The 230,686-nt window shown below is 38.6% G+C and carries 222 protein-coding genes, 3 tRNA genes, 3 pseudogenes, 2 riboswitches and 1 other annotated feature (1 of these 231 cut by a window edge); of the genes and pseudogenes, 39 read left to right on the top strand and 189 right to left on the bottom strand.

Translation table 11 applies throughout. The features are described 5' to 3' along the window. The 5 genes in view from OXPF_RS08965 to OXPF_RS08945 are tightly spaced (at most 36 nt apart) and all read left to right on the top strand, a layout consistent with a single transcriptional unit that may run on beyond the window. Window positions 1-1,079 carry the 3' portion of an efflux RND transporter periplasmic adaptor subunit gene (locus tag OXPF_RS08965; RefSeq protein ID WP_054874859.1) on the top strand. It extends 160 nt beyond the left edge of the window, so 1,079 of the gene's 1,239 nt are visible here — the last part of the coding sequence; its start codon lies off the left edge, out of view; it ends in the stop codon at window positions 1,077-1,079. Between the two features lie 19 nt (window positions 1,080-1,098). Then, window positions 1,099-1,791, top strand: a complete 693-nt coding sequence (locus OXPF_RS08960; RefSeq protein ID WP_054874858.1) for an ABC transporter ATP-binding protein — start codon at window positions 1,099-1,101, stop codon at window positions 1,789-1,791. A gap of 21 nt (window positions 1,792-1,812) precedes the next feature. Further along, complete coding sequence (locus tag OXPF_RS08955) at window positions 1,813-3,084, top strand: ABC transporter permease (protein ID WP_054874857.1); 1,272 nt, start codon at window positions 1,813-1,815, stop codon at window positions 3,082-3,084. Window positions 3,085-3,120: 36 nt separating this feature from the next. After that, window positions 3,121-3,795, top strand: a complete 675-nt coding sequence (locus OXPF_RS08950; RefSeq protein WP_054874856.1) for a response regulator transcription factor — start codon at window positions 3,121-3,123, stop codon at window positions 3,793-3,795. Next, window positions 3,792-5,099, top strand: a complete 1,308-nt coding sequence (locus tag OXPF_RS08945) for a sensor histidine kinase (RefSeq protein WP_054874855.1) — start codon at window positions 3,792-3,794, stop codon at window positions 5,097-5,099. The genes OXPF_RS08950 and OXPF_RS08945 overlap by 4 nt, the downstream gene beginning before the upstream one ends. Before the next feature lie 57 nt (window positions 5,100-5,156). Here the strand turns inward: OXPF_RS08945 and OXPF_RS21720 are convergent, their stop codons facing one another. The 4 genes from OXPF_RS21720 to OXPF_RS23370 all read right to left on the bottom strand — a co-directional run bounded on the left by OXPF_RS21720 (window position 5,157) and on the right by OXPF_RS23370 (window position 6,040). Then, a complete protein-coding gene (locus tag OXPF_RS21720) occupies window positions 5,157-5,306 on the bottom strand; it encodes a YvrJ family protein (protein ID WP_083479802.1) in 150 nt (49 codons plus the stop codon). Between the two features lie 60 nt (window positions 5,307-5,366). Next, a complete protein-coding gene (locus OXPF_RS08940) occupies window positions 5,367-5,588 on the bottom strand; it encodes a DUF2922 domain-containing protein (RefSeq protein ID WP_054874854.1) in 222 nt (73 codons plus the stop codon). Window positions 5,589-5,625: 37 nt separating this feature from the next. Continuing rightward, window positions 5,626-5,853, bottom strand: coding sequence for a DUF1659 domain-containing protein (locus OXPF_RS08935; RefSeq protein ID WP_054874853.1), 228 nt, complete (start codon window positions 5,851-5,853; stop codon window positions 5,626-5,628). A gap of 61 nt (window positions 5,854-5,914) precedes the next feature. After that, on the bottom strand, window positions 5,915-6,040 hold the full coding sequence (locus OXPF_RS23370; protein WP_278308371.1) for a hypothetical protein: 126 nt from the start codon (window positions 6,038-6,040) through the stop codon (window positions 5,915-5,917). A 177-nt stretch (window positions 6,041-6,217) separates the two neighbouring features. Here OXPF_RS23370 and nagA point away from each other — a divergent pair, with 177 nt between their 5' ends. Both nagA and OXPF_RS23365 read left to right on the top strand, forming a co-directional pair. Continuing rightward, complete coding sequence (nagA, locus tag OXPF_RS08930; protein WP_054874852.1) at window positions 6,218-7,351, top strand: N-acetylglucosamine-6-phosphate deacetylase; 1,134 nt, start codon at window positions 6,218-6,220, stop codon at window positions 7,349-7,351. Between the two features lie 193 nt (window positions 7,352-7,544). Continuing rightward, entirely contained in the window at window positions 7,545-9,467 is a 1,923-nt protein-coding gene (locus OXPF_RS23365) for a [Fe-Fe] hydrogenase large subunit C-terminal domain-containing protein (RefSeq protein WP_054874851.1), read from the top strand. 86 nt (window positions 9,468-9,553) lie between these two features. Here OXPF_RS23365 and OXPF_RS08920 read toward each other — a convergent pair whose 3' ends face one another. Together OXPF_RS08920 and OXPF_RS08915 are read right to left on the bottom strand one after the other, a co-directional pair. Continuing rightward, window positions 9,554-10,036, bottom strand: coding sequence for a PilZ domain-containing protein (locus OXPF_RS08920; RefSeq protein WP_054874850.1), 483 nt, complete (start codon window positions 10,034-10,036; stop codon window positions 9,554-9,556). Window positions 10,037-10,267: 231 nt separating this feature from the next. After that, window positions 10,268-10,921, bottom strand: a complete 654-nt coding sequence (locus OXPF_RS08915; RefSeq protein ID WP_054874849.1) for a Crp/Fnr family transcriptional regulator — start codon at window positions 10,919-10,921, stop codon at window positions 10,268-10,270. 112 nt (window positions 10,922-11,033) lie between these two features. On the opposite strand from OXPF_RS08915, the gene OXPF_RS08910 reads away from it, so the two are divergent. Beyond that, window positions 11,034-11,360, top strand: coding sequence for a cupin domain-containing protein (locus OXPF_RS08910; protein WP_054874848.1), 327 nt, complete (start codon window positions 11,034-11,036; stop codon window positions 11,358-11,360). Window positions 11,361-11,587: 227 nt separating this feature from the next. Here the strand turns inward: OXPF_RS08910 and OXPF_RS08905 are convergent, their stop codons facing one another. The 31 genes from OXPF_RS08905 to OXPF_RS08760 form a co-directional block, all read right to left on the bottom strand. Next, window positions 11,588-11,959: a DUF5661 family protein gene (locus OXPF_RS08905; RefSeq protein ID WP_242854366.1), complete on the bottom strand. Its 372-nt coding sequence runs from the start codon at window positions 11,957-11,959 to the stop codon at window positions 11,588-11,590. Window positions 11,960-12,072: 113 nt separating this feature from the next. Beyond that, a complete protein-coding gene (gene metK, locus OXPF_RS08900) occupies window positions 12,073-13,266 on the bottom strand; it encodes a methionine adenosyltransferase (RefSeq protein ID WP_054874847.1) in 1,194 nt (397 codons plus the stop codon). Between the two features lie 154 nt (window positions 13,267-13,420). Beyond that, a riboswitch (SAM riboswitch) is annotated at window positions 13,421-13,521 on the bottom strand. A 102-nt stretch (window positions 13,522-13,623) separates the two neighbouring features. Then, entirely contained in the window at window positions 13,624-14,415 is a 792-nt protein-coding gene (locus tag OXPF_RS08895) for a flagellar hook-basal body complex protein (protein ID WP_054874846.1), read from the bottom strand. A 14-nt stretch (window positions 14,416-14,429) separates the two neighbouring features. Beyond that, complete coding sequence (locus OXPF_RS22435) at window positions 14,430-14,606, bottom strand: hypothetical protein (protein ID WP_160317183.1); 177 nt, start codon at window positions 14,604-14,606, stop codon at window positions 14,430-14,432. Then, window positions 14,606-15,076, bottom strand: coding sequence for a hypothetical protein (locus OXPF_RS08890; protein ID WP_054874845.1), 471 nt, complete (start codon window positions 15,074-15,076; stop codon window positions 14,606-14,608). Before OXPF_RS08890 ends, OXPF_RS22435 begins: the two co-directional genes overlap by 1 nt. Window positions 15,077-15,108: 32 nt before the next feature. Next, complete coding sequence (locus OXPF_RS08885) at window positions 15,109-15,825, bottom strand: FliA/WhiG family RNA polymerase sigma factor (RefSeq protein WP_054874967.1); 717 nt, start codon at window positions 15,823-15,825, stop codon at window positions 15,109-15,111. A gap of 43 nt (window positions 15,826-15,868) precedes the next feature. Further along, entirely contained in the window at window positions 15,869-16,750 is an 882-nt protein-coding gene (locus OXPF_RS08880; RefSeq protein WP_054874844.1) for a MinD/ParA family protein, read from the bottom strand. Further along, window positions 16,750-17,838, bottom strand: a complete 1,089-nt coding sequence (gene flhF / locus OXPF_RS08875) for a flagellar biosynthesis GTPase FlhF (RefSeq protein WP_054874843.1) — start codon at window positions 17,836-17,838, stop codon at window positions 16,750-16,752. The genes OXPF_RS08880 and flhF overlap by 1 nt, the downstream gene beginning before the upstream one ends. Beyond that, window positions 17,828-19,915: a flagellar biosynthesis protein FlhA gene (gene flhA / locus OXPF_RS08870; RefSeq protein ID WP_054874842.1), complete on the bottom strand. Its 2,088-nt coding sequence runs from the start codon at window positions 19,913-19,915 to the stop codon at window positions 17,828-17,830. Before flhA ends, flhF begins: the two co-directional genes overlap by 11 nt. 2 nt (window positions 19,916-19,917) lie before the next feature. Further along, window positions 19,918-21,753, bottom strand: a complete 1,836-nt coding sequence (gene flhB, locus OXPF_RS08865; protein ID WP_054874841.1) for a flagellar biosynthesis protein FlhB — start codon at window positions 21,751-21,753, stop codon at window positions 19,918-19,920. Between the two features lie 5 nt (window positions 21,754-21,758). After that, on the bottom strand, window positions 21,759-22,028 hold the full coding sequence (gene fliQ / locus OXPF_RS08860; RefSeq protein ID WP_054874840.1) for a flagellar biosynthesis protein FliQ: 270 nt from the start codon (window positions 22,026-22,028) through the stop codon (window positions 21,759-21,761). 12 nt (window positions 22,029-22,040) lie between these two features. Then, on the bottom strand, window positions 22,041-22,802 hold the full coding sequence (fliP, locus tag OXPF_RS08855) for a flagellar type III secretion system pore protein FliP (RefSeq protein ID WP_054874839.1): 762 nt from the start codon (window positions 22,800-22,802) through the stop codon (window positions 22,041-22,043). Further along, complete coding sequence (locus OXPF_RS08850) at window positions 22,799-23,140, bottom strand: flagellar biosynthetic protein FliO (protein WP_054874838.1); 342 nt, start codon at window positions 23,138-23,140, stop codon at window positions 22,799-22,801. Before OXPF_RS08850 ends, fliP begins: the two co-directional genes overlap by 4 nt. 12 nt (window positions 23,141-23,152) lie before the next feature. Continuing rightward, window positions 23,153-23,578, bottom strand: coding sequence for a flagellar basal body-associated FliL family protein (locus OXPF_RS08845; protein ID WP_054874837.1), 426 nt, complete (start codon window positions 23,576-23,578; stop codon window positions 23,153-23,155). A gap of 63 nt (window positions 23,579-23,641) precedes the next feature. Further along, complete coding sequence (locus tag OXPF_RS08840) at window positions 23,642-24,385, bottom strand: OmpA family protein (protein WP_054874836.1); 744 nt, start codon at window positions 24,383-24,385, stop codon at window positions 23,642-23,644. Next, window positions 24,378-25,205 (bottom strand): motility protein A, encoded by an 828-nt coding sequence (locus tag OXPF_RS08835; RefSeq protein WP_054874835.1) that lies wholly within the window; start codon window positions 25,203-25,205, stop codon window positions 24,378-24,380. Before OXPF_RS08835 ends, OXPF_RS08840 begins: the two co-directional genes overlap by 8 nt. Then, entirely contained in the window at window positions 25,205-25,408 is a 204-nt protein-coding gene (locus OXPF_RS08830; protein ID WP_054874834.1) for a flagellar FlbD family protein, read from the bottom strand. The genes OXPF_RS08835 and OXPF_RS08830 overlap by 1 nt, the downstream gene beginning before the upstream one ends. A 13-nt stretch (window positions 25,409-25,421) precedes the next feature. Then, complete coding sequence (locus tag OXPF_RS08825) at window positions 25,422-26,375, bottom strand: flagellar hook-basal body complex protein (RefSeq protein WP_054874833.1); 954 nt, start codon at window positions 26,373-26,375, stop codon at window positions 25,422-25,424. Between the two features lie 165 nt (window positions 26,376-26,540). After that, window positions 26,541-26,927 (bottom strand): TIGR02530 family flagellar biosynthesis protein, encoded by a 387-nt coding sequence (locus OXPF_RS08820; protein WP_054874832.1) that lies wholly within the window; start codon window positions 26,925-26,927, stop codon window positions 26,541-26,543. Next, entirely contained in the window at window positions 26,908-27,558 is a 651-nt protein-coding gene (locus tag OXPF_RS08815) for a flagellar hook capping FlgD N-terminal domain-containing protein (RefSeq protein WP_054874831.1), read from the bottom strand. The genes OXPF_RS08820 and OXPF_RS08815 overlap by 20 nt, the downstream gene beginning before the upstream one ends. A 36-nt stretch (window positions 27,559-27,594) precedes the next feature. Beyond that, complete coding sequence (locus OXPF_RS08810; RefSeq protein WP_054874830.1) at window positions 27,595-29,160, bottom strand: flagellar hook-length control protein FliK; 1,566 nt, start codon at window positions 29,158-29,160, stop codon at window positions 27,595-27,597. Window positions 29,161-29,180: 20 nt separating this feature from the next. Further along, window positions 29,181-29,612, bottom strand: a complete 432-nt coding sequence (gene fliJ / locus OXPF_RS08805; RefSeq protein WP_054874829.1) for a flagellar export protein FliJ — start codon at window positions 29,610-29,612, stop codon at window positions 29,181-29,183. A 10-nt stretch (window positions 29,613-29,622) separates the two neighbouring features. Then, on the bottom strand, window positions 29,623-30,939 hold the full coding sequence (gene fliI, locus OXPF_RS08800) for a flagellar protein export ATPase FliI (RefSeq protein WP_054874828.1): 1,317 nt from the start codon (window positions 30,937-30,939) through the stop codon (window positions 29,623-29,625). 6 nt (window positions 30,940-30,945) lie between these two features. Further along, window positions 30,946-31,704: a FliH/SctL family protein gene (locus tag OXPF_RS08795; RefSeq protein ID WP_054874827.1), complete on the bottom strand. Its 759-nt coding sequence runs from the start codon at window positions 31,702-31,704 to the stop codon at window positions 30,946-30,948. After that, the gene (fliG, locus tag OXPF_RS08790; RefSeq protein ID WP_083479788.1) at window positions 31,688-32,701 is read right to left on the bottom strand and encodes a flagellar motor switch protein FliG; all 1,014 of its coding nucleotides are present in this window, start codon (window positions 32,699-32,701) and stop codon (window positions 31,688-31,690) included. Before fliG ends, OXPF_RS08795 begins: the two co-directional genes overlap by 17 nt. A 5-nt stretch (window positions 32,702-32,706) precedes the next feature. Continuing rightward, complete coding sequence (gene fliF / locus OXPF_RS08785) at window positions 32,707-34,257, bottom strand: flagellar basal-body MS-ring/collar protein FliF (protein WP_054874826.1); 1,551 nt, start codon at window positions 34,255-34,257, stop codon at window positions 32,707-32,709. Window positions 34,258-34,275: 18 nt separating this feature from the next. After that, window positions 34,276-34,569: a flagellar hook-basal body complex protein FliE gene (fliE, locus tag OXPF_RS08780; RefSeq protein WP_054874825.1), complete on the bottom strand. Its 294-nt coding sequence runs from the start codon at window positions 34,567-34,569 to the stop codon at window positions 34,276-34,278. 5 nt (window positions 34,570-34,574) lie between these two features. Next, window positions 34,575-35,006, bottom strand: a complete 432-nt coding sequence (gene flgC / locus OXPF_RS08775) for a flagellar basal body rod protein FlgC (protein WP_054874824.1) — start codon at window positions 35,004-35,006, stop codon at window positions 34,575-34,577. 2 nt (window positions 35,007-35,008) lie between these two features. Next, window positions 35,009-35,374 carry a flagellar basal body rod protein FlgB gene (gene flgB / locus OXPF_RS08770; RefSeq protein ID WP_054874823.1) on the bottom strand — a complete coding sequence of 122 codons (366 nt, stop codon included), beginning with the start codon at window positions 35,372-35,374 and terminating at the stop codon, window positions 35,009-35,011. Window positions 35,375-35,688: 314 nt separating this feature from the next. Next, entirely contained in the window at window positions 35,689-40,005 is a 4,317-nt protein-coding gene (locus OXPF_RS08765) for a 2-hydroxyacyl-CoA dehydratase (RefSeq protein WP_054874822.1), read from the bottom strand. 249 nt (window positions 40,006-40,254) lie between these two features. Beyond that, window positions 40,255-40,584: a DUF190 domain-containing protein gene (locus OXPF_RS08760; RefSeq protein WP_054874821.1), complete on the bottom strand. Its 330-nt coding sequence runs from the start codon at window positions 40,582-40,584 to the stop codon at window positions 40,255-40,257. Between the two features lie 196 nt (window positions 40,585-40,780). Between OXPF_RS08760 and crcB (OXPF_RS08755) the strand changes: the two genes are divergently transcribed. Further along, complete coding sequence (crcB, locus tag OXPF_RS08755) at window positions 40,781-41,191, top strand: fluoride efflux transporter CrcB (protein ID WP_054874820.1); 411 nt, start codon at window positions 40,781-40,783, stop codon at window positions 41,189-41,191. Beyond that, window positions 41,188-41,562 carry a fluoride efflux transporter CrcB gene (crcB, locus tag OXPF_RS08750; protein WP_054874819.1) on the top strand — a complete coding sequence of 125 codons (375 nt, stop codon included), beginning with the start codon at window positions 41,188-41,190 and terminating at the stop codon, window positions 41,560-41,562. Before crcB (OXPF_RS08755) ends, crcB (OXPF_RS08750) begins: the two co-directional genes overlap by 4 nt. On the opposite strand, the gene OXPF_RS08745 is transcribed toward crcB (OXPF_RS08750), so the two are convergent. The 35 genes from OXPF_RS08745 to pyrF all read right to left on the bottom strand — a co-directional run bounded on the left by OXPF_RS08745 (window position 41,554) and on the right by pyrF (window position 76,128). Then, window positions 41,554-43,329 (bottom strand): right-handed parallel beta-helix repeat-containing protein, encoded by a 1,776-nt coding sequence (locus tag OXPF_RS08745; protein WP_054874818.1) that lies wholly within the window; start codon window positions 43,327-43,329, stop codon window positions 41,554-41,556. The genes crcB (OXPF_RS08750) and OXPF_RS08745 overlap by 9 nt on opposite strands. Before the next feature lie 173 nt (window positions 43,330-43,502). Beyond that, window positions 43,503-43,877, bottom strand: a complete 375-nt coding sequence (gene fliS, locus OXPF_RS08740; protein WP_054874817.1) for a flagellar export chaperone FliS — start codon at window positions 43,875-43,877, stop codon at window positions 43,503-43,505. Between the two features lie 13 nt (window positions 43,878-43,890). After that, the gene (locus OXPF_RS08735; protein ID WP_054874816.1) at window positions 43,891-44,244 is read right to left on the bottom strand and encodes a flagellar protein FlaG; all 354 of its coding nucleotides are present in this window, start codon (window positions 44,242-44,244) and stop codon (window positions 43,891-43,893) included. A gap of 5 nt (window positions 44,245-44,249) precedes the next feature. Then, a complete protein-coding gene (locus tag OXPF_RS08730) occupies window positions 44,250-44,597 on the bottom strand; it encodes a flagellar protein FlaG (protein ID WP_054874815.1) in 348 nt (115 codons plus the stop codon). Between the two features lie 497 nt (window positions 44,598-45,094). Next, a complete protein-coding gene (locus tag OXPF_RS08725; protein WP_054874814.1) occupies window positions 45,095-46,252 on the bottom strand; it encodes an FkbM family methyltransferase in 1,158 nt (385 codons plus the stop codon). 68 nt (window positions 46,253-46,320) lie between these two features. Then, entirely contained in the window at window positions 46,321-47,556 is a 1,236-nt protein-coding gene (locus OXPF_RS08720; RefSeq protein ID WP_054874813.1) for a glycosyltransferase family 2 protein, read from the bottom strand. Continuing rightward, the gene (locus OXPF_RS08715; RefSeq protein ID WP_054874812.1) at window positions 47,556-48,419 is read right to left on the bottom strand and encodes a radical SAM protein; all 864 of its coding nucleotides are present in this window, start codon (window positions 48,417-48,419) and stop codon (window positions 47,556-47,558) included. The genes OXPF_RS08720 and OXPF_RS08715 overlap by 1 nt, the downstream gene beginning before the upstream one ends. A 45-nt stretch (window positions 48,420-48,464) precedes the next feature. Next, window positions 48,465-49,280, bottom strand: a complete 816-nt coding sequence (locus OXPF_RS08710; protein WP_054874811.1) for a radical SAM protein — start codon at window positions 49,278-49,280, stop codon at window positions 48,465-48,467. Next, window positions 49,277-50,197, bottom strand: coding sequence for a glycosyltransferase family 2 protein (locus OXPF_RS08705; protein ID WP_242854365.1), 921 nt, complete (start codon window positions 50,195-50,197; stop codon window positions 49,277-49,279). Before OXPF_RS08705 ends, OXPF_RS08710 begins: the two co-directional genes overlap by 4 nt. Before the next feature lie 17 nt (window positions 50,198-50,214). Beyond that, window positions 50,215-50,985, bottom strand: a complete 771-nt coding sequence (rfbF, locus tag OXPF_RS08700) for a glucose-1-phosphate cytidylyltransferase (RefSeq protein WP_054874809.1) — start codon at window positions 50,983-50,985, stop codon at window positions 50,215-50,217. A gap of 4 nt (window positions 50,986-50,989) precedes the next feature. Then, window positions 50,990-52,600, bottom strand: a complete 1,611-nt coding sequence (locus OXPF_RS08695; protein ID WP_054874808.1) for a CDP-glycerol glycerophosphotransferase family protein — start codon at window positions 52,598-52,600, stop codon at window positions 50,990-50,992. Window positions 52,601-52,810: 210 nt separating this feature from the next. Beyond that, a complete protein-coding gene (locus OXPF_RS08690; RefSeq protein ID WP_054874807.1) occupies window positions 52,811-54,742 on the bottom strand; it encodes a glycosyltransferase family 2 protein in 1,932 nt (643 codons plus the stop codon). 83 nt (window positions 54,743-54,825) lie between these two features. Next, the gene (locus OXPF_RS08685) at window positions 54,826-56,010 is read right to left on the bottom strand and encodes a flagellin N-terminal helical domain-containing protein (RefSeq protein ID WP_054874806.1); all 1,185 of its coding nucleotides are present in this window, start codon (window positions 56,008-56,010) and stop codon (window positions 54,826-54,828) included. Window positions 56,011-56,169: 159 nt separating this feature from the next. Further along, complete coding sequence (gene fliT / locus OXPF_RS08680) at window positions 56,170-56,511, bottom strand: flagellar protein FliT (RefSeq protein ID WP_054874805.1); 342 nt, start codon at window positions 56,509-56,511, stop codon at window positions 56,170-56,172. Window positions 56,512-56,513: 2 nt separating this feature from the next. Further along, window positions 56,514-58,721 (bottom strand): flagellar filament capping protein FliD, encoded by a 2,208-nt coding sequence (gene fliD, locus OXPF_RS08675; RefSeq protein ID WP_054874804.1) that lies wholly within the window; start codon window positions 58,719-58,721, stop codon window positions 56,514-56,516. A gap of 27 nt (window positions 58,722-58,748) precedes the next feature. Continuing rightward, window positions 58,749-58,973 carry a carbon storage regulator CsrA gene (gene csrA, locus OXPF_RS08670; protein ID WP_054874803.1) on the bottom strand — a complete coding sequence of 75 codons (225 nt, stop codon included), beginning with the start codon at window positions 58,971-58,973 and terminating at the stop codon, window positions 58,749-58,751. Between the two features lie 3 nt (window positions 58,974-58,976). Continuing rightward, the gene (gene fliW / locus OXPF_RS08665; protein ID WP_054874802.1) at window positions 58,977-59,408 is read right to left on the bottom strand and encodes a flagellar assembly protein FliW; all 432 of its coding nucleotides are present in this window, start codon (window positions 59,406-59,408) and stop codon (window positions 58,977-58,979) included. Window positions 59,409-59,420: 12 nt separating this feature from the next. After that, window positions 59,421-60,395, bottom strand: a complete 975-nt coding sequence (gene flgL / locus OXPF_RS08660; RefSeq protein ID WP_054874801.1) for a flagellar hook-associated protein FlgL — start codon at window positions 60,393-60,395, stop codon at window positions 59,421-59,423. Window positions 60,396-60,406: 11 nt separating this feature from the next. Further along, on the bottom strand, window positions 60,407-62,053 hold the full coding sequence (gene flgK / locus OXPF_RS08655; RefSeq protein ID WP_054874800.1) for a flagellar hook-associated protein FlgK: 1,647 nt from the start codon (window positions 62,051-62,053) through the stop codon (window positions 60,407-60,409). A gap of 46 nt (window positions 62,054-62,099) precedes the next feature. Beyond that, window positions 62,100-62,546: a flagellar protein FlgN gene (locus OXPF_RS08650; RefSeq protein ID WP_054874799.1), complete on the bottom strand. Its 447-nt coding sequence runs from the start codon at window positions 62,544-62,546 to the stop codon at window positions 62,100-62,102. 1 nt (window position 62,547) lies between these two features. Further along, window positions 62,548-62,829 carry a flagellar biosynthesis anti-sigma factor FlgM gene (flgM, locus tag OXPF_RS08645; RefSeq protein WP_054874798.1) on the bottom strand — a complete coding sequence of 94 codons (282 nt, stop codon included), beginning with the start codon at window positions 62,827-62,829 and terminating at the stop codon, window positions 62,548-62,550. A gap of 139 nt (window positions 62,830-62,968) precedes the next feature. Continuing rightward, window positions 62,969-64,030: a flagellar motor switch phosphatase FliY gene (fliY, locus tag OXPF_RS08640; protein ID WP_054874797.1), complete on the bottom strand. Its 1,062-nt coding sequence runs from the start codon at window positions 64,028-64,030 to the stop codon at window positions 62,969-62,971. Further along, window positions 64,023-65,021: a flagellar motor switch protein FliM gene (gene fliM, locus OXPF_RS08635; RefSeq protein ID WP_054874796.1), complete on the bottom strand. Its 999-nt coding sequence runs from the start codon at window positions 65,019-65,021 to the stop codon at window positions 64,023-64,025. Before fliM ends, fliY begins: the two co-directional genes overlap by 8 nt. 24 nt (window positions 65,022-65,045) lie before the next feature. Continuing rightward, window positions 65,046-65,459 (bottom strand): chemotaxis protein CheW, encoded by a 414-nt coding sequence (locus tag OXPF_RS08630; protein ID WP_054874795.1) that lies wholly within the window; start codon window positions 65,457-65,459, stop codon window positions 65,046-65,048. A 19-nt stretch (window positions 65,460-65,478) separates the two neighbouring features. Beyond that, a complete protein-coding gene (locus OXPF_RS08625; protein WP_054874794.1) occupies window positions 65,479-65,841 on the bottom strand; it encodes a response regulator in 363 nt (120 codons plus the stop codon). A 74-nt stretch (window positions 65,842-65,915) separates the two neighbouring features. After that, window positions 65,916-66,521 (bottom strand): chemotaxis protein CheC, encoded by a 606-nt coding sequence (locus OXPF_RS08620; RefSeq protein ID WP_054874793.1) that lies wholly within the window; start codon window positions 66,519-66,521, stop codon window positions 65,916-65,918. Window positions 66,522-66,536: 15 nt separating this feature from the next. Continuing rightward, on the bottom strand, window positions 66,537-68,507 hold the full coding sequence (locus OXPF_RS08615; protein WP_054874965.1) for a chemotaxis protein CheA: 1,971 nt from the start codon (window positions 68,505-68,507) through the stop codon (window positions 66,537-66,539). A gap of 14 nt (window positions 68,508-68,521) precedes the next feature. Beyond that, the gene (locus tag OXPF_RS08610) at window positions 68,522-69,292 is read right to left on the bottom strand and encodes a CheR family methyltransferase (RefSeq protein WP_054874964.1); all 771 of its coding nucleotides are present in this window, start codon (window positions 69,290-69,292) and stop codon (window positions 68,522-68,524) included. A gap of 48 nt (window positions 69,293-69,340) precedes the next feature. Beyond that, the gene (locus OXPF_RS08605) at window positions 69,341-70,378 is read right to left on the bottom strand and encodes a protein-glutamate methylesterase/protein-glutamine glutaminase (RefSeq protein WP_054874792.1); all 1,038 of its coding nucleotides are present in this window, start codon (window positions 70,376-70,378) and stop codon (window positions 69,341-69,343) included. 18 nt (window positions 70,379-70,396) lie between these two features. Further along, on the bottom strand, window positions 70,397-70,885 hold the full coding sequence (locus OXPF_RS08600; RefSeq protein ID WP_054874791.1) for a chemotaxis protein CheD: 489 nt from the start codon (window positions 70,883-70,885) through the stop codon (window positions 70,397-70,399). A 26-nt stretch (window positions 70,886-70,911) separates the two neighbouring features. After that, window positions 70,912-71,382 (bottom strand): chemotaxis protein CheW, encoded by a 471-nt coding sequence (locus OXPF_RS08595; protein WP_054874963.1) that lies wholly within the window; start codon window positions 71,380-71,382, stop codon window positions 70,912-70,914. 16 nt (window positions 71,383-71,398) lie between these two features. After that, window positions 71,399-73,192 carry a FapA family protein gene (locus OXPF_RS08590; protein ID WP_054874790.1) on the bottom strand — a complete coding sequence of 598 codons (1,794 nt, stop codon included), beginning with the start codon at window positions 73,190-73,192 and terminating at the stop codon, window positions 71,399-71,401. Between the two features lie 187 nt (window positions 73,193-73,379). After that, window positions 73,380-74,432, bottom strand: a complete 1,053-nt coding sequence (locus tag OXPF_RS08585) for a polysaccharide deacetylase family protein (RefSeq protein WP_054874789.1) — start codon at window positions 74,430-74,432, stop codon at window positions 73,380-73,382. 236 nt (window positions 74,433-74,668) lie between these two features. After that, window positions 74,669-75,244: an orotate phosphoribosyltransferase gene (gene pyrE / locus OXPF_RS08580; protein WP_054874788.1), complete on the bottom strand. Its 576-nt coding sequence runs from the start codon at window positions 75,242-75,244 to the stop codon at window positions 74,669-74,671. A gap of 14 nt (window positions 75,245-75,258) precedes the next feature. Continuing rightward, window positions 75,259-76,128, bottom strand: coding sequence for an orotidine-5'-phosphate decarboxylase (gene pyrF, locus OXPF_RS08575; protein WP_054874787.1), 870 nt, complete (start codon window positions 76,126-76,128; stop codon window positions 75,259-75,261). Window positions 76,129-76,488: 360 nt separating this feature from the next. On the opposite strand from pyrF, the gene OXPF_RS08570 reads away from it, so the two are divergent. Further along, window positions 76,489-77,415, top strand: a complete 927-nt coding sequence (locus tag OXPF_RS08570; protein WP_054874786.1) for a bifunctional GNAT family N-acetyltransferase/nucleoside diphosphate kinase regulator — start codon at window positions 76,489-76,491, stop codon at window positions 77,413-77,415. Window positions 77,416-77,465: 50 nt separating this feature from the next. Here OXPF_RS08570 and OXPF_RS08565 read toward each other — a convergent pair whose 3' ends face one another. The 3 genes from OXPF_RS08565 to OXPF_RS08555 all read right to left on the bottom strand — a co-directional run bounded on the left by OXPF_RS08565 (window position 77,466) and on the right by OXPF_RS08555 (window position 83,101). Further along, entirely contained in the window at window positions 77,466-78,356 is an 891-nt protein-coding gene (locus tag OXPF_RS08565; protein WP_242854364.1) for an ECF transporter S component, read from the bottom strand. Window positions 78,357-78,488: 132 nt separating this feature from the next. After that, window positions 78,489-78,590: riboswitch (THF riboswitch) on the bottom strand. A gap of 278 nt (window positions 78,591-78,868) precedes the next feature. After that, window positions 78,869-79,990: a response regulator gene (locus OXPF_RS08560; protein ID WP_054874784.1), complete on the bottom strand. Its 1,122-nt coding sequence runs from the start codon at window positions 79,988-79,990 to the stop codon at window positions 78,869-78,871. A 57-nt stretch (window positions 79,991-80,047) separates the two neighbouring features. Then, window positions 80,048-83,101: a hybrid sensor histidine kinase/response regulator gene (locus tag OXPF_RS08555; protein ID WP_054874962.1), complete on the bottom strand. Its 3,054-nt coding sequence runs from the start codon at window positions 83,099-83,101 to the stop codon at window positions 80,048-80,050. A 222-nt stretch (window positions 83,102-83,323) separates the two neighbouring features. Here OXPF_RS08555 and OXPF_RS08550 point away from each other — a divergent pair, with 222 nt between their 5' ends. The 6 genes from OXPF_RS08550 to OXPF_RS08525 all read left to right on the top strand — a co-directional run bounded on the left by OXPF_RS08550 (window position 83,324) and on the right by OXPF_RS08525 (window position 92,844). Then, window positions 83,324-85,357 carry a methyl-accepting chemotaxis protein gene (locus OXPF_RS08550; protein ID WP_054874783.1) on the top strand — a complete coding sequence of 678 codons (2,034 nt, stop codon included), beginning with the start codon at window positions 83,324-83,326 and terminating at the stop codon, window positions 85,355-85,357. A gap of 33 nt (window positions 85,358-85,390) precedes the next feature. Next, the gene (locus tag OXPF_RS08545; protein ID WP_054874782.1) at window positions 85,391-85,906 is read left to right on the top strand and encodes a V4R domain-containing protein; all 516 of its coding nucleotides are present in this window, start codon (window positions 85,391-85,393) and stop codon (window positions 85,904-85,906) included. A 100-nt stretch (window positions 85,907-86,006) separates the two neighbouring features. Further along, window positions 86,007-88,112, top strand: a complete 2,106-nt coding sequence (locus tag OXPF_RS08540) for a methyl-accepting chemotaxis protein (protein ID WP_054874781.1) — start codon at window positions 86,007-86,009, stop codon at window positions 88,110-88,112. An 81-nt stretch (window positions 88,113-88,193) separates the two neighbouring features. Beyond that, window positions 88,194-91,289 (top strand): EAL domain-containing protein, encoded by a 3,096-nt coding sequence (locus tag OXPF_RS08535; protein WP_083479785.1) that lies wholly within the window; start codon window positions 88,194-88,196, stop codon window positions 91,287-91,289. A gap of 68 nt (window positions 91,290-91,357) precedes the next feature. After that, a complete protein-coding gene (locus OXPF_RS08530; RefSeq protein ID WP_054874780.1) occupies window positions 91,358-91,582 on the top strand; it encodes a hypothetical protein in 225 nt (74 codons plus the stop codon). Between the two features lie 68 nt (window positions 91,583-91,650). Next, window positions 91,651-92,844 (top strand): EAL and HDOD domain-containing protein, encoded by a 1,194-nt coding sequence (locus tag OXPF_RS08525; RefSeq protein ID WP_054874779.1) that lies wholly within the window; start codon window positions 91,651-91,653, stop codon window positions 92,842-92,844. 169 nt (window positions 92,845-93,013) lie between these two features. Here the strand turns inward: OXPF_RS08525 and OXPF_RS23050 are convergent, their stop codons facing one another. The 9 genes from OXPF_RS23050 to OXPF_RS08485 form a co-directional block, all read right to left on the bottom strand. Then, window positions 93,014-93,199: a VOC family protein gene (locus OXPF_RS23050; RefSeq protein ID WP_242854363.1), complete on the bottom strand. Its 186-nt coding sequence runs from the start codon at window positions 93,197-93,199 to the stop codon at window positions 93,014-93,016. Beyond that, window positions 93,196-93,417, bottom strand: coding sequence for a VOC family protein (locus tag OXPF_RS23045; protein ID WP_242854362.1), 222 nt, complete (start codon window positions 93,415-93,417; stop codon window positions 93,196-93,198). Before OXPF_RS23045 ends, OXPF_RS23050 begins: the two co-directional genes overlap by 4 nt. Before the next feature lie 141 nt (window positions 93,418-93,558). Then, on the bottom strand, window positions 93,559-93,813 hold the full coding sequence (locus OXPF_RS08515) for a DUF6429 family protein (RefSeq protein ID WP_054874778.1): 255 nt from the start codon (window positions 93,811-93,813) through the stop codon (window positions 93,559-93,561). 368 nt (window positions 93,814-94,181) lie between these two features. Then, window positions 94,182-95,171 (bottom strand): uroporphyrinogen decarboxylase family protein, encoded by a 990-nt coding sequence (locus OXPF_RS08510; protein WP_054874777.1) that lies wholly within the window; start codon window positions 95,169-95,171, stop codon window positions 94,182-94,184. Window positions 95,172-95,456: 285 nt separating this feature from the next. Continuing rightward, window positions 95,457-95,648: a hypothetical protein gene (locus tag OXPF_RS22865; RefSeq protein ID WP_054874776.1), complete on the bottom strand. Its 192-nt coding sequence runs from the start codon at window positions 95,646-95,648 to the stop codon at window positions 95,457-95,459. Window positions 95,649-95,827: 179 nt separating this feature from the next. Then, a tRNA-Tyr gene (locus OXPF_RS08500) sits at window positions 95,828-95,913 on the bottom strand. A 23-nt stretch (window positions 95,914-95,936) separates the two neighbouring features. Beyond that, window positions 95,937-96,012 (bottom strand) — tRNA-Thr (locus tag OXPF_RS08495). A 7-nt stretch (window positions 96,013-96,019) separates the two neighbouring features. After that, window positions 96,020-96,095, bottom strand: a tRNA-Val gene (locus OXPF_RS08490). A 141-nt stretch (window positions 96,096-96,236) separates the two neighbouring features. Beyond that, window positions 96,237-96,827, bottom strand: a complete 591-nt coding sequence (locus tag OXPF_RS08485) for a hypothetical protein (protein ID WP_054874775.1) — start codon at window positions 96,825-96,827, stop codon at window positions 96,237-96,239. Between the two features lie 124 nt (window positions 96,828-96,951). Between OXPF_RS08485 and yyaC the strand changes: the two genes are divergently transcribed. After that, window positions 96,952-97,491, top strand: a complete 540-nt coding sequence (gene yyaC / locus OXPF_RS08480) for a spore protease YyaC (RefSeq protein WP_242854361.1) — start codon at window positions 96,952-96,954, stop codon at window positions 97,489-97,491. A 26-nt stretch (window positions 97,492-97,517) separates the two neighbouring features. Here the strand turns inward: yyaC and fabZ are convergent, their stop codons facing one another. The 12 genes from fabZ to rpiB form a co-directional block, all read right to left on the bottom strand. Then, complete coding sequence (fabZ, locus tag OXPF_RS08475) at window positions 97,518-97,946, bottom strand: 3-hydroxyacyl-ACP dehydratase FabZ (RefSeq protein WP_054874774.1); 429 nt, start codon at window positions 97,944-97,946, stop codon at window positions 97,518-97,520. A 524-nt stretch (window positions 97,947-98,470) separates the two neighbouring features. Continuing rightward, the gene (mreB, locus tag OXPF_RS08470; protein ID WP_152967726.1) at window positions 98,471-99,502 is read right to left on the bottom strand and encodes a rod shape-determining protein; all 1,032 of its coding nucleotides are present in this window, start codon (window positions 99,500-99,502) and stop codon (window positions 98,471-98,473) included. 156 nt (window positions 99,503-99,658) lie between these two features. Beyond that, on the bottom strand, window positions 99,659-99,913 hold the full coding sequence (spoIIID, locus tag OXPF_RS08465; protein WP_054874772.1) for a sporulation transcriptional regulator SpoIIID: 255 nt from the start codon (window positions 99,911-99,913) through the stop codon (window positions 99,659-99,661). Window positions 99,914-100,030: 117 nt separating this feature from the next. Beyond that, window positions 100,031-100,867 carry a M23 family metallopeptidase gene (locus OXPF_RS08460; RefSeq protein ID WP_054874771.1) on the bottom strand — a complete coding sequence of 279 codons (837 nt, stop codon included), beginning with the start codon at window positions 100,865-100,867 and terminating at the stop codon, window positions 100,031-100,033. A gap of 164 nt (window positions 100,868-101,031) precedes the next feature. Then, window positions 101,032-102,087: a stage II sporulation protein D gene (spoIID, locus tag OXPF_RS08455; protein ID WP_054874770.1), complete on the bottom strand. Its 1,056-nt coding sequence runs from the start codon at window positions 102,085-102,087 to the stop codon at window positions 101,032-101,034. 76 nt (window positions 102,088-102,163) lie between these two features. Continuing rightward, a complete protein-coding gene (gene murA / locus OXPF_RS08450) occupies window positions 102,164-103,420 on the bottom strand; it encodes a UDP-N-acetylglucosamine 1-carboxyvinyltransferase (RefSeq protein WP_054874769.1) in 1,257 nt (418 codons plus the stop codon). 235 nt (window positions 103,421-103,655) lie between these two features. Continuing rightward, on the bottom strand, window positions 103,656-104,366 hold the full coding sequence (locus tag OXPF_RS08445) for a YwmB family TATA-box binding protein (protein ID WP_054874768.1): 711 nt from the start codon (window positions 104,364-104,366) through the stop codon (window positions 103,656-103,658). A gap of 207 nt (window positions 104,367-104,573) precedes the next feature. Further along, window positions 104,574-105,731: a non-hydrolyzing UDP-N-acetylglucosamine 2-epimerase gene (gene wecB, locus OXPF_RS08440; protein WP_054874767.1), complete on the bottom strand. Its 1,158-nt coding sequence runs from the start codon at window positions 105,729-105,731 to the stop codon at window positions 104,574-104,576. Between the two features lie 5 nt (window positions 105,732-105,736). Next, window positions 105,737-106,777 carry a glycosyltransferase family 4 protein gene (locus OXPF_RS08435; protein ID WP_054874766.1) on the bottom strand — a complete coding sequence of 347 codons (1,041 nt, stop codon included), beginning with the start codon at window positions 106,775-106,777 and terminating at the stop codon, window positions 105,737-105,739. 40 nt (window positions 106,778-106,817) lie between these two features. Next, window positions 106,818-107,306 carry a deoxycytidylate deaminase gene (locus tag OXPF_RS08430; RefSeq protein ID WP_054874765.1) on the bottom strand — a complete coding sequence of 163 codons (489 nt, stop codon included), beginning with the start codon at window positions 107,304-107,306 and terminating at the stop codon, window positions 106,818-106,820. Between the two features lie 363 nt (window positions 107,307-107,669). After that, window positions 107,670-108,299 (bottom strand): uracil phosphoribosyltransferase, encoded by a 630-nt coding sequence (gene upp / locus OXPF_RS08425; protein ID WP_054874764.1) that lies wholly within the window; start codon window positions 108,297-108,299, stop codon window positions 107,670-107,672. Window positions 108,300-108,310: 11 nt separating this feature from the next. Continuing rightward, a complete protein-coding gene (gene rpiB / locus OXPF_RS08420; protein ID WP_054874763.1) occupies window positions 108,311-108,766 on the bottom strand; it encodes a ribose 5-phosphate isomerase B in 456 nt (151 codons plus the stop codon). Between the two features lie 198 nt (window positions 108,767-108,964). On the opposite strand from rpiB, the gene OXPF_RS08415 reads away from it, so the two are divergent. Then, window positions 108,965-109,393, top strand: a complete 429-nt coding sequence (locus tag OXPF_RS08415) for a hypothetical protein (RefSeq protein WP_054874762.1) — start codon at window positions 108,965-108,967, stop codon at window positions 109,391-109,393. A gap of 27 nt (window positions 109,394-109,420) precedes the next feature. On the opposite strand, the gene OXPF_RS08410 is transcribed toward OXPF_RS08415, so the two are convergent. The 16 genes from OXPF_RS08410 to OXPF_RS08335 all read right to left on the bottom strand — a co-directional run bounded on the left by OXPF_RS08410 (window position 109,421) and on the right by OXPF_RS08335 (window position 125,294). Next, window positions 109,421-109,876: a low molecular weight protein arginine phosphatase gene (locus OXPF_RS08410; protein WP_054874761.1), complete on the bottom strand. Its 456-nt coding sequence runs from the start codon at window positions 109,874-109,876 to the stop codon at window positions 109,421-109,423. 100 nt (window positions 109,877-109,976) lie between these two features. Then, window positions 109,977-111,023 carry an L-threonylcarbamoyladenylate synthase gene (locus OXPF_RS08405; protein WP_054874760.1) on the bottom strand — a complete coding sequence of 349 codons (1,047 nt, stop codon included), beginning with the start codon at window positions 111,021-111,023 and terminating at the stop codon, window positions 109,977-109,979. A gap of 21 nt (window positions 111,024-111,044) precedes the next feature. Further along, window positions 111,045-111,779 (bottom strand): ZIP family metal transporter, encoded by a 735-nt coding sequence (locus tag OXPF_RS08400; RefSeq protein ID WP_201779695.1) that lies wholly within the window; start codon window positions 111,777-111,779, stop codon window positions 111,045-111,047. Window positions 111,780-111,960: 181 nt separating this feature from the next. Beyond that, on the bottom strand, window positions 111,961-112,569 hold the full coding sequence (locus tag OXPF_RS08395) for a hypothetical protein (protein WP_054874759.1): 609 nt from the start codon (window positions 112,567-112,569) through the stop codon (window positions 111,961-111,963). Window positions 112,570-112,656: 87 nt separating this feature from the next. Next, a complete protein-coding gene (gene prfA, locus OXPF_RS08390; RefSeq protein ID WP_054874758.1) occupies window positions 112,657-113,727 on the bottom strand; it encodes a peptide chain release factor 1 in 1,071 nt (356 codons plus the stop codon). A gap of 84 nt (window positions 113,728-113,811) precedes the next feature. Beyond that, window positions 113,812-114,657 carry a peptide chain release factor N(5)-glutamine methyltransferase gene (gene prmC, locus OXPF_RS08385; protein WP_054874757.1) on the bottom strand — a complete coding sequence of 282 codons (846 nt, stop codon included), beginning with the start codon at window positions 114,655-114,657 and terminating at the stop codon, window positions 113,812-113,814. Then, window positions 114,654-115,598 (bottom strand): DUF1385 domain-containing protein, encoded by a 945-nt coding sequence (locus OXPF_RS08380; protein WP_054874756.1) that lies wholly within the window; start codon window positions 115,596-115,598, stop codon window positions 114,654-114,656. The genes prmC and OXPF_RS08380 overlap by 4 nt, the downstream gene beginning before the upstream one ends. 234 nt (window positions 115,599-115,832) lie before the next feature. Further along, window positions 115,833-116,411, bottom strand: coding sequence for a thymidine kinase (locus OXPF_RS08375; protein ID WP_054874755.1), 579 nt, complete (start codon window positions 116,409-116,411; stop codon window positions 115,833-115,835). Between the two features lie 328 nt (window positions 116,412-116,739). Then, window positions 116,740-116,952, bottom strand: coding sequence for a 50S ribosomal protein L31 (gene rpmE / locus OXPF_RS08370; RefSeq protein ID WP_054874754.1), 213 nt, complete (start codon window positions 116,950-116,952; stop codon window positions 116,740-116,742). Window positions 116,953-117,045: 93 nt separating this feature from the next. Continuing rightward, window positions 117,046-118,530, bottom strand: a complete 1,485-nt coding sequence (gene rho, locus OXPF_RS08365) for a transcription termination factor Rho (protein ID WP_054874753.1) — start codon at window positions 118,528-118,530, stop codon at window positions 117,046-117,048. A gap of 271 nt (window positions 118,531-118,801) precedes the next feature. Beyond that, complete coding sequence (locus tag OXPF_RS08360; protein WP_054874752.1) at window positions 118,802-119,908, bottom strand: hypothetical protein; 1,107 nt, start codon at window positions 119,906-119,908, stop codon at window positions 118,802-118,804. A gap of 113 nt (window positions 119,909-120,021) precedes the next feature. Next, window positions 120,022-120,984 (bottom strand): class II fructose-bisphosphatase, encoded by a 963-nt coding sequence (gene glpX, locus OXPF_RS08355; RefSeq protein WP_054874751.1) that lies wholly within the window; start codon window positions 120,982-120,984, stop codon window positions 120,022-120,024. A gap of 155 nt (window positions 120,985-121,139) precedes the next feature. Then, the gene (locus OXPF_RS08350; protein WP_054874750.1) at window positions 121,140-121,550 is read right to left on the bottom strand and encodes a hypothetical protein; all 411 of its coding nucleotides are present in this window, start codon (window positions 121,548-121,550) and stop codon (window positions 121,140-121,142) included. Between the two features lie 113 nt (window positions 121,551-121,663). Next, window positions 121,664-123,070 carry an ArnT family glycosyltransferase gene (locus OXPF_RS08345; RefSeq protein WP_054874749.1) on the bottom strand — a complete coding sequence of 469 codons (1,407 nt, stop codon included), beginning with the start codon at window positions 123,068-123,070 and terminating at the stop codon, window positions 121,664-121,666. A gap of 53 nt (window positions 123,071-123,123) precedes the next feature. Further along, the gene (locus OXPF_RS08340; RefSeq protein ID WP_054874748.1) at window positions 123,124-123,492 is read right to left on the bottom strand and encodes a response regulator; all 369 of its coding nucleotides are present in this window, start codon (window positions 123,490-123,492) and stop codon (window positions 123,124-123,126) included. Between the two features lie 197 nt (window positions 123,493-123,689). After that, window positions 123,690-125,294, bottom strand: a complete 1,605-nt coding sequence (locus OXPF_RS08335; protein WP_054874747.1) for a CTP synthase — start codon at window positions 125,292-125,294, stop codon at window positions 123,690-123,692. 326 nt (window positions 125,295-125,620) lie between these two features. Between OXPF_RS08335 and OXPF_RS22430 the strand changes: the two genes are divergently transcribed. The 5 genes from OXPF_RS22430 (at window position 125,621) to OXPF_RS08315 (ending at window position 129,377) form a co-directional block, all read left to right on the top strand. Beyond that, window positions 125,621-125,770 carry a hypothetical protein gene (locus OXPF_RS22430; RefSeq protein ID WP_160317182.1) on the top strand — a complete coding sequence of 50 codons (150 nt, stop codon included), beginning with the start codon at window positions 125,621-125,623 and terminating at the stop codon, window positions 125,768-125,770. A gap of 248 nt (window positions 125,771-126,018) precedes the next feature. Continuing rightward, on the top strand, window positions 126,019-126,678 hold the full coding sequence (locus OXPF_RS08330; RefSeq protein ID WP_054874746.1) for a response regulator transcription factor: 660 nt from the start codon (window positions 126,019-126,021) through the stop codon (window positions 126,676-126,678). Beyond that, window positions 126,675-127,694, top strand: coding sequence for a sensor histidine kinase (locus tag OXPF_RS08325; RefSeq protein ID WP_242854360.1), 1,020 nt, complete (start codon window positions 126,675-126,677; stop codon window positions 127,692-127,694). The genes OXPF_RS08330 and OXPF_RS08325 overlap by 4 nt, the downstream gene beginning before the upstream one ends. 64 nt (window positions 127,695-127,758) lie before the next feature. Then, a complete protein-coding gene (locus OXPF_RS08320; RefSeq protein WP_054874745.1) occupies window positions 127,759-128,559 on the top strand; it encodes an ABC transporter ATP-binding protein in 801 nt (266 codons plus the stop codon). A gap of 8 nt (window positions 128,560-128,567) precedes the next feature. Continuing rightward, window positions 128,568-129,377 carry an ABC transporter permease gene (locus OXPF_RS08315; protein ID WP_423230567.1) on the top strand — a complete coding sequence of 270 codons (810 nt, stop codon included), beginning with the start codon at window positions 128,568-128,570 and terminating at the stop codon, window positions 129,375-129,377. Window positions 129,378-129,571: 194 nt separating this feature from the next. Here OXPF_RS08315 and OXPF_RS08310 read toward each other — a convergent pair whose 3' ends face one another. Continuing rightward, window positions 129,572-131,239, bottom strand: coding sequence for a putative ABC transporter permease subunit (locus tag OXPF_RS08310; RefSeq protein WP_054874743.1), 1,668 nt, complete (start codon window positions 131,237-131,239; stop codon window positions 129,572-129,574). Further along, entirely contained in the window at window positions 131,236-131,961 is a 726-nt protein-coding gene (locus OXPF_RS08305) for an ABC transporter ATP-binding protein (RefSeq protein ID WP_054874742.1), read from the bottom strand. Before OXPF_RS08305 ends, OXPF_RS08310 begins: the two co-directional genes overlap by 4 nt. A 243-nt stretch (window positions 131,962-132,204) precedes the next feature. Between OXPF_RS08305 and OXPF_RS08300 the strand changes: the two genes are divergently transcribed. Next, a complete protein-coding gene (locus tag OXPF_RS08300) occupies window positions 132,205-132,909 on the top strand; it encodes a sensor histidine kinase (protein WP_054874741.1) in 705 nt (234 codons plus the stop codon). Between the two features lie 217 nt (window positions 132,910-133,126). Here OXPF_RS08300 and argS read toward each other — a convergent pair whose 3' ends face one another. From argS to OXPF_RS08255, 9 genes and pseudogenes are all read right to left on the bottom strand, one after another. Further along, window positions 133,127-134,815: an arginine--tRNA ligase gene (argS, locus tag OXPF_RS08295; RefSeq protein WP_054874740.1), complete on the bottom strand. Its 1,689-nt coding sequence runs from the start codon at window positions 134,813-134,815 to the stop codon at window positions 133,127-133,129. Between the two features lie 18 nt (window positions 134,816-134,833). Continuing rightward, on the bottom strand, window positions 134,834-135,247 hold the full coding sequence (locus OXPF_RS08290) for a YwiB family protein (RefSeq protein ID WP_054874957.1): 414 nt from the start codon (window positions 135,245-135,247) through the stop codon (window positions 134,834-134,836). A 108-nt stretch (window positions 135,248-135,355) separates the two neighbouring features. Beyond that, on the bottom strand, window positions 135,356-136,141 hold the full coding sequence (locus OXPF_RS08285; RefSeq protein WP_054874739.1) for a DUF116 domain-containing protein: 786 nt from the start codon (window positions 136,139-136,141) through the stop codon (window positions 135,356-135,358). Window positions 136,142-136,256: 115 nt separating this feature from the next. Continuing rightward, window positions 136,257-137,450: a D-alanine--D-alanine ligase family protein gene (locus tag OXPF_RS08280; RefSeq protein WP_054874738.1), complete on the bottom strand. Its 1,194-nt coding sequence runs from the start codon at window positions 137,448-137,450 to the stop codon at window positions 136,257-136,259. Between the two features lie 63 nt (window positions 137,451-137,513). After that, window positions 137,514-139,130 carry a UDP-N-acetylmuramoyl-tripeptide--D-alanyl-D-alanine ligase gene (locus tag OXPF_RS08275; protein WP_201779693.1) on the bottom strand — a complete coding sequence of 539 codons (1,617 nt, stop codon included), beginning with the start codon at window positions 139,128-139,130 and terminating at the stop codon, window positions 137,514-137,516. Between the two features lies 1 nt (window position 139,131). Continuing rightward, window positions 139,132-139,896, bottom strand: a complete 765-nt coding sequence (locus OXPF_RS08270; RefSeq protein WP_054874737.1) for an alpha/beta fold hydrolase — start codon at window positions 139,894-139,896, stop codon at window positions 139,132-139,134. Window positions 139,897-140,049: 153 nt separating this feature from the next. Then, on the bottom strand, window positions 140,050-140,229 hold the full coding sequence (locus tag OXPF_RS08265; protein WP_054874736.1) for a small, acid-soluble spore protein, alpha/beta type: 180 nt from the start codon (window positions 140,227-140,229) through the stop codon (window positions 140,050-140,052). 155 nt (window positions 140,230-140,384) lie between these two features. Beyond that, window positions 140,385-141,767: a germination protein YpeB gene (ypeB, locus tag OXPF_RS08260; RefSeq protein WP_054874735.1), complete on the bottom strand. Its 1,383-nt coding sequence runs from the start codon at window positions 141,765-141,767 to the stop codon at window positions 140,385-140,387. 12 nt (window positions 141,768-141,779) lie between these two features. Continuing rightward, window positions 141,780-142,130: pseudogene (locus OXPF_RS08255) on the bottom strand (cell wall hydrolase); the annotation flags it as partial. A 374-nt stretch (window positions 142,131-142,504) separates the two neighbouring features. Here OXPF_RS08255 and OXPF_RS08250 point away from each other — a divergent pair. Then, window positions 142,505-143,074, top strand: a complete 570-nt coding sequence (locus OXPF_RS08250; RefSeq protein ID WP_054874733.1) for an MGDG synthase family glycosyltransferase — start codon at window positions 142,505-142,507, stop codon at window positions 143,072-143,074. Window positions 143,075-143,109: 35 nt separating this feature from the next. Here the strand turns inward: OXPF_RS08250 and spoIIR are convergent, their stop codons facing one another. Genes spoIIR through OXPF_RS08225 form a run of 6 tightly spaced genes read right to left on the bottom strand, consistent with a single transcriptional unit; the run spans window position 143,110 to window position 148,137 of the window. Continuing rightward, on the bottom strand, window positions 143,110-143,829 hold the full coding sequence (gene spoIIR, locus OXPF_RS08245; RefSeq protein WP_054874732.1) for a stage II sporulation protein R: 720 nt from the start codon (window positions 143,827-143,829) through the stop codon (window positions 143,110-143,112). Next, a complete protein-coding gene (locus OXPF_RS22425; RefSeq protein WP_160317181.1) occupies window positions 143,807-143,950 on the bottom strand; it encodes a hypothetical protein in 144 nt (47 codons plus the stop codon). The genes spoIIR and OXPF_RS22425 overlap by 23 nt, the downstream gene beginning before the upstream one ends. 1 nt (window position 143,951) lies before the next feature. Then, the gene (locus tag OXPF_RS08240; protein WP_054874731.1) at window positions 143,952-145,139 is read right to left on the bottom strand and encodes a Ger(x)C family spore germination protein; all 1,188 of its coding nucleotides are present in this window, start codon (window positions 145,137-145,139) and stop codon (window positions 143,952-143,954) included. Then, window positions 145,132-146,232 carry a GerAB/ArcD/ProY family transporter gene (locus tag OXPF_RS08235; RefSeq protein WP_054874730.1) on the bottom strand — a complete coding sequence of 367 codons (1,101 nt, stop codon included), beginning with the start codon at window positions 146,230-146,232 and terminating at the stop codon, window positions 145,132-145,134. The genes OXPF_RS08240 and OXPF_RS08235 overlap by 8 nt, the downstream gene beginning before the upstream one ends. Before the next feature lie 15 nt (window positions 146,233-146,247). Further along, on the bottom strand, window positions 146,248-147,852 hold the full coding sequence (locus tag OXPF_RS08230) for a spore germination protein (RefSeq protein WP_054874729.1): 1,605 nt from the start codon (window positions 147,850-147,852) through the stop codon (window positions 146,248-146,250). A gap of 18 nt (window positions 147,853-147,870) precedes the next feature. Further along, entirely contained in the window at window positions 147,871-148,137 is a 267-nt protein-coding gene (locus OXPF_RS08225) for a CLC_0170 family protein (protein WP_160317180.1), read from the bottom strand. Between the two features lie 67 nt (window positions 148,138-148,204). On the opposite strand from OXPF_RS08225, the gene OXPF_RS08220 reads away from it, so the two are divergent. After that, window positions 148,205-149,929 carry a flavin monoamine oxidase family protein gene (locus OXPF_RS08220; RefSeq protein ID WP_054874727.1) on the top strand — a complete coding sequence of 575 codons (1,725 nt, stop codon included), beginning with the start codon at window positions 148,205-148,207 and terminating at the stop codon, window positions 149,927-149,929. 244 nt (window positions 149,930-150,173) lie between these two features. Here the strand turns inward: OXPF_RS08220 and OXPF_RS08215 are convergent, their stop codons facing one another. From OXPF_RS08215 to yabG, 10 genes are all read right to left on the bottom strand, one after another. Beyond that, a complete protein-coding gene (locus OXPF_RS08215) occupies window positions 150,174-150,908 on the bottom strand; it encodes a nucleotidyltransferase family protein (protein WP_054874726.1) in 735 nt (244 codons plus the stop codon). A 6-nt stretch (window positions 150,909-150,914) separates the two neighbouring features. Continuing rightward, window positions 150,915-151,766 carry a 4-(cytidine 5'-diphospho)-2-C-methyl-D-erythritol kinase gene (ispE, locus tag OXPF_RS08210; protein WP_054874725.1) on the bottom strand — a complete coding sequence of 284 codons (852 nt, stop codon included), beginning with the start codon at window positions 151,764-151,766 and terminating at the stop codon, window positions 150,915-150,917. Window positions 151,767-151,859: 93 nt separating this feature from the next. After that, window positions 151,860-154,511, bottom strand: coding sequence for a cyanophycin synthetase (gene cphA / locus OXPF_RS08205; RefSeq protein ID WP_054874724.1), 2,652 nt, complete (start codon window positions 154,509-154,511; stop codon window positions 151,860-151,862). Further along, window positions 154,512-155,348, bottom strand: coding sequence for a cyanophycinase (locus tag OXPF_RS08200; protein WP_054874723.1), 837 nt, complete (start codon window positions 155,346-155,348; stop codon window positions 154,512-154,514). A 137-nt stretch (window positions 155,349-155,485) separates the two neighbouring features. Next, window positions 155,486-157,045 (bottom strand): DUF3794 and LysM peptidoglycan-binding domain-containing protein, encoded by a 1,560-nt coding sequence (locus OXPF_RS08195; RefSeq protein ID WP_054874722.1) that lies wholly within the window; start codon window positions 157,043-157,045, stop codon window positions 155,486-155,488. Between the two features lie 355 nt (window positions 157,046-157,400). Further along, a complete protein-coding gene (argF, locus tag OXPF_RS08190) occupies window positions 157,401-158,378 on the bottom strand; it encodes an ornithine carbamoyltransferase (RefSeq protein ID WP_054874721.1) in 978 nt (325 codons plus the stop codon). A 297-nt stretch (window positions 158,379-158,675) separates the two neighbouring features. Further along, window positions 158,676-159,920 (bottom strand): arginine deiminase, encoded by a 1,245-nt coding sequence (arcA, locus tag OXPF_RS08185; RefSeq protein WP_054874720.1) that lies wholly within the window; start codon window positions 159,918-159,920, stop codon window positions 158,676-158,678. 183 nt (window positions 159,921-160,103) lie between these two features. Next, window positions 160,104-160,370 (bottom strand): Veg family protein, encoded by a 267-nt coding sequence (locus OXPF_RS08180; RefSeq protein ID WP_054874719.1) that lies wholly within the window; start codon window positions 160,368-160,370, stop codon window positions 160,104-160,106. 232 nt (window positions 160,371-160,602) lie between these two features. Continuing rightward, complete coding sequence (locus OXPF_RS08175) at window positions 160,603-162,036, bottom strand: N-acetylmuramoyl-L-alanine amidase (protein WP_054874718.1); 1,434 nt, start codon at window positions 162,034-162,036, stop codon at window positions 160,603-160,605. Between the two features lie 251 nt (window positions 162,037-162,287). After that, the gene (yabG, locus tag OXPF_RS08170; protein WP_054874717.1) at window positions 162,288-163,151 is read right to left on the bottom strand and encodes a sporulation peptidase YabG; all 864 of its coding nucleotides are present in this window, start codon (window positions 163,149-163,151) and stop codon (window positions 162,288-162,290) included. Window positions 163,152-163,353: 202 nt separating this feature from the next. On the opposite strand from yabG, the gene OXPF_RS08165 reads away from it, so the two are divergent. Beyond that, window positions 163,354-164,913 (top strand): glycosyl hydrolase family 18 protein, encoded by a 1,560-nt coding sequence (locus OXPF_RS08165; protein ID WP_054874716.1) that lies wholly within the window; start codon window positions 163,354-163,356, stop codon window positions 164,911-164,913. Between the two features lie 49 nt (window positions 164,914-164,962). On the opposite strand, the gene OXPF_RS08160 is transcribed toward OXPF_RS08165, so the two are convergent. After that, a complete protein-coding gene (locus tag OXPF_RS08160; protein ID WP_054874715.1) occupies window positions 164,963-165,961 on the bottom strand; it encodes a CotS family spore coat protein in 999 nt (332 codons plus the stop codon). Between the two features lie 560 nt (window positions 165,962-166,521). Between OXPF_RS08160 and OXPF_RS08155 the strand changes: the two genes are divergently transcribed. Next, a complete protein-coding gene (locus tag OXPF_RS08155) occupies window positions 166,522-167,439 on the top strand; it encodes a TRM11 family SAM-dependent methyltransferase (RefSeq protein ID WP_152967724.1) in 918 nt (305 codons plus the stop codon). Between the two features lie 4 nt (window positions 167,440-167,443). On the opposite strand, the gene OXPF_RS08150 is transcribed toward OXPF_RS08155, so the two are convergent. The 4 genes from OXPF_RS08150 to ilvB all read right to left on the bottom strand — a co-directional run bounded on the left by OXPF_RS08150 (window position 167,444) and on the right by ilvB (window position 171,588). Further along, on the bottom strand, window positions 167,444-168,217 hold the full coding sequence (locus OXPF_RS08150) for an IclR family transcriptional regulator (protein WP_054874713.1): 774 nt from the start codon (window positions 168,215-168,217) through the stop codon (window positions 167,444-167,446). 171 nt (window positions 168,218-168,388) lie between these two features. Continuing rightward, entirely contained in the window at window positions 168,389-169,381 is a 993-nt protein-coding gene (ilvC, locus tag OXPF_RS08145; RefSeq protein WP_054874712.1) for a ketol-acid reductoisomerase, read from the bottom strand. A 47-nt stretch (window positions 169,382-169,428) separates the two neighbouring features. Continuing rightward, on the bottom strand, window positions 169,429-169,908 hold the full coding sequence (gene ilvN, locus OXPF_RS08140; RefSeq protein ID WP_054874711.1) for an acetolactate synthase small subunit: 480 nt from the start codon (window positions 169,906-169,908) through the stop codon (window positions 169,429-169,431). A gap of 3 nt (window positions 169,909-169,911) precedes the next feature. Continuing rightward, window positions 169,912-171,588: a biosynthetic-type acetolactate synthase large subunit gene (gene ilvB / locus OXPF_RS08135; protein WP_054874710.1), complete on the bottom strand. Its 1,677-nt coding sequence runs from the start codon at window positions 171,586-171,588 to the stop codon at window positions 169,912-169,914. A gap of 83 nt (window positions 171,589-171,671) precedes the next feature. After that, window positions 171,672-171,898 (bottom strand) — a binding site (T-box leader). Between the two features lie 151 nt (window positions 171,899-172,049). Here ilvB and OXPF_RS08130 point away from each other — a divergent pair. Beyond that, window positions 172,050-173,174 (top strand): glycosyltransferase family 4 protein, encoded by a 1,125-nt coding sequence (locus OXPF_RS08130; RefSeq protein ID WP_054874709.1) that lies wholly within the window; start codon window positions 172,050-172,052, stop codon window positions 173,172-173,174. A gap of 179 nt (window positions 173,175-173,353) precedes the next feature. On the opposite strand, the gene OXPF_RS08125 is transcribed toward OXPF_RS08130, so the two are convergent. The 4 genes from OXPF_RS08125 to OXPF_RS08110 all read right to left on the bottom strand — a co-directional run bounded on the left by OXPF_RS08125 (window position 173,354) and on the right by OXPF_RS08110 (window position 178,782). Next, complete coding sequence (locus tag OXPF_RS08125; RefSeq protein ID WP_054874708.1) at window positions 173,354-175,546, bottom strand: hybrid sensor histidine kinase/response regulator; 2,193 nt, start codon at window positions 175,544-175,546, stop codon at window positions 173,354-173,356. Between the two features lie 102 nt (window positions 175,547-175,648). After that, entirely contained in the window at window positions 175,649-176,689 is a 1,041-nt protein-coding gene (locus OXPF_RS08120; RefSeq protein ID WP_054874707.1) for a CotS family spore coat protein, read from the bottom strand. 13 nt (window positions 176,690-176,702) lie between these two features. Continuing rightward, the gene (locus tag OXPF_RS08115) at window positions 176,703-177,743 is read right to left on the bottom strand and encodes a protein kinase family protein (protein ID WP_054874706.1); all 1,041 of its coding nucleotides are present in this window, start codon (window positions 177,741-177,743) and stop codon (window positions 176,703-176,705) included. A 22-nt stretch (window positions 177,744-177,765) separates the two neighbouring features. Next, entirely contained in the window at window positions 177,766-178,782 is a 1,017-nt protein-coding gene (locus OXPF_RS08110) for a CotS family spore coat protein (protein ID WP_054874705.1), read from the bottom strand. 182 nt (window positions 178,783-178,964) lie between these two features. On the opposite strand from OXPF_RS08110, the gene OXPF_RS08105 reads away from it, so the two are divergent. After that, window positions 178,965-180,092 (top strand): glycosyltransferase family 4 protein, encoded by a 1,128-nt coding sequence (locus tag OXPF_RS08105; RefSeq protein ID WP_054874704.1) that lies wholly within the window; start codon window positions 178,965-178,967, stop codon window positions 180,090-180,092. A 41-nt stretch (window positions 180,093-180,133) separates the two neighbouring features. Here the strand turns inward: OXPF_RS08105 and OXPF_RS08100 are convergent, their stop codons facing one another. Genes OXPF_RS08100 through OXPF_RS08090 form a run of 3 tightly spaced genes read right to left on the bottom strand, consistent with a single transcriptional unit; the run spans window position 180,134 to window position 183,169 of the window. Further along, entirely contained in the window at window positions 180,134-180,349 is a 216-nt protein-coding gene (locus tag OXPF_RS08100) for a hypothetical protein (protein WP_160317179.1), read from the bottom strand. 12 nt (window positions 180,350-180,361) lie between these two features. Then, window positions 180,362-181,552 (bottom strand): Ger(x)C family spore germination protein, encoded by a 1,191-nt coding sequence (locus OXPF_RS08095; protein ID WP_054874702.1) that lies wholly within the window; start codon window positions 181,550-181,552, stop codon window positions 180,362-180,364. Between the two features lie 12 nt (window positions 181,553-181,564). Then, the gene (locus OXPF_RS08090) at window positions 181,565-183,169 is read right to left on the bottom strand and encodes a spore germination protein (RefSeq protein WP_083479775.1); all 1,605 of its coding nucleotides are present in this window, start codon (window positions 183,167-183,169) and stop codon (window positions 181,565-181,567) included. Between the two features lie 161 nt (window positions 183,170-183,330). On the opposite strand from OXPF_RS08090, the gene OXPF_RS08085 reads away from it, so the two are divergent. Further along, window positions 183,331-184,422, top strand: a complete 1,092-nt coding sequence (locus tag OXPF_RS08085) for a GerAB/ArcD/ProY family transporter (RefSeq protein WP_054874700.1) — start codon at window positions 183,331-183,333, stop codon at window positions 184,420-184,422. Between the two features lie 34 nt (window positions 184,423-184,456). Here OXPF_RS08085 and tyrS read toward each other — a convergent pair whose 3' ends face one another. The 14 genes and pseudogenes from tyrS to OXPF_RS08020 form a co-directional block, all read right to left on the bottom strand. Further along, window positions 184,457-185,683, bottom strand: coding sequence for a tyrosine--tRNA ligase (gene tyrS, locus OXPF_RS08080; protein WP_054874699.1), 1,227 nt, complete (start codon window positions 185,681-185,683; stop codon window positions 184,457-184,459). A gap of 182 nt (window positions 185,684-185,865) precedes the next feature. Beyond that, window positions 185,866-186,135: an ArsR/SmtB family transcription factor gene (locus tag OXPF_RS08075; protein WP_054874698.1), complete on the bottom strand. Its 270-nt coding sequence runs from the start codon at window positions 186,133-186,135 to the stop codon at window positions 185,866-185,868. 91 nt (window positions 186,136-186,226) lie between these two features. Further along, window positions 186,227-188,706, bottom strand: a pseudogene (locus OXPF_RS08070) (CoA-disulfide reductase). Window positions 188,707-188,883: 177 nt separating this feature from the next. Further along, entirely contained in the window at window positions 188,884-189,885 is a 1,002-nt protein-coding gene (locus OXPF_RS08065; RefSeq protein ID WP_054874697.1) for an ABC transporter ATP-binding protein, read from the bottom strand. Between the two features lie 18 nt (window positions 189,886-189,903). After that, on the bottom strand, window positions 189,904-190,896 hold the full coding sequence (locus tag OXPF_RS08060) for an ABC transporter ATP-binding protein (protein ID WP_054874696.1): 993 nt from the start codon (window positions 190,894-190,896) through the stop codon (window positions 189,904-189,906). Between the two features lie 21 nt (window positions 190,897-190,917). After that, the gene (locus OXPF_RS08055; protein ID WP_152967734.1) at window positions 190,918-191,847 is read right to left on the bottom strand and encodes an ABC transporter permease; all 930 of its coding nucleotides are present in this window, start codon (window positions 191,845-191,847) and stop codon (window positions 190,918-190,920) included. Then, on the bottom strand, window positions 191,847-192,716 hold the full coding sequence (locus tag OXPF_RS08050; RefSeq protein WP_341442259.1) for an ABC transporter permease: 870 nt from the start codon (window positions 192,714-192,716) through the stop codon (window positions 191,847-191,849). Before OXPF_RS08050 ends, OXPF_RS08055 begins: the two co-directional genes overlap by 1 nt. A gap of 421 nt (window positions 192,717-193,137) precedes the next feature. Further along, on the bottom strand, window positions 193,138-194,796 hold the full coding sequence (locus OXPF_RS08045) for a peptide ABC transporter substrate-binding protein (protein WP_242854356.1): 1,659 nt from the start codon (window positions 194,794-194,796) through the stop codon (window positions 193,138-193,140). Between the two features lie 373 nt (window positions 194,797-195,169). After that, on the bottom strand, window positions 195,170-196,252 hold the full coding sequence (locus tag OXPF_RS08040; RefSeq protein ID WP_423230564.1) for a mannose-1-phosphate guanylyltransferase: 1,083 nt from the start codon (window positions 196,250-196,252) through the stop codon (window positions 195,170-195,172). A 66-nt stretch (window positions 196,253-196,318) separates the two neighbouring features. Continuing rightward, window positions 196,319-197,995 (bottom strand): bifunctional diguanylate cyclase/phosphohydrolase, encoded by a 1,677-nt coding sequence (locus OXPF_RS08035; RefSeq protein WP_054874693.1) that lies wholly within the window; start codon window positions 197,993-197,995, stop codon window positions 196,319-196,321. 67 nt (window positions 197,996-198,062) lie between these two features. Continuing rightward, the gene (locus OXPF_RS21715; protein ID WP_083479771.1) at window positions 198,063-198,197 is read right to left on the bottom strand and encodes a cyclic lactone autoinducer peptide; all 135 of its coding nucleotides are present in this window, start codon (window positions 198,195-198,197) and stop codon (window positions 198,063-198,065) included. Between the two features lie 14 nt (window positions 198,198-198,211). After that, complete coding sequence (locus OXPF_RS08030; RefSeq protein WP_054874692.1) at window positions 198,212-198,835, bottom strand: accessory gene regulator ArgB-like protein; 624 nt, start codon at window positions 198,833-198,835, stop codon at window positions 198,212-198,214. Continuing rightward, window positions 198,822-199,301 carry a hypothetical protein gene (locus OXPF_RS08025; RefSeq protein ID WP_054874691.1) on the bottom strand — a complete coding sequence of 160 codons (480 nt, stop codon included), beginning with the start codon at window positions 199,299-199,301 and terminating at the stop codon, window positions 198,822-198,824. The genes OXPF_RS08030 and OXPF_RS08025 overlap by 14 nt, the downstream gene beginning before the upstream one ends. Before the next feature lie 404 nt (window positions 199,302-199,705). Continuing rightward, complete coding sequence (locus OXPF_RS08020) at window positions 199,706-199,966, bottom strand: hypothetical protein (protein WP_054874690.1); 261 nt, start codon at window positions 199,964-199,966, stop codon at window positions 199,706-199,708. Between the two features lie 313 nt (window positions 199,967-200,279). On the opposite strand from OXPF_RS08020, the gene OXPF_RS08015 reads away from it, so the two are divergent. After that, entirely contained in the window at window positions 200,280-201,818 is a 1,539-nt protein-coding gene (locus tag OXPF_RS08015; RefSeq protein ID WP_054874689.1) for an aldehyde ferredoxin oxidoreductase N-terminal domain-containing protein, read from the top strand. A gap of 36 nt (window positions 201,819-201,854) precedes the next feature. Further along, the gene (locus tag OXPF_RS21710) at window positions 201,855-202,181 is read left to right on the top strand and encodes a DUF2249 domain-containing protein (protein ID WP_083479767.1); all 327 of its coding nucleotides are present in this window, start codon (window positions 201,855-201,857) and stop codon (window positions 202,179-202,181) included. 16 nt (window positions 202,182-202,197) lie between these two features. On the opposite strand, the gene OXPF_RS08005 is transcribed toward OXPF_RS21710, so the two are convergent. Continuing rightward, on the bottom strand, window positions 202,198-203,352 hold the full coding sequence (locus OXPF_RS08005) for an AlbA family DNA-binding domain-containing protein (RefSeq protein ID WP_054874687.1): 1,155 nt from the start codon (window positions 203,350-203,352) through the stop codon (window positions 202,198-202,200). 288 nt (window positions 203,353-203,640) lie between these two features. Here OXPF_RS08005 and OXPF_RS08000 point away from each other — a divergent pair, with 288 nt between their 5' ends. Beyond that, complete coding sequence (locus tag OXPF_RS08000; protein ID WP_054874686.1) at window positions 203,641-204,507, top strand: CAP domain-containing protein; 867 nt, start codon at window positions 203,641-203,643, stop codon at window positions 204,505-204,507. A 30-nt stretch (window positions 204,508-204,537) separates the two neighbouring features. Here the strand turns inward: OXPF_RS08000 and OXPF_RS07995 are convergent, their stop codons facing one another. The 7 genes from OXPF_RS07995 to OXPF_RS07965 form a co-directional block, all read right to left on the bottom strand. After that, a complete protein-coding gene (locus OXPF_RS07995; protein WP_054874685.1) occupies window positions 204,538-205,128 on the bottom strand; it encodes a hypothetical protein in 591 nt (196 codons plus the stop codon). Window positions 205,129-205,237: 109 nt separating this feature from the next. Beyond that, window positions 205,238-205,684: an NUDIX domain-containing protein gene (locus OXPF_RS07990; protein ID WP_160317178.1), complete on the bottom strand. Its 447-nt coding sequence runs from the start codon at window positions 205,682-205,684 to the stop codon at window positions 205,238-205,240. Window positions 205,685-205,873: 189 nt separating this feature from the next. After that, complete coding sequence (locus tag OXPF_RS07985; RefSeq protein ID WP_054874683.1) at window positions 205,874-206,062, bottom strand: ferredoxin; 189 nt, start codon at window positions 206,060-206,062, stop codon at window positions 205,874-205,876. A gap of 126 nt (window positions 206,063-206,188) precedes the next feature. After that, window positions 206,189-206,827, bottom strand: a complete 639-nt coding sequence (locus OXPF_RS07980; RefSeq protein ID WP_054874682.1) for a cobalamin B12-binding domain-containing protein — start codon at window positions 206,825-206,827, stop codon at window positions 206,189-206,191. 95 nt (window positions 206,828-206,922) lie between these two features. Beyond that, window positions 206,923-207,909, bottom strand: coding sequence for a UDP-glucose 4-epimerase GalE (gene galE, locus OXPF_RS07975; protein ID WP_054874681.1), 987 nt, complete (start codon window positions 207,907-207,909; stop codon window positions 206,923-206,925). 100 nt (window positions 207,910-208,009) lie between these two features. Further along, window positions 208,010-209,254: a PocR ligand-binding domain-containing protein gene (locus OXPF_RS07970; protein WP_054874680.1), complete on the bottom strand. Its 1,245-nt coding sequence runs from the start codon at window positions 209,252-209,254 to the stop codon at window positions 208,010-208,012. Between the two features lie 301 nt (window positions 209,255-209,555). After that, a complete protein-coding gene (locus OXPF_RS07965; protein ID WP_054874679.1) occupies window positions 209,556-210,098 on the bottom strand; it encodes a carbonic anhydrase in 543 nt (180 codons plus the stop codon). A gap of 266 nt (window positions 210,099-210,364) precedes the next feature. Here OXPF_RS07965 and OXPF_RS07960 point away from each other — a divergent pair, with 266 nt between their 5' ends. After that, the gene (locus OXPF_RS07960) at window positions 210,365-210,682 is read left to right on the top strand and encodes a DUF6951 family protein (protein ID WP_054874678.1); all 318 of its coding nucleotides are present in this window, start codon (window positions 210,365-210,367) and stop codon (window positions 210,680-210,682) included. A 259-nt stretch (window positions 210,683-210,941) separates the two neighbouring features. On the opposite strand, the gene OXPF_RS07955 is transcribed toward OXPF_RS07960, so the two are convergent. The 14 genes from OXPF_RS07955 to OXPF_RS07890 all read right to left on the bottom strand — a co-directional run bounded on the left by OXPF_RS07955 (window position 210,942) and on the right by OXPF_RS07890 (window position 226,548). After that, window positions 210,942-211,964 carry a sugar kinase gene (locus OXPF_RS07955; RefSeq protein WP_054874677.1) on the bottom strand — a complete coding sequence of 341 codons (1,023 nt, stop codon included), beginning with the start codon at window positions 211,962-211,964 and terminating at the stop codon, window positions 210,942-210,944. Window positions 211,965-211,976: 12 nt separating this feature from the next. Continuing rightward, the gene (locus OXPF_RS07950) at window positions 211,977-212,939 is read right to left on the bottom strand and encodes a bifunctional 4-hydroxy-2-oxoglutarate aldolase/2-dehydro-3-deoxy-phosphogluconate aldolase (protein WP_054874676.1); all 963 of its coding nucleotides are present in this window, start codon (window positions 212,937-212,939) and stop codon (window positions 211,977-211,979) included. Between the two features lie 24 nt (window positions 212,940-212,963). Next, entirely contained in the window at window positions 212,964-214,922 is a 1,959-nt protein-coding gene (locus OXPF_RS07945; RefSeq protein WP_054874675.1) for an FAD-binding protein, read from the bottom strand. A gap of 3 nt (window positions 214,923-214,925) precedes the next feature. Further along, a complete protein-coding gene (locus tag OXPF_RS07940) occupies window positions 214,926-215,693 on the bottom strand; it encodes a 3-ketoacyl-ACP reductase (RefSeq protein WP_054874674.1) in 768 nt (255 codons plus the stop codon). A 69-nt stretch (window positions 215,694-215,762) separates the two neighbouring features. Beyond that, the gene (locus OXPF_RS07935; RefSeq protein ID WP_054874673.1) at window positions 215,763-217,127 is read right to left on the bottom strand and encodes an oxidoreductase; all 1,365 of its coding nucleotides are present in this window, start codon (window positions 217,125-217,127) and stop codon (window positions 215,763-215,765) included. Between the two features lie 138 nt (window positions 217,128-217,265). Continuing rightward, window positions 217,266-218,291: a zinc-dependent alcohol dehydrogenase gene (locus OXPF_RS07930; protein WP_054874672.1), complete on the bottom strand. Its 1,026-nt coding sequence runs from the start codon at window positions 218,289-218,291 to the stop codon at window positions 217,266-217,268. 102 nt (window positions 218,292-218,393) lie between these two features. Then, window positions 218,394-219,401, bottom strand: a complete 1,008-nt coding sequence (locus OXPF_RS07925) for a LacI family DNA-binding transcriptional regulator (protein WP_054874671.1) — start codon at window positions 219,399-219,401, stop codon at window positions 218,394-218,396. A 174-nt stretch (window positions 219,402-219,575) separates the two neighbouring features. Further along, window positions 219,576-221,231 (bottom strand): dihydroxy-acid dehydratase, encoded by a 1,656-nt coding sequence (gene ilvD / locus OXPF_RS07920; protein ID WP_054874670.1) that lies wholly within the window; start codon window positions 221,229-221,231, stop codon window positions 219,576-219,578. A 56-nt stretch (window positions 221,232-221,287) separates the two neighbouring features. Next, window positions 221,288-221,986: an ABC transporter ATP-binding protein gene (locus OXPF_RS07915; RefSeq protein ID WP_054874669.1), complete on the bottom strand. Its 699-nt coding sequence runs from the start codon at window positions 221,984-221,986 to the stop codon at window positions 221,288-221,290. Continuing rightward, window positions 221,980-222,750, bottom strand: coding sequence for an ABC transporter ATP-binding protein (locus OXPF_RS07910; RefSeq protein ID WP_054874668.1), 771 nt, complete (start codon window positions 222,748-222,750; stop codon window positions 221,980-221,982). Before OXPF_RS07910 ends, OXPF_RS07915 begins: the two co-directional genes overlap by 7 nt. Next, window positions 222,740-223,609: a branched-chain amino acid ABC transporter permease gene (locus OXPF_RS07905; protein WP_054874667.1), complete on the bottom strand. Its 870-nt coding sequence runs from the start codon at window positions 223,607-223,609 to the stop codon at window positions 222,740-222,742. The genes OXPF_RS07910 and OXPF_RS07905 overlap by 11 nt, the downstream gene beginning before the upstream one ends. A gap of 14 nt (window positions 223,610-223,623) precedes the next feature. Then, window positions 223,624-224,496: a branched-chain amino acid ABC transporter permease gene (locus tag OXPF_RS07900; protein ID WP_054874666.1), complete on the bottom strand. Its 873-nt coding sequence runs from the start codon at window positions 224,494-224,496 to the stop codon at window positions 223,624-223,626. Between the two features lie 108 nt (window positions 224,497-224,604). Beyond that, complete coding sequence (locus OXPF_RS07895) at window positions 224,605-225,798, bottom strand: ABC transporter substrate-binding protein (RefSeq protein WP_054874665.1); 1,194 nt, start codon at window positions 225,796-225,798, stop codon at window positions 224,605-224,607. A gap of 372 nt (window positions 225,799-226,170) precedes the next feature. Beyond that, window positions 226,171-226,548 carry a dimethylsulfonioproprionate lyase family protein gene (locus tag OXPF_RS07890; protein WP_054874664.1) on the bottom strand — a complete coding sequence of 126 codons (378 nt, stop codon included), beginning with the start codon at window positions 226,546-226,548 and terminating at the stop codon, window positions 226,171-226,173. A 338-nt stretch (window positions 226,549-226,886) separates the two neighbouring features. Here OXPF_RS07890 and OXPF_RS07885 point away from each other — a divergent pair, with 338 nt between their 5' ends. From OXPF_RS07885 to OXPF_RS07880, 3 genes are read left to right on the top strand one after another with little or no spacing between them, the layout of a single operon-like run. Continuing rightward, entirely contained in the window at window positions 226,887-228,050 is a 1,164-nt protein-coding gene (locus OXPF_RS07885) for a uroporphyrinogen decarboxylase family protein (RefSeq protein ID WP_054874663.1), read from the top strand. 11 nt (window positions 228,051-228,061) lie between these two features. Then, window positions 228,062-228,184: a hypothetical protein gene (locus OXPF_RS23360; RefSeq protein ID WP_278308366.1), complete on the top strand. Its 123-nt coding sequence runs from the start codon at window positions 228,062-228,064 to the stop codon at window positions 228,182-228,184. A 17-nt stretch (window positions 228,185-228,201) separates the two neighbouring features. Beyond that, on the top strand, window positions 228,202-228,864 hold the full coding sequence (locus OXPF_RS07880; protein ID WP_054874662.1) for a TetR/AcrR family transcriptional regulator: 663 nt from the start codon (window positions 228,202-228,204) through the stop codon (window positions 228,862-228,864). A gap of 906 nt (window positions 228,865-229,770) precedes the next feature. Here the strand turns inward: OXPF_RS07880 and OXPF_RS07875 are convergent. After that, on the bottom strand, window positions 229,771-230,529 hold the full coding sequence (locus OXPF_RS07875) for a transposase (RefSeq protein WP_054874661.1): 759 nt from the start codon (window positions 230,527-230,529) through the stop codon (window positions 229,771-229,773). Continuing rightward, window positions 230,504-230,686, bottom strand: a pseudogene (locus OXPF_RS07870) (ISL3 family transposase); the annotation flags it as partial. The pseudogene OXPF_RS07870 and the gene OXPF_RS07875, both read right to left, overlap by 26 nt.

The following is a 230,686-nucleotide window of genomic DNA, read 5'->3' as shown; positions in this document are numbered from 1 at the left end:
GGGTTATAAGCAGCAATAATGAAAATGTATATTCAAAAGTAACAAACTATCCTATCAAGAAAGTAAATGTAGAGGTTGGCGATAAGGTAAAAGCAGGTGATGTACTTGCCCAGCTTGATACATCTTCCCTTGAGCTTGATATAAAGCAGACGGAATTAAATATCAAGAATGCAGAAGCATCGCTTATAAACAATGACTTATCCAATGAGTATAGATTGCAGAATGCATTGAATGACTTGGAGTCAGCGTCCTTGGAATTAGAAAATTCTCAGAAAAGCTTTAACCAAATAAAAGAGCTATACGAAGCAGGCGCAAGTTCCATGGATGAATTTTCAAAGGCGGAATCCGCCTTAAAAAAGGCACAGCTCTTTTACGACAATGCACAGGCTTCTTTGCAGAATATTAAAAACGAGAACACGACTACAGCCAAAAATAATGTTGACCTTCAAAAAGTAGCCCTTGAAAAACAAAGAAAGGCACTGAATGATTCAAAAATAGTTGCGCCTATAGATGGAACTATTACTATGGTTAATGCAAAGGAAAACGGTTCGGCAGCAGGTTTATTGTTTGTCATAGAAGACACGGACAACCTTATTGTCTCAACCGAGATAGGGGAATATGATATTAACCTCGTGGAGATTGGGCAAGAGGTCGTCATAAAAACCGACGGTACGGGAGACAAGCAGTTTATGGGTACAGTTTCAAAAATTGCACCTACAGCATTAAAGGATTCCGTAGGGAATACCGCTTCTTCATCCAATGTGGAGTTTGACACTGAAATTCAATTGAAGGATAAAGATCCAAGCATTAAAATAGGTATGAATGTCCGGTTGACCATCAAACTTAACGAGAAGAAGGATGTTTATTCTGTACCCTATGATGCCATATCTGAAGAAACAGACGGCAGCCAGTGGATATATGTACTTGAAACGGAGCAAAAGGACGGCAAGTCCTCAATTTCCTCAAGAAAGATTGAGGTTGAAACAGGCATGGAAACGGATATGTATATAGAAATCAGCTCACCTGATTTAAAAGACGGTATGATCGTCCAAGCTAATCCAAAAGACATTCTCAAATAGCTTTTAAGGAGGACAAAAAATGATTGAAGTAGTAAATTTAAATAAATCTTATTTTATAGGCACTCCCAATGAGCTTTGTGTCTTGGATAATATAAATTTAAAAATTGAAGATGGTGAATTTGTCGCCCTTGTGGGAGCATCGGGATCCGGCAAATCAACTTTTATGAATATAGTCGGGGCGCTGGACCGGCCAACGTCCGGGGAGTACTACATCGACGGTGTCCCTGTCCATGATATGACGCAAAATGAGCTTTCGGATATCCGGGGAAAGAAGATAGGGTTTGTTTTCCAATCCTTTAATCTTATGGGACGTTCGAATGCTTTGAAAAATGTTGAATTGCCTATGTTATATGCAGGGGTATCCGGGAGGGAACGAAGCCGCCGTGCCAAAGAATTGCTTGAGCTTGTGGGAATGGGAGACAGAATCCATCACCTGCCGAACGAGCTGTCAGGAGGACAAAAACAGAGGGTCGCTATTGCACGGTCACTGGTTAACGATCCTTCCATAATACTTGCGGATGAGCCTACCGGGGCCCTTGACTCAAAAACAGGCGATATGGTTATGAACATATTTAAAAAAGTTCATAAAGAAAAAAAGAAAACTATTTTGCTTATTACTCACAGCATGGAAGTTGCTCAGATGGCTCAAAGAATTATTACAATACGGGATGGTAAAATATTAAGTGATGTACCGAATACTCCCGTTTCCTAAGCGAAAACCGAGGTGAATAGGATGTTTTTTAAAGAAAATATGATGCTGGCTTTAGAAAGCCTGCGTGCGAACAAAATGCGTGCACTTCTTACCATGCTTGGCATAATTATTGGTATAGCATCGGTAATTGCAATAATATCCGTAGGGGATTCACTTTCCTCTTATATTACTTCAGAAATGCAGAGTATGGGTACCAATAATTTTTTAGTTAATGTCCGTGAAAAAGAGAACCAGTTCGGAGGTCCTGCCGCAATGGGTTCGGGTGCTATTGCAGAGGATAAAGATTTAATAACCATGGAAATGCTTGATGCCTTTGAGGAACGGTTTAAGGAGCAGACAGCTGCAATCAGCTTCAGCGAATCGGTAGGAGCAGGACAGGTCAAGGACGGCAGGCTTTATGCCAATGTCGCTGTCTCAGGAGTCAATCCAGGCTACATGGCAGTCAACGATATTGAGCTGATTAGCGGCAGGTTTATAAATGACCGGGATATGGCAGGCGGGAAAAGCGTAGCCGTGATTTCAGATAAGCTTGTCAAAAATATCTTCGGAAGCAATATTGATCCCATAGGAAGCGAAATTAAATTCTACGGCTCTGACGGAATAAGGACATATATGGTTGTAGGTGTATATAAGCATGTGGACTCTGCCATGTTTTTAGGCGCATCGTCGGTATCCGAAAAGGATATGCAGACCAATTTATATATCCCTGTCACTCTGGCAAAACAGGATAAAACAATAAAAAATTATTCAAGAGTAATCGTCATGAGCAAATCCAATATTAATGCAGATAGCTTTACAGATGATATGGAAAAGTTTTTTGAGAAATACTATGATAAAAACCAGAAATGGGAAGCAAGCGTAATAAGCATGTCCAGCCAGATTGAGATGGCCTCCTCCATGCTTTCCACGGTGTCCACAGCCATTGCGGTTATTGCTGCAATATCCCTCTTAGTCGGCGGAATAGGTGTAATGAATATTATGCTGGTATCCGTAACGGAACGAACCCGGGAGATTGGCACCAGAAAGGCACTGGGGGCAAAAAACTTCCATATACGTATGCAGTTTATAACCGAAGCCATGATAATTTCACTTGTGGGAGGGCTCATAGGATTAATCTTGGGATTGATTATGGGCACCATAGGAAGTACTCTCATTGGTACCGATCCATCCTTTTCCTTGCCCACAATAATTATGACGGTTATCTTCTCAATGGCAATAGGGGTTTTCTTTGGCTATTATCCGGCAAACAGAGCTGCCCGGCTGGACCCCATTGACGCATTAAGATACGAATAACCGGTTTTAGAAAAAATTGTGAAAGGTGATGAGCACATGGTAAATATTCTTCTGGTTGACGATAACCAGGAAATAAGAAAACTGATGGAAATATATTTACGGCAGGAAGGATACCATGTGCTTCACGCCGACAATGGCGAAAAAGCACTGGAAGTATTAAAAATAACCAAGGCAGACCTTGTTATTGCCGATATAATGATGCCTGAAATGGACGGTTATGAGCTGACAAAAGAACTGCGTGATGCGTATTTTGATATGCCTATACTTATGGTCACGGCAAAAGATGCATTTCTGGATAAAAAGACCGGCTTTGAAACAGGAGCAGACGATTATATGACAAAGCCGGTAGACATGGAAGAGCTTATTTTGCGTGTAAAGGCGCTGCTTAGAAGGAGTAAAATCTCCAGTGAACGGCAGATAAGAATAGGGCAGATAACTCTTGATTTTGAAAGCCTGGAGGTAAGAACCCACTCCGAACTAATAATCCTGCCTAAAAAAGAGTTTTTCCTGTTATACAAGCTGCTTTCCTACCCCAAAAAGATATTCACCCGGCAGGAACTTATGGACGAAATCTGGGGTATGGACAGTGAGGCAGACGAACGTACGGTGGATGTGCATATTAAACGCTTAAGGGAAAAATTCGGTGAGCTTCCGGAATTTGAAATAATTACTGTCAGAGGACTCGGATACAAGGGGGTTATACACTGTTGAAAAGATCCATTTACCTTCGGTTGGTCCTGATTTATTTTTTTATCATCTTCCTTGGAAACTTTGCTGCACGGATTTTTGGAAGTTATACAATAGATCCGCTCCTGACAAAGGGTACTTCGAATGCATTTACTGAAATACTGAATGTTTCCAGGAATGTTTTAGAAAAAGGCGGAATAACAGTTAAAGAACTTGAAGGCCTTTATGCATCGGAAATTATCACCGTGAAATCCTATGAAAATATCAATGAGCTGGCATTTAACTACCAATTATCCTCTGAAGAGCTTGGTAAAATTAATAATTATCCGACTACTTTCAGCGGAAAGTGGAAAATCGGATATAAATTCAAAAGCCCTGTAAGTGTCATCAAATTCGGATATATATATATAGCGGCAGCTTTAAATGAAAACTATCCCTTCTCTGATTTTGGCAACATTATTTTAATGTACAATTTGCTCTCTATCTTTTTTGGTACAATTGTAATGCTGTTTGCCGCCCATTTTATTGTTGACCCCATCAAAAAGCTTACATGGGCTACCGATAGGATTGCCGGTGGAGATTTTTCTGTTCAAATTGAGAAAAAACGCAAAGATGAAATAGGACAATTGGTGGATAATTTTAATAAAATGGCAAAGGAGCTGGCAAGCACGGAAATGCTGCGCAACAACTTTATTTCGGATATATCCCATGAATTTAAAACCCCCCTTACATCCATAGAGGGATACACAAAGCTCCTAAAGAATTGCAAAAATGATTCAGAGCGCGATGAATATATTGAGATCATAACAAGAGAAACAAAGCGCCTCTCCGTACTTTCAGGCAATATACTCTTGCTGAACCGTATTGAAAATGAGAATATAACTCAGGTAAAAGACACCTTTAGATTGGACGAACAAATCCGTCAGGTAATTCTTTTAAGTGAAAATAAATGGATCAGTAAAAACATGGATTTGAATATAGAATTAGAAGAGATAAAATATACCGGCAATGAACAGCTTCTGTTTCAGGTCTGGCTTAATCTTTTGGATAATGCAATAAAGTTTTCAAATCGGAATGAAGCAATTGAAATCAGGCTGAAAAGGCAAGACGGCCAAACTATATTCTCCATTATGGATTATGGTAAAGGAATGTCGGAGGAACAACAAAAAAGAATGTCTGAAAAATTTTATACAGGAGATAAATCAAGAAATACTGAGGGTAATGGACTTGGACTTTCCATAGTAAAGCGTATAGTTGATATCCATGGCGGAACCATAGATGTACAAGGCAGAAAAGACGAATTTACATTAATAAAGGTTATTCTTTAATTACACGGAGATTTAAGTCCGGCTCAACAAAAATGTGAGAATCCCAGAAGGTGATTCTCACATTTTTGTTGCGGCATTCATAGCTGAGATGACTGATGACAGGTCGTTGATACTCAATGTGAGCTTTTCTATCTTTCCTTCGATTCTGATCAAAAGGAAGACAGATATTGCTATGGGAAAACCCAGATTGGAAATCAAAGATACCATTTCCGGCACGCCAAAACCTCCTTTCTTGCATATAAGGGATGGCTTGAGCCATCCCTATGACTATTTGACTGCGAATTCCTCAACTGTCCTTGTTATTCTCTCGGCTCCGGCAATGCTCATGAGATTGCCTCCGCTGGATTCAAAGATATTTCTGGCTATTATAGTTTCCATGCCTGTCCTTACTTCGGCGTCGGTTACATCCTCCCGTGCGTTTTCAATGGTCAGCCTGACATTGTTTCCCGACTGATTCATGAATATAAAAACTATGGTTTTTTCTGTCATTCTCTCACCTCCTTTTTATAATTTATAATGTTCAGGCTTAAGCTTCGTTTATCAGCTCAAAACTGTCTGTCTTAAGAACTCCAACCAACGGGGTAGTCTGATATGAGCCGAGAACTTGTGCCACGTCATATACATCTTGTTCGGCTGCATCTATTTTAACTTTTCTGTAAGACTGGAGAGCCGTTATGTCGTTCCCTTCATGGTCGGTTCCTGTCTTTACCTTAAGCTGAAGCATGCTGGATATCTTGTTTGATGTTATAGCCATTTAATTCACCTCCTTTTTAAAGATTGAGCTTTGGACTCTGAATCAGGTCTTCCCTTTCATATCAATTTCTGGCGTTTTTGCCTGCTGTTTTAAGTATTAATGGCTTTACCCTTAAAATCAGCTCTTCCATTGCCTTATCATCCCTTGTCCTGCACCTTTTTACTATTTCCTGTAGGCTTTTATACATTTACAAACCCTCCTGTTGATCATCCGGATAATGAAATACTGATGACTGTCACCTACTAAATATAATCCAAGAATTTTGAGAAATCGAAGTCCGAGAGAAATTGAGTCTGATTTATATAGGCATAGTCCCTATCAAAATATTATAATGAGAGTAATGATATAAAGAAGGTGTTTTATTATGCTGGCGGTAGTCAATGGAAAAATAATATACGAAGAAAGTATAATCGAAGATAAGGCTCTTATTGTTGATAAGAGTAAAATATTAAGCATAAACGAAACAGTACCTAAGGGCATTGAAGTTATTGATGCTGAGGGAAATTATATCTCTCCCGGCTTTATAGATATGCACATCCATGGTATAGGAGGCTATGATACCATGGACTCATCCTATGAGGCCCTAAACTCCATGTCAGAAATACTGACATCATTCGGCGTCACTTCCTTTATGCCCACCGTCCTTCCCATGGATAGGGAAACTATAAAAAAGGCGATAAAAGCTGTAAGTCTTTCAATGATTCAGGGTACTGAAGGGGCAAATATAATAGGAGTGCATCTGGAGGGGCCCTTTATTAATAAAAAAATGAAGGGAGCATTGGATGAGAGCTTCTTACATGAACCCGATATGGATCTTTTCTTAAATATAGCAGGAGATGGTCTTCCCATTATAAAAAGAGTAACCCTTGCTCCTGAACTCAACGGGGCAATTGATTTGATAAAATTTCTTAACGGCCATGGAATAACAGTTTCTATCGGTCACAGTGATGCAAGCTTTGATGAGACCATAAATGCAATACAAAAAGGAGCCAATCACTCCACCCATCTATATAACGCTATGAGGCCATACAATCATAGAGAACCAGGTATTATAGGCGCCATAATGGACAGCGGAATAACAACCGAACTCATAGCTGATGGAGTACACGTCCACTTCGCTGCCTTAAGAACTGCCTTAAAGATAAAGGGATATAAAAATTGTGCCTTGGTAAGTGATTCAACAATGGCTTGCTGCATGGAAGACGGCACATATTTTTTAGGAGGCCAGGAAATTATGGTAAAAGAAAGTGTTTCCAGGTTAAAAGACGATACCCTTGCAGGAAGCACACTTACCCTTGATAAGGCTGTCAGAAACATAGTGAAAAATACCCATCTTGATATAACAAAGGCGGTATATATGGCTTCAGGCCTGCCGGCTAAAATATGCAGGCTGAGCGATAAAAAGGGATTTTTAAAGGAAGGCTATGATGCGGATTTGATTATTTTTGATGATGACATAAATATAAAAACTACTCTAATCGGCGGCGTTAAAAAATAAATTCCCCGGCTTAAAAGGGCTGCAAAACTTTTGTCCATCCAAGACATCCATTTGTGTCCAATCCGTATATAATAATATTTTACACATTTAATACAATATGTAGAAAAAATAACAATTTTGTATTATTATAATATATAGCGTTATTGATACGGGACAGAAATAGTATATATTATTTTGAAAGGATGGATTCAAAATGAGCAGTAATAGTAACATTATCTTTTTAAAAGAAGATAAATGTGTGGGCTGTAATAAATGTATACGTAACTGCCCTGTGTTAGGTGCAAATACTGCATATGAAGACAACGGGCACAATAAAGTAAAAGTAAACGAAGATAAATGTATACGCTGCGGTAAATGCATTGAGGTATGCGACCACGGTGCCAGAGACTTTAATGACAGTACAGAAAAATTCTTTAAAGACCTTGCTGCAGGTAAAAAAATTTCAATAATAGCGGCGCCTGCCATCAGAACAAACTTCAGTAATTATAAAAACCTCTTTGGTTATTTGAAATCCCTTGGTGTAAACGTAATATATGATGTATCTTTCGGCGCTGATTTATGCACCTGGGCTTATTTGAAAGCTATAAAAGAAAATAAGCTGACCACAGTTATTGCACAGCCATGTCCTGTGATTGTCAATTTTATAGAAAAATATCAGCCTGAATTGGTTGATTACCTTGCTCCTATCCACAGCCCTATGATGTGTACCGCAATTTATCTAAAAAAGCATGTCAAAATACAGGATGAGATAGCCTTCTTATCACCCTGTATAGGAAAACTTGATGAAATCTCCGATATAAATACAAATGGAATGATAAACTACAATGTTACATATAAAAAACTGACTGATTATCTGACTTCGAAAAAAATCAATCTGAACAATTATAAGGAACATGATTTTGAAGATATAGGATGCGGTCTTGGATTTTTGTTCAGCCGTCCGGGAGGTTTGAGAGAAAATGTAGAATCCAAGGTTAAAAATGCCTGGGTACGCCAAATAGAAGGAGAACACAGCACTTATAGCTATCTTAAGGATTATTATTTGCGGATAAAAGACAAAAAAGCAGTACCTTTGCTTGTAGATATATTAAACTGCTCTCATGGCTGCAATCTGGGAACCGGTACAAACAAAAATATCTCGGTCGACGATGTTGATAATAGATTCAATTCCTTAAAGCAGGCTAAAATAAAAGAAAAAAGCAAGAAACTTATCAGGAAGAAAATAGACTGGCTGTATGAGATGTTTGACAAAACTCTCAATATTAAGGATTATTATCGAAAATATCATAAGACCATAACTATGGCAGACATTAAAAAACCTACTTCTAAAGAACTCGATGATGTATTTATTAAATTACATAAACAAACGGATGAATCCAAAAAGGTTAATTGCTCTGCCTGCGGATACCATACCTGCGAGGAAATGGCACAGGCCATTTATAATGGTTTAAATATACTATCCAATTGTATCGATTATAACAGGCGGGAAATAGAGATTGAAGAAGGCAGATTAAAGGCTATGGGCAAACAGATAAATGCTCTGGATGAGTTAAACAGGGTTAATGCTGAAAGAATAGAAAAAGCAGAATATCTGAAACGTCGGGTGGGTGAAATTACCCGGGCAATCAACGAAGTTGCAATGGCAAATGAGATAAACACTGCAGAAATAGGGAATATATCATCTGAAGTATCAAATGTGTTGAATACTACGAATCACCTTAAAGTCAACGTTAACGAAATGAAAAATAAATTGGACAGGTTTATTCATGCTTCATCTCAGATTGTCGACATATCGAATCAGACAAATATATTATCCTTAAACGCAACAATCGAAGCCGCCCGGGCTGGTGACAAAGGAAAAGGGTTTGCTGTTGTAGCAGAGGAAGTCAGGAAGCTGGCTGAACGTTCAAAAGAAGTGGCAGGCTCCACAAGAAGTGATGAAACAGAAATGCAAAAATTTATGGAACAGATATTGTCTATATCAATTAATGTTGAGGACAAGATGAACAATGTCAGCAATTCAATTGAAAACATAGTATCGACCATAGAAGAGGTCACTGCAAAAGGCCAGGAAGTGGCATCTACTGCCGAAAGCCTTGTTGAAGGAAGTGTTTAACCTATTTTACAACTTGTCGAATAATATTTATTAAGCTATATAGAAAAACGTGGATAGCTAGTTTTTAACTGATTTATCCGCGTTTTTTATTTCTTTGAATGCTTGTTTATGGCAGGCTCTTTATTGGTATATCTATGATTTATAAGGCATTCAGCTCTATCATTCAAACAAAATTCCGAGTTTCCCAAAGAAATATTTCTTCTTATACTTATCGAAAGCTTGTTTAATACATTGACCAAAACAGCCCGCTCGTCCTCATCTATACTGAACTTAATGCCATATTCCCTTATTCCGTTTGCTTCTTCTATTTTCCTCACTACATATCCCCGAAGTACGATTATTTCATTAAGCATGGCAATAGTAAATTCCAATATTACATTCGAATTTGCCGGTAAATTTATATTAGAGAAGAATTTCAGTCCGCCGGCGCTCATATCTCCTATACAGACATTGCTGCTGCCTGAACTGATGACATTATTGCCTATTTTGAATACTGACATTTTAGCACATAAAGATTTAGGAAATGTGACACGAAAGTATTCACGGCGGTTATTATTTTCATCAAACATCAGTATCCTCCTCTTCTCTTAAAATGTAATTTGCTTTACTATAAATATTTTTAAATGCATAATTTTAAATAAAATTTGTATTATATTAAATATTTTATTCAAAATACTTGCCTACAATATTATTATAATAAATTAGAAGTAGGAATTCAATACCATCGTGCACAAAGTCCTTTTTAAGATATACAATACTAAAACTGCCCATACCAGACATTTTAATCCTTCATATGCTTGTTACTTAACAATATCTATCCGTTTAAGCGTTATGGTTTTTGCGCTATACTCCAGTAAACCCTCTTTTCTCATTTTATTTAATTCTCTGCTCAGAGATGTTCGTTGAATACCAAATCTTTCGGCTAAATCCCTTTTTGATATAGTTAATTTAAGAACATTACTTTTTTGAATAGAATATTCGTATTTCAAAAAGTCTACTATTTTTTGCCTAACTGTCTTTAAAGAAATAGCATCTATTTTGTCTGTCAGGAGCAGTATCCTGTCGGAAATCACTGTCATCAAACCGGTCATAAAGTGAGCATTCGTTTGACTCAGCTCCAGGACCAGCTCTTTATATATATGGAGCAATACTGTTTGAGACTCGGAAATGACAGTCATGGGATAAAAATTTCTGTTTGAGAACAGGAGATTGGCTCCTAAAATGCTTCCGGCTGAAAATACATTTATTTTTAATATATTTCCTTCTTCATTTATTTTTTGGACAGCTACTCTGCCCTTCAGCACAATATCCATTGTACGGCATATTTCATTTTGGAGATGAATGACCTGACCTTTATTATATTGCGTTATCCTGTAATTGTCCGAATGAAATAACCGAATCAACTCGGCTTGCGAAAAGCAGTTAAAAAGGTCAAAGCCCGATAAGGCATACATATAAGTATTTATTATAATTTCAACTCACCTCGATATTAGTTACCATGGTAACTTTTTTATTTTTGAGTTTCAAGTATATTATAAGAAATATGAAAAAGAAAGGAGTCCAATCATGTTAGAAAATATATACAGGTTTTCAAGAGACGATACAAAACTCATAGAAAAAATAATAGACGATGACCCGGTACTGATCAACCATATGATTTTGCCGGAAGGCGAGGGCCTTCCCGAGCACTATTCAAATTCAAATGTATATATGATCATTATCAGGGGGGAAATGACTTTAAAGTTAAACGATCAGGAACAGCATTTATATACCTGCGGCCAGATAATCAATATCCCTTATCAAACGAAGATGAATGTAAACAATTTTGGCGGTGGCGTATTGGAGTTTTTTGTGGTAAAATCTCCTAACCCCAAACACTACAAGAAAGACTGACCTTTGGAAAAATACTTACAGCTTGATCTGCAGATAAACATAGCTGCTTGCACCATCACTTCGCATTTATTAAATAAAGGAATCAAATGTTATCTATTTCATTGTTGACTACTCTTGCTGATTATTATACCCCATTTCTTACCTAAAATATAGCAAAACCGTGTAAAATCAACATTTTACACGGTTTGCCTCTAATTATCTCCGGGACTTTTGACCCAGCTGAACACCTATTTTCCGCTTATTCCCCAATATTGTTTTGCCTCGTCTTCCATCTTTTTAAGCCTGCTATAATAATCTGAGAATTCATTTAAGTGAGCAAGTGCTATTTTAGCAGTCATAACCGGATCATCATTTGTAACATTAGTTGCAGGATCCCTTCGGCCGTGTTCAAGCTCTACATCAAGTCCCATTCTGAACTGTTCAACGTCGAATTTACTGAAGTTAATATCCAGCATCCTTGCCAATTCAACAGCTTCTTCAGTTGTAAAGCTTTTCTTGACTTCATCTGAATTAAATCGGGGCACTGGATATGGCATCTTACAGCAGTTATATTTACGCGTCATTTCGTTGACATAGACCGGACAAATATATGGGGACATGAAAACCTCCATTAATATAATCATCAATATCATTCTATGATTTATGCCATGGTTTGCCATAGAATATGAAAGTGGACTGCTTTATATTTTTTAAAGCAGTCCACTAAAATAAATTATTTTAATTTTGCAAGCTCAGCCTTTATTTCTTCAACCTTGTTCAATTTTTCCCATGGAAGGTCAATATCGGTTCTTCCGAAGTGGCCGTAGGCCGCAGTTTGTTTGTATATAGGCCTTCTTAAATCAAGGTCCCTTATAATTGCCGCCGGCCTTAAATCAAATACCTTGTTTATTATATTTACAATAGTATCATCTGCAACGACACCTGTGCCCGAGGTATCAACTTCTATTGAAACAGGCCTTGCCACACCGATGGCATAAGCAATTTCTATTTCAAGTTTTGTTGCAACTCCTGCTGCCACCAGATTTTTAGCAACCCATCTTGCCGCATATGCTGCGGAACGGTCTACCTTCGTGGGGTCTTTTCCCGAGAATGCACCGCCGCCGTGTCTTGCATATCCGCCGTAAGTGTCAACGATAATCTTTCTTCCTGTAAGTCCTGAATCGCCCTGAGGCCCTCCTACAACAAACCTTCCTGTTGGATTGATGAAATACCTTGTATTTGCATCCAGATATTTTTCAGGAATTATTTCTTTTATTACATGCTCAATCATATCTTTTTCTATCTGCTCATGACTGACTTCCGGTCCGTGCTGTGTGGATATAACAACTGTATCCACTCTTACCGGGGTATTATCCGCATATTCCACGGTAACCTGAGTCTTTCCGTCCGGCCTTAAATAATTCAAAGTACCGTTTTTTCTGACTTCAGTAAGCCTTCTTGAAAGCTTGTGGGCAAGAGATATGGGAAGGGGCATTAATTCAGGTGTTTCGGCGCAGGCAAATCCAAACATCATGCCCTGATCTCCCGCACCTATGGCTTCTATTTTATCGAATTCCTCTCCATGCTTTGCTTCAAGAGCTTTGTCAACTCCGAGGGCGATATCGGCTGACTGTTCATCAATGGAAGTCAATACCGCACAGGTATCGCAGTCAAATCCGTATTTAGCCCTGGTATAGCCTATTTCCTCGATTGTGCGCCTTACTACTTTTGGTATATCCACATAGCAGTTTGTTGATATCTCTCCCATAACCAAAACTAAGCCTGTGGTTACTGCTGTTTCGCAGGCAACCCTTGCGTTAGGGTCTTTAGAAAAAATTTCGTCTAAAACTGCATCTGATATCTGATCGCATATTTTATCCGGATGTCCTTCTGTAACTGACTCTGAAGTAAAAAGTCTTTTAGTCATTTTATAACTCCTCCTTTTGATAACAGGGGCTTCTTTAATATGTAAATTATTCTTTTATCATTAGTTTGTTCAATATAAGAATTCCCTGAAAAAAATTTTTTTTTACACATTTACACAAAAAATAATACCTCTTCAGACGAAGAGGTTTTCCCTACCCTCATCTCGCGGCAATTATCCGCAGGAATTGGCACCTTGGCATAAAATGCTGGTTGCCGGGTTTCATCGGGCCTATCCCTCCACCTCTCTTGATAAGAGTGTATAAAACACATATATTTATTTACCAATTATATAATATATCATACTCACATTTAGTTGTCAATAATTATGAAATAAATCGAAAAATATAATTTTTTGCTGTTATTTCAAGGCTCCTACTTCATTTACAGATTTGTTCAAGGTCTCGTCTATTGATGCAATTACCCTCTGGTTTGCCTGAAAGCTTCTGATATTCACTATCATATTGGTCATTTCGCTGGTTAAATCCACATTGGACTGCTCTAAAATTCCCTGGCGGATATCAATATTCTGCGCTTCGGCTATCACAGGCTCATCTCCAGTAATGATTAGATTATTGCCTGCTTTTGCTATATTGTTATAATCCACAAAATCAACAGTAATTATTCGGTATCTGTCCACATTATCCACAGTTATAATACCGCTATCATTGACAGTAACCTGTCCACTGCCAACAACAGCAGGACCTGTCTCTCCTGTTTCCAAATCTTCCGCCATTAAAAATTCACCGTCAAGGTTTACAATTCTTCCCTCTGCATCCAATATAAAGCTTCCGTCCCTTGTATACCTTGCAGTCTCATTTATGTCATCATAGCTTCTTACTTCAAAAAAGCCCTGGCCAACAATCGCCAAATCAAGAGGATTTCCTGTCTCCATGAAATTTCCCTGACTGAAATCCGTGTATACTTCACCTTTGTGAACACCAAGAGATAGCGGACCTATATCTTTTCTCTCTAAAATACCGTTTCCTGTATCCTGTACGGTTTGCAGCATCACTTGGGAGAAAGATTCTGAAACCACCTTGTCCTGCTTGTATCCTATAGTAGTTGAATTTGCCATATTGTTTGCTGATGCGTCCTGCTTTGCCTGAATATTCTTCATACCGGCTGCCGCGGTATATATTCCTCTTAACATGCAATCACCTCCATTTACTTATTATACAGAGCCTTTATTTCATCCTGAAAAACCATACCCTTTTCCCGGGCAAGCCTTATCAGTTCATCATCCGATATTTTAGGTTTAGGTGCAGCCATCATTATCAAGGATGCCAAAACAAACCCTATCCCCATTCCTAATATAACCTTTTTATCCGAAAAAAGTGCCACTATTTTTTCATACCAAGCCTTAATAATACCTCCCCCTTCAGTATACCCAGCCTGTCTGCAATTTCTTCCACGCTCAAGCCTTCATCCTTCAAAAGGGCTGCCTGCTTGTTTACGTCCTTTAAATCATCCTTGTTTAATTTTAGCTGGGTGTTTTCTTTATGATCAATTGTATATGTTTCCTCAATTGCTTTAACTTCTTCTTTTACTTCCCTGCTTTCCTTTAGCCTTCCTATTTCACTCCAGAGTAAGTCCAATTTATCCTCCAAAGTGTCCAATTTATACATGATATCGCTTTCCTCCAAGAATTCCTTGAACTTTTCCTCATAACCCAATACCTGAAAGACAAACTCCGGCTTTGGTATCTCCTGCTCCTCAGCAGCCTTTTCAACAACAGGCTCACTTCTTTTCTGGGAACCCCTTACTCCTATTATAATTAATATAATTCCAACAGCAAAAACTATATACTGCATATATCCTCCAAACATATGACATAGGCGAATAGCTACTGATATTTAAGCTTTTTAAGGTTGTCCCTTAATCTTAATATAACCCTGCTGTGCAGCTGGGAAACCCTTGATTCGGATATACTCATTATCTGCCCTATTTCTTTCAGTGTTAATTTTTCATAATAGTAAAGACTTAAAACAAGTTTATCCTTTTCATTGAGCATTTCAATGGATTTCTTTAAAAGCTGCATTTTTTCTTTGTCTTCCAGTATCATTTCGGGGCGGGGGCTTTTAACATCCTCTATTGTGGCAGATAAAAATATATCATCATCGTCGGAATGGAATATTATCTCATCTAAAGAAACCACAGAAAGGTAATTCACATATCCCTCAATCTTTTGCAAATCCTCAATAGGTAAGTCAAGAGCTTCGGAGAGCTCGCTGTTTTTAGGATCTCTGCCCAGTTTTTCCTTTAGTTCTTCCCTTACCTCATTAAGCCTTGTGACCTTTCCCATGGCGCTTCTGGGCATCCAGCTTATCTTTCTCAATTCATCGATTATTGCACCCTTGATTCTTAAACTGGCATAGGTTTCAAATTTTACTCCCCTTTTGGGGTCGAACTTGTCTATTGCATCAATAAGGCCTATGACACCATAATTAATAAGGTCATCAGAATCCACAGGCGACATTTTTCCAATAGCTATCCTGCTTGCAATAAATTTTACCAGCGGAAGATATCTTAATATTGTATCTTCTCTGCTTTCACAATCCATAGCATATAAACCCAATTTGAAACCCTCCTCTCGAAATAATTTATCAGTCCAGTTTGCTGAAAAGATAGGAAATTTTATTAATAAAACCTTTTATACCGCCGCCTGTACTCTTTGTCTCAACCTCGTTTCCTAAAAGGGATGCAGCAATTGTGTTCAGGCATTTGCTGGCATCACAGGATGGATAGGCCACCTTGAAAGGTATCTGGTCCATGACGGCCGCCCTTACCTTTAAATCATCTATAACATAACCTAAGTAATTAACATCCTTATTAAGAAAATTCTTAACTGCCCTTGACAGTCTTTGATAGGTTACTTCCCCCTGCTTGGGAGTCATAGCCCTGTTTACCACCAGATTAATCCTGGTCTTGGGAAGGTGGCTTAAAGTTACCTTCATCAGACTGTATGCGTCGGTAATTGCCGTAGGTTCCGGAGTTGTAACGACTATAACCTCATCGGATACGGCAATAAAGCCCAATATATTTTTTGATATTCCGGCGCCTGTATCCACTATCAAAATATCCGTATCCTTAAGATCGCTGAATTTATCCGATAGTATCTTTCTCTGAGATTCTGTCAATTCAGCCAAGCTCTCTATTCCTGAGCCTCCCGGAACAACCTTTATACCTCCCGGACCGTTTATCAATATATCATTTATACCTTTATTGCTGAAAATCACGTCGTAAAGATTGGATTTTGCTATAACGCCTATTATTACATCAACGTTGGCAAGGCCTAGATCCGCATCCAAAACTACTACATCATTACCCTGCTCCTTTAATGCTATGGCAAGGTTCACCGAAAAATTGGTTTTTCCCACTCCGCCTTTACCGCTGGCCACGGTAATAACCCTGATATCCCGCTTGTTTTTCTTTTTCCTTTTTCGATACTCCGCAACATGCCTTCTGAGGTTTTGAGCCTGGTCCATTACATCGCCCCCTCACCTAAAATAAGATCAAGGAGCTTTTCTTTTGTAGCTTCTTCAATATCGTCAGGCACGTTTTGCCCTATTGCTATATAAGATACAGGAGCCTTTGTATTGCTTATTACATTCAAAATGGAACCATAGGTTGTTGTTTCATCGAATTTAGTGAGAATTATATTGTCGTAATTCATGGCGCTGAAACCATCAAGTATTTTCAAAAGATCATTGTATTTAGTGGTCATGCTGACCACTAATGTTATGCTGTCAGGCTTTAATTTATCAAGATACATCCTAAGCTCAGACAGCTGCATCAAGTTCTTGACGCTTCTTCCTGTGGTATCGATGTAAATATAATCACAGCCAGAGAGATTTTTAATGGACTTTTCTACATCCCTTGTATGGTTTATTACCTCAAAAGGCAGCCCTAATATATCCGCATAAATTCTAAGCTGCTCAACAGCCCCTATTCTATAAGTATCAATTGTTATAAGTCCAACCTTTTTGCCCGAACTTAAAGCCTTCAGAGCAGCAAGCTTGGCAATGGTTGTGGTTTTTCCCACGCCTGTAGGACCGACAAAGGCCATGAGCCTTCCTTCGCCTAATTTTTCAACATTTATTCTATCCTCGATTTCCTCAATGACGGCTTTATCGGGAAGCCTTGATGAACCCTTGTATTTATCTTTTTCCTTTGCTTTATTTACTAAATCTTCTATAACTTCTTCGCTGACATCCCGTTCGGATAAAATCCTTTTGATTCCATGATTTTTGCGGTTCTTTTTATTGCTTTTAGATTCTTCCTTATTTTCCACCAGCTGCTGAAGCATTACTTTAACTTCGCTTATTTCCTGCTCAATTTCAGCTTTTGAGAGTTCTTCTGCAAAAGGCCTAGTCTCCTCCTCGGGTATTTCATCTTCCTTGGAAGATTCATCAATGGCTGCCGTTACCTCAAGTTTTTTTGGCAGAAACAAACCCATTACACCTTTTTGCCTTATGCTTCTTTTGCTTACAATGACTGCTTCGGGGCCTAATTCATATCGAATCAAATTTAATGCTTCATTCATGGTGTCGGCTACATATTTTTTAATTATCATCCAGGCTCACCACCCCTACCGAATTAATGCCAATGCTTCCGGGGATTTCATTCATTGACAGCACAGGTATTTCTGGGAACACCATTTCGGTCATGCGCCTTAATGCCGGCCTTATCCTGGGAGAACACAAAAGTATTGGAGTATTGTTATAAAACATGTTTGAATCAACTATATTCTTAATGCTTTTAAATATATTTTCAGTGTCCGCCGGGTTCAATGAAGGAAATGACCCCTGAAAAGATTTATGAATATTATCATTTATAAGCTGCTCAAGCTTTGGATGCATTGTAATTACATTTATTGAATTGGTTTCATCAACAAAAGGCCTGCATATAACCCTGCCCAGTGAAAACCTTACATACTCCGTTAAAACCTCTGTATCCTTCGTGCTTCTTGCATTGTCTGCCAGGCTTTCTAAAATGGTTATTATATCTCTTATAGGCACTCTTTCCTTCAAAAGATTTTGAAGAACTTTTTGAACCTCGCCTATAGACATCAAGTCCGGTATAAGCTCGTCCACAACAGCATTATAGCTTTCCCTTACCGTATCTATCAGAAGCTTTACTTCCTGGCGTCCTAAAAGTTCGTGACTGTGATGCTTTATTACCTCTGTCAAATGGGTAATAAGAACGGTAACAGGGTCAACCACAGTCAAGCCTTTCATTTCTGCCCTGTCCTTCTTATCCTTTGTTATCCATACCGCCGGAAGTCCGAAGGTAGGCTCATTTGTTTTTATACCTTCTATATCAATTGAAGCCCCTGCCGGATCCATAGCTAAAAGATAGTTGTGCAGCGCTTCTCCTCCTGCCACTTCAATGCCTTTAATCTTAAATTTATATTCATTAGTGGATAACTGCAGGTTGTCCCTTATCCTAATAGGCTGTACTACAACTCCAAGCTCTGTCGCACACTGGCGCCTTACAGCTGCGATTCTGTCCAGCAAATCGCCGCCGGAGCTTGTATCAGTCAGTGGTATAAGGCCGTAGCCTATTTCAATTTCCAAAGTATCCACCTGGAATAAATTCATGATATTCTCAGGTTCTTTTTGTATAGGCAATATTTCAGCCATTTCTGCCTCAGCCTTTTGGGATATTTTAATTTTCTTCTCTTCCTTATACAGTGTATATGCAAAGAAGCCTGTACAAGCTGCCAATATTAAAAAAGGTATGTTAGGGAGTGAGGGCACAAGCCCCAGTCCTAAAAGTATTACCGAGGCAATACCTATAACCTTAGGAAAAGCCGTAAGCTGAGAGGATACTTCCTTGCCGAAGCTGTTATTATTAAGATTCCTGGTAACCAATATACCTGCGGCTGTTGAAATCAACAGAGCCGGTATCTGGCTTACAAGGCCGTCTCCTATGGTTAGAAGGCAGAATTTCTCCAAAGCTTCCATAGCAGTTAAGTTCATATTCAGCATGCCTACAATTATCCCGCCTAATATATTTACAATAGTGATTATTATTCCAGCTATAGCATCTCCTTTAACGAATTTGCTGGCGCCATCCATGGAACCGTAAAAATCTGCTTCCTGCTGAAGATTTCTTCTTCTTTCCTGGGCTTCCTTTTCATTTATTATACCGGCATTAAGGTCGGCATCTATGCTCATCTGCTTTCCGGGCATGGCGTCCAATGTAAACCTTGCTGCAACCTCTGCCACCCTGCCGGAACCGTTTGTAATTACCACAAACTGGATTATGAATATGATGATGAATATAATTACACCGACTACATAATCCCCTCTTACAACGAAGTTTCCGAAGGCATCGATTACTTCTCCTGCATTTCCTTCAGTAAGTATAAGCCTGGTTGAGGATATGTTAAGCCCCAATCTGAAAAGAGTGGTTATAAGAAGGAGGGTAGGAAATACCGAAAACTGAAGTATATCTGTTGTAAACATTGTTAAAAGAAGTATAATAAGGGATATAGTAAGATTAAATACCAAGAGCAGGCTAAGAACCGTAGGGCTCATGGGTATTATGAATAATACCAATATTCCTATTACACCAAGGGCGACTAATGTATCTGTACTTAAAAATATATTTTTAATTGAACCTATGCTCTTTTCCAATGCATTCATCCTCACATTTTCTTCTTTAAATTGTATACAATAGCCATTATCTCAGCTACTGCCTGGTACATCTCAACGGGAATGCTTTCGTTTATTTCTACCTTGTCATACAGCATCCTGGCCACAGGTTTGTTTTCGACAATGGGTATTTTGTTTTCTTTGGCAATTTCTCTTATTTTTATTGCCACAAAATCCGCTCCTTTAGCAATTACCATGGGAGCGCTGTCTTTACCCTGCTCGTATTTCAATGCAATGGAAAGATGGGTAGGGTTTGTTACAATGACTGTGGATTTAGGCACTTCGTGCATCATTCTTCTCATTGCCATTTCCCTTTGCTTTTGCCTTATCCTGGACCTGATTTGGGGGTCTCCTTCCATCTGCTTGTATTCTTCTTTTACTTCCTGCTTGGTCATTTTCAGTTCTTTTTTATAAGCATATCTTTGATAGAAGAAATCGATTATTGCCAACACGCATACAACTAAAGTAACTCTTATAAGTCCGGACTGAACCAGCCTTTTTGGCATTTCAAACAAAGCTTCAATGCTCATGTCCGATAGCTTTAAAATATTATAAAATTCCTCTTTTATAAAGGAATAAATAATATACCCGATTATAAGTATATTGGCGGCAGACTTAAGCATTTCGACTACTGCTTTGCCTGAAAACATCCTTTTAAATCCTTCAATGGGATTAAGCTTGCTGAGCTTTGGCTTTAACGGTTCTGTTGAATATATAAATCCCGTTTGGACCAGATTTGCTATTATACCTATTAACATAACGGCACCAAAAACAGGTAGGGTTATCTTCATAAATTCCATTGCGGAGTAAATCAAAGTATCAAATACGTCTCCTTCAATCATTTCCATCTTACCGGCATTGGTGAGGCTTCTTGTAAGGAAGAGCCTTGTTTGCTGGAGACCGTAATTGCTGAGTGAAAAAGCTAAAACGGTTATGCCTATCATGGATATGGCAGCAGTAAACTCCCTGCTTTTAGCTACCTGTCCTTTTTTCCTGGCATCGGACCTTTTCTTTGATGTAGGGTCTTCGGTCTTTTCTTCCGATGCAAACATAATAAGCAGCGGAAACAGGCTGAAAAAATTGTTCAAATCGCCTGGAATACCTTCAAAAACCTTTATATACATGTGAATAAGACCCGGGATGGCTGCCGAAAAAGCAAACAATCCTAAGAGTACTTTAAGGGGCATTCCCATCATAAGTATATTAAGCTGGGGTACTGTTCTCGCAATGAGCCCCATGGCGATTTCGGTTATAAATATCACTACTATTATTGGAGCTGCCAGTTTCAGGGAAACAGCCACTAATTTTATAAAAAGCATCAATACATAAGTCCCGGCCTCAGGCGGGATATTTACTCCCAAAAGAGGCACCACATTGTAGCTTTCTATTATGGCTTCAATGATTATGTGATGACCGTCTATTATTAAAAACACTAAAAGTCCGATTAAATTTGAAAGGCTTCCTAATATTGAAACTTCAGTTGAAGTCATTGGGTCAAACTGACTTACCATTCCAAAGCCTACATGCATATCCATAAGCTGTCCCGACATCATTACAGCATTTAAAAACAACGTTGATATATAGCCCATGGATAAGCCTAAAACGCACTCACCTGCCGCCACGCTTATAAGTCCAAAGGTAGTCTCTGGAATAATGCTTGAGTCATAGGGAGCAAAGTTAAAAATCAGCAAGGCTATAAATACGCCTAAATTTGCTTTGACCATGTTTGGAATGCCTTTTATCATCATAAGGGGCGATGTTCCTAAGAAGCTTATTACTCTTATAAATATTAAAAAAAATACGACAAAGAGGTTAAAATCCATATTCATAATTATCAGCGCACCATCAAGGGTATAGCATCAAACATCCTCTGAGTAAAAGATACCAACGTTTGAAGCATCCAGGGACCTAAGATTATTATGGATATAAAAACCGCAATAATCTTGGGGACAAAGGTTAAAGTCTGCTCCTGTATCTGGGTTGTCGCCTGAAAAATGCTTATTAAAAGACCCACGCCTAAAGATATGGCGAGGATTGGCCCCGATATGGTTATAACACTTAATAATGCGTCTTTTGCAACACCTACTATAAAGCTTTCCGTCATTTTATCCTCTCCTTAAGCAAAACTTTCCAGCAAGGATTTAACTACAAGATACCAACCGTCCACCATTACGAAGAGTAAAAGCTTAAAGGGCAGTGATATTGTAACGGGTGGCAGCATGAACATACCCATGGACATAAGTATACTTGCAACTATCATATCTATTACGATAAAAGGTATATATATTAAAAATCCAATCTGGAATGCCGTTTTAAGTTCACTTATGACGAAAGCCGGAATAAGAGCTGTAAAGGGAACATCTTCCGCAGCTTCCGGCTGCTCTAATTGTGCTGCACTTATAAACAATGCCAGGTCTTTTTGCCTTGTCTGTTTGAGCATAAAATCCCGTATGGGCTTTGAGCCTATTTCAATGGCTTCCTGCTGCGTTATCGTCTCTTCCAGATAAGGCTTTATTGCCTCTTCATTAACAGTTGTATAAACAGGAGCCATTATAAACAGAGTAAGAAACAGGGCAAGTCCAATAAGCACCTGGTTTGGAGGAGTCTGCTGTGTTGATAATGCATTTCTTACAAAGGATAAAACCACGACAATTCTTGTAAATGATGTCATCAATACTATAAAGGACGGCACCAGAGCCAGGATTGTTATGATAATCATAAGCTTTATGCTGTCTACATAATCCTGGGGGTTTTCAGCTTGTCCGACTTGTATGCCGATATTGGGTATAGGGAGCCTAGCAGGCTGTGCATAAGCTATATATGTCATACAAATCAATGCAACAAAAAGTGCTGTGGTGAATATTACTTTTCTTTTCATGGTCTTTCCTTCCTGTTGATGAAAAGGTTTAAATTTTCAAGAAAATTATCCTTGAAGCTTCCTTCCCTTTTGTATTTTTCCATTGTCTCCATGGGAAGCTCCATAAGTATCTCCACTTTTTCCTCTGAAGAGCTTACAATATAAGGCTTACCGTTAATGACAGCAACACAGAGATAGCTTTTACTTGTTATAGGCACCCTCTCTATAATTTTTATAATCCGGCTTCCCCCGTTTAACATTTTCTGCCCTCCCAGCTTTAAACTGATATAGGCAAGTAAAATAACTACCGGGAGAAATATTATAAGCTTTAAAAAGCTCGCTGCCAATTGTGCGTCCATTTTTATCCCCTTTTATTGAATTATAATATCAGTAATATATATATTGTCTATTTTACCTGTGGTAAGGATTTCATTTATGCTGTTCTTAATCTCGCCTTTTATGACTTCCATGGCATCCGTGGAACTCACATCTTCAACCTTTTTACTCCTCAGTATATCGGTTATTATGCTTCTCATCTGCGGAGTCTTTTCGGCAAGCTCTTTTTCCAGCTTTTTCACAGTATAGCCGACGAATATATTGGTTTTCATATATCTCCTGTACCCCGGCTCATCCAGATTAACGGAATACTCTCCTACGTCAAATGTAATCTCCTTTGGCGGAGCACCTGAATTTGAAGTGGGTGAGATTATTCCCAATCTGAATAATATAATTGCCAGAACGGCTGCTACAATAAAAAGTACGACAAGTATAATTACCGGCAGCATCTTCTTATTCATAAACTTAACTCTCCATTCTTCAGTAATTCGTTTTGCTAATAATTGCTATAATATAAATAACTTTTACGGCATGTTCACCTGATTTAATTCCTCATCATTTTTGGACAAAATCAATATGTTAACTCTCCTGTTTTGTGCCCTTCCCTCAGGGGTATCGTTGCCGGCTATGGGGTTATACTCACCAAAGGCCTGTACCGAAAATCTTTTTGGATCCAAGCCCCTGTTTTCCGTCAGGTACCACATTACCCTCAAAGCCCTCGCGGAAGACAATTCCCAGTTTGAAGGAAACTGAGCTGTGCTTATGGGTACATTGTCTGTGTGACCTTCTATAATTATATCGTTTGGCATATTGCCGATTAATTCTGTTATTTTCATGAGCACCGGCACACCTTCATTTTTTATTTCGGCCCTACCGGTATCAAAAAGGATCCTGTCTTTAAATTCAATTATTATACCCCTAGCGCTTTCCTTAATGGTTACATATTCGCCTAAGTTGTTGTCATTAACAAATTCCGTAACGGCATTGTACATGGCATTGCCGTTTTGATTGGGCAATACATCACTTCCCGGAACTTCTTCTCCTATTACAGGAACATCCCCCGAGGTTTCGTATACCTCAAACATATCAGCACCGCTGTTGTTTAATGCAGAAGCTAAAGAACTTGATAATTTTCTAAATTTAATGGTGTCTATTATGGAGAAAGAATATAAAAGCACAAAGAAAGTCAACAAAAGTGTCATCATATCCGAGTAAGTTGTAAGCCATTCCTGACTGATTTCCTTTTTTTCTGCCTTTTTTCTAGTCATTGTCCAACACCGCTTCTCTTTCAGTATTTGATCTCAGCGCATCCAGCCTTTCATCAGGCGATAAATAGGTCTTAAGCTTATCTTCAATAACCCTGGGGTTTACTCCTGCCTGTATTGAAAGGACACCTTCCAGCATCATCTCCCTGGTTTCCGACTCCTCCGAGCTTTTTAATTCCAGCTTTCCCGCAAGAGGACTGAAAATGAAGTTTGCCATTACAGAACCATAAAAGGATGTAACTATAGCTTTAGCCATACCCGGGCCCAATGCACCTGGGTCGTTTAAATTTGCAAGCATTTGTACCAATCCTATTAATGTACCTATCATACCGTAGGCAGGGCCATATCCCGCCCAGGCTTTAAGCAAATTAATACCGTTTGAATGCCTTTTTTCCATGGCACTTATTTCAAGCTCCATGATTTCTTTTATTGTTTCAGGCTCCAGACCGTCTACCACCATCTGTATACCGTTTTTAAGGAATTTGTCGTCTATTGCCTCAATTTCATCTTCCATGGACAATAAGCCTTCCTTTCTGGCTCTTTTGGAAAGCTCAACAAACTTGTCTATTATCTCCAGTGGAGCCATCTTCTTTTCTATAAAGGCATTTCTCAAGGTTTTGGGAAGGTTTTTAACCGTATCCATAGGAAATGCTATAAGCACTGTGAAAAATGAGCCTCCCACAGTAATGAATACTGAAGGCAAGTCCCAGAACAGTGCCAGAGCAGCGGGATTAAATTTCCCGCTGTCCAAGGCCATTCCGATAATTATAGCGCACAATCCAAAAAACAATCCTATGGTGGTTGCCATATCACTTTTTTTCATTATTTTATAACCTCCGGAATACTCATCATGTATTTCCTTTTGAAGTCGATTATGCTTTTAATGATGACCTCCGGAGACTCCTTCACAACATATTTTTTATCGCTTGTTGTGCTTATTATGGTATCCGGAGTGACTTCAATTTTTTCTATTAATTCACAGTTTAAATAAAACTCCCTATTGTTTAAGCCTGTAAGTTTTATCATATACTAATCCTCATTATCTCTTTAGGTTTAATAATTCCTGCAGCATTTCATCCGATGTCGTAATTGACCTTGAGTTTGCCTGATATGCCCTGCTGGTTATAATCATATCTGTAAATTCACTGGCCAAATCTACATTAGACATTTCAAGGTATGACTGCAATACATCTCCCCTGCCGTCTTCTGATGCCATTCCTACTGAAGGAGCTCCTGAATTTGAAGTATTCAAGTAGTTGTTTCCGCCAAGCTTTGCAAGACCTGCCGGATTAGAGAATTTTGCAATGGCTATTTTACCGATTATTACAGGATAGTTGTCTCCTTCGTAAATAGCCTTTACGGTACCGTTAGCTTCAATAGAATAGCTTATAAGCTTGCCAGGGTCGGTAGTATCTCTTGGATTTAACTCAGGAATATAAATGCTTTCTAAAGTAGCGGATGCATAATCTTCTTCATCCGGCTCTGCAAGATCAGTAGTTTGGTGGCCGGCATTTATATATCCCATAACCCTATATCCGTCGGCGCTTACTATATCATAATATACCTGACCGTCCGCACCTACTTCCCTGCCGGCATCGAAGTTAAAAGCCCCATCCCTTGAATAAACATCACTTGTGCTTGTATAAACACCTGTACCATCATCAATTGTTCCATTCTTTGAAAGCACGAAAAAGCCTTCGCCATCTATAGCAAAATCAAGAGGCCTTCCTGTAGCCTGGGGCGCACCCTGGGTCATCAATGTGTATATACCGCCCAGCTGCATTCCAAGACCTACCTGTCTTGGGTTTATACCTCCTCTTCCTGCTGAAGGCGCCGTAGCATCGTTTAATGTCTGACTGAATACATCCTGAAAACGCACCATCCCTGTCTTAAAAGCTGTAGTATTAACGTTTGATATATTGTTTGAAATTACGTCCATTTTAACCTGATTGTTTTTCATTCCGCTTATACCGGAAAAAAATGATCTTAACATTATTTAACCCCCTAAAATTTTGGTTTTTATTCGAATATTATTTTGACACCCGCTTCAGTCATTTAGCGGATATAATGGCTTCCTCAAGGAGGTCCGGCCATTATGATGCAGATTTCTAATGACTTTGCCATTTGAAATCATTTGACATAAATTTGCCTGCAAATTTCATGATATAATCACTGCACTGTCTATATTTGTAAAGACATTATCCTTTACACTGTCGCCGTCAATTGCAGTTATTATTGTTTTATTTTTAATACTGGCTATGAAGGCTATGTCTCTATATAGAAGCAGCGACTCCCTTGCACCTTTGGTTTCTGCTTTGTCGATTGCATCCGTGAGCTTTTGAAGGTCATTTGAGTCCAGTTCTATATTTCGCCTTTTAAGCCTTTCCATAGCATGTCCTGATATTTTGACCTCTTTAGTCTTGCTTATCTCGGTATCCAGGACATTTTTGAAGCTGTCGCTACTGCGTGCAGGTTTATTTACGCTCCCCTGCTGTTGCGGCACATCAACGGGTACTATCCTGCCGTTAATTATCCTGAATGACATCCTGCTCTCCCCCATTGAAAAGTTCTACTATTTTGTCTGCACCGTATTCCACGCCGTCTATTACCACGCCGTACATTCCGTCAGTCACTCTTACACTTTCTATACGTCCTACCACAAAACCGCCGTCATCCAATTCAATTTTTGCTGTCTTGCCGATGAGTGAAGTCATCTGCTGGGCACTTTGTCCTAATAGAATACTGTAAAGTATACCTTTAACTTCATTCATATCTGCATCGTTTACCACTTCTAAAATTTCATCCACATTGAATTCTTTTCCGTCAATTACTACGTTAACTGCGTTCTTGCCTGCCTTAGTCCCAGTTATGATGTCCGTCAATATGTCTCCGTTGCTGTCTGTCACCTTGACGATTTTGCCAATGAGCATATTTGCTTCGTTTACCTTTTGGCTCAATATGAGATTGTTCATGGAAAGATTCAGGTTCTGCATCTGCTCTAAAGCAGAAAACTGCGCCATCTGTGCTACAAGCTCGGCATTGTTCTGGGGATTTAAAGGGTCCTGGTTTTGAAGCTGGGAAGCTAAAATCTTTAAAAATGCATCTTTCCCCAATTCACTCTTGCTATTGACTGCGGTAGCGGTATTGGTTGTTGTTGTAGTATTGTATACCTTCATATCATCCCTCCTTTACTAGTAATGTTAAACAGCATACTATGCCAGCAAATCAAGCTCTCCTGTATGAAGCCTTTGCTGAATTGCAGCGGCTTCTTCTGTTCCGGATATTGCTTCAATCCTTTTTACACTCTTTTTGCTGAAGTTTTGGCTGTTTTGTGTAAAGCGCTGATTAAAATCAAGATTTCCCTGGTTTAGTTCTACAGAAACATTCAATGCTGCAATATTTACGTTGTGCTCTTTTAAATTTTCCTTAAGCTGCGGCATGTTGGATTCAATAAGGCTCTTCACCTGATTGTTTTCAACTAAGATTTTGCCGGTTATAACACCTTTTTCCGCAACCAGTTTTATTGCCACTTCTCCCAATTCCTCGGGTTTTAAGCTTATATGGAGCTCAGTTGCATCACCTGTTTTTATGAACTTCATTTTGTCATATACCTGGCTTAATATATCTTCTTTGTTAGCTTCCACATAGGTGCTGATATTTTCGGAATTCCCGGCTGCCTTAATTTCAGTTGGAGGCTTGCTTAATTCTGCATTCATAAAAACATCGAATTTACCTGTAAGCTCCCTGCTTTCACTGCCTTCATGGTCCATTTCAAAGGAAGCTTCTTTTTTATCCAAAGCTGAAACTTCTAAACTCACTTCATTGTTTGCCTTGAATAAAGCTTCATCAGCAACCGCAGTGGCTTTAGCTTCTTTTAAAGTTTCTGTTCCTTTTAATATGCGGATTATCTCCGGCCTTTGCACTATAAATTGTTCAGTTATATCTTGTTCTTTTGAAGTAACCTTCTGCCCATTTCCATTTAAGGTATTTGACTCGGCTTTACTTCCGATATCTTCAGTGTTTAAAGCATTAACTTCACTGCCAGCATACCTTGTATTTCTAAAAACAATGCTTTCAGCAATTTCAGATGTCTTCCTATTACCGGCAAAGGCTTCTTCTTTAGTTTCTGAATTTGCATCGGCTGTTACTTTTTGTTTGCTTTCATCCTTGACTTGAGCAGATTTTATAACCTCAACTGCTGAACCTGGACTTTCCTCATTTTGTATAACGAAGTTTGTATCAGCCGTTAAGCCGACATTCTTCTGGGTATTTATATCAACCAATGCCTCAGTTATACCTTCACTTGCTGTTTCTTCGTTAACCTGCAGTAAATTCAGCAATTGCCCCTCTTGAGTCGTAACTTTGTCGGTTACTTGTCCCACTTCTGCTAACGTACCATCATTTTCCACAAAGCTTTTGGATAAAGCATTCAGCAATGCAAGTTGAGGGCTGTTGATATTGATATCCTCCATCAGTCCGCTTAAGTTCTTCTTAAAAAGTACCGGCATATCAGGACCATTTGTACTTTCAATATCGCCAAGGTCTTCCATAAGTGCACTCATATCCCCGGCATTTGCTGTCAATGGGGAATTCCCTTCACCGGTTAGGATATCGCCTAAACCTAACAAGCTTTCACCGGGATTCATGCTCTTTCCCATAAGGATCATGAGCAATGCATCAAAACCTCCAAAACCTGATGTTTGCCCCTGAAGCTTTTTGCCTTCTTTTACAAGAGCTGTATTTATTAAGTTGTTGATTTGTCCTACTATTATTCTCACCTCCTTTCAAAGCGCAATATTTATTTCCTTGTATAACCATACAGTGCAAACTCATCATTTTGCTGCTGTTCCACCCGGTCTTGCTCCTGCATATATTCTTTGTAGGCTTTTTCCTTTAGCTTTTCCAGTACCTTTCTGTTCTTCTGGCTTTCATTGAATTCAGTCTTTTTCCTTTCCATTATGGTTTCAAGGACACTCAGCCTTTTTTCCTGATCTTCTATATTATCTTCCATAAAAACTATATAATTTTGTTTTGATATATAACTGAATATATTCATGCTGTTTTTCCAGCCGCAAGATAAGCATTCATCAAGCTTGTCCTTAAGAGTATTCAACACGTCCAGTTCCTTAAGATACTCCTGTCTGGATTTCACAAAAGCCTGCTTCTTCTCATCCTCCAGCCTCATTCTATGCTCTAATACCTTCTGAAGCCTGAAAACAAAACCAGCCAATTAAGCACCTCTATTCCTTCGCAATCCCATAGAGTTCCTTCATAATCGTCTCATATGCAACATGCACATCCTTGTCCTGCTGCAAAAATCCATTGAGCTTGTTTATATATTTTATAGCCTTGTCTATGGAAGGATTGCTTCCCTTTACATATGCTCCTATATTTATCAAATCCTCGGAATTTCTATATGTTGAAAGTAAATTCCTCAATTCACCCGATGTAAGCCTGTGGTCTTTAGGGACGATTTCCGCCATGAGACGGCTTATGCTTCTTAAAATATCAATGGATGGATAATGATTTTGTGCCGCCAGCTCCCTGGATAAAATAATGTGGCCGTCCAGTATGCCTCTTACTGCATCGGATATGGGTTCATTGAAGTCGTCGCCATCAACAAGCACGGTATAAAAGGCTGTAATAGAGCCCTTTTCCGACATACCCGACCTCTCCAGCAATCCCGGTAAGGCTGCAAAAACCGAAGGCGTATAGCCCTTAGTGGCCGGAGGTTCACCGATAGCCAATCCTACCTCTCTTTGTGCCATTGCAAACCTTGTAACGGAGTCCATCATGAGCATTACTTTTTTGCCCTTATCCCTGAAGTATTCGGCTATAGCCGTTGCCGTATACGCACCTTTTAAGCGTACTAAGGCGGGCTGATCCGATGTAGCGCAGACGATTATTGATCGTTTCAGGCCATCTTCACCAAGGTCCTTCTCTAAAAAGTCCCTGACCTCACGGCCTCTTTCGCCTACTAATCCTATTACATTTATATCTGCATCGCTGTAGCGGGATATCATCCCTAAGAGTGTGCTTTTGCCTACGCCGCTTCCTGCAAATATCCCCACCCTCTGTCCTTCACCGCAGGTTAAAAAGCCGTCGATAGCCTTTACCCCTGTTGCCATTATTTTATCTATCCTGGGGCGCTTCAGTGGATTTGGGGGAGAGTTATTAACAGGGTATTCCGTATAATCCTCAGGGCAGTCATCTTCAATGGGATTTCCAAGGCCGTCCAAGACCTTGCCTAAAAGCTCATCTCCAATTTTTACTGTCAGCATTTTTCCTGTAGGCTTTACACTGGAGCCGGGGCCTATGCCCTTTAAATCACCCAAAGGCATCAGTATTATCTTTCCGCCTTCTTTGAAGCCTACCACTTCGGACAATATAGGCTGTGCATTTTTACTCCCATATATGTGACAAACTTCTCCCACGGAGGATTTAAGCCCTTCTACCTCAATAGTCAGACCAATTACCCTGCTGACCTTGCCCTCCGCTCTTATGGTGACAATATTGTTAATAATATTTCTGTAATTGGAGAAATTAATATCTGCCATAAACTATCATCCAATCAAGGCTTCTTTTATTTTTTCCATTTGAGATTCTATTGTAGCATCGACAGTGCTGGCTTCCGATTCCAAAATCAAACCGCCGCGGCTTATGCTGGCATCTTTTATGATGCTCACTATAAGGTTTTCTCCTACGGTGCTTAAAATCTCATCTCTTCTATAGTCCAATAGGGCATAATCCATCGGATTCACCCTGATAATAAGCTGCTCTTTTATTATGGCGGAATTTATAGCATTCATGGCTGCTGTATATATTACGGAATCATTTTCATCTGCCGCATAGCCTATGATTTTCTCTGCTATATTAATTGCCAGATTCAATATCTCACCTTTTTGATTGTTTATGTATTCTCTGGAAACCCTATGGGCTTCTTCCAATACATCCTTTGCTTCAAGCCTTATATTTTCAACGGCTATATGGCCTTCCTCGTTTCCTTTTTTGAAACCTTCGGAATGGCCCTTTCTGAAAGCCATTTCATATGCATCTTTCTTGATTCTAACTGCCTCTTCCATAGCTTCGGCTGCAATTTTTTCACTTTTTGCGGTTGCTTCATTTATGATGCTTTCTGCTTTTTCATAAGCCTGTTTTTTTATTTCCTCTAAATCTATCTGTCCTATTACTTCCTCATTTACCTCATTCAGGGCTTCAGGCTTAATCACAAGCGGCGCTATTTCTATTACCGGAGTATTTATTGTATATATACTGTCGCTGTTGACAAAGTTCTTTTTTATCACTTTATACGATGACTGCATCTTCGCCACCCCTTGATATTATTATCTCTCCCGACTCATCCAGCCTTCTTATTATGGATACAATATTATGCTGAGCTTTTTCTACGTCAACCAGCCTCACTGGTCCTAAGTATTCTATATCTTCCTTCAATGTAGCTGCGGCTCTCTTTGACATATTCCTGTATATTCCTTCTGCCACCTCTTCCGAGGAGCCCTTTAATGCGAGAGCCAAGTCTTTATTGTCAATTTCTCTGATAATCCTCTGTATGGATGCATTATCAAGAGTGAGGATATCCTCGAATACAAACATGCTGGCTCTGACTTTTTCTGCAAGCTCGGGGTCGTCTTTCCCCAGGTATTCAATTATACTCTTTTCTGTTCCCCTGTCTACCTGGTTCAATATCTGAACAAGAGAGTTCACTCCGCCTATGGCGGCCAAATCCGGCCTTATCATTGATGAGAGTTTCCTCTCCAAAACCTTCTCCACCTCATGCACTATGGAAGGCGAGGTGCTTCTCATGGCCGCAATTCTCTTGGCAATATCGCTTTGCAATTCCGGCGAAAGTCCTGATAATATCTGGCCGGCTTTATCTGCCTGTATGTAACATAAAATAAGTGCGATGGTCTGGGGATGCTCATTTGAAATCAGACTTAAAAGCTGCTGGGCGTCTGCCTTTCTTGCAGAACCGAAAGGCCGGAACTGCTGAGTGATTTCTCCTACTTGTTCCATTATTTCCATAGCCCTTTGTGCGCCCAATGCCTTGCTTAAAAGGGTTTTTGCATACTCCATACCGCCTTCCAATATGTACTCTTTGGCCTTGTTTAAGTTAACAAACTCCTCTAAAACCGCATCTTTAAGATTGGATTTTATTTTTACGGTGTTTGCAATCTCAAAGGTAATTTTCTGTATATCATTATCCGGAAGTTTCTTTATTATATTTGATGATATTTCAGGTCCAAGTGTTATCATCAGGACGGCTGCTTTCTGAACACCTGTCAACCCCTCACCTCTGGGCACGCTAATCACCTCTCATCTTCAACAAGCCAGGATTTAACTATTTCTATAACCTGTTCAGGTTTTTTGCTTGCATATTTCTTAATCTCGCTGGTTAAGTCTTCTCTTTCCGCATCATCTTCTAAAATCTGCTGTTTAATAACTTCATTAACTGCAATAGGTTCATCGATTACTATGTCAATATTTTGCTTAGCCCTTCTTAATGCCCTTATTCTCAAGTACACTATAAGCGCTATAATCAAAAGCACTATGGCACCCGGAATACCGAACAGCATTATCTGCCTTTGCCTTCTTTCTTTTTCCAATCTTTGATTTTCAAGCTCTTCTAAATCTGCTTGCACCTGTCTTTGCAATGAATTATCAAATGGCATACCTTCAATGCTTATCATATCGCCTCTTGTAACATCATAGCCTATGGCCGATGCCACAATATTCTGTACCGAAGCTTTCGCAGCTTCCGACAGAGTGCCGTCTATTACAACGGAAGCAGTCATTTTTTTGACTTCGCCTGGCGCTTTTATAGTCTTCTCCTCTACCTGACCGATTTTATAATTAGTGATATCCTCTTCACTGGTTCTGGTGGATGTGCTGGGATTATTTTGGAAAGTAGGGGCTCCCGTATTTTCATCCATAGGGCTGTATGTTGTATTTCCGCCGGTAGAAGTAGATGACTCCAATATTCTGTGCTGGTTTTCTATGATTCCTTCCGGATCGTATCTTATAGATGTAACCTGTTTTGCATCGAAATCCAGATCTGCATTTACAGATACTTTAACTCTGTTGGGTCCGAATACGGATTCCAGCATATTTTTTATGTCGCTTCCTATCTTCGTTTCAAATTGCTTTTTAATCTCATATCTGTCATTGACTGAGGTAGGGGCATTTATATCAGCATTGAATAATTCCTCACTCAATAGGTTGAAATTGCTGTCTACAACTTCAACATTTTCCTTGGGTAAATTTTTAACGCTTCCCGAAACAAGAGCCACCACGGCCCTCACCTGTTCGGGTGATAACCTCATGTTATGCTTGAATTTAAGCGTAACAGATGCCCTGGCCTGCTCCTGTTCCCTGTAAAACACGCTTTCCTGAGGGAGTACAAGGTGCACCCTGGCATACTCTATCTCTTCAAAGGCTTTTATGGTACGTTGAAGTTCTGTCTCTAAGGCCCTTTGATAGAGTATTCTGGTCTCGGTATCCGTCATGCCGAATCTGCTTTCGTCGAATAGCTCAAAGCCTTTGCCATCAGAAGGCATTATGCCTGATGAAGCAACGGTAAGCCTGATCTCTTCAACTTTATCCTTTGGCACAAGCAAGGTTGTACCATCGGGCTTGTAATTTATTTTATCTTCTTTAAGCTTCTCTGCTACTTTGGCCATATCTTCGGGAGCCATATTGGAAAACAGCGGTTCATACTGAGGTTTATTAAAAAAAACTATAAAAAATATCAATGCTGATATTACTCCGCCGGCCAGTACAATAATGGCAACTTTACGTCCATTGCTGATATTTTTCCATCCCTCGGCCACGTTGCTCAATATATTGCGCAGTGCACCCATAAAATACAATTACTCCTTTTATATCTGCATTCTGTTTATTTCCTGATAGGCTTCCAACAGCTTATTTCTAACCTGCATTACGAGCTCTATCTGAATCCTCGCTTCCTCCGCTGCAATCAATGCATTATGTATATCTTCAGCTTCTCCTGTCATCACCTTTGTAGTCTCTTCATCCGATTTAATCTGCGCTTCATTGGCAGAATTGATTGCTTCTTTAAGGTATTCACCAAAAACGCCGGTATTGCCGCTTTTTTTCTCGGCTTTTACTGGTTCATCAAAGTTAATATTTCTGTAAACGTTATCAATTCTCATATTTATTACCTTCCTATTTCAAGGGCCTTCAGAGCCATATTTTTTTCTGCATTAACGGCTGTTACATTAGCCTCATATGCTCTTGTTGCTGCTATCAAATCCACCATTTCGGTAAGCATATCTACATTAGGCATACTGACAAAACCTTCTGCATCAGCATCAGGATGCGAGGGGTCATATACCCTTTTAAAAGGAGTGGGATCTTCAATTATGGCAGTGGCCTTAACGCCTTTCCCATTAAAAGAAGAGTCTCCCGATAGTTTATCCAATTCATTTTCCAGGTTTTCCTGGAATACCGCAACTTTTCTCCTGTAAGGACCGCCTTCTTCTGTTCTGGTAGTATTGGCATTGGCAATATTGCTTGCTATGGTATCCATCCTCAGCCTTTCTGCAGTAAGGCCGCTGGAGCTTATTCTTAATGCTTTAAATAATTGCATCACTATTTTCTCCCTTCACTTATAATGTGCCTTAACACTGATAATTTTGTGTTAAGCTGGGTAATCATAGTATTGTATAAAATATTATTAGCTGCCATGTTGCTCATTTCTGTATCTATGTCAACATTGTTGCCGTCCATCCTGATATTAGAGGATTCATCCTTTATAACCTCAGGTTTTAAGGAGTCAACTTTATCCTTATCTCTCCCAATCCTGTTAAGCTCATCTTTTAATGTCTCTTCAAACACAACATCAGACCTTTTAAAATTTTTGTTATTTATATTGGCTATATTATTGGCAATTACTTTTTGCCTCAATGCCCCGGCATCCAGAGTCTTTTTGATTAATTTGTATGTTAAATCCGACATTAAACCACCTCTTTTGTGTATTATTCGATATATTTATCTTAATTTCCTCCTAAAGAAGAATTTTTCGCAAGAAATTATATATTTTGTCATTATGATATATTATATCACCACTTTTTTCAAGATTCTACAAATAATATTAAATTTATGTAAATTTTCAGGATTTTTTTTAATTGAATTAAAGTAAGAATAAAAATATATTGATATTTGTATAACGAATCACTAGTTAAACAAAAAAACTCCCATATAAACAATGAGAGTATAAAAAGTGAGGCCGTGCCTTTAGTTAATTAAGACTATAGACACAGCCTCATTTATTAAAGTAATAAGCTTTTTACTATGGCATTAGCTCTTTGAATGTCGAATTTTATCGTTACATCTTTGCCTTCATCGTGGGTTTCAACTTCTTCTTTACTGATATTCATATTCTTAAATGCCACCGATAGCATTAATTTAATTCTGTTAAGCTGATTTACCTCGCTGGCACCCGGGTCATAGTCAATTGCCGCAATGTTTGCTTCCGGATATCTGCTTTTTAATTCCTTTATGACACCTTTGCCCGTTACATGATTTGGCAGGCAGGCAAAGGGCTGCATGCATATTATATTGGGAACACCGCTTTCTATTAATTCCACCATCTCGCCGGTTAAAAACCAACCTTCTCCCGTCTGATTACCGACAGAGATTATAGGGGATGCCCCATGTGCCAATTCCTGAATAGTCCTCGGCGGCTCAAACCTGCTGCTCCTCTTAAGAGCATCCTTTAATTCCTTTCTGTAATACTCTATTGCTTTTATAGCAAGAGAGCCATAGAATTTTGCCTTCCAGCTGCCTGACAGGAACTTATGCTTGAACTCCGTACCATAAGCGGTGTAAAGCAAAAAGTCTGTAAGGTCCGGCATTACGGCTTCCGCCCCTTCTCTTTCCAGAATATCCACTATATCGTTATTGGCTGCAGGATGGAATTTAACCAAAATTTCTCCTACCAGGCCCACCCTGGGCTTTTTAATATCCTTAATTTCCAGCCTGTCAAAATCCTCTACTATTTCCCTTATATTTTGTTCGAATATATATCGGTTTCCGTTTCTTACCGACTCTTTGCAGATTTTAACCCATTTTTTATAAAGCACATTTGCTGAGTTGGGTATTGCCTCGTATGGTCTCACCCTGTACAATACCCTCATTAAAAGGTCGCCGTATACAAGCGCCATGATGCTTTTATTCAAAAGACCTAAAGTCAGGGAAAATCCGGGGTTCCTTTCCAATCCGCCAGCATTTAAAGATACAACGGGAACATGTCCAAAGCCTGCGTCATGTAGAGCTTTTCTTAAAAATCCTATATAGTTTGTTGCCCTGCAACCTCCGCCGGTCTGGGAAATCATAACCGAAGTATTATTCAAATCATGACTTCCGGACTTTAAAGCTTCGATTAATTGCCCTATAACCATTATGGAAGGATAGCAGGCATCGTTGTTTACATATTTGAGGCCTTCATCCACAGCCTTTTTATTTACAGATGGCAGCACCACCAAATTGTAGCCTGATGCTCTGAAGGCTTCCTCTAAAAACTGAAAATGAATGGGAGACATCTGAGGCACCAAAATTGTATGTTTGTCTCTCATCTCTTTTGTAAACAAAATTCTGGATGGATAAGAACCAAGCCTCTGGGATATATAACCGCTTCTTTCTCTTTCCTCCATGGCTGCCTTAAGTGAGCGCATGCGTATTTTGGCAGCTCCTAAATTATTGCCTTCATCTATTTTTAAAACAGTATATATTTTTCCGTAATTATCAAGTATCTCTTTTACCTGGTCCGTTGTGACGGCATCAAGGCCGCATCCGAAGGAATTGAGTTGAACAAGCTCCATATCGTCTCGTGTTGCCACATAGCTTGCCGCCGCATACAGCCTTGAATGATACACCCACTGGTCCACCACCCTTAAGGGGCGCTCCACCTTCCCTAAATGGGCTATGGAATCCTCTGTTAAAACTGCCATTCCAAAGGAAGTGATAAGGTCGGGAATACCATGGTTTATCTCTGGATCCAGCTGATAAGGACGTCCGGCCAATACTATCCCCTTTTTGCCGTTATCCTCCAGATATTTAATTACTTCCTCGCCTTTTCTTCTTATATCGTTTTTGACGTATTCAGTTTCCTGCCATGCCATTTCAACAGACCTAATGATTTCATCCTTTGATATATTATATATCTTGAATTCTTCATACAGCCTTCTTATAAGCCTTTTCTTGTTATCCAAAGGAACGAAAGGATTTAAGTAGGTTATTCCCTTTTCCTTCAATATATCCATATTGTTTTTAATAACCTCGGGATAAGAAGTAACAATAGGACAATTATAGTGATTGTTTGCCTCTGCTTGCTCTTTTCTTTCAAAGGGAATGCAGGGATAGAATATTAAATCCACTCCTTTATTTACCAGGCTCATAATATGACCGTGGGCAATTTTTGCAGGGTAGCAAACGGATTCCGAAGGCATTGTCTCCATGCCTAATTCAAATATTTCCTTAGAGGATCTTGGTGAAAGTTCTACCCTGTAGCCTAAGGTTGTAAAGAAGGTAAACCAGAATGGGTAATTCTCATATATATTAAGGACTCTCGGTATTCCTACCCTTCCTCTTTTCGCATCCTCTATTTTTAACGGTTTATATGAAAATAACTTTTTATATTTATAATCAAATAAGTTTGGAACCTTTTCCTTATTTGTTTCTATGCCTTCGCCTCTCTCACACCTGTTTCCGGATACGAACCTTCCTCCATCGGAGAATTTGTTTATGGTAAGAAGGCAATTGTTTCCGCACAAGCCGCACCTTCTTATTTCCGTATCCATTTTAAATTCATCAAGATTATCGGCTGCTAAAAGATTGCTTGTCTTACCCTCATAGCGTTCCCTTGCAATCAATGCCGCACCGAAAGCTCCCATAAGCCCGGCGATATCCGGCCTTACGGCTTCTCTTTCAGATATGAGTTCAAAGCTTCTCAATACCGCATCGTTATAAAAGGTTCCGCCCTGAACTATTATCTTTTCACCTAATTCTTTTGGATCTCTTATTTTAATAACCTTCATGAGAGCGTTTTTTATTACGGAATATGAAAGACCTGAAGATATGTCCCCCACTTCGGCTCCTTCTTTTTGTGCCTGTTTTACCTTTGAATTCATGAAAACCGTGCACCTTGTCCCCAAATCAACCGGGCGTTTTGACAAAAGCGCTGATGCTGCAAATTCCTGTATGGTTAACCCCAGGGACTGTGCAAAAGTTTCCAAAAATGAGCCGCAACCGGAAGAGCAGGCTTCGTTCAAAAGTATGCTGTCTATCATACCATTTTTTATTCTCAGGCACTTCATGTCCTGTCCGCCGATATCCAGCACGAATTCCACACCGGGCAGGAAAAACTCCGCAGCCTTGTAATGGGCAACTGTCTCAATCTCACCGATATCTACGGATAATGCAGCCTTAAGCAAGCCTTCTCCATATCCTGTAACGGCAGAGTTTACTATTCTCGCATTACGTGGCATTATACTGTAAAGTTCCTTAAGTATTTTTATTGTTGACTGTAAAGGGCTTCCTTCATTACTTCCATAGCGGGAGAATAATATAGCACCCTCATTGTCTGTAAGCACGACCTTTGTAGTAGTTGAACCTGCATCTATGCCTAAGAAGCAATCCCCTTCGTATGCGGATAAGTCCTTAAACTTTGCTGTGTTTTTGCTGTGTCTTTCTCTAAACTCGTCATATTCATTTTTATCTATAAATAACGGCCTTAATCTTTCTACTTCCCCTTCTACCGCATTGTTTAAAACCTTCAGCCTGTCAACCAAATCCTTAAAAGAAATTTTGTTATCTCTGCTGCTGGATAACGCCGCGCCTACCGCTACGAAAAGCTGTGAATTTTCGGGAAAAATAACCTGTCCCGGTGAAAGATTGAGTGTCTCAATAAATCTTACTCTAAGCTCAGATAAGAAATACAGAGGACCGCCTAAAAAAGCCACATTGCCCTTAATAGGCCTGCCGCAGGCAAGTCCTCCGATAGTCTGGTTAACGACAGCCTGAAATACCGAAGCTGCGATATCTTCTTTTGCTGCTCCTTCATTTAAAAGAGGCTGTATATCAGTTTTTGCAAATACGCCGCACCGGGAAGCTATAGGATATATTACCTTGCAGCTTTTGGCAAGCTCATTTAGACCTTTTGCATCGGTCTTCATCAATGCAGCCATCTGGTCTATGAAAGCCCCGGTACCGCCGGCACAGGTACCGTTCATCCTCTGGTCTACCTGGCCTTCAAAATATGTTATCTTTGCATCCTCGCCGCCTAGCTCTATAGCTACATCGGTGTGGGGATAAAATTTCTCAATGGTGTTTGTACTGGCTATTACCTCCTGTATGAAAGGTATATCAAGCCATTTTGATACTGAAAGTCCGCCCGAACCTGTTGACATGATTGTAATGTCCCACTCGGGGAACTCATTATATGCATCATTAATCAAGCGCTTTATTGTATTTCTGATGTCTGAATAGTGCCTCTCATACCTGCTATATACCATTCTTTCATATTTATCAAGCACTACCAGCTTTACTGTCGTAGAACCTACATCCAATCCCAAATATAACAGATTCATCTTTTTTGACACCTGCCTTTCAGTAACAAAAATACCTCTATAAAATACAATGTCTTTCCTATATTTAACATCAATTATCGCATATGCACAATCGGCATAATGTTAAAGTCCTGTTAAAAAATATACATGGTATCTAATAAAAATAATATACTTTTAGAATTCTACCTAAATTATAATTCTTTCAAGTATACAGTCAATGAAAAACAATGCCATTATTAGTATAAATATATTGTCATTTATTCAATTTTATTATATTTGTTTAGTCTCTACAAGCTGTGCGTCCAACAACACCATATAACCCTTTTGAAGTACAGGCTGGATTGTATCTATTGCCTTGTTAATTGATTCATAATCTCCGACAGCCTCGATGATAAGAGGTAAATCTATGGCGAGCTCCACCATTTTTGAAAAGTGAATCGTGCCGTCCTGACCAAAGCCTTCGATACCTCTATAGGCAATGGCAGTATACACCCCTGCATCTTTAAGCTTTTTAATGATTGTGTCATACAGTGATTTTCCATGATGCTTTTGCGACTCGTCAAGGTATACCTTTAATAATTTCCCGTTTCTGTTTTTCATATAACCACCCCATAAATTTATATATTAAAATAGCGAACTTCATTTTTATTATATAAATTTTTATTTATTATATAGATTATAAATTCAATTAGTTAATGTAGACTAGTATTTAATTTCGACATGTTTTTGTATTTATAAATATTTAGGTGTAAAATTAGTTTATATTAGTATTTGTTAACCGCACCTGGAGGAAAAAATGAAAAAATACTTATATATAGGTTTAGGAGGAATATTAGGCAGCAATCTCAGATTCTTACTATCAGCCTTGATAGGTCAAAATCTTCAATATTCCATGCCTTTCAATACTTTGATTATTAATATCACCGGCTGCTTTCTTTTAGGATTTTTCATGACAGCCACCCGGGATTACTTAAAGCTGAGTGATAATGTAAAGCTTTTTGTATCCACGGGATTTATCGGCTCATATACCACTTTTTCAACCTTTATGGTTGAACTGAATTCTATCGTTATAAATAAGGAATTAATCCTTGCCATTGCTTATCTATTATTAAGCGTGGTTTCAGGCATGATCTTTCTTTATCTCGGAGTATTATCAGCCGGACTTTTTAATAAGCATTTTTCAAAAACAGAGGTAAGACAACCATGACTATATATAAAATATTATGTATATCCTGCGGCGGATTCTTAGGCAGCATATTAAGATATAAAATAAGCAGTATTTTTCCCAACAAATCATTTCCTGCCGGTACGGTAGCAGTTAATCTTACCGGCTCATTCTTTCTAGGAATGATATTTTCACTGAACAGTATTATAGAAATTAACCAATATCTCTTTTTATTCTTAACCTTGGGCTTTGCCGGTGCATATACCACCTTTTCCACTGCTATCTTTGAAGAACATAAGCTTTTAGAAAATAAGGAATTTAAGAAAGCAATAATATATATGACGGCCAGTATTGCACTAGGATTCATCTGTGCATCCTTGGGATATTGGTTAATAAGGCTGTTTCTAGTTTAGTCTTTCATCCAATATGTTATGTTTGTTAAAACCTTTTATGGTGTTTTGGTCTTGAGGGCAGTTTATTACAGCATCAACCGGTATATCATAACCTGAAAAAGATCTTTTAATATATATACCCGTATTTACCTTCTGATTGCCAGTCAAGTTATTATTTAATATATCAACCCTGTTTATTTTCCCCATAAGCATTATACCTGCCATATTATTGCTGCTTATAACCTTTCCTTTGTAAAAATCTATAGTATTTTTATTTATGTTAATATTTCCATGGTTAGCCGAAACAGTTGGGTCCAGCTCTATCCATATGCCGGCAGCATTTGTTGTTGCCTCCATTGGATTGGTATCTACCTTTATAATATTATCTTTTATTTTAAGATTTTCTATAGTATTACCCGATAGTGATGCTGATTTTTCTATCAAAATACCATATCTGTTGGAATCAGTTATTTCATTGCTGCTTATTGTAATATCCTTCATGCTACTTGTACCTCCGGTTACTACATGAACTGCGGCAGTCCCGGATTTTGTTATAGTGTTATTGGAACAAATAATATTTTCGCCTCCGTTGTTGAGCTGTATACCTGTTCTATTGACTCTTTCTATAATATTATTGGTTATACTTGAATTTATGGCTCCGCTCACTGCTATACTTCGGGAACCAATAGGCAAAGAATTACCATCGGTTTTTCTTATTAAATTTCTGTCTACCGTAAGATTGTTGCTTTCTCCGCCTATTAGTGATATAGTAGTAATATTTTGAGAACTCCAATCACAAAACATATTGCCGCGGATTATTACATTGTCTCTATTTATATCATTAAATTTTATTCCTTCACCGGAGGTTCCGTAAAATATATTGTTTTCAATTAAAACATTGCTTATATCCCCTTCTGCTTTGATACCTATGGAAGGCAGTTTAGAACCGGCCTTCCCGATAGTGAACCCTTTTATTGTCACATCCGATGTGCCTCTTCCTATCAATGTTATGGCAGGCTCTCCCCCTTTTGAAGTTATGGTTACCTCATTAATAGGAGAGCCTCCGACAACTCTTCCATGACCAAATCCCGGTACATCCTTTTGTATCCCTAATAGTGTCAGAGGTTTATCTATAACAATACTTTCATCGTATACTCCTGCCTTATCAACAATTATGATATCACCATCAGCTGCTGAATTTATAGCTGTCTGAATACCCCTGTAATTTGCATAAATTACTTTTGCTCCGGGATATGTCGCCCCAGGAGTTCTTTGCCTGGCTTCAAAAACAAATGTTAAATTAGCCGATGCTCCTTGATACTGACTGTCCGCCTCTAAAGGAAGATGAAATTCAAAGGAAAGATTTTCACTTTCTCCCGCAGCAACCGAACCCATGTCTACAAATCCAAGCTGGTTTAAGGGAGCTTCCGTCATTAATGTTTCTCCCCGCATGAGCTTTAAAATCAACGGATAATTACCGTCATATAATAAATTCCCTTCAATATTTGAAAGGTCAATATACATACGGTAATCAAAATCTAAAGTACCGGTGTTATTTATATTGATTTCACTGGTTTCTTCCCAGCCGGGGCCGGTAATATTTATATTAAATAATTCTGCTTTTGCCTCACCACCTGGACCTTGAATTTCAAGAGTGCCGGAAGTGAAATCACCGTTAGTAATAATATCTGAATTTGAAAACCAGGCGTAAGAATAATATCCAAAAGCTAAAACTAAAACAGCCATTATATATTGTGCAACCAACAAATTAAAGGCCTTGTTTCTCACAGTTAATCCCCTCAATTTAGAACTTGTCTTTTATTTGGGATTATAGACTTTTGGACAGACCTTTATTCAGCCAATAACAAAAACCGTTCCATATATAATGCAAAATGCGAGCTGATTAAAACAACTCGCATTTTGCTTAATAATTTATAAAAGTAAATTTGAAGAAGGAATTCCTAAATCATTGTCATAGCCTTTTCCCAGGTTTCTTTTAATTCAGAAAGCATTTTATATACTTCGTCTATCATTTCCTTATCCTTTTTAATATTAGCCTGAACCAAGCGGTATTTCATATAGTCATAAAGCGAATACAAGCCTTTTGATACTTCAAAATCCATATTGAGAGTCACCATAAGCTCACTTATGATATCCTGAGTTTTTTGAAAATATTTATTGGCTTCTTCGTAATTTTTGTCATCTATGGAAAGTTGGGCATATCTTAAGAACTTCATTGCACCTTCATACAGCATAACTAAAAGCTTTCCCCGGGATGCCATGAGCACTTCGTTATCCCGGTAAACCTGATATGCATTGGATGTCTGATTATACATATCTCCATCTCCTCTATTTTTTTAAATCAACAAAAACCCCTGCCATATCTTCCATGTTATCCAGAAGATTATTAAGTTCATCTTTGCTGAACTTCTTTATAATATTTCTATCTTTATCATAGGCGACTACCGAACCATCATCCTGCATTTCAAAGACAGCATCAATGCCGGCGGAACTAAGCCGGGAATTAAGCCGGGCTAGTTTATCTTTTATGCTCTTGTATGAAAACTGCTGCTTTTTTTCCTTTTTATCCTTATCAATTCTTGTTTTTTCAGATGCATGTACAACACCTTCCACTGTTTGCTGCTGCACATGATTAACAATAACAGGGTCAATTTTATTTAAGTTAATATTATTGACCGCCATAAATTCTACCTTCTCTCATCCACTATTATCCCTGCTATCTCCCAGAGCTTTGCCACCATATCAAGTAATTTTTCCGGCGGAATTTCCTTGACAATATCTCCTGTCGCGTCGTCAACAATTTTAACCATTATATCATTTGTTACTTCGTGAACCTGGAATTTTAGGTGAGTATTATTTTTAAAGAGTACCTTATTGACAAATTTTACTGCACCTTCTAAATCTTTATTGCTACCCGGAAATTCATGCTTGATTTCGATTTGCTCTCTTTTTACTTCCGGCACTTTTTGAGCCCCTCCGGCTATGGGCCTTACTACGGCTGCTTGGCCGTTTGAATTTACATTGTTGATATCCATGGTAATCACCTCTGCATACTTGATATTACTATATTTATCGGAAGTTTGAGTTTAAACTTTAGAGGTTTTAATACAGAGTTAGTGATATCTTGTGTTGGTTCCGAAAGATAAAAAGAAGGCTGGTTTTACAGCTTCTGATTTTAATACTTTTCTATTTATAAATATCAATCAACTTTTTTCATTTGAATAAATAACTATACTTATTTAATTATTTTTGAAATGAATTATTTAATATATCTTAACTTTTCACATAATGATTCAAATAAACTAACCAAGAATTTCTTATGAAATGGTCACTACGAATAGAGAAATTTTCTAAAAAGCAGCTAAAGCAACAAAACAATAGATTGAAAGGAGACAAATATATGGGATTATCAGTTCAGATGGTCTCCTTCCCTCTAGGATTGTATTTTAATAAATATCAAAAAAGAATGTTCGGATGTTCTGCGTCCTCAACCTGTCTCTTTTTATAGTTAGCAGTTCCTGAAGTCAATTAATCAATAAGCATATAGAACAGTTTCAAACAATCCGTTAGTGTAATGTCTTAAGGCGAATTTATAATTAGGATTAAGTTCTTTAATCAACCGCGGCAACTCATAAATATCTTCAGGTTTATGATATGCCGAAATTGCAAGCTTCGGTTTATGCTTTTGTATAATATTTTTGGCTCCAAGCAATGCATGTAATTCTGCCCCTTCGATATCCATTTTGATTAGAGTGGGTATATCTGGTTCGGTGCTAAAGAAAGAATCTAATGATATTGTTTGTACAACACTCAAAGTTGTCCCCTCTGCTCCTCGCTGTGTTTCAGCATTGCAAATTCTGGACGATGAATCGATATCCAAAGATGCAAAGAACTCAGTTGCGTAGCTCCAGCATCCTTTTTTTACAACAACAATCCTTTTATCAGATACAATATAATCTTTTTGTCTTGAAAGATTATACTTTGATATTTCAAAACCATAATACTTTTTAAAACGATTGTTCACTGATCTAATAAAATTTTGTGCAGTGTCGCCAGTAAAATATCCGCAATCAACGACTACTTCATCTTCAGTAAATTCATATCCGTTAATGCTTAAATCAAAATATTGTTTTCCGCCAGTATGAATATTATCAACTTTTACACCTTGACGTAGACAAGCAATATTTACTATAACATTTTTTGAAATATTATCTTCAAAAAAATTATATGACCATTCGTATCCTTTCAAATGTCCTGACAGAAACGAATCAGAAAAACCTGACATTTCCTTTATGTATAAATCACTATGGGAGATTTTATAATCATCATAATTTAATATCAACTCTTCTTTTATTCCTATATTCATTAATTTTTGTATTATTTCTTTTTCAAACATGGGATTTTTAACAGATACTACGACAAAAGCATCAGAATACTCAGATTTTAACTTTTCAGGACTTATTATAGGCAATGTAATAGTATTGCCATGAACAACAACATCAATATTACCAGTTTTATTCGAATCACAAAATGCGACAACATTAAACCCAAAATTAAGACAAGAATTGCAAGCCGCAACTCCGTGTTCACCCGCACCATAAAACACTGCTTTTGGAGACTTGTAATCATGAAATCTTCTTGTTTTATTTGATTGTGATTTTTTGTTCACATTATCAATAAAATTAGACATGATAAACCTCACTTTCATAGATTAAATACGTTCCCAAACTGTTTGTTTACTCCAAAACTCAAACTCATTCAAGTATATTTCCTTATGAATGTTTCGAGTTCGAGTATGAATTTGATAAGCGGTTTAGTATTATTGCCGACGATTTCAATGCTGTTATCGGCAATTTCAATGCTATTATTAATCTTATAAAAATCGGTTACTTGATATTGAAATTCTGACATCAAGCTGTCTGATGCATAATAATCAAACACACCGCTCTTATCGCCGATAACTCTTGGTTTGTTAAATTTTTTATTTTGAACCGCATTTGTAAGCCACTCTGAAATTTTGTTGCAAAAATCTGACTTTAGTTCTTGTGGAACAAGTTCTGACTCAAAAACCTGTGTTGTACTTTTAAATCTTACAATTCTAACTAGAAACAACAATTTTTGAACATCATCCTCGCAAGAGATAGCAGTCGGCAAATAATCATAAATCGTTTTAGCATAACGGTTAAGGATAAATATTTCGTTATCCATGCTGATATATCCACATTTTTGCAACAAAAAATATCTCAATTTCTCACACAGTGATTCAAAATGAACTAATCGGGAATTTCTCATCACCGACTGGAATGCAAGACTTGTTTTTGAAATATAGTAATTATGCAAAGGTTTGGCAAGTATTCCTACACGGTCAGTAACATTAAGTATATCCAACATCAGCGCAAGAAAAGAATAGGAATATTCTAAGAAATATTTTAAGTAGTTATAATGTGATAACTTTGACAGTATTCTAAAAGAAATTAAATGTCCCCACATTTCGCGGTAAAATGAATAAAAAAGACTAAATTTGTCACTGTATTCCTGCGGCGTAGAAATAACAACGCTTTGCTGCAAAAAGAATTTGTTTAGTAACTCACCTGATACAGCGTCTGTATATTTACTAGTACAGCTCACAATATCAAGCTTATTTTCTTGCTGAAATGCAAGCATGTGTGACATAAATTCAGGTTCAAAAGTATCATCGGCACAAATGTAAGTAAAATAGTTATTAATGTTTTGCTTTAAACCCGCTTCACGTGCCAAAAACAGATATGTATTTAAAGGATTGTTGTAAACACACTGATATGTTTTAATACGCGGTTCTTTTGCGGCATATTTTTGAATAATTTCCCAAGTTGCGCCGTCATCGGTACTCCCATTCTCGAATAAGTGCCACTCCCAATTTTGGTGAGTCTGTGCCAAAACCGATTGTATTGTTCGCTCAATAGTTTTAGATGCATTGTATGCGTGAGTTTCAATAATAATTTTTTTTGACAACATTATAATTGCTCCCTATATATGTTTTTGTTAACTCGTATTTTTTTAAGTTCTTCAGGAGTAAGTTGAATTGCCGGAACAAAACGTTCGCTTTCATCATGTATTCCGTTACAATACATACAAGCATTAAAACAATCCTTTTCATACCAACCTTTGATTATTTCTTTTTTGTCTTTATTTGAAGCAGAGGTATCGTACATATCAATCCACCCGTCGCTTGTATCAAAACCGTGTTCATTAAATATACGAACAGAAGGGCAAAAAAACAGACAACCACCTATTACTTCGACGACCCCCATTAGCTTTTGCGCCCAAGCACATTTTTGAAATAAATCCTTGCTCTCCTTCTTCGTGCGTTTTTTGTCATAATCGCCATATAAATCAACCCAACCACCAAAATATAAATTTTGAGAATAATCTTTTATAGTGCAGCGTATATTTTTGATTTTTAACAGCGCTGATATCTCATTGACTTTTGACGATTTTCCTGGACCATAATCATCAACAATAATATGTATTTTATTTTCAAATCGACTTAATACAAACAACAGTTTCTCATCCGGAATAAAACCGCCATTCGTGATTAAAGGGACTTCAATATTAATTCTATCTAAATATTTCAAAATATGGTTAAGAACTGCCGGTAATCCTTTATATAGTAAAGGTTCGCCGCCCTCAATGGCAAAATAATTTATTCCATCTATAATAGAAAACAATTTATCTATCTCGGAAATTAGGAATTCGGGAGTTGGGTTATATGGTTTTTCATATTCAACGGCACGAACGCAACAATCTCTACATTTCAGATTACAAATGAAATGCGTATGCAATGAAATTCTTTGAATTGTAAGTTTATTATTGTTCATTATTACACCTCAGTTTGAAAAATGTTAATATTAGCATAGTTTCGTTTATTTCAATTGTTCCGCAGCCGGAAATCTTAAACTTATATCGTTTGTTCCCTGATGTCCTGAGCAGTAATCGCAGGCATACAAGTAATTAGCTTCAATGATTGAGCGTATTTTGCTTCTTTTATCTTCTCTTGATGTACTTATATCAAACAAATCGATATAATCATTTTTAAAATCGGGAATCAAGCCAAGCTCATGACCACGTTGAGAGCGTGAACACCAGTGAAGTTTTCCGTCTCTTGTTCGCCAATTGCCGCACATATCGCGAGTAACGGCACAGTTGTGAAAAATATCTGTCAGCTCACTTTCTGCTCGTCCGTGAGCTTTCCATTCGCCGAAGTCTACCCAACCGCCGAACGATTGGTTTTCGCCATGATATTTTTCAATTTTGAGCTTTGCTCCGACTTGTTGTAATTGCTTGATAACGGCTTCCTCCTTTTCAGGATTTATACCATATCTTGAAACCTGAACGATCATTCTTTCACCATACTTGTTCAAAACATCAATAAGTTTTTCGGATGGCATAACAGTACAGTTTGTAAAAAGCATAAATCTATTGAATTTGTTAGAAAATTCAAATGCCGTTTCTGTCATTTCGGCAAGCTGCGGATGCAAAAACGGCTCGCCGCCGCCCGATAAATGCAAAGTATCCACGCAGTCAACCGTTTCACACAATGCGTCAAGTATTCTTCTTTCATCTTCGATTGTCATATCTGTGAAAGGTTTGCTTGTGGGGATATATTCACAACATAATTTGCATCGTAAATTACAACGTGTTGTAATGATAAGCGTCACTTTCGATAAAATTAAATTCATAATAAATACCTGCTCACCCATTCCTTTTCAAATTTTAATATAAACCCGCCGCCAAGAAACTCATCCAGATTTTTATGGATTTCTTTTTTCATAAATTCAAGCGGTTCATTACAGTTGGTCAGTTTAAATTTATTGATTTTCTCAATCATACTGAGCATATATGACCACTCACTATATCTGGCGAGCGGAATCAGCGAAGGCAAATGTTCGGCAATATATAAAGTCCGTTCATTATATGCTTTCAGATACTCGAACAACTGCTCCGAGTTCAGCAAATGGTGCTTTGTAGCAGCATTTGAATTGTTACCGTCGTGCCTGTAAAACGTATATTTCGGCAAGCCATAAGCAACAACCCTTTTAGCGTTGACGAAATATTTATAAGTCGTTGACACATCGTCATATTTACCGGTTTCCAAAAATGTCCCTTTATTAAACAAATCTCGCCTCACCATCTTTGTCGGCATAGCGCAGTTATAAAGTTTGCGCCAAATAAAGTTTTCCATGGCGGTTTCGGTACTCATTATATGCAGCTCATCATATTCATAAATGCCGTTTGGAGATACATTTCCGTTTTCTTCCTTTCTAGAACCGCAAGTTGCAATATCAGCATTGTGAGTCTTTGCAAGGTTGTACAGAAACTCTAAAAAATCCGTCTCACAATAATCATCATCATCGATAAATGCTATATAGTCACCGCTTGCAATATCGAGACCCGCATTTCTTCCGCTGCCGATATTACCGCCTGTACGGTGAATAACCCTAATGCGGCTATCTTTCTTTGAGTAGTCATCTGCAATTTTCCCACTGCTATCCGTACTGCCGTTATCAATTATAATAAACTCGAAGTCGATGAGAGTCTGTGCGAGCACGCTCTCAATGGCTCGCGGCACAAAAGCTTCACGGTTATAGGTCAACATAATAACACTTATTTTCGTTATTCCCATACTTTCCACGGAACGTTTTTCCCATTCCATATCCTCTCAAGAATATTCAAATCACTGAGGGTGTCCATGCACTTCCAAAATCCCTCATGCGGATATACGCCGAGCTTGCCGTCACGGACAATTGCTTCGAAAGGGGCGAATTCTAACGGTTCATTCTTACCAAGATACTTGAACAATTCAGGTTCAGCGACCATAAATCCGGCATTTATATATTTGCTTTTCCTTTTTTCGTTGAAAGCAGATACCCTTTTATTTCCGTCAAAGTCAACCTCTCCGAAACGCCCCTGCGGTTGTATAGCCGTTATTGTAACAACATTGTTGGTGTTTTTGTGCTGCTCAACCAATGCATTCAAGTCAACGTCACTCACCCCGTCGCCATATGTAAGCATAAAACTATCGTTGCCGATATACTTCTCAATATTCTTGATTCTAAGTCCGGTTTGCACGTCATGACCTGTATCCGCAAGTGTGATAGACCAGTCTTCAACAGCACTATGAACAACTTTTATGTCATTTCCGCTTGCCAAGGTTCTGAGGGTGATATCGGACGATCGCAGCCAATAGTTATAAAAATATTCTTTTATAATATAGCCTTTGTACCCAAGGCAAATGATGAATTCCTTATGACCAAACGAATAGTAATATTTCATTATATGCCAAAGGATAGGCATTCCGCCGATTTCTATCATAGGTTTCGGTAAAACACGCGTTTCCTCGGATAAGCGAGTGCCGTACCCACCAGCAAGAATTACAACTTTCAATCTATTATCCTCCTAACGTTTTTTTCTTGCAGTAATTGTAAATTTCATATCCGGCCGTACCGTCGGGATTTACGACAAAATCTTCATATATCTGCAACTGCAGCAGCCTGTATTCCTCTGATTCCGGATATTCTTCCGTATGCGTAATGTAATGGATAAAATTATCTAAAAAGTTATCAAAATGAGTATTATTGACCATATCCTCTTCGGAAAAATTGTCCCACCAAATGCAGAACGGTGTGTTGTGGACATTTGCCCCCTTTGCGAATTTCATATTTTTTATGCGCTGAGATAATTGTTCGTCAAAAGTAACCGAATTACTGTGTTTTGGATTATCTAACGCACAATCAACGGCATTTATCGAAAACGGCTTCCCCGTTGCCAAATACATAAACATAATGGAACTCTTATCGGTAAGAAGACCATCACTCCAAGCTATGGCTCTGTGCAAATCCGGCGTATCATCAAAAACACCTATTTTGTTTTCTTTGAATTCATTTTCTATTTCTAAGTAATTGTCAAGTAAACTTCGGCGCATTGAGCGAAAAGTACTGCTCATAAGCGGATGCGGTCTCCACCACAACGCAATATCATCACGATTAGTTAGAGCTTTAAAAGTCGTCCGCAATTTATCCAAATATTTCTCTCCACCATTTTTCAGATTAAGCATACTTGACAGGCTTGTACAAAACAGCAGTATTTTTTTGTCATTTATAAGCGTTGCCCAATCATCAGGCAGAACACAATTCTCACGTATCGTGCTAATGACTTTATCGAATTTCGGACTCCCTAGCGCAACTGCTCTTTCTTCTTGCGGTTGCCTGTATTGTATGTTTTTACAGCGCAAGTCAGTTGAGAGAATATATTTTGTACGTTCTGCTTGCTCGCGTTGATGGAATAACATTAAATCGCAGTTTAAATAAAAAGGTAATATAATGCGTTTTTCCGGATCCGTATATTTTTGTGGGTTGCTCAAGTGATTGTACGACACACCATATGAAATATATACAAGCAAATCGGTAAAATCTTTCAGTCTATTGCTGTAATAATTGGGATGAACAGTTGTTACATAATTGTTACCGTCATATGGATTATGTATAAAAATAACTTCGGGATGACGAGCCGCAACATCATATTTGCGCCAATCTATAACCTCTATGTTCGACGGATATTTATCACCATCGTAGTGCGCGGCAAAAACAGTGCCGTCGGCATTTTTTTCAAACCAAGGAATTGGTACGCAATAAGCATTGCAGCTCGGGTCAGATTTTGCAGTCAAGTAAATGCTTTCAAATGAATCCCACATAGACAACTGATAAGGGAAGAATACAACCTCAATTTTATTTGGTTTCAACTCATCTCTGACATAACTCTCAATTTTTTTTAAATATTTATGAAGTACATCTTCTCCAATTCTCCTATTGTTTGCCTTGAACAGCAATTCGCAATATTCTTGTAACAGTACAACTGTTTGCGTACCCTTACCCTCCATTTTCTCAATAAAATTACAAACAGCGCTCGCTCCTTCTTTACAGTCCTCATATAAACCCGAACGTTGTGCTTCTTTAATTGTTCGAAGTAATTCTAATATCTGTTGCTGGTGGTATTTTCTCATTTTCCTTCATTCTCCCTGCCAATCTTCAAACATAACTTTAAAGAGTATTATTTATATTCTCCATTCTTCGACAATTATTTTTTACATTCACATGAATGCAAAAAAGCCTTATACCTATATTTCGGTATAATTCTTAATATAATTAGGTTTTATAAAAAATTAACTTCGACAATATTATTATTTATTGTCGAAGTTAATTCATTTAAACTTCTAACGAAATTGAATATTCTGAATCAAAATCTCGCATTTACTTTTTAATGTTTTTAACTTATCAACTATTTCTTTATTATTTATCTTTTCAATTGACCAGTTTACATAGGAAAGTATTTCATTTATATTATAACTCGAAGGTGTGTTCATATTTAATGCTTTTTCGAAATAGATTATTGCATTGTTAGTATCCTTTAATCTATAATAGCTATATCCCAACGAAGCTAATATACCCCCCTTGTATTTATTATCATTGCTATTATTTTTAATGTAGTATTGATACTCTTCTATTGCAAAATTAAACAATCCATTTGCTTTTAAAACATTACCGATATCCAAGGAGATATCTTTTTTAAAATATCTCTTTAATCCCACATATTTATTTAATACCTCATGTTCATTTAATGTAATAAGTTCATCCAATACCATAATGTAGTCTTCTTTGTCTTCATATATAAATTCCGTTAGATTATTTTCGGAATAATTATCTAGTATCCTCTTGAATGATGGCCCTACTTTCTTAGCCAATTCAAGCATATTATCCGTGTTATTACTGCATATAGCAGAAATGACAGAAAATATGACATTGCTAATACTATCCTCACTATAGCATTGGTAAAACATTTCATAAGCTTTATCATATTTTCTATTTGAAAGCATTGTATACATAATTGCTGCATCTTGTTTCCCGAATTTTTTTATACGTATGTTATTGTAATAAGCAAGCATTATTCCTGATTTTTGATTTATCAAAGCATCCACTAAAAAGTCCATGTCTTTTTCATTATTGATATCATAAATACTGTTTAATAATACAATGCTATCTTCTTGACTTTCATGTTTGATTAATTTTATTAATCCAATTAAGGCTTCAAAAAAATACTTTTTAAATCTCAAGGACTTCACAAAACTATCTAGAGCACCGGTATAATCATTTTTAATGAAACTTATCTCACCAATTTTATAATGTATATCATATATTACAGATGGAACAAAATTAATGTCTCGTGCATTATAATTGTTTTGCACTTCAATCACTTTTCTATAACTATCAACTGCAATATCATACCTTTTAATATTTATATTGTACCAGGCATCAAAGAAATAGCATGCGGGATGATAAGAAAATTTATCCTTAGACTCATCGATATATTGTTTAATCTCTCTTTCTGGACGCTCCAGGGTAAACATTGAATACAATAAATTCTGATACATCTTTATCAGCGAAAAAAATGGTTCATTATTACTTTTTTCTATAGCTGCTTTGGAATATTCCTCTGCTTGTTCATATTGTTCCATTGCATAATAGCATTCACTTATGTAATAAGCAGTACGATAGTCAAATTGTCCTTTTTCCTCCTGTTCTAAAAGCAGTTTTAGATTCCTTTTACCCTTTATTTTCATAAAATCCCGGTCATATCCTGTATGATAAATAACCAATGCGTTTCTTTCAACCTTCTTAGCCTCTATTGTACCTGATAACTTTGATAAAACTTCATGAATCTTATTCTTGTATGATATTTGTTTTTTATTTCTGAATATCCTGAGGTGTATCGTTTCATCTATGATATCACCATTTTTATCTATGTTTATCATGGTGCAGGCAAGACCATCAACATTTTCATCGGCCGATTCTAAAATTTGAGGGATATTTTGAGACAGTTGATAATCGAAATATTCATCGGCATCCAGAAAGATAATCCAATCCCCCTTTGCTTCCTTTATGGCATAATTTTTCGCAGATGCAAAATCATTATCCCATTTATAGAAAAACACTTTACATCCATTTTTTTTCGCTATATCTACAGTTCTGTCCGTAGAACCTGTATCCACTACGATTATTTCATTTACAATATCTTTATAGCTGTTTATGCATCTCTCAATATTATCTTCCTCGTTTTTTACAATCATGCATGCCGATATGCTTATCATCCTAATCCCCCTATTATATTCTCAACCTGTAATACTATTTATATAAAAAGGCCGGAGTCATACTCCGGCCTTTTAAGTTCATACTATCTCAATAATTGAAGCACGTTTTGCGGCTGTTGGTTAGCCTGTGCAAGCATAGCCTGAGCAGCTTGAGCAAGAATATTGTTCTTGCTGTATTCTGACATTTCTGCTGCCATGTCCACGTCGCGGATACGTGATTCTGCTGCACTTAAGTTTTCTGAAGAAGTTCCCAAGTTGTTAATTGTATGTTCAAGCCTGTTCTGGTAAGCACCAAGCTGAGCTCTCTGAGCTGAAACTTTTTCTATAGCGGAGTTTATTGAAGTTATTGCTGCTGTTGCACTTTCTGCATCAGATACGTCAACAGCATCGCTTCCCTTCCTGATACCTAATGATGATGCATCCATTTTACCTATTCCAACCAGCATATTCTGACCGGAATTTGCTCCTATCTGGAAACTAAGAGCTTTTGAAACATCAGTTTCTGCATCTTCCATTGCAAACAAGCTTACAGTAATGCTTTCACCGATTTTCATATCCATTAAATCATTACCGCCAGCAATTGCAAACTGCAAAGTAGCCCCATTAAAAGTGAGTTGATTTAGGCCAGTAATCGATGCAGTCGTCATACCAAGGCCGTTTGGATCACCAATATGAAAATTACTTACAGTTAATGTAGAAGCGCCTACAGTTCCATTCGTACGTGTTATAATAATAGTTCCTGATTTATTTATAAGATCCTTGTCTGATATTGTTATATCTCCAGTTATATTTAATGAACTATTATTTTGATATGTTACTTTCCCGTCAACTTTAGCTTTCAATCCAACTTTGTCGCCGTTTAAAAGCTTCTGAGTATTGAATTCGGTTGTATTTGCTATCCTGTCAACCTCGTCTGCCAGCTGGTTCAATTCCTTCTGAATTTCAGTTCTGTCAACGCCAACATTTGTATCGTTGGATGCCTGTACGGCAAGTTCCCTCATTCTCTGGAGTATGCTGTGAGTTTCGTTTAAAGCACCTTCTGCAGTCTGGATTAATGAAATACCATCCTGTGCGTTGTTAGCAGCCTGGTCTAAGCCTGCTATCTGGCCTCTCATTTTTTCTGATATTGCAAGACCTGCTGCGTCGTCTCCAGCCCTGTTTATTCTAAGACCTGAGGAAAGCTTCTCCATGGATTTTGTAGCTCTGCTGTTGTTAGCATTAAGCATTCTTGATGAGTTCATCGCATTAAGATTGTGATTAATAATCATTGTATTTTTCCCTCCTTGAAATTTAAGGTGAACATCCTTTTTCACCGTTTATTGAATGATTGCAATTCAAATCACTCGGCCGCCTGATTCAAATTACATTTTCATTTTATACTAATATATCGTATTTATTTTTGCTAACTTTATAGAATTTATCGAAAATCATATTTTTTTGTTTAAAAAGTCATAACTACCATAGGCGCTGTTATTATAGTTTTTGTTGGCATTGGCCGCACGCTTGAAGGAATCCATTTCTTTTTTAAGCTCCATTTTTTTAAGGTCTGTCATTTCGTCAAGGATACGCTGGTATTTTTCCGTTTCAAGCTCATTGCATATGTTTTTGAATTCCTCTTTAGTGCAGCTTATGGTTTTAACATGCTCTATAACCTGCTCTCTTTCAAGTATAAGCCTGTCAAGATTATCATAATCTCCGTTATCAAGGGCGGCAATTAAGGTTTTTGTGACTCCGGTATATGTTTCAAGAGCCTCTTTTAAACCTTCCATTATTAATTTCCTCCTAGCATGGAGTACAACCAGTTAGACTGGCTGTTTAACTTCTGCATTGCAGCTTCAAGCTTTGAAAACTTGTTGTAATAGCTTGTTTCTTTCGCATATAGTTTTTTGCTCAATTCCGTTATCTTTCTGTTTTGTCCTACAAGCTGGTCATATAAATCATTGCTGAGCTCCGAGCCGTCACCTTTCATGCCGGCAATTTCCACCAGTATACCCTTTTGCCCGCTGGAGCTTCTGGTAGTCCTGGTATAATCCTTCAATATATCATTTACACGCTGGAATATTCCTACCTGGCTGTACCTGTCCTTGTCGGTTCTGTGGTCGGGGTCATAGCTTATATTGCTGTTTTGAGCAAAAAAATTTATTACCTGTACTCCCTTAGTTTCAAGGGCGCTTTTTAATTTGCTCTCGGTTATAATTATCTTTCCGCCTTCGCTGTAATTACTGCTTGTAGATATGCCCAGATCGGTTAAATAAACACCCGCCCCTTTTACGGTATCGTAAAATGCGCTTCTTAAATTATACAGCATGTTTTCAAGACTGGAATCGTTACGAAGAAGTCCTTCCTTTGCCTTCGCCTCCCACTTCTCTATCTGTTCTTCGGTCATAGCCGATTTCTGTTCGTCGGTTAAGGGCGTATACTCGGAATCCTTCTTTTCGTTAAGCTTTGTCTGTATATTTTCTATTACTTCATTATACTTGTCTATAAAGGATTTAATTTTATTGTAAGCCCCGTCCACATCTGTAGTCATAGTAAGGGTTGCCGAACTCTTATTGGAGGTAGTTCCGCTAAGAAGACTGTAGGTAATTCCGTTAATGGTAAAATTGTTGCTGGATCTTATGACCGAAACCTCATTCCCTCCCGGTTCCTTTATGGTAACTTCTGCGTTGGTGCCGTTTACTATTGTGGCGGTACCAAAAAGGCTGGATAAAAAGCTGCCTTCCGTATCTATGGTAGTTGAAGGGTCAAATTTTTGTGACGCACCGGTGGTCAAAGAATACATTTCAAACTTTTTGGTCAGCTCGTTGTATTTTACGTCCACCTCTGCAGTTGATGATATGTCCCTCATTATATCGGCAACGGAGCGGTCTTTATCGGCTCCGCTAAAGTCATAAGATATTTCCTTGCCGTTTATTTCAAAGGATACCTCACCAGTTACAAGGCTTGACATCTTTGTGGAGGTGCCCATATCCACGTCGATACTCATGCTTGAATAGCCCATGGCATAAAGAGCTGCACCGCTTACATTTATGTAGCTGGGGCTGCCGGAATTGCTGGAATCATAAAGTTGAATTCTGGTGCCATCCGGTGACAACCCTGCCTGAATTTTACTTGAAATATCTTCTGTTCCTCCGCCACTTGATTCTGCCGCCACCATTGCATTATTAATTGCCGTAAAAAGTTCATTAGAGGAATATGTTCCCGGATCTATTGTCACAATATAACTGTCACTTCCGATAGTTATGGTAAGCTTATTATTGCTGCTGTTTATTGCAGTATTAAAAATCATACTGTTTCCGGTAACCGTATTTCCCGTAACTTCCAGATCATTGCCACTAGCTGCGACGAAATTAATTCTTGAGCCGTCGGAGCTTACGGTTATTTCGGTATCGCTTATACCTTTTTGCTGCATCTGGTATTGTATCTGTTTTAATAAGTCGGTGCTCTCTGTTCCCGTACCGTCAAAGGTGCCGTATTCCCCTGCCTCCAGCTTTATATCATATGTTTTGTCGTTTAATTTAATGGTTATGGAATCATTGACACCCGCTTCTATTTTAAGAGATGCAAAAGAATTGTCCGCTTCTCTCACGTTTATAAGCTTATCGCTTTTGTATGAGGCCTTTGTGGCCACTACTATATTTGTGAGGGAATAGGTGCCCGCCTGGGCGCCGGCGCCGCCTGTAGCTGTTGCCACGTTGGGCGAATCGGAAGTTATTTTAAGAAGCGAATAGCCGGTTGATGACAGGGCGTAGGTGTCGGATTTTAGTACGTCAAAATAGGTGCTCTTTAATTCATTGATGTCATCCATTATGCTGCGGTATGCTTCCTGCTTCCACAGCGTCAGTTGCTGTTGCTGCTTTAGTTTGTCCATCTTTATATTTTCAGCTTTCATCATCTGCTGTACAAGGCTGTCCACATCAAGGCCCGTGGCCAATCCCGTAAGCCTTATCATATCGCTGGCTTTTGTTGTAAAACTCATAATTTCCACCGCCTTTAATAAGGATAACTAATCCTCTTTTTTGATTAATTCTTTTATATCAAGCTCTCTGGTATTAAGAGCGCTCTTATTTTCGTCTCTGATTTCCTCGAATATTTCTTTTCTATATATTTTAACGTCTCTTGGAGCCTCGACTCCTATTTTGACGCTGCCGTCCCTGGCTTCTATTATTATGATTTCAATATTGCCGTTTATAATAAGGCTTTGATTTTGTTTTCTCGTTACAACCAGCATACGTTATTCCTTCTTTGCAAAGTATTTGATTATATGCTTTGTAGTATATTTTGAATTATTCAAAACGATCTGTTTGCCTCTTTTGGTCTTTGTATTTAAAATAATAGGCCCTATTAAATTAGCTGTCATTTTATCCTGCGATAAAGTAACTATAGAATAGATAAAGATATCGGATAAGTCATTATCCTGAAGGGTTATAAGCTCTTCATCATCAATATCAACCTGATACCCTTCCTCTACCTCCCAGGGGCTTATAACTATAAAGGCAATTTCCTGACTGTCTGCCGACTGCAGGCATTTAAAAGAGCTTTCTCCCTCGATATCAACCAATATAAATTTTTTTACATCCTCAAGGCCAAGGAGGCCTTCCTCAAAATATATGATATCTTCGTCGGCAGCTTCAATTTGCCCGAAAAATTTAGAATCAATGACCATTTATTTCACCTTCTATTTAAGAAAACTTAAAAGACTTTGCTGCAATATTTGAGAACCAACCATTAAAGCATATTCGTGTGTGGCCAGTGCGACACTAACCAGCATGGACATCTCGGCAATATCAATATCCGCGGTTTTGGCCAAAACTTCCGTCATATTCTCGTTTTCTACTGCGTTTTTAGCGGAGGCCGCATCCATCCTGTTCTGCTTTGCCCCTATCTGTGCTCTCAATCTGGCTATATTGTCCCTTGCTGCGGTTATCTTATCCAAAAATGAAAACTCCGGGCTGTCCGATGAAAGATTTTCTTTCTTTGCCGGATCCGTCATGGCCTCCATCAATTTTTCAAATGTTTTGCTCAAGCTCTCGGCAGTATCCGTAGTAGGGTCATAAGAGGGATCTGCCTCATCCAAATCGTTAGCCGTCAGCAAAATATCATAGGCTGTTGTGTTTATGCTTACGGTAACCCCGGGGGATATTTCCTTGCATAGAAGGTTTTGATCTCCGGTGTTTAAAAGCTTTCCTGTTACTCCGGTGCTGTTTTTTTCAACTGCAATGGGCTTTTCGGTGGTCTTGTACCCCGCAAAAATATAGCTTCCATTGTAGTTGGCATTGAGCATATCTCCGATACCTTCTATACATTCTTGTATTTCGGCTTTGTATGCAAACATTTCCGTTTCCGAATTTGTTCCGTTGGCTGCCGCATTGATCTGCGAGTATATCCTTTTTAAATATTCGCTTACTTTATCCAGCGCCTCGTCCGATGTGTTTATCCAGTTTATTGCTTCATCTATATTTTCCCCATACTGCTTGTTCCTGGTTATGGAATCACTAATATTTAAGGTTCTGGAAACTCCAAAGGGGTCATCCGAAGGCCTGAGGAGCTTTTGCCCAGACGACTGCTGCTCCTGAAGCTTGCTTAAATATTCCATATTTTGATTCAGGCTTTTTAAATAAGTCCTTACTTTATAGCTATTGGTAACTCTCATTATAAAACCTCCTATCTTACCAGATTTATTACGGTTTCAAGAAGCTTATCCACAACGGATATAGCGTTAAATGCCGCATTCAGCGAATGCTGGAACTGAATTAAATTTACCGTTTCTTCATCGGTGGAAACTCCGGATATGGAATCCCTTCTTGCCATCAGCTGACTTACAAGCTCGTTCTCGCCGGCTGTCATATTTTTGGATTCTTCGGCATAAGATCCTATTTTCAATATAAGGTCTTCATAGAATCCGCTTACAGTAACTTTGTTGCTTGCGGTATCCGAGCTTACAAGATTCCCGAAATTTATCAGGTTTCCGCTCCCGTCCAGTTCATAATTTATATAGTCCCTTACCGTACCCGGGGGCACATTAGTGAGTATATTTTCGATATCCAGCTTCACATCCCTTAACTGGGCCAAGGCCAGAGCTCTCCTGGTATCCGCAGTATCAGTGAAGGGCTCGCCGTAGCTTGGTCCTAATTGCATGCCTGCCCTCAGTTTTTCTGCATTAGTAAGCAAATCCTGATTTATTGTTATATTTCCCGCCGTAATATTATCCTCCACCCAATCTGCAGGGTCAGTGCTTCCGTTGGTAAACACCGGCAGGTATTCCGGGTCCCCCGGCTGGTAATATACATAATTTCCTGAAGCGTCAAGGCCTACGTTATGTATAAGGTTCACCGACGCCGCTATTGACCTTGCCATGGCATCCAGTCTGTCCTTATAATTATCGATTTCATTTCCCACCGCATAATACCCGGCTATGGTGCCGCCTTTTTGTGTATGCTCCATGCAATGGATAAGCGATTCCTTAACACCGTCACCGTCAGTATCCTCTTCGTAATGCCAGTCAAGGTGATCATCTGCCTCATAATACTCCAAAGTCGCAAACCTTGCTTCACTATAAATAACAAAATTATGATTATCCGCCTGTTCTCCGGTAGATATGGTGATTTTACCATATTGTCCATATGTAACGGTTATGTCCATCATTTTTGACAACTCATCCAACAGCAAATCCCTTTTATCCAGAAGGTCATTAGGAGAGCCTCCCGTCAATTCGGCCCGCACAATTTGCTTTGTCAAATCGTCAATCTGCTTTAAATTCGAATTGAACGTATCTATCTTCTGTGAAGCTAACGTTTTGCTTACTGTCTGCAGTTTTGTCAACTGGCTATAAATATGATTCATTTCGTTTGTAAGGGAAAGAGAGCTTTCAACGACGTAAGTCTTGGAATTCAGGTTATGGGGATTGTTGACAAGGTCCTGCCATGAATTCCACATTTCAGTCAGCAGCTCGGAAGTACTTGATATACCGTCGGTTTCGGTGGATGGTTCCATGGTTATGGCTTCAATCTGCGTCATGAACTCATCCCTGGCTTCATATTTCCCCAAATTGGCATTCTCGTCCCTTATCTGAACATCCAGATACATGTCCCTTATTCTTGATACCCCTCTTATATCCACACCTGTGCCTAAATAATGCTTACCTGACATGGTGTAAAGATCCAGAGCTCTTGATGTGGCCATGTCCACTCTTTGCCTTGTATACCCTTCGGTGTCCGCATTTGCTATATTATGTGTAGTCGTAGTTATGGCCGCCTGCTTTGTATTAACCGTCTTTTTCAACAATCCTAATGTACCGAATAATCCTGACATTTAAAAACCTCCCTGTTTTCTCCTTTGTGCACTTATTAAAGGCCTGTTATATATTTCTATCAAGCATTGCACTTGAGGTTGATTTCTTATTTATGCTTCCATTCTGGCCGTATACGCTAGTACCGGACGGTGCTGCCGTGCTTATGGCCGCTTTAACAAAATTCAATGATTGATTTATAAGTCTCCTGTTCATATCATTTATCTTTTGTATATTTTTGACTATATCCTTAAAATCCGCCGCCAATGTTTCCAGTTCAGCCTTTTCGCTGCCTTCATGGAGAGATATAATTTCTGACAATGTTTTATCGCCGCATTTTTGGATCCGGGTGATTTCCAGATCATCTATCTTTAATTTAAGCTCTTCTTTTTTCTTTGCCGCACCCTGAAGCCTTTGCATGTCATCGCTTATGACGGCGGCTTTTTCTTCATTTAATATATCGAGCATGTCTTTAAGACACTTTTTTTCTTCTTCTAAAAGGTTAATAAGCTCCATATCACATACCTTCTTTCATGGCATTAAGCATCTTTAAAGCTAAGTCTTCGGCAGATACATTATATGTTCCTTTTTGTATTTTTGCCTTTATTTCATTTACCTTCTCCAGCCTTACATCTGGGATTTCCCTTGCTGCTGATATGTATTTTGCAATCTCATGGCCTGCAAGAGAAATTTCTATGCTGTCAGATCTTTTGCCTGCACTTTTTTCCATGCCCGATTTAATTTTATTGCTGTTATATGCTTTAAGGGCTTCAATTCTGTTATTGCTCGTAATCTTCATAATACCACCGCCTATTAATGGTTAGTAACTTTTTTCATTTATTATTTCGGTATTAATGATTTAAACTTTAGTTAAAAGACTCAATTAAAACATCGGCAGAATTTACGGCAAAGAAAAAAAGACATGCTTCCATGCCTTATTAATTCCGAAGATTTTTAACCCTCTCAACGTTGCTTATGATATTAGTGATTCTTATACCAAAGTTTTCATTAACTACAACAACTTCACCCTCGGCTACCTTTTTACCGTTAATCAGTATTTCCACCGGTTCTTCCACCAGCTTGTCAAGCTCTATAAGAGAGCCGGTATTAAGTTCCAGTATTTCCTTTATTGTTTTTCTTGTCCTTCCCAGTATTACGGAAACTTCAATAGGAACATCCAATATGAGATCTATGTTTTTAGGCATAGCCTGTCCTTTTGGCGCTTCAAAGGGCATAAACTGCGCTTTGTGCACCGGAACCTCTTCCTCGGTACTCACCTTTGTATCCACCACCTGCTCCACAACAGGCTGTGACTGGGGCTCTTTAGAATCTTCTTTGTAAGTTGCCGTCATAGCTTCTATTATGCTTCTTCCTGTTTCTACAGGCAGTATCTGCATTATTTCACTGTCGATTAAATTACCGACAGTCAGCCTGAAGGCTACCTGGATTATCTTTTCATCTTCGCTCATGGTATTGCTTAATTTCTGGGCATTATCATCCCATAATATTGCGTTGGGAGGAGTTATATTTACTTCACGGCTGAACATGGTTGCCATGGAAGTGGCCGCCGAACCTATCATCTGATTCATGGCCTCGGATACCGCACTCATGTGTATCTCGCTTAATTCTCCTCCTGCGTATACACCGCTTCCTCCCATCATTAAGTCAGCGATTACTGCGGCATCGGGAACTTTAAGTACCAAAAGGTTCGCGCCGCCTAAGCCTGATGAGAATTTAACTTCTATGGCAATGTTAGGCACCTGAAAGGATTCTTTCATTTTTCGAAGAGTTGTCAATGAAACCTTGGGCGTAGTTATACTTACCGCCTGGTTAATCAATATCGAAAGGGTTGTTGAAGCAGAACCCATGCATATATTGCCTATTTCTCCAAGTAAGTCTTTATCGGCAGCGTCCAGGTCCTCTTCTTCAGGGACAGCACTTTCAGCCGCTCCGCTCAACAATGCATCTATCTCTTCCTGGGATAAAAAATCATTACTCATACTCTTCCACATCCTTATCAATTATTTCCACAACCTGAACTGCCTTACGTTTGTTAAATGTGCCGGGCAGCACCTTATAATGCATCCTGTTTTCTACAAAGGTGTCTATACAGCTGCCTACGGTCCTTTCCAATTGTATTACATCTCCCACCTGGAGATCCAGGAAGCTTTTTACGGGAATTTGAGTTTTCCCAAGAACCGTTATCAGGTTTAATGGTACGTTCTGCATCTTTTTTTCAATTTGATGCCTGACAGCTTCTTTATCAACATTTTCATCCATATTAAATTTATATCTGACTATCAGCTTATCCATAATCTTTTCTATTGCTAAATAAGGTATACATAGATTCATATAGGATTGTATATTGTTAATCTTAACGCTTAAAGTTATTATGGCAACAGGTTCGTTAGGTGCCATGGTTTGGTTCAAAGCGGGATTGGTTTCTATCTCCAGAACCTCAGGTTCAACACTCATTACCCCTTCCCATGCCAGCTTAAGGTTTTCAATAAGCTTTTCATTCAGGCTCCGGATTACATTTTTCTCAATTTCCGTGAACTCCCTGCTTTTAAATACGGTATTTCCCTGGCCTCCGAAAAGTATATCGATTATCTGAAATACAAACTGGGGATTTGTTTCAAAGGGCAGTGATCCTACCATAGGAGGCATTTTGTATATGGTAAGTATGGTAGGGGAGCTTACGGATTTTATAAATTCCTCGTAAGTTATCTGTTCAACTATTGCCACCTTCATCTCCACACTGGTCCTGACCTGAGCTGATAAATAACCTGCCAGTATCCTGGCATAGTTATCGTATACCATCTCCAGAGTCCTTATATGCTCCTTTGAGAACTTTTTTGGTGATTTGAAATCATATTTTTTTATCTGCTGCTTGTCTTTATTTGCGTCGTTGTCTTGCTCGGGTAACAATTCACCCGTTGAAATGGCAGACAGCAGCGCATCTATTTCACTTTGAGACAGAATTTCACTCATGGGCTGTACCTCTTTAATTTAAACTTATACCTCGATGTTTAGCAACGCTTCAATGTTGATTAAAGTTACAAGATGATCCCCCATATTTATCGTTCCTTTTATATATAAATCCTCGCTGCCTTTGGAAATTGATACGTTTTTTATGTGATGATTTTCAATTTCCACAACTTCAGCTACTTTATCGACTATTATACCTAGTATTTCACTTTCTATATCGATTATTATTATATTTTCGCTCAGCCTTTCTTTGGCCGATATGCCGAGGATTTCATAGGGATCTATAACCGAAATAATACTTCCTCTTAAGTTTATAAGTCCTTTTATAGATTGATGAGCCCTTGGTACCTTGGTAATATTGGCCATTTTTTCAATGCCCTGTACCTTGGAAGTCTCTATTGCATATTTTTCTTCGCCTAACTGAAAAACTACAATTTGCATAGCCTTCTCCTTTCAGGAATCATCCTAATACCTTCTTTATTGCTTCTAATACCCTGTCAGGCTGAAAGGGCTTTACTATAAAGTCTTTGGCTCCTGCCTGTATGGCATCCATAACCATGGACTGCTGGCCTAACGCGCTGCACATTACTATTTTTGCAGTAGGGTCAATCTTCCTAATCTCTTTAACGGCAGTTATGCCATCCATGTCAGGCATTGTGATATCCATTGTTACTACATCCGGCCTTTCCTTTTTATATAATTCTATAGCTTTTATGCCGTTGTTTCCTTCACCTATTACTTCATAACCGTTGTTAGAAAGTATATCTTTTATCATCATCCTCATAAATGCTGCGTCATCAACTATAAGTACTTTTCCTGGCATTATTTGCACCTCCAAATTTTATGTTTAAAAGATTATTTTAAATTTTATATTTAAAGCAAGCCTTTTAGGCTTGTCTACATAAGGCCTAATCTTTCCATAAGCTTTTCCAATGAACCCGGTCTGGGTATATAAAAGAAGTGACCGTCTATATGCTTATCTCCTTCCAAAAATTTAGCATCTATGGACAGTATATATTCATCATATTGCCCTGACTCAATAAATGCCGTAGTCATCAAGGGATACAGCATATCATTGGATACTGCGGGGACTGATGATATCATCGTAAGCCCTGTCAGCTTTACTAAAGAGTTTAAATAAGCTCCCGTCAAAATATTTCCTATTTCCTGAAAGGCGGAGAGCTGGTACTCATTTAGTTCACCTTCAACCTTTCCTCCGATTAAGAGCTCCAGTAACCTGTAACCGCTTTCCATTGTCAAAAGAAACATCACATTGCCCGGTGCATCTCCTAATACTCTTAAGACCACCGCTATTACCATTTCTTCTTCACTGCCTATTTTAGATACAATATCCTCAATAGTAAGTATATCCACCTGGGGTACAGACATGTCTATTCTCTTTTGTATCATCTGAGAGAGGGCTGTCGCAGCGTTGCCTGCTCCAATGTTCCCAATTTCTCTTAAGGCATCCAGCTGCAGTTCAGTCAGATCTTTATAATTCATCAGAATTCACCTTTCCTAAACAATTGAGACAACATCAAGTATAAGTGTTACATGGCCGTCTCCTAATATTGTGGCCCCCACATATTCCTTAAGATTCTTCATACTCTTGCCCAAAGGCTTGATTACAATTTCCTGCTGCCCGATTAGGGAGTCAACCATTAACCCTACTTGCTTGTCGCCTGCTTTTACTATAACAAGGAAGCCGTCGTCAGCACTTTCTGCATCCAGCATTAATTTATCGGCAATCCTTATAATAGGAATTATCTCGTTTCGATAAACAACAACCTCCTTACCGTTGGTATAGCTTATATCAGATTTTTCTACAGTAATTACAGTGTCAATGAAGCCTAATGATATAGCGAAGGACTCACTTCCTACCTTGACCAAAAGAGCTTGTATGATAGACAAAGTAAGGGGTATATTTACGATAAAACTTGTACCTTTGCCGCTTTCAGTTTTTACTTCAATGGAGCCGCCTATGGATGCAACCTTTGTCTTTACAACATCCATCCCAACTCCCCTTCCGGATACATCAGTTACTTTTTCACTGGTGCTTAAGCCTTCCATAAATATGAGATTCTTTACATCCGTGTCGCTCATACCGTCAACATTTATGCCTTTTGATGCAGCCTTGGCCTTTATTTTTTCCAAATTCAAGCCTCTGCCGTCATCCTCTACCTTTATTACGCCTTTGTTACCTTCCTGATAAGCCGTTATGGTAAGGTTGCCTATGGGATTCTTTCCGGCTGCAATTCTCTCCTCACGGCTTTCAATGCCATGGTCTATGGAGTTTCTGAGCATATGTATCATAGTTTCGCCCAACTCATCCACAACTGTCCTGTCCAGCTCTGTTTCCTGACCTTTTATAACAAAATTGATTTCCTTATTAAGCTCTGTTGATAAGTCCCTCACCATTCTCGGGTATCTGCTGAATATCCTCTCTAATGGTATCATCCTTACCTTCATAACCAAATCCTGAAGGTCTGATGTTATTCTTCCCACCTGCTCCAATGTTTCATTAAGCTCAGTAACATGGTTGGAAGAACTTATCTGTTCCAATCTGGTCCTATGAATTACAAGCTCTCCTACAAGGTTCATGAACTTGTCCAATCTGTCTAAGTCCACTCTTACGGACTGGCCCAGCTTTTTAGGCGCAGCTGCGGCATTTTCATTTGAAGGAGCCTCGGATTTATTATCCTGAATTATTTGAGTTGCAGCACTTGAAACCACCTCAGCCTTAACGCTTTGCTCGATGCTGTTAAAGTCAATCTGTTCAATCAGTACTTCTTCAATTTCCGATATGCTTTCTATAAGTTCCTTTACGAAGCTTTCCTCCCGTTGAGTAAGATAAATCAGAGATACTATATCTCCAATCTCATCCTTCTCAATCTGTTCTGCAGTAGGATCGCTTTTAACTATTTCGCCGTGCTGCGAAAGATTGTTAAATACCATATAAGCTCTGACAGATTTCATCTGGCAGGTCTCTCTTATTATGACGCTTATATTGTAAGCGCTGTAAAGCCTGTCTTTAGCTTCTTTCAATACATTTTTATCATAAATATTAAGTTCTATTTCCTTGGGCTTTGAAACCTCAGACTCCTGGGGCTTCTGGTCTAAAATATTCAAAAGCTTCTTCTTTATGTCTGAATAATCAAGGCTGTCACTTCCGCCTGAACGTATGCCGTCCACCATCTTTTCCAGGTGGTCTATGCATTTGAAAAGTATGGTTATAAGCTCGGTGGATACCTTAAGGCTTCCGTTTCTTAACTTATCCAGAACATTTTCCATGGTGTGAGTCAATTCAGATATATTGCCAAAACCCATTGTAGCCGACATTCCTTTTAATGTATGGGCATATCTGAAAATTTCATTGACTATCTCAATATTTTGAGGTTCTTTTTCCAACTCCAGCATGGACTGATTTAAGTTTTCTATATTTTCTGCGGACTCTTCCAGGAATAGTGTTAAATATTGCGATGTGTCCAAAACATCCACCTCCATTAACCTTTCTTCTGATATATAAACGTTGATGCTTTATCAAAACCAAATTGGCTATAGTTGTAAATGCTTTCTGTTGCACCAACAAACAATATTCCACCAGGGTTTAAAGATTCGCTGAACTGTCTGTATAGTTTGTCCTTAATTTCTGCCGTAAAATAAATCACAACATTTCGGCACAATATTATATCAAATCCTTTTTCGTAAGGATCTCTTATCAGGTCATGCTTTTTAAACTGCACCCTGCTTTTTATATCAGGGCTTATAGCATATTTATCGCCTATTTTAGTGAAATATTTACTTAAGGCATTGCTGTCAACGTTTTTTATGTCATTGGGGTTGTATTCCCCCTTTTTTGCCGTCTCCAATATTGTAGCATCAATATCCGTAGCTATTATTGTATGCCTGACATTCGGAGTCAGCCTATCCAATATCATTGCCACGGAATAAGGCTCTGCTCCGTTGGAGCAGGCAGCACTCCATATTTTCAGCTTTTTATTATCCTTTAAAAATACTTCCCTGACCTTTTTTTCAAATTCGGCAAACAACTCCTTGTTTCTGAAGAACTCAGATACATTTATTGTTATAAAGTCCTTAAGTTTTTGTTTAAGCTCGGGATTTTTATCCATGAGCTTTATGTATTCATTTACGGAGGTTGTTCCGCTCCTGGTTATAAAATTGGTCAGCCTGCGATTCATCTGATTGGACTTGTATGCCGACAAATCTATATGAAGCTCTTTAAATATCCAACTTTCAAGACTTTTTAAGTCCATATCCATACTTACACCTCTATTTGTGCATGATTCTAATCAAATGTGATTTTAATTGCCTGTGCGCGTTATCTTCAATACTTCTCCCACCACATCATGAACAGGAGCTATTATATGCACCACACCTTTTTCAATGGCGTTTTTGGGCATACCGTATATGGTGCAGGTGCTTTGATGCTCAGCTATACATATGCCGCCTTTATCCTTTATTGCCTTTAAACCTAAAGTACCGTCCTTTCCCATGCCTGTCAGCACTATGCCTATTAACTTTCCCCCAATATTTTCTGCTGCCGATATAAAAAGCTTGTCCGCGCAAGGCCTTACCCCATGCATAGCAGGTTCCTCATTTAAGGATATTGTCATATCCTTTTCAACAACCATATGATATCCTCCGGGCGCAATGTATGCCTTACCCTTTTCTATTCTTTCCCCTGCTTGTGCTTCCTTTATGGAAACAGGGCAGTTGTCGTCCAGCCTTTTTGCGAATGCTTTTGTAAAGCCCGCCGGCATGTGCTGCACAATAAGTATGGGAAGCTTGAAATTTTGAGGGAACATCTTCATCACGGTTGACAGGGCTTTAGGCCCTCCCGTTGATGCGGCAATGCACACCCCTTTTATTTCATTTCCCTTCATCGAAGTCTGACTGTTTTGAGATACCGCTTCGATTTTTTCAGGGGCTGTTTTTTTTGTTGTCTTGCAGCACATTTTTATTTTGGAAATAAGTTCAATTTTAAGCTCATCTAAATTCATTCCGATGGAGAAGGATGGCTTTAACACAAAATCCATGGCACCGAATTCCAGCGCTTTAAATGTGGTGTCGGCGCCATTGCTTGTCAGGCTTGAAAGCATAATTACAGGTATTTTATATAATCCGGTAATTTCTTTTAAGGCTTCAAGGCCGTTCATTCTGGGCATCTCAACATCCATAGTTACAACATCCACTTTTGTTGTTTTAAGCTTCTCCAATGCCCAAACTCCGTCTCTTGCAGTGTCTACAACTTCTATGTCTTTATCGGAAGAAAGCATATCGGATATTATCTTTCGCATAAATGCAGAATCATCTACAACAAGAACTCTAATCTTACTCATTTTATGCACTTCTCCCTGTTAAATTTCTTTGACTTCCTGTCCTACCGCCCTTATATATGTTTTTCCTGTCTCCACATCAAGTATCATTGTCCTTCCATGGCTACCGCCGGTATCCTGCCCCTTTATGGGGATGGACAGCCTTTTCATGGCTTCTATTACTGCTTTTACGTTTCTGTTTCCTATATCCATAACGAGGCCTTTTTCTGAGAAGTTAAACATGCTGGCACCGCCTCCTATTTTTCCGGTTATATATCTTGGGTTGGCACCCAGGGATTCCATTTCTTTTAAGAGCAGAGGTATTGCAAGGTTTGCAAATTTACCCGGTTTATTATTATTTTGAAACTGCGTACTGTCAGGCAGCATAATATGGGCAAGTCCTCCGATTTTTTTATTGCTGTCATACAGCGCTATCCCCACACAAGAACCCAGGCCGATTGTGACGATTTTAGAGGGTACTGGCGAAGACTTGTATTCTCCGATACCTACCCTTATCTCTTCTATTCCCATATTTCCTCCAGCTAGTTTGTGTTACTTCAATTAATCATTTCCTCTATAGCTTCGCGTTCACCAAAGCTTAATATTCTCCCCAGGTTAAGGTTTATTATTATCCTTGTGTCCATATTAATGAGACCCTTTATGTACTTTTTAACTATTCCTACAATTATTTCAGGAGGAGGAGTCATCATTTCATCGGATATATCAATAACCTCTGAAACGGTATCAACTATAAGTCCTATATCTCCTTGATCCTGTTTTGCAATTATTATTTTGGAGCCTTCGGATACATTGGTATCTGAAAGACCAAACCTCTTTTTAAGATCTATAACCGGTACAATCCTTCCTAAACAATTCGTCACACCTTTTAAGTAATCAGGAGCATCGGGTATCTTGGTAATTTTCTGGAATTCCAATATTCGCTCAACCTGTCCAATGTTAGTTGCGTATTCCTCATTTCCTATTTTGAATACTACAACCTTCCTGTCATCTATCCCTGCAGTAGACATTCTTACACCTCCTGAATTATATTTTTGATTTTTCAACAATTAGCTCTCCCTTATACAAGAAAGCCTTCACGTTTTTTACTGAAGAATCCAGTCTCATAGCCTGTTCCCCTACCTTTATTACGCTGTTTGCATGGGCTATTGCACAAGTTATGGTAGAATCCTTGCCGGTACTCACCGTTGTAATGGCACCGCTTGCGGAACCTAATTCATATACTTTGATATTACCGCCTGCAGCTATATTTCCTCCTCTTGTAACACTTCCTTTTACCTCTATCAATACATCCCCCCTGCAATTGAGGTCCGATGTGTGGCATCCCTTTCCTTTTATAACGATGTTACCCGTTGTTGAAAGCTCTGAATTCTGGATATACATTACAGTAATGTTTGACGGATTTTTAAGCTCATCTTTAAACGTTTCTATCATATTATCGATTTGTTCGGCATGAGTCTTTAAATCCGATAAGCTTTCCAATAAAACAGGACCGTTACCTGAAAAGAATTTTACAAGAAGAGCACCCATCCTCAATGTATCCATATCCAGGTTTTCTCTGTTTTCCTGAAGAATATTTCTCAGTGTGGTTATTTGTCCGTTTAAATTGTTATATTTTGTGTCGATTAACAGTTTTATTATCTGTCCGTCTTTATATATTTTCGGCACTTTTCCCGTTACCTTGAGTGCGGAAGCGGCAGAAAAGATAGACATCAATACCTTTGATATATCCGATAAAATATCAATTAAGTTATGCTTAAAGTAATCCACTGAGCCGGCTATGATTTTACTGCTTATGGCGTTTTTCATAATTGTAACATCACCGCCGGCTACAATTTCTCCTCCGGTAACATTTCCATGAACTATGACGCTGCTGCCTGCTTTAACCTTCATACCTTCATTAATATTGCCGTTAACTACCACATCGCCGATAAACTCTATATTTCCTGTAGATAAATCCACATCTTTTTCCACTTCGTATATTTTATGAACATTTACAGTATCCTTTTTAAGCTCCGGTCTTCCTGCAATATCTGCAAAGGCCTGCAGACCATCTCTTGAGAGGTGAACTCCTTTTCCAGCTTTCAGAATTAATCTTTTTGCTTTCTTAAAGGGGATTTCTTTTCCTGTTACGTCGACTCCAATCTCTCCCTTTATTCCGGCAATGAGCTCGGCTAAAAGGTCCCCCGGCTCCACCGCAGTCACTTTTCCTATACTGTAATAATCAACTCTGTCATTTACCTCCGTAAATTTTCTTGTATCATCAAATTTTAAAACTATATTGTCATCTGTCTCATCTACTGGTTTTTTGCCGGTCGCGACTTCTATGGGATCCTTTCCCGGCCTTTCTATTAACTGGACCAGACTTTCCTGGTTTATGCCGTGTATAACGCCGCTCTTCACTAAAGCCTGCTTTGCTTCATCCAGAGTATACTTAGGGCATTCAATTTTTTCATCCGGAACAATTTCTATGGTCAATTTATCTGTTGGTGCCTTGTCCTTTAACTTAAACCTTTGTCCGTCGGTGTATGAAACTTTAGCAAAAGCCTTTAACTTATCAGTGCTGATGGTGATATCAAGAGTGCGCTGAGGATCTACAGTATCAATTTTAAACGAAATTTTTGAAGAGCCATTGACATTTATACCCTGCCTGGCTTCCCTTTCATCTAAAAATACAGTTATACCGTTCCCCCAGGATAATACAGCTTCTCTGCCGCTTCCTTCAGGATCTGTTATAATTATGTTGCCGCCTCTTATTTCTGCCTCACCGTTTTTATCCGGTGATTTTTGTACTGCACCGCTATCGTCAAGCCTTTTCAAATCATCACCCTCTTAATATATGTTCTAATATAACTTACAATTCCCTACATTTTTCACGATAAATAAGATTTCTATATAAAAAGAAAAATTCCTTCAAAAGAACTATTAAAAATAGCAAAGTTTGGAGGAATGTGAAATTAAATGTAGAATTTTTAACTGAAATTTAACGTAAGCTCATCAATACCTTCTAAGATAAAGGCTTTCCAGTTCCGCAGTTTATAATGCTTTCCTTCAGCTTTTCAGGCGTCAGCTTTGCATCACCGGACCTTATTCTCCAGATCAAAGTTTTATTGGAATTTTCCTTGTTGTTTCCGTAAATAGTAGTCACAAAATACTCGAACCCGGCCTCACGGCTTAATTTTAGCAGCCTTGAGTTATAGTGACCAAAGGGAAAGCACAGCACTTTAGTTGTATCTCCCGTATATTCCTTTATGACTTCCATTGACTTTTTAAGGTCATCAATTACTCTTTTTTCATAGGTTTCCTGACTCTCAAAGGTGCCGGTGGCTTTGTCAAAAATTTGATATGCCAGCACCCCTCCCAACTGCTCCTTTTCATTTTTTATTATGTATTCATGGCCATTATGAGTATGGGACCCTATATCTACAAGACCGCTCTCATACATTTCCTTTATTTGTTCCGGACTTAATAAATTCAAATCCCTTCCATTAGCTTCATAGCTTTCCGTCCAGGAAGTAACTATGAAATTAATAGCCGGCGTATTATATTTTTTCAGAAGCGGATAAGCGTATTTATAAAAGCTTTCATAACCATCATCAAAGGTTATTACAACCGCATTGTCGGGAAGCTCGTACTCCCCCTTCATAGACTTTATCATTTCTTCAAAGGATATGACATTGAAATTCTCATTGAGCATTATAAGGTCTTTCTCAAATCTTTCGGGTTTTATGGTTATGCTGCTTACCGGCTTATTGCTTATATGATGATAAGTTAAAACTACTGCTCTGCCTTTATAATATGTATTTTCAGATACCCTTTCTTTAACTGAAGGCATTGTATGAGGTACTTCCTTTTTGGCTTTTTCAAGTATCTCCTTATGATATATATCCTGATTATATATATCCTGCACAGCTTCGTCAGGTATAATACCTATATCCGACCTTGGCTGAAGCTGTGCTGTTTTAGGTACAGCAGTATTGTGAACAACCACACTTCTTTGACAGGATGCAATAAGCATAGCTTGTACAAAAATGGCCGTAAAAAACATAATTTTTTTCATTTCTTACACCACCCATAAAGATATATCCATAATTATACTGTAGAACTGGCATAAATTACAATAAAAAAGTGGCTTCGCCACTTCCGCACCCTCCTTAAATCGTCGAGGGGTATATCCTCTGCACTCCCCTTTTTTTATTGCTTAGAGAAATTTCCTAAGCAATAAAAAAACAGGCACTCTCATTTTTAGGTTCTTCCTTTAGGAGAAGTGCCTGTATAAATTACACAGTAAAATTTCTACGCCATTTTTCTGCTTCCGGGTTTTATACAGGGACTACCGTCTTTACACATGGGGCACTCATATTCCTCATATGTGGGTATATCAAAGGATATAAGGCTTTTATATTCCACACCGAAATCTACTTTGCCGCCGCTTCTGTCAACCAGGCTTGCAACACCTATCACATTGGCGCCATAGTTTTTTACTATTTCAATTACTTCCTTTACAGAACCGCCTGTTGTTACAACATCTTCAACTACAAGTACATTGCTGTTTGGCGCTATATCAAAGCCTCTTCTTAGGGACATTACCCCGTTCTCCCTTTCGGCAAATATAGCTTTAACTTCCAATGCCTTTCCCACTTCATAAGCTATGAGTATTCCGCCTATTGCCGGGCCTATAACCATATCGATTTTCATATCCTTGAATTTTTCTGCCAGAGCCTCTGATAATTCCTCACCGTGCTTTGGCCACTGATAAGCCTTGGCGCACTGCAGGTATCTCGGACTGTGTTTTCCGCTGGTAAGCTTAAAATGACCTTCCAATAAAACTCCTGCTTCCCTTAATATTTCAAGCACTCTTTCTTCTTTCAAAACTACCCACTCCTTTATGCTTTTATATGGCTTAATAATTCATCCCGCATCCTTGTTACCTCATGCTTTATACACGAAGCATAATCGTCACCGTAAATTCTTCTGTATTCTTCATTTTTATGGCTTGTAAGTACAGACCTTGATGCATTGATCAATGCCCCTATTCCTTTTGTAAAGCCTAATGCTATATCCTCTGCCTTGCCTCCCTGGGCACCGTAGCCGGGAATTAAAAGGAAGGAGGATTTTAATATCTCCCTTGCATTTTGAAGTTCATCAGGATATGTGGCACCTAAAACTCCGCCTATAAAGCTATAGCCTTTTTCTCCCTTGTATTTTTCCGACTCTTCGAATACTTTTTGAGCCACAACCTCATATAGCTTTTTTCCGCCTACATCAAGATTTTGAAAATCATTGGAGCCCGGATTTGATGTCTTTATGAGCACAAACAGCCCTTTATCAAGATCAAGACAGCATTTTATAAAAGGCTCTATTGTATCCATTCCCATATATGGGTTAACTGTAATGGCATCACATCCGAAGGCGCTAAAGTGTGCTTTCCCATATTCTTCAGCGGTAGAGCCGATATCGCCTCTTTTAACATCACCGATTACCAAAAGCCCCATATCCCTTGCATAGTCTATGGTTTGCTTATATACCGAAACTCCTTCAACGCCCAGAGCCTCATAGCATGCTGACTGTATTTTGATTGCAGTAACCAGTCCCTTTACTGCATCTAGAATTTCCCTGTTATATTTAAAAATATCCTGAGCATCATTTACTCCGCTTCGTAAACCTTCAGGTACATGCTCTATTCTGGTATCTAAGCCCACTACTACCGGATTATTGACTTTTAAAACGCCGTCAATCAGCCTGTCGATAAACATCTTGCACCATCCTTTTCATACAATCCTAATATATAAAATACGCAAAAAAAGCATACATTATTAAAGATGCTGTATGCTGCATATTTTATACATTTATAATCCTCCCTTCTTAGCCTCTCCGGACTAAATTAAAGATTAAAGGCCTCTTTTATTTTATAAATAATAACATTTTTCCTATAGCTTTGTCCAGTATTTAAAAGGGTAAATTGCAAATGAATTTATCCTTTTAAAACAATTTGGAAATGACCGCAAGCTTGATTTCCATGAGCCTTTAATATATAATAATCATATAAAAGAACCGTCATAGTAAAATTTAATCTATGAAAGGCTTTTATTTCTTACGACAGGATGGAGTAAAAAATGAAAGAGCCTTTTATTTTTTTATGTTCGGAAATAACCAGAGATAATGCACTAAACTTAATGAAATGGTTGGAGAATCTGGAAGTCAAAAGATACTTAAGTGATTCACATGATGTTTCTAAAAATATCGAACAAGTACTTAACAGAGCAAACCTTCCTATACTGACTCACCTGTTTAATCAAAAGGGCAGATTTTATATGGCTTATACCAAGCAAAACATACCCATTGGTTTCGTTCGCCTTGTTAAAAAGAGCAATGATTTTGAAATTGTCATTGTGATAGGCGATCAGAATAACTGGGGCAAAAAATTAGGAACTGCTACTATCCGCGAGAGTATAAAAATTGCATTTTTTGATTTTAGGGCGCAAAAAGTCATAGCGAAGATCCATAAGGAAAACAAGAGGTCTATTCGAGCCTTCATCAATGCAGGTTTTATTATTGATTATGAAACTCCTCTTCTTAAAATCTTCGCAATAACTATGGAAAGATATCTAGCGTCTGTTAAAGGAGGAACTGCCATGTCTGCAAGTATTTATATCACAGAAATCGACAAAGAAAGATTAATAAAAATAATTAATGAAGAGCTTTTTAGCGGCAAAGCTATGGAAAAGTCTATTCGGCATCTTGAGAATGAAATCCATAAAGCAGTCATAGTCAATTCAAAGCAAATTTCTAAAGATATTATCACCATGAACTCACAAGCCTTGCTTCATATCGATGATGAAGATATAGAGGTTTCATTGGTATACCCCAAAGATGCCGATTTGGATACAAATAAGATGTCTGTTTTTTCTCCCATCGGCACTGCAATACTTGGATATGGTGAAGGTGATGTCATTGAATGGGAGGTTCCATCAGGCACCGCAAAAATCCATATTAAAAAGATTTTATACCAGCCTGAAGCAGCCGGTGATTATCATATGTAGGAATTTTAATTCAGGGGCTTCAAAATTTTGAAGCCCCTGTTTTATTATACTTAAATCATCAATTCTTTTAAATTTCTCTGCTCATTGAATATTCCAAGAAGTACCGCCATAAAATAAGCTTTCAGGGTATTGCCTAGGATTTCTTCTATGGCACGAGGTATCCAAACTGCTGCAAAGGGTAAAGCTTTCCAGGACGTATAAATGGTTTCACGCAGCAAAATGGTATTAAGAGTAGTAACTATCAGTCCGGATACAAGCAAGGCAATGAGCATCTGCATAGTTTGCCCTTTTTGCGCGTCCTTTAAGAATAGCCTTGATATAATAAGATCCGCTGCTAAAAGGATTAAGCCAAATAAGGCGCTTCCTACCAGGCCCGCTGTAACCGGAAAAATATACGTTTCCAGATTTTTGCCCGGGTTACTTGTATTTATTGTCCTCTGAATAAGAAGTTTGCTTATGGCGTGCATTCCCTCGATATTTACATCTTCTATTTTGACATTATCATAAAATGAGGCATTGACGCCGTCAGCAGATAAATATATATAATTTAAAACACCGGATACAAGCATTGCTACGGAAATGGCGGCCACTGCAATTCTCATTTTCATACTGCTTTTATTGCGAAGCAGCATCCATATGGCCCCTCTTATAAAACCTCCCAAGGCAACAATTAAAGTCATAAATGGGAGAAAGGAGCCCGCAGGCTTTAGAATAAAGCCCAAAATATCCTGAAGGCCTGATACAGCAGCTCCAAAAATAGGCCCAAATAAAATGCCGGGCATCATGGAGAAAATACCAGAGACACCTATACTCATTCCGTTTTGGCCGAACATAGGTACATAAAATGTAAATGAACTTTTTATAATAAGTGAAAGACTTAAGAATATCGCTGATACAGTGATACGGCGTAAATGTAAAGAAGATTTTCTCAATTTATTCATTCCTCTCTATTCATATATTTAGGAATATGGTTGAGTAAATATGCTCCCCTACTTTGTTACATAAAAACACCTCCTATTATGCAGCAATCTACATAATAGGAGGCATAGTAAAACCATATCTCTATTTCATGTAGCTGCGGGATGCGAACTTTGCACCGCAAGCCAATGGGCTTTTCGTCCCTCCGACAACTCCCCGTTCAGAAGGCACTACAACGCGCAAAATCCTACTCTGCTCTTTGTATATATTATCTTTAATAACATATACAACTCCCTGCTGTTCAGGCTAAACCCAAACAGTCGGTCACAAGGTTTACTACAAATTATGTCAATTTATTTAAGCAATTATATAATAAAATTATATTATCAATTACTGTTGTTAATGTCAATGTTTACTCTAAGTAATCAAATTGCGATTTCTGGTGCCAACACACTCACTACGCCGCATCCCATAAAAACCGCCGAGCAATATAGCTTGTTAATGAATATACAGCTTCATTCCTAAATCAGTTTTATTATAATTGAATACTATTATACAGAGCCTGTATCGACTTGCTCGGCTTAATTCCCAGCTCAGCCTTGAATAGTTCCTGTACAACCTGATAATGGGTAATAAATGCAACCTGATCCCTTTTGACAAAATAGCATTTTAAAAGCATTTCATGAGCGGCCTCATTTAAAGGAGATTTCTCCAGGATTTCGCCAAGTATTTTTTCGGCTGCTATGTAATCATTTCTTTGCATATAGTAAATCACGATGGAAGTTGCCAACTTGTAATATTTTTTAAAATAGGCCTCTTTTTGGGGTAAAGACCATAAATAGTCATTATCCTCTAAATAATCTCCCTTATATAATAAAAGGGCTTTTTCATATTTTTCTATAGTACCTTCTTCAACAGGTACAGAGAAAGCTGTTTGAGAATCAAACTCAACCGTATCAACGTATACTTGTGGAAGACTCATCCAATAGCAGCCATTGATAAAACTGAAATTAAAATTTATCCCGGCTGAGGATAAAACCTTTTTCATCTTATATATGGTTGTATGAAGTTGAATATCCACCTTTTCCTGATCATATTCGGGCCAGAGAGCTTCACAGATTTTCCATTTTGGGACTTCCTTTTCTAAGTTTTGTAACATATAGGCAAATAGTTCTTCCGCCTTGGAAGTACGCCACTTGACAGGTTGCTTATTTTCGGCGCCGTATACTGAGAATTTACCAAAGCAATAAATTCGCCCATTACCCGGAAGTCTATGATTGGAGCCTGCCAATAGAACTTTTCTTTTGATAAAGCGGTCGACCGTTTGCTCGATATCTTCAAAAGATATGGGTTTTAACAGATAATCCAAAGCATTGACCCGGAAGGCATTCAAGGCATATTGATCATACGCGGTTACAAAGATGATTTCAACGTCACTGTAGATTGCCAAAATATTTACGGCCAACTCCAGGCCATTTGTTTCGGGCATTTCAATATCCAGAAATGCAACATCCGGTTTTGCCTTTTTTAACCCTGCTAAGGCATCCGCCGCACTGAGAAAGCTGTTAGTCACCGTTACCTGTCTTGTTCTTTCCAATAATATTTTCAGGACATTGATGGCAGGTTCCTCATTATCTACAATAATTGCCTTTAACATAATACATACTACCCCCAAAAATAGATTCTCTTATTATAAATAGGCTTATATACTGAATTAGCTATATCTTGCCGGTATATTAAACGATATTGCCGTTCCCTGGCCTTCTGCGCTTGAAATTTCTAAACCCGAACCGTAAAAACTTAACAGCCTGCGGTTGACATTCTTCAAACCAACACCGCTGCCTTCATGGTTTAGCTTCATCAAGCCCTTCAAGATCGGAGCGGCCATACCGACGCCATTGTCTATGACTTCCACTTTAATCCGGCCTTCCCAAAGAGTCAGATTTAAAGCAACTTTCCCTCCTTGGTTTCTTTTCATCAAGCCATGCCGGATGGAATTTTCCACAATTGGCTGGATCAAGAGAGGAAGGATGCTATACTTTAAGACAGCGGGATCAATGTTGTATTCCATCTCAAGCCGTTTGCCAAACCTGGCTTGTTCTATGGCCACATAAGCCTTAACCAGCCTGAGTTCTTTTTCAATGGCTATAAAAGAAGAGGTACTGGAGAAATCGAAGGTGTTCCTTAAAAAAACGCCTAATTCCGAAAGCAGTTCCCCTGCCTTTGCAGGATTGGTATAACAAAAAGAACTAATAGTATTTAAAGCATTGAATAAAAAATGGGGCCTGATTTGGGCCTGCAAAAAAGCTGTTTCCTTTTCCAGCAGCAAATCCATGGATTTTTTCAACTGGACAAGTGTATTGACCCGGCATTTTAGCTCTCCGATTTCAAAGGGCTTCTGTATGAAGTCATTAGCTCCCGACATAAAACCGGCCTCCAGATCTTCAGGAAGCGCTTTGGCTGTGAGCATAAGTACAGGAAGTTCCAGAGGGGAATAAACTTCCCTGACTTTTCGACATGCTTCATAGCCGCTCATGCCCGGCATCATGACATCAAGGATACAAAGATTGTATTTTATAGGCCCCTTGAGAAGATTTAGAGCTGATTCTGCATTTCCGGCAATGGTAACATTGTATTGGCAGACCGTCAGTATATTTAACAGGGCTTTTAAATTTGAGTATTCATCATCAACAGCAAGGATGAAAAACTCTCCTCCCACATTGACCGTATGCGGCAGTTTTTCAACCATTGAAGGTTGGGGTAAACCGTATTCCTCATATTTTCCTGGCAATGCTCCCAAAAGCTTGTTGTCTTTGGCAAGGGGCATGGAGAAAGTAAAGCATGCCCCTTGTCCCGGCTCCGATTGGGCAAAGATCTGCCCTTGATGAAGCTCAACAAGCTGCTTGGTTATTGTCAAGCCGATGCCTGTCCCATCCGTACCGGTTGATTGTTCTTCAATCTGCTCATAGGAAGTAAAAATATCTTTTAGTTTGCTTTCAGGAATGCCGATGCCTGTATCCCTGATTTCAATCAAAAGGAACTCTCCATCCTGGCGGCAGTCGATCACAATGCTTCCTTGTGCCGTGAATTTTACGCTATTGTCCAGTAAGTTGGTGATAATCTGTTTCAGCCTGTTTTCATCCGCCAGGATAATATATTGATCCGGCGGTATTTTATTTTCCAGAATAACAGGTTTTCCTTTAATCAGATAGCTGAAAATTTCTACTGTTGATTCCACTACCTGGTGTACGTCCAGGCAGGTGATATTTAATTTGATATCCATAACCTTCAATCTCGAATAGTCTAAAATATCATAAACCAAAGTGGAAAGTCGTTTGCCTATTCTGGTAATCAGCCGGATATCTTCAGTTTGGTTTACATTTAAACTTCCTCCTGCTCCGTCTAAAAGGGATTGGGAAATATTGATAATGCCATTTAACGGCGTTTTCAGTTCATGAGAGGTTTTGGCCAGAAAGTCGTCTTTCAGTTTGTCTAAAACAACCAGCCTTTCGCTGAGCTCTTCAATAGTTATATAGGAATTTTCATATTTCTCCGACATGTATAGCGCCAGGGATAAAACAAAAATCGGCTGAAAGACGGGAATAAAAAAGTTCGATTCTATATGCAGGGCAAGAACGCAAAAACTGGTTATTAATAAAATAACGGAACTGAATGTAGCGGTGTAAAGGTAATACCTGCCTTCAATGTTGGTATGGATATATTTAAGGATAATACGCAATGTCAAAGAAATAACATAAATATTTCCCAGAAAAAGGATAGAGGAAGCGTAAGTGGATATATAAAAATTGGTAAAACAGGTCAACAGTACAAAAAAGACGGTAATTCCGTTAATGATCATATTGACCCAGCGAGAATAAGACACCTTAAAAGCATAATAGACATACTTGAATAAAGAGTACAGGTTCAAGATTAGGGAGAACGTCATAATTTTGAGCGACGTGGTATAGCTTATAAACCGAAAAGCATAGTTGATAAGACCTTCCGAGCAAGTACCGGCGTAAATTGCTGAAAATAAACAATAAGAAGCAAAGTACAGCGCTTCGCGGTTGCGTTTTCTTTGCAGACCCAAGCCGAAGAAGTAAACGGACATAAAAAACAGACCGGAAATTAAGGCGACGTCAATAAAGAAATGATACAAGCGTAAAAAAGTAATTGCTTGCTGGCCGCCAAAATAAATTTCATAACGAATTCCGCCGGAGGAGTGAAGATAATTGGCAACCTGGACAATGATTTCGGTTTCATCCTTATCGGCGGAGAAATAGCCAGTGTCAGCATAATATTGGTGAACGGTGGATGCGGGTGTGTCTCCGGGTCTTCCGCAAGCGATGATTTGCCGGTCGTCAGCAAAGACCCTGGCTGAAGCAGTGATACAGGTTATTTTTATTCCATAATCGCCGGCGTCAGGAAGCAATATTTTAAGACGGTAGGTGGCCGTTCCATAGGATGGTAAATTTATACCCTGTATTTGATAGGCCCGCCAGGATGAGGGAAGCTTTTGCACACTTCTCCCTGCAGGCTGCTCGCTTTTAAAGTCGCTGGGCGTGAGAAGCTGGTCAAAATAAAATTCCCATTCCCCGCTCAATTTTACCGTTTTATCTGTGGTATCATAATTTCTCAGATCCAGCGTCCCGTTTACAGCTTCAGGAGCATCTGACGACAACTGGCGGATACCCGGAACGGCGATACTTACGGCCATTATGATCAACATTATATAAAAAAAGGACTTTTGTACTCTTATATTATTCATAATAAGGAATCCTTCCAAATAATCTTCCTATTTATATATTTTACTTGAAGATGAGAAATTTTAACAGATAATCTGTCGATATTCCGTAGATATTCTCTGAAATTGTCCAGAAAATGTTCAGAACACATTGATACAATAGTAACGAACCTCCGAAGGCCTTAAATAGTAAAACAGGGCCTGAGGACAAAGTTTTTATATAGTTATAAAGGAGGATTCAATATAATGAACGCCATCTGGAAAGACAAAAACAGGAGTTTTATCAGTATCCGCACAAAACTTGTCTGCGTGATCGTGCTGCTTATTGCCTTAGCTGTCGCTGCCGTAGAGATATACAGTTATAAGGGCAGAGCCTCAGAAATTGAAAGAACAGTTAAAGAAGAACAATTAAATACTGCAATATTGACAGCATCCAGACTGGAAACAGAAATAGCCAAAACCGTTTCCACCCTGGAAACAGCAGCCAACAATAGTGTTTTTTCATCAGACGACAAGGACAGTATCATCAAAGAACTGCTTGCTATAAAAGAACAAAATCACATTTTTTCCACAGTTTTCATGACGGATTCGGCTCTCAATAGGTTGAATGAAAAAGGTGAAATAAGTTCTCTGGCCGGCAGGGAATACATGCAGGAAGTTCAAAAAACAAAAAAAACGGTTATATCCCATGAGATTCTCATCTCCCAGGCTACCCAAAAACCATCACTCATGATTGCAACGCCCGTCAAGGTTCCCGGCGCACCTGAAAGATATCTGGGGATTTCCGTCAATATCGACAACCTTCAAGGGATTGTGGCCGCAGGCAAAAAGAATGACAGCAATTATTCTTTTGCCTTTGATGGTAAAAATGGCATGGTCTTTGCCCACCCGTTCCAGGAATATGTCGGCTCGCTTAAGTTCATCAACCCTGATGAAAAAGATAAAGCCCTGGTTCCACCAGAATTGCAGGCCATGGTAAAAGAAGCCACAGCAGGACACTCCGGCAGTCAAATTTATACTTTTAACGGTTCAAAAATTATCGCCGCCTATACAAACATTCCGGGGACTTCCCTTGGTGTATCCGCCAGGATGACTTATGACGAAGCAATGGCCCCGGTCATGAAAGAACGTAATTCCGCCTTTATGATTACATTAATTACTTCCCTCTTAAGCACCATTGTGGCTTTGGCAGGGGCAAAATATATAGCCGATCCCATCAGAAATATTGCCGACCAGGCCAATATTATTGCGTCCGGCGATTTTACCCAATCCAAAACCATCCTGGTGAAAGGCAAGGACGAAATAGGCCATCTCCAGCAAGATTTCAGAGATATGGCGGGCATGCTCCGCTCCACCATGGAACAGATCGGCCAGGCAGCGGCACAAATTGCCTCTGCAAGTGAGGAACTGGAAGCAAGTGCAGAACAATCGGCCCAAGGGGCAGGCCAAGTGGCCGCAACGGTATCTCAAGTGGCGGCAGGTGCAATGGATCAGGCCAAGGCTGCTAATGATACGGTTCAAACCGTGCAAGCAATCGGAGAAGAAATTAACGGCATTGCCCAGCATACTTGTGCAGTGGAGGATGTCTCCCAATCATCGGCCTCGGCTGCCTTAGAAGGAGGAAAAGCGCTCCGCTATGCCATTGATTCTATTACCAACATTAATGGAATTGTTCAGAATACCGCAGGTACTATCCGAAGTTTAGAAAACTTTTCCGATAGAATCATCCAGATTGTAGATACCATTGCAGGTATTGCTTCCCAGACCAATCTTTTAGCTTTAAATGCAGCCATTGAAGCTGCCCGCGCCGGCGAACATGGCCGTGGTTTTTCCGTCGTTGCGGATGAAGTCCGCAAACTTGCCGAACAAGCGAAAGAATCAGCAGGAAGTATTGCCCAAATTATAGATGAGGTTCAGTCCCAAATCCAAGTTGCGATTGACAGGATGGATAAAAGCGCACAGGAAGTCTTTAAAGGACAGGAAGTAGTTTTAGCAGCAGGCAAATCCTTTGAAGTCATTCAACAACAGATCGACGATGTCCATCAAGCGGTTCAAGGAATTACAGCAAGTGTTCAGGTCCTGTCAGCTTCCGGCAGCAAGGTGACCGCAGCAGTAGAAAAAATACGGGATATATCCAATGAAACGGCAGCTAATAGTCAAACCATTTCTGCCGCTACTGAAGAACAATCGGCAGGAATACAGGAAATCGCCTCTTCAGCAGAAGCCCTGGCTCAATTGTCAGGTCAACTGGAGTCAATGCTTAAACAATATAAATTTTAACTCTATTTCATGGATGGTTTATAAGGAGAAAGAATGAAAGATACCTTTGGAAACTTTGAATGGAAAGATATTGGGGACATTGAACTGGGAAGGCCTGCTATGGGAGAGAAAATGCATGTTGCTGTTTACAGGATGTTCCATTATTCTCTCCGCAGCGTCCTGGAGAAAAGTTATGGTAAAGAGGCAGTTAAACATAACCTGGTAGAAGCCGGACGGTTAGCGGGGAGAGAGTTTTGTGAACATGTGCTGGATCTCAGCCTTCCACCTGCGGACTTTTTTCGTTTGCTCAGGCAAAACATGGCTGAACTGGGCATAGGGATACTTGAGATCGAACATGCGGATTTTGACAATATGATCTTTATTTTGAAGGTATCCGAAGACCTGGACTGTTCAGGTGTGCCGGTAACCGGCGAAACAACCTGTAATTATGATGAAGGCCTTATAATGGGTATCCTGGAAGTATATACAGGCAGGAAATTTATCGTCAAGGAAACGGATTGCTGGTCAACGGGGGATTGGACATGCAGGTTTCATGTGGTAGCAATATGATATTTGCATAGACATTCTTTTGTAAAATCCGTATGGAACATGAAAAGGATGCTGAAATAAAACTGATAGCAAAATATGATGAGGAGGTTTCGGATAAAGAATGCCCAGAAGAAAAGGGAGTTTAAAAACTAAGATTGTCATTTTGATGAGTATAATATTGACAGCCATATGCTCGGGATTAGGGCTTATGGCATACCATAACATTTACAATTCACTAAGCGGCAATATTGAAGAGATGTTGCCAAAGATTGCCCTTGAAGCTGCAAGGCTTATTGAAACTAAAATGTCAAGCCAGATTAACTCTTTAGAGGCACTGGCCTCAAATGAAAAAATAATATCCTTTGGAAGTACACAAGAAGAAAATCCAGGTATTGAGGCCTTGTTGAACCAAGAAGTAAAACGGCAGGGATATAAAAGAATGGCAGTGGTCAATGCCCACGGGTATGCCGCATATAATGACGGACAAAAAGCCGATATAAAAAACACAGACTATTTCCAAGAAGCCATAAAAGGCGAAAATTTCATATCGGATCCCATTGCAAACGGAGAGGTCAACAATATTGAAATGATTTTTTCAGTCCCCATTAAATCGGGAGAAAGCATTATCGGCGTAGTTGCCGCCATCAGGGATGGATATGAATTAAGCAATCTTGCAAAGGAGATATCCGTCGGTAAAACGGGAAACGTATTTATTGTGACTAGTGATGGCAGAACCATCGCCCATTCCAACAAAGAAATATTAAGCAACTTGATAAAAATAAATACTGGCGGAACTGCTACAGTTTCTTCTGCAACGAAAGCAGCTGGAGCTGGAGAAATCGGTGTGGTCTCGTCGGCCACAACGACACATGAAAGCAATGGCGAAGAATCGGAGAATAAAAATTACAATGTCATAAAGGAACGGATGATAAAAGGCGAAACCGGATTTGGGGAATATGAATATAATGACGTACCAATGTATCTTGGATTTTCCCCCATATCCTATTCGGAGTGGTCTGTAGCAGTACAGGTTGAACAAGGAGAATTATTGTCCGGGCTATCGATTCTAAAACGGGATACTATCCTTACATCTTTAATTTTCCTCATTTTAAGCCTTATGGTAGTATACTTCTTTGCGATGCGGATCACAAAATATCTTGAAAAGCTGAAATATTATACTACATTATTAGGAGAATTTGATTTAACCTTTGAAATATCCGAAGAACTACTTAAACAGAATGATGAAATTGGAGAAATGTCAAACTATTTCCGCCTATTCATTAACAGCGTCCATAATATGGTAACAAGCATTGTCAATGAGACCCAAAAGGTAAATGCTTTGGTAGCAATGTCCCATCAAAATATAGCGGCTCTCACAATGGAGTTAGAAGATGCTGCGGCAACTGTCCAGGAATTATCGGCAGGGATGGAAGAAACCGCCTCCTCCACTGAAGAAATTACCGCAACTTCCAATGAGATTGAAAGCGCAGTGGAAACCGTTGCAGTAAAAGCACAGGAAGGCGCATTATCCGCCGATGAAATCAGCAAAAAGGCAGTAGCCTTAAAGGACAGTTCACTAAAGCTTCAGACCGGGGCCGACCAGACTCGTTTGACCATTAAGAAAAGTATGGATGAAGCTCTGGAAAAAGCCAAAGAAGTCGATAAAATTAAGACTTTATCCGAAGTTATTTTGCAAATATCTTCCCAGACCAACCTGCTGGCTTTAAATGCGGCTATCGAATCGGCCAGAGCCGGCGAAGCCGGAAAGGGATTTTCCGTCGTTGCTGAGGAAATACGAAAATTAGCGGAAAACTCTAAAAGCACGGTGAAAGAGATCCAGGATACTCTGGACGTTATCCTGAAAGCTGTCGAAAACCTGGCCAACAGCTCCAGGCAAACTCTGGAATATATCGAGACAAAAGTAGTGGACAGCTATAAGGAATCCGTCCTTGTCGGTGAAAACTATGATCAGGATGCTCAATCCATTAGCTATTGGGCCACGGAGTTAAGTGCGACCTCTCAGCAACTGCTCGCCTCCATAAAAACAGTATCGGAAGGGATCACCGAAATAGCAAAGGCCGCAGAGGCTGGGTCCGAGGGAACAAATCATATTTCCTATAAAGTTTCTAAGATAAAGGATAAGGCTAATGAAATCAAATTGGAAACGGATGATGTTAAAGCCAGCGCAGATAATTTGCAAGGCTTGGTTAAGAAATTTAAAGTATAAAGCTTTTATAAAGCTTTAATCGTTTAATATAATCCAAACCGCTTTATAGCGGTTGTGGTTAGTCCTTTGGAGGAGTATCTCATGGAATATGCACCCCTGTTATTTTCCTTATTGTTTTTTACTGCATTTGCCATCTATCTTTTTTTCGGAATATATATTATTCATTTAAACCCTAAGGCAAGCTTGAACAAATTGTTTTTGATTGTTTGTATTTCTTTGTGCCTATGGTCTTTTGGATTTTCCATTGCCAACTCCGCGCCGGATCTAAAGACCTGTCTATTCTGGAGAAGGATTTCCGCTCTCGGCTGGTCATCTATCTACAGTATATTGCTGCATTTTCTATTGGTATTGACAGGCAAAACCAGCGTCTTAAAGCGCGGCTGGTTCTGTCTGATGCTGTATTTTCCCGCACTGATCAATCTATACGTTTTTTCTCTATCCGATAATATGGCAGCCCTTCAGTACAGCCTGATAAAGCTGGATTACGGCTGGATTAATGTAGCCGTTAATAATGGCTGGGATTTGTTTTTTTATTTTTACTATGGTGGATATACCCTGGCCTGTCTGGGGCTGGTCTTTATTTGGCAGAGAAAAGCCACGGATAAAAACATACGGATGCAAGCCATGCTGATTTGTATTTCGCTTTTTGCGGCTTTATTGCTGGGAAGTTTAACGGATGTTGTCCTGAGCTCAAATCTAACCAATCCGTTGCCGCAAATGGCTCCAGTATTCACTTTAATCCCCATCATGGCCATTTATTACTCAATCAAGCGTTACGGCTTGATGCACCGGGAAATGCTCGACCAAGACGAACTGATTCTCAATGATGAGATGCGTGCCATATTGTTCCAATATTTATCCGCTGGGTATTTTGCAGCCGGTTTGCTGGGTTTTCTATCCGAGTATCTACCCCATAGGCTCCAAGGTACAGGCAATATATATTCTGCTCTATTAACGGGCGGATTATTGTTCGGCACCGGTTTTGCCTTCCAAATTATACAGCGCTTAAAAAACGAGAATATAAAAAATACGCTGAATATGATTGTACTCCTTTCCAGCATCCCTCTGATCACACTTAGGTTTTTGCAATATACCGGCATAACGGTTTGGGTTTTCCCTATTATTTTAATGATTATTTCTTTGATATTCAATAAACGAAGCCTGCTGCTTTCGATAACGGCTGTTGCCATTGCAACGCAGATCCTGATTTGGATATGCAAGCCTAAAGCCATGGTTCAGGTGGACGGATTTCATTATCTTTTGCGGATAGGCCTATTTGTCATGGCCCTCTGGATAGGACTGTATGTTAATAAAATTTACGTATCAAAGTTAAAGGAAAATGCTTGCCAAATAGGTTTTCAAAAAATAATTTCGGAAATTTCTTTTGATTTTGTAAGTGTAAACCAAACAAATTTTGAGGCAAAAACCAATCATCTTCTGGACGCAATAGGACGCTTTTTTCAGGTGGACCGTACATATATATTCCTATTCAATCATGAAGACAACACCATGACCTATACATACGAATGGTGTACTCAAGGAATAGAACCGGAAATAGGCACCATCCGGGATGTCCCCCTCAGCCTATTCCCCTGGTGGACGGAACAGTTGAAAAGCAATAAACCGGTTTGTGTCGAAGATGTAAGCAAACTGAAGGCTGAAGCCGGCGCGGAAAAGAAACAGTTTGAAAAGGTCAAGTCCCTGGTTGCCATTCCAATTGAGGGGAACGGGAATATCCAGGGGTTCCTTGGAATTGATTCCATTGTGTCGCCAAGGAAATGGTCAGAAGATGAAATTAAGCTGCTTAAAATTCTGGCTAACCTGCTGGCTGACGGTTTCATTAAAGTCAAAGCTGAGAAAAAAATTGAATTCATGGCCTATTATGACCACCTGACCGGCCTTCCTAACCGTACTCTATTTGAGGACAGGCTAACCCAAGCCATTCACCTGGCCAAACGGTCTGGAAAATTTGTCGGCGTCATGTTCATGGACCTGGACAACTTCAAGACAGTGAATGATACCATGGGGCATAATGGCGGGGATAAGCTGATTCAGGAAGTAGCGCAGAGTCTGGCGCAGCGTTTGCGTAAAACGGATACGGTTGCCCGTTTCGGCGGCGATGAATTTCTGATCCTAATTAACAGCATCCCCGATAGTAAAGACATTGCCAGGATCACCGATAAGCTCATGGGGCTGTTTGAAAGGCCGTTTAATATAGGGGGGCAGGAGTTCTTTATCACAGGTAGCGCAGGTGTCGCTACTTATCCGGTGGACGGCGAGGACCCGGAAACATTAATCAAAAATGCTGATATTTCCATGTACAAGGCTAAATCTAAGGGTAAGAACCAATATGTCCTATGCACCGAGAATATGAAGGATGAAGTTCAGCAAAACATGATGTTGTCCAACAGTTTATATCACGCCAAAGAACGGAATGAGCTGGTTATTTTTTATCAGCCCCAGATCAAACTGTATACAGGCCAAATAACCGGCGTAGAAGCCTTATTGCGCTGGAATCACCCGCAATTGGGTATGATATCCCCGGGCATATTCATCCCGTTGGCCGAAAAGAACGGTTTGATAAACATCATTGGAGAGTGGGTACTGAAGACGGCAAGCAACCAAAATAAGAAATGGCAGGATATGGGGATGCCTCACCTGCGGATGGCCGTAAACCTTTCTGCCGCCCAATTTAAAAATCCCCACTTGGTTGACAACGTGAATCGTATTCTCAAGGAAACAGGCTTGAGCCCTGAGTATCTTGAATTGGAAATTACGGAAAGTATTGCAATTAATGAAGCGAATTATATTATAGACACATTAGATAAACTGAAAAATCTGGGCGTATCCATTTCCATTGACGACTTTGGAACAGAATACTCGTCCTTAAGCCGATTGAAGATGCTTCCCCTCGATCGGATTAAAATTGACATGCAATTCGTACAAGGCATTGAAGGCAACGAAAAAGACCAGGCTATAACTAAAATCATCATTAACTTGGCTAAGAGCCTGGAGCTTGAAGTCCTTGCCGAAGGCGTGGAAACCGCTTTGCAGTCGGAATTTCTCAACGGGAAAATGTGTGATGAAGTGCAGGGATATTATTATTATAAACCGATGCCAGCAGAGGAATTTGAAATACTATTGAAGTCTGGTGCAAATAAAAGAGTGGAATATTAGTTTATATGAAGATTTACATAGCAAGGTGTTAAAATATAAAGAAATTAACAAAGAAAGGAGTAAGGGCTATGGATTGTGCCAAATTGCAGGTATGTCCTTTTTATAATGACAGGATGCCTATGGAAAGAGGGATCGGGTCTATATTTAAAAAAAAGTATTGTAAAGGCAACCATCACCTTTGTGCAAGGTATAAAATAATGTGCGAAGCAGGAGAAAGCTTTGTCCCTGCCAATCTTTATCCCAATATGCAGGATATTGCCGAAAACATAATCGCATCGGTGAAAAAGAGGTAAAATAGACAATACTCACGGAGTATGAGCGGTTTAACCCTTAGAGAATATTGAAACCGGGAGGTATGAAAATGGATGCGTTTATTGCCAGACAGCCTATTTTTGATAAAAACATGAAAATTTACGGATATGAACTATTATACAGGCAGAGCGGGGATAACTTTTTTACCGGAATTGATGACGATCAGGCCACAGCCGAATTGATTTACAACGCTTTTCTTGTTATGGGGCTTCAGGACTTGACGGATGGAGCCAACGCCTTTATTAATTTCTCTAAAGAGCTCATTAACAGTGATGTCCCTTTTTTACTTCCAAAGGAGAACATCGTTGTGGAAGTACTCGAACGGGAGAAAGTGACCTCTGCTACGATAGACGCCTGTAAAAGGATTAAAGCTATGGGATACAGCCTGGCTCTTGACGACTTTGTTTTTAATCAAAACAATTTTCCCTTAATTGACATGGCAGATATTATCAAAATAGAATTTTCGGCAGTAAGCCGCCATGAGCAATACAACCTTATCCGAAGATACAGAACAAAAGTGAAGTTTTTAGCGGAAAAAATTGAAAACCGGGAAGAGTATCAGCAGGCGTCCGGAATGGGCTATGAGCTTTTTCAAGGATATTTTTTCAGTAAACCATCTATTGTCAAGTCCAAGGAAGTCGTAACGCTTAACGCCAATCTTTTTAGTATTCTTGAAGAGCTAAGCTCTCCCGAGCCAAGCTATGCCGTTATTGCCAATATCTTCGAAAGAGACCTGGGGCTTTCATATAAGCTATTGAAACTTGCCAATTCAGTTTATATAGGTGCAAGAAATAGGATTAAATCAATCCCCCACGCTCTGTCATATATTGGCATTAATGAAATGTACCAGTGGATTTCGCTTATGATGCTGAAGGATATGCAGGATGTTGAAAATGCCGAACTGGTTAAACAATCCCTTATCAGGGGAAAGCTTATGGAACTCCTTGCCTATGAACTGCACTTAAAGGGAGAAAAATCCGAATTTTATTTTACGGGAATATTTTCTTCCATTGATGTTTTATTAAGCAGCCAAATGGAGCAGGTTTTAAAGGGGCTTCCCTTGTCTATAAATGTTAAAAATGCCTTATTAGGTATAGACAATGAACAGCGAAAGCTGCTGAATTTCATTATGAATTTGGAAAATGCACACTGGGAAAAGGCTGCGGCTCAATATCCAATGACCAATAAGTTTATGGAGCTATATTTGGAAGCCTTGAAGTGGGCAAAAAAGCTAAATCATTGAATAATATTTTTACAGGGTATGGCGGGTAATTTCAACTAGAACCTCTGGCCAATAAAATTGTTCTTCTTACCCAATATATATGCAAAATTTAAAATAAAGCATTTTCCCACGAAAAGTATCGCTATATATTATCTGTCACTTTACTTGTTTGCGTTTGGATCATTTCCGTTTATTTCAAAACGGTAAACATCCAGTTTATGCCGAACTTATCTCGTAAAGAGCCGTGTAAGGTTGTGAAAAACGATGAGGTAGGCTCCATATAAACTTCCCCATCCTGCTTTAGAATGTCCCATGCCTTTTGTATAAAAGCTTCATCTTTTGTAGTTATAGAAACATACATGTTATTGCCGATCATGCTGCCTCTGAGCTATCGGCACACATAGTCTCCATACCGTCCAGTTGAAGCCGTGCATGTAAAACCAGTTCTTTATCGCTTTCGGAAATAACAAAGTCAGGATCCGGCTGCATATCTCCGTATTTTTGAATTTCTATTGTTTTTGCACCAAAAGCTTTTTCATAAATCTTGATAGCTTCTACGCAGTTTCTGTTGAACATCAAATAATGACCTAGCATACAAGGACCTCTAGTTTTTATTTTAATACTAAGTTCTAAACAACATTGAACTTACTAAATGCAATTCATAGTAAAAGTGAAAATATGTGGTCTGACTTTCATAGTGTTTCCTGCTAAACCCTAATCTATTATAGCAAGAGCTTATTGTTCAGTCATATCATATTGCTTCAAAGATTCCCTGGCATTCTTTATTCCCTCATCAGCTATCATAACGGATTTGGAACGGTGACTCCCTGGTATCAAATCCTCTTCGGTAAGTTCATTAAGAATACCAAAACCATAGCCCTTCCAACTTCTGAGATATTGAATTCCAAATTCATTTTCCTTCCAGGATGTAAGGTACAACAACATCAGAGTTAATTCCTTAATTTCTTCTTTTAAATCCTCTTTTTCCATCTTAAGTACCCCATGATTATTTTGTTACATGAAAAATTAACATTAGGGAATTTCTCAATTTATACCAGTAATAGCTTTAGGATGTTGATTCTATTGCTGTTATAGACCTTGAAAAGTATGATATAAATAAATCCACTTGAATATTTTGTTGCTCAAAGTGCTTTAGGCTTTGAGTCGCATAAAAAAACTCTGCATGGATTTATTACTCCCATGCAGAATATTATCATACTTCAAATATACTTTAATCAGAAAATCTATTTTTCAAGTTCACGTAGTATTAAATTAGAACATCTTAATTAATATGAGAAAAAATACACCGATTTTCCCTGTTTAATATGTTAATCTACACTTTCGTGCCATCATCAGTTCTAGAACATTTCCTTGCTCATTCTGTCTATTTCTGCATCTACAGCTTCATACACGCCAGGGAATATACTAAATGCCAAACCATGAGTCATTGCGGGTATGAAGTATAACTTTCCGCAATTTCTGCAGGCTCTTTCAGTTTCCCTTCTGATTTCTTCAGGTGTTACGCCTTCCTTATCCAATATACCGTTATCAATGTCACCCATTATTGTAATTTTGGGGCCATATTTCTTAATAAGCTCAGGGTTATTGTTCGTTGATACTGCACCCTGCCAGATATCGATACCCATTTCAATCATTTGCGGAACAAGGTTAGCAGAATATGCATCGTTATGGTGAACAATAAGCTCAACTCCGTTAGCCTTATAATATGCGTATATTTTCTTGAAACCGGGAACAATGAACTCCTCAAACATTTCAGGAGACATGAATGAATTTATGTGGCTGCCCCAGTCATCATGCTGGAAGAGGCAATCCGGACGAACATATTTAACAATCTGTTCAGCATATTTAAGCATCCATTCAACTATGTAATCGATAAGCTCATGCATAGCCTCAGGCTCTTCATAGAAGTACATTAAAGCATCGTCTATTCCCGTTAAGTAATGCACCTGCTCGAAGATTCCCGGTGCACGGAATACCGTTACGAACTGCTCATTACGATCAATTTTAGCTGCAGCTTCTACTATCGGAGCCCAATCTTCTTCAGGATAATCAAGCTTAGGAGCTTTAACGACTTCCTTCCATTTTGTGATATCCTTAACTACCTTGTGTTCATAATCGTGCACCGGGAAACCACCGGGTACGTTTGCAGGCCAGCTTCTTGTAACCCCCCAGGCATCCACAACATTAGGGCCGCCCCTTTTAGCACTAGGATTATTACGGGAAATAGGGTCACCCATTACAATCCCAAATGCCTCGTACTGTTTTACAAATCTGTCGGGATTTCCTCCCCTGATTGTCTCTAAAAGATTCTGCCTCTTAGTTAACATAAAAATACCTCCTTAATAATAATTGACTTATTAATAAATTATTGCTATTACAATAGCAAATAAATAAGCCCTGCTTTTAAGAAATTGATTATTTTTATATTAGTAACCCGATTCCATCTTCCGATGTGCATAGCATTTCTACTGGTATGTCTATATGTGCGAAGAATAGAGAAATGTTATATTGATTTGCCTTATATGCTTCCCCATCTGCTATGGTTTTATGACGCAAGTGATATTAAATCCTTAGTCTATTGAATAATAATAATCGCAATTTTATCATCATATTTATTGTAATGCTATGAGAGCAATTATACAATAATATAATTGCTTCTTTGTTTTACTGCTGCAGTTTTCACTTTTTTTGGTTTCTGATCTGACCATTATCAATATCAGCTTTTCATTATCATCTACCAAAGATACTATATCATTTACTTTGCTCGCATTATACTCAATCCACTCAGCCACATCCTTTACCATAAACAGCGGATTGTCATAGTAAACAAATTATTGTTAGAGAATTATACCAATATTTATATGATGTAAAAATAGAAAACCTAATTCTAATGATATTAAATGAAATATGCTTTAGCAACATTTCACTTGCCCTCAGGACAAATTTCATTGAAAAAAACCAAGCTGAAAAGCTTGATTTTTTCTGGTGGAGGGAGATGGATTCGAACCATCGAAATCGTCCGATAACAGATTTACAGTCTGCCCCCTTTGGCCACTCGGGAATCCCTCCGTAATATTTTAAATATCAGGTTATGGAGCTGGCAGTCGGAATTGAACCAACAACCTGCTGATTACAAGTCAGCTGCTCTGCCTGTTGAGCTATGCCAGCATATAAATGGTGGGAACAATAGGGCTCGAACCTATGACCCTCTGCTTGTAAGGCAGATGCTCTCCCAGCTGAGCTATGCTCCCACTTGCTGTGACAATGAATAGTATATAACAAAATGCCCATTGGTTTCAACAAGTAAAATAATCCTTTATCGTTAAAATAAGCAGAATAAGTCTATTTAGCTTAAATTATCACCTTATATAGATATAACCTAGATTAATTATTTACGCTGTATATTTGTTTAATATGCTTTTAAGTTTTGCAAACTCTTCATCTGTATATTTAAGGCTTAGAGCATCTAAAATACTTTCTTTCTCACTCTTTGTAACCATCGTTTCAAAAAGCCTTTTTAATTTCAGTATTTCGCTCTCATTCAAATTCCTCATGAGGTTTAACATATCCACTTTATCATTCAGCTCCATATTGCCATGAACAAATGAGTTGTATGCATTTATAATACTGCTGCCCGCACTTTTTGCACTTTCGGCATTTTGCGCTTCCTCTTCAATAATCCTTTCGCTTCTTAATTTTCGTAAAGCGTCGCCGGAATATTCATCACCTGATGAAGTGAAGGAGAAAATGCTCCTTAAGTCTTCCTCATCCTGCTCTATACAATATTTATCAACATATTCAATATTAACGCTCTTATTGTAATCATCAAATATATATCCTAAATACTCCCTGTCATCATACATTGTATATCCCGTACTTTGAACCGGCTTGAATTCTTGTCTTTCTATTTCCAGTATTGATGCAATGCATACAGCAGTCATGAATATGACCAAAAGAATATTAAAACCTGTGTTTTTCTTCATTACATCGCCTCCTATGTTCTCCTAAAGCTATTATGGATTTCATCCCATATTTTTATTCAACGGAGTAAAAAAAGTAATTATAGACTTGAGTAGGTTATATACATATAACTAGGAGGTGGGTATATTGCACAATAAAAATCCACAGAATGATGTCGGCATAAGGGTCAGCTATACGGATAAGGATGCAGTCAGCACTCTTGGCAAATTTATCAGCAGTTTTTTTAACACCAAAACCATAATAGTTTGCATAGGTACTGATAAATGCATAGGCGACTGCTTGGGGCCTTTAGTTGGCACCCTTCTATTAAACAAGAACTTCTCATATCCCGTAATAGGAACCTTGGATTTCCCTGCCCACGCAGTCAATCTTGAAAAAGTAATTTCAGAAATTAACGAAAAGCATAGAAACTCTTTTATAATCGCCGTAGATGCCTGTCTTGGCCAGGCAGACTGTATCGGCGATATTCAGATAAAATTAGGACCTGTGCACCCCGGAAAAGGGGTAGGCAAGGCCCTTCCTAAAGTTGGAGATATTTCAATTGTCGGTGTGGTAGACTCTATTGATGTTTCCGATATATTTTCCATCAGAAGCATTCGGCTTAATTTGATAATGAAAATGGCCGAGATAATATCCTCGGCCATCATAGAAGCTGCAAGAATGTAAAAAGGCGGCACTCTGCCGCCAAAAACTTACTGGCCAACTATGGCAAACATAAGTTCTCCTTCACATGCTCTTTTTCCATCTACCGTAGCATAGGCATTGGCTTTTCCGATGCCTCTTTTAAGTGTTACCAGTTCCACTTCCATCCTTAATGTATCACCGGGCACTACCTGTTTTCTGAAGCGTACTTTATCGATTCCAGCAAATACCGCAAGCTTACCCTTGTACTCTTCCATGGATAGAATGGCAACTGCTCCTACCTGAGCCATTGCCTCAACTATTAATACCCCTGGCATTATAGGATTTCCCGGAAAATGTCCCTGAAAAAAAGGCTCATTTGCCGTAACATTTTTAATTCCTACAGCCTTCTTTCCCTCTTCCACTTCTTCTATCCTGTCTACCAAAAGAAAGGGATACCTGTGAGGTATTATCTTCTTAATCTCATTAATATCCAGCATTACTATCTCCCCTTTGCTATAATATTACAGTAGCTAATTGTAAAGAGCTCTCCGGAAAATCTTCCTGATTTTAACGGCCGCACTCGCTTTACGTTGGGACATTTCTTCAGAAGTGTCCCCCTTTCCCTTTACCTCGCTCGCTGCTTCTTTGCAATTAGCTGTCAACCTACATACATTATTTTTAATATATTATATCATGAATTTTAATGAGTAAAATTCATGTCAAAAATAAATTCCAGAGAAATTTATTACGACATATAGATAAAAGGCTGTGGCATTTGAAACAACGTAAATGAGCATTGTGAGAGTTCTCTCTAAAGCTCTTGGTGACTCTGCCAAAGATATCACTTAGAATTTTAGATTGTTTGAACGAAGGAAGTTTAAAAATTCTTGTATTTTCAAGGCAGAGAACCATAGAACTTGCGGAACTCGAACACAGTAAATGCAGTGTTTCAAATGCAACAGCCCCTTATATTTGCTCAATAATAACAAAGCCAGGGAGAATCCACCGCCCTGGCCAGTTTTTATTTATTGTCATCAATAAGTGACAGCATTTCAGCGAATTTGTCCAGATTTTCCAATGCTTCACCGGTACCGTAAGCAACACAGCATATTGAATCTTTAGCAACTGTTGTTGTAACATGAGTTCTGGATTGTATTAACAAATCCAAACCGTAAAGCAGGGAACCTCCCCCTGTCATTATAATACCTTTATTTATGATATCTGCTGACAGCTCGGGAGGAGTATGTTCCAGTACCGAATGTACGCAGTCCACTATTGCTGAAGTAGTCTCTTCCAGCGCTTCCCTCATCTCTTCAGAACTTACGGTAATATTCTTGGGAAGTCCGGTCACAAGGTCTCTGCCCCTTATGTCCATTGTGACTTCTTCACTTCGGGGATAAGCTGTACCTATGTTAATCTTCAATTCTTCAGCTGTCCTTTCCCCAATCATTATATTATGTTTTTTCCGGATATATCTTATTATTGCTTCATCGAATTTATCTCCAGCGATTTTTATTGAAGACCTGACAACCATACCTCCTAATGACAGAACCGCAACATCGGTAGTTCCACCGCCGATATCTACTATCATGCTTCCACTGGCCTTTGATATATCCAAGCCCGCTCCAATAGCCGCAGCAACAGGCTCTTCTATTAAATAAACCTTGCCGGCTCCTGCCGAAAGCGCAGCGTCCTTAACAGCCCTTTTTTCTACTTCGGTGGCCTCGCAGGGTATGCATATAATTACCCTGGGACGTAGCAAGCTTACAGAATTTCCTCTGGCTTTTTTAATGAAATGCCTAAGCATTCTCTCTGTTACGTCATAATCGGAAATCACACCATCTCTCAAGGGCCTGGTAGCAATTATATTTCCAGGGGTTCTCCCTATCATTTGCCTCGCTTCCTCACCTACTGCTAGAACTTTGCGCTTTGTATTGTCGGTTGCAACAACAGAGGGCTCTTTTAAAACTACCCCTTTTCCTTTTATATATACAAGGACACTGGCAGTGCCAAGGTCAATCCCTATATCAGTTCCAAATCCCAAAAATCCCATATACATCACTCCCTACACCATTTATTATAAAGAGACTTGTCAATTTTTATACCGTTATTGTTAACGAATAATATTTCTATAAAAACTTACAAATTCCTTTTTTTTATAACAATTTATATTAATTTTGATGTAGAAAGCTATTCTCAAATTTCTTGATTACTCGTTTGATGTCTTATATTTCATCCTTGTTGCTTTGCCGCCACGTATGTGCCTTTCTGCCTTATTGTAATCAAGTATCTCCTTAGCCTCATTTGCGACTTGTGGATTTATCTTGGGAAGTCTTTCTGTGATATCTTTGTGTATTGTGCTTTTGGATACACCAAATTGCCTTGCAGTTTTACGAATTGTTGCTTTAGAATCGATAATGTACTTTGCTACTTCAAGTACTCTCTCTTCAATGTAATCCTTCAAAACGCTACCTCCCTTTATTTTTCTCTTGATAATTAATATGCACAAAATATGTCAGCTAGTATAAAAATACAGAGCTAACAAATACAACTTTAAAAAAACAGAGTGCAGAGTGCACTCTTAATTCTGCAGTGTCAGATATTCCTTTGGATCGACATTTTCATAACCTGCAGCACCCTTCTTCAATAACTCAAAGTGCAGGTGTCCGATAGTCTGATTATCCTTAGAACTACTGCTTTCAAATATTGATGTATTGCCTATTGAGCCTATTAACTGTCCTTTTTTAACAGTCTGGTTTTTCTTAACCTCTATTTTCTCTCCAAGGTTTGCATATATTGATTTGTATCCATTGCTGTGTTCTACTTCAACTAACCATCCCAATCCGCCTGTGTACTCGTTATCATTTCTTATATCGACTACCTTTCCATCGGCGATTGCAACAACCTCGGTACCTTCTATTCCTTTTATATCTATACCTGAATGGGTTCTCCACTCGCCAAGGCTTTCATAATTTACCAGGGTTTCAGTTGAATAGTCTCTCATGACGTTGGCTGCTGTAAAACCATCCTTCATTGGATTGTCAAACTTCACATCAGCCTCCGCTGCTGCAGGTTTTGAAGAAACGGCAGTTGTATCTTCTTCATTCACTTCTGCCATCCCGTCCGTTTTCTCAACTTCCGAGTAATCGTTCTCATCGTCTACGGAAAAACTTGCTTCCAGCTCGGGATCAATTTCCTGTGCTGAGGTTTCATTGCCGGGTGCCGTTATAGGGGCAGTTGTATCATTTACATCGTTGACGCCCTGATTGTTTTTAGCACCGTTTCTTGATACCCACACAGCAGTAATAGCTACAATACATACACAGAGGAATAAGACAATATAAAATCCCTCTTTATCAAAAAATTTTGATACCTTCTCTTTCGAGAACTTCGACTTTAAGAATCCTTTCATATTCATGTAACCACCTCCTGTATTGTAGTTTGTCCATAATTAGGTATAAAATACATTAAAATTCCATTTTTTTAAAATTTTTTTAGATTTTTTTACATATTTTAATTGTTTTATATATAAATTGGATACTTCAATAAAATAAAAAATGCCTTTATAGGGCATTTTTTATTTTATTTATATATATCTTCTATTCTATTTACCTTTGTTCCCTGATAATAATATTCCAATATTTCCTCATAGTTTTTGCCGGATGCTGCCATTGCTGTTGCTCCCCACTGACTCATACCCACTCCGTGGCCGTTTCCTAAAACGGTAAAAGTAATATCGTTTTTATTGAATTCAATAGTAAAGTTTGCCGAGTTCAAGCTTAATATTTTCCTCATCTCTGTGCCTTCAATAGTTTTTGTGCCAACCTTTACGGTCTTTACGCTTCCGCCTTCCGTTCTTTCTATAATCTTAACTTGAGAGCTTAATTTATTTTTATCAAGTTTTATTTTATATTGAGATTCCGAAAATTTCTTTACAAATTCTTCGTTACTGATAGTAGCCTTAGTTAAAAACTTTGGAGATATTTCTTCATTAGGGCTTGTTACGCTGACAAGGTACGGATACTGGCCTTTAAACACATCTCTGGAATTTTCGGTTTTACCGCTGCTGGTGGAAAAATACAAGGGATACATTACAGGAATGGCATCATAGGTAAGAATCGCTCCCCTTGTTTCTTCCACAGCTTTTGTAATTTTATCCCAGTATTTTGGAGCATTAACAGGCTCCCACGCCTTTATCCTGTCCTCTTTTGATATCCATTCCTGACAGTGAGTGGCATCAGTGCATATATCAGCCTCCGGATGCTTTGTACAGCCGCTTCCGCCATAAGCCTTCATTCTGGCAATTGCATAGGTTCTTGCTGCGACTGCCTGGGCTTTTAATGCCTCCAGCTCAAATTCTGCAGGCATTTCACCTGATACAACTCCCCTTATATACTCTTCTAAAAACATTTCCTGAATCTCATCTTTTTCAGCTATATAGACTGTTATTTTGGGGCCTCCGCCGTTTTTTTCATCAAAAGTCACACTTCCTAAGGCAGCATCCCCGATAAAACCTACTACGTCTTTTTGGGGAGGCGATTCTGCCTTTGGGCTTTGTCCTGCTCCTTTAAGCACAACAATAGGAATAACAATTATCACTGTTATTATCGTAAGCATCATATATCCTATTCTTCTCATAACATTCCACCCTGCAATTTTACCGCTGACCATATTTTAAGTCATACAATAAAATATTATTATAGCGGGCGGTCAATTATTCCTCGACTTCTTCTATACATGCTCCTAAATTATTTAGCTTATCTTTTATATCAACATATCCTCTGCTTATATGATAAATATCGCTTATTTCTGTTTTTCCCTCTGCAGCCAGGCCGCATAATAAAAGTGCTGCACCTGCCCTTAAATCAGTAGCTTTAACCTTTGCTCCCGTCAATCTTTCCACTCCTTCAATGACAGCGCTTCTACCTTCTATTTTAACATTGGCACCCATCCTCTTTAGCTCACATACGTGCATGAATCTGTTTTCAAAGACAGTTTCGGTTATAATGCTGGTACCGCAGGATTTACTCATCACTGCCATCATTGGTGCCTGAAGGTCGGTGGGAAATCCGGGATAAGGAAGGGTTTTTATATCAACGGGGTTCATTCTTTTGTCTGCTGTTACCCTTATCCTGTAATTATCTTCTTCAGCTATTTTTACTCCTGCTTCCGTCAGTTTTGCAACAATAGATTTTACATGTTCTTTAATTATATTTTCTATTACTATATCCCCACCTGTAATAGCGGCAGCTGCCATGTATGTGCCTGCCTCTATACGATCGGGAATTACGCTGTGGTAGGTGCCTTTCAATTCTTTTACACCTGTAATTTTTACAGTATCGGTGCCGGCTCCTATGATATTGGCTCCCATACTGTTCAAAAAATTGGCCAGGTCCACAATTTCGGGCTCCTCTGCCGCATTTTCTATTACCGTTTCTCCTTCTGCCAAAGCTGAAGCCATAATAATATTTTCCGTAGCACCAACTGATGGGAAATCCAGATATATTTTAGCCCCTTTTAACCGGTCAACATTTGCTTCTACATAGCCATGTCCTAATGTTATATCCGCACCTAAAGCGCTTAATCCTTTCAAGTGAAGGTCTATCGGGCGGGTGCCTATATTGCATCCTCCCGGCAGAGATATCCTCACTTTTCCCATTCTTGCCAGAAGAGGTCCTATTACCAAAAATGATGCTCTCATTTTTCTCACAAGCTCGTAGGGAGGCTCATACAGAGACAGGCTGCCTGATTTTATTACAAGTTTATCTTTAGTAAATTCGGTATTTACACCTAAAGAGTCCAATACTTCGCGTATACATAAAACATCTTCCAAAGCAGGAATATCCTCAAGTATAGTATCTTGAGGACATAAAAGAGAGGCGGCAATGATTGGCAGTACTGAATTTTTTGCCCCGCTTACTTTTACAGTTCCATGAAGCCGCTCTCCGCCTGTAATTAATAGTTTAGCCAATTTATGCCCTCCATTCAGGGGGCTGCTGCATTATGAACAATGTAAATGAGCATTGTGAGAGTTCTTTAAAAGTTCTTGGCGACGCTGCCAAAGATTATACTTAGAATTTTTAGATTGTCTTAAACGGTAGTGAAGTTTAAAAATTCTTGTATTTTCTAGGCAGGGAGCCTTAGAACTTTCAGAACTTGAACACAGCGAATTGAGTGTTCATAATGCAGCAGCCCCTTTCTTAAATCTAGTATTCTATGTTTATTACCGGAGTTGCCGCTATAAAATACATGCCATTATCATATGAACTATATCGACTGGCAACATTTATGTTAACCTTTTCACTGCCTAAAATTTTATAATTGTATATATTCTTAGTGTAACCACATATGCTGATTAAATTATTGTTTATAATTTCATCAATTTTCCTTGCCTTCATATTCTTCATAATGCTGTCAATAATTTTGAGGGATTTTTTCTCATTTAGTTTTCCATTTGTAAAATAACTTAAGTTATATATCATATCGGGCTTAAGGCTGTATCTATGTAAATATTGGTATAGTTTTTCCCCCACTTCATTAATACTCAATACATTTCCATTATGTGTTATATCCACAACCATAATTACGTTGCTCCTGGTTTCATCCGATCTTTCAATAAATACCCTAACATTGCCTTCACCGTATTTACCATGTGCCGTAACTTCATTTGCCGAATACTTTATATTTACAGCTTCAGCCTTTAAAATTTTAAAAACTTCCTGTATTTCAGCTTCAAAATCTTCATTTATGAGTTTGTCCCTTTCAATACTGCCGCTAATATAACCTTCTTTAAATTGAAGGCCGGTCTTATTCATGGCATTTATTAAAAAGCTCACATCATTGTTGATTTCAGGTTTTGAAGATGTATTGAAAACAAACGAAAATATAAGAAAAGACAGTAAAATGATTTTCTTCATAGGGCTTCCTCCTTAAAAAAATGGGAGAGAATAAAGCGTACAAAAGGGGGATTAAAAAACTTTATTCTCATACATCCCATTTTTTTAATTATTGACACCCATAAAAAAAAATATACAAGCCCTCATAAACAAAAAAGAAGCGGCAAAAAGCGGGTCTTTAAAAATCAGTGACCGCTTTTGCCGCCTGGCTGTTTATTTTATATTCACTTAAATTTCCGCTGCAAATTCCTCTGGTTTTTGTTCCTCATATTTAAAATAATGCAAAATCCCTTTTCTTATTCTTAAAGATGCCCTTCCGTCGCCAAAGGGATTTACAGCATTGGCCATTTTGCTGTATAATTCCTTATCATCAAGAAGAAACGAAGTCTCATTTACTATTCTATCAATATCGGTACCTATGACCTTCAAGGTACCGGCCATTTCTGCCTCCGGCCTTTCAGTCACATCCCTTAATACCAAAACAGGCTTGCCAAGATGGGGCGCTTCCTCCTGAAGTCCTCCCGAATCCGTCAATACAAGGTATGCCCTGTCCATGAGATTATGAGTTTCTTTAATATCCAAAGGAGGCAGCAAATGAACTCTCGGCACATCCCTTAATATATTGTTCGCAGTTTCTGTTACCACCGGATTTAAATGCACAAGATATACTACTTCAATATCCGGATACTTTTGTGCAATTGACTTTAAGGCAGTGCATATATTAAAAAGTGGCTGTCCCCAGTTTTCCCTTCTATGTGCCGTTACAAAAATTATCCGTTTATTCTTAAAATCTATTTTTTTTAATTCATGACTCTTAAAAATATAACTTTTGTCTACCGTCTCTTCCATGGCATCAATTACTGTGTTTCCCGTTACATATATACACTTTTCATCTATGCCTTCCTTCAATAAATTCTCCTTTGCCTTTAATGTGGGTGCAAAGTGAATATCTGAAAGTTGAGCAGTTAATTTTCTGTTCATTTCCTCAGGATAAGGGAAATATTTGTTGTGAGTCCTTAAACCTGCTTCCACATGGCCTACCTTAATATCATTATAAAAGGCAGCCAAACTTGAGGCAAATGTAGTGGTGGTATCTCCGTGGACCAGTATCAAATCTGGTTTCTCGGTTTTTAATATGCCCTCAAGTCCTAAAATAACCTTTGTGGTAATGCCCGATAATGTTTGCCTTTCCTTCATAATGTCCAGGTCATATTCAGGTATGATATCAAACAAATCAAGAACCATATCCAGCATTTCCCTATGCTGTGCCGTGACGCATACTATAATATTAATATTTGGACTTTTTTTAAGCTCCTTGATCAATGGAGCCATTTTAATGGCTTCAGGCCTCGTCCCGAAAATGGTCATAATTTTAAGGCTATGCATAAAATTTATTGGTTCCCTTCTTCTTTATTCCTTTTTAAAATTCCAATCTGCTTTGACAGGGCAATTACTATGAGCATGACTGTTATGAGGACTAAAAATGACTGGAGGGTATTTAATTCTGCGGCAAAGATGGCAGTTAAGCCCAGCATTCCGCTTATTATATACATTACAAATACCGCCTGCTTTTGAGACAACCCCAAATCAATAAGCTTATGATGTAAATGCTCTCTGTCCCCTTCCATTACCGGCTTTTTATTTACAAACCTTCTGACCATGGAAGATAAGGTATCATATATGGGAAGGCCAAGAGCCAGTATTGGCACCGTTATGATTATGGCTGCTGCTGATTTAATAGCTCCCTGAATGGATACCGCCGCCAGCACAAAGCCTAAAAATTGTGCTCCTGTATCCCCCATAAATATTTTAGCCGGATTGAAATTATAAGGTATAAAGCCTATGGTGCTTCCGGCTAAGATTGCCGTTAACATTGCCGCAACCTCTCTGCCGTTTAAAATGGAAACTATAAACAATGTAATGCAGGAAATACTTGCAATTCCTGCTGCTAAACCGTCTAATCCGTCAATCAAATTAAAAGCGTTTGTAATTCCTACAACCCAAAAAAGTGTTGCCGGTATAGAAAGCCAGCTTAAATCCGCCATCCCGTAAACCTTGTCAAAGGGGTTTGTTACAACCTTTATGGTTATGCCGGATGCTACTAGAATAAGGGATGCTATTATCTGCAGTACCAGCTTGGTTTTAGCCTTCATAGGTCTTATATCATCTATCATGCCGGCAATGGTTATAAATGTAGATCCTAAAACAAGCCCTACGGTCTCTTTGTTTAAAGGCATGAATATAAAGACGGATACAATGAAAGCCAGATATATTGCAAGGCCTCCTATCAAAGGCATGGGTTTTTTATGTATTCTTCTGTTATCCCTTGGTATATCAACAGCACCTATTTTAACTGCCAGCTTTATAACAAGCGGCGTTGTTATAAACCCCACTGCCAGGGCAGTTAAAAACATTAAATAATGCTTTTCCATTAAAAACACATCCTAAATTATATTATGTCGGTAAAATCAATCAGTAACCTGATTGATCCTCCAGTGAATCATCGTTTTTTATCCAGTCTGAAACTTCGATAATCCTGTATGCGTCTTTAGTATCCCTAATGATGACTTTTTCGATACCGCAATTTATTATTACCCTTTTGCACATGGAGCATGAAGTAGCATTTTGTATATATTCACCTGTTTTCATCTCTTTACCGGCAAGATAAAGGCTGGAACCTATCATATCCCTTCTTGCTACAGAAAGGCAGGCATTCATTTCTGCATGAAGGCTTCTGCACCTTTCATACTGGGTGCCCCTTGGAATATTCAGTTGCTCTCTTATGCAATAACCCAGTTCATTGCAGTTTTTACGCCCCCGCGGGGCTCCGCTGTATCCTGTACCTATTATTTCGTCATTCTTTACTATTATGGCACCGTAATTTCTCCTTAAGCAGGTACCCCGCTCCAGAACTGTTTCCGCTATATCAAGATAATAATTGACTTTATCTCTTCTCTGCACCTAAATGTCCCCCCTAAGTTGGCTGCTGAGTTTTAAACACTGCGTTCGAGTTCTGCAAGTTCTAAGGCTTTCTGCCTTGAAAATACAAGAGTTTTAAATTTCCTATCGCTCAGGCAATCTAAAATTCTAAGTATTTTCTGCAGCAGCTTCACCAAGAAATTTCAAAGAACTCTCACAATTCATTTGCGTTGTTTGGAACTCAACAGACCCTTTCATTAACCGCCTTCTTTATACATTATACTTGGGAAGTTTACTATAATCAATAAAGCATGCATTAAGACCTATGTTCTCAAATTAAAAAACCCTAAAGGAATGAATAGGTTTCATACTTTAGGGTCCTATTTCTTAAATTTTTATTAATTGCTACTTTGTGCCGAATAACCTGTCGCCGGCATCACCTAAACCAGGCACTATGTAACCATGATCGTTTAGCTTTTCATCAATAGCTGCTGTGTAAATATCCACATCGAGGTGTTGTTCCGATACATATTCAAGACCTTCGGGTGCTGCAATCAAGCACATAAGCTTAATGCTTTTAGCTCCCCTTTGCTTTAAAAGGGTTATGGCATCGGCAGCAGATCCCCCTGTAGCCAGCATAGGGTCTGTTACTATGATATCTCTTTCACCTATATCGGAGGGAAGTTTGCAATAATATTCGACGGGCTTTAAGGTTTCAGGATCACGATATAAGCCTATGTGCCCTACCTTAGCCGCAGGTATTAATTTCAGCATACCGTCTACCATGCCCAAACCTGCCCTTAAAATGGGAACTATACCCACTTTTTTGCCTGAGAGCGCCTTTGCTTTTGTAGTGCATATGGGAGTCTCGATTTCAATTTCTTCAAGGGGCATATCCCTTGTGACTTCATAGCACATGAGCATTGCCACTTCCTCTATAAGTTCTCTGAAGTCCTTTGACCCGGTATTTTTATCCCTTATAAATGATAATTTGTGCTGCACCAGCGGATGATTAATAAGCGTTACTTTTTTCATAAACCTACCCCCTATTTGTTCTTAGAGTATTTTCCCTCTATTTCTTTTATTTTAGCCACACGGACAGCATGTCTGCCGCCTTGGAATTCTCCCTTTAAAAACTCATCGACTATATTTAGTGCAATCCCCGGCCCTAAGACCCTTTCTCCCAAGGCCAATATGTTCGCATCGTTATGCTCTCTTGATAACCTGGCAGTGAAACTGTCATTGCATACAGCCGCCCTTATTCCAGGCACTTTATTTGCCGCTATGGATATTCCTATTCCGGTGCCGCAAATTATAATTCCCATTGTATATTCACCTGCTGTAATACTTTCTGCAACAGGAAGGGCAAAATCCGGGTAATCCACTGAACCGCAGCATGAACAGCCGAAATCCTTATACTCTATTTTAAGTTCATCAAGATGTTTCATTACCGTTTGCTTTAAGTTGTAGCCTCCGTGGTCGCTGGATATAGCAATCTTCATTTTCGCACCTCATTTGTTTATAAATTATTACCCATACCATTTTATATTTTATATTATATATTTAATATGTGCAATTGATTGCATCAGTATTTTAGATATATTAATCCCATTGAAAATAAAATATATTTATATATCGTCACTTTTTAAAAACCGGTATTTCGGCTATAATATTAATAGATACCTGTTAGGAGTGATACCGTGGAAGATACACTTAAACAAATTATGGATAAATTGAATGATATTGATGGCAGGATTAATTCCATGGACAGTAAAATTAGCTCCATGGATAACAAGGTTAATTCCATGGACAGTAAAATTAATTCCATGGATAACAAGATTAGCTCCATGGACAGTAAAATTAGTTCCATGGATAGCAAGATTAACTCTATGGAAAAAGATATTAGCCAAATTAAAATGGATTTAAAGGATGTAAAGCAAAAGGTAACAGCAATAAATGACCAGACAGCTGACCTTACGGAATTTCGCACCGAAACAAAATCCGGTATAAATAACATACATGACAAAATCGATGTAGTTCAAATGGATATAAATAATTTGACTGCTAAGGTAGCCAATAGCGATAATAAAATTCTGGAATTCGGCAAATATCTGAGAACCGTAAAATAGTATAAAAAGCCTACATTAAGGCTTTTTTTATTTTGCTAATTTGGTTATTGCCTTTGTTATATATTTCCTTAAGCTTTCGGCACAGTCCAAGTACACATTGACAGGATATCCGAAGGGATCGTCTATATCAGAATCCCGGCCGTCAACATAACCTTTCAATGTAAAAATTTTATGTTCCATTTCCGGTAATAGGCTTAATAAAATTGCTTTATGGGAGCAGGTCATTGTAAATATGATATCCGCCTCTTTTACCATCTCTTTGTCTATCCTTCTAGCTGCATGTTTTGTTAAATCAGCACCAAATAAAGCTGCTGCTTCTACTGCCTGAACAGATGCTTTATCTCCCGTAAATGCCGAAACTCCGGCTGATGAAAATTCAATGTCTTTTATGTTCTTTTCCTCAGCGATTTTCTTTGCAATAGCTTCTGCCATACTGCTTCTGCAAGTGTTTCCGGTACATACAAACAATACCTTTTTCAACATAATACCTCCTTTAAGACAAAGATACATTAAGATAAGGGGACACTTTTATGTCGGTGACATGCTTTAAAAGCGCCTCTTTTCTTATCCTGATATCCCCATCCTATACCCTTATCACATTATAGCCTGCAGCTTTTTTCATCCTGTTCATCACTGCAAGTCCTATGTCTTCTTCGGGAATGCTCTCGGCATATATTACATCCACATTGAGCTCATCAAATTCCCTGAGCCTGTCAAACAAAGACGCCGCTATGGTATCTGTATTCTCTCTGCTTCCCATTGATAATATATACCCGTTTAAATATTTTTTTATGGTCTCATCTGTTGCAAGAATTCCTGCCTTCAAGCCTTCATTTTTACTTTTTAAAGAGAGCTCGTTTATTTTATTTATTACTTTTTTTTGCTCTCCTTCAACTATATACATGAAAGCTTTGGGAGAATAATGCCTGTATTTCATGCCCGGCGACCTAGGCTTTAAATTTTCATCCGCTGCTTTCATTATAGCCGGGTCAATAAAAACTTCCCCCAAAACAGCCTTCAACTGTTCTAAGGTAATACCTCCCGGCCTCAATATCGTGGGTCTGCCTGTAACATCAATTACTGTGGACTCCAATCCTACGTTTGTCCTGCCGCCGCCTAAAATCACATCTACTCTGCCTAATAAATCATCAATTACATGCTTGATATTCGTAGGGCTGGGCCTTCCGGAAATATTGGCGCTGGGGGCCGCAATGGGAACTTCTGAGAGTTCGATGAGCTTTCCTGCTATTTTATTAGAGGGCATTCTTATTGCTACACTGTCCATGCCCGCAGTTATTACATCAGGTATGACATCTGACTTTTTCATTATTATTGTAAGCGGCCCCGGCCAGAATTTGTCCATTAAAAGCTGTGCACTTTTGGGTACTTCCCTGACATACTTTTCAATATTGGTATGGGCTACATGTATGATTAAAGGATTATCCTGAGGTCTTCCCTTAGCGGCAAAAATCTTTAATACAGCCTCAGGATTTAAGGCATCTGCCCCCAGACCATAGACCGTTTCCGTTGGAAACACCACCGTTCCCCCTGATTTTATCACTTTAGCTGCGCATTTTAAAATACTTAAATCCGGATTGTTTTCATTAATATCATAAACTTTTGTTTCCATAATTCCTCCAAGATTTTAGCTTCAAGCCATAGACGTTATTATTATACCTATTATAATCCCAAAAAGTATGCCAAAGGTTGATAGTAATTCTTCATATAAGTTTCTGCTTTTGGGTATGAGATCGCCGCATACTATGTACAGCATTGTCCCTCCGGCAAAGGAAAGGCAAAGAGTTACAAACACAGGAGATATTTCCCCAAGTATTCCCCCTACAAATGCTCCTATTCCCGTAGGAATTGCCGTTGCTATTGTAAAAATAAATATTTTAATTTTATTCACTCCGCTCATACTCATGGGTGCTGCTACTGCCATACCTTCAGGTATATCATGAAGTCCTATAACCAGTGCAAGGCTTATGCCTATATTTCTTCCTGCCGTAAACCCGGAGCCTATGGCCAGCCCTTCTGGAAAATTGTGCAATGCAAGACCGAAAGCCAATAAAAGTCCCATCTTAAAGTATTTTCCCCGACCCTTAGCTATATTATTAAAGTCCGGAAGCATTTCATCAATGAGAGCGGTCATAAATATACCGATCATCATACCTAAAATGCTTGTAGGTATTCCACCCAATTCGAAGGCTTCGGGCAGGAGGTCAAAGGTTACAACTGATAGCATCAATCCTCCGGAGGCTCCTAAAATTATGCTCATGAATTTATTGCCCGGGTTTTTCCACAATAGTGCCATAAGCCCCCCCATACCCGTACCGGCTATTCCTGTCAGCGTGCCTATCATAGTAATTGTTAAAAGGCTGTTCAATTTCTACCTCCAAATAATATCATATTCTAATTAATATTATGCTTTGGCCAACCTTTTATTACGGAACATAATTACAAAGAATTTTATAATAATTACATGTTTTACAAAATTAAGGGCAATATATTAACATAGTCCCCTTATTAATGGCAGGTAATATTGGTGGTTTGTTCATATACCGGTATTATCTGCCTTCAACATATCTTTTTACAATATCCATACTGGTATCTGAAAATTTACACCTCTCGCAGTTTTTATACAGCATGTACATATAATAAATGAATTTATACCTATTGTGATTTACTTTATAATAATAAAAGCTTTTTTGCGGGTATCTTTCCTTTAAATCCATATAAAAGTCAAAGAGATTTTTATACCTTAACATAACATCTTCATTGAATGCCTTTATCTTTTTATGGTTAACCTTTTTATCTATGACTATGATGCTTTCATAGTGGATTTCATCATCCAATTTCATACTTTCAATATAATAAACCCTGTCTAAAGGAATATAGATAGCACGGCTTATTACTCCGTCTCTTATTTTAAGCTTTCCCTTATCTATTTCCATTTTGTAATAAATTTTTCTAATTATACCAATATCTATAATAAGCAGCGCCGTTAATATTACAAAATAACAGGCAAGGGCAAAATACAGCTCCCAGCCCATAAAAAAGCCTTCCCTGATAAGTACACTTAAAAAGAACCCCGCTCCGCCCATAAGAAATAACGAAATTAATATCTTTCTTAAACTCCATGAATTCTCTTTTTCTATCCTTTTATGTACATTCATATATAATCACCGGATTCTTTATTTAAGCTATTTTTAAAGGAGCAACACTTCTATACATAGATAATATTGCTCCTTTGTGTTAATATTTTATTCTCCTACAGCTTTTAATTTTTCTGCCTGCTCAGCAGTATTCAATGCATCTAACATTGACTGCACTTCGCCGTCCAAAAAGGATTCAAGCTGATAAATTGTCATTCCGATTCTATGGTCGGTAACCCTTCCCTGAGGGAAGTTATATGTCCTTATTCTCTCGCTTCTGTCTCCGCTTCCTACCTGACTTCTCCTGTTTTCTGCTATCTGGTCGCTTCTTTCCTGCTGGTATTTATCATAAAGCCTGGCTTTTAAAACCTTCATGGCTTTTTCCTTGTTCTTTAGCTGGGATTTTTCATCCTGGCAGGAAACAACAAGTCCGCTGGGCATATGGGTAATTCTCACCGCAGAGTCAGTGGTATTAACGCTCTGTCCGCCATGGCCGCCCGCCCTGAACACATCTACATGTATATCATTGGGGTTGATATCAACCTCAACATCTTCCACTTCAGGCATTATTGCAACTGTGGTAGCAGAAGTGTGTATTCTTCCTGAGGCTTCGGTATCCGGAACTCGCTGAACCCTGTGGGTGCCGCTTTCAAATTTCAACTTGCTGTAAGCACCTTTTCCCTGTATCATTAAAACGACTTCCTTATATCCTCCTATATCGGTAGGATTGGAACTCATTATCTCCACTTTCCAGTTCTGCCTTTCAGCATATCTTGTGTACATCCTCAAAAGGTCGGCTGCAAAAAGGGCTGCCTCCTCTCCTCCGGTACCCGCTCTTATTTCAACAAATACGTTTTTATCATCATTGGGATCCTTAGGGAGAAGAAGTATTCTAAGTTCATGCATCAGTGCTTCTTTTTTCTCCGAGAGCTCTTTTAATTCTTCCTCAATCATTTCTTTTAATTCCGCTTCCAGCTTGTCACTTAGCATTTCCTTGTCATCTTCTATATTCTTTAAAACATTTTTATATTCTTTATATTTATTTACAATTTCCTCAAGGCTTGAATGCTCCCTCATAAGCTTCTGCCACAGCTTATTATCTGCTATTACTTCAGGTTCGCTTATCTTCCTTGTAAGGTCATTGTATTTTTCTTCTATAAAATCAAGTTTATCGAGCATTTTTTTCACTCCAGAAATTAATTTTGTTAACCACAGCTCAATATTATAACAAAAAATATATATATAAACAACATATGGAAAAATTTATTTGTAACCGGCGACACACCTGTCAAAGCCGGCTAAATCCTTATAAACTTTAATGTTTTTATAGCCCTGCTGTTTTAATATAATAGATACTTTATCCGCCTGGTTATACCCTATTTCATATGCCAAAAAACCACCGTCATTTAAGCATTTTATGCTTTGCTCCGTTATTTTTCTATAAAAGGAAAGTCCGTCCTTTCCCCCGTCCAATGCAATATGGGGTTCATTGTCCTTCACTTCTCTATCTAGAGTGGGTACAGCTGAAGATTTAATATAGGGAGGATTGGAAACTATGATATCATATGTTTCTTTGATAACCTCCGATAGAAGATCTCCTTTAATTATTAAAACCCTGTCCTGGACTTCATTTTTCTTTGCATTTATTTTCGATACCCCAATTGCTGTATCGCTTATATCTATAAGAGTTACCTTTGCTTGTTTGCAATAATGTGCAATGCTAATACCAATTGCCCCGCTTCCGCAGCAAACATCGGCAATTTTTATACTGCCGCCTCGCCTCTTGCATTCTTCCAAAACAATCTCAGTTAAAATTTCAGTATCTCCCCGGGGTATTAAAACACCCTTTTCTATATGAAATTCAAGGCTCATGAATTCTTTGCTTCCGGTTATATAAGAAACGGGAGCACCTTTTACTCTCATATTAATCAGTTCAAGATACTTTTCATAATTCTCTCCGGTTAGTTCCTCACTTCTGTCCGTTAAAAGCTTAAGCCTTTCTGTATTTAAAACATACCCTAATATAACCTCTGCATCAAGCCTGGGAGTATCGATATTATTTTTCCTTAAAAGCTTAGAAGCTTCAATTAAGGCATCAGATATTATCACCAGACATCTGCCTCCTTGTTTTCTACAAGAACTTCCTTTAAGGCAGCTATTGCAACCTCTAACTGGCTGTCATCCGGCTCTCTTGTGGTAAGTTTTTGCAGCAGCAGCCCGGGATATATCAATATTCTTACCAGTTTTGAATCCGACCTCCCTACGAATTTTAAAAGCTCAAAGGAAATTCCCGCGATGATGGGAATGAATATGATCCTTGATAATATCCTCATCCACAATCCCGGCCAGCCTAAAAATGAAAATACAAATATGCTGACCAGCATTACGATAAATAAAAAGTTGGTGCCGCAGCGAGGATGAAGTGTGGAATACTTTCTGCAGTTCTCCACAGTAAGTTCCTCTTGATTTTCATAGCAAAATATTGATTTATGCTCAGCGCCATGGTATTCGAATACACGTCTTATGTCCTTCATATTGGAAATTGCCAGTATATATATTGCAAATATAGCTATTCTTATTATACCCTCAATAAAATTTTTCAAAATACCATTGGTCACTGCTTTGTTAAGAAGAGTAGATATCACTGAAGGCAATATGAAAAACAAACCAACAGTCATTAAAAGGGATAAAAATACCGAAAATCCCATAATGGCACCTTCTAATTTTTCTCCGAATATTTTTATGAGAAACTTTTCGAATTTGCCCGGCCCTTCTACAGTTTCATCATCTTCAAAGAATTTTGCCGAAAAGGTTAAAGCATTTATTCCCACCATCAGGGATTCAACTAAGGCCACACTTCCCCTTATAAAAGGAAGTCCTAATATTTTATATTTTTTAGATATTGAATTGGCTTTTCTTTTATCTATTATTATCTGGGAATCGGGCTTTCTTACAGCTATTGCAATTTCCTCGGGACCGCGCATCATGACGCCTTCAATAAGCGCCTGGCCTCCGATGGTAGTCTTTTTCTTCGTATTAAAATCTCCCATTTTTTCACCTCTTTCATTATAAAAACTATACCCAGATTTCATTGTCGAAATGAATCTTTGATTCATTATATCATGAAATTTGCATAACAAATTCCATGCTACAATAAATCCCGAAGGGATTTATTGTAGCATAAATTTTACACGGTAAAATTTATGCCAAATAATTTCGAATGGCATAGCCATTCGAAATTATTATATCACATGTTTGTTAAATGGGTACATGTAAAAAGTCTGCTAAATTTTAGGCACATCATGGCATTTACGGCATCTGGATTCATAGCTTTCCATGGCGCCTACCAGTATTATATCATCAGTGTATTTCGCAGGCTGCTTGTTTATAAGCCTTTGTGTCCTGGTCGCAGGATTACCGCACACCATACATATCGCTTTTAACTTATCCACAAACTCTGCAATTGCCATAAGGTTCGGAGTAGGACCGAAGGGCTCCCCCCTGAAATCCAAATCAAGCCCTGCGCATATTACCCTTTTATTGTCATCAGCAAGGTGCCTTACTACATTTACCAAATCCATATCAAAAAAATTAGCCTCATCGATTGCAACTACTTCAGTATCTTTCTCCACCAATTTTAATATCTCCCCTGAATTATTGACGGCAATTGCTAAAGCCCTGTCTCCCCCATGGGAAACCACATCCGTTGAATCATATCTGTTATCTATGGCAGGCTTAAAAGCCTGCACTTTTTGCTTAGCGATCTTTGCCCTTTTTATCCTTCTTATGAGCTCTTCCGATTTTCCGCTGTACATTGGTCCCGTAATTACCTCTACCCATCCATGATCCTTCGGCCCGTACATTTTAATCCCCCCTCTAACATGACTATCTTAAATACGATCCCATTCACTGCTCCAGGCCTTAAAAGCTGTGAACTCGCCTGTCATAGGTATGGGGACACTCCTCTCTTCGTTGAGGAATGTCCCCAACTTATCACCATAACCCGCTTCACTCAAACAATGGCGCAGCTTCCTGCGCCTCATTAACAGCTTCTACAGACCTTTCGCAATGTTTATTTCATCGTATTAAGATAGTCATTACAATTTGAGTTATCCCAAAATACTCATCAATATATACAAATATAAGCTCTAAAGTAATAAAGGTTAGGAAAATATCCTAACCTTAAAGTGTCTACTCTTCGCTTTTTTCCAAGTTGAATTTCTTCATAAACTTTTCAACACGACCGCCTGTGTCAACTAATTTCTGCTTTCCTGTAAAGAAAGGATGGCATTTTGAACAGATTTCAACTCTGAGTTCACTTTTAGTTGATCCGGTTGTGAAAGTCTCACCGCAAGCGCATTTTACAACTGCTTCATTATATTTTGGATGAAGTCCCTCTTTCATTGCTTTCACCTCTTTCACGCAAATGTAATATATTTACAAGCTTTTTCAATCGTCAACGAATAAAATTATATCACAGGCTTACATTTTCTTCAACTATAATTTAAACGTATCTATAAATTCGCTGTTGCTCTTGGTTTTGGTCATTCGGCTGAGCAAAAGCTCAGTAACCTCATAAGGCGGTGCTTGGCTCAACTGATTTCTGAAATAAAGCGAAGCTTCGAATTCCTTAGTCGGCAATAATAAGTCTTCCCTTCTTGTACCTGATTTATTAATATCAATAGCAGGGAATACTCTCTTTTCCTGAAGCCTTCTGTCAAGATGGACTTCCATATTGCCGGTGCCTTTGAATTCTTCAAATATAACATCATCCATTCTGCTTCCTGTTTCTATAAGAGCCGTTGCTAATATTGTAAGGCTTCCGCCTTCTTCTATATTTCTCGCCGCTCCGAAGAAACGCTTTGGCATATGCAGTGCCCCCGGGTCAAGACCCCCGGATAATGTTCTTCCTGTAGGCTGCATTGTAAGGTTGTATGCTCTGGCAAGCCTCGTTATGCTATCCATAAGTATGACTACATCTTTTTTATGTTCGATAAGCCTTTTAGCCCTCTCTAAAACCATTTCCGCAACTCTTGTGTGATGCTCGGGTTCTTCATCAAAGGTGGAATAAATAACATCACCCTTAATAGACCTCTGCATATCTGTGACTTCCTCCGGTCTTTCATCAATTAAAAGGACAATAAGATATACATCGGGATGATTCATGGTTATAGCATTTGCAATTTTCTTCATGAGAACGGTTTTTCCGGCTTTGGGAGGAGCAACAATCATGCCTCTCTGACCTTTTCCGATTGGCGCAAGAAAGTCTATAATCCTGGTAGCAAATTCATTTTGAGTGGTTTCGAGGTTTAATCTTTCCATGGGATAAATTGGGGTAAGATTTTCAAAAGGCACTCGCCTGATGGCATTCTCAGGGTTTTCATCATTTATGGCCTGAACATAGAGAAGGGCTTGAAACTTCTCACCTTCTTTGGGAGACCTGACTTTTCCGCGGATTTTATCACCTGTTTTAAGGTTGAACCTTCTTATTTGGGAAGGGGATACATATATGTCTCTTTGACTCGGAAGATAATTTTCTAATCTTAAAAATCCATATCCAGTATTTTCAATGAGCTCCAATATACCTTCAGCTGTTTCAGAATCCTGAAGAATTTCCTGGAGTCTTTCACGCTTTCCTTCATTAACATCTGAAAGATCTATATTACGCCGACCTTGAGGCCGGTAATTAGTTTCAGCAGTTCTGTTAATACCCGGAGCTCTGTTAATGCCCGGGGCTTCCAGCTCTGCATTGGCTGTACTCCCGGTGCTGCTTACTTCTGCTTCATCCTCCGTGATTACCGGTACATCCTGTTCTTCTATTATTTCCGGTTTAAAGCCTGTTTCGTCAACTTGTGCCTCGTCTTTTAAAAGTTCTTCTATCAACTCGCTTTTTCTAAACCTGGCTATATTTTTAATTCCTTTGCTTTTTGCCAGATCACGGAGCTCCTGAAGAGATAAATTTTTTATTTCATCAAACTTCAACCTATCACCTCCTGATTTAGTATTTGGTTGTTTAATTCAACTAATTATAACTTAACCTATTTTAAATATCAATATTTTAAGTCTTCTTCCCCATAACTACCATTTTACTATAAAGTTTTCAATGTATTCTTGCATTCATCGACTATATTTTTGAATTTTTTTGACAATTACTCTCTTTTCAACCAATCAATTATACAAATTCCCATTGTATATCTAAATTCTTATCCATGTTTGACTATTTTATTCAAACAAACATCCATCAAAATATTTATCACTCCACTATTTCCTGGTTAAAGCTCAATTGATCTGCCGAATCTATTTTCCACGTGCCATTTTCATTTATGATATAATACTTCCATTTCATATACTGAATCTGCTCTAAAGTTTCCTTCCGATTAATCTCGAAGGTTAAGCCGGGGTCTGTGATGGCTTCTTTTATGTGCCATTTTTCATCTACCGTATAATGTATTGTCTTTGAATCTTTAAGAGAAATATCCACAAAGCTTATGGTATTATCACTCAATTCATATTTACTCCCATTAAACCTCCCATCCTTGTATGTATAGATATTAAAAAGGCTGTCGGTCAAGTAAGGCTTGATTTTTTCCGGGTTCTGTGTAAGGCAATATTCCGACCAGCCGCTGCAAAAATCCCGCACCAGCTTTTCCATAGCTCTTTCGAATTCAGGATAAAGATTTATTTTTAATAAAACATCGTCTCCATCCTTTCCGGTGTCAATTTCTATGACTTCGGATTGCCCCACTCCCGGGATATATGATTTAATATAGTGCAATCCTTCTATCACATTATCGGCTTTTAATATACCATCTCTTATTTCTCCCAGAAAAATATCATCCAGATAAACTTCAGAGCCATTGGCTCCTTTTATATCAATGCTCTTTGTGTGATATGGAAATATGATTTTCCAGGTTTTTTTAATTCCTAAGAGACTGCTGTCCGTATTTATCAGTGTGATTGATTCCGTAACTTTATTTCCCCCTTGGGTTATTTCAAGGTAAAAGGTTTTCTCAAGGCCGTTTTGGAATTCCTTCATAGGAAGTACATTAATGGAATTTGCATTTTTATATTTATTTTCCAAATACTTAAGCAAAAAATTATGGGAGAGAGCAGGCTCATCAATTTCATATGTATAGTATTCAATTGCATCTTGGTATTTTTTGTTCATGATACAGTTGACATATTGCTTTGCGGTACTCTCAGGATAAGAGGGAATTAAAATCATGAAATTAAATATGAAAAATAAAATGAAAATAATTGTGGACAGTAATATGAAAGCAAAAATTTTTTGGGCATTATGCTTTATAAATTCGCCGGCATTTGATTCATTGAAACTTAAAGAGTGCAGCTCACTATTCACTGTGCTCCCCTCCTCCTCTATAAATCAGGAAATATTTTACATTAGTATATAGCATTATTTTATACTATTAAAGTAAAATCTGCAAAAGAAAAAAGAGGAATTTTCCTCCTCTTTTACATTCCTATCTTTTTAAAATTGTGTATGGCGTTTATAAACCTTATGGTACCTGTCTTTGCTCTCATTACAACGGACTGGGTTTTTGCCCTTTCGTTTTTAAGGTAAATAACTCCTTTAAGAAGGTCTCCTTCCGATACTCCTGTAGCAGCGAAATAGGCATCATCACCTTTCACTAAATCTGAAAGGTAAAGAATTTTATCCGGGTCACAAATTCCCATACCGACGCACCTATTATATTCTTCATCACAGGAAGGAAGAAGCCTTCCCTGCATTTCCCCGCCCATACATTTTAGCGCTACAGCCGCAATTACTCCTTCAGGCGCTCCCCCTGAGCCTATCATGATATCAATACCGGTATAATCAAAGCAGGTAGCGATAGCGGCAGCTATATCTCCGTCGCTTATAAGCTTTATTCTGGCACCTAATTTTCTTATTTCATTCATTTTAGCATGGTGCCTCTCCCTGTCCAGCATTATCACAGTAACGTCTTCTATGCGCTTATTCAAAGCTTTGGCAACGGCTTCAATATTTTCCGAAACACTTGCTTCTATGTTTATTTTCCCAGCTGCCTTTGGCCCTACTGCAATTTTATCCATATACATATCCGGTGCATGAAGGAGACACCCTCTCTTAGCCACTGCAACAACCGCTATGGAATTAGGCAATCCCTTTGCAATCAGGCTGGTACCGTCTAAAGGGTCAACTGCGATATCAACCTCTACATCCAATTTATCGCCTCTGCCTACTTTTTCTCCTATATAAAGCATAGGGGCTTCATCTAATTCTCCTTCCCCTATAACTACCTCGCCCCTGATTTCCAGAGCGTCAAACATCCTTCTCATTGCATCAACTGCTGCCTGATCCGCAGCATTTTTATCTCCGCGTCCCATAAATTTAGCAGCCTTCAGTGCCGCTGATTCTGTGACCCTAACAAGACCTAACGCAAGATCAGTATCCAAAGAATCCCCTCCCTTAGAATGCATTTTAACAAATTCATTCCTTATTAATTATATAACACTTAAATAGCTTGTCAACATTTAGTATAGTACACTTTTTATTATATGCTATACTATATTTTATGGTTCCGCAGATAAAAAAAAATGGGCTATTGATTTTAGTCCATCTTTTTTATACCGGCAGCGTCATATTGGAGTCCAAGTTCCCCCAAGAGCTTTTTTAAATCATCCTGATATTTTGATACTATATCATAAACATCCTTATCCCGCCCTGCAAAACATAACTCAAGTCCTGTGTCGGTACAGCACAGTACGAATAACCGTTTATTGAGCATATCACTCATATTATATACATATGTATGTTTAACATCACATGCAAGACAGGGTACTGCAGCAGAAATGGCTTTATTGCTTTTCATTGTTATACTTATATCAAAACTGCCGCACTGGCACATAAAATCCATTCTATTATTAGCAGACAACTGAAAGACTGATACCCTGTGAAAGGTGATTCTGCCGCACTCTGAGCATCTCACTGCAAATGTTATATTTGAATCTATCAGCTTCAAACCATCACCTCCTATATACTTACGAATTTATATAAAAAAATTATAGACAATGTAGATATATATAATTCTCCATCAGGTTTTAAAATCCTCTATGAAAAGAGCTTATAGCATCATTATTTTTCCAATTTATACATTATAAATCCTGAAGGCCCCGTCATTCTTGTATAAATCTTGTCTAATTCTCCCGTTATTTTGATTGCAGCTTCAGGGCTCGAAACAACAAAATATGCTGCTCCTTTACTTATCAAAGTTTCGATATTATCCTTGCTTATAAGTTCTCCATAAAGTCTCCAGCCCTTTCTGCCGCTGGTATAAAAAAGCTCCGGACTATCCCTGTCAATTATTATAAGATCACCTTCATGGCTGTTTGATTTAACGAAATTCCCGATGACTATATAATCTTCTCGGACTTTATGTATTTCTTCAAATAAAACCGCATTATTAAGGAATATGATAATCAACGCCATATAAAAAAAATATTCATAGTTTTTATTTGTAAAAAGAAGCCTTGCCCCATATCCTATAAATACAGCTATAATAGGTGTTAAAAAAATCAGATAATAATCCAGGTGAATTGTTGAGTCGATAAGCACTATATGCAGAACTGCACATAAAAGCCAGGCATAATAAAAATATTCTTCCTTTCTTTTCTTTATGCTAATACCCAAAGCAAAAAGTATAACGCCGGGCAGGGTGAAAACCTTGGTTATAAATTGCTCTCTTAAATACTCCTGAGTATTTCTTTCAAGTATGGAAGTGAACAGATTGGGTATTATCATTGTACCTCCTATACCATAAACAAATTTTTGCTCTGCAATTGCCCCGGTATACAAAAAATATAACCAGGGTACACCCAAACTAAAAAAGGCAAAGACATACAACTTTAGATTTTTAAATACCTTAATTTTATATTTCGAAAATGCTAAAAAAATAAGAGGTATTCCAATCAATGCTGCCGGCAGCTTTGTAAGAATGGCTAAGGTGGTAAAAAAAAGAGCTGCCAGGTAATATTTACTTTTATCAAATTGAATCCAAAGCCAGAAATAATATACACAGCCTATGGTGAAGAAAAGCAATGCAGATTCCGGCATAATGTTTCTGGAATAAATAACATTCAGAGGGAGTATTCCGTAGAAAAAAACAGATATGAGTGCCACATTCATACCTGAAGTCATTTTTACAAGTCTGTAAAGATAAACACAGGAGCCCATAAAAAATAATATTGGAATCATCCGCCCTGTAATATAGCTTATGCCAATATATTTATACAGCAATGCCAGTATGAATGTTGTAACCTGAAATTCCAACTGCACATAATTGGGCATAGGGCCGTCATAATTAAGCTGGGGATAAAAAATATTAAATTTATAGTTAATAAAATTTCTTGCAATGGAGTCAGTATCCACCTGCCGCCAGGATGAATAGTCCAATGGAGGTGAAGTAATATTTATAAGCCGTATTATAAAAATTACTGCAAAAATCAAATATAATATTATTTTTCTCTTATCTCTTATGTACAATAAATTCACCTTTTTGTGATTATAGTAGAAAATTCAGCAAAACAAAAGCCGCCTTAAACGGCGGATTGCTTTGATATTATATTCTCTAATCTTGTCTTCAGCTCAAAAATGTCAAATGGTTTGGTAATGCAATCAGATGCACCACATGATAAGGCCTTATTAATGAGAGACCCATTGGCACTCCCTGTCAGCATTATAATGTTGCTTTTAGGAGAAAGCTTTTTAAATTCGGGTATGGCCTCAACTCCGCTCATACCTGCAAGACCGATATCCAATAATATTACATCCGGCTTAAAATCCTGTGATATAACAATTGCTTCTTCGCCTGTTTCAGCAAACCGGACATCAAATTCATCATCCAGCACTTCAAAAAGCAACTTCCTGATGACAGGCTGATCATCAACTATCAATACTTTTCCCATGCCTTTCACCACACTAAATTCAAGTTTCCTTTATAAATTAGTATATTATATTCTCTATTTTCTATTCATTTCCTGCATAATCAAAAAATTTTCCATTATATTTAACTTATACTAGTAAAATTTACGAATGTAAAAAAGCAGCTAATTAGGGCTGCTTTCAATCATAAAATTTACTCCATAAATTTCATTACAAAGTATTATTTTTTATTTGCAAGGGATGCTCTTATAAAATCTTTAAATAATGGATGAGATTTATTAGGCCTGGATTTAAATTCCGGATGGAACTGTACGCCAACAAACCATGGGTGGTCTTTAATCTCCACGATTTCAACTAATCTTTCATCAGGTGATAGTCCGGCAAGGCTCATTCCCTTGCTGGTTATTTCTTCCCTGAACTGGTTGTTGAATTCGTATCTGTGCCTGTGTCTCTCATATATTATCTCGTCTTTATAGCACATGTGAGATATGGTGTCTTCCTTAAGCTTGCAAGGATAAATTCCCAGTCTCATGGTGCCGCCCTTTTCATCTATTTCACGCTGCTCCGGCATGAGATCGATTACGGGATATGCCGTAGTGCTGCTGAATTCTGAGCTATGAGCTCCGGTAAATCCTATAACGTTTCTGGAAAACTCTATAACTGCACACTGCATGCCAAGACATATACCAAAGAAAGGTACGTTATTTTCACGGGCATATTTTGCCGCGGCTATTTTTCCTTCTATGCCTCTGTCACCGAAACCTCCCGGTACCAGTACACCATGGGAATCTTTCAATAACTCTTTTACATTTTCCTCAGTGACATCACAGGCATTTATCCAGTCTATTTCTACGTCACAATTGTTGTCAATTCCGCCATGCTTTAAAGCCTCTACAACGGACATATATGCATCATGAAGCTCAACATATTTTCCTACAAGAGCAATTCTTACTGTGTCTTTTAAGTTCTTTATTCTGTCGACCAGCTCTCTCCACTCGGTCATATCACAATCATGGCAGTCTATGTTGAGTTTTTTAACCACTATGTCATCCAAGCCTTCTTCTTCCATAAGAAGCGGTATCTCATAAATGTTGGAGACATCTACATTCTGGATAACCGAATTTCCGTCCACATTGCAAAACAACCCTATCTTGTCCTTCAATTCCTTTGATAAGGGCTTCTCCGACCTGCACACAATAATATCGGGCTGAATGCCTATGCTCCTCAATTCCTTCACGCTATGCTGAGTTGGCTTAGTCTTTAATTCTCCTGCTTTTCCGAGATAGGGTACAAGGGTTACATGTATAAAGCATACATTTTCCCTGCCTACTTCATATTTAATCTGCCTTATGGCTTCAAGAAAAGGAAGGCTTTCGATATCTCCGACCGTACCTCCTATTTCTGTTATTACCACGTCAACATTGGAATCCTTCGCCACTCTGTACACTCTCTGTTTAATTTCGTTGGTGATATGAGGGATAACCTGAACCGTCCCCCCCAGATAATCACCTTTTCTTTCCTTTGAGATAACCGACCAGTATACTTTTCCCGTAGTAACATTGCTGTTCTTGCTCAAATTCTCGTCAATAAATCTTTCATAATGTCCCAGGTCTAAATCTGTTTCTGCGCCGTCATCGGTAACAAACACTTCTCCATGCTGGTAAGGACTCATTGTACCCGGGTCTATATTTATATACGGATCAAATTTTTGTATTGAAACTCTAAGACCGCGATTCTTCAAGAGCCTTCCGAGGGAAGCTGCTGTAATACCTTTACCCAAAGAAGATACGACACCGCCCGTTATGAAAACATATTTTGTAGCCATACTTTCCCCCTCCTTGTCATTGCTTTAACTTATTCATTTTACATGAAGGTTAGAATTAATTCAACATCTTTCTTATATAATATAATTTATATAGATAACCGCTATTATAGCTTTATGAATACATTTGAAAGTTTTCCCTTTTCTCCTTTAAATATGCTTTCAGCAAAAGCGCTACCTTCCCTTAAAATAAATAAGCCCTAAGGATTTTTATGAGGCTAAATGGGCTCTGTTTTTAGAAATGCATATGTAAAGCATGGGCATAATTCTAATGCCGAAAATTATGCCTTATGGTAAAATAATAAAAAAAGTTCAAGGAGGTTGCACCCGTGTCAAGCTTTAATACAGTTATGAAGGAATTCCCTCTGCTTATTATGCAGGTAATCGATATGTTTTATAAAATATCTTTAATCATAGCCTTGTTCTATGCCACAAAAGCCTTGAGACTATATATCGATAAAAACAGCAATAAACAATAATCACCGGAATTTATTCTCAAGTATATTTCTATATAAACTCTTATATTCCTCTAATACAAAGTAAAAAAATAAAAAAAGAGATATCTAGAGGCATATCCATAGAGGCATTTATGAACCGTGGATATCGGGTGAGTCAGACAGGGGAGAAAAGCAGGAATACTGTGCGGCAAAAAGCGCATAGTTGATAAAATTTTCCCGTTTAACTTCTGTTTATAATGGCTTGGTATAATGTATGCGAGGTGTTTAATATGAGTAAAATCTTAATTGCGGACGACGACCCGAATATCCGCGAACTTGTCCGCGTTCACTTAAAAAATAACGGCTTTGATGTAATCGAAGCCGGTGACGGCCGCGATGCGCTAGCCAAAGCAGATGGCTGCGACCTTGCGGTTATCGACCTTATGATGCCTAATATGGACGGTTACGAATTGTGCAAAGCACTTCGAAAGCATTATGAAAACTTACCGATTCTGATGCTGACGGCAAAAGCAGATATAAACTCCAAGGCAAAGGGATTCGAGGTTGGCACGGACGATTACCTCACGAAACCCTTTGAGGGCGATGAACTTGTAATGCGAATCAAGGCGCTATTGCGGCGTTACAAAATCGAAAGTTCACAGATTATCCAAATCGGCGGCGTAATAATCGATCGTAACAGCTTTACGGTAAGCGGCGAGGACATTCCGCGCAAGGAATTTGAACTTCTGTTCAAACTGGCCGGCTTTCCGGGACGGACCTTCTCACGCGACACGCTAATAGAAGACGTATGGGGCTATGACTTCGACGGCAACGAGCGCACCCTTGACGTGCATATCGGGCGGTTGCGGGAGCGGTTTCCCGCTGAAGCAAGCGGATTCAGGATTACTACCGTGCGCGGGCTCGGCTACCGCTTGGAGGTGTCTTTGTGAGCGATAAACTTCTTATGCGGCTGAAAATCACCATAAGCATACTAGGCTTTGTGACTGCGATAATGGTATGCGTGATTGCCGCACATTTTTTGCTCGGTACGTTCTTTACACTGGCAACGGTTGCCGATATTGCCGCAAGCGTATGGATTGGATTTGTGCTGTTTGCGATATTCTCCTGGATTTTACACACCGCAGCAAAGCTGTCCCACAGAAATAACGAACGTAACAGCCACTGGGAGGAAATCCTTGCCGCGCTGGAACAGATCAGCCGGGGAAACTTCTCAGTATTTCTTCCCGAAAGTGAAGACATACGTTTTACCGGATTTGCCAAAGCCGTCAATGATATGGCCAAGAACCTGGGCGACCTCGATAAAATGCGCCAGGACTTTATCTCCAACGTGTCGCACGAAATTCAGTCGCCGCTTACATCAATCGGCGGCTTTGCCGCACTGATCAAAACTGACCTGCCCGAAGATGAACGCCGCCGCTATGCCGGGATTATCGAAACCGAAAGCAGGCGGTTGTCGGGGCTGAGCGATAATTTAATGAAGCTGTCCAGCCTTGACAACAATCAGATAACCCGCCGTGACTTTCGGCTTGATAAGCAGCTGCAAAATGTTATTCTCGCTCTTGAACCGCAGTGGGCGGTGAAGAACATCATCCTTGAAGCGGATTTGGAAAAAACTGCGGTAAACGGTGACGAAGGATTGCTTTCACAAGCGTGGACGAACTTGCTCCACAACGCGATAAAATTCACACCACAGGGTGGGATAATATATGTATCTCTGAAAAGCAACACTATCATCATTGCCGACACGGGCTGCGGAATCCCCAAGGAGGATTTGCCCCACATTTTCGAGCGTTTCTATAAGGCGGACAAAGCCCGCAACCACTCATTGGGCGGTAACGGACTGGGGCTGTCCATAGTGAAAAAAATTATCGGCCTGCACGGTTGGACGATTGAAGTTGAAAGTGAATTAAAAAAAGGCACTCGATTTGCAATCCGTTTAAGCTAGGTTTAACCTCCGTTTAATTTGGAGCTGTAGAATAAGCTCATAAAATCAAACGGAGGTTATTTTTATGGCAAAAATGATTGAGGTGCAAAACCTCACAAAACAATACAAGGGCGCCAAGTCGCCGTCGGTGAACGGCGTGAGTTTCTCTGTGGACGAGGGGGAGTTCTTCGCATTCTTAGGCCCCAACGGCGCAGGCAAGACCACCACGATTTCAATTCTCACCACCACGCTGGCTAAAACCGGTGGCGAAGTAAAAATTGCAGGCTATGACGTAGATAAGGAAGCACGGAAGGTCCGAGAGAACGTGGGCATCATCTTCCAGCAGCCCAGCCTTGATCTTAACCTCACTGCCGAGGAAAATATCCGATTCCACGCGGTACTGTACGGGATGTGCGGATACCGTCCGAGTTTCAGGCTGATGCCGAAATTCTATCGTGACAAAATTACGGAGCTTGCCGGTATTGTTGGTATTCAAGATGCGCTGTTCAAACCAATTAAGAAGCTGTCGGGCGGTATGCAGCGGAAGCTGGAAATAATCCGCAGCCTTATTCACACGCCGAAGGTACTGTTCCTTGACGAGCCCACACAAGGGCTTGACGCGGTGTCACGGAGAGGCCTGTGGGGATACATCGATGATACACGCAAGCAGTGCGGTACTACGGTTTTTCTCACCACTCACTACATTGACGAGGCGGAAAATGTAGATAAGGTGTGCATCATCAACCGAGGGCAGATTGCCGTTTGCTCTTCGCCGGAAGAAATGAAAAAGCACCTGCAGTACGACCCCACGCCGAAGGTCTGCCTGCCCACCCTGGAGGATGCTTATGTAGAATTTATTAACAAACATCAGGAGGTGCTTGCATAATGAATGCAATGGTTTCAGGACGCAAACACTCAAAATTTTTCCGGGAAGTAAATACGGTCATTGCAATTATGGCACGTGACATCACGCTTTCGCTGAAATCTCCAAGTTCGCTTTTTGTAAGCCTTATTATGCCGATTATTATGATGGGTATGATTGGCGGCAACCTTATGGAAAATATGTCGGGCGGTTTGGGCTTTGACTTTGGCGGGTTTATGCTTGTGGGAATGATCATCAATATGCTGTTTATGACATCGGCCATGAATATGACCTCCCTAGTTGAAGACCACGGTACGGACTTCACTCAGGAAATGCTGGTATCGCCTGTCAGCCGCGTGTCTATTGTGTTCGGGAAAATTCTCGGCAGTATGTTCGGCGCGGTAATCGCCCTTGCAGGAACGCTGATTGTGGGATTGTTCATGGGCATAATGCTTCCTCTGCCACAGCTTATGTGGCTGCTGCTCTTGTCACCGCTGATGTGTGTGGCGAGCGGCGCCTTCGCAATGCTTTTTATCGGTCTGATAAAAAGCACTAAAGTGGCGAATATGCTCGTGTCGGTGCTTGCCATGTGCCAGATGTTCCTGTCCGGCGCGGTTATTCCCATTAATAATTCAAGCGGCATATTGATGGTACTGTCGCGGATTATGCCTATGACCTACTGCATTGACCTTGCCCGCGCGGTGACCAACTGGGGTACGTCTGAATATAACAGTGTGGTGATGTTTAACCCATTTGTGAACTTTATTGCCATTGCAGTGCTGACAATGGTGTTCCTTTTAATAGGGACTTGGTGCTTTGCAAAAAGCGAGAAGAACAGGTAATAAAGAACGGCCCGCTTTTTTCGGCGGGCCGCTTTCATATGTTGTTCTCAAGCGTTCAATAGAAACTTATCACTTGACTTTTTTAACATGTAAAGAGGCGGTATCCTTGCGGGGCAATTCCTCTCTCCTTCTTTTCCATACCGGTTTGGGGTATGATTAATAAGTTCCCTATCAAGCCGTACCTTTAAGTCCCTTTAGCCTTCTATTTCACTATATCTCTTTTTCGCATATGCAATAAGAAGCTTGTAAACACCAACTGACAGAAGAGTGAATGATGCTATAAGAATAACATATCCCAGTATTATATTATTTACCGTTGAAATAATAAATAACGTACCGGCTACCCATATCATGTTTAAAAACATGCTGGCCACTCCGTTCAAGTTCTGTTTAACAGCCTTCTGAGGATTATCCCAATTTAGATAAGGCCTGAATAAGTCTATAAAAAGAGACAATTCTGTTACAATGACTGCTCCTAAAACCGATATTAAAAATGCCAACAAAACATTTATTAAAGGAAACTTAACTATATATGTGACAGTAATCAATGAAGTTGTTATTCCAATCACAGCTATTAAAAGGCTATGGAGTATTTTCCCCGATATCTGCTCTTTAGGCGTTACAGGTATATATTTTGATACGAAAAACAGATTGCCCTCCCTTGATATGGATGTTGCTGCTGTCATATTTGAAATCACCGTAAAAAGTCCGATACCCGATAATACTAAGGTAGGAATAAACATATTGCTGCTGTTTGATACCAGACTATTAAGTCCCATGAGAGCTTCATTTCCTCCGGTAAAATAAATCATAACAAAAATTCCGGGAACCATGACTATGGGAAACACACAATTCATAAAAAAAACAGGCACTCTGTTAAGTATTTTAAGCTCCCTTGAAAAGATTGCGCCAACTCTTCCCATATGTGTTATCTTTCTATATAGCTCTTCTTCCTGAAGCTTCTTCCCTCCTCTTAAAACTTCGCTCGAGCCTATGTATCCTCCCAGGTAAAGCTTTTGCCCTGAAAATAAAAAAATTATAAGAAATAAAATGGAACACAATGCAAACAAAAGTATATATATTAACCCCTTTATATTTCCGTGCTCAATAAGTCCAAAACTTATCCATGCAGCCGGCGGAAAGCCTCTCGACACAAAATTTACGAAACCCTTTTCTGAAAAGAGCATGCTTGTGATTTTTTCAATATCGCCGCTGGCGGAAGCTCTTTGAATGTATGCCTGTATAGCCATTATGATAATGAAGGAAGCTATGCCCCCCAATATCCTGAATAAATCTCTTTTTTTGCCTATATTGGTTGCTTTCATTACTATTAATGCTGCTATTGACGTTATACACAAGGGTATGATAGGGATAATCAAAATTCCTATAAACGAATACATCCAATACAAAATATTCGCCTGGCTTTTAATGCCGTAAACAATTATAGGAGGCAATACAAAGGGAAGTTCTGTTAAATATTCACTTGCAAGCACTGTACCGAATTTAGCCCCAATTATCTGGTAAGGCTTTAATGGCAATGCTATAAGGTATTCGGTATCATTTGAAAAATAAAAGGTTCCTATAACAAAAAAGAAACCAAAAAACAATATTATGGTGCTGGCCGCCGTTATGCCTAAGGTTATAATGGCTCCTTGATTGCCTGATATAGAAAGGATTTCATAGGAACTTGCCATGAAGTACGTATACCCTGCAATTAAGGGAGATAATGATAAAATCAAAATTACCGGTATGACGGCAATCTTTAGTATTTCAGATTTATTTTTAGAAATCTTGTATCTGAGACTGGAAATACCGAAGGTGGTATTAAACAGTATTTTAAATAACAAAAACAGCTTCTTCATATTTGTGTCATCTCCAGGAATACTTTTTCCAGGGATTGGTTTTGCTCTGTGTATCTCTTTATTTCGTCCATGTCCCCGCAAAACATTATTTTGCCTTTATTTATTATGGCTAACCTGTCGCACAGTTTTTCGGCCACCTCAAGGACGTGAGTGGAGAAAAACACTGTCTTTCCCTGTTTAACATGCTCCCTCATCATTTCCTTTAAAATAAAGGCCGACTTTGGATCAAGTCCCGTTAGGGGTTCATCCAATATCCACACCTCAGGGTTATGAAGGAGTGCCCCTATAACTACGATTTTTTGCCGCATACCGTGAGAATAGCTTTGTATGATATCTCCTGCCGCTTCATATAAATCAAATCTTTTAAGCATATTAACAATTCTGTCTTTTCTTGTTTCTCTTGGCACCTGATATACATCTGCCATGAAGTTTAAATATTCTATCCCCCTTAGCTTTGTATATATATCAGGATTGTCAGGAGCATATCCAAATTGCATTCTGGCATTTATGGGATCAGTTTTAATGTCGTATCCGTTTATTTTTATCCATCCCGAATCTGCATTCAATATGCCTGTTATCATTTTAATTGTGGTGGTTTTGCCGGCGCCGTTGGGCCCTAAAAAACCAAATATTTCTCCCTTTTTGATTTCAAGAGTCAAATTATCTACGGCTTTGACAGCCCCTTTGCTGTAGCTTTTATTGACATTGAAAAGTTCAATCATAATTCTGTCACCTACCTTAAAAAGATTTTGGTCAATTATAATTCTTTATGCCAGCTGCTAAATATTAACATGTCATCAGTATATATCTGTCAATATTATTAGTCAATCAACTATATATTAATTCCTTTTATCCTCAATTTTTTAAAATCAGTTCAATTAAAATATGTTTTTAATTTAGTTATAAAGGAATTTCCATAATTATGTAGAATATATAATAAATACAAACGATAGAGGAGCACAAGCATGGGTTGCAAATTTAATATTTCTGACCAGAACATCGATAATAATTGCACTAATAAAAGCATCGAACAGCAGTACAAGTTCTTTTCCGAAATTGTACATGAATCAAAAAATGCTTTAACTGCGTGTGAAGGTTTTATACAATTCATGCTTATAAAGAAGATTTTTAATGCGGAATACCTTGAAATTGTACTGTCAGAGCTCAGGAGAACCACGGATATATTAAACAGCTACAAGCATGTTGCAGCCCCCGACAACAATGAGGAATACTGTAATCTTAATAACATTATAAGTGAAGTATGCACCCTTTTATCCTCAAGGTTCAACTTAAGGCAAATAACTCTTAATCTTTCATTTTCAGATATACCGGTTTTAGAAGTGGACTGCAATAAAATAAAGCAGGTCATTTTAAATTTACTTGAAAATGCTATAGACGCAATAGGCAAGATGGGAACTATAAGCATTACAACCTTCTATGACGATAATAAAATAACCCTCATAATAAAGGATTCGGGCTGCGGTATTGATGATGAAGTCAAGGAAAAATTATTCACTCCTTTTTTCACCACAAAGACTAACGGCACAGGCTTAGGCCTGCATATATCAAAATCCATAATAGAGGGTTACGGAGGAACCATAAAGGTTGAAAGCTTAAAAGGGAACGGAACGGAATTTACCATTGAATTGCCTTTAAAGCCAGATACATAGGGGGGCTGTCGCATTTGACACACTGCATTTACTGTACTTGAGTTCTGCAAGTTCTAAGGTTCCCTGCCTTGAAAATACAAGAATTTTTAAACTTCATCCGTTCAAACAATCTAAAATTTTAAGTACTTTCTGCGGCAGAGTCACCAAGAGCTTTAGAGAGAACTCTCGCAAATGCTCATTTATGTTGTTTCAAATGCGACAGCCCTTAAATATTATTTTACATTCTTTCAGGAGCAGATATTCCAAGAATCAAAAGGCAGTTCTTAATAACGGTTCTTGTACATTCAATGATGACCATACGGGCTTTCATCAAGTCCTCAGAAACACCCTTTACTCTGCAGCTGTTATAAAAGGTATGGAACAGGGAAGCCAATTCCAGTACATATTTTGTTATCCTGCTGGGGTCCAAGGATTGGGCAGATATGGTAACTTCTTCGGGGAAATAGGACATTTTTTTAATAAGATCAATTTCTGCCTGTTCACCTAAAGCATTAAAGTCAACGGAATTAACTTCGGGGAAATTAATACCCTCGTCATTAAGCTGCCTTAATATACTGCATATCCTGGCATGAGCATATTGTACATAATACACCGGATTTTCATTGGACTTTTCCACTGCCAAGTCTAAATCAAATTCAAAATGTGTATCTGCCGATCTCAAATTAAAGAAAAATCTTGCTGCATCCTTTCCTACCTCTTCAACAAGATCGGATAAAGTATAGCTCTGACCCTTTCTTTTGGACATCCTGGTTACTTCACCATTTCTTATAAGCCTCACAAGCTGCATTATTATAATTTCCAAGGCATCGGGAGATAAACCCAAAGCCCCCATGGCACCTTTCATTCTGGGTACATGTCCGTGATGGTCGGCACCCCATATATCTATTACTTTATCAAACTTCCGTACTACAAATTTATTTCTGTGATATGCCACATCACCTGTGAAATAAGTCGGAATCCCGTTTGCCCTGACCAATACTTCATCTTTTTCAACGCCGTAATTTGTGGCTTTAAACCACAAAGCATCCTCGTTTTCATAGGTATTGCCGGATTTCTTGAAGTATTTTACCGTGTCCTCCACATCTCCATTGTCATATAGGCTCTGCTCTGAAAACCACACATCAAAGTTTATGCCAAAGTCCTCAAGGTCTTTTTTCATCCTGTCAAGGTTCTTATTAAGAGCATATTCTATCAAAGCTTTTTGCCGCTCCATAGAGGAGGCATTTACATATTTATCACCATGGATGTTTTTGAAATTTTCGGCATGTTCCACTATGTCCAAACCCATGTATCCGCCTTCCGGGAACTGTGCATCCAACCCTAAGGCTTCAAGATACCTGGCCTCCAATGACTTCCCGAATTTGTTTATCTGGTTTCCCGCATCATTTACATAAAATTCTTTTTCTACATAAAATCCTGCCCACTTTAGGACTTCTCCCAAAATATCACCGATGGCACCGCCCCTTGCATTTCCTATATGCATTGGGCCGGTAGGGTTAGCGCTTACAAATTCCACCTGCATCCGTTTTCCGTGACCTATGTTCACTCTGCCATAGTTTTCTTTTTCTCTTAGAATGCTTTTCAGCGTATCATAAAGCCAGTCGTTCTTTAACTTGAAATTTATAAACCCCGGTCCGGCTATGTCAACGCTTCCTATGTATGTATCATTAACATCAAGATTTTTAACTATTATTTCAGCTATCTGACGGGGTGATTTTTTAGCCTCTCTTGCCAGCACCATAGCCGTATTGGCGGCAAAGTCACCATGTTCTTTTTCCCTGGGAGCCTCCAGCATGATATCAGGGATGGAAGATAAATTAAGTTCTCCCCTGTCTATGGATTTTTGAATTGCATCCTTCATGGCTTTGTTTATTCCAGATGAAGCAATTTCAATCATATTTGCCATATATTAAAACCTCCGTGATTATTGTATTTTTATGGACAATTCATTGGTAGTTGTATGAAGGCCTGCGGCATCCAGTTGGTATAATAAATTCACAATACCTCCGCTGTCATCCACATTTATCTCTACCTTTGATGGTATTATTATGAGTTCAAATGTTCCGTAAGGTGTCTTATACAAGCTTATGTCCTTGACTCCTGTTCTGAACTTAAGGTTGGTGATGGTGGAACCAAATCTTATTAAATTAACATCCTCTTTTTCTATTTTAACAGTAGTTGTTGTACCTTCCATACCGGTAACTTCAGTTTCTTCGTATACGATAAAATAAGTGCTGTTCTTCTTATAGAATTTCCCTGGAGTCACCAGCTCAATAACTTCTTCCTCATTATTTACCTTTTGCGTGCTTTTAACGGTGACCAGAACATTTTTATTCAATGCAACCAACCCCAATTTATTAATTAAGCTTTCAAAATATTTTAACAGAATACAGAGCAAAATAAAAGCCTTTAAAGGAGTTCCTTCAAAGGAAGATATAGCATATATCTATACTGAAGTCTTATCATAATCCGTAAAATCATGTAAGTATTTTTGTATCATGCCTATGTCAACGCTGGTATTCTTGCAGGGACCATATGGTCGATCATTTAATACACCAAGTACAGGTATACCTCTTACTTCGGATATTCCTCCCGTCAGATCCCTTTCGCAAGCTACGGCTATAACCAATTCCGGTTTATTATTTTGCACCGCGTTTAAAGCAGACGTGCCCCCTGTTGCTACCTCCACTTTTATGCCCGTCCTTTCTTTAAGCTCCACTATGCTTTTTATGACGCAGCTACCGCATTTTCTGCAGTTTTCAATGTGGTTTGTCACTCTGTATTTGCATTCGGAGTTCTGAATGCAGTGAGGCAGCAGCAGAAGTATATTCTGAGGAGCAAATTTCCTGTTGCAGGATCGTACAATTATGTTGTTCATATGTATGTAAAAATGACGGATTGAATCCTTGTTATATTTTAAAAACATTGATAAAGCTACGATGATGTTAAGGAGCATTTTAAAGGAAGAACTCAATGGATACAGCAATTTTTGATTTATTATGCTTTTATTGTATATATATAATGCGTATATGACTGAGGCAATTAAAAGCAGCGCTGCACCCGTCATCATCAAAGCAAATATATTAAGGATGATGTTTACTAATAAACGGTCTATGCTTTTTGACAGGGCAGTTAAAATTGAAGCTATGAATGCAAAGAACAAAAAAACCATAAATGCCAGAGATACATAGCTTCTAAGGCCGAGAACCAATATATTTTCTTTCGTTTTCATTATTGTTAACCTCTCAAATATTAACTTAAGCCATATATCAGTTATTTTTGCCATGTTGAATATTAATATGCCTGATTTTTAAAAACTTAAGGCAGGCTTATTGCCTGCCACTAATTTATTTTCTGTTCTTTCCGCCTTTTATGCTGCCTGAACTGGCCTTTAATAAAAGCTTGGTATCAAATGTATAAATATTTCTGTTGTGCTCCCTGTGAGCATCCAAGGCTGTATTTATCATCCTGTCTATAAGGCTTTTGAAATCAACTCCCTCTGGTTCCCACAGGTAAAAGGCCACAGATCCGGGCATGGTATTTATTTCATTTACGTATATCTTCATGGTATCTTTCTCCATCAAAAAATCTATTCTGGATATACCGCTGCAATCCAATACCATGAAGGTCTTTTTTGCAAGTTCTTTTATTTCATCGGATTTCTCATCGGGTATGGGAGCAGGTATTTTTCTTGTGGCGCTCTTCATTCCTTTTTGAGAATTGCCGCTCATATATTTATCATCAAAGCTTAAAAATTCCTGCCATGTAACGGGCATCTCTAAGGTTGACGCAAAAACCTCATCCTCTCTGCCTGTAATGGAACAGTTTATCTCTGCTGGATTTATAACCCCTTCTTCCACGATGATTTTCCTGTCATACTTTATAGCTATTTCTATTGCATAAATGAGTTCTCCAACATTCTTTGCCTTGCTTATTCCTATGCTGGAGCCTAAATTGGCTGGCTTTACAAACATGGGATATTTGACTTTGCTTTCAATGTTTTTGACAACACTGTCTTTATCCCTTTCATAATCCTTTCTGAAAAACCATGTATAGTTTACAATAGGTATGTCATTTGCCTTTAATATATCCTTCATTATTATTTTATCCATACCGACAGCCGATCCTGTTACACCGCTGCCCACATAAGGTATGTTTGAAAGTTCCAAAAGCCCCTGGACAGTTCCGTCTTCTCCGTGCATACCGTGAAGGGCTGGAAAGATCACATCCACTTTAAGAGTTTCAGCTTCCCTTTTAAAAAAACCCGTTTTAAAGGGATAATAAAAAAGACTGTTTAAGGAAGGTACAGGAGGCAAGAAAACTTTTCTCAATTTCGTCAAAAGATCTTCTATGTTTTTAAAGCTCTTTATGTTTAATAGCTCCTCTCCTGTGTACCAGTCTCCATCTTTGCTTATATATATAGGAGTTACATCATATTTGGTTTTATCTATATTTTCAACAACCTGAAGGCCGGTTACCACCGACACCTCATGTTCTACTGAACGGCCTCCGAATAACACACCCACATTTAGCTTAGGCATAAACACCCCTCCAATCTTTCTTCGTCATTTCATAATATTATGCGGTTAGATAAGTCAATGTTATTATTCATTATAATTATCCGGCAAATCGTTTTCAAATAATACTACATCATTTATTTTTACTATCTGCCCTAATTTTGCTGTAGCCTCATCGAGGCTGGATGTTATGATTATTTTGTCTTGGGGGAAATTTTCAGATTTCAGACCTTCTACTATAGCCTTTGATCTCTTAATCCCTACAAGTATTGCATAATCCACGCAGCAAGCCATGACTTTTCCTAATTTTTTATTTTCCTCATATTCTACGGCGCCTAATTCCACCATTCCCGGGGTAACAACTATTCTGTTTCCTTCACTGAATTCCTTTATGGTTAAAAGCGCTTCTCTCGCCCCTTCGGGATTTGAGTTAAAAGCATCATCAATGACCGTAACACCGTTGTTGGTATCCAATATCTCCAGTCTGTGGGGGACAGGCTTTATTTTTAAAATGCCGCGGTTTATCTCTTCAGGAGTCATCTCAAGCTTCAGAGCAGCACAAATGGCTCCCAGCATATTGCTGACATTATGCTTTCCTAAAAGAGAGGTTTTGCATCCAAAATCAATATTGCCTTCCGTGCTTTTCACTCTGAAGCTTAAACCCTCTTTAGTGTTTTTAATATCGTCTGCATAAATATATATATCCTTATCCCTGTTATTCACGCCGTATATTAAAGTTTCAATCCCCGTTTTTCTGGCAAGGTCAAAACATATGCTGTTATCTCCGTTGAAAATGGCAGTGCCGTCAAAGGGAAGGGATTGAATAAGCTCATATTTTGTTTTTGCCACATTTCCCACGGTTTTAAAGGTTTCAAGATGCTGGGGGCCTACGGATGTGAGTATGCCTATGGTAGGCCCTGCCAACTTGCATAAAGTTTTAATATCTCCCACATTTCTTGCACCCATCTCGCAGACAAAGACCTCATGTTCTTCATTTAGCTGCTCTCGTATAACCTTTGTTATTCCCATAGGAGTATTGTAGCTTTCCGGGGTCATAATGGTATTGTACTTTTCTGAAAGAATTGTGTTTAAAAAATATTTAGTGCTTGTTTTTCCATAGCTTCCGGTTATTCCTATTACCTTTAAGTTTTTCATTCCCTGTATCTTAATCTGGGCTGAACGAAAGTACCTATATTGAAAAGCCATTTCAACAGGATATATGAGCCAGGTTGATAAAAGCATCATAAAAGGCATCAGACATAAGAGTACCGTCAAAAAAAATATAAAGCCAATTGGGTTTTTACTGGTTATATATAACATATATCCAAAAATACAATAAAGTATTATATTCAAAACATACAATCTTGTTGCCCTATGAGTAAATACTAAAGGCTTTTTTGGCTCTTTTTTATTTTTATAGGAAGTATAATAAAGATAAGCCCTAAGGCCTGACCAAATTACTATTTCAATGGAGCCAACCAAGGTATTATAACTATTGATACCCCAAATTAAAAAGAAGCATAAAGCTATTAAAATAAGTGGGATTTCTTTTAAAAAAAGATTTCTTGCATTGTTTTTAATCCACCACCAATACTGTTTTGGCTTGTATCCTTCAAGCTGAGCCATATGAAGCTGATTTTTGCCTAAAATAAAAATTTCTGCAGCAAAGACCAAGGACCCTATTATATATATATATAAATCCATTTTATTTTTTCTCCTCAAAGAATTTTGAAACAATTATATTAAACTCATTTATATTATCAAGGTATGAAAAATGCCCGGCCCCTTTAAAAACTACCAATCCTGCATCCGGTATTTCCTTTTCCATAATTTTCGCACCTTCAAGGGGCGTATCCCTGTCTTCCTCACCCCAAATAAGAAGAGTGGGAGCTTTTATTTCAGGAAGGTATCCCCGCAAATCTTCATTTACTACTTTGACGAGAGTTTGCCTTAAGCTTCCCGATTCCCTGTAATCCTTTGAACCATATTTTTTATAAAAACTCTCCAATTTTTCTGATTTATCAGAGCCTGAAGCAAATAGTAAAAACATTTGCTTTAACAGCTTGAACCTATACACTTTGAAATAATATTTCCATGACCTTTTGGGTATTATACCGGCGCTGTCCACCAAAACCAATTTATCTACCAATTCGGGATATTTTGCGCCAAACATTATGGAAACCCTTCCGCCGTGAGAATGGCCTATAAGGTGTGCCTTATCTATATCTAAGGCCAAAAAAAACTTGTATAATATTAGTGTGAAATCTTCTACTCCCCAAGGCTCATCAGGCATTGTGGATTCCCCGAACCCCGGAAAATCAATTGCATATACCTGAAATTTTGAAGATAAATAATTAAAAACCGGAAGAAAACTGTCAGCTCTGCCTCCCCATCCGTGGAGGAGCACCACTTTTTTACCGGTACCTGCCGTCTTATAAAATATATCCAAATTGTCAATTTTTAAAAACATCCAACCAACCTCTCCTATATTTAGGAAGTTTATGTAATATAATACTGATTAACTAAGGTCTGTTCTATATTATATTATAAGCTATATTCAAAGTATTACAATAGATAGAAGGGGTGTGTCTTTAAAGACACACCCCAACATGCGCTTATGAGCTTATTTTTGTTGTTCATGAAGATTTTTCTCAGCATATCTTATTGCAGCTGCTACTAAATTTCCGCATTGCCTTGATGACACGCCTCCCCAACCTTCTGCTTCAACAATATCATTAACACCCAATTCCTTAGCCAGCTCGAATTTCAATTCATCGGACATAAGGCTGTGGTGTCTGCTCATAACTACACCTCCATATGGGTACTGCGCATTAAGAAAATTCTGCACCTCTCATAGATAAGGTATACAAGGTTTTGCTTGAATTCCCTATCCATAAACGGATGCAATTAAATTCTCCTTTTATAGTATGCTCAGAAATTAAGAATTCTATAAGCAATTTACATTGCCAACTGTCCCTCCGGAGTATCCAATATCTGCAGTATATTCTCCTCCTTTCCATTCTCTGCATTTATGTAAACTATAAAGGTGCTATCACCTTTCTTGCCGACAAACTCATAGCAAAAGACCTCCCTTTTTGAAAGCAAAGGAATTATTGCCAATCTGCTGTTAGTAATCTTTATTTTATTACTGGCCTTTGACCTTGCCTCATCAACATTCAACTTTGCTTCCGGAATTTTTCTCTCATTGTGAGCTACAAGATATTTTTCAGCTTCCACTCCAACTATATCCCCGTTATCCAATGCTATTTTTACTTTGATTTGGTCGGGATATACAACCACAGTGCCACCCTTGCTTTCAACGGCGTGAACGTAGTTGACCACAAGAATGCCGTCAGCTTTTTGAGAAAACGAAGGTATCATATTTTTAAAGCCTCTGTCGCTTAAAAATTGCAATCCAATATCTATTGCTTTTTTATTCTCTATTTTAGCTTCGGATATTTCCCTTGAATCAAGCATATATACCACATGCCCGCCATTTTTGCTTATATCGATATCTACGGGATTGTTTTTATCCCTGCCCTTTAAAACCACATTGAAAGGATAAGTAGGAACCCTTCCGTTGGCACTTTCACTGCCACCACTTATTTCCTGAATTTTTTCCCTGCCTAAAAATTCCTCTATTTTTTGTTTTGCCTGCTCTGCTGTTATCTCAGGCTGGTTTATAACCTTTGGCTCTATACTCAGCACATTTTCCGAATAAGGCCCGTCATAGATAAGGGTAGGATGCTGCTGCATCTGCTTATCTATATCTGTAAATTTTGAATCTATAAGGTTGGTTTGGGCCTGACCTAGTATCCTAGCCCCTTCATATCTTATGTGAGACCAGTTGGCTTTCCCTTCTTCCATATCGTCTTGCACAGTATATAGCTGCTGTCCTAAATATGCCGCATTCTTTTTCAGGGCTTCGATATTTTTCCACTCTTCATCTGTCAGTTTTTCCCCGCTGTTTTGAAGCTTTAACAGTGAAAAGGAGAAATCAGAAACCTGCGTTAGGAACTTACTGGTTTCAGAAATAGCCACATGGGTTATGGGAAGCGCATTGATCCTGTCACTTGCACCGCCTGCCTGCCTCCATATCTCTCCGAATAAAAGAGCTGCCTGCTCAGGCGATGCAGTTACCGTAACCTTTGACAATGCAGTCTCTAAATTCTGTACATTTCCAATCAGGTCAAATAATTGCTTCTGATATGCCCCCTGCAGCCTGTTGCCAAACTGCATCCTATCCACATATAAAAGGCAGGCAAGGGTGGTCACTCCCACAACCAGCACTGCAACAATTACCCCGTAGACGCCCCGTTTTCTCATAATAGGTTGTTCCATACTGTCACCTCTTTATTTGCAGAATTTATGTTTGCCTATAGTTTTTATAACCTGCCTTGACCATATCCATTTATTTGTGGTTTTAGCAGGATTGTAATAATAAATTGCTCCCCCCGAAGGATCCCATCCGTTTAACGCATCCCTCGCCGCCTTTTCTGCCTGAGGCTCCATCTTTGCATTTATCTGGCCGTCTGTAATTGCAGTAAATGCTCCGGGCTGGTATATCACACCCGGAACGGTATCAGGGAACCTTGGGTCTCTGGTTCTGTTCATAATTACGGCTCCTACCGCTACCGCTCCTATATAGGGTTCGCCTCGTGCTTCTCCGTTAATGGCTCTTGCCATAAGGCTTACATCCTTATTGGATGACTTCTCGTTGCTGTTATTTTTCTGTGCTGCATCCTTTGCTGCCGCCGGAAGTATCCCTGAAGTTTTTGAATTTCCCATAAAAGAAAATACTGATTTAAGTACAAATGGATTTATTATATCTGAAATAAATACAAGACATATCACCGCCATAAATAACAACAATATCTTTCTCATATATTCCCTCCTTTGCCCATCATATCTACTTTTGAAAAAACTTAAGCCTTTAATATAATGAATCCTAAAAGGATTCATTGCGACATAATGATTTTATTTTTTGCTAAATATAAGTATTTATGCAGTATTCATGTTTAATTTGCAGGCAAATGCGGTACACTTTTAATGTTCATTTTATATGGGGAGGTTTTGCTTTGAAGATTCTCATATTGACCTTATCCGCTCCATCAAACAATAAAAAGACAGATACAGCATTAAAATCCATTAATGAAAGCACTTCACGGGATTGCTCCATAGAAATGCTTGACGTGTTAAAATATATAAATTCCTTTCTTAATGGACTTATAAAAAAAGGTTATATACGTAAGCTAAGAAATATATATTTTTATTATGAAAACCTTATAAACAGTACAAAAAGTTTTGAAGATATAACGGATATGACTGAAAAACTAAATTTATTATTATGTCACAAAATCAAAAAACACATAAAAGAGATACAACCTGATGTAATCTTATGTTTTCATCACCTCCCTCTTAAAATACTGAGAACCTTAAATGACAGGGATGGAATTAATGCACTCAAAGCTTCATACATCACTAAGTTATTTACAAAAAACATAAAGGATTACGAATTTTTAGACGCCTGTTTTGCCAAGGAGGAGGATGTAATAAAGGAACTTATTGATATAGGTGTTGAAACCGAAAAGATTTTTTCTCTTGAAGAATTAAAGGCCTCTACCTTTAAAAAAATCCTTGGAAATTAATATAAGGAAAATTTAAAGAGGCAGAACATCTGCCTCTATTTAAATGCACTTTGAAATTTTTGAAATAAGGATTGGGCAAACTCCCAAGCCTTAAATTTTATTATAAATCCTTTGGATTTATTATCCTGAGTTTTTGATATTTTATTAGTTATTTTGGTCTCCTTATTATCTTCCGCTTTTTTTGAGTTATCCGGAGATGGAGCATCTTTTTTTGCTATTTCATCATATTCTTCATTCTTTAATACGGTCTTTAATTGATTTTCAGAATCATCAGAGGTTATTCCGCGGGTTATATCTATAAAACACAGCGGAGGAAACATTACGCACCACCAGTTTTTTCCCTGACCTTCTCCGATAATCACTTTTAAAGCATCGTATTCTCCTGCCGGCAGTACTATATCACTATACATTTTGGCCGGAAAGACTGATTTATCCAAGGTAACAGATACAGCATACTCCTTATGCTCATCCGCTAAAACCTCATATGCTGCCTTTTCTATCGTTTCCAGGTTTTCCTCAATTATTTTCTTTGATTGCTCCTTGCTCTGGGACTTCTCAAGCTTTGGACCTATTTCCCTTAAAACGCTGTCCCTTACCTTGAGCTTTAATTCCTGGTCTTCTTTTGAATCGCTGTTGGCGATACAATGAAATCTTATTAATTTTTCCTGTATATTTCCTGTTTTTGATTGACATCCGCAAAGCAGCAGCAGAATGCACAATACAAAAACCAGCCTAGCCAAAAATCTCCTGTTCAAAATATTTCCCCCTTAATTTCAGGACCCTTAATTTAAGTAATATAAAACAGATGATGTAATATGGGCCCCTCTTTGTACCTTTTCTTTTTAAGTATTCCCATAAATTTTCCATATTATCCACTTTATTTTACTTCTCCCGTTCTTCTGATCTTGTGATTAATAATGGGGGTTATCTTTATTTTAGGGTATACTTCCTCCCATTTGCCCTGGATCTCCTGCCATATATCCGGATGATATTTATATAGATAATCGCCTATTTTCAAGGCATCTGCCTTTAATTGCTGCTGAAGTTTTTTTATTACAAAATTGCAGCTTTCAACAGATGATTTATCATACTCCTTCTCCAATCTGTTTATAATCTCAGCATCGAATATTTCATTTTCAAAGCCCTTATCTGCAATAGACCCTTCGATTACAACATTGATACCCACCTCCAGATTGTTGATATCACTGTTTAAAAGCCTCATCTTTTTAACTGTATTATTTGTATTAAACGTGGCGGAAATATTATTAAGGTTTATATATTCTCTGCCTCCCCGGCGCTTTCCATACAAAGTATTAAAATACAAAGTATCGTATTCAGAAAGGAAGCCCTGAAGCTTGTAGTCTCTCATGACTCCCAAACCTGATATTTTTACTTCATCCTTTTTGGGAATTATTCTGGGTATGACAGTGTTGCCATCTTGGCGCATACTTGATACAAACTGGTTGAAATTTACTTCTACGAGCCTGCCGTTAGTTACTTCATTTTGAAGTATGTCTCTTATGTATCTGAACATGAGCTTTTCACCTTTAGGTATGGTTTCAGCAACTTTAGACGCTTCACCCTCTGCCACTAAAACCCTTGCTGTTCTGTTAAACCTTGGGCTTCTATTAAAGAAATCCATGACCTCTTTTAATTTATCGCTGTGTTTTAAAAATTCTTCTCCGAATATAATTACCTGTGTATGACCGTAATAAAGGCTGCGGCTTAAACGGGAGTCAACATATCCATTGGTCTTGGCTATGCTGGGGGCAATGCTTGACAAGGTGACAAACCCTTTTTCATCTCCCCCGCCGCCTCCTTCTCCTAATATTCTTGCATCGGGAAAGATATATGTAACTTTAATCATCTCCCCCTCCTGTTTTTCGATACCGGGAATCCCTTCAACATCCTCAGCCATTTCCTCCTGGTAATCTGAGGGCGCCATATCAATCATAATAACGCCAATAAAAGCTCTCTGATCTATCTCAACCTTGTCCCAGCAACCGGACAGCGTTATCGCAGAAAAGACAATTGCCAGAATTAAAGCTGTTACCCTTTTAGCCATTATTTTGCACCCCTTTTTTCCTTACATGTGACAAGACAAGCAAAATAACAGGAAATACGAAAAGAGCCGGAGTTCCCACATAAATAATAGTCATATTTAAGAATTTATATACGGCAGGTACGTTATCGGGAATCATAGCTATAATATAAACAACAGGTATAAAAAAAGAGGCAAAATGCTTAAATTCCTTGTTTTTAAAAATCTTTGAAGTTAATATGGAAAGAGCATATATGTATGCGATAATACTGGTAAAAGCAAAAAGTATCCACTGAGTCATTACTATGCCCTCCAGTCTTTCAACAAAGGAGCCCTGCACTTCTATGGACCTTATCAGAGATAATGTTGGCCATATGAGCTGCGTTACCTCCGCCCTGCCGAAATATCCGAAGGAAAGTACCACAGCTGATAAATAAGTCAATATTACAACAGCAAAAGCTGCAATCCCTGAGCGGAACGCCTTTTGAGGCTTATTGATAAAGGGCCCCAAAAAAAGTACAAGTTCAAACCCAGAATAACTGTACACCGTTCCATAGGTGCCTAATGCAAAATTTTTAATATCTGTTCTAAAAAAAGGCCTTAGATTACTGAAGTCTGCCTGAGGAATTGCAATCAATACTCCTAAAAATATCATGCTGAAAAGTATTAAAAAAACTACCTCATCAAACCTTACAATTGCTTCAATTCCACATCGGGCCAGCATCAACGCCAGCAGTATCATTGATATCAGTATTACCTCAATTGGTGTTCGAATGAGCAGAGTCATTTTTACCACTTCACCGAATATCCGCAGCATTCCGGCAATACTATCTATGAAATACACCGCAAATATTAGCAAAACAGGAATGCCAAAAAACTTCCCCATGAGTTTAAATATAATTTCGACCAATGTATCTTGAGGATATTTTTTTATAAGGCGGCATATTATATAAAAATCAATAAGCCCCAACAATCCTCCGAGTATTGTGGTTACCCATCCGTCGTTTTGGGTGGTATCGGCAACAAGTCTGGGCAGTGAGAATATACCTATGCCTATCATAGTCAATATAAGAAACATGGAGAGCTGCGTGTTGGATATTTTATCGTTATCAATCATTTTTCCACATCCTCTCTACTCCTCATTTCTTCCCGAAGAATAATCATATTTGTTTCTAAGACTCATTTTTTTCATCCTCTTTTTATTGTTAACATGCAAATATTCCGGCCTGTAAATAAAAGTGCTTATGGGAAATCTGACGACAGAATCCTTGAAATCCCTGGCTTTTGAAGATACGAAAGGTGCCAGGTAAGGCACCCCGAAGCTTTTTAAATTCACAAGATGAATAAGCAAAAGAATGATTCCCAGCATTATCCCATATAGCCCAAGTACCGATGCAAATATCATGAGTCCGAATTTCAATATCCTGAAACCTGTGGTTACGCCATAATTTGGTATTATAAAGGAGGAAATTGTTGTTAAGGAAACTATAATGACCATGATAGGACTTACGATTTTAGCAGTTACTGCCGCCTGGCCTATTACAATACCGCCTACTATACCTATGGTGGCGCCTAAAGGATCAGGAAGCCTCACTCCTGCCTCTCTTAAAAGTTCCAGTGTAATCTCCATCAAAAAAGCTTCAATAAATGCCGGAAAAGGCACCCCCTCCCTGGAGCCTGCAATTGCCAGGGCAAACCTAGTGGGTATTATATCCGGCTGATAAGAAGTTATGGCAATATACAATGAAGGTAATGTAAAAGACATTATTCCCGCCGCCAGTCTTATCCCTCTTACAAGGGAAGAAACCAGCCATCTTTGATAATAATCCTCAATAGATATAAAAAGGTTGGATAATGTGGCCGGTACAATCAAAACAAAGGGGGAATTATCCACAATTATGCCTATTCTCCCTTCAAGTATGGCTGCTGCCACGGTATCCGGGCGCTCTGTGGCCTGAACCTGAGGGAAAGGAGAAAAAACATTGTCTTCTATCAGCTGCTCTATGTAACCGCTCTCTAATATACCATCGATATCTATATCGTTTAATCTGTCAAACACCCTTTTTAAAACATCCTTATTGACTATGTCATCTATATAAAGCACTGCAATATCTGTTTTAGACCGTACTCCCACCCTTTTTTGCTTTATTTTAAACCTGGGATCCCTTATGCGCCTTCTCACCAGTGCAGTATTAAATCTCATGGTCTCCACAAAACCGTCGGAAGGGCCTCTCACTACGCCTTCTGCCTTAGGTTCGGAGGTATTTCTTGCCGGCCACATCTTAGTCCCGATTATTATAGCCTTATCGTAGCCGTCAACAAAAAGAACAGTGTCTGCTGATAGTATTGAAGTTATCGCTTCATTTAAATCATCGGTTTCCTTAAGCTCGGTAACGGCTAAAGTACCCCTTTTAGTCAATTCAAAGAGACGGGATTTAACGCTTTCTCCATTTGGCTTGGTATCCCGGGCGGCATGCATGAGCTCTTCCAATATAAAATCATTGATAAGCATTTTATCCGAAAGACCGTCAATGCATATAAGAGCCATTTTAAATTCCTGCTCTTCTCCCACACTGAATTCCCTGTACACTATATCATCGCAGTCCATGAATATTTCTTTTAAAGCTTTCACTGACTTTTCAACATCTTTGGGAATGGCTGCCTTTTCATCCCTTTCCTTGCTTTTTTTAGTATCCTCTCCATTAAATTTTTTCATTATATTATCAAAGATACCCATAAAGTAACCTCCTTTGTCTTATCTTATAGGGGCAAAGCGGGAAGCAAGAAATAAAATGATACCTATAATTATGTTAAAAGTACCCATAAAAAGTGAAAATCGGGCTTCTCTAAAAAGGCCGCTCATAATTAGCTGCCTTCTGTCCATAAATATCAAAACAAAAGAGGAAACAGCAATCAAAATAAACACATAGCCGCTGTATGTCTCCCCGATAAATTTCCATACGCTATACATAAATTCACCTGCCCATTCTTTATATTTATACCGGTTATAGTTATTATTCATAATTGGAGGAAATATATACTGTCAATCCCGCATATGTATTATTGATATCTTTTCCGGAGAAATAGTCATGCCTAAATATGATCCCTTGATGCCTTACCAGGCCGATGATCCTACCGATGAACAGAGATATGCAATGTTAAGATATGCCCTTTTATTGAATGACAGAAGAGAAGACTTTGATTATATACTGGATATTTTGAGACCGCCGCCTGACATAACTTCAATAGCTCCTAAAAAATCCGGTAAAAATATAAAAATTGCTGTTATGGGCGCCGGCGAGGCAGGCTTAAGCGCTGCATATGAACTTAAGAAAATTGGCTGTGATATTACTATATTTGAAGCCAGCAACAGAATAGGCGGAAGAATATACACCAATTATTTTGACAATGAAAGAAAATATTTTGGTGAATTAGGGGCTATGCGCATCCCTGTATCCCATGAAACCACATGGCATTATATCAATAAATTCAACCTTAAAACCCGGCCCTTTGTAAATAAAAATATTAACGGACTTTTCTATTTAAGGGATTCTTATGCCATAAACGACCCCGGAGGAATAAGCGTACAGCAAAACATTTATCCTAAATATAATCTCTCACGTGATGAGAGAAACACACCCTGGCAGGATTTATCAGGCAGAATGTTTAACAAATATTTTTACTCTCTGCCCCCTCAGATAAGAAAAGAGCTCATTGAAATAAAGCCGGTATACTCACAGGCCATTCAAAATATCGATAAGCTGGATTTAAGGTCGGCTTATGAAAATGCGGGCTTAAGTCAGGATGCCATTTCCATGATAGGTTTTTTATCGGCTTTTGAAAATGCCTTTTTAAAGATAAGCCTGACAGAAATATTCCAGGAAGCCTACACTGAGGATCTGGCATTTACCTATTATATAAACGGAGGAATGATTAATCTTCCACTTGCTTTTTATAATTCTTTAAGCAGCAAAAACGGGTATGGATATGCTCATATTGACTCCCATGATTTAGGACAGGTAATTTTCAGAATGGAATGGTCTGTAGACGGTATTTATCTATCACCGGATAATAAGGGTATTATATTGGAATGCAGGGATACCAACACCTTCGAAATAACTTTTGAAAGGTTTGATTACATCGTGTGCGCCATACCCTTTTCTAGCCTAAGAAGGGTGATGGCGAAGCCTTTATTCAGTGTTCCTAAACAGCAGGCTATATCAGAGCTTAACTATGAAGATTCTCAAAAAACGCTGCTGTTTTTAAAGGACAGGTTCTGGGAAGCAGGGGACCCATATACCAGGATAGTGGGAGGCAGAAGTTTAACTGATCTTCCAAACATAACGGTATATTATCCTTCTGATCATGCAATGCCTATCCCCGGAATAGTGAATGGATGGACCATGCGTCCTAATTCCTCGCCTCAGGATCCAGGAGTTCTTTATGCAAGCTATAATTGGGGGCAGGACTCGGTGCGCTTGGGAAATGAGCATATTGATTTAAGGGTATATGATGTTAAAAAATATATAGAGAAAATACACGGACTCCCCTTTGGATATATTGACAAGAAGATGATAGCTTCCAGCTCTATTCTTTGGTCCAAAGTCCAATATATATGGGGCGGCGCCTGCACGACCAAGCCTCAGGATAAATTGCTTTTCTCCTATGTCGTAACCCTGCCTGAGATAAATGACAGAGTCTTTTTCGCCGGAGAGCATATTTCACAAAAACATGCCTGGCAGCAGGGCTCTCTTAAGACAGGCATGCTGGCCGCCAATGAAATTGCAAAACGCATTAACCAGCGAAATCCATAGGCATAAACAATGGTCAGTCATTTGGACTATACTTCGCTAACTGCTTACAAGAATAAGAACTTCATCGATTCATTTCGGGCCGCATCAAAACTCGCTATCGCTCAAACATTGATGCGGCTCTTCCTCAATTTCACCGTGAAGTTCTAATTCTTTTCATAAATGTTAGCTTCGTAATAGTCCAAATGGCTAGACATATTAGTCTATTTGCTTACGGCCTATGGATTTCTTAAATAATCCACCTAACTTACATATACTTATTAACAAAATCCACATCTTCTGTCTTATCCACATCATTTCCTATCTCAGGATATGGACTTATTATGGCTTTTGCATTTATCCCGCAAATTTTCTGAGCTCTTTTTTCAACAGTTTCTATTTTTAGATTTCCCAATATGAGCCTTGCCAAAATGCCAAATCCAAGATACTTACCCATTTTCATTGGGTTTTTCCTGCTGTCAAAGAGCTTCTGTGCTATGGGATAGCACTTTTTTAAAGCTTCAGGATTTGCGTATATTATATTGCCTCCTGTATAGGTGCCATCCTTCAATTTTACATAGGTTCTGTAAGCATCGGGATACTTTTTTTCATTTAAAGATTTTTCAATGATAGGATAGCCTATATCGGCCTTTGTCTTCACGCAGCGGTTTATAAAATCCTCAATTGACTCTTTAGTAACCATGGGTATGTCACAGGTGCATAATAAAAGATGCTTATCGGAACTTAAATATTCCTGTCCTTTTTTTACATTATCTATAATATTGCCTTCACTATTGAGAATTTCATGAACCCGGCCCTTAAAAATCTCCCTCATTTCAGGCATACCTACAATGACTACTTTATCCACATAAGGGGAGGATTTTAAAGAGTCAATTACATAATCAATCATGTATCTTTCCTTGATTTTAATCAAGGCCTTGTTTTTATTATCTCCTGCTCCAAGCCCTTTATGGCCTCCGGCAAGGATTATTGCATTAATCATTTTTCTTCACAGCTCTCCTACGGATTCAACTATGTATACATCCTTTATATAATCCCTTAATCTGTTATAACATTTTTCTGCATCATCATGGGTGTCAAAAATACCAAAAACTGTCGGCCCGCTTCCACTCATCAAGCTTCCTAAGGCATTGAATTCTACCATTATCCTTTTAATCTCTTCAATAACAGGATGCTTTTTAATGGTTACTGTTTCAAGAACATTAACCATATTGTCAGCGATATACCTTATGTTTTTTTCCTGTACAGCCTTTAAAAGCCTGTCTATATCAGGCCTTATAACTATTTCATCAATCTTTAATGACTGGTATACCTCTTTTGTTGATACTCCAATTAAAGGCTTGGCAAGTACGATATGAATCCCTTCCAAGGACGGCAGCTGGGTCAGTTTATCCCCGATGCCTTCTGCCAGAGCAGTCCCCCCTTTAATGCAAAAAGGTACATCTGCTCCCACCTTGCTTCCTATGTCAACCATATCCTCATAAGTCATTTTTAAGTCCCACAGGGAACTTGCTGCAATTATGGCACAGGCGGCATCACAGCTCCCGCCGGCCAAGCCCGCCGCAACGGGTATTCTTTTATGTATGTCTATCTCCATTCCCTTTTCAATTTTATAATTTTCCTTCAGTAATTGAAGAACCTTGTATACTATATTTCTTTCGTCACAGGGCACATTAGGGTCTGTACAATAAATTTTTATACCCTTTTCCCTTAAGTCGAAATTGATAGTATCATAAAGTCCTATAGACTGCATAATCATCCTGACTTCATGATAGTTATCCTCTCTCCTCTTCAGCACATCAATTGAAAGATTTATTTTAGCAAAAGCTTTTAATTCCATAAACCCACACCCATATCATTAAATTTGGTAATATATAGTATAACATAAAAATTTAAAAAATCCTTCTTTATTTGTTTTTTATTGCAGGGGGCTTTATGCCCCCTGCATAGTTTTGCTTATACCTGCCATTGTCCTCACTTTGCCTTCCATGTCTATATGCCTTTTTATGACTTCCACAATTCCATCCAGCTTTTCATAGAAGACTATAATCAGGTCACCGGGCTTTGCATCATTCATGGCAGTGTCCAATGCTTTCTCCTCAGATAGAATTATATTTATACTGTCTTTTGATTTTCCGCCTGAAATTGCTCCCATCTCCAAAAGTTTTGCTATTTCACCCGGGCTTCTGCCTCTTAAATCGCTGTCTTCTTTAATATACATGTAATCGAAATAGTCAGCGGCTATCCTTCCGATTTTAACTGCATTTTCATTGCTCCTGTCTCCCGGCACGCCTATTACTCCAACCAATCTTGAAGCACCCAGCTTTTTGGCGGCCTCCAGCACTCCTTTATACCCTGCCACATTGTGTCCGTAATCCACCAGCACTCTGTAGTTACCCACATTGTACACATTGAACCTTCCGGGATTTTGAATTTCATTAAGATAAAAGGTTTTAAGGCCCATGGATATTACGTCCACCGGAATATTCAAGCCTACACAGGCTGAAATTGCAGCCAGGCAATTTTCCACATTGTATGCAATTCTGCCGTCCATGGTGGAAGGTATATCGGCTATGTTGGCGGCAATTGTGTTCTCTTCACCTTTTGCTATATAAATTGCACCTTCATTTACATATACGCTTATCCTTCCCTCTTTAAGATGCTTTTTAAGTATAATATTATCTTTGTTAATTGAAAAGTAAATAATATTTGATTTTACTCTTTCACTTATTTGAGGGGTAAAATGGTCATCTGCGTTTAAGACGGCATAGCCTTCATCTTTAACGGACTCGGCCACCAGGGATTTGACAAAGGCCATATCCTCTAAAGTATTAATATTATCCAGGCCAAGATGGTCATCGGATATATTGGTTATAATACCGACATCGGCAAGATCATAGCCTAAACCCAATCTCACAATGCCGCCTCTTGCCGTTTCTAAAACAGCTGCCTCTACATTTTTATCGCTTAAGATAGTTCTGGCGCTTACCGGTCCTGTGGTATCCCCCTTCAGCACGCATTTGTTGTTTATATATATTCCGCTGGTGGTTGTCATTCCCACATTATAGCCATATAAGGACAATATGTGAGCTATCATCCTGGTGGTGGTGGTTTTGCCATTTGTGCCCGTAACGGATACAATAGGTATGGAATACTTGCTGTCCTTTGGATAAAGCATATCAACTATGGCTTTGGCCGCGTCTCTTGCTTTACCTTCCGCCGGATAATGGTGCATCCTTATCCCCGGTGCTGCATTTACCTCTATTATCACACCTCCTGTTTCAATTATGGGCTTTCCTATGTCAAAAGTCGTTATGTCAACTCCTGCAATATCAAGTCCTACAAGCTTTGCTGCTTTAATCGCAAGCTCAGCATTTAACGGATGTATGATATCGGTGCAATCTTTTGCTGTAGCACCTGTCGATAAATTTGCATTTTCCCTCAAATAAAGCTTTTGACCTTTTTTAAGCACTGTATCTATAGACATATTTTTCTTTTTAAGAGTTCCAACGGAAATATCATCCAACTGGATTTTTGTCAGTACCTTTTCGTGATCGCAGCCTCTCTTTGGATTTTTATTTTCTATATCCACCAGTTCTTTAATTGAGGACATTCCATCGCCAATTATAAAGGGAGGTATGCGCAAAGCAACGGCAGCTACAGTATCACCTACCACCAATACCCTGTAGTCCTTGCCTTCGATGAATTTCTCTACCATAATTTCCTGGCTGATTTTCTTTGCAATGTCATATGCCTCAATAACCTCTTCATCACTGTTTAAGTTTACACATACTCCTTTGCCCTGATTCCCGTTCTTTGGCTTTATTACCACAGGGTATTGCATTTTTTTAGCAAAATAAAGGGCATCATCCTTATCCTTTACTGTGTAGCCTTCTGCTACGGGAAGACAGGCATCTTTTAAAATTTTCTTGGTAAGAGCTTTGTCACAGGCTATATCGACAGCTACACAGCTTGTATTCTCAGTTAAAGTTGCCTCCACCCTTTTCATATATCTGCCATATCCTAGCTGCAGTATGCTGTCATCACCAATACGCATTAGGGGAATCTTGCGTTTTAGAGCTTCCTTATATATCGCATCGGTGCTTGGACCTAAAGCAAAGCTTTCTGCTTGTTTCTTAAGCTTTAAAAAATTATCCATAAAGGATATATCTTTGCCGGAAATGATATCATTAAATGTATCTATAATGAGTTCACCGCAAAGTATACCCGTATTTTCAACCTCATACTGATATACTATTTCGTATATATTCACATCCTCCGTTGCCCTCGCCCTGCCAAATTTCACATTGAAACCCAGCATATTCTGAAGTTCAAGTATGGAATGTTCCGCAACATGTGCTAAATAGGTTCCCTCACTAAGCCTCTTTAAAAAACCTCTCTCAATACCCAAGGAACACTTGTGCTCCTTAAGGCCCGGCAGGCATTGTATAAGCCTTTCATTAAACCCGGGTATTTTGATAGTAGGCGTATCATAGTACTCCTCTAAGTCTACCGTCATTTTTATAACTGGTTTATGACTGTGGATATTTCTCCCGCAGTAGACCTGAGTATTTTTTATGTGCATTTATTGAATTTCCTCCTCTTTAGTGCTTTCCTTTTGAATAATTTTAGGTTCACGTGAAATCAAGTCAAATCCATACCCCTTTGGCAATATGTGAAGCTTCACATTCGTTAAGGCTAAAGGTTCTTCGGGCATAAGTTCGGATACATTTGTATGGGATAAACACATTCCGTCAACAACTGTGACAGACTGGGAACCTATTACATAAAAATTATCTCCTTCCACAGTTATTGCCGTATCTTCGTCTATTCCCACTCCTAACATATGAGGATTTTGTGCGACGGCTGACATAAGCCTTCCTATCCTTCCTCTTTGAGCAAAATGCTGATCAATTATAACTTCATTTAATAGACTCAGTCCCGGAGCCATATTTAAAGTGCATAATTTCGCTGCATCATCATTTGAGCCTTCCACAATCATATTGCTGCTCATGGCGGAAGCCCCGGCACTCGTCCCCACAATTAAGGCTCCTCTTTGATACGCATCATGAAGGCTCTTATAAATATCCGTTCCTCCTAACAGGCTGGTAATCCTTAATTGATCTCCTCCCGTAAAAAAAATACAGGTAGCTTCATTTATTAATTGTGTATACTCTTCATTTGAGGCTTCAGCCCTGGCATTTATATTTACGATGTCGACAGTTTTAACTCCCAGTCTCTTAAATATCTTTTTATATAAGCTTCCTACTTCCTCAGGCCGTTCTGTAGCCGTGGTCATAACCACTATCCTGGAATTTTCCTTTCCGGACAAGTGTACTACTTTACGGAGAATTTCACACTTCCCTTCCTTATCTTCTGCTCCGCCTATAATAACAAGCTTTCCTTTTGTGTTTTCACTCATTCTAAGCCTCCATGCATAAGATGCCCTTGAATACATATTTTAAACAGATTCCTTTATATTTTTTCCTTGTCCCCAATATTTATTCTAAAAGATACCATAAAAAAACAACTGCTTGTTAGCAGTTATTTTTTATTGATTTAAGCTCTTTTAGGAATAATAAGCTTCATTCCTGGCATCAATTTATCGGCATCCACTATTTCATTTACCCGGACTAAATCTTCTACAGTTGTAGAATATCTCTTCGCTATGGACCACAAAGTATCCTTGTTCTGAACCACATATATGGTTATGCTGGCTTTATGAGCTTGAATCTCTGCCTCTGACTGATCTATTTTTGTTATAAGCTCTTTAAATACTTTGTTATATAATTTCACATAGCAGTTTAAAATTATCCTTAATTCCACTTCATTTTTTGTCAGCATGGTGCCGTCCATGCTCTCAATATCCACTTCCACCTCAGGCTTCATGGCTGAATTGCAGCCAGGAATAATAACCGATGTCCGGAAAGGAATTTCATCCTGGAAGCTGTTTACGATATTTTCTTCATTCCTGGTGTGATATATTACATCGCATACCAAAACACCTTCTATGACTACCTTGTCATCCACCAGCTTATAATCTGTGACGGTGGGGATGCATACCATATCATAGACTTTATCTATACCGGGCATATCTGCGGGTAAAGAGACTGATTCCTTTACCACGGCCTGGGCTGAATCTCTGGCATAAAAAATATCCATAGCTATGTTTTTCTTTTCGCACTCGATTTCAATAGATGGGGCATAGGCATCAATTATTGCCGGGAATTCCTTTTTCTGAGACACAGTGGCTCTCATGTTCACAACAACTTCCACATCTACCTGGCGTTTTTCCTCTTCATCATTTTCCTTAAGCTCCGCATATACGTCCTCTATCCTGTAATCAACGTAGCACAGCATATCCGGAGTAACACCCGACATCTCTAAGGTATGGGTAAACTCCATATCTTCCTCGACCTTGAAAATATCAGGATTTTCTTCCTTTGAGGAATACAATACAGGAACAAATACCTTTCCTGTGATAACCACCCTGTCATCCTCAAGTTTTACATCCTTGCTGTGGATGGTGGCATTATACTTTAACAGTTCATCTGCATGAGGCATGCTCTGGGGAATGTTAATGCTGCCTTTTATTACTGTCTGGGCAGTGTTATTGCCCACAATCTCATCGGTTACAATAGTGTCACGCAATAGCTGAATATCCGATACTCCGCTCACTTCTTTAACTGCGTCAAGGGACAGTATATCCGTAACCTTGCCCTTTAAATTAAGGACGCATCTCATATTAACTTTTCTTCCATTAAGTCTGTCAAAATCGATATGTTCAATATCACATTTTATGTCGGCATCCATTTTGGGCATGGCATTAGGCACATCGATATAATGTGAAAAATTTGCACTTTGGTTCATTGAATAGATAGGCTGAGGTTCCCCATTGGCTGCATAAAGTATCTGCAGGTTTACATCGCCTTCCACTGCGATTCTGTCCTGCTCTACATCCTTGCTGGTTATATTAACCTTGCCCTCTACGGACAATATTCTTGCTATATCGGGTTTTATGTCCGGTACTATTATGTCTCTATTAACCAGCGCCTGGCTTTGCCCTTCACCAACCACCTGCTCAAATCTTAGAATATCTCTAATAAGCTCAAGTCCCACTTTATCCCTCCTTCAATAATCAGAAATTATACTAATATATAAATATAAGTTTCTACATAAAAATATGTGTACTTGTACAAAAATATTACTAATTAAATAGCATCAAAGTCTCAGATTATAACACAGCCTGTATATCAAATTTTTGCATAAAAAAAGTTGATATACAACTTTCGCTAGGGGGGACCTATGTCCCCCTTCGACGTAAAAATGCCTTGGCATTTTTACTGAGCCTCCCCTTGACGGCAAGGGCGTCCCGTCCTTTGCAATCCTCGTTTTTTATATAATAAGAAATTGAACTTTATTATTATATAAAAAAAACCGGTATTTTCCACCGGTATTCTTTATGTATTCATTTTTACAAAGTTGCTACCATAACCGCCTTTATAGTATGCATCCTGTTTTCTGCTTCATCAAATACGACGGAATGCTTGCTTTCAAACACATCCTCATCCACTTCGCATATTTCAGGATTATTTGATGAAACCTCTGTATCCTCATTGTGGAAAGCCGGGAGGCAATGCATGAATATAACGTCCTCGTTTCCAGTTGCACTGATTAAATCCATCGTAACCTTATAAGGTTTTAAAAGAGCCACCCTTTTTTGCATCTGGTCCTCTTCTCCCATGGACACCCAAACATCGGTGTAAATTACATCGGCATTTCTTACAGCCTCTTTGGGATCCACTATGAACTCTATTTTCCCTCCGTTTTTAAGAGCCAGTTCCTTAGCTTCTTCAATGATTTCACCGGAAGGCAAAAGCTCTTTAGGTGAGCAATTTACAAAGGTCATGCCCATAATAGCACAGCCCATCATAAGGGAGTTTGCCATGTTGTTTCTGCCATCCCCTATAAATACAAGCTTTCTTCCCTTTAATTTCTTTCCGAACTTTTCCCTTATGGTCATAAAATCAGCAAGCACCTGGGTAGGATGGGAATAATCCGTTAATCCGTTCCACACAGGAACACCGCTGTATTTTGCAAGTTCTTCAACGGTTTGCTGTTTAAATCCCCTGAATTCTATACCGTCAAACATCCTTCCTAAAACCCTTGCCGTATCTTTAACCGTTTCTTTTTTGGAGAGCTGTATATCGGACTTGCCTAAATATTCAGGATGAGCCCCTTCGTCATAGCAAGCCACAACAAACGCACATCTGGTCCTGGTGGAGGCCTTTTCAAATATCAATGCAATATTTTTTCCCTCCAAAAGATTTCCCTTTATCCCCGTTCTTTTTTTAGCCTTCAAATCATCCGCCAAATCCAGCAAATATTCAAATTCTTCAGGTGTCAGCTGCTCAACAGTCAGTAACGATTTCCCTTTCATATTAACAGGCATTTTTATTCCTCCTATTTATTTCTCTGTAATAGTTGACAAGGCTTTCGAACGCTCTAATGCCTATCGCATGTAAAACTTGATCAGGCATAAGTCATAACTGGCTAACACTCAAACAATAAGTTGGGGACATTCAGCTAATATAAGGTGACACCAACTTATGAGTGTCCCCTCTCCTTAAAAGTATCCTGACCTTCGTTAACATGCACGCGGCCTTTCCGCAATGTTCTCAGTGGCCTTATCAACTATTACAACACATTAATTTTATTAATTATATTTAAAATTCTACTTTATAACTTGCTAATTAATATCATCCCTAACAAGAGGCATGCTCATGCACCTCGGGCCGCCTCTTCCCCGTGAAATTTCGGAGCTTCTTATGGAAATTACCTTTATATTATGACTTTCCAAAAGCTCATTGGATACATAATTTCTTTCATATGTTATCACTACGCCCGGGGCTATGGCCAAAGTGTTCGATCCGTCGTTCCACTGCTCCCTTGCTGCTACGATGGGGTCGCCGCCCCCGCACCGTATAAGATCCACTTCATTTAATGTAAGTTCCTTTTTTAATATTTTTTCCAGGGTATTTGTCTGGTAGGATATATCAATTTGCCCGCTTGCAGCGGGAGTTATTATATAAAGATTCATAGGGTTTTCAATGCCGGGATGAATGGTAAATTTATCAATATCGACCATGGTAAATACGGTGTCTAAATGCATAAATGCCCTGCATTTTGGTATATCAAAAACCAGAACCTTTTTAAAGGGACTGCCTTTAAAAATATTCCGTGCCGCCAGTTCTATGGCTTCAGGGCTGGTCCTTTCACTGCAGCCAATGGCTATGGCTTCGCGGTTCAACACAATCTGGTCTCCGCCTTCAATTGGATAAGCCATATCCCTTGTATACCACAAAGGAGCGTATACATCTTTAAAAATTTCATGATGTTCATATATATATTTTAAAAGCAAGCTCTCACGTTTTCTAGCCTCGGTTTTCATTCTGTTTATTGTGAGTCCGCAGCCTAAAACCGCACCTATATCCCTTGTAAAATAAAGATTGGGCATAGGATCCAAATAAAATTGATATTTGTCCACCACGAGCTCTGAAAGGCTTTGATTTTTAATTTGAGGAACTTCCTTTTTCCTGACCCCTGCGATCAGCGTATCGGCCAGAGCCTTACCTTCAAGCTGCACCAAATATTCAAAAAGGGCATTCTTTAAGCTGCTGCTTATTATATTGCTTTCATCCAAAAAATCGTTTATAAAGCATTCTTTTATTCTTGTATCCTTTAAAACTTCAGCAAGCATTTCTTCTATATAATAAACGGCCGCACCGTTATCACCCAAAACCCTTGCAAAGGCGTCATGCTCCTCAACTGCAATCTTTAAATAAGGTATGTCATCAAAGAGAAGTCTTTCTAAGTACTCAGGTACCAGGTTTTCAATCTCTTTTCCCGGCCTGTGCAGGAGTACGGCCTTAAGCTTGCCTATATCCGATGTTACATTTAAGAATGTTCTGCTCAAAAAACCTCTCTCCTTCATGCCTATATAAATACAAAATTCTTCGACTATTATTTTTCCCTTTAATGACTAAAACATGACATAACCAATATTCTTATGCCATGTTCATATATTTACAAATCCATAGTTTATTATATATTGGATATACCATAAAATCAACATAGTCGAGAATTAAGTAAAAATTAATCCAGCTTGCTCGCTGGATTAATTAAATGCAATATTTTCTTTATTTTTACTGAAAATTAATTGTACAGTTTCTGTCAATATATCTGAATAGCTATAAGATACCGTGCGTACATCCTTGGATTTTCCTTCAATTCTTACAACGAAAATATTTGGATAAGCTTTTTCCAATATTCCTTCTTTTACGTAGACCTTTTTTCTTCCACCATTTGCTTTTAGCATTACTTTTTCCCCAACATGGCTGTCAACTTCTTTTCTGATGGCGTTTAGTATCTCTTTTCCTTTCATGTAAACACCTTCTTTCTACAGTAAACATTTTACACTATGAAAGGATTTTTGTCAATATGGGGACATATATTTTATCAGCACATCTGCAGGTTGTCAATATTAACAGTTTGTTAAATTTCTTAATTATAAATTGAATTTTTCGCTTTTTTTTATTTATGTCCCAATATAAGCACTTTATCTTCTTATATTCCCTATATTTTATATTTGATTTTTATTTAATTAGCTGAAAGCCTTATATACCATAGTAATCCAGAATGCTTTTGTGTATGGATTTAGCAATTTCATCTTTTACTTCATCGGATTTAAGCCGCTCTTCCTCCAATGGATTTGTTATATACATGCATTCTACGGAAACAGCGCTTACCTTTGACTCCCTCAGCATATAAAAGTCTGCATTTCTGTTGCCTCGGCTAACTGTATTTAAAGCCTTTACTATGTTGTCGTGAATCAGTTTACTCATATTCTCCCCTTCCGTATCCCCGCGGTAGTAGTACACTTCGGTTCCTGAAACCTTAGATGAGAAAAAGGAGTTTTGATGTATGCTTACTAAAAAATTTGGCCGCACACTGTTAACAAGCTCTATCCTTTTAGGCAGGGAAATATCCGTATCTTCGTTTCTTGTCATAACTACCTTTGCCCCGCTGTTTTCTAAAAGCTTGCTAAGCTTATTGGCAATATATAAATTGACATCCTTTTCCCTCAGTCCTGTAGGCCCCTTTTCGTCGTCTCCGTGTTCACCTCCATGGCCGGGATCTATAATAAAGGTTTTGCCTTTTAAGGGAATATCATCTCCTGCCGTTTCGATAGGCTCAATATTTATATTTGTATAATAGTAACTTAAAATATCCCTGTAATTGTAGCCTTCCTTGGCCATTTGATTGGCTCCATACAGGCACATTCCTATTCCGTCTCCCTGGCCTCTTATTTTAAACTTCAAGACAACAGGGTCCCAGCCAAAACGGGATGAACCTAAACCCAGGATTTGGTTGACTTCCACGCCGGTGAAAATTCTTCCACCGATTTTTACTTTTTTTATCCTTCCTGTATCATCCCTCACCACGTCCTCAATTATACCTTCCATTTCAGGGCCGAAAGTACTATTGCCTTTTAATGTCTTGATGTTAAGTTTATCTTCCAGTTCCTGCATGGAGATTTCTATGGTTTTATCCCAGTGGGGAGATCCGGAACAGTATTTGCACAGCACCTTTCTGTAATACATTATCCTGTTTCCAAATACATCTTCCGAATTTTCGGTGCCTCCGCCGCAGGTAAGATGATAATCAGAAGCTATAGGCCTCCCGCCGCAGGTCATTATAAAATCGGCAGTTTCTTCCTCTGCTATACAAGCCAGCTTATAAAATTCATCAAAATCATCCGGCATGCTTTTTCTAAGCAGGCTTAAATCCGTTATTTCTACGCCGCATTTACCATCCGTGCATAAATCGGCATCCTTATTCAGCTCGCATCCGTAACCGTCAAAAGCCTTAAGTTTTTTTACCACCCATGTCCTTACTGCTACCGCCAGGGCTTTTACAGCTTCAACTTCGAAGCATTCAGGCATTTCCCGGGTTGTTATCCTCCTTACAACGTCATTCAGTCTCATTTTATACATTTCGCCGCTTTGCCCATCAAATATATTAACCAATATTTCATGGCCGCTTGACATATTTATCACCCCCGGCTTTAAGCACTTTTATGTACTTATTCAAAGGGCTGTTGCATTTTAAACACTGCATTCGCCATGTTCGAGTTTTGCAAGTTCTAAGGCTCCCTGCCTTGAAAATACAAGAATTTCTAAACTTCACTATGCTTAAACAATCTAAAATTCTAAGTATTTTCTGCAGCAGCGTCACTAAGAACTTTTAAAGAACTCTCACGATGCTCATTACGTTGTTTAAAACGCAACAGCCCTTGATACTATGAATATAAGGATTTAGGAAAGCCCTGGCGGTATTTTCCCCTGGTCTCCAAGCCCCCGATTCCTTTTATTCCCGTTATTGTATTGCTTATAGCTTCCTGAATTGTCAATACCTTGTTGATTCCGGTATAAGCCACTTTTTCGCAGATAAAAACGGGATCCAGTGCATGTATAAGTACTCTGTGAGGTGAGCTTGCATAATTAGCGCCTGCTTCGATTATGGCCTCATAGAAGGATTGGCAGGCTCCGGCAAATATAACCAGATCATCCAATGAGGGGTCATAGCTCCTGGCAACTTTAACTGCCTCTACAAAGAACCTGGAGCTTCTGTAACTGTCTAAGCTTGTATAATTATTCTGACCCTTCAGCATCCCATCATGACCTGTAAGTACCAATATATCGGGCTTCACTTCATTCAACAAATCCAGAATTATTTCAGGCTGGCTTGCTTCGGCAATAAGCTTTGGAGTAACCTCTAAATTAAGCTGCTTATATGTCTTTATACAGGTATTTAAATATTCCTCATCTGCATCAATGTGAAGTATTCTTCCGGATCTTCCGAAAGTCTCATCATCTCTGAAACCTCTTTTGTCTTTAATGCCCATTGACCTCCTGTCGGATAAAATTCTTTTGACGTTTTTATTCACCCTCTTGCTGTATATAAGTTTATCGGAGTTAACATCTTCTAAATCGGGCAGCTTAAGATCACTGGGAGGAGCATCTGCTATAAGCCGGTGGTCTAACCCCTTCAATATGACCCTGTCCTCTTCACAATTCACTTTAACTATATCTGTTATCTTAAAATACACATCGCCGCCGTAGGATTTCCTCACTACTATGTCTCCTATATTAAATGCTGGCATTTGCTACCCTCCGTATTGTAAAAGATATATTGTTGTATTATATACTATGAAGTTGACAAAAGTATTGTGCATGGGCTAAATCAGGTCAGTTTAAATATTATAATGCCGCAGCATAAATAAGGAGGATATTCTTGTTTAGGTGTAGAAATAAATATTATATACAGCAATTCATTCTTAGTTTATTTATGGGGGGCTGCCTTAAGTGAGAAAGGGTTTAATTCTTTTTATCTGTATCCTTGTTTCTTTATCTGCTAATACTCCGGCTTCGGCTCTTGCGTACAGTGTAAATCCTTTTTATGCAATTAAAAGTTATGAAGAGTATATGGATATTAAAGACGCTCTGGGTACTGCAAATTATATGTATTATGGATGGGCACGGATTGCCAGAGATTCCAATAATAGAATGGTTTTCACCAGTGAAAAAAAGAACTTAAGTGTATACGATTCATATAATGAATATTCTCTGCCAACTCCTGCAGATGAAGGATTTCCCAATGAGATACATAAAGACCTTTATCCTATCTCCAATAATCTTTTGATGGTTTTTTTCAGCACCCAGAAGTATAATGACGGCAAAAATAGCGCTCTGGAATTTTTGAACATGAAAGATGAGGAGTGGGAAGATTATATAATTAATCCTATGATAGAGATGATACATAAGTACAATTTCGACGGCGTTGTACTGGACTTTGAGGGATTTTTGGACAAGTTTTCCGATTCGAATTATTCCGAATCAGTAAACGATAGATTGAAAGAAAAATATAATAATTTTCTGACCTTTTTAAAGAGCAGGCTGCAGGATAAGAAGCTTTCCGTATGTGTAAATGTTCCCGAAAATTATGACGGCTATGATTACAAGCATATATACAGTATTGCAGATTCCATAATCCTGCTTACATATCCTCATGTGCACTATACCGAATATGAGGAATCGGATGGTATTTCAGAACTTACCGGAAAAATAAAAGCTGTTGATATACCGGAGTGCCAGCCTTTTGATAAGATTGATTACAGTCTGAACAGGCTTACGGAGCTTTTAATAAATGAATTTGGAGAGAATTATAACCCTCAAAAAATTTTACTGGGTGCTACCATCGAAACAAACGGATGGATTGAAAAAGAGTTCCAAAATAGCACTGGAAGCTATATTTACTACGAACATATAAGGCCTGCATATAAGGAAATTGAGGATGCAAAAGGTGATGTTGAATACATCATCACATCAGACCTATATAAATATCAGTCAGTTACATACAAAAAAACTATCCCGGGCGACCCAGGTACCGGGGTTAAAAAGACAGAATATTATTATGAAACTCCTGAAACGATATATGATAAGTTTTATACACTGGTTTTAAAATATAATCTCTCAGGAATAACTGTATGGAGAATTGGCATTGGAAATGAAAAAATATGGGACAGCCTTTATAATATATTTAATACTCCTAATGTCCCCTATAACGAGCTTGAATCAAAGGAGGGCGTACCTTCGGATAAAATATGGACAATCAATTTTAATATGGCTCTTGATAAAAGCACCATAACGGATTCTTTGAACAGTATTTATGTTGCAGACTCTTCAGGCACTTCACAAAACATCACTCTGGAATACGATGATATCCACAATTCCGTAAAGGTTATTGCAGAAGATTTGTATAGGAAGGGAGACGTCTATTATTTGATTATAGGAAGGGATGTGAAATCCAATAGCGGCGGAAGCCTTGAAAAACCATCCCGGATGAAATTTAAAATAGCCCAATAACGGCAAATGAGCATCACCCCTTTATCCAAGGGCTATGATGCTCATAGTTTCATCTTACATACTTATCTTCAAACTGTCCGACAAAATCTATAAAGGGGTCCTTCTCTTCAATAATCTCCCTTATCTTCCTTAAGAAGGTGTGATCAGGCCAATTTGATTCATTATAATAATATCGGTTTGCCAGCCTCCATAGCCTTTGGGGGAATTTCAAAAATGCAAGTATTACCATATACTCCTCATCGCTGATAGTGCTTGCATTGTCATATTCATTCATCAAATCAATGCAAATGTCAAAATTCCAATCATTTCTTTTCAATACTTTTATTAAAAAGCTGGCTATATCATATGCACGTATTTCATATTTACAGTAATCAAAATCTATTACATGCAATTCATCCTTTTTATCAAATATTATATTGTGATAAGTATAATCATGATGGCAAAAACTTTTCTTGAGCAATGTGTCCTTCACAACATCATCGTACTTAGATCTCTCCAATGTGTCTATTGCTTCATTGGCAATACCCACATAAAGCTCAACATGTTCTATAAAAAGACGGTCAAACTCCGATTTGTCAAGTTTACCTTCCGCCATTGATTTCATCTTCTTAAGCCCGTCTCGCCTTTTAACCATGAGATGATGCCATCTCCCTAAATCCGACTTCAGCTTTGCACCATCAATGACCTCATAGCCTTTTGACGCCTCATGAAGCTTAGCCATGGCGGACGCAGCCTTTTTGGTCTCATGGGCGTCCCTGAAATTGCATTCTCTGCCGTCAATCCATTCAGTAATCACATACAAATCGTCACCGTACTCTACATAAGGGTTTCCATCACATGCCAGCATATATCTGTCCACATTGGGGAATCCATTTTTAATCAAATGTTCCTTTGCTCCATAGATGAACAAAAGCTTCTGTACTCCGTAATTTAATCTCTTTAAGCATTTTGTACCTTTATTTGTCTTTATTAGGTACACTCCCCTAGTGGGAGATATGCTCTCAAGCTGGAGATTAAATTGTTTTGCTATCTCCTTTTCCCAGAACATAAAACCACCCCCATGTAATATGTTATGTGCCATATTATTATGGTATGACCTCAGGTTCTAAAATTCGAAATTTTTATATTGTAATACTTTTTCTGTCATATGAAAATATTGCTTAATGTGTAATTTTGTGCATCAACCCATTGAAATCAATAATAAACCTTAGTATAATCGTTTATGAAAATAAAGTTTTATACCAATCAGACGGACATTAAAAAACGCAACCTTTTCCCCTCTTAATGATATTTTTTTAAAAATGATATTGTTATTTGAGTTTAACTTAAATTGAGGACCAGAAAAGGTTGCTTAATATATTTTTAGAAATTCAAGGTGCTTAAAGCACCTTTTTTTATTGTCCGGTTAAATAGTGTATAATAATATTAATGAGGAAGTGTCCCATACGTTGGGGACATATCTTAAATCTGCCCCAGACTTGCTACTAATTAAAGGAGATGTGTCGCCTTAATACGTTGGGGGCATTTACCCCGACTCCCCCATGATGTAACCCAAAAAGAGGGGAAGTGTCTCCTTACCTTCCCCCTACCTTAAACGGAGATGATTTAATGTATTTGTATATTCTTAGCAAACCTTCAAATCAGGAAAAAATCGCTGAGCTTGAGTGCCTGATGCTGACAGGTACTAAAACTGATAAAAGCTATGCAATAAGTCCAAACTACACAGATTTGAAAAGGGCAGCTTATATCGATTTCAGTGTTGATATCCATGCCGAGGATTATAGCCTTAATAATTTATATAAAAAAATTGAAAAATTGAATCTAAGCAGAGAAAGATTCAGAGTACGGTTTATAAATGTCCATGAGCATATTGATTTTCATGAAAGAAAAAGGGTAGAAAGAGAGATTTCCGACTTATTTCTAACCGCTCCGGACCTTAAGAACCCTCTTACTGATTTTATTGTTACCCGCATTGATCAAAAATGGCTCTTTGGCGAATTTGTTGAAAAATCACCGAACAGATGGCTTATATTCAATAAAAAACCCCATACTTTCTGTAATGCCCTGCCTTCAAGGATGGCAAGAGCATTAGTTAATATCGCAGCCTGCAATTCAACAGATATAAAACTTGTAGATCCCTGCTGCGGCGTTGGGACCGTCCTTTTGGAAGCTTTAGATATGGGAATAGATGCAGAAGGCTACGATATAAACGAAATAGTAGTAAACAATGCTAATTTGAATTTAGTGCATTTTGGATTTGAAAGCAAAGTCACATGCCTTGATGCGTCACACATCAAGGGCATGTATGATGTTTCTGTTATAGACCTTCCTTATGGGGTACTATCAAAAAAAGGAAGCGATAAGTATGACAGCATAATAGGAAATGCCAGAGACTTGTGTAAAAGAGCAGTTATATTAAGCAGCAGGGATATACAAAATATAATACTTTCCTGCGGCTTTAAAGTCATCGAATATATAATACTCCCAAAAGGAGGCCTAGACAGACATATAGCCGTCTGTGAGTAACGCCTTAAAATTCTCCCATATATCCCATCTCTTTTGAAATACTGTGGGCGCTGTTTTTTACTTGCTTTGCTATTGTTTCGAGGTTTTTTTCAAATCTGGCATAGGGTCCTACAGCACCGATAGCTGCAATAACCTGATTTTTATAATTAAAAATAGGTGCTGATATACCCGAACGGTCATCCGTAGATTCCCTTAAATCATAGGCTAACTTTTCCTGCCTGATTTTTTTTACCATCTTTTTAATTTCATCCGGTGATGTACATGTATATTGAGTAGACGGTGCCAGCCCCTTCTGAATATATTCTTCCAAGTCATCATCACAGAAGTTGGCTAAAAAAATTTTTCCCGGAGAGCTTGCATGCAAGGATAATTCCTTGCCGATTCTAGGAGCAATCTTATTTTCCTGTGGGCTGTCATATATATCAATATTGACTGCCGTCATATTATAATACATACACAGATGTGCTGTTTCTCCCGATATCTCGCTTAACTTTTTCAAATGATATCCTGCACTTTTTCTTAAATCCATTTCACTTAATACAGTCGCACCTAAGACAACAAAGACAGAACCCAGCTTATACTTTCCACTTTTCTCAGATACCGTAATAAAATCATGAGCACTTAGTGTGGTAAGTATTCTGTATATTGTGGTACGATTCATTTTAAGTTCCTTGCATAAATCACTTAATGTCCATTCCGGTTTTAGTGAAGTAAAGCATTTGAGAATATTTAATGTCTTTTCAAGAACCTTAACATTATACTTCTCTTCAGATTCCACTTTAAAATCCCCCTTATATCAATTATGTCATTATAAACCACGCCTATTTATATTATATAGTTTAATAACATATTCTGTAAATATATACCTGTTGAATAAAATCTCACTCAATTAATAAGAGCCATCTATCATAATAAAGATAAATGGCTTTTATTATCTGCTAAATAAAATTTATTTTTTAAACCATGGTATATAACTTCTTATTCTTGTCCCTACTTCTTCAACAGGGTGGTTTTTCTGTATCTCTTTTTCTGCGTTGAAGAAAGCCCTGTTTGACATATTCTCAACTATCCAGTTCTTTGCGAATGTACCGTTTTGAATTTCTGTAAGAACCTTTTTCATTTCCTTGCGTGTCTCTTCTGTTATAATTCTCTTGCCTGTTACATAATCACCGTATTCTGCCGTATCACTTACAGAATATCTCATCTTCGAGAAGCCGCCTTCATAAATCAAGTCTACGATAAGCTTCATTTCATGGATACATTCAAAATATGCCATTTCAGGAGCATATCCTGCTTCAACCAAAGTATCAAAGCCTGCTTTCATGAGCTCTGTAACTCCGCCGCAAAGTACTGACTGTTCACCAAAGAGGTCGGTTTCAGTTTCTTCTTTGAATGTTGTTTCAAAAACACCTGCTCTTGCAGCGCCTATTCCTCTTGCATAAGCCAGAGCAATATCCTTCGCATGGCCTGTATAATCATTATGAATAGCTATAAGCGCGGGAACTCCCTGCCCCTGAGTATATGTTCTTCTTACCAAATGTCCCGGCCCTTTTGGTGCCACCATAAGCACATCAACGTTTTTTGGCGGAACTATTTGTTTGAAATGGATATTAAAACCATGTGAGAACATTATAGCCTTTCCTTCTGTCATATAAGGCGCAATTTGCTCTTTATATACCTTTGCCTGGGCTTCATCAGGAAGAAGCATCTGTATAACATCTGCAGCCTGGCTGGCCTTATCTACAGTCATAACCTCAAAACCAAATTCAACTGCTTTCTGCCACCTTGCGCTTCCTTCTCTCAATCCGATAACTACATCAAGACCGCTTTCCTTAAGGTTAAGAGCCTGTGCATGGCCCTGGCTTCCAAAACCCATGACTGCTATTTTCTTGCCTTTCAAATACTCAATGTTTGCATCGCTTTCATAATACATCTTTACCATAGTGTTTTCCTCCTTTTATTGTGAGGATATATTTTTATATATCCTGTTTATACATTTTTTCTTACCATAGAAATTTCTCCTGTTTTGACAATTTCCAAAATCTCAAAAGACTTTAATGCCTCCACCAGAGCATCAATTTTATCTTCATCGCCTGTGGCTTCTATCATCAGGGATGAATTCTGAAAATCCACTATATTAGCCCTGAAGATATCAACAATCTGTATGATCTCACTTCTAACCTTTGTATCTGCTTTTACCCTAATGAGCACCAATTCCCTTGATACATGTTTTTTCTGGGTTATATCGGATACTTCGATTACATCAATGAGCTTTCTTAGCTGCTTTGTAATCTGCTCTATTATTTCATCATCTCCATAGACAACTATTATAAGGGTTGATGTTCCGGGAATATGAGTTTCACAGCCTACAAAGCTTTTTATATTGTAATTTCTTTTTGAAAACAAAGCCGAAACCCTGGTAACAACTCCCGGTGTATCATTGACAAGCACAGAAAGTATATGCTTCATTTGTTAACCTCCTATCATATTGTCAAGAGTTGAGCCTGCAGGTACAAAAGGATATACATTCTCAAACCTGTCGACCACAAAATCAATAAGAATAGTTTTCCTTAAATTAATGGCTTTTAATATGCAGTCATCCACTTCTTCCTTTTTTGTAACCCTCATACCCACAGCCCCGTAAGCTTCCGCCAACTTAACAAAATCAGGCTGCTCTTTTATATCAGTTTCTGAATACCTTTCATTATATAAAAGCTCCTGCCACTGCCTTACCATCCCTAAATATCCGTTGTTAACTATGGCAATTATCACAGGGAGGTTATAGCGCACCGCCGTCATCAATTCCTGGCTGTTCATCTGAAAGCTGCCGTCACCTGATATACATATAACGGTTTTTCCCGGGAATGCCGCCTGGGCTCCTATTGCTGCCGGGAAACCATAACCCATGGTACCCAATCCTCCGGAGGTTAAAAAGCTTCTCTGGATTTTACTCTTATTGTACTGGGCAGCCCACATCTGGTGCTCGCCTACATCGGTTGTAATTATGGCTTTGCCTTCCGTCAGCTCGTATATTCTTTTTATGACGTATTGAGGTTTCAGAGTGCCGCTTTCCTCAAATTTGAGGGGGTATTCCTCCCTTAATTCGCGTACTCTGTTTATCCAATCCCGCCTGTCTGAATTTACAGGGTTACAGCTTAACCTTTTCAGAGCTTCACCGAGTATTTTAGCAGCATCACCTACAATACCCATATCAACGGGTACGATTTTACCTATCTCCGCATCATCTATATCTATCTGAATTTTTTTAGCATCTTTGGCAAATTGGCCTGGATCTCCGGTAACTCTGTCATCAAATCTCATTCCTATGGCTATAAAAAGGTCGCACTGGCATACCGCATAATTTGCGTACCTCGTACCATGCATTCCTAGCATCCCAAGACACAGGGGATGATCCGTATCAAAAGCTCCTACTGCCATCAAAGTGGTAACAACAGGAATATTGAGCTTTTCAGCAAATTCTAAAAGCTCATTGTGAGCCCCGGATGCGATTATTCCGCCGCCAGCTGCAATAATTGGCCTTTGTGCTTTGCCGATTAAATCCAGCATCTCATCTACATTGCCGTTAATAAAATTATCATCATAGCAATAGCCCTTTACTTTTATTTCAGTGAGAGGGCTGTATTCAATTGAGCTTAGCTGAATATCGCTGGGTACATCAATAATAACAGGGCCCGGCCTTCCGGTCCTTGCTATATAAAAAGCTTCCTTTACTGTCGCGGCAAGTTCTTTTATATCCTTTACTATATAGCTGTGTTTTACAATGGGCATTGTAATACCAACGATATCAGCTTCCTGGAAGGAATCCTTGCCTAAGAGATGGGATTTTACCTGACCTGTTATTGCCACAATGGGAATTGAATCCATATAAGCAGTAGCAATACCTGTAACGAGATTTGTAGCTCCCGGCCCTGATGTTGCAATACATACTCCCACTTTCCCGGTAACTCTTGCATATCCGTCAGCGGCATGGGCAGCCCCCTGCTCATGTCTTACCAGGATGTGCCTTAAATCCGAATCATACAGCTTATCATAAAGCGGTATAACCTGGCCGCCGGGATAACCAAACACAATATCTACACCTTCATTCTTAAGGCATTCTATTAATATCTCTGCTCCTGTTTTAATCATGCTGTTAGTCTACCCCTCCTATCTTAGAACTTCATGTCGCTACCGCAAATTCAGGGTATAAAAAAACTCTATATGCTTACGCATATAGAGACGTCTTTTAAACGCGGTACCACTCTATTTGCCGCAGTATCTGCAGCCTCATACAGGTTCAAACAAACCCTGGCACGTAACGGCGCCACACGTGAAAGCCTACTTTATTTCAGCCTTCAAGCTCGGGATTGATTATTGCTATTCCGTCAGTGCCTGCTCTCAACTCCTGCAGGCTCTCTGTGACTGCTGCGAATAGTTTTCTATCCGTCATCGCTTTACATATTGTTAAATGAAATAATATCATATAGTTTATTTATTGTCAATTTTTTAAAATATTCTGAAACCTTTCCCGTGTAACCAAATCAGGCTGTTATTAATATAATAAATTACTTCTATTATTTCTTTTAACTTACCATGAAAGGATGCGAAAAATGAAAATTGGCATAGACGCCAGGGCTGCCAGATGGTATAGGGGCACGGGCATAGGAACATATACCTATCAGCTTATTTATAACCTCAATCTCATTGATAGTGAAAATTCCTACCTGTTATTTTGGCCCGAGGAAAATTTTTCAGATATACATCCGGGAGGGAACTTTAATTTCAAACTTATAGATGAAGAGAGAAAAGACAATTTTTGGGATGAAGTTGACATCCCTAATATACTTACTGACACGGAAATAGAGGTATATCATGTGCCCCAAAACGGCATAGGGCTTCCCGACAAAAAAACATGCCCATACGTAATAACCCTTCATGATGTTATACCTTATAAGCTCCCTGAAACAGTAGGGCCCAGTTATCTTAAAATATTCTTAGAAAAAATGCCCGACATAATAAAAAAGGCAGATGCAATAATAACTGTATCCGAATATTCTAAAAAAGACATAGCTGAGACCCTGAATATACCCACGAATAATATATTCGTTACCCATCTTGCAGCGGAAAATATATATTATCCTATGGACAGGGAAAAGGCAAAACAGCTTTTAACAAGAAAATACGGTATAAATGATGATTTCATATTGTATATCGGTGGATTCAGCCCCAGGAAAAACATAAAAGGTCTGATTGAAGCCTATTACAAAATATATAAAAAGCTTATTAAACCCAGAAAATTATTGATAGGGGGAAAACCGGGCAAGTCCTACGATGACTATAAAGAGCTTGTTAATAAACTAGGCATTGAAGACCATGTTATATTTTCAGGATATATACCGGTAAATGATCTTCCTCTTTTTTATAACGGTGCGGATTTATTTGTATACCCCTCGTTTTATGAAGGTTTCGGCCTGCCGCCTTTAGAAGCTATGGCTTGTGCCACGCCCGTTGTAACCTCTAATGTTACTTCCATTCCCGAAATTGTTGACGGATGTGCAATGTCAGTCAATCCATATGATTTTGATGAATTAGCTGAAGCTATGCATATTATACTGGATGATAGTAAACTATGGGAACATTATGCTGTGTCAGGCTTTAGAAAAAGCAGGGAATATACCTGGAAACAAACAGCTAAGAATACTTTAGATACTCTTATTCAGGTTGGCAAAAGGTAAAACGGGCTGTCGCATTTGACACACTGCATTTACTGTGCTCAAGTTCTACAAGTTCTAAGGTTCCCTGCCTTGAAAATACAAGAATTTTTAAACTTCATCCGTTCAAACAATCTAAAATTCTAAGTATTTTCTGCGGCAGAGTCACCAAGAGCTTGCAAAGAACTCTCACAGATGCTCATTTATGTTGTTTCAAATGCGACAGGCCCTTTGCCTATTATCTCCTGTAACACTTTTCCAAGCTCTTCAATGGTATATGGCTTTGCTATAACTCCGCTGAAACCATATTCCCTGTAATTTGCCATAACCGCGCTGTTTGAATATCCGCTTGATACAATGGCTTTCACATCCGGATCAAATTCAGTAAAATATTTGATTGCATCAAGACCTCCCATACCTCCAGGTATTGTCAAATCCATTATAACCGCATCAAAAGGCTTTTTATATTCAATATGCTCTTTGTAAATTCTCAGGGCATCGTCTCCGTCCGTTGCATACTCGGTATCATATCCTATATGGCTGAGCATCATTCCTACTACATCCCTTACCGCCTTTTCGTCGTCCATTATTAGTATCTTTCCGCTGTAGCTATAATCCTCTTCAACTACTTTATCTTCCGTAACGATATCGGTGGACGCAGGCAGATATATATTAAATCTGGTACCCTTTCCTTCCCATGATTCCACACTTATATGCCCGTTGTGCCTTTTGATGATGGAATAAGCAGTTGCAAGGCCCAACCCGCTTCCATTAGGCTTGGTAGTGAAATATGGGTCGAAAATTTTATTAAGATTTTTTTCAGGGATGCCGATTCCTTCATCTTCTATGGAAATTTGAATGTATTTTCTGTTTTCCAGTACAGGGATTGCCGATGATCCATCCTCTATATTATAAGCTTTAACCTGTATTTTGCCGCCCTTTGGCATGGCCTGTTTGGCATTTAAAATCAAATTATTAAATACCTGGTTAATCTGACTTTCATCTGCTTCAACAGCCCATAAATCATCGGGAACAAAAACTTCACCCAAAACATTTGAACCACTTAAAGTAAAGCTTATAGTATCCTTTAATATTTTCCCTATGGTCAATGTGGTAACAATAGGTTCTCCGCCTTTTGCAAAGGTCAAAAGCTGCCGTGTCAAATCCTTTGCCTGTAATGATGCCTTTTCAATATCAACAAGCCTGTCTAACGTTTTTTCTTTGTTACCTGCCTTAAAATGCATCATGGCAAGGGAAATATTCCCTATAATAGCTGTCAGTATATTATTAAAATCATGAGCAATACCGCCGGCCAAAGTTCCGATAGACTCTATTTTACCTGCCTTTATAACCTCTTCTTCCATATGAAGCTTCCTTGTTATATCACGAAAGACTATTACTATTCCTATCACATTATTATCATTATCATGTATAACGGCGCCGGTGTCTGATATAAAATATTCATCTCCATTCTTGTCAATGAGTATGGTGTGATTTTCAAAGCCGGCTCTTTGCCTGGGCATAAGCACTTTTTGCAGAGGATTTTCATAGGGTTTTCTGGTTTTTTCATCAATGATATTAAAAACCTTTGAAATGGGTTTTAATATTGCCTCTTCCTGTGACCATCCCGTTAATTCCTGAGCCCGCCTGTTCATCAATATGATCTTTCCTTCTGTATCTGTTGTTATAACTCCGTCTCCGATGCTATATAAAGTTACGGAATACAATTCTTTTTCTTCGGCTAATTCTTCTTCAGCCCTCATACGGCTTACAGCGCCTCCTATGCTGGCTGCCATGGTTATAATTGCTGATTTTTCACCATCCGACCAAATTCGCTCCCTTGCACAATCATGAAATCCTATAAATCCCCAAAACTCCTTTTCTACAAAAATAGGCACCATCATAAGAGAAAATATATTGTGCCCTTCAAACTTGGTTTTTTCTATCTCAGTAAACTCGCTTCGAAGCCTTGTGTAAATTGCACCGCCGGACAATACAGTGTATAAATTTTCCAAAATAGGTACATTGTATAAAATCCTCTGATGGGCAATATCATTAGTGTTAGCTCCAACAAGCCCCGATGTCCATTCAAACCTCTGGCGGGCAAAACACTGGCCCGAATTGTTATCAGTATAATTTTCAAAAATATAGACACGGTCCACCTTTGTCGCATTTCCTAATATGGAGAGCACTTCGGATATAGCCGTAGAAAAGTCGGTAATAGTTAAAAGTCTGGTACTGGCTTTTGCTATCTCTTTTAGCAGTATGCTGTGATTGCATAGCTCCGACTCTAGCCATTCGTACTGCTGTTTGATTCCTCTCAGTTCCGTAACCTGTCTTTGTAATTTGTATATTTCATCGATCAACTGCTGTTTAGATATCTCCAAATATCCCATATGCTGCACACCCTTCATATGACACTTACAAATATTTAAAATTCAACATGATAAGCAAATTTCCTGCACATATGGATTAATTTTACAAAAAAAAATAACGGGTTATATACCCGTTTTAACTTTCGACTTTATATACTCGAGGAAATTCAGCCTGTCTTCATAATATCCTGCTTTTCGAACCAGCCGGGATAAAAAATCCTCCTCATCCCATCTCTTGGTCTTCATATAATATTGCATGCTTATCTCATAAAAATCCTGGGGAAACGTCAAGAATCCATACAGTACCTCAACTTCTTCCTTTCTTAAGGCATCTATGCTGCTGTAATTTTCCAATATGCTCTGTGCCGTATTTACATCCCAGTTAAAGTATTTAATGGCTTTTACCATTATATTTGCCACATCATGTATCCTAAGATCCTTTATACAATTATCAAAATCAGAAAAATAAACTTTATTGCAGTCATCAATCATTACATTGTGATGAGCCAGGTTATGATGGCATATATTATTAATTTCCTCCGTCTCTTTACATAGCTCCTCATATTTTGATGATTTTAAGAGCTCTATGGATTGGGAGGCCTGATTCAAATACCTGACTACGTTTTCAAGATATAGTTTGTCAAATTCGGTTTTTATTTCATGAAGCTGGGCTATCTCTTTAAATTTTAATAAATCGCAAGCCCTTTTCTCAAAGTCGGGAATCCACTTAAAGAGATTATTTCTCTTTTCCATAATACCCTTCATTCCCCTGGTAAACTTATGAAAAATACACAATTCACGGGATACATTTGATACATCCGAAGGGTTTTGATAATCGGCCTCTCTTGACTTTATAAGATTTAACACTACATATATTCCATCGGATTTTTTTACATAATACCGTCCGTCAGTGGTATTCATGTAAGTGACTATATTTGAATATCCCTTATCCAGTAAATGCTCTGTTACCGAATTTGTAAATTCCAGCTCCTGCAGAGAATAATTGATTTTTTTAAGTACTTTTACGCCTTTATCTGTATATAAAATATATACGGACCTTATTGGTACTATATCATCAACTTTGATATCATATAACTCGAATATATCCGTTGTAAGTTCATAAGTAACAAGATAAGCTTTATCTCTGTATCTTGATAAATCCATAAGCTACCTCCAGTCAACTAAAGCTTTGAAAGCTCAGTGCATCTGCAATCTTGCTCTTTCTATCCTCTAAATCTATGGCATATAATAATTTCTTTAAATACAATTCTTCGCTCCACTTATCCTTGCCTTTATAAAACCTGGAGCACACCTTTTCTATTTCCTGGGGGAAAATCAAAAATGCTTTAATGATATTTATACTGTTTGAATCAAGGCAATTTTTATCCTCATACTCTTTTATAAGGCTTTTTATGAGTTTAATTCCTTTTTTATAATCATACTCAGCTATCTTTTCCAAAAAATCCGCTATATCTCTTTCCACGATATCATATCTGCATTTGTTCAGGGTTTTTAAATATACGTCGGAATTTTTTATATAAAAATTGGACAGTTTAAAGCTGCCCAATACTATCTGGCGGCTTATCATGCTTTTCTCTACAATATCTATATATGAACTTTGCTTTAATATTTTTATTGCTTTATCCATCTTTTCCAAAAACATAGGTGAATATTTTATATAGTTTTCTTCAAAATCAGATCGCCCTGTTTTATTTTCCAATTGCTCCCTATACCTTTTCAAGCACCTGTATTGCTTTTTATATTTTTCCATCCATTTGCCCCAGTCGCATTTATACCTGCCGCCTTGGGGAGGGCTGTATCCCATGGAGCATTTATGAAACTCCGCCATGGTCTTAATAAATTTAATTTCATTTCCTTCCAGAGGAAAATTCCCTTGATAATCATCTTCTATAAAGGCAGACAGCATATAAAACCTGTTTTTAAAGCTTATATACTTCTTACCCTTTGCGGTGGCATAAATTTTATTTGTTTTTTTGAAGCCCTTTTCACGTGTATAATCGTATATCCCATTTATGAATATCAGATGTGATTCTGTACAATCCAGGTTTAGAACGTGAATCTTTTCTTTTTTTGAAGTCAAAACATAATTGCCGCAGTTCATTACATCTATTTTTTTTACTTCAAGATTGTATTCATTCTCAATAAGTGCCGTTAATCCATTTAAAAAGTCCTCTTCCTCATATTGAAGCAGCTTCATTGTCATACCCCCCATGCCATTCTCAAATTTCTATGCTATCTTTGAATTCATCAAGAAACTGTTGCCGCTCAATTTTATCAGTAATAACATTATCCAGTCTTTTATTGAAATTATTTTCTTCCCATCTTTGCTTTTCAACATAGTATTGAAGTCCTACCTGCCAAAAATCCTGTGGAAATTCCATAAATGCGTTTATAACCGGTATTTCTTCTTCCTCCAAATATCCATACCGGGAATAACAGTCAATAATATACTGTGCTCTTTCAATGTTCCAGTTACCATGCTTCATATTCCTTATTATAAGGCTTGAGAGATCATGAATTCTGGTATCACATATGCAATAATCAAAATCGATTATAAAAGCTTTAAGGTCATCGGTTATGAGGACGTTATGATGAGCATAATCATGATGGCAAAATCCTTTTTTCATGCTCTCTTTTTTTGACAGTTCCAAATACTTGCTTTTTTTTAGGTGCTCTATGGCTGATGCGCCCTGAGAATAAAAATAATCAAAATACTCAAGATACATCTTATCAAAATAGGTATGATTAGGCTTAGCTGTTATTATCTTTCTGAAACTAAGCATCTCATCCATTCTTGCCATAAACTTTTCCACCCATTTACCCCAGTAAATCCTCGGTTCTGCATTCTTTACAGGCTTATAATCAAGGGAGGCGTTGTGAAGCTTTGATAATGTCACTGCCGCCAATCTTAGCTCCACAGGATTTTGATAATTGCATTCCCTGCTCTTAATCCAGTCTGTTAAAAAATAATAATAGCCTTCATATTCTATAAAAAGCTCTCCTTTGTTGGTGGGGATAAATGGAATTATACTTTCGAAACCTTGCTCTAATAAATGGTTCATTGCAGATAAAATAAAGAGGAAGTGTCCCTTCCCGTATTTTACTCTCTTTAAGCATTTATCACCACTTTCTGTATTTATCCTCAATACATTTTTAACAGGCGTAATAAAATTGATATTTATATCATACTTTAGAGATAGATAATCTCTAATATCGGCTGTTCTATGTTCCTGCATCCATATACCTCTCCCATTTACTATGCTGACGACAAACACTCTATATGTATTATATGAAGGTTTCAATTTTGTGTGACAAATGGACCTTTTGTACAATATTTAAAAAATATGCACAATAAGAATACATAATCAATATCTATAAATATAAGCACAATTTTGTATGTCTTAAAGGAGTGAAATGGATGCTGATATCCATAGATGCCAGGGGGGCCACATGGTATGCCGGAACAGGCATTGGCACTTACACAAGGCAAGTTTTAAAACATATTCTTGAAATTGACAGGCAAAATGATTATTATCTCTTCTGGTCGGGCAGGGATTATGAAGCATTAAGTGCCAGGGATAATGTAAAAATCAGTATATCCAGCAGAAAACATCACAGGTTCTGGGAACAGTATTATATTCCCGATATTTTAAAAACCAAGAATGTAGATGTGTATCATCTTCCCCAAAACGGCATTGGGCTTCCTCAGAATAAAAGCTCCTTGTATGTTGCCACCGTACATGATTTAATACCTTACATCATGCCTGAAACAGTGGGAAAGGGATACCTTGCCAAATTCATTTCTCAGATGCCGGCAATAATATCAAACTTGGATATGATAATAACTGTCTCAGAATGGTCTAAGAAGGATATTATGAGAATATTCGGTATTCCCGAAGAAAAAATAGTAGTGACCCATCTTGCAGCAGACGATATATTTATGCCTTTAGATAAAAGCTCTTCTTTAAATTATGTTAAGGAAAATTACGGCATAGATGACAATATAATATTATATTTAGGAGGCTTCAGCCCCAGGAAGAATGTAAAATCCATACTTTTAGCTTTTTCAATGATACATTCCAAATTATCAAAAGATTACAGGATAGTAATAATCGGCTCGGCAAAGGATGATCATCAGTTTTTAATAAAACTTTCTCAAAACTTAGGAATAGGAGACAAGGTATTTTTTACAGGATATGTACCCTACGATGATCTCCCATATTTTTATAATTCAGCCGAGCTTTTTGTCTATCCCTCCCTTTATGAAGGTTTTGGACTTCCTATTCTGGAGGCTATGAAATGCGGTACGCCCACAATTACGTCCAATGTGTCCTCCATACCTGAAATTGCAGGCGACGGAGCCTTGCTGATAAATCCCTTCGACACGGAAAAGCTTGCAGATGCTATGTCAAAGGTGTTGGAGGACAATGAAATAAAATCCGGCCTCATCGCTAAAGGTTTGGAACGGGCTTCCCTTTTCAGCTGGAGAAAGACAGCTCATGAGACCTTGAAAGTATATGGAAATGTTTACAATAATAACAAATAGCAGTAAGTTTTCCTACTGCTATTTGTTATTATAATAGAGCCTTATTTCCCCAACAAGGTCTTACCTATAGGCTCAAAAAATTTAGAAATATATTCATTATGGCTTGGCAGTTCAACCCCACTGATCAACAAAGAACCTATGACTGCAGCAGTAGTCATTAACAACCCATAGACTGCAACTGTCCCTGGATTTACTTTACCCCACATGGCTTTAATCTGAAAAAAAGATATAATCATCAGGCAAATAATAAAAATCACAATAATAACCAACTATTCCTTTATCACCTCGTTTTCTCTTAAATACAAAGGAGGACCTGACATACCTGTCTGTTTTGCGGCAAAATCAACTGTAACTTCTATTTCCGTATTTGGAAAAACCTCATCCCATTTATTTTTAAGTTTTTTCCACTCTTTTGGATTTTCTCTGTTAATGACACTTCCAAAGCCTACTATATCCGCCTTAAATTCATCTTTAATAATTTTAATAGTGGTTAATACCTGTTTTTTGATTTCTTCCTCCGCAGCCTCTTCTGCAAGCTTTGTATTTTTGGGGTTGGTGAAATCAAGCTTTGTGCCATTGCCATGTATAGCGCCTTCACCGCTTAATAAAACTTCAAATTTTATTTTATCGCCGTTAATATAAGGCTTTATTTTTACATCTGAAGTTATAACATCTATGCTTATTTCTCCTTCAATACCGGGGATCTCTGTTGTCACCAGACCGTTGTGAAGCCTCCCCGCCAACCAGAGATATCCGTTGGTGCTTTCCCCGTCAAGGTATCCTACAAGCTTTAAATCTTTAAAAACCGCTATCCCCGCTAATTTAAAACCCTCTGTACCTTTATCTGCTTCTATCACTGTGGCAATAGGCTGAATACCTTCACTGGATGAGGCAATTAAAAAATCCCTGATGGTTACTTCCACACCTACACCGATATTTATCATCTCTCTCATTGCTTCTGCCGGAACACGTTCCATAGGGTATTTCATTCTAAGTATATCTGAGCCCCTGCTTCCCTTAGCCACAAGCATGTGGGTACGCAGCCGGTTTTGAGGATCACGGCTTATGGAATCCAATACTTCTCCTATTCCCAGTTTTGCCAGCTCTTCTCCGATTACGATTACTCTTCTGTGGCCTCTGAATAGCCTTCTTGAAAAACCCATTTGTATCTGACTTTGTGCTTCTCCCGGATCAATGCCCACAGCCGATTCAACTATAAAGCTTTTTTTACTTTCACTTCCTGCACCGGCCTCGCCGGCTCCCAGACCTCCTCCTGAAGGAAGCATTACCTGAGATGTGCCTAAAAGTTTGCCGTCCGGTGCCGTATCAAAGGCACTGGCCATAATGAGGGCTATGTCGTTTACCTCCACCCTGTCCCAGCAGCCTGTTGATAAAAGTATGGGGATTACCGATAATATGCAAAGCAAAGGCTTTATAATAATATACTCTTTGCGCTTCATAATTTTGCCCCCTTATTTTTGTGAGTCTTTCCTCTCCTGCTCGGTTTCTGGTTTTTGTCCTTCCGGTACGCGTATTTCATTATAACTTGTTATAAGCTCCGGTCTTTTATGCATATTCCAATGGGGTGCTCTGATTAAAACATCCTTTAAGCCTTTAAGGTTTAAAGGGGCTACAGGTGATAAGTAAGGTATTCCGAAAGATCGGAGGCCTACAAGATGTATCAGCATTGCCATAACTCCTAATGTCACCCCATACAACCCAAAAGAACCTGCCATAAGTATTAAGGGAAATCTGAGCATTCTGACGGCAAAAGCAAAATCATAGCGGGGCATGGTAAAGGAAGCAATTCCGGTTAGTGAAACTACAATTACCATAGGAGCTGATACCAATCCTGCCTCTACTGCCGCCTGGCCTATAACTAATGCTCCTACTATGCTCACTGCCTGGCCTACAGGTTTAGGAAGCCTTACACCTGCTTCCCTTAAAGCTTCAAAAGTCACTTCCATTATGAGAGCTTCAATCACTGCCGGAAAAGGGCTGGGCTCCCTTGCATCTACGATGCTCATCAAAAGCTTTGGGGGTATCATTTGCTGATGAAACGTAGAGACAGCAACATAAAGCGCCGGAACAAGCAGCGATATAAACATAAAACTCAAACGAATCCATCTGATAATTGTACCCATACTGAAGCGCTCATAATAATCCTCATTAGCGTGAACCTGCCCCCAGAATACCACCGGCACTAATAATACAAAAGGGGTATTATCAGTAAATATTGCTACCTTTCCTTCTAACATGGCAGCTGCTACCACATCCGGACGCTCGGTGTTTTGTACGAGAGGAAAAAGAGTATAAGGTTCATCCTCGATGAATTCTTCTATATATCCTGATTCCAATACGGCGTCAATTTTAATCTTGCCAAGCCGCTTCCTTACTTCCTCAATAACCGATTCTTCAGCTACTCCTTTTATATAGGTTATAATTATATTGCTTTTTGACATCTCTCCTATAGTCGATAATTCCATTTTCAGCTTGGGAGTCTTAAGCCTTCTTCTCAGCATGCTTATATTTATCCTTATATCCTCAGTGAAGCCTTCTCTCGGCCCTCTTATGACTGTTTCAGTCACAGGCTCGTTTATATTGCGCCTTTGGCCTCCGCCTATAGCCGCTGCAAATATAACCGGCTCATTTTCCACAAGGATTATGGCATTTCCGTCTAATATGGCTTTTACAGCTTCTTCTATTGATGAAATATCTTTTAGCTGTCCAACGGGGATTACCTGTTCCTTTAAAAAATCTCCTATATTCATATCATTAATATTAAGAAAAGCATTCTCTTTCATCAAGTTATCTATTATCATGTCATCTAAAATTTTATTGTCGACAAGTCCGTCAGCATATATAATGAGAGCCTTTTTCTCCCCCAGAATTTTTATGCTCCTAAAAACAACATCATAACAGCTGCTGAATATATTCTTGAAAATGTTCTCATTTTCATCTATATCACAAGTTAATTCACATTGCTTTTGAATATTCTCATCATCTTTTAGTATTTTTTCATATACTTTGCCATTCTCTTTTTTTTTGATAGGTTTTGGTTTTATAAGTTTTTTCATTATATCACCCGGAAGTCTTATATATGATTTATTAATGATTTACTATATAGGATGCCCTTTACTTCATTTACTTATGTTATAAGTGCTCAATCCTTAAGCTTTTTATTATAGCAGAATATGTTTTCTTATGATGGGGAAACTTTTTTATATGGGGTGATATAATGTCGGGAAAAGATAAAGAGCGAATTTCCAGTGTAGAATTGTGGGCTGCCATGTGCATACATATGATTTCAAGCGCGATGATAGTACCTATTGGAGGCCTTGCCGGTCATCAATCCTGGATTTCAGCCATTATAGCAGTATTTTTGGGCTCTTTATACATACTGGTGGCAGCACATCTTTGTGATATTCATTCCGGTAAATCCATAATAGAGATTTCAAAATCCTTATTAGGGAAATGGGTATCCAAATTTATAGGACTTATATATGCATTATACTCATTTCAAGGCGCAACCTTCATTTTAAGGGATCATTGGCAGTTTACCATTAATGTGGCATTGCCCAACACTCCTGTTGTAGTGATTTCCGCTTCCATAATGCTTCTTGTCATATGGATAGCTTATGAAGGGATAGAATCCATGGCAAGGATCTCCATATTATTTTTCCCCATCATAATATTTTATTTAATAATTGCCTTTATATTATTGGGCAGAGACTTGAATTTCCAGAACCTGCTTCCCATAACAGGCGGCGATACAAGAAAAATATTGTATTCTGCTCTTCAGATTAGCACTCTGCCATTAAGCCTAGGAGGTATTTTTGTTATGATTTTTCCTCATTTAAAAGACGGAAAAAGCACTAAAACACCCTCCCTTCTGGCTGTTACGACTGCAGGATTGTTCATAATAGCCTCTAACATAATGAATATACTTGTATTGGGACCTCTTGCTCCAAAATTAACCTATCCTGCATATACATCTTACTCTTATATACAGGTGGCGGATTTTTTAGACAGGGCAGAAATACTCATTTATACTCTCTTCATTGCCATTAATTTTATAAAAATGAGTATCTCTTTTTATGCATGCTCCCTTTGCATTTCAAAGATTTTCTCAATTAAAGACTACCGTGTTGTCCTGGTACCCTTGGGAATTTTAGTTGTAGAGCACTCATTATTTATAGTACGGAGCCAGCCTGAACATATAAACCTTATTACATATTCCTGGTCATGGTATGCTCTTATTTTTCATCTTGTGATACCCCTCACTTTATTAATAGTTTCAATAGTTAAAAGAAGGCTAAAAAATGCATAAGTTATGGGCTGTGCTTTGCACAGCCCATAACTTATTATTCAAGAACTATTCTATGATATACTTTTTTTCCTTTTTTTATCATAAGTTTTCCATCAGAAAAATCGTCATCAGTTACAGCCTTGTCAAAATCCTCTACTTTTTCATCATTTACATAAATACCGCCTTGTTTTATTAGGCGTTTTGCCTCGGCTTTAGATGGAGCAAGTTCAGTTAATACCAGCAAATCCACTACTTTTGAGTTTTCGCTCAATACAGCCTTTGATATATTAGTTGAAGGTATATTCTCTGAATCCGCACCGCCTCCAAACAAGGCTTCGGCGGCTGCTTTTGCCTTATTAGCTTCTTCTTCGCCATGAACAAGCTTCGTTACTTCAAAGGCCAGTACCTTTTTTGCCTCGTTTATCTCCTGCCCTTCCAAGGCCCCAAGTTTATTGACCTCATCCATTGGAAGGAAGGTTAAAAGGCATAGGCATTTTTTAACATCGGCATCATCCACGTTTCTCCAGTACTGATAAAATTCATATGGACTTGTTTTATTGGGATCCAGCCAGATTGCCCCTGACTCGGTTTTACCCATTTTCTTACCTGTACTGGTAGTTAAAAGAGTAAATGTCATGCCGTAAGCTTCGGCTCCTTCTACACGGCGTATCAGATCAGCCCCTGCCAGGATGTTTGACCATTGGTCATCTCCGCCCAGCTGCAGACGGCATCCGTATCTTTTATATAATTCGAGAAAGTCATATGCCTGCATTATCATATAATTAAATTCTAGGAATGTAAGGCCCTTCTCCAATCTGTTTTTATAGCATTCAGCCGTAAGCATTCTGTTTACGGAAAAATGGACTCCGATTTCACGAAGGAAATTAACATAATTTATATCCAGAAGCCAGTTTGCATTATTGTCCATAATGGCTTTGTTATCGCTGAAGTCTATGAGCTTTGAGAATTGGTTTTTGAAGGACTCGGCATTTTTATTTATCTCTTCTCTGGTAAGCATTTTTCTCATATCCGTTTTTCCGGAGGGATCGCCTACCATTGCCGTGCCGCCGCCTAATAGTGCAATAGGTATGTGGCCTGCTCTTTGCATGTGAGCCATTACTATCATCTGCAAAAAATGTCCCACATGAAGGCTGTCGGCCGTGGGGTCGAAACCTATATAAAATGTTACCCTTCCTTTTGAAAGAAGCTCTTTTAAAGGCTCTTCATGGGTCACCTGCTCAATAAAGCCTCTTTCTAAAAGTACGTCATATACATTAGCCAAGATAATTCCTCCCTGCTTAATTTAAGGAACGCATTTATGATTATACTAAAATTCCCTCTGTTTTATACGCCCTTTTAAATACGGTATTCACAGCGTTTATGTTCATATATTATACTATACGCACCAATATTTGTCTATTGTAATAGCTATATGAAACAAAGGCGGCCTATAGGCCGCCTTTGTTAGAAAAGTGCTTCAATTATTTTTTTAATATCCTGATCTACTACTTTATAGCATATTTCAAGGCCGTTTCTCTCCCCTTCGATAATCCTGGCAGCTTTCAGCTTAGCCAGATGCTGAGATATTGTAGATTGGGGAAGGTTTAAGCATTCCTGTATTTTGGTGACATTGCACTGGCTCTCAATCAAGCCTTTGACGATGCACAGCCTCACAGGATGAGCAATAGCTTTTAATATTTCGCTTTTGGCATCGTAAATATCCATATTCTCCATAAATTCCACCATTCTGCCATGTTCTATAGCATACAGATTTATATATCCTTATATATTCTTATGCTTTTAATTGGGTGCTGATTAAATTAATTTATATAAATAAATTAGTATCTGCAGTCTCTGCCGAAGCTAAATATGAAGCGACTCCGCCTATTTCAATACCCGGTATCAATTCTTCTTCTTTAATTCCCATGATATCCATGGACATGGAGCAGGCCACCAGCCTTACCCCCTGTACCTTTGCCTGTTCAATCAATTCATCAAGAGAGAATACGTTCTTTTTATCCATGATATATCTTATCATTTTACCACCCATTCCGCCCATATTCATTTTTGACAGGCCTAACTTACTGGTACCTCTTGGCATCATCATTCCAAACATAGACTCCAGAAAGCTCTTTTTGACTTTTATGTTATCATTTTTCCTTAGAACATTCAATCCCCAAAAGGTAAAGAACATGGTCACCTTTCTCCCCATAGCGGCTGCACCGTTTGCTATTATAAAAGATGCAATAGCTTTATCCAAATCTCCGCTGAATACCACCATGGTTTTATCATTGCCTCCTAAGGAAACATTTGATAAGTCCATATTTTTCTCTATCCCTTTTTTAATAAGAGCTTTAATCACCTTGCCTTCTCTTGATGAGCCCTTAAATTCATTTCCCGTACGATTGCACCAGGATTCCACATCAGCGCCGAAAGCCGGATCGGTTGCTCTTACTTCAAGTATTTGTCCTGCTTTCATTGAATCCAGAGCCTCTTTGACCTTTATGATGGGTCCAGGGCACTGCAATCCGCAGGCATCCAGCTTTATAGATGATGTTACCTCGATTTTTTCATCAGAGGGGATTTCAGTAAATGCAACTTCTGCTTTTGGATCTATATTACTTCTTTTTTTTTAGGAGAATCTTCCTTATTGGCTTCTATAACCGGATAATATGTGCTGCAGCCTCCGCTTAAATTATATACATCCTTGAATCCATTCTGCGCAAGTATTCTTAAGGCTAAATACCCTCTTAAACCGACTTTGCAAAATACAATAATTTTTTTATCCCTTGGGAATTCATCCAATCTATTTCGCATTTCATCAAGGGGAATATTTACTGCATCCTCTATAGTTCCAAGGCTGTATTCCATGGGAGTCCTTACATCAACAAGTATGGATTCTTCTTTATCCAATCTTTCTATTTCATCCCAGTGTATTACTTTGTTGTCTCCCTTTAATATATTTGAAGCAACATATCCGGCCATATTAACAGGGTCCTTTGCTGATGAATATGGAGGTGCATAGCTTAGTTCCAGCTTTTCCAAATCATATACTGTCATACCTGCTCTAATTGCAGTTGCCAGCACATCAATCCTCTTTTCTACCCCTTCAAATCCTACTGCCTGAGCTCCTAACACCTTTCCGTCTTCTGGTGAAAATATGATTTTCATTGATATGGTTGATGAACCTGGATAATATGATGCATGAGAAGCTGAATGAGTATATGATTTTTCATAAGGTATATCAAACCTTCTTAAAAGCTTTTCATTATTTCCCGTTGATGCCACAGTCATATCAAATATCTTTAAAACCGACGTGCCCTGAGTACCGTCATAAGTTTCATTTCGGCCGCAAACATTATCCGCCGCAATTCTTCCCTGCTTGTTAGCAGGTCCGGCAAGGGGCACCAGGCTTTGTTTTCCGTTTATATAATCTATAACTTCGATTGCATCTCCCACTGCATATATATTTGAATCCGATGTTTTCAAGGTTTGATCAACCTTTATTCCGCCTCTTTCTCCCAACTCCAGGCCAGCGTCCTTTGCCAGGGAAACTTCGGGACGAACACCAATTCCTAAGACTACCATGTCAGCTTCAATTTTTGCACCGCTGTTTAACTCAACTTCTGAATAGCCTGTATTATGCTTTATACCCTTTAACCCATCTCCTAAATAAAATTCAATGCCTTTTTCTTTCATATAGTTTTGTACAATTGCAGCCATTTCGAAATCAATGGGAGCTAAAACCTGATTAGAAAGCTCGACTAATTTTACATCCAGGCCTCTCTCTTTTAAATTTTCTGCAATTTCAAGGCCAATAAATCCGCCTCCTACCACAACCGCACTCTCCGGCTTTTCATTATCCACATAATCCTTTATGCTTAAGGTATCCGGAACATTTCTCAGTGTAAATACATTCTTTGCATTTACTCCTTCCAAATCCGGCTTTATGGGTGACGCACCGGGTGACAGTATGAGCTTATCATAGCTCTCCGTATACCTTTTATCATTTTTTCTGTCATATATTTCAACTTCTTTTGTTTCCCTGTGAATTCTCACAACTTCACTTAGAACTCTTACATCTATGTTGAATCTTTTTTTCATGCCTTCCGGTGTCTGAACAAGCAAATTTTCCTCATTCCGTATAACCTCACCGATATAATATGGCAGTCCGCAGTTTGCGAAGGATATATGTTCCCCTCTTTCAAAGAGTATGATTTCACTTTTCTCATCATTTCGTCTCAGCCTTGCAGCTGCGGAAGCTCCGCCTGCAACTCCGCCTATGATTATAACCTTCATGTTTATCCCTCCTGATTTTTAATCCTTATATCTATATATTACGATATATAAATATAAAAGTCAAAAACTTTTGTAAAAAATAAAACACAAAAGAATTTTATCTTTTGCGTTTCATTCTCTGTAAAGCTTATATACAAATTTTAATTTAAAATACATTGCTTAATATTGGCTTTATTTAGTAGATTATGCGAACAGATGACAAGCTGCAAAATGATTTTCTTTTACTTCTTTCCACTCCGGCGCCGTAACTTTACATATATCCATTGCCTTGGGGCATCTTGTACAAAAAGCGCATCCCTCAGGAGGATTTATAGGGCTTGGCACTTCCCCTTCCAGTACAATTCTTTCTCTTGACTTCTCAATCTTTGGGTCGGGTATGGGAATAGCAGATAAAAGTGCCTGGGTATAAGGATGCAGCGGCTCATTGTGCAAGGCACTGCTGTCTGCCAGCTCTACCATATTTCCAAGGTACATAACAAGTATCCTGTCTGAAATATACCGCACCATAGATAAATCATGGGCAATAAATAAATATGTGAGACCCATACTTTTTTGAAGATCTTTTAAAAGATTAACTACTTGAGCCTGAATGGAAACATCCAGTGCCGATATGGGCTCGTCACACACGATAAACCTCGGATCTACAGCAAGAGCCCTTGCAATACCTATTCTCTGCCTTTGGCCTCCGCTGAACTCATGAGGAAACCTGGACATATGTTCGGAAGAAAGACCTACATATTCCAGTAGCCCCTGTACTCTTTCCCGGCGTTTTTGACCGGATGCCAATTTGTGTATATCTAAAGGCTCACCTATTATATCCTCAACCGTCATACGGGGGTTAAGAGATGCATACGGGTCCTGGAAAATAATCTGCATCTGCCTTCTTATATTTTTCATCTCATTTTCAGAAAGCTGATAAATATTTTGTCCTTCAAACAATACTTCGCCCTCTGAAGGTTCATATAGACGCAGAATTGTACGCCCGGCTGTTGATTTGCCGCAGCCGCTTTCGCCTACAAGGCCTATGGTTTCACCTGAATATATATCTAAAGTAAAATTATTCACTGCTTTTAATAAACGATTACCCACTTTAAAATATTTCTTAAGATTGCGGATTTGCACAAGAGGGGTTTCGTTTAATGCTGATTTTTTTATTGATGATGAAGCAACAGTTTGTAATTCCATGTATCTCCCTCCTTATCCTTATTTTCCTGCTGCCTGGGCCAGTGGGTGATACAGCCAGCAGGCGGCACAATGGTTATTACCCATATCTTCCATTACGGGCTGGTGCTGCTGGCATACCTTCATAGCATCCTTGCAGCGTGCGTAAAAGGGGCAGCCTGCAGGAGGATTGAACAAATCCGGCGGCGTCCCTACAATGGGAGTCAATGACTTTTCTCTATCCATATCTATCCTTGGTACGGAATTCAAAAGGCCTTTTGTGTAGGGATGCTTGGGGGCATAGTATATATCGTCAATTACTCCCGACTCTACTATCTGTCCGGCATACATAACTACAACACGGTCACACATTTTGGATACGACGCCTAAGTCATGGGTTATCAATATAATTGATGTACCCAGCTTTTTCTGCATATCCTTTAAAAGGTCCAATATCTGGGCCTGAATGGTTACGTCCAAGGCTGTAGTAGGCTCATCCGCAATTAAAAGTTTAGGATTGCAAGCCAGAGCCAGTGCAATCATAACCCTCTGGCGCATACCGCCTGAAAATTCATGAGGATACTGGTTTACTCGCTTATCAGGCTGCGCCACCGCAACAAGTTCCAGCATCTCAATTGCCGCCTTTTGTGCTTGGTGCCTCGATAATTTTTTATGCTTTCTTAATCCTTCAGCAATCTGGTTTCCTATCCTCAAGGTAGGGTTTAAAGATGTCATAGGGTCCTGGAATATCATACCTATATCGTTTCCACGGATCGCCTGCATCTGTTTTTCAGTTTTCTTTAAAATGTCCTGTCCCTCAAATATAATAGATCCCTGCTTATATCTTACCGGGGGAGACGCCAAAAGCCGCATAACCGACTGGGCAGTAACACTTTTTCCGCACCCGGATTCTCCAACTATAGCCAGGGCTTCACCCTTATATAAATCGAAATTTACACCGCGGATGGCCTTTACTTCTCCTCCATACGTATCAAAAGATACATGAAGATCTTTTACCTCCAAAATCTTCTCCATCTATAGTCAACCCTTTCAAACTTATTTGCGAAGCCTGGGGTCAAGTGCATCCCTCAGCCCGTCTCCCAGGACGTTAAAAGCGAACATTGCAAGTGAAATCAGAAAAGCAGGAATGAACATCTGATAAGTATAACCAACGAGGAAACTGGACAAAGCATCGCTGGCCATCGACCCCCAACTTGCCATGGGAGCCTGTACACCCAATCCCAAAAAGCTCAATGTCGCTTCTGCAAAAATCGCAGTCGGGACACTTAAGGTTATGTTGACAATAATTGGTCCCATGGTATTGGGAATCAAATGTTTTATTAAAATCCAGCTGGAGCTGGCACCTAATGCTTTTGCCGCCTGCACATATTCCTGCTCTTTAAGCTGGAGCACCTGTCCGCGCACCAGACGGGCCATACGCATCCACGAAGTCAGGGCCATTGCAAGAATAATATTCCATATTCCCTTTTCCATTACAACCATCAACAAGATAACGATTAGCATATAAGGTATGCTGTATAATATCTCCGCAGCTCTCATCATTATTTCATCGATCTTTCCGCCTTTCATCCCCGCAACTCCGCCGTACAATACTCCGATTAAAAAGTCAATCAGCGTAGCCATAAGGCCTATGAATAAGGAGATTCTGGCCCCATACCATGCACGGGTAAAAAGGTCACGGCCTGCAGAATCCGTTCCAAACCAATGTTCCGCATTCGGAAAAAGGTTTTTCTTTGTGAAGTCCTGTTCATAATAGGTATATCCATTTATATAAGGTCCTATTATTGCCATAATAGCTAATAGTATAATAATTGCGAGTCCGAACATGGCCAGCTTATTTTTCTTAAGCCTGCGCCATACATCTGCCCAGTAAGTTATGCTGGGGCGGGAAATTTTTTCTGAATCTTTAAAATTATCCTCTGCCGGCTCAAATAGCTCTTTGGATAGATTGAGATCTCTCTCCATCATTTCCCACCTCCTGCACTCAGACTGTTGTTATTATCCCAATTTCTCCTAAATAAATTTTTAATAGTTGTTGTAAACCAGCCATCCGGCTTGTCGGATCCGGCAATTTTAATTCTTGGATCGATAAACGTATAGGCTATATCAACGAGAAAATTCATAAATATCAAAATTGAGCTGTAGAACACCGCTGACCCCAGTATAACAGGATAATCACGGTTAAATATAGACCTTACAAACATCTCTCCCGTACCGGCAATTCCAAATATTTGCTCTATGATAAAACTGCCTGTCACAAGATTGGCAGCATTTATTCCCAAAACCGTTACTACAGGTAAAATTGCATTCCTTATGGCATGCTTAAAAATCACTGTACTTCCTGACAATCCTTTTGCCTTGGCAGTCTTAATATAATCCTGCCCCAATACTTCCAGCATACTGGAACGCATAAGCCTTGCAATAAAAGCTAATGTCATAACAGACAGTGCTATAGTAGGAAGAATGGTATGAAGCCACGATTTCCATCCCGCCACCGGAAATATATTATTCTGGACAGACAAATATTCAATCAACACTGTCGCAAGGATAAATCCAGGCACCGAAATACCTATGATTGAAACCATCATAGAGAGATAATCCGGCCATTTATTATGATTTAATGCTGCTATAATACCCAGCAGCAATCCTATAGATATAGCTACAGCGAGAGCCTGGGCTCCAAGATGCATGGATTTTGGAAATCCATTTTTTATATAATAATTCACAGTAATGCTTTTTGATTTGAGCGATGGCCCAAAATCAAGCTTGGTAAGATTTTTTAAATAAATTCCATATTGCACAATTAAAGGTTTGTCCAAATTATAGTGTTTCAAAAGATTTTCATATACGCCCGGTGGCATCGTCCCTTCTTTGGCAAAGGGATTCCCGGGAATAGAATGCATTAATGCAAAAGTAAAGGTTATAACCACCCATAAAGTAAACAATGATATCAGAAAACGTTTGAAAATATACCTTAACACAGTATCACCCTATTCTTCCCCCAAAATATTATTTTGATAATTGTACGGATTGTTTCAGCATAAGCTAATTGATGTTATAGCTTAATATGATTTCACCTCTCATATTAAACTATAACATCAAACCAGCTATAATGTTAAGGTAACAATTATGGTATATGCAGAAGAAAATAGCATTAACAATATAAATTTCCACCGCATATTATAATGAAAATGAGGTATGTCCATATAATAGGGCATACCTTATTTTCTATATGCTACCTTTTTTAATGCCGTATTATTTTACAATATCGGCATAATGAGCCTGAATATCTCTGTTTGCAGGCTTAAATATTCCTGTTACATATGATTTAGCCACATATGGCCTTGTATAGGAATATATTGGCATTACAGGCATAGCTTCCATAAATATTTTTTCTGCATCACGCATATACTGCATACGTTTTGCCGGGTCAAATTCAACTTTTGCTTTTGCAATCAGCTCATCAAACTGTGGATTTGTCCAGCCAGTTTCATTCTGAGAGCTCTTTGAATCCCACATATCAAGGAATGTCATCGGGTCGACATAGTCACCAATCCAGCCTGCCCTTGAAACATCGTAGTCCAGAGCGTCTTCACGGTCGATCTTAACCTGGAATTCTGTGTTTTCAAGAGTAACTTCTATTCCAAGGTTCTTGCGCCACATTTCCTGAACGGCTTCTGCAACCTTCTTATGTCCTTCATCTGTATTGTATAGAATTGTGAGGCTTAATTTATCCAGACCTTCTTCTTGCAACCCTTCTGCCAGAAGCTTCTTTGCTCCTTCTAAATCTTCTTTAAAGTAGTCGCCAACTTTTTCCCTGAAGTCTTCTCCATTTTCATTTGGAACACCATAAGGTACTATTCCATAGACAGGCTTTTGGCCGCCTTGGGTAACCTGTTCAACTATAGTGGTCCTATCAATAGCCATAGCAAGAGCTTGACGTACCTTCAAATTGCTATATGGTTTTCTGGTGGTATTGAAACGATAGAAGTATACGGCAAGATCCGGTCCTATAACAAATTCAGGATTATTGTCAGCTTTAAGCTTGGCAATTACATCCGGAGGCAGCTGGAACTCAATATCCAGTTCTCCTGCCTGGTACATCTGCCATGCAGTATTTGTATCCTCAACCAGGGCAAAATTAATACCATCAAGTTTAATCTTGTCTTTATCATAGTAGTTTTCATTTTTCATAACCTGAATATTTTCCTTGTGGTTCCATTCAGTCATCTTGAAGGCGCCGTTTGATACAAATGTACTTGCTTCGGTATACCAGTTAGGATTTGCTTCCTGCACTTTTTTATTTACAGGATAATAAGTATAGAACGCCATCAATTCAAGGAAATAAGGAACAGGCTGGCCGAGTTTTACTTCCAGTGTTTTCTCATCCAGCGCTTTAACACCTACGGCATCTTCCAGAGCTTTTAGTTTAGCAGCATCTGTTTCTTTAGAAGTATTATAGGCTTCAGCGCCTACAATATAATAAAGCTGCCATGCATATTCTGAAGCTGCAGCAGGACTTAAGCAGAATTTCCATGCATATTCAAAGTCCTGAGCGGTTACAGGATCGCCATTTGACCATTTAACACCGTCACGAAGTGTAAATGTCCATGTCAGTCCATCTTCACTCATTTTCCATTCTTTTGCCATTCCAGGCACAAACTTACCTTCAGGGTCCCTCTTAGTCAAACCTTCAAACAGATGGTCTAAAGGTAAAGAATCATGGGTTCCCTGTGCCAATCCTGGATGCAGAGCACCTGGTTCACTGTGGCTGTTCATCTTTAGAATCTTAGCGGCATCTGCCCCACCTGTTGGCGATGGTGTAGGTTGTGTATTTCCACCGCCACCGCATGCGGTAAGCACTAAGCTAAGTACAAGCAAAATGCTTAAAAATATTGATGTTCTCCTTTTCACTTGATTTCCCTCCATGTTTTTTAAATATTTATTGAGAAAGAATGTATGTAACACTCTAAGCTCACCCAGGAATAAATATAGTTTTCACCTATATTAAATATATTATAAATGCATTTACAATAAAAAAACGTTTAGAATTTAATTGCTACTAAATCCTTAAAACGCCATCGCTTTAAAAGCAAAAAAAATTAATATATTATTCACATTTATTTCAAATTATATCACCTTACTTGTCCAAATGCAATATTCTTATGAATTCTTCGAAAATTTGGAATAACTTACATCAATGTGTATATTTATAAAAAATATTAATTAAAATTTAATATATAACGTTACAATGAGAAAAGCGCCTGAAAACTTTAGGCGCTTTTATTTATATAAATTTATCAAATCCTCTCATCATCTGGAGCTGCTTTACCATTTCCTTAATATCCTGGTCCCTCTCCCTGTCACAGATAAGCACGGTATCCCCCGCGTCTACCACTAAAAGGTTATTAACTCCTATTGTAGCAATGAGTCTTTCATTACCAAATATTATGCAGTTTTTAGTATCAATACTGGAACACAGAGCATTGACTATATTGTTATCATCATCCTTAAGATAATACTTTTCCAGTGCGTTCCAATTTCCTATATCATCCCAATCCATATTTGTTTTAAGGACTGTTATCTTTAAGGATTTCTCCATAACTCCAAAATCTATGGAAATACCGTCGACTTTTTTATATTCATTCTCTATGATCTTCTCTTCATTAGGCTTTCCGATGGACTCCTTCATTGTCATAAGGCTTAAATACAAATCCGGAAGATACTTTTCCATTTCATCGAGCAGGGTTTGGGCCTTCCATACAAACATGCCGCTGTTCCACAAAAATGTGCCTTTATCCAAAAACATCTGGGCTACGGTTTTATTAGGCTTTTCGGTAAATCTTTTAACTTTGTATGCAGGAATGGTATTATTTACTTCAATAAGCCCTCCTGTTTCAATATAACCGTATGCTGTTTCCGGCCGGGTGGGAACCACTCCGAAGGTTACTAAAACATCATCCCTCCTGGCAATTTTTATAGCCGCTTCGATAGCTTTTCTGAATTCCCTGGTGTTTTGTATGACGTGGTCTGAAGGCAGCACTATCATTAATGCGTCAGGGTCCCTTGATAAAAGCTTTATTGCTGCAAGTCCTATGCATGTAGCCGTCTCTCTGTTGTAAGGTTCAATAAATATGTTCTCATTTTTTATTCCCGGAAGTTGTTTTGTTATGGTCTTTATATAATTCCTATTGGTAACTATACATATGTTCTCATGATTTATACATTTGGATATTCTGTCAACGGTACCCTGTATCATGGTTTTTTCACCCACAGTCCTTAAAAACTGCTTGGGCATGCTGTTTCTCGACCTGGGCCAGAACCTGGTACCCATACCCCCCGACATAATAACCGCATAATCCAAAAACACCACCTGCCTCTCGTATATATCAGTATATGAGAGAATATTGCAGGTGGTGAATGCTATTATTATTTATTATGCTATTTCGTTTTTGTTGTTCAAGAGCAGACTCACGAATATGTCAACTATGTCCGGGTCCAATTGGGTGCCTTTGCTTTTTTCCAGTTCTTCTATGGCTTCCTCAAAGCTTTTTGATACTTTGTACGGCCTCTTGGTAGTCATGGCATCATAGCTGTCCGCAACGGAAAGTATGCGTGCCAAAAGCGGTATATTTTTTCCGCTCAAACCTTCTGGATATCCCCAGCCATCGAATCTTTCATGATGATATAATACTGCCGGTATTGAATCCTTAAGGGCATTAATGGGCTTTATTATCTCCGCTCCCCACTCAGGGTGGCTCTTTAATATTCTCCATTCCTCATGGGTAAGCTGGGTTTCTTTATTTAATACCTCTCTTGATATTTCTATCTTGCCTATATCATGTAGATAAGCTCCGTATCTTAATTGGCGAAGCTCAATCTCGTCCAGGCCCATTGCCTGTCCAATCATAGTCGCATAGGAAACAACTCTTTCGGAGTGACCGTACGTATACCTGTCTTTGGCATTAATGACAGTAATCAATGTTCTCATGGAATTAAGCAAGTCCCGCTCAGATTCATTTAAAAGCTGCTTTAAATCATCCAGCACTGAAAAATAAATCTCCACTTTGTTTTTGCTCATATACTTTGCCTTATACATGGCATCATCAGCTTTTTTTATAAGCTCATCCTTGTCACTTGCATTGTCGGGATAAAGTGCGATCCCTAATGATGCTGTGACTTCACTTGAAGGCTGATTTTCCTTTTCAAAGAAATTTGCCCCGTCTATTGCCATTCTTATTCTCTCGCCTATCTGGGCAGTTTCTTCTACCGTTTTATTGTATAAAATTACGGCAAATTCGTCTCCCCCGTACCTGCATACAGTGCCGCTGTTTTTTATACAGCTTTTTATCGCCTCTCCCACTTCCCGCAACAAAGTGTCTCCCTGCTGGTGTCCGTAGGTGTCATTATAATACTTAAAATAATCCAAATCAATCATAATAAGGGCAACCTTGCCCTTTTCCGCCTGTGCTGTCTCTATATCTGTATGTAATCTTTCCTGAAAATACCTGTGGTTATATAACCCCGTAACCTCGTCGGTTACAACCTTTTCGGAAAGTTTTTTTCTATGTTCAATTTCATTTTCTACGTATTTTCCAAGCATCCAGCCGATAACAAAAAAGCTGACTATTATAACCAGATCGGCTTGCAGGTATATGTTTATGCTTTCGCTGGCATTATATACCATATCATTAAACATTATTCCCACAGTGCTCAAAACAGAAGACAATATGCCCATTTTGCTGCCATGCCTCATTGAGTCGGCAATTATAACAAGAAAGTATATATTTTTATACTGGCTTTCATGAGCGCCGGTAAAAAAAATAATTAAAGTCAATACTGCCACATAAATTACTTGGTATATAATATCTTTCCTGCTGATTTCCAGTGTCTGGACACTCGTCTTTATGAAATATCCCCAGCTTAAATAAATTGCTACAAAAACTATTAAAACAAATGCCGTTATAATTATTACTTCTAATGGAAGACTGAACAAATCCTGAGGCAGCATAGAATAAACACTTGTAAAAATTAATAATATAAATAAAACTCTTATAACAGCTATAATTTCACATATTTCTGAATCTCTTTTTCTGTCAAAAATATTATTCATAAACCATCCCACCCTGTAAAAACTATAAAAAGGTTGGAAAAATCCACCCCCTTTTATAGCGAGAATTCTATTCTTCTCTTAAAGCTGCCGGTACCTGTGGCTGGTAGAATATCATAGCACAAGCATTAGCCACGCTGGTCATAGCTGCGAAAGTTAGTATTGCTGCTGCAAGAGTAAATATTGTCCTTGTAATTTTCTTCATTTGTATCCCTCCTTTCAAATGTTCACTATGCTCAATAATTTATCGAAAAATTTAATACCGACATGCCCCGGCTTGGTTAGAGTTAGTGCTTGATTACTCATCCCCATTGTAATAAGTGCAGATACTTGTCCAAAATTTAAATATAATAAAAGAGCCGAAGTTAAGAACAAAACCACCGAAAGGGTGACAGCTTTTAATCTTAATATTTTTCTTTTATGAATATTCTTTATTGGTTTAGAGGGTGAGTCAACAGGAGAGTATATAGAAAAAATAGTTATACATATCAAGTTTATAAATACAATAATGGCAATTAAGGTAACAAAGTCAAGTGTTCCAACAAGCCTTCCCAGCAGCACTAAAACTGGTACCACAACAGCCCCCAGCAATGCACACCTTAAGGGCGAGCTGCAGTGGGCGCCGCCGGAATATTTTCTTAAAAATGCACTGCAAAATGTAATTATAGCCGCTTCAAATACCATATTGAATATTAAAGCTGTGACCAAAATAGAAAACATTGACAAAAGCTCTGAAATAAGCCCAATGGTACCATATTCAATAATTTCCTGCTTGTCCGAAGGTAATGATAGTTCCCTAGATATTTTTGATGATATAAATTTAGATATTCTATGCACCGACATCTTTATTCAATCTCCTGCTCTCTTTTGCAGAGTTTATTTTCCATATGATATACGCCAGGGCATACAACATTAATATTGACGGTATGCCTGAAATAATTGTGCTTAGTCCATTTGAGTATACAGCTTGAGGGTCAATTTTAAAAATATATTCCATAGCTAATAAAGTAATCATTTCAAATCCAGCTAAAGCTACCAAACACACAATTGTACCCTTAAACAATTTTTGCATTTTTATTTTATAAACTATATTCATAACGAAAGCTTGTATTATTAGTACCAGTAACGAATGAATGCCAAATCTCAACGGAAGCATCCTCAAAATAAAGGCCACTAGCCCACATATAGAACTTGAAAGCATCAGATTTTTCATATTGGTTTTCTCTTTTACAAAGGCTAATATAAGGAGGTTCATTCCAATTGCTTCGGGTAGCGCACGAATAAGGACAGTGTACCAGATAAATTTCATAGTTTTCCTCCAAAGTAATAATATCCAGTTATAAAAATATTATCAGATTTTGCAAATTATTTCAATATTATCATAATATGTATAAAATATAAAAATTTAGATACTCATACAGCTAAATAATAAAAATTCAATATGACAATTTATAATAAATAAAGCATCAATATAAGCTTTTATTTATATTAATGCTTGTATATATGATTAATAGATTGATAATTACATATATATTATACATCATAATATGACTAATTTGTATATAATTCCATATATTATGAAAAATTTTCTCAAATGTTGTTTAAAGCAAAAAAAGCCTCAAAAAGAAGCTCTTTTAATTAATGAACAAAGCCCTATATTCAACTGTTAATTAGAGACATTTATATACACAAATAACTATGTATATTAATGTATTACAAATCTATGTACTCGTTAAATTTATCCTTATTTACGATAAACATCTTATAAGCTTTCTTATATGCATCTTCATAGTCCGCCTGATCGCTGTCAACAGCATCTCTGTCCATCACAAATCTTTCATTTTCCACTCGCAAGACTATACAATAAGGCATATTATTATAATCTACGATTACCCTGAAACCTTTTTTATAGGGCTTAACATTGTTGTCTCCAAAGGTTTCAGCCAGCGCATTCTGCAGCTTTAATAAGTCCATATTAACTCCCCCATCGGTAATGTCAAGGATATCTCCTTCGCATTATATAGACTGCTATAAGGTCAATTATACCGCACTTTAAGCAAAAATACCCATTTTAAAAGTTCAATATTTTGTCTCTATAATTGATTATATCCCTTTATCTATTTAATGCTGTCCGTTTCGGCACTCTTTTGTTTATTTTTCTATATTTTTGAAAAAATTCAAATTTTATCATATATTTTTTATCATATTATAAAGCTCTATGTGTAATAATCCCTTGATAAACCTAATAAATTATTATAACAGCGCTGGATTTTTAGGAGGCGGTATTTTGGAAGGATATAAGGATAATATTTTAAAAATTAATCTGACTGCCAAATCCATATACAAAAAAAAGCTAAATAAAAACTATATAGATAAATACTTAGGGGGAGAAGGTTATGGTGCCGCCTTGCTTTTAGATGAAGCCTCATATAGCACTCATGCTTTCAGCCCCGGAAATCAATTGAGCTTCAATACCGGTCCCTTAACGGGCTCAATATTGCCTTCAGCGTCAAATCTTTCGGCAGCTTTTATATCCCCGCTTACCAATGCCTTGGGAATATGCAATTTAAAGAGTCATATTGGGGCAGAAATTAAGTTTGCCGGATATGATTCTCTTATACTTGATGGTGCATCTGTAAAACCTATATATATTTATATTAATGACGATTATGTTGAAATAAGGGATGCAGCTGATATCTGGGGGCTTGATACCAAAGAAACAATTTCTTATTTAAAAGAAAGCCTTGGTAAAGAATTTAAGATAATGTGCATCGGACCGGCAGGAGAGAAATTATCAAGGATTGCATCCATATACTGTGACGATCTTTTTATAAGCCGGGGCGGAATTGGTGCCGTCATGGGCTATAAAAAGGTTAAGGCTATTGCAGTAAGAGGGAGCGGGTGTTTTCTAATCGCTGATAAAAGGAAATTTTTATCTTACAGTAAAAAAGTTTCAAAATTATTTTCAGGTATAAATTACTCCGCAATTCTCGAAAAAATTTCTTCCCGGGATTTATTGCCCTTTAATAGTTTAAATGAAAATAATCCTGAGCTTATGGGTGAACCTGAGTTTGAAGCAATTACTTCATTAGGCTTAAAGTGCGGTGTTTTATCCTTGAATGATGTTTTAACAGCTTATTATTATACTGTTATTTACGGCCTGGATCCCCAGTATACCGGCGCTGCAGTGTCTTGTGCCATGGAATGGTTTGAGAAAGGTATTTTAAAGGCACCAGATACCGATGGTCTAGATCTTAAATTCGGCAACGGGCAAGCTATGATTGAACTGGTAAAAAAGATAGGCCAAAGGGAGGCCTTCGGAGAAATATTTGCCGACGGTGCTTATTATGCAGCTTTGAAACTAGATGGAAACGCAATGGATTATACTCCTGAAAAAAATACGGCTCTCCTGCCTATATATACTCATGAGAGTACAGCTTTAGCCTTAACGATGGTATCTGCCTCTCTCTTGGGATTGTACAGCCTTGATATAATAAACGCAGAAATATCACCTGATATCCTCACGGGATTATATTCAGCAGTTACCGGCATGCCTATGGAAAATAACGAGCTTTTTAAAAAAGCTGAACGGACACTGGCAATTGAGCACATAATAAATTTCAAAAGAGGATTCAAAACAAAGGATGATTATCTTCCCATAAAATTTTTAAAGAGCCCCTCGTTACTTTATAAAGGAAATATCATAGATGTAGATTCCGTATTGTATGCATATTATGATTCCTCTGGTTATAATAAAGAAAATACCATCCCAACAGTTGATAAATTAAAAGAGCTTGGAATGGAAGATGTAATTGAAAAATTATAATTTAAGAATATAATTTTTCTGATTTGACATCCTAATATCAGCAAAGGGAGGCAGCAAAATGAGCGAAAAAGTTATTCTGGATATAAAAATATCCCCCACCGAGAGAGATATGCGAAGATACTTGATACTCTGGATTCTTTAAACGAAGGAGATGTGGTGGAAATAATCCATGACCATGACCCCTATGCAATGAAAGAGCAATTATCCCAAATAATGCCGGGTATGTTTGAATGGTCATATATCGAAAAGGGGCCTTATGATTGGCGGGTGGATATAAAGAAGGTTTTCAAAAAGCCGCAAATTCAAAACAGCAGTCATATGGATAACTTGTTTTATTCAGATAAATATACTTCAATACATTAAAATCATAAAAACCGTTTTATAAAAATTTATTAATTCCGGGAAAAACTACTTTAAACACATCCTTGTTGTCTATGCTCAATATTTTCACTTTGCCATAGCCTGAAAAAGCCTGCTGCATCCTTTTAAAACCGTTTCCCGTTTGAGTAAATCTATTTTTAGCGTCTAAGGTAATAAGCCTCTGGTAAAGCCACATATTTCTTCTTGCAGGTATGAACTCTTCAAACACTTTGTTTCTCCCGTCATTTATTAAACTTCCGGGACTTATAATCTGTATCGAATCTTTAAGGAGTAATACAAGTGTCTCATTGTATATATCAAAATAATTTCTGTAGGCAGCCGCATTTACCAAAGCTTCGTTTACAGCATGCAAAGGGTAATTTTCAACATCTACTACCTTTTTTAAAAATTCCTCTGCACAGTCTAACATTTCAAGTATATCGCCTCCGAAATTATTCACTTCGTCAAATTGGGGATTAATCTTATTTATAATCTTTATACCGCTATTAGGAATAAAAAGCTGAGGATTAAAGCCAAAGAGCAGCAGCCCTCCGCTGGTGGGATTGTATTTATTATCTTCCTTATCCCAGGCTACGATCCCCAGGCTTTCTAATATGCTTAAATCCCTGCCGTCAAATACCACGCCTATTCTTGATGCGTAATCCTTGACTTTTGCCATATCAAGGCTCTCAATACCCGCCTTATACACCTGGGTGAGCTCATAATTTAAAAGGCCGTATTCCTGAAGCATTCCGGCAAGCTCTTCTTTTCTCATTATATCCGTGGTAGAGCCCCTTCTTATATAAAAGGTGCCCACATCTCTTATCTGATATGGCTTTTGATCTCCCGAATAAATGGTTATTACTGCAAGACTTTTCTCCTTGTATTCAACTACCTCAACAGATATGGGGATAGGCGGCTCACATCTGGTGCTTATTATTTGCTGTATTTTTTCCTCATTAAAATCCGAAGGATTTATACCTATTATATTTTTAGTTTTATCTTCAATACCAAATATAATATACCCTCTTCCTCCCCGGGAATTGGCTATTGCACACACATCCTTAGAAAGCTCTTTTTTGCTGCCATAGGTATTTGTATTCAATTTCTGTTTAAAATCAAGCTTTGGACCTTCCTGTTTATTAAGAAGGGACTGGAGTTTTTGTATTTCCATATGATTCTCCCCGTAATAGTTTAATGACCTAAACAAAGTATATACCCAATATTATTATATAATGAATTCCTCCGGAATTCATTTATGAAATATAATTTGCTATGCAAATTATATTATATAAAATGTATTATAATGATAAAATTTATTTTTTAAGCTTCTATCATATTTTGAAAATGAAGGTATTAAAGCCTTGATTTGCCATGTGATGTACTTGTAATAATTATCAGTTTAAGTAGCAAAATAGTAATAGGTTTCTTTATTATAACACAATAAAAAAGAGGTGATAGCTTGAATAGAAAGTTTAGTTTTGCAGTATTATCCTTAAGCCTAATATTAGCATTGGCAGGATGCATGGGATATGACAGACGGACAGCTCCACAAGTACCGGGAAGCCAGGGCATGGACAATAATGGCCCCATGATATCCGCCACCTATGAAAAGGCTGATGTGGAATATGTAATCACTACCCAAAACGTTTCTGTTAAAAACGGCGTATCCGCTAATTCACCTGTGATATACAACCTAAAATCCGGTACCAAAATAAGGGTATTAGCCAAATATGACGGAAACTATGTAGCTTATCTGCCCAATAACCGTGTAGGTATGATACCCGTATCCAGCACAAAACCGGCAACAGCCGCTGTCACACAAAAAATCCCGGATGTTCCTCAGTCAACAGCTTCTCCCCAGATTTCAGCAGTTCCCCAGACTCCGGAATCAGCAAGTGCACCCGGCATACCACAGACAAATCAGAGCTCTGCCGGAAATGCAAACTCATCTGAAGAATCATCCATGTTGAACTTGGTTAATTCGGAACGCTCCAAAGCAGGTTTAAAACCGCTAGCCTCAAATACGGAATTGACAAAATTAGCAAGGCTTAAGTCAAAGGATATAGCCGATAAGAATTACTTCAGTCATACTTCTCCCACTTATGGAACTCCTTTTGAAATGATGCAAAAATACGGGGTTGCATATTTGTATGCAGGTGAGAACCTTGCCAAAAATTCCACAGTACAGGCAGCACATCAGGCTCTGATGAATTCTGAAGGCCACAGAAAAAATATTTTAAGCAATCAGTTTACCGAAGTAGGCATCGGCGTTATCACAGATGAAGGGAATAACAAGGTTTACACTCAAATGTTCATAGGCCGGTAGCACCTAATAATCAAAAAAGCCTTGAGGGCATTACATACCCTCTAAGGCTTTTTTCTTGGGATCGTCATTTGGATCATTAAGGCTTCTTAGCGCCTTTTCATAAATCCTTAATCTCTCCAGGTTTTTGCCTATCTCCGTTTTAATCTCATATATGCCCTTCTTACAGTTGTATATGAATTGAAGAATATCTATATCTTCCATATTTACATTATATTTATCGGCATAATTCCTTCCCGAGGCGGTTATACATGCAGGGCGGATTTCATTTATAATCAATTCCACCCTTTTATACCAATAGCCTTTTCTGGCTTTTTCATCGTCATCCTTTAAAATAGTTATGGACTTTATCTCTTCATTAAAATACTCTTCCAGAACGCTGCAAAAGGCACCGTAAAATCTTATGGTCACGGTACCGGGAAGAGAAATCTTCAGTAAATCCCTGTATTTTACTATCTTCTCTTCAAATTCATTCTCGTATATGAAGTCAACGTCTTCAAAAGCAACCTTGACTGCAATACTGCTGTTCTCTAAGTGTCCGAAAATATAGTCATAATTAAGCATCCTTACGTCAATGACAGCAGAATAAAACTCCGAAAGATTGTTTACTACCTGGACTTTCATATTATGCACCTACTAACGTGTCTGATAAATTTCCTCAATAAGAGTTATTATATCAGATAGTAAGGAGCCATACAAATGAAGATACTTTCAATTGCGATAAGTTCTTCCACTAAAAATACAGTAAATATTTCTTATTATCTGAGTCTTCAAACTCATGTTTGTCCAGCGAAGAAAGATTTGAAGCTTTTACTTTCTCAACTACAAGTTTGGAAAAATCCGAAATTTCCCTGTAATGACTTACCACCTTGTGGGAAATGAATACCGCATTATTTGATTTTATAGGGGATAGGGCTTCTGCCAGGAGTACAAAGGTAATGAGGCTATTACCTTTTTTGTTTCTTCTCATTATCACACCGTTTAGCTTGCTTTCCAGCTTTATATCCAATCCGGTACTATCTTTTACTTCCTTTATAGCGCAATCCTCAATGGTTTGGTTATCCATTAAATTTCCGCCCGGAAGGACAAGCTTTAATTTGCCTCTTTGGCTATTTGACCTGACAAAAAGTATGTCCTCATTTTTAAAAACCAGCACACATACAGATATTAGGCTCTCCATAAACTTTCCTCCGAAAAATACATGCATATCTATTCTATAAAAACGCCTGATATCCTCCATGCTGCAATTAAATTTTACATTTCTTTTCAAAATTAAAAACCCGCATACACGGGTTTTAAGGTTATAAAGCAACAAGGTTCCCGGGACCCGCCGGCAATCATAGATTTTTTATGGCGGGTGGGGTTCTTATTATTCGATTTCGATTGCGTCTACCGGACATCCGTCAGCAGCTTCCTGGGCAGCATCTTCCTGACTGGGAGATACCTCAGGTTCTTTGGCAAATGCTTTGCCGTCATCGCCCATTTCGTATATATCCGGTGCTATTGATGGACATAGTCCACAGCCAATACAGGTTTCTGGATCAACTTTTGTTTTCACGAAACTCACCTACTTATGGAAAATTTAAATATAGAACTCTCATTAAAAGAACCACGTTTAAAACGTGATTCCCATGATTTCTATATAATTATTTATCCCATAAAAAGCAAATTATTATACATTACACTACTTTTTGTTTAAAATGGCTTCCCTTGCTTTTTCAGCAGCTGAAGCAGAATCCGGAGCATACATATCTGCCCCTACTTCCTTGGCAAAAGCTGCTGTTACCGGAGCGCCGCCAATCATAATGATTATCTCCGATCTTAAGCCTGCTTTTTCCAATGCTTCTATTGACTTTCTTACAGCCGGTAGAGTAGTAGTTAAGAGTGCAGACATACACACAATATCCGGCTTATGTTCCTTTACTGCATTGACAAACTCTTCCGGCGGAACATCTATTCCTATATCTATGACATCTATTCCTGTGCCTACCATCATGTACTTAACCATATTCTTTCCTATATCATGCAAATCACCTGCTACTGTTCCAATCAGTGCTTTTCCTATTGGTTTAGCTCCTGTTTCAGAAAGAACAGGTTTTAATATGTCAAGCCCGGCATGCATTGCCCTTGCTACTAGAAGTACTTCCGGTACATACACTTCGTTGTTTTTGAATTTGACACCAATAACACCCATGCCCTCCATAAGAGCACTTAGCACATCTCTTGCGTCAATTCCTAAATTCAGAGCTTCCATGGTCAGTTCCCTTACCTTCGGAGCTGAACCTGATTGCAGATTTTCGGATATCGCCTTTAGTATTTCCACTTTACTCGCCTCCAAACAAACTACTAATTTTTAGTATACAGTTTATAAAGGAGCCAATATATAATAAATTGACCACTTACATTGTATTTTTTACCTTATTTATTATAACCATGGGGATGAGAGCTATGCCATTTCCAGGCTGACTCTATTATTTTCCCGATATCATCAAATTTCGGATTCCAGTTTAATTTTTCTTTTATCCGACGGGATGACGCCACGAGGGCCGCCGGGTCACCCGGTCTTCTATCCCCTATTATAGCAGGTATTTTTTTGCCTGTAACCTCTCTTGCTTTATCTATTATTTCTTTTACTGAAAAACCTTTTCCGCTGCCTAAATTGTAAATTGCACTCTTTTCATCTTCTCTCAGGCTATAAAGAGCTAAAATATGAGCATCTGCAAGATCTGTCACATGTATGTAATCTCTTATGCAGGTTCCGTCTTTTGTATCATAATCCTCGCCAAAAACTGTTATACTTTCTCTTTGACCTAAGGCTGTCTTTAAGACTATAGGGATAAGATGGCTCTCGGGATCATGATCCTCGCCTATATTTCCGCTTTCATCAGCACCGCAGGCATTAAAGTAACGAAGAGATGCATATTTTATTCCATAAGCAGTATCCGACCATTTGAGCATTTTTTCAACGGAAAGTTTAGTTTCTCCGTAAGGGTTAGTCGGCTCGGTCTTATCCGTTTCAAGTATAGGTATGTTTTCCGGTTCTCCGTATGTGGCTGCAGTTGAAGAGAATATTATCTTATTTACATTATGGCTGTTCATGACTTTAAGCAGGTTGAGAGCACATATGAAATTGTTTTCGTAATACTCAAGGGGCATGGATACGCTTTCACCTACGAGAGAATAAGCTGCAAAATGTATTACTGCCTCAATATCATTTTCACTAAAAACCTTGTTTAGAAACTCGCTATCCCGTAAATCCCCTTTATAAAATTTTCCCCCTAAGACTGCATCCTTATGCCCTTTACTCAAGTTATCAACTATTATTACATCTTCACCTTTTTTTAAAAGCTCCAGCACCGCATGACTTCCTATGTATCCTGCACCGCCCGTAACAAGTACTGACAATCCTTTCCCTCCTCAATCTCACAGCTTTAAGAAAGGCGACCCCCCGGATCGCCTCACATTTATGTCTCCTATGAATATAGCAGTAGCTTTTATAAAGTTATCATCCCATTTTCCTGAATTGTCCGGGTGATACTCCTTCTATCTTTTTAAACACCTTGGTAAAATAACTCTGGTCTGTAAAGCCCACCATATTTGCAATCTCGCTTAATGGTATCTTAAGGTCCGCAAGATACTTCTTGCTTTCCTCCACTCTTACCTTATTGAGGTAGTCGGTAAAATTAACCCCTGTTTCCTTCTTAAACAATCTGCTGAAGTATGAAGTGCTTAAATATACAAATTCCGAAACGCTTTCCAGAGAAATATCATTCATATAATTTTCATTTATATAGCTTATAGCTTTTTGAACGATGTAGGAATTATTCTCATTTTCAACGGTATATACGCTGTCGGTGAAACGCTCTAAAATCTTTATCATCCACTCACATAGGCCTTCGACAGTGCCCAATTCATATATTTCATTTAAATATTTAAGCTTAAGGCCGAATATCATCTCCATATTCCCGCCGCCTTCAACAGCCGCTCTGGATAACACTATCATAAGCTCCAATACCCTGGCCTTTGTAACTTCAAGATTGTTTCCGTTGTTGAACAAAACGTGGCCCATAAGTTCATTCAATATAGTCTTAGCGCCAATTTTGTCACCCCGTTTAACCTTTGCAACCAGCTCAGTCTCCATTTCTGCAGGATAGTATTCGGAAATATGCTCCTGTCTTGCCTTTGCATCCTGAATTCCTTCATTTATTGCTGCCTGCTCTAAATAAAATTTCTTTCTCTCAGTCAAAACCCTGCTCTCATCTTCCATTATGTCCTTGGCAACGACGTAGAGCATTTCAGCTAAATATCTTACCCTCTCAGGTTCAACTATAGGCACTAATCTAACATAAGCAAGCAATATACCGCGGTTTGATATATTGAATTGATTAGCTTCAATTATATTGTCAATCATATAGTCATCGGGAAGGTTCATTTGTACCGGCCCGGCAAGAAGCGCCCCGCGAAACATCCCTTTAATGACTATAGGCGCAGTCCAGTGTACCAACCCTGCAGGGCAAAAATACACATAAGGTTCTCCTAATTTTTCAGCCTGCTTAGCAGCATAAAGATGTGCCGCATCACAAGAACACTTATCTCCTGAAAGCTCTCTGAACTTCTCGCAATACTGGCATGTAATACCTTCATGGTGCAGAGTCTTTCCCGTTTCATCTATTGAAAAACAGGATATTCCTGATACTTTGTTATACATTATAAGATGTTCCCTTATGCTCTTTTCATCCAGTGTAATCATACTCTATCATTCCTCCAAGCATCATAGAATCCTCAAAACTCTTTCCCTACATAATATACTAAAGGCAAAAATATACCGTATTAGTCATGAAATAACGTAAATTTATAAAATTAATCAAAATAACACTATCATTATATTATAATATATATTTTTCGGTTTTAAAACAATAATTTTCTATTTTATTAAGAGCCTTAGCCATTTTTTGTTTTTTATATAATATAGATATCTGTATATATTATAATACAAATATGGCTCATAATTCACATTAAGTTTCAAAAATTCGTCACAATGTTATAAATACCTACTCTTCTTCAACAATATAAATAAGATTATCATCTACATTATATATCAATGGCGCTATTAGAATCTTAGGATATTTAACTCTTAACCTTGCGGCTTCGCTGCATAAGAATCCAATTTCATCATCAATCTCAAACATAGGAGCAAAATTCATAAAATGTTCTTCTGCTCTTTTAATATCCCAACCGGCATTTTCCACCAACCCGTTGACAAATTTATCTTTTTGAGACATCAAGTTCACCATTCCACAATTATTATGGCCTATAAGTGCGATAGCTTTAACTCCGCCGACAGCAATGGCATATGATACTTTAAACTCGCTATAGCGAAGATTCCCTCCGCCTGAACGAATAATATATGCAAAATTGTTGGGAATACGCAGCTGGTTTCGGTTATCCATACACATACCGATAAGCAGCTCTGCTGATGTGAAGTTCTCATCCATTAATCCGATATTATGGCTGAGTAAAAGCTTTTCAATTGGCGTATTACTATATTTTTTTAATATGTCTTCTCTGTGGGAAACCTTGATTATTTTGTGCATATTAAGCATTCTCCTATAATTGCAATTTATTCCTAGTTGATAATTATTATAATTGCTTTACTTTTTTTAGTAAATATAAATATTTTTTATTATAACCGGCAATGATTTATATTAAAATTATATGCATTTTAAATTATTCACCATAGTACAATTATGCATGCACATGACACTGTATCCACAAAGATATATAATTATAGTAGCTGTTCTTTGTCAATAAGGTACAGCAGCCTTATGGCAATCAGAAATAAAATAAAGAGGTGTTTATTATGATTAAGGTAATCGTTAATCCTGGCGTTTGCGGGCTGACTACAGAAATAAAAGCTGATTCAAAAGACCATCAAAACTCCGATGTTACCATTGAAACTGCATGCCCTTTTATCAAAAAGATTGGTGAAGAATTAAAATCAGTTGATGGCTACAAAGAGATCTTTGCAAAATACGGAGATTCCACTGTGTACGAGCTGGCGGCAAAGCACTGCAAGCATGCATCATGTCCCGTACCTTCCGGTATTTTAAAAGCTATTGAAGCAGCCTGCGGCTTAGCCCTTCCCCGGGATGTAGAAATGAAAATAACAAAGGAATAAAATTCAAGGGACGGTTCTCAACCTGGGCTGTCGCACTTGAAACAACGAAAATGAGCATTTGCATGAGTTCTCTCTAAAGTTCTTGGTGACTTTGCCAAAGATATTACTTAGAATTTTAGATTGTTTGAACGAAGGAAGTTTAAAAATTCTTGTATTTTCAAGGCAGGGAACCTTAGAACTTGCAGAACTCGAGCACAGCAAATGCAGTGTTTCAAGTGCGACAGCCCCGAATTGTAGTTGTGAACCGTCCCAACACAAATTATCTTTGTACCCTTCCTGAACCGTCTCCGTCCATTAAGCTCTTTACTTCTGAAACGGACACCCTGTTGAAATCTCCTTCAATGGAGTGCTTCAAGCAGCTTGCAGCAACTGCAAATTCCAAAGTATCACAAGCACCCATATTACTTACAAGTCCGTAAATCAAACCTGCACCGAAGCTGTCTCCTCCGCCTACGCGGTCAACAATATGAACGGCATAGTTTTTGGAGAAATGATATTCACTTCCGTCATACAGCATTGCTGCCCAGTTATTGTCACTGGCAGATATTGAACCCCTAAGGGTAATTGCCACGTATTTAAAGCCAAATCTATCTTTAAGCTCTTTAGCAACTGTTTTATATCCTTCGTGGCTTAATTTGCCTCCGGATATGTCAGTATCGGAAGCCTTTATTCCAAATACCTTTTCTGCATCCTCTTCGTTTGCTATGCATACATCCACATAAGGCATTAAAGTACCCATTGTCTTTCCGGCCTGCTCGCTGGACCATAAGTTTTTCCTGAAATTCAAATCGCAGCTTATAGTTATTCCTTTTTCCTTGGCTTTTTTGCAGGCCTCGAGGCATATGTCAGCAACATTTTGACCCAGTGCCGGTGTAATTCCTGTGAAGTGGAACCATTCCACACCGCTGAATATTTCATCCCAGTTGAAATCCTCGCTCTTTGCCATAGAAATTGCCGAATATGCCCTGTCATAGATTACCTTTGAAGCTCTTTGAGATGCACCCTTTTCAAGATAGTAAATGCCTACTCTTTCTCCGCCTCTTGTTATTTTAGCTGTATCCACTCCAAAATACCTTAACTGATTTACAGCAGCCTGGCCGATATCGTTTTTAGGAAGCTTTGTTACAAATGCTACGTCCAGACCAAAGTTTGCAAGAGAAACAGCTACATTTGCCTCCCCGCCTCCAAAGGTTGCCTCCAATACATCATTCTGAAAAAACCTTAAATACCCCTGGGGTGCCAGTCTTAACATTATCTCACCGAATGTGATTATCTTTGCCATTTAAATTTCCTCCTATTTCTGTGCAAGGTGCACTGCAAAGCCTGCTATCTCCTGTTCTAAATAAATAGCAGCTATTTTGCCCTTGGCATCCAATTTTACACTATTTTCATTAAATTTGATTCCCCTGCTTTCCAAATGAGCCTTTGCCCTTGGAATAGAGTAGGTTTTAATTCCGATATGCCCGTTCTTTCCTAAGAAAGGAGCTTTCATAACTTCTACTGCAGTTCCTGCAAATATGGAGCTGTTGCCGTTTTTAACAAGCATATTAAAGAGCATGCCGAACATATTTGCAACAGATAAAGCTTCTTCTTCATTTGCCGCATTTATGCCCACATGTGCTATTTCAAAGCCCAGCATAATATCAACAGCCTGCCTTGATAATGCAGTTATTTTATCCCATTCCTTGTTCTTTATGAATTCCTCTTTTACCATGAAGCTCCCGCCGCAGGCGATTATTTTATCAAAGGAAAGATAAGTGCTTAAATTTTTCAAATCAATTCCGCCGGTGGGTATGAATTTCATATTGGCAAAGGGACCGGCTAAGGATTTTATCTTATCCAAACCGCCGCTTTGCTCTGCCGGGAAGAATTTTACAACTTCAAGTCCCATCTCGATTGCCAGCTCTATTTCAGAAGCTGTAGTGCAGCCGGGAGTTATAGGCATTCCTATTTCATTGCAGTATGCAACAGTCTTTGGGTTAAAGCCCGGGCTTACGATGAATTCCGCTCCGGCATCCTTTGCAGCCTTAACCTGGTCAATTGTCAATACCGTTCCTGCTCCCACAACCATTTGAGGGAATGCTTCCTTTATTGCCTTTATTGCCTTATCGGCACCTGCTGCACGAAAGGTGATTTCAGCGATGGGCAGCCCTCCGTCGATTAAAGCCTTGGCAAGAGGAACTGCATTTTCAATGTCTTCAATCTTAATAACAGGTACAATGCCTATGCCGCTTATTTTTTTTAACACCTCATTCATTTACGACACCCCTTTATATAAAAATTAATAAACATTTCCGTTTTCTCTAAAGCTTCTCCAGACGTTTTCAAAGAAGTCATCATCTTTTGGAATATCCCTGACAGGTCTCCAGCTAAATAAGCACTTTCCATCCTTAAAGACGACTTCCTGAATAAGATCGTTCTTGCTGCCGTCATCTAAATTAAAACTGAATACATCCGGAAGGGTTTCATCCACCTTTCGGCCTGATTTATCGCTGTAGAAGGAAGAGCCCCTGCTCTTTCCACCCATTTTTACGTAATCTGCCATGGAAGATAAATAAACATACTGGCTTAAAAGCATATCATAAAGCCTGTATACAAGCGAAAGCTTTTCTGTTTCATCTGCTTTGACAAGTATATCAAAGCTTTCAATTTCATTTTTGACCTCATTAAGGGCCCTTTCAATTTCAGCGCTGTCTCTTATGGCAGCACCTGCACGGCTCATCCTTTTTTGGGCATTTTCCCACAAGGCGTCAATATTTGATTCATGGGATAATAAATTTTTCGATAAGTCCAATACTTTCTCAATTTTCTCTGAAGCCTTTTCAATAAATTCATTTACTGAAAGAGCTTCCCCCTTGCGGTTGGAGGCAACAAACTGGGCAGCCCTTGTAGAGCCTACCTGCCCTGCGTTCAATGCGCTGCCGCCGGGGCGGTATATACCGTGGCTTCCTGCAGCTTCACCTGCCGCAAAAAAGCCTTCGATATTGCTTTGCCACCATTTATCAATTGCTATTCCGCCGTTGTTATGCTGGGCGCAAAGAGCAATTTCGAGGGGTTGTTTTTTTAAATCCACACCGCGGCTCAAGTAAAATTCATAAGCCGGGGTATTCATATGAAGAAGCCTTTCAATTGGAGTTCCGAAAAGAGCTCCTGCCTTATCCAAGTATTCATAGCTTTCATTATCAAGCTTTTTAAAATCAATATCACAATCTCCAGGGTTGTTTCTAAAATCCAAAAATACTCTGCGTCCCTTTATACAGGTTTCTATATATACAAGTATATCAACAATGGAGGAGCCCCCTATTATTTTTCTTACATCAAAAGGCCACTGATATCCTTTCATGAAAACTCTGGACAGCATTTCGCCGTAATCCTTAAAGAAATCGGTTAAAAACTCCCGCTCATCATTTTCGTCCTTACCGGTGGAAATGAATTTAGGCAATACCTGCATATATGTTCCCGATACATTCCATCTTGGTTTTACAGAAGCAAGCCCATATTGCCATTCTGTCAGGTTTCTTCCCATGACGCCTGCTTCAAATGCTATACCCGAGGAACCATAATGGCCGAAGGGATATACTGAATCCGCATACATGCCGGCAGGCCCTCCCGTTGCAAATATTACACTTTTGCAGTTAAAGAGGGTAAATTTAGGTTTGTCTTTTCCGTCAATTAAGTTAAGGCATAAAAGCCCTAAAAAAGTATCATTTTCCGTAAGCACTTTAACTACCTGACAGCTGTCAAATATTTTTATGTTTTTTGATATCACGTCACGCTCCAATGCTTCTGTCATGTGCTTTGAAGTAAGAGGGCCGACTGATGTAGCGCGGCGCCTCGGGTCATGGTCGGTCTTATAGCCTATATACTCCCCATAGCGGTTTACGGGAAAGGGCACACCTAAATCACACAGCCTTAAAAAGCAGCGGGCGGATAATGCCGCTTCTGCTAAAGCAACATCACCGTCAACACAGCCGCCGGCAAACAAAGTCTGTGCCAGTTCTCCCACCGAGTCCGGTTCTGCGCCGGATAATGTAAGCTTGTAATAAGTCTGCTTGTCAGACCCTGTGTTTCTTGATGTGCCGGCATTTATATGTTCTGTAACTATCGCTATATCTGTCTGATTGAGAGAATGAAGCCTTGATGCGGCATTAAAGCCCGCTGCACCGCTTCCTACTACGACAGTATTTAGTGAGTATACATCCAGTTCCAGGCCTGATATATTCACTGTATCATGTTTCATGGCCTACAGCCTCCTGATATGGAATCCGCCGTCCAAATTAAGGTGGTCGCCGGTTGAATATGTCATCTTATCCGAGCATAAAAGGGATACTGCATTTGCTATATCCTCTGGATATCCCCAGCGTTTTATGGGGAACATGCCCTGTTTAATAAGCTCATCATATTTTTCTTTAACCTTTGAAGTCATATCCGTCGCAATCACTCCCGGCCTTACCTCATAAACGAATATGCCTTCATCGGCTAATCTATCGGCATAAAGAGTGGTAAGCATGGATATACCAGCCTTTGAAATGCAGTATTCACCTCTGTTTACAGAAGATACTGTTGCCGAAATTGACGATACGTTCACTATTGTTCCTCTCTTAAATGTACTTTTCTCCTGGCCTATCATTTGTTTAGCTACAAGCTGGGTGAAAAACATGGTACCTTTAAGATTTATGCCTATAACATGGTCAAAGCTCTCTTCTGTCATCTCCAATAAATCTGCTCGAACCTTTGGGGCAACACCTGCATTATTTACAAGTACATCTATTGAACCGAATTTTTTTACCGTTTCATTGACACAACGCTGTCTGTCATCAGCATTATCAATGCTCCCCTGGATATATAAAACATCTGCTCCTGTTTTTCTTATTTCATCAAAAGCTTCCCTGTAAGTATCCTCAGGGCTGGAACCCATTACCGAAACGTTCATTCCGTCAGCTGCCAATTGCTTTACTATTGCAAGACCGATTCCTCTGCCTCCGCCGGTTACTATAGCTGTCTTATTCATATTTAACCTCCATTAGCGATAATCACTGCTTTAACTCAAGCACTCCTTTATTTATAACTTCTTCTATAATTACTTGCCGGCTGCTGTTGCCTTTTCTCTGGCCTCATTATATAAAGGTACATATACTTCTGTATCTCTTATAACACATCCGGTCCTTCCGCCGTCTCTCATTATCTGAGTGCACTTGCTGCAAGCTATGCATACTTTCTTAGGATCCATTTGCCCTTTTTCCAAAAGGTCCTTAGGCGCATCAGGATATGCAAATGCTTCTCTGCCTATCCCCATCATTGTAACGGAACCATCAGCAATGTTAGCTGCACCGGCATAACCAATAAATTGCCTGAGCCAGCTGTATCCGTTTCCTATTACGGGAATATCAGGAACTGTGTGCTGAATTCTGCGGGTGAATTCAAAAAGCCTTGCCACGCTTTCAATAGGATGTTCATCCGGTATTTCACCGTTTAGTGTAGGAGTATCAAAAGGCCTTGTAACCTGCGGGAAACGGAAGTATGGATTTCCGGCAGAATTGCTCAGTAAATTCACCCCCGCCTTTTTAAGCAGTTCAACAAATTTTAACGGTTCTGTGAGATCGGATTTCCAGCAGTCATCCTTATCTACACCAAAACCATAAGGATATGGGTGAGAATCGAAAACATTAAAACGGCTTGCAATTATAAAATCATTGCCTACTGTCTTTTTAACGGCTTCAATTGTTGATAGCATAAGGCGGGTCCTGTTTTCAAAGCTGCCGCCGTATTTCCCTTCTCTGGTAAATGCACTTAAAACTTCAGAGAAAAGATATCTATGACATGATTTTATATCAACGCCGTCAAAGCCTGCTTCCCTTGCCAAAGCTGCGGCTTTCGCATATTTCTCGGGAAGTGAGTCCAAATATTCATCTGTTGCAACGGGATAGTCCCCTGCCGCTCCCACAGGCGGATCAAGTAGCGGATCATGCTGTGCTATGATAGGTTCGGCTTTCCCATTTGGCTTTGAGTAGCGTCCTGAATGTGTCAGCTGAAGGATTTTTACCGGTACGTGATTTTCGCCGCAAGCTTTCTTTGCCTCGCTGTTAGACATATCCACCAATTCTTTAAATGATTTTATGTTTTCCTGATTTATAGAAAGCTGCAGGGGATTTGCTTTACCTTCAGGCACAACGGCACAGGCCTCAAACCATAAAAGGCCTGCTCCCCCTGAAGCAAAACGTTTATATCTTCTGAATACAAGGTCTGAAGGACTGCCGTCGCTATTGCTGTCGCAGCCTTCCATGGGAAGGATAGCTATGGCGTTAGGGGTTTTTGTATTCCCTATCTTCACCCCCCGTGACAGAGGCGAGAGATCTTTGTTTAACTTGAGATTAACACCAAGTTCTTTTATCTTTGACTCCAAATCTTCCAATGATTTATAAGCAAACTTCTCAAATTTTGCCATTTTTATTTTGTCCTCCTACTCCAATAATATTGTATAATCCGGCTATGCAATCGTTTGCATAATTAAAATAATACTATCATACCTGCCTTTTAATGTCAATTGTAAGGCTATGCTGCTACTAACTATAATGCCCCTTTTCTATGGATTTATGATTACTTTTATGGAACCAAATTTTCTGTCCAGTGATGTTTCAAGTGCCTTCTGAAGGTCATCTAACTTAAATGTATGAGTGACCAGTTTTTCGATGTCAATTTCTTTAGACATTTCAAGGGCAACGGGAAAGTCCCAGCAATAGCCTTGAGAACCCTGGACCTTAATTTCATGAGTGATGAAACGAGTTGCCGGAATTGTTATATTTGGATTTTCAAAAATTCCAATAATAGTCGCCAATCCGTTTTTCTTAAGCGTCATCATAGCTTGATTGAATGTCTCCTCGATACCGACGCATTCGAAGCTTTTATCCACGCCTGTTCCCCCTGTAATCTCACTGACAGCTTCATAAATATTCTCTTTTGATGTATTTATACCCCTTGTGGCACCCAGTTCCAATGCCATATCAAGACGCCTCTGTGAACTGTTGGATATTATGACATCCGTTGCACCGCACTTTCTGCATAATGCTGCAATCAGAATACCTATGGCCCCTGCGCCTATTATCAGAACTTTCTCTCCCATTTTAACATCCGCTCTTTTAACAGCGTGAACAGCCACAGACAGGGGCTCAATCAAAGCTCCTGCATTATAGGACAAGTGTTCCGGAAGTTTATATACATAAGGCTCTTCTATGGTTATATATTCGGCCATAGCTCCATCTCCATTGCGGTAAGTAAAGCTTATATTCTCACAGTAGCCATAATTTCCCGTCCTGCAGGCCGGACATTTTCCGCATACCATAACCGGTTCAACCGTCACCTTATCGCCAATTTTTACTCTTTTGACTTCGCTCCCAACAGCAACGACATCACCAGAAAATTCATGACCAATGGTTACAGGCAGGGGGGCTGACGGGTGCTTTCCTTTAAAAATATGAAGATCACTGCCGCAGATGGCACTGGAAACGATTTTTATTACAACCTGTTCAGCTTTAGGTTCAGCTACCTTTCTTGTCAAAAAATCTACTTTGCCGGGTTCAAATACCCTTCCTACTCTATTTAGAAGTTCCATTTGTACTTCCTCCTTTGATAAACCTTCAGAATAAAGATACGACCTGCAAGACCACAACTGATCAGCAGGCCGCCTATTTTTATGAATCTATTCATATAAAATCTAGCGAGTGGATTTTCTGATTATTATATCCGTATTCATATAGTCAATTACAGGTTTTGACGGTATCACATTCTTTTCCTTGGCTTTTATCATATCAATAAGCTTTTTAGCCGCTAAAACCCCCATCTCATAAAGAGGCTGGGAAACGGTGGACAATGGCGGGTCAATAAGCGCACTTACTTCAATATTATCAAATCCCATTACGGATATATCCGCAGGGATACGCAAACCCCGGTCCTTGATTGCTCTTATAATAACAATTGCTTTCGGGTCACTGGTAGCAAAAACCGCATCGGGCCTTATTCCTCTGTTTAAAAGGTTTTGGGTAAGATAATAAAAACTGTTGGGACCGCTGGTCTCCTCCATAATAAGGCTTTCGTCCACTTCTATGCCGTGGGCCTTAAGTGCATCCATATACCCCTGCAGCCTTTTTTGGTAAATTGAAAGATCCTTGCGCCCTGCAGCTATGGCTATACGCTTGTGCCCAGTTCTGATAAGATAGGAAACTGCGTCATAAGCTGCCCGGTAATTATCAATTACAACAGCATCAATGGAATCATCATAAAAACGTGATGTTAAAACTACAGGAAACCCATCGGCTTTAAGTTTTCTTATATGGTCGCTGCTAGGCAGCATTGAAGATATAATAAAACCGTCAATCCACCTGTTTTGAAGCTTATTTATATATTCTTTTTCTACTTCTGCATTCTCATCGGTATTGCACAATATAACCGTAAAGCCATTTTTGCGGGCGGTATTTTCTACCCCTCTTGTTACTATAGGGAATATTTCGTTTTCAATGCTGGGCACCATAAGTGCTATAGTATTTGTCCGGCCCATTTTCAATCCCTTGGCAAGAGTGTTGGGGGTATAGCCCAGCTCTTTTACGGCTTTTAAGACGCGTTCTCTCGTATCTTCATTTACGTAACTTTTACCGCTTATCACCCTGGAAACTGTGCTGGATGATACACCGGCATATTCTGCAACTGTTTTTAGATTTATTGTCATGTGCAATTCCACCCCGATCTTCCATACCAAAATTTTCTATAAAAATGCTAATGATTTAACATTATATCAACCTTTTATGACCATGTAAAACATTAAAAACATTTATATAGAAAACATCTGACGCATTGCCTTTGAAACACACATGCCCTATGCATTTACTTCTGCATCATAAAGTTAATCCCAGTAAACCGTAGCGCCTTTATGGGCAGAAGTTGTGTTTTTCCTATAAAGCTTCAGCCATCCTGATGCAGGCTTTTCAACAGGCTTCCACCCAATTCTCCGTTTCTCGAATTCCTCATCCGATACATTTACCTTGAGGACACGTTTTTCAATATCAATTTCTATTGGATCCCCATCTTTAATAAATGCTATATTTCCGCCTTCATAAGCTTCAGGCGAAACATGGCCTATAGCAAGCCCTCCTGTCGCTCCTGAGAAACGGCCGTCAGATACAAGCGCAATTTTGGTTCCCAGGCCCTTTCCTAAAACGGCAGCCATAAATGTCTCCATATGAGGCATCCCAGGTGAGCCTTTAGGCCCTTCGTAGCGGATTACCACCACATCACCTGCAACTATTTCATCCTTTAAAATCGCATGCCATGCATCATCCTGTGAATCATAAACCTTTGCAGGCCCTGTAAACTTCCAGGCTTCTTTTTCGACAGCAGAAAATTTAACGATTGCGCTGTCTGTGGCAATGTTACCGGCTAAAACTGCCAATCCTCCCTGTTCATTTATAGGGGATTTTACCGGCTTTATTATATCTTCATTCTTATTTGATGAAATGGCAATTTTATCAGCTATAGTTCCAAACATGCCTTTAGCTTCAACATTGATTTTGCTTGCCCTTGCAAGCTCGGACAAAACAGCGCCCAATCCTCCGGCAGCTGAAAAATCAACCATGGTATATGTGGGGTGGTTTGGATATATTGTGCTGATTACAGGAATCTCCCTGCTGATTTTATCAAAGAATTCCGGAGTAATGTCAAAGCCTCCCTGCCTTGCAATTGCAGGAATATGCAAAATAGAATTTGTAGAGCCTCCTGTAGCCATCATATAGCGGACTACATTCTCAAGACTGTCCTGATTTATGATATCAAGGGGCTTGACTTCATTTTTAACCAGCTCAACTATCTTGCGGGCAGCAGTTAATGCCATATCCATCCATTCTTTTGTCTGTGACCTGACACTGGCATTTCCATGAGGTGACAAGCCTAAAATCTCAGCAGTAGCACACATTGTGTTTGCCGTACCCATAAAAGGGCATACCCCAGGTGTTGGGCAGGCATTTCTTACAATTGCTTTATATTCTTCAACAGGAATATCTCCGGCAATATAGGCGGCATACGCCTGTTTAGTATGTGTAAGGGTAAGCATTTTCCCGTTATGAGAGCCGGGCGCCATAAAACCGCCGGTAAACATAACCGTAGGAATATTGACCCTTAAAGCCGCCATAATCATTCCGGGTACAACCTTATCACAGCTGCTCATCATAATCATGCCTTCAAGCATGTTAAGCTCTGCAAGGGTTTCCACCTCAGATGATACCATATCACGTGCCGGCAGTGTGTATCTGTCACCCGGAGTATTTGAGCATATTCCGTCACAAATACCGGTAACCGGCAGCTCGAGAGCAAGTCCACCGGCTTCATATATCTCTCTTTTAACTCCTTCTATAACATCTTTAAAAGGAAAATGTCCGGGGTTCATTTCATTCCATGAATTAATAATACCTATAACCGGCCTTTTAGCATCCTCTTCCGATATGCCCATGGCATATAAAAGGGTATTTCTGTGGTCAAGAGATTCTTCATTCCATTGACGTATCATATTAAAGCCTCCATGATTAATTTATTGGCATTTTAATATATTTTGCAACTTTTTTATTAACCGCCGAGATATGCCTTCTTAATATCCTCTGAATTTAAAAGGTCACATCCGGTACCGCTTAAAGAAATCCTTCCGTTTTCCAGTACATATGCCTTATCGCATATACCGAGAGCTTTACGGGCATTCTGCTCAACCAGAAGTACGGTAATACCGCTGTCGCGGATTTTCAGTATTAAATCATAAACCTGATTTACTATCATCGGCGCTAACCCAAGTGAAGGTTCGTCCAGCAGCATCATTTTAGGCCTTGACATCAAACCTCTGGCTATAGCAAGCATCTGCTGCTCTCCGCCGGATAAAGTGCCGGCATACTGGTTTTTACGCTCTTCTAAAATGGGAAAGAGTTTATAGTTTTTTTCCAAATCTTCTTCTAATTGTTTTCCTTTATGGATATAACCGCCTACTAAAAGATTATCTCTTACAGTTAATCCCGAAAATGTGCGCCGCCCTTCCGGTACATGGACTATACCCTTTTCAACCACCTTGTGGGGTTTTCCCGGGATAGGTTCCGATAAAAATTCTATACTTCCCGACGAGGGTTTCAGCATACTTGAAATACAGCGAAGAAGAGTGGTTTTTCCGGCGCCGTTTGAACCTATTATACTGACAATCTGGCCTTTTTCCGCTTCGATTGAAACATCTATCAGCGCTTCAATATGTCCGTAGCCGGCACTTAGATTCTTAACCTTTAACATTTATCTTCCTCCTCTCCGAGATATGCTTCAATTACCTCTGGATTTTCCCTTATTTCCTGAGGAGTACCTACAGCAATGGTCTTGCCGAAATTTTGCACGTATATTTTATGGGAGATTCCCATAACCAGCTCAAGGCGGTGCTCTATCAACAAAATGGCAAAGCCAATATCCCGGCTTAATTTACTTATTAAGTCCGTAAGTTCTTTTACTTCAGTAGGATTTAATCCGGCAGCCGGTTCATCCAACAACAGTACTTTGGGGTTACAGGTCAGTGCTCTGGCTATCTCAAGCTTGCGCTGCAATCCATAAGCCATGTTTTCCGGACGCTCATGCAGAAATCTGGATAATCCGACTATCTCAAGATAATGCTCGCAAATCTCCCTTCCTCTTTTTTCTTCAGCGAGGCGCTTAGGTGTCGGGAGCAGCCCGCCTACAACTGAATACTTCGATGCCGGGTCAAAAGCGCACATTACATTTTCAAGTACAGTCAACCCCTTAAACAGCCTTATATTCTGAAAGGTTCTGGATATGCCCTCACGGGTTATCTGATACTGTTCCAATCTTGTTACATCTTTGCCGTTTAATAAAACATTACCGGAATCTGCAGTATATACGCCGGTTACAACATTGAATATAGTGGTTTTTCCCGCACCGTTAGGTCCTATTATCCCGACTATATCTCCTTTTTCTGCCGTAAGAGAGAAGCCCTGTATTGCTTTAACGCCTCCAAAGCTTTTATTTATACTTTTTACATCAAGCAACATCTTGCTTCCCTCCTTTTTTCCCAAATAATTTCTTTATATTGTTTAAGGTTATCTCATATTCACCAAATAAACCTGTAGGCTTAAAATTAATAATGATTAAGACCAAAATGGCATAGAATACAGTCCTGTAAGCCGACGCGAAACGAAGGGCTTCAGGCAGGGCAGTTAAAATAATGGTGCCTACGATAGAACCCGTAAGGCTGTTGACTCCTCCGAAGAATACCATGATAACCCACTCCGCACTTCTTTTCCACCCGAAGAGTCCCGGGTCAACGTATGTGGTATAGAATGCATATAAAACTCCGGAATAAGATGTCACTGCAACGGAAAATAAAAATGCAATCATCTTTATCCTTGGCACGTTGATGCCCATAGCCTTTGCTGCAAGCTCATCACTCTTCAATGCAATGCACTGCCTACCGTATTTTGACTGTTTAAAATAACTGACCAGCAAAATACAGACTACGGCAGATATAAGCGCCACGGTAACGGTTGTGTATCTTGGGATTCCTGAAAAACCAAGTGCCCCGCCCGTCAATGACTGAGTCTGATTTAATAATGCTGTAATAGCCTCTCCGAATCCTAGTGTAACCAGTGATATATAGTCGCGGCGGAGCCTGACCGTTGGCAGGCCTACAATAAAACCTACGAAAACGCTTGCTATAATAGCAATCAAGGCTGCAACTCCAAAGGGCAGTCCGGCTTTAACAACTAAAACACCGGATACATAAGCACCTATTGCCATGAAAGCCGCCTGGCCAAGGGAGAACATACCTGTCAAACCTGTAAGAACGTATATACCTGAAACAGCTATAACAGAAATCATTGTAAAAGTAATTATGGCTAAATAAAATTCCATCTGTATAATCCCCCCTAAGCCTTTTCCTGTATATTGGAACCGGCAATACCCTGAGGCCTTACCAGCAAAAATACCAGCATGATAACAAAAGAGAATACCGGCGCATATCCGGAGCCTACAAAATTAATAAGCAAAGTTTCTATAAGTCCGAGCAAAACAGCCCCTATGACCGCACCTGAAATACTCCCGAGGCCGCCGATAACCGAAGCTATAAATCCTTTTACAACAAGGTTTCCAAGCTGCGGAAAAAGCGTATAATTTATTCCCAAGAACACACCGGCCAAACCGGCCAAGGCTCCTGAAAGCAAAAATGCAAACTGAATTGTTCCAAATACATTTATACCCATAAGACCGGCCGTATCCCTGTCGAATGAAACTGAACGAAGAGCGCGGCCCAATCTAGTTTTCTGAATTAAAAGTACCAATAATACAAGCGCTATGACTGAAGAAATAAACATAATCAAGTCGGATGTTGAGACTACTAAACCGCTGAATCTTATAACCGAAGATTTAAAAAAGCGGGGGAAATTATAAAAATTAGGGCCCACCCAAATAGTAACTATGCCCTCATATAAAGTTCCAAGCGTAATTGATGAAACGAAAAAATAAACAGGTGATGTATTGCGGATTGTTATTTTTCTGAAGGCTACAAACTCACCTATAAGGGCTATAAGCCCTCCTGCCAGCATTGATACGGCAATAACCGGAATCAATTTCCATCCAGTGGCGACGGAAACAAAATAACCTATGAATGCACTTAGTGTCATCAATGCTCCATGGGAAAAGTTAGAAAATTTCAGTACATTGAATATAAGTGAAAAGCCAGTAGCAATAAGGGCATAAACCGAGCCCAATGCTAAACCGTTTATTATAATCTGCAGTGACATTGCTTTCCTCCTTTATTATCAATCCCCCCTTGCAACATGCAGGGGGGATTGAAAGCCCAACTTATGGGGTTTGGTTTATAAAGTAAACTTTTAACTGATTTAAGCTGATTATTTCTTTTCAGGAACTGCGTAGCGTTTAATCATTTTTGGCTGTTCATCTACTATTTCATGCATAACCATTTCAAGGCCTTTAGTCTGGTGAGTTGCAGGGTCAATTGTAATATTGCCTGTCAAGCCTTGATAACCTGTTAATTTCTCAACGGCGTTCCTTATAGCTACTGAATCGTCACCAACTTCGCCAACGGTTTTTGCAATGATTTTCATAACATCGTATCCAAGGAAGAATTTATTGGTTGCATCACTGTTTTTCTTTTCCTTGTATGCTTTTGCTATGCTCTGAATCTGGGGTTCTGATTCTGTAATGTTGTTGATGTAGATTATACCGTTTGCATCAGCACCTGCAAGGCTTGGGAAAGGCGGAGCTGCATCAAGTCCGCAAACAAGCGGGCCTTCGTAGCCTATTGCACGGGCCTGCTGTACAATTAGTATAAGCTCTTGAGTGTAGTTAGGAGCATAAATGGCATCAACGCCTTCAGCCACTATTTTATTTAACATTGTTTTGAAATCTTTATCAGTAGGCTGATATGGTACTTCGGCTGCTATTGTAGCTCCAAGGCCGGATGCAGATTTTTTGAATGCATCAACAAGTGATACAGAATATGCATTTGCCTGGTTGTAAATTATGCCGAATTTCTTGAAGCCTTTTTCAGTTACAGCGTAGTTTGCCATGATATCGCCCTGCTGCATAGCTGAGGGCTGGAAAAGGAACATGTTTTTGTATGGAGTTTTGTCATCTTTTATTGTTGCTCTGTCATCGATTGCAAAAGCAAGTACCGGAACATTATAGTTCTCGGAAATAGGTGCTATAGCTATACCTATGTTTGCAACAGGAGGTCCAATGACCGCTGTTACCTTATCGGTTGTAGCCATACGTGTAAATGCGTTTATTGCTTCCTGAACGTCACCTTTTGTGTCATATGTTTTTAACTGGATTTTGCGGCCGTTTACACCACCGGCTGCATTGATTTCATCGGCTGCCCACTGAGCACCGTCCTGAATCATTTTACCGAGTGTGGATGTAGGGCCAGTTATGTCCTGAAGCACACCTATAACGATGTCACCTTCAGCTGAAGGTTGGTTGCCCCCTGGAGTTGGAGTTGGTGCGGGTTGGTTTGAAGTACCGCAAGCAGCAAGGCCTAAAGTCATAAATGCTGCTAAAAGAATTGCTAATAGTCTTTTCATTTACTTCTCCTCCTTTTGATAATAGTTTAAGTATTTTATTTTTAATTATCCGTAAAAGTTAAAAATCTCTTATACAGATAATTAAAAATCACGCTTTATGCAATTCCTGCAATCGATTGCACTTATTGCATAAAATAATACCCATACATATGTATAGATATAACTAGATTAAATATTCACTCATATTTATTTTACATACACGTGTAATGGCTTGTCAACCTCATATTACTGTTTCTTAAGCCAATATAACGAAGCAAATATTCCCATGCTTAATAAACAGCGTGCTGTCATTGTATTTGTTAATTTTACACATTTTCTATTATAAAACAGTAAATTTAAGCAAACGTTATCATATTACAACTTTATTTCTGCTTATTTTAAATGGCCCTGCTTTTCCTGTTCCCAATGATCCGCGATTTTCTTTGGCGCATATGTAAACATCATTTTCATATCATCCTTGCCGGTATTTTTAAGTAAATGAGGCAGTGTAGGGGTTATATAGACTGCATCCCCTTCTTTAACAGCCACAGTTTCCTCGCCAACAGTCATCTCTCCGGAACCCGATACAATAAAATACACTTCTTCTTCGGCATGATCATGTAATGGCACAGAACCTCCGGGGTAAATTACAACCATACCCTGGACAAAATGCTCGGCTTCCAGCGCACCATTTGGTCCTACAACCACCCTGGTTCTTCTGCCTGCCGGGAATTCCATTCCTTCAATGTCTAAATAATTGACTATCTTCATAATACAAATACCTCCTTAATATATTTAATATAAATACAGGATGCTTACAATCATAAAGAATATACCCTATTTTCTCTGGTGTCAAAGCTTTTTATACCAGCATTTCTCTTATATTTGACTTTTATCTGAAACTCAGTTATTGACTTTAAAAAACAGTTCTTATAAAATAAAAACAGTAAATATTGAGTTTTTTTCAATATTCATATTATTAACATATTTCACAATATCAGTATACTCCGTATAATAAACGCACTGATATTTGCAGAAACTAAATATTACACTTGCTCTATTATTAAAGCTGCAATCCATACTTTTTAAAAAACTGGAGGTTAAAAACAATGGCTGATTTACAGGCTCTCTATAACGAGAGGGTTGAAAGAATGGAAAAAGTATATAACAGAGGAATTCCCGACAGAGTACCCGTGTATTCAATGGTGGATAATTATGCCATACACTATGCTGGATATACTCTCAAAGAAGTAATCGAAGATGAGGAAAAGCAATACAGGGCTTATGAAAAAATCATGCTGGACTTTTTCTGGGATTCCACGATGTATTCCGGAGTGACCAAAGCGATGAAATTCTTCAACAAATTAGGAGGCGGAACCTTTAAAGTTACCGATTCACTGCAGGTTGAAGGGGGAGCCGCTGAGATTATGAATGCCGATGAGTACAAGGAGCTGGCAAAGGACCCGGCTAAATTCATGCTTAATGTGTTATACCCCAGAAAATACGGCCTTTTCACCGAAGACATAAGCTTTGAAGAAAAATATAAGAGGTTTGCTTCTGCCGTTGATGAGCTCTTCGCATTTTTAGACCTTGGAAAAAGGAATACCCAGAGGCTTAAAGACGAGCATGGCATTTTAGTAAGCAGGGGAGCCACAATGTTCATGCCTCTTGATATAATCCTGGACTTTCTAAGGGATTTTCAAGGCACCATGCTGGATATAAGAAGGAGGCCCCAGGAGGTTGCAGAAGCCTGTGACGCACTTGCTGATTACCTGCTTCAGATGATAGAAGATTCATATCCGAATCATATACCCGGACATATGATTTTCATACCTCTTCATGTGCCGCAGTTTTTACGCCCCAAGGCCTTTGAACAGGTTTACTGGCCTTCCTTCAAAAAGATACTGGATGCCTTCAGCAAAAAGGGCTATAAAGCACTTTGTTATTTTGAAAGAAACTGGGAGCACCTATATGACTATTTGCAGGAATTGCCTAAAAATACCGTAGTAGGACTCTTTGAGGATGACGATATAAGAAAAGCAAAAAAAGAATTAGGCCACATAATGTGCATAGCCGGCGGCATGCCCGTTAATAAATTAATGTATGGTACAAAAGAAGAGTGCGTGGATTATACCAAAAGCCTTTTAGATGACATGGCCCCCGGCGGCGGATATATATTCTGCTCCAATGTAATACTTCATAATGCAAAAGACGCAAAACCTGAAAATTTAAGAGCCGTTAACGAATATGTAAGAGATAACGGCAAATATTAGGAGGGAATATCATGGAGAAAAAAACAGAATATGAATTGTTGATTGAAAAATTAGGAGAAGAGTATTTTAAAGATATGTCCGAAGAACAGAGAGAAAAAATGTTAAGGCTTATAGTTTATATGATGATGAGCTAAATGGCGAGAGGTACTCTATGAGCAAATCTGAAAATATGTATAAAAAGGGTATCGATACGCGGAACAAGGTAATGTCAGCTTCAAAAAAACTCTTTTATCACCATGGCTATAACAGCACAACAATAAATATGATAAAAGAAGAGGCCGAAGTTTCCTTATCCACCATACCCTATTATTTCAATAAGAAGGATGATATTATAAAAGAAATTTATAATACCTTCATGCTGGATATTTATAGCTTTCTGGATGGGCAGAATCTTAAAGATACAGACAGCTATTTGAAGCATTTTTATGCTTCAAAAATATATTATTATATCATCCTTAATGACCATAACAACAAGCGCTTTTATTATGAAGTCAGTATGGCACAATCAAACTATGAGCTTTTATCCCCCTTTGTCGGCGGGTTGCATTTAAATTACATCCGGGATTTTAATATTACGGTATCGGACAGCGAGCTTAATTTAATACGCATGGCCGACGCCGGAGCAAGGCGGGAGATACTGTATCAGTATTATAATAACGATTTAACCATATCCATAGATGAGTTTATAAACTATGTTACATCAATAGTCGGAACGTTAATGGGCATAGATAAATCAGTCTCCCAAAAATACGGTGAACTATCCACCCAATATGTAAATACTTTAGATTATTCACATATAAAATTTCTTATATAAGAAAACATGCATGGAATTTATTGAATCCATGCATGTTTTTTTATCGTTAAATTCTATGATAGGTCCATAATTAATTCAAATGAATTCCACTGCCACCCCCCTATTCCAAAAGTTATATGCGTCCGATATGTAGAATCTGAGCTGCATACAACCATGGGACAAAGGGTGTTAATTCACCTTCGAATTGAATAATACCAATCAATCCGCTAAATCCGTTTCTTCTCCCAGTCTATTGGAATATCGTTTCATATTTTTTAATTTCAGTTGATTTGGAACGATAGAGACTCCATTTTTATACTCCTGATACCATTTTGAATTATCTTCCATGATGGTTACTACTATCAATACAATTATAAACTATTACAGAATATTCACCTATAAACTTTAGAAATATTCAGCAACAATGCTAAGCCCTATTTATGTTTGTACCAGACACAAATATTCAATCATATCAGCAATTCTAATCCACGCTTCCATGTAGGAAGCGATCAAAAAGGGGTATCAGTTGTGTATATCCCTTATATCATTTCAATCCGCGCTCCCATGAAGGTAGCGACCAATCTGTCAGACACCCCAATAAGTATCACCTGATTTCAATCCACGCTCCCATGAAGGGAGCGACAAATTACGGATGATTGGCAGCTTTTGCAAGCCACACTCCCGTATAGGAAGCGACTGTATCAACGGCAACACCTTCACCAAATAAAATCAAAATTTCAATCCACGCTTCCATGTAGGAAGCGACGGTACAACAGCAGATTAGGCTTGGTTATAAAAATATTACTCAGTTCTTGAATATTCCGGTGCGGTGGGTTCATCCTCAATTATCCGTTATACCAGGTTTTTGCAACATCATTTTTGCACTTAGCAACGGGATGTTACACCGTCCATACATTGTCCGCTTTATCATCTGAGCTTGCTGTTTGTTCCTTCAACAAATCCATTGCTATAATTGTATGTTACTGCATTTTCAACAGACTGTATATCCTTGCTTAAGCCATTAGTAAAAGACTTGATTTCGGTTAATTCGCTGTTTCTATAACTTTCAATGAATAAGTAAAGCAATGGAGCGCTCTTAAGTTCAAGAATTTTGCGGAATTCTCTGATGCATTTCTGTATCTTATGAAGTATAGGATATTTCTCAAATATGAATCCTTTGTGATTGCTAGTCAACTCGGTATTCATCCATAAGTGATTAAATACACCATTTCTTGTAATATAATCACATTTCTTTCCTATAGAACCTGTCCTATATTTAAGAGCCTCTGTCATTGTTCTGACATATGGTTGTGGCTCAAATTTTTTATTGTATTCTCGTTCTATTTTTTTAAGATAGTCAAATGCATTCGTCATTCCGCCGTCATATCCTTGTTCATATATAGCTTTAACAGTTTTACTCTTGCTAAGACCATTATTTAGACACTGCATAATATAATCCCGATAAACATCCAACTTACTTTGGCGAATTCCATATTGATAGAGTAACTTGGGATCACCTGTTTTATATTTGCTTACTGTATTTCTACCAATACCAAGTCTCCTAGCTATTTCGCGATTACTACAGCCTTCCTGACTGTATTTTTGTATCTGCAGAATAAGTTGATAACATTTATTATTAAAAACCGGAAAGTTATCCACATCAGATGGGATTTTTTTTACTACCATCCACAGTTTCTTCTTGTAAACCTGTGGATACAATATCATTATTATGTGGGATAGCAATAGTGGCAGGCACCTCGCGATTTAAAGCTTTCTTGACTGCTTCTAATAAATTTTGATGTAAATGAAATCTATCTGCAACCTGCATTACATCAGGAAGTTC

It is taken from the genome of Oxobacter pfennigii, assembly GCF_001317355.1.
Taxonomy (GTDB): domain Bacteria; phylum Bacillota; class Clostridia; order Clostridiales; family Oxobacteraceae; genus Oxobacter; species Oxobacter pfennigii.
This window is presented reverse-complemented; position numbering and strand designations above follow the sequence as displayed.

Bases quoted from the DNA above. Each gene is read 5' to 3' on its own strand.
- OXPF_RS08960 (WP_054874858.1), top strand. From the start codon at position 1,099: ATGATTGAAGTAGTAAATTTAAATAAATCTTATTTTATAGGCACTCCC.
- OXPF_RS08955 (WP_054874857.1), top strand. From the start codon at position 1,813: ATGTTTTTTAAAGAAAATATGATGCTGGCTTTAGAAAGCCTGCGTGCG.
- OXPF_RS08950 (WP_054874856.1), top strand. From the start codon at position 3,121: ATGGTAAATATTCTTCTGGTTGACGATAACCAGGAAATAAGAAAACTG.
- OXPF_RS21720 (WP_083479802.1), bottom strand. From the start codon at position 5,306: ATGGTATCTTTGATTTCCAATCTGGGTTTTCCCATAGCAATATCTGTC.
- OXPF_RS08940 (WP_054874854.1), bottom strand. From the start codon at position 5,588: ATGACAGAAAAAACCATAGTTTTTATATTCATGAATCAGTCGGGAAAC.
- OXPF_RS08935 (WP_054874853.1), bottom strand. From the start codon at position 5,853: ATGGCTATAACATCAAACAAGATATCCAGCATGCTTCAGCTTAAGGTA.
- OXPF_RS23370 (WP_278308371.1), bottom strand. From the start codon at position 6,040: ATGTATAAAAGCCTACAGGAAATAGTAAAAAGGTGCAGGACAAGGGAT.
- nagA (WP_054874852.1), top strand. From the start codon at position 6,218: ATGCTGGCGGTAGTCAATGGAAAAATAATATACGAAGAAAGTATAATC.
- OXPF_RS23365 (WP_054874851.1), top strand. From the start codon at position 7,545: ATGAGCAGTAATAGTAACATTATCTTTTTAAAAGAAGATAAATGTGTG.
- OXPF_RS08920 (WP_054874850.1), bottom strand. From the start codon at position 10,036: ATGTTTGATGAAAATAATAACCGCCGTGAATACTTTCGTGTCACATTT.
- OXPF_RS08915 (WP_054874849.1), bottom strand. From the start codon at position 10,921: ATGTATGCCTTATCGGGCTTTGACCTTTTTAACTGCTTTTCGCAAGCC.
- OXPF_RS08910 (WP_054874848.1), top strand. From the start codon at position 11,034: ATGTTAGAAAATATATACAGGTTTTCAAGAGACGATACAAAACTCATA.
- OXPF_RS08905 (WP_242854366.1), bottom strand. From the start codon at position 11,959: ATGTCCCCATATATTTGTCCGGTCTATGTCAACGAAATGACGCGTAAA.
- metK (WP_054874847.1), bottom strand. From the start codon at position 13,266: ATGACTAAAAGACTTTTTACTTCAGAGTCAGTTACAGAAGGACATCCG.
- OXPF_RS08895 (WP_054874846.1), bottom strand. From the start codon at position 14,415: ATGTTAAGAGGAATATATACCGCGGCAGCCGGTATGAAGAATATTCAG.
- OXPF_RS08890 (WP_054874845.1), bottom strand. From the start codon at position 15,076: ATGCAGTATATAGTTTTTGCTGTTGGAATTATATTAATTATAATAGGA.
- OXPF_RS08885 (WP_054874967.1), bottom strand. From the start codon at position 15,825: ATGGATTGTGAAAGCAGAGAAGATACAATATTAAGATATCTTCCGCTG.
- OXPF_RS08880 (WP_054874844.1), bottom strand. From the start codon at position 16,750: ATGGACCAGGCTCAAAACCTCAGAAGGCATGTTGCGGAGTATCGAAAA.
- flhF (WP_054874843.1), bottom strand. From the start codon at position 17,838: ATGATAATTAAAAAATATGTAGCCGACACCATGAATGAAGCATTAAAT.
- flhA (WP_054874842.1), bottom strand. From the start codon at position 19,915: ATGAATGCATTGGAAAAGAGCATAGGTTCAATTAAAAATATATTTTTA.
- flhB (WP_054874841.1), bottom strand. From the start codon at position 21,753: ATGAATATGGATTTTAACCTCTTTGTCGTATTTTTTTTAATATTTATA.
- fliQ (WP_054874840.1), bottom strand. From the start codon at position 22,028: ATGACGGAAAGCTTTATAGTAGGTGTTGCAAAAGACGCATTATTAAGT.
- fliP (WP_054874839.1), bottom strand. From the start codon at position 22,802: ATGAAAAGAAAAGTAATATTCACCACAGCACTTTTTGTTGCATTGATT.
- OXPF_RS08850 (WP_054874838.1), bottom strand. From the start codon at position 23,140: ATGGACGCACAATTGGCAGCGAGCTTTTTAAAGCTTATAATATTTCTC.
- OXPF_RS08845 (WP_054874837.1), bottom strand. From the start codon at position 23,578: ATGAATAAGAAGATGCTGCCGGTAATTATACTTGTCGTACTTTTTATT.
- OXPF_RS08840 (WP_054874836.1), bottom strand. From the start codon at position 24,385: ATGACTAGAAAAAAGGCAGAAAAAAAGGAAATCAGTCAGGAATGGCTT.
- OXPF_RS08835 (WP_054874835.1), bottom strand. From the start codon at position 25,205: ATGAAAAAAAGTGATATGGCAACCACCATAGGATTGTTTTTTGGATTG.
- OXPF_RS08830 (WP_054874834.1), bottom strand. From the start codon at position 25,408: ATGATAAAACTTACAGGCTTAAACAATAGGGAGTTTTATTTAAACTGT.
- OXPF_RS08825 (WP_054874833.1), bottom strand. From the start codon at position 26,375: ATGTTAAGATCATTTTTTTCCGGTATAAGCGGAATGAAAAACAATCAG.
- OXPF_RS08820 (WP_054874832.1), bottom strand. From the start codon at position 26,927: ATGTCATTCAGGATAATTAACGGCAGGATAGTACCCGTTGATGTGCCG.
- OXPF_RS08815 (WP_054874831.1), bottom strand. From the start codon at position 27,558: ATGAAGGTATACAATACTACAACAACAACCAATACCGCTACCGCAGTC.
- fliI (WP_054874828.1), bottom strand. From the start codon at position 30,939: ATGGCAGATATTAATTTCTCCAATTACAGAAATATTATTAACAATATT.
- OXPF_RS08795 (WP_054874827.1), bottom strand. From the start codon at position 31,704: ATGCAGTCATCGTATAAAGTGATAAAAAAGAACTTTGTCAACAGCGAC.
- fliF (WP_054874826.1), bottom strand. From the start codon at position 34,257: ATGGGTGCACTGCGCAATATATTGAGCAACGTGGCCGAGGGATGGAAA.
- fliE (WP_054874825.1), bottom strand. From the start codon at position 34,569: ATGAGAATTGATAACGTTTACAGAAATATTAACTTTGATGAACCAGTA.
- flgC (WP_054874824.1), bottom strand. From the start codon at position 35,006: ATGCAATTATTTAAAGCATTAAGAATAAGCTCCAGCGGCCTTACTGCA.
- flgB (WP_054874823.1), bottom strand. From the start codon at position 35,374: ATGTCGGATTTAACATACAAATTAATCAAAAAGACTCTGGATGCCGGG.
- OXPF_RS08765 (WP_054874822.1), bottom strand. From the start codon at position 40,005: ATGAATCTGTTATATTTGGGATTGGATGTAGGTTCTACGACAGTAAAG.
- OXPF_RS08760 (WP_054874821.1), bottom strand. From the start codon at position 40,584: ATGAAAAACAGAAACGGGAAATTATTAAAGGTATACCTTGACGAGTCG.
- crcB (WP_054874820.1), top strand. From the start codon at position 40,781: ATGAAAAAATACTTATATATAGGTTTAGGAGGAATATTAGGCAGCAAT.
- crcB (WP_054874819.1), top strand. From the start codon at position 41,188: ATGACTATATATAAAATATTATGTATATCCTGCGGCGGATTCTTAGGC.
- fliS (WP_054874817.1), bottom strand. From the start codon at position 43,877: ATGTATAATCAGACATCCAATGCATATCAGGTTTACCGGGATAACGAA.
- OXPF_RS08735 (WP_054874816.1), bottom strand. From the start codon at position 44,244: ATGGCGGTCAATAATATTAACTTAAATAAAATTGACCCTGTTATTGTT.
- OXPF_RS08730 (WP_054874815.1), bottom strand. From the start codon at position 44,597: ATGGATATCAACAATGTAAATTCAAACGGCCAAGCAGCCGTAGTAAGG.
- OXPF_RS08725 (WP_054874814.1), bottom strand. From the start codon at position 46,252: ATGTCTAATTTTATTGATAATGTGAACAAAAAATCACAATCAAATAAA.
- OXPF_RS08720 (WP_054874813.1), bottom strand. From the start codon at position 47,556: ATGTTGTCAAAAAAAATTATTATTGAAACTCACGCATACAATGCATCT.
- OXPF_RS08715 (WP_054874812.1), bottom strand. From the start codon at position 48,419: ATGAACAATAATAAACTTACAATTCAAAGAATTTCATTGCATACGCAT.
- OXPF_RS08710 (WP_054874811.1), bottom strand. From the start codon at position 49,280: ATGAATTTAATTTTATCGAAAGTGACGCTTATCATTACAACACGTTGT.
- OXPF_RS08705 (WP_242854365.1), bottom strand. From the start codon at position 50,197: ATGTTGACCTATAACCGTGAAGCTTTTGTGCCGCGAGCCATTGAGAGC.
- OXPF_RS08695 (WP_054874808.1), bottom strand. From the start codon at position 52,600: ATGAGAAAATACCACCAGCAACAGATATTAGAATTACTTCGAACAATT.
- OXPF_RS08690 (WP_054874807.1), bottom strand. From the start codon at position 54,742: ATGATAAGCATATCGGCATGCATGATTGTAAAAAACGAGGAAGATAAT.
- OXPF_RS08685 (WP_054874806.1), bottom strand. From the start codon at position 56,010: ATGATTATTAATCACAATCTTAATGCGATGAACTCATCAAGAATGCTT.
- fliT (WP_054874805.1), bottom strand. From the start codon at position 56,511: ATGGAAGGTTTAAAAGAGGCTCTTGAAACATATACCGGAGTCACAAAA.
- fliD (WP_054874804.1), bottom strand. From the start codon at position 58,721: ATGAGTTTTACAACAAAAGCCAGCGATATGATAAGGCTTACGGGATTG.
- csrA (WP_054874803.1), bottom strand. From the start codon at position 58,973: ATGCTGGTTGTAACGAGAAAACAAAATCAAAGCCTTATTATAAACGGC.
- fliW (WP_054874802.1), bottom strand. From the start codon at position 59,408: ATGGTCATTGATTCTAAATTTTTCGGGCAAATTGAAGCTGCCGACGAA.
- flgL (WP_054874801.1), bottom strand. From the start codon at position 60,395: ATGAGAGTTACCAATAGCTATAAAGTAAGGACTTATTTAAAAAGCCTG.
- flgK (WP_054874800.1), bottom strand. From the start codon at position 62,053: ATGTCAGGATTATTCGGTACATTAGGATTGTTGAAAAAGACGGTTAAT.
- OXPF_RS08650 (WP_054874799.1), bottom strand. From the start codon at position 62,546: ATGGAGCTTATTAACCTTTTAGAAGAAGAAAAAAAGTGTCTTAAAGAC.
- flgM (WP_054874798.1), bottom strand. From the start codon at position 62,829: ATGAAGATTACGAGCAATAACAGAATTGAAGCCCTTAAAGCATATAAC.
- fliY (WP_054874797.1), bottom strand. From the start codon at position 64,030: ATGAGTAATGATTTTTTATCCCAGGAAGAGATAGATGCATTGTTGAGC.
- fliM (WP_054874796.1), bottom strand. From the start codon at position 65,021: ATGAGTGAAATTCTGTCTCAAAGTGAAATAGATGCGCTGCTGTCTGCC.
- OXPF_RS08630 (WP_054874795.1), bottom strand. From the start codon at position 65,459: ATGCAAATTGTAGTTTTTCAGTTAGGCGAAGAAAAATATGCAATAGAG.
- OXPF_RS08625 (WP_054874794.1), bottom strand. From the start codon at position 65,841: ATGCCAGGAAAAGTACTTATAGTTGATGACGCAGCATTTATGAGGATG.
- OXPF_RS08620 (WP_054874793.1), bottom strand. From the start codon at position 66,521: ATGAATTATAAAGATCTGACTGAACTGCAGCTGGATGCCTTAAGAGAA.
- OXPF_RS08610 (WP_054874964.1), bottom strand. From the start codon at position 69,292: ATGGACTTAAAAAGTCTTGAAAGTTGGATATTTAAAGAGCTTCATATA.
- OXPF_RS08605 (WP_054874792.1), bottom strand. From the start codon at position 70,378: ATGAGTAAGATTAGAGTTCTTGTTGTAGATGATTCTGCATTTATGCGA.
- OXPF_RS08600 (WP_054874791.1), bottom strand. From the start codon at position 70,885: ATGGGAATAGAAGAGATAAGGGTAGGTATCGGAGAATACAAGTCTTCG.
- OXPF_RS08595 (WP_054874963.1), bottom strand. From the start codon at position 71,382: ATGTCTACTGCAGGGATAGATGACAGGAAGGTTGTAGTATTCAAAATA.
- OXPF_RS08585 (WP_054874789.1), bottom strand. From the start codon at position 74,432: ATGAAAAAAATTATGTTTTTTACGGCCATTTTTGTACAAGCTATGCTT.
- pyrF (WP_054874787.1), bottom strand. From the start codon at position 76,128: ATGTTTATCGACAGGCTGATTGACGGCGTTTTAAAAGTCAATAATCCG.
- OXPF_RS08570 (WP_054874786.1), top strand. From the start codon at position 76,489: ATGAAAGAGCCTTTTATTTTTTTATGTTCGGAAATAACCAGAGATAAT.
- OXPF_RS08565 (WP_242854364.1), bottom strand. From the start codon at position 78,356: ATGAATAAATTGAGAAAATCTTCTTTACATTTACGCCGTATCACTGTA.
- OXPF_RS08560 (WP_054874784.1), bottom strand. From the start codon at position 79,990: ATGTTAAAGGCAATTATTGTAGATAATGAGGAACCTGCCATCAATGTC.
- OXPF_RS08555 (WP_054874962.1), bottom strand. From the start codon at position 83,101: ATGAATAATATAAGAGTACAAAAGTCCTTTTTTTATATAATGTTGATC.
- OXPF_RS08550 (WP_054874783.1), top strand. From the start codon at position 83,324: ATGAACGCCATCTGGAAAGACAAAAACAGGAGTTTTATCAGTATCCGC.
- OXPF_RS08545 (WP_054874782.1), top strand. From the start codon at position 85,391: ATGAAAGATACCTTTGGAAACTTTGAATGGAAAGATATTGGGGACATT.
- OXPF_RS08540 (WP_054874781.1), top strand. From the start codon at position 86,007: ATGCCCAGAAGAAAAGGGAGTTTAAAAACTAAGATTGTCATTTTGATG.
- OXPF_RS08535 (WP_083479785.1), top strand. From the start codon at position 88,194: ATGGAATATGCACCCCTGTTATTTTCCTTATTGTTTTTTACTGCATTT.
- OXPF_RS08530 (WP_054874780.1), top strand. From the start codon at position 91,358: ATGGATTGTGCCAAATTGCAGGTATGTCCTTTTTATAATGACAGGATG.
- OXPF_RS08525 (WP_054874779.1), top strand. From the start codon at position 91,651: ATGGATGCGTTTATTGCCAGACAGCCTATTTTTGATAAAAACATGAAA.
- OXPF_RS23050 (WP_242854363.1), bottom strand. From the start codon at position 93,199: ATGATCGGCAATAACATGTATGTTTCTATAACTACAAAAGATGAAGCT.
- OXPF_RS23045 (WP_242854362.1), bottom strand. From the start codon at position 93,417: ATGCTAGGTCATTATTTGATGTTCAACAGAAACTGCGTAGAAGCTATC.
- OXPF_RS08515 (WP_054874778.1), bottom strand. From the start codon at position 93,813: ATGGAAAAAGAGGATTTAAAAGAAGAAATTAAGGAATTAACTCTGATG.
- OXPF_RS08510 (WP_054874777.1), bottom strand. From the start codon at position 95,171: ATGTTAACTAAGAGGCAGAATCTTTTAGAGACAATCAGGGGAGGAAAT.
- OXPF_RS22865 (WP_054874776.1), bottom strand. From the start codon at position 95,648: ATGGTAAAGGATGTGGCTGAGTGGATTGAGTATAATGCGAGCAAAGTA.
- OXPF_RS08485 (WP_054874775.1), bottom strand. From the start codon at position 96,827: ATGAAGAAAAACACAGGTTTTAATATTCTTTTGGTCATATTCATGACT.
- fabZ (WP_054874774.1), bottom strand. From the start codon at position 97,946: ATGCTGGATATTAATGAGATTAAGAAGATAATACCTCACAGGTATCCC.
- mreB (WP_152967726.1), bottom strand. From the start codon at position 99,502: ATGGGATTTTTGGGATTTGGAACTGATATAGGGATTGACCTTGGCACT.
- OXPF_RS08460 (WP_054874771.1), bottom strand. From the start codon at position 100,867: ATGAATATGAAAGGATTCTTAAAGTCGAAGTTCTCGAAAGAGAAGGTA.
- spoIID (WP_054874770.1), bottom strand. From the start codon at position 102,087: ATGAGAAGAATAGGATATATGATGCTTACGATAATAACAGTGATAATT.
- OXPF_RS08445 (WP_054874768.1), bottom strand. From the start codon at position 104,366: ATGAAGAAAATCATTTTACTGTCTTTTCTTATATTTTCGTTTGTTTTC.
- wecB (WP_054874767.1), bottom strand. From the start codon at position 105,731: ATGCATAGCCTTAAAATTATGACCATTTTCGGGACGAGGCCTGAAGCC.
- OXPF_RS08435 (WP_054874766.1), bottom strand. From the start codon at position 106,777: ATGGAAAAGCATTATTTAATGTTTTTAACTGCCCTGGCAGTGGGGTTT.
- upp (WP_054874764.1), bottom strand. From the start codon at position 108,299: ATGAAAAAAGTAACGCTTATTAATCATCCGCTGGTGCAGCACAAATTA.
- rpiB (WP_054874763.1), bottom strand. From the start codon at position 108,766: ATGAAGATTGCTATATCCAGCGACCACGGAGGCTACAACTTAAAGCAA.
- OXPF_RS08410 (WP_054874761.1), bottom strand. From the start codon at position 109,876: ATGTTGAAAAAGGTATTGTTTGTATGTACCGGAAACACTTGCAGAAGC.
- OXPF_RS08405 (WP_054874760.1), bottom strand. From the start codon at position 111,023: ATGGAAACAAAAGTTTATGATATTAATGAAAACAATCCGGATTTAAGT.
- OXPF_RS08395 (WP_054874759.1), bottom strand. From the start codon at position 112,569: ATGAATGTACATAAAAGGATAGAAAAAGAGAATTCATGGAGTTTAAGA.
- prfA (WP_054874758.1), bottom strand. From the start codon at position 113,727: ATGCTCGATAAACTTGATTTTATAGAAGAAAAATACAATGACCTTACA.
- OXPF_RS08380 (WP_054874756.1), bottom strand. From the start codon at position 115,598: ATGGGAGATTTTAATACGAAGAAAAAGACTACCATCGGAGGCCAGGCG.
- OXPF_RS08375 (WP_054874755.1), bottom strand. From the start codon at position 116,411: ATGTACGGGCCGAAGGATCATGGATGGGTAGAGGTAATTACGGGACCA.
- rpmE (WP_054874754.1), bottom strand. From the start codon at position 116,952: ATGAAAGAGGGACTTCATCCAAAATATAATGAAGCAGTTGTAAAATGC.
- OXPF_RS08340 (WP_054874748.1), bottom strand. From the start codon at position 123,492: ATGGGAAAAGTATTGATAGTTGATGATCAGCCTGTCATCAGGAAGTTG.
- OXPF_RS08335 (WP_054874747.1), bottom strand. From the start codon at position 125,294: ATGGCTACAAAATATGTTTTCATAACGGGCGGTGTCGTATCTTCTTTG.
- OXPF_RS08330 (WP_054874746.1), top strand. From the start codon at position 126,019: ATGAGTAAAATCTTAATTGCGGACGACGACCCGAATATCCGCGAACTT.
- OXPF_RS08320 (WP_054874745.1), top strand. From the start codon at position 127,759: ATGGCAAAAATGATTGAGGTGCAAAACCTCACAAAACAATACAAGGGC.
- OXPF_RS08315 (WP_423230567.1), top strand. From the start codon at position 128,568: ATGGTTTCAGGACGCAAACACTCAAAATTTTTCCGGGAAGTAAATACG.
- OXPF_RS08310 (WP_054874743.1), bottom strand. From the start codon at position 131,239: ATGAAGAAGCTGTTTTTGTTATTTAAAATACTGTTTAATACCACCTTC.
- OXPF_RS08305 (WP_054874742.1), bottom strand. From the start codon at position 131,961: ATGATTGAACTTTTCAATGTCAATAAAAGCTACAGCAAAGGGGCTGTC.
- OXPF_RS08300 (WP_054874741.1), top strand. From the start codon at position 132,205: ATGGGTTGCAAATTTAATATTTCTGACCAGAACATCGATAATAATTGC.
- argS (WP_054874740.1), bottom strand. From the start codon at position 134,815: ATGGCAAATATGATTGAAATTGCTTCATCTGGAATAAACAAAGCCATG.
- OXPF_RS08285 (WP_054874739.1), bottom strand. From the start codon at position 136,141: ATGAAAACGAAAGAAAATATATTGGTTCTCGGCCTTAGAAGCTATGTA.
- OXPF_RS08280 (WP_054874738.1), bottom strand. From the start codon at position 137,450: ATGCCTAAGCTAAATGTGGGTGTGTTATTCGGAGGCCGTTCAGTAGAA.
- OXPF_RS08275 (WP_201779693.1), bottom strand. From the start codon at position 139,130: ATGGATTTATATATATATATAATAGGGTCCTTGGTCTTTGCTGCAGAA.
- OXPF_RS08270 (WP_054874737.1), bottom strand. From the start codon at position 139,896: ATGTTTTTAAAAATTGACAATTTGGATATATTTTATAAGACGGCAGGT.
- OXPF_RS08265 (WP_054874736.1), bottom strand. From the start codon at position 140,229: ATGAGCAGACACCACAGCCTTATGTCCGATGAATTGAAATTCGAGCTG.
- ypeB (WP_054874735.1), bottom strand. From the start codon at position 141,767: ATGGAACAACCTATTATGAGAAAACGGGGCGTCTACGGGGTAATTGTT.
- OXPF_RS08240 (WP_054874731.1), bottom strand. From the start codon at position 145,139: ATGGCTAAAAGGGTAACAGCTTTAATTCTGGCAATTGTCTTTTCTGCG.
- OXPF_RS08235 (WP_054874730.1), bottom strand. From the start codon at position 146,232: ATGATTGATAACGATAAAATATCCAACACGCAGCTCTCCATGTTTCTT.
- OXPF_RS08230 (WP_054874729.1), bottom strand. From the start codon at position 147,852: ATGGGTATCTTTGATAATATAATGAAAAAATTTAATGGAGAGGATACT.
- OXPF_RS08225 (WP_160317180.1), bottom strand. From the start codon at position 148,137: ATGAATAATAACTATAACCGGTATAAATATAAAGAATGGGCAGGTGAA.
- OXPF_RS08220 (WP_054874727.1), top strand. From the start codon at position 148,205: ATGCCTAAATATGATCCCTTGATGCCTTACCAGGCCGATGATCCTACC.
- OXPF_RS08215 (WP_054874726.1), bottom strand. From the start codon at position 150,908: ATGATTAATGCAATAATCCTTGCCGGAGGCCATAAAGGGCTTGGAGCA.
- ispE (WP_054874725.1), bottom strand. From the start codon at position 151,766: ATGGAATTAAAAGCTTTTGCTAAAATAAATCTTTCAATTGATGTGCTG.
- cphA (WP_054874724.1), bottom strand. From the start codon at position 154,511: ATGCACATAAAAAATACTCAGGTCTACTGCGGGAGAAATATCCACAGT.
- OXPF_RS08200 (WP_054874723.1), bottom strand. From the start codon at position 155,348: ATGAGTGAAAACACAAAAGGAAAGCTTGTTATTATAGGCGGAGCAGAA.
- argF (WP_054874721.1), bottom strand. From the start codon at position 158,378: ATGCCTGTTAATATGAAAGGGAAATCGTTACTGACTGTTGAGCAGCTG.
- arcA (WP_054874720.1), bottom strand. From the start codon at position 159,920: ATGAAGGAGAGAGGTTTTTTGAGCAGAACATTCTTAAATGTAACATCG.
- OXPF_RS08180 (WP_054874719.1), bottom strand. From the start codon at position 160,370: ATGAAAGGAAAAGAGATACTAAACGCCATCAGAAAAGAAGTTGACAGC.
- OXPF_RS08175 (WP_054874718.1), bottom strand. From the start codon at position 162,036: ATGTCAAGCGGCCATGAAATATTGGTTAATATATTTGATGGGCAAAGC.
- yabG (WP_054874717.1), bottom strand. From the start codon at position 163,151: ATGCCAGCATTTAATATAGGAGACATAGTAGTGAGGAAATCCTACGGC.
- OXPF_RS08160 (WP_054874715.1), bottom strand. From the start codon at position 165,961: ATGTTCTGGGAAAAGGAGATAGCAAAACAATTTAATCTCCAGCTTGAG.
- OXPF_RS08155 (WP_152967724.1), top strand. From the start codon at position 166,522: ATGTATTTGTATATTCTTAGCAAACCTTCAAATCAGGAAAAAATCGCT.
- ilvC (WP_054874712.1), bottom strand. From the start codon at position 169,381: ATGGTAAAGATGTATTATGAAAGCGATGCAAACATTGAGTATTTGAAA.
- ilvN (WP_054874711.1), bottom strand. From the start codon at position 169,908: ATGAAGCATATACTTTCTGTGCTTGTCAATGATACACCGGGAGTTGTT.
- ilvB (WP_054874710.1), bottom strand. From the start codon at position 171,588: ATGATTAAAACAGGAGCAGAGATATTAATAGAATGCCTTAAGAATGAA.
- OXPF_RS08130 (WP_054874709.1), top strand. From the start codon at position 172,050: ATGAAAATTGGCATAGACGCCAGGGCTGCCAGATGGTATAGGGGCACG.
- OXPF_RS08125 (WP_054874708.1), bottom strand. From the start codon at position 175,546: ATGGGATATTTGGAGATATCTAAACAGCAGTTGATCGATGAAATATAC.
- OXPF_RS08120 (WP_054874707.1), bottom strand. From the start codon at position 176,689: ATGGATTTATCAAGATACAGAGATAAAGCTTATCTTGTTACTTATGAA.
- OXPF_RS08115 (WP_054874706.1), bottom strand. From the start codon at position 177,743: ATGAAGCTGCTTCAATATGAGGAAGAGGACTTTTTAAATGGATTAACG.
- OXPF_RS08110 (WP_054874705.1), bottom strand. From the start codon at position 178,782: ATGCAGGAACATAGAACAGCCGATATTAGAGATTATCTATCTCTAAAG.
- OXPF_RS08105 (WP_054874704.1), top strand. From the start codon at position 178,965: ATGCTGATATCCATAGATGCCAGGGGGGCCACATGGTATGCCGGAACA.
- OXPF_RS08095 (WP_054874702.1), bottom strand. From the start codon at position 181,552: ATGAAGCGCAAAGAGTATATTATTATAAAGCCTTTGCTTTGCATATTA.
- OXPF_RS08090 (WP_083479775.1), bottom strand. From the start codon at position 183,169: ATGAAAAAACTTATAAAACCAAAACCTATCAAAAAAAAAGAGAATGGC.
- OXPF_RS08085 (WP_054874700.1), top strand. From the start codon at position 183,331: ATGTCGGGAAAAGATAAAGAGCGAATTTCCAGTGTAGAATTGTGGGCT.
- OXPF_RS08075 (WP_054874698.1), bottom strand. From the start codon at position 186,135: ATGGAGAATATGGATATTTACGATGCCAAAAGCGAAATATTAAAAGCT.
- OXPF_RS08065 (WP_054874697.1), bottom strand. From the start codon at position 189,885: ATGGAATTACAAACTGTTGCTTCATCATCAATAAAAAAATCAGCATTA.
- OXPF_RS08060 (WP_054874696.1), bottom strand. From the start codon at position 190,896: ATGGAGAAGATTTTGGAGGTAAAAGATCTTCATGTATCTTTTGATACG.
- OXPF_RS08055 (WP_152967734.1), bottom strand. From the start codon at position 191,847: ATGGAGAGAGATCTCAATCTATCCAAAGAGCTATTTGAGCCGGCAGAG.
- OXPF_RS08035 (WP_054874693.1), bottom strand. From the start codon at position 197,995: ATGAATAATATTTTTGACAGAAAAAGAGATTCAGAAATATGTGAAATT.
- OXPF_RS21715 (WP_083479771.1), bottom strand. From the start codon at position 198,197: ATGAAGAAAATTACAAGGACAATATTTACTCTTGCAGCAGCAATACTA.
- OXPF_RS08030 (WP_054874692.1), bottom strand. From the start codon at position 198,835: ATGTCGGTGCATAGAATATCTAAATTTATATCATCAAAAATATCTAGG.
- OXPF_RS08025 (WP_054874691.1), bottom strand. From the start codon at position 199,301: ATGAAATTTATCTGGTACACTGTCCTTATTCGTGCGCTACCCGAAGCA.
- OXPF_RS08020 (WP_054874690.1), bottom strand. From the start codon at position 199,966: ATGGACTTATTAAAGCTGCAGAATGCGCTGGCTGAAACCTTTGGAGAC.
- OXPF_RS08005 (WP_054874687.1), bottom strand. From the start codon at position 203,352: ATGGAAATACAAAAACTCCAGTCCCTTCTTAATAAACAGGAAGGTCCA.
- OXPF_RS07995 (WP_054874685.1), bottom strand. From the start codon at position 205,128: ATGAAAGTCCAGGTAGTAAACAATCTTTCGGAGTTTTATTCTGCTGTC.
- OXPF_RS07990 (WP_160317178.1), bottom strand. From the start codon at position 205,684: ATGGAGAGCCTAATATCTGTATGTGTGCTGGTTTTTAAAAATGAGGAC.
- OXPF_RS07970 (WP_054874680.1), bottom strand. From the start codon at position 209,254: ATGATTACACTGGATGAAAAGAGCATAAGGGAACATCTTATAATGTAT.
- OXPF_RS07965 (WP_054874679.1), bottom strand. From the start codon at position 210,098: ATGCACAAAATAATCAAGGTTTCCCACAGAGAAGACATATTAAAAAAA.
- OXPF_RS07960 (WP_054874678.1), top strand. From the start codon at position 210,365: ATGATTAAGGTAATCGTTAATCCTGGCGTTTGCGGGCTGACTACAGAA.
- OXPF_RS07955 (WP_054874677.1), bottom strand. From the start codon at position 211,964: ATGGCAAAGATAATCACATTCGGTGAGATAATGTTAAGACTGGCACCC.
- OXPF_RS07950 (WP_054874676.1), bottom strand. From the start codon at position 212,939: ATGAATGAGGTGTTAAAAAAAATAAGCGGCATAGGCATTGTACCTGTT.
- OXPF_RS07945 (WP_054874675.1), bottom strand. From the start codon at position 214,922: ATGAAACATGATACAGTGAATATATCAGGCCTGGAACTGGATGTATAC.
- OXPF_RS07940 (WP_054874674.1), bottom strand. From the start codon at position 215,693: ATGAATAAGACAGCTATAGTAACCGGCGGAGGCAGAGGAATCGGTCTT.
- OXPF_RS07935 (WP_054874673.1), bottom strand. From the start codon at position 217,127: ATGGCAAAATTTGAGAAGTTTGCTTATAAATCATTGGAAGATTTGGAG.
- OXPF_RS07930 (WP_054874672.1), bottom strand. From the start codon at position 218,291: ATGGAACTTCTAAATAGAGTAGGAAGGGTATTTGAACCCGGCAAAGTA.
- OXPF_RS07925 (WP_054874671.1), bottom strand. From the start codon at position 219,401: ATGACAATAAATCTAAAAACAGTTGCAGAATATGCCGGTGTATCATCC.
- ilvD (WP_054874670.1), bottom strand. From the start codon at position 221,231: ATGATACGTCAATGGAATGAAGAATCTCTTGACCACAGAAATACCCTT.
- OXPF_RS07915 (WP_054874669.1), bottom strand. From the start codon at position 221,986: ATGTTAAAGGTTAAGAATCTAAGTGCCGGCTACGGACATATTGAAGCG.
- OXPF_RS07910 (WP_054874668.1), bottom strand. From the start codon at position 222,750: ATGTTGCTTGATGTAAAAAGTATAAATAAAAGCTTTGGAGGCGTTAAA.
- OXPF_RS07905 (WP_054874667.1), bottom strand. From the start codon at position 223,609: ATGGAATTTTATTTAGCCATAATTACTTTTACAATGATTTCTGTTATA.
- OXPF_RS07900 (WP_054874666.1), bottom strand. From the start codon at position 224,496: ATGTCACTGCAGATTATAATAAACGGTTTAGCATTGGGCTCGGTTTAT.
- OXPF_RS07895 (WP_054874665.1), bottom strand. From the start codon at position 225,798: ATGAAAAGACTATTAGCAATTCTTTTAGCAGCATTTATGACTTTAGGC.
- OXPF_RS07890 (WP_054874664.1), bottom strand. From the start codon at position 226,548: ATGAAGATAGTCAATTATTTAGACATTGAAGGAATGGAATTCCCGGCA.
- OXPF_RS07885 (WP_054874663.1), top strand. From the start codon at position 226,887: ATGGCTGATTTACAGGCTCTCTATAACGAGAGGGTTGAAAGAATGGAA.
- OXPF_RS23360 (WP_278308366.1), top strand. From the start codon at position 228,062: ATGGAGAAAAAAACAGAATATGAATTGTTGATTGAAAAATTAGGAGAA.
- OXPF_RS07880 (WP_054874662.1), top strand. From the start codon at position 228,202: ATGAGCAAATCTGAAAATATGTATAAAAAGGGTATCGATACGCGGAAC.
- OXPF_RS07875 (WP_054874661.1), bottom strand. From the start codon at position 230,529: ATGGTAGTAAAAAAAATCCCATCTGATGTGGATAACTTTCCGGTTTTT.